Raw genomic sequence first — 217,396 nt, 5'->3', positions numbered from 1 at the left:
TCCCCCCCCCCCCGCCCCCCCGCACTCTGTGGTGTTTTTGTTTTTTATTTGCCTACACCCCCCCCCCCCCCCCCCCCAAAAACACACCCCCCAGGCACACCTGGCACGATGGCGGGGTGACCGCACCCCTGACTCCGCCTCACCAGCCGCAGCCGCACGACCCCGCCTGGCCCCCGCCGCCCCCGTCGGAGCCGGGATCCGCCGGGGACCCGATCACCGCGGCCGAGGTCCTGCTGGGGGGAGTCATCGCCCTCGTCTCGACGGCGGTGGGCGCGCTGCTCGGCGTGCTGTGGCTGTGGCTGGCCCCGCGCGTCGAGCTGATCTCGGACGGCAAGGGCGTCTACCTCCGCGACTCCGAGGGCGAGTCGGCGATCGGCGCGGACGGTACGTTCGTCCTCCTCGCCCTGGCCTTCGGTGCCGTCGCGGCGCTCGTCGTCTTCCTGGCCCGCCGCAGGGGCGGGGTCCCGCTGGTGCTCGGTCTCGCGCTCGGCGGCGTCCTCGGCTCGCTGGTCGCCTGGGGCGTGGGGACGGTCTTCGGCCCGACGCGGGACGTCGTCGCGCACGCGAAGGCCGTCGGCCCCCAGGTCGTCTTCGAGGCGCCCCTCGAACTGAACATGGCGGCCGCCGCGATGTTGGCCTGGCCGCTCGCGGCGATGATCGTCCATCTGGCGCTCACGGCCCTCTTCGGCCCCCGCGACCCGGAGCCCGAGGACTGGGGGACCGGGCCGCACCCCGCGCCGCACCCCGAGAGGGCGTCCCAGCCGGAGAGCTCCCGGCCGGAGACCTCGCAGAAGACGCTCTGAACCCCGCCCGCGGAGACGTCAGCCCCGGCCGATCGGCGCGACCACCGCGGCGGTGAGCGCCGCCAGGTCGGCGGGGGAGAGCTCGACCTCAAGGCCCCGGCGGCCGGCCGAGACGCAGATCGTGGCGTGGTCCGAGGCCGTCGAGTCGAGGACCGTACGGAGCCGCTTGCGCTGGCCGAGCGGCGAGATGCCGCCCCGCACGTACCCCGTGGTGCGCTCGGCCGCCGCCGGGTCCGCCATCGCCGCGCGCTTCCCGCCGACCGCCGAGGCCAGCGCCTTCAGGTCCAGCTGGCCCGCGACCGGGACCACCGCGACCGTCAGCTCGCCGTCGACGTCCGCGACCAGAGTCTTGAAGACCCGGTCGGGGGAGACGCCCAGCGCCTCCGCCGCCTCCTCGCCGTACGAGGGGGAGGCGGGGTCGTGCTCGTACGCGTGCAGGGTGTACGGGGTCCCGGCCGCGGCCAGCGCGACGGTCGCCGGGGTGCCCCCGGCGTTCTTCTTCGGCTTCTTCGCCACGCGCTCTTCGCTCTCCGTGCTCTCGGTGGGGTGCGTGCTCCCGGTGGGGTGCGTGCTCCCGGTGGGGTCCGTGCTCCCGGTGGGGGGCGCCGTCCTCCGTGGGGGTCCGCTGTCCTCGGTGGGGGGCGCGCCGTCCTCAGTTGAGGTGCGTCGGACCCTGCGTCAGGTCGGTCACCGGCAGCGAGGGCAGGTGCCGCAGCACCGCGGTCTCCGCCCGCAGCAGCGACAGCTCCTCGCGGAGCCGCGTCGCCGTGTCCGGCGCCTGGAGCAGCCGCTGCTTGGTCGGGGTGTCGAGCACCGTCGCCGCCGCGACCAGGTACGACACCACCGACGGGTCGTCCGGCAGCTCGCTCGTCGTCAGCGACCGTTCCCGGGCCCCGGCCAGCCGCTTCTGGTAGTTCCTGAAGGCCCGCAGCACGCCCTCGGCGAGCGTCGCCGCGTCGTCGCCGGGCTCCTCGGGGACCTCCTCGACCTCGGCGACCAGGAACGGGCCGCTCGCGTCGACGGAGTGGAGCTTCACCCGGGTCGTCCCGGTCGTCATCACCTCGAAGGTGCCGTCGGCGCGCTCCCGGATGCTCGCCGCGTCGGCGACGCAGCCCATCCGGTGGAAGGCCTGGAGCGGGTCGGCGCCGAAACCGGCGGCCGGGCCCCTCTCCGGCAGCGCCGTCTGGTCCGGCATGCCGGGCGCGGTCGGCGCCACCTCGCGGCCGTCGCGGATGGCGACGACGGCGAAGCGCCGCGGCTCCGACTCGTCGATCGTGAGCAGCTCGCGCATCATGGCGCGATAACGCTCCTCGAAGACGTTCAGAGGCAGCACGAGGCCCGGGAAAAGCACCGCGTTGAGCGGAAAGAGAGGCAGGCGAGCGGTGGTCACAGCGGCCAAGCCTAATGGCCGCCGGGCCCGCCTCGTCCGGCCCGTCCGGATCCCGGCCGCCACAGGCCCCCCGACCCCGCCGACTCGGCCCGTACGCGCTCCCGCACGGCGAGGAACCGGAGAAGGGGGTCCTCCCGCACGGCACCGCGCGGAGCCCCGTTCGGAGCGCCCCACGGGAAGGAGGTCGCGTGGGGGCCGATCCGGCGGAACTCGTCGAGCGCCTCGTCCCACCGCTCCCGCTCGACCAGCACGTACGCGAGGAGGTTGCGGACCTCGGCGGGCCACGGGTCGCCCGGCGGGAACGCCGCCGAGAGGGAGAGCGCCCGGTCGGCGGCCCGGTCGAGCCGGGACGCCCCCGGCGAGCGGTCCGGCCTGGGCAGCGCCCTGATCCGGTCGTGGGCCGCGCGCACCGGGAGCGCCCTGACCAGGGAGTCGGGGGCGGCGTCGTCGGCGGCCTGCTCGGCGAAGTCGAACGCGGCCCGGTGCGATCCGTACCACTGGGCGGAGAGGTACTTGAGGGCGGCGACGTGGCTGCCGTAGTGGTGCGGGGAGCGGCGCACGGCTTGCTCCCACAGCGACTCGAAGACCGCGTGCCCGGCGTGCGCCCCGCGCGCGTGGTCGAGGGCGAGCCGCCAGGGCACCGGGTCGTGCGGCGCGCTCCCGGTGACCACCGCGATCACCGGGTCGAGCTCCCGCAGCCGCTCGGCCCGGGCGGGTGACTCCCAGGCCCGGCGCACCGAGAGCTGCGCCGAGACGAGCAGGGCGTCCGGGTCGTGGGGCGCGACGGCGAGCCAGTGCAGCAGCCAGTCGGGCCGGTGGTACGCGAAGGCGGCGAGCCGGGTGACGTACCGGTCGCGGTCCTCCCACTCGCCCGCCTCCCGGACCGTGGCGAGCAGCTTCGCCGCGGGCTCCGGATCGGCCAGGGCCGCGGCCACCAGAGCGGGCGCCAGCCGCTCGTCCGGGGCGTCGAGCAGCACGTCGTCGTCCGGTACGAGCCCGGCGGTCTCCCGCGGGGCGGCCCGGGCGGAGCGGACGGCGCCGATGAGGGCGCGGAGCAAGGACATCGTGCGACGTATTTTCTCACCGGGGCGCGGTGGCGCACCTCGGCCGCACAACGCCTTCACCGCCGTCTCACCCGGCCCCCGCACCCGGCGGGCGCTCCCCTCACCCCCGCCGCAGCAGCCGGGTCGCGCCCGCCGCGACCGTCGTCGCCAGGATCCAGCCGAGGAGTATCAGCGCCGCCGCGGCCCACTGCCACATCCCTTCGAGCCGCCAGTAGCCGTCCTGGCCGAGGTTGATCACCGGGAGCAGCAGGTCGAGCGCGTACAGCGTGCCGTTCCACTCGGGCGACTCGTCGGTCTTGAGCGGGACCGGCCGGTAGCGGGTGAAGGCGAGGGTGCCCGCCGCCCACAGCACCGCCATCCACACCGCCGCCCGGCCCGGCCGGTAGCCGTACGCCACCGTCCAGTCCTGCACGAAGCCCCACAGCTTCCCCGCCACCGGCAGCGTCTCCCGCCGGCGCCGCTGCTTGGCGAGCAGCACCTCGCGCGCGTCCGCGTCCTCCCCGCTGTTCCGCAGGACCGTCGCGAGCCGCTCGTACGGCTCCGGGGCGTACTCCGGGGTCGCCGCCGCGACCCACTCCAGCCGCCGGGCCAGCGGGAAGTGCCCGTACGGCACGAGGTTCTCGTAGACGAACCCGCCCATCGCGAGCCCGCCCGGGCCCGGCCAGCTCGACCACAGGTCGATCAGCGTGACGATCCTGGCCCCGTTCAGCACCACCCGGCCCTCCGCCGGCCGCTCCCCGTTGAACCTCAGCTCCGGGGTGACGATCCGGCGCAGCGACAGCTCCTCGCGGCGCGCCCCGTCCAGCAGGAAGCGCGCGTCGTGCAGGTCCACCGCGTCGCCGAACCGGCCGTCGTCCAGGCGGACCCCGCCGTGGCACTCGACGGGCTTGCGCCGGGCGCCCCGGGCGGGCGTCACCCCGTAGGGCGGGGTGCCCCGGGTGTTGCCCGTGTCCTCGTACACCCACGCCGCGTTCAGGTGGAGCGAGCGCTCCACCGTCAGCTGCGGCGCGTTGAGCGCGCGGCGCTGCTGCGCCCCGCGCAGCACGCTGCCCCGCAGGCTGAGCGAGACGCCGACCTTCGCGCCGCGCAGGCTCAGCTCCCCGTGCGTCTCGATGAGCTCGGCCTGGAGGTCCTGGGCCACCAGCATCCCGTCGGCCGTGATCGCCCGCCCGCGCCCGTCGGGCCACACCCGGATCTGGTTGATCAGCAGGTCCGTGCCGATCTGGGCGTCGGTCAGCCGGATCCCGCGCCCGACCCGGCAGCGCGGCAGGTGCAGGTCGCCCGTCGTCTGCAGCCGGGCCGCCTCCAGCCGGGGCATCGCGCAGGCGACCATCCGCAGCGTGCCGAAGTGGGCCTCGGGGAGCACCACCTCGCCGTCGAACCGGCAGCCGTGCAGCTCCACGTACGGCCCGATCGTCCCGCCGGCCAGGTTGAGCACGCCCGTGATGCGCACCCCGCGCAGCTTCAGCGCGGCGACCCTGCCCGCCCTGGCCTGCGGCCCGTCGAGCAGCAGCCGGGCCACGACGTCGGCCCGCACGCTCCGCGCCGGACCCCAGTCCGCCGCCCCGAACGGGTCGTCCCGCTCCTCGTCCCCCTCCGTCAGGTCGCAGGTCACGCCGACCCGGAACGCCTGCCACACCGCCTGCTCGGGGCCCGTGAGCCCCTCCGGCATGCCGTCCTCGCGCGGCTCGGTCAATGCCGCCCCCTCGCTTCCCCGTGTTCGGCCGTCCGCTCCCACGAGCCCGCTGCCCGGTCCTCGTGGATTCGTACAGCCGTTCTTCCCGCCCTGTGACGGGCTGAACGCTAACGGTCAGGAGTGGCGAGCAGACGCCACTGAGACGTGTATCAGCCAGTGATACGGAAACCGAGGCCGCGAAGCCGTCTGCGAGAATTGACCCGTGATCTCTCGAATCGATCTGCGCGGCGAGACCCTCCCCGAGGGTTCCGCTCTGCGCGACCTGCTGCCCCGTGCCGAGTTCGACGTGGAAGCCGCCCTGGAGAAGGTGCGGCCGATCTGCGAGGGCGTACGGCATCATGGCGCGGCCGCGGTGATCGAGTACGGGGAGAAATTCGACGGCGTCCGCGTCGACCGGCTCCGCGTCCCCGCCGAAGCGATCACCCGTGCCCTCGACGAGCTCGACCCGGCCGTCCGCGCCGCCCTCGAGGAGTCCATCCTCCGCGCCCGCCTCGTCCACCGCCAGCAGCGCCGCACGACCCACACCACCCAGGTCGTCCCCGGCGGCACGGTCACCGAGAAGTGGATCCCGGTCGACCGCGTCGGCCTGTACGTGCCGGGCGGACGCTCCGTCTACCCGTCCTCCGTCGTGATGAACGTCGTCCCGGCGCAGGAGGCCGGCGTCGAGGGCGTGGCCGTCGCCTCGCCCCCGCAGAAGGACTTCGGCGGCCTGCCGCACCCGACGATCCTCGCCGCCTGCGCCCTCCTCGGCGTCGACGAGGTGTACGCGGCCGGCGGCGCCCAGGCCATCGCCATGTTCGCGTACGGCACCAGCGGCACCGCCGACGAGCCCGGCTGCGCCCCGGTCAACCTGGTCACCGGCCCCGGCAACATCTACGTGGCCGCCGCCAAGCGCCTCCTCAAGGGCCGCATCGGCATCGACGCCGAGGCGGGCCCGACGGAGATCGCGATCCTCGCGGACTCCACGGCCGACCCGGTCCACGTCGCCGCCGACCTCATCAGCCAGGCCGAGCACGACCCGATGGCCGCCTCGGTCCTCGTCACCGACTCCGAGGAGCTCGCCGCCGCCACCGAGGCCGAGCTGAAGACCCAGGTCGCCGCCTCCAAGCACGTCGACGACCGGATCGCCCCGGCCCTCGCCGGCCGCCAGTCCGCGATCGTCCTGGTCAACGACCTGGCCGACGGCCTCAAGGTCGTCGACGCGTACGGCGCCGAGCACCTGGAGATCCAGACCGCCGACGCCTCCGCCGTCGCCGACCGCGTCCGCAACGCCGGCGCGATCTTCGTCGGCCCGTGGTCGCCGGTCTCCCTCGGCGACTACTGCGCCGGCTCCAACCACGTCCTGCCCACCGGCGGCTGCGCCTGCCACTCCTCGGGCCTCTCCGTGCAGTCCTTCCTGCGCGGTGTCCACATCGTGGACTACACGCGCGACGCGCTCGCCGACGTCGCCCACCACGTCGTCACGCTCGCCGAGGCCGAGGACCTGCCGGCGCACGGCGCGGCGATCAAGGCCAGGTTCGGATGGAAGGTGCCGGAGCCCAAGTGACCGGAAGCAGCGATCGATCCGCCTGGGACGACCTCCCCGTCCGCGACGAGCTCCGCGGCAAGTCCCCCTACGGCGCGCCCCAGCTCGACGTCCCCGTCCAGCTCAACACCAACGAGAACCCCTACCCGCTGCCCGAGGCGCTCGTCGCCCGGATCGCGGAGCGGGTCGCCGAGGCCGCCCGCGGCCTCAACCGCTACCCCGACCGTGACGCGGTCGAGCTCCGCACCGAGCTCGCCGCCTACCTCACCCGGACCGGCGGCCACCGCGTCGGCGTCGAGAACGTCTGGGCGGCCAACGGCTCCAACGAGGTCCTCCAGCAGCTGCTGCAGACCTTCGGCGGCCCGGGCCGCACCGCGATCGGCTTCGAGCCCTCGTACTCGATGCACGCCCTGATCGCCCGCGGCACCGGCACCGGCTGGATCTCCGGCCCGCGCCACGAGGACTTCACCATCGACGTGGAGGCGGCGGCCCGGGCCATCGCCGAGCACGCGCCGGACGTCGTCTTCGTCACCTCGCCGAACAACCCCACCGGCACCGCAGTCGAGGCCGGGACCGTCCTCGCCCTGTACGAGGCGGCCCAGGCGGCCAAGCCCTCCCTGGTGATCGTCGACGAGGCGTACGTGGAGTTCAGCCACCGCGCCTCCCTGCTGCCGATGCTCGAAGGCCGGCCGAACCTGGTCGTCTCCCGGACCATGTCCAAGGCCTTCGGCGCCGCCGGACTCCGCCTCGGCTACCTCGCCGCCCACCCGGCCGTCGTTGACGCCGTCCAGCTGGTCCGGCTGCCGTACCACCTCTCCGCCGTCACCCAGGCCACCGCGCTCGCCGCCCTGGAGCACACCGACACCCTCCTCGGGTACGTCGAGCAGCTCAAGGCCGAGCGCGACCGCCTCGTCGACGAACTGCGTGCCATCGGCTACGAGGTCACCCCCTCCGACGCCAACTTCGTGCAGTTCGGCCGCTTCGCCGACTCCCACGAGGCCTGGCGGCGGATCCTCGACCGGGGCGTCCTGGTCCGGGACAACGGCGTACCGGGATGGCTGCGGGTCACCGCGGGCACCCCCGAAGAGAACGACGCGTTCCTCGACGCGGTCCGTGAACTGATGAAGGAGCAGAAGCGATGAGCCGCGTAGGCCGCGTTGAGCGCACCACCAAGGAGACGTCCGTCGTCGTCGAGATCGACCTCGACGGCACCGGCAAGGTCGACGTGTCGACCGGGGTCGGCTTCTACGACCACATGCTGGACCAGCTCGGCCGCCACGGTCTGTTCGACCTGACCGTGAAGACCGACGGCGACCTCCACATCGACTCGCACCACACCATCGAGGACACCGCCCTCGCCCTCGGCGCCGCCTTCAAGCAGGCCCTCGGCGACAAGGTCGGCATCTACCGCTTCGGCAACTGCACCGTCCCGCTGGACGAGTCGCTCGCCCAGGTGACCGTGGACCTCTCCGGCCGTCCGTACCTCGTGCACACCGAGCCCGAGAACATGGCGCCGATGATCGGTTCCTACGACACGACGATGACCCGGCACATCTTCGAGTCCTTCGTCGCCCAGGCGCAGATCGCCCTCCACATCCACGTCCCCTACGGTCGCAACGCGCACCACATCGTGGAATGCCAGTTCAAGGCACTCGCCCGCGCGCTCCGCTACGCCTCCGAGCGCGACCCGCGCGCCGCCGGAATCCTCCCCTCCACGAAGGGCGCGCTCTAGTCGTGAACAGCCTCTCCACCATCCTCATCGTCGTCGGGCTCTTCCTGCTCGGCGGCATCTACTCCTTCGTCAAGCAGCAGATGCCGAAGGGCCTGATCGTGCTCGTCTCGATCGGCGCCGCGATGTGCCTCTCCGCCGGCCTCCTGCGTCTGGACGTGTGGTCATGAGCACGCCCTCCGTCTCCGGTTCGGCGGCCCCGAAGAAGGTCGTCGTCTTCGACTACGGCTTCGGCAACGTCCGCTCCGCCGAGCGCGCGCTCGCCCGGGTCGGCGCGGACGTCGAGATCACCCGCGACTACGACAAGGCGATGAACGCCGACGGACTCCTCGTCCCCGGCGTCGGCGCCTTCTCCGCCTGCATGAAGGGGCTCCGCGAGGCCCGCGGCGACTGGATCATCGGCCGCAGGCTCTCCGGCGGCCGTCCCGTCATGGGCATCTGCGTCGGCATGCAGATCCTCTTCGCCCAGGGCATCGAGCACGGCGTGGAGACCGAGGGCCTCGACGAGTGGCCCGGTACGGTCGAGCCGTTGAACGCCCCCGTCGTGCCCCACATGGGGTGGAACACCGTGGACGCGCCCGAGGACTCCCAGCTCTTCGCGGGTCTCGACGCCGACGCCCGGTACTACTTCGTGCACTCCTACGCGGTGCGCGAGTGGACCCTGGAGATCGGCAACAAGAACATGCGGGCCCCCAAGGTCACCTGGGCCACCCACGGCGAGCCCTTCGTCGCCGCCGTCGAGAACGGCGCCCTGTGGGCCACCCAGTTCCACCCCGAGAAGTCCGGCGACGCCGGAGCCCAGCTCCTCACCAACTGGATCGGAACCCTGTGAGCACTCTCGAACTCCTCCCCGCCGTCGACGTCCGCGACGGCCAGGCCGTGCGTCTCGTCCACGGCGAGTCCGGCAGCGAGACCTCCTACGGCTCTCCTCTGGAGGCCGCCCTGGCCTGGCAGCGCTCCGGCGCGGAGTGGCTCCACCTGGTCGACCTCGACGCCGCCTTCGGCACCGGCGACAACCGCGAGCTGATCGCCGAGGTCGCCAAGGCGATGGACATCAAGGTCGAGCTGTCGGGCGGCATCCGCGACGACGCCTCGCTCGCCGCCGCCCTCGCCACCGGCTGCACCCGCGTCAACCTCGGCACCGCCGCCCTGGAGACCCCCGAGTGGGTCGCCAAGGTCATCGCCGAGTACGGCGACAAGATCGCCGTCGGCCTCGACGTCCGCGGCACCACCCTGCGCGGCCGCGGCTGGACCCGCGACGGCGGCGACCTGTACGAGACGCTCGCCCGCCTCGACTCCGAGGGCTGCGCGCGGTACGTCGTCACCGACATCGCCAAGGACGGCACGCTCCAGGGCCCCAACCTGGAGCTCCTGAAGAACGTCTGCGCGGCCACCGACAAGCCCGTCGTCGCCAGCGGCGGCGTCTCCTCCCTGGACGACCTGCGGGCCATCTCCGGCCTCGTCCCGCTGGGCGTCGAGGGCGCGATCGTCGGCAAGGCGCTCTACGCCGAGGCCTTCACCCTGGAAGAGGCCCTCGCGACGGTGGCCTCCGCATGACCGGATCCGCACGCGGCTCCGTCCGCAAGGTCGTCACCGGCGCCCCCTGGGAGGAGCAGTTCGGCTACTCCCGCGCCGTCGAGCTCCCGAACGGCACCGTCCTCGTCTCCGGCTGCACGTCGGTGGTGGACGGCCAGATCGCCGACGGCGGTCCGTACGAGCAGGCCGTCAACTCCTTCAACGTGGCCTTCGCCGCGCTGGAGCAGCTCGGACTGGGCGCCGAGCACGTCGTCCGCACCCGCATGTACCTCACGCACGCGCGGGACGTGGACGAGGTCGGCCGCGCCCACAAGGAGCTGTTCGACGCGGTCCGCCCGGCCGCGTCGATGATCATCGTCTCCGGCTTCGTCGACCCCCGGCTGGTCGTCGAGGTCGAGGTCGAGGCCTACAGGAGTGATGCGGCATGAGTCTCGCCGTACGCGTGATCCCCTGCCTGGACGTGGACAACGGCCGGGTCGTCAAGGGCGTCAACTTCCAGAACCTGCGGGACGCCGGCGACCCCGTCGAGATGGCCAAGCTGTACGACGCCGAGGGCGCCGACGAGCTGACCTTCCTCGACATCACCGCCTCCTCGGGCAACCGGGAGACCACCTACGACGTGGTGCGCCGCACCGCCGAGCAGGTCTTCATCCCGCTCACGGTCGGCGGCGGCGTCCGCTCGGCCGACGACGTCGACAAGCTGCTGCGGGCCGGCGCCGACAAGGTCGGCGTCAACACCGCCGCCATCGTGCGCCCCGAGCTCATCCAGGAGATCGCGGAGCGCTTCGGCCGCCAGGTCCTCGTCCTCTCCGTGGACGCGCGCCGCACGGCCACCGGCTCCTTCGAGGTCACCACGCACGGCGGCCGCCAGGGCACCGGCATCGACGCCGTCGAGTGGGCGCACCGGGCCGCCGAGCTGGGCGCGGGGGAGATCCTGCTCAACTCGATGGACGCCGACGGCACGAAGGACGGCTACGACACCGAGATGATCGCGGCCGTGCGCAAGCACGTCACGGTCCCGGTGATCGCCTCCGGCGGCGCCGGCAAGCTCGCCGACTTCGCCCCGGCCGTCGACGCGGGGGCGGACGCGGTGCTCGCGGCCTCCGTCTTCCACTTCGGCGATCTGCGGATCGGCGAGGTCAAGCAGGCGCTGAGGGAGGCGGGCCGCCCGGTTCGCTGATCTTCGTTCCGCTTCACGAAGGGCCCTTTCGGGGGCCCTTCTCCTTGCCCAGATGCGCAGGATTATTTGTGCAAATCATCTTGCGCAACTTTTCTTTCGTATCTACGGTCGTGGACATGACCTCGCAGGAGCACCGCCGCATCGACGACCTCGGCACCCTGAAGGCCATCGCGCACCCGCTGCGCATGCGCCTCTACCGGGCCCTGTTCGTGTCCCGTACGGCCACCGCGTCCCAGCTCGCCGACCAGGTCGACGAGGCCGTCTCGCTGGTCAGCTACCACCTGCGCAAGCTCGCCGAGCACGGCCTGATCGAGGAGGCCGAGGCACAGTCCGCCGACGGCCGCGAGCGCTGGTGGCAGCCCAGCTCGTACGGCTTCAGCATCCGCGACGAGGACGTCCGGGCCCCCGAGCTCGCCGCGGCGACCGCCGCCTTCGGCCGTACCGTCGACGAGCAGCGCCGCGAGATGTACGACCGCTTCCGCGACGAGCGGCACACCTGGTCCGAGGAGTGGCGCTCCGCCGCCGTCAGCTCCGAGTGGCTGCCCCGCCTCACCGCCCCCGAACTCGCCTCCCTCGGCAAGGAGCTCGACGCGCTCCTCCAGAAGTACGACCGGCGGGCGCGCGCCGCCGAGGCCGCCGGCGACACCGAAGGCCGCGAGAACGTCGCCGTCCACCTCCACGGCTTCCCGTACCGGGGGACCGCGTGACCACGCTCGTCGAGGCGCCCTCGACCCCCGCCCACAAGAACCCCCAGGTCCTGCGCTGGCTCGGCGCCTACACCGCCTCCACGCTCGGCGACAGCGTCTACTACCTCGCCCTGTCCTGGTCCGCCGTCTCCACCGGCAGCCCCGCCCAGGCCGGCCTCGTCATGGCCGCCGCCGCCGTGCCCCGCGCGCTCCTGATGCTCGGCGGGGGAGTGATCGCCGACCGCCTCGGCCCGCGCCGCGTCGTCATCGCCTCCGACGCCGTCCGCGCCCTCGTCGTCCTCGGCCTCGCCGCCGCCCTGCTGACCGCCACGCCCGGCCTCTGGGCGCTCGCCGCCATCGGCCTCGTCTTCGGCGTCGTCGACGCCCTCTTCCTGCCCGCCGTCGGCGCCCTGCCCCCGCGCGTCGCCGAGCGCGACCAGCTCGCCCGCGTCCAGGGCATGCGCGGCATCTCCTACCGCCTCGGCGCCGTCCTCGGCGCACCGCTCGGCGGCCTCGCCGTCGCCCTCGGCGGCCCGGCCACCGCCTTCGGCGTCGCCGGAATCCTCTTCGCCCTCTCCCTGCCGCTGCTCCTCGGGCTCAGGCTCCGCCCCCTGCCCGAGGAGGACCGGACGGGCGGCGGCACCGCCCTGCGCGACCTCGCCGACGGCCTGCGCTACCTCCGCGGCCACCGGACGCTCGGCCCGCTCATGATCGTCGTCCTCCTCGCCGACCTCGGCTTCACCGGCCCCCTCAACGTCGGCCTCGCCGTCCTCTCCGAACAGCGCGGCTGGGGCGCCTCCGGCATCGGCTGGATCCTCGCCGGCTTCGGCGTCGGTGCCGGCGGCGCCTCCCTGCTGCTGACCGTCAAGGGCCACGTGCCCCGGGCCGGGCTCGTCATGGGCTGGACCATGGCCGTCGGAGCCGTGTCGATCGCGGCCCTCGCGTACATCCCCTGGCTGCCGCTCGCCGCCCTCGCGGCCCTCTCCGTCGGCCTGCTCGCCGGGCTCTCCGGCGCCCTCTGCAACGCCCTCGTCCAGACCGAGTGCGACCCCGCTTACCTGGGCCGGGTCAGCGCCGTCTCCAGCCTCGGCAGCCTCGGCCTGGCCCCGCTGAGCTTCCCGGTCACCGGGGCCGCCATCGGCGTCTGGGGTCCCGGACCGGTCTTCGTCGCCAGCGCGGCGGTCTGCGCCCTCTCGGGCGTGTACGCCCTCGCGGTCCCGGCACTCCGCCGCGCCGAACTGCCCGCCTGAGGCCTCAGAGCCCCAGCTGCTTCGTCTCCCGCAGCCGCTCGATCGCCTCGGGCTCCCCGTCCAGCGCCACCTTCGCCACGTCCTGGCGGCCGTACAGGTACATCATCAGCTCACCCGGCTCCCCGGAGGCCGTCACCACCGGGGTGCCGCGGTGGGCCACCGCCGTCTGGCCGTTCGGACGGCGCAGCACCAGACCCACCGGCGCCTTGCGGCCCATCAGCCGCGCCATCTTCTCCAGGCGCGACCAGAGCGCGTCCGCGAAGACCGGGTCGATCTCCCGCGCCGACCACTCGGGCTGCGCCCGGCGCACGTCCTCCGCGTGGACGTAGAACTCGACGACGTTCGCCCCCTCGTCCACCTGCTTGATCGTGAACGGCGAGAACTTCGGCGGACCCGAACGGATCAGCTGGACCAGCTCCGCATACGGCTTCTCCGCGAACTCCGCCGTCACCCGGTCCATCCGGTCCTTCAGCGCGGGGACGACCGCCCCCGCCGCGGCGTCCGGCCGCCGCTCGCGCACCACCACGTGGGCGGCGAGGTCCCGCGTCCGCCACCCCTCGCACAGCGTCGGGGCGTCCGGACCCGCCGCCTCCAACAGGTCGGCGAGCAGAAGCCGTTCACGTTTCGCATGGGTCGACATGCCCGCCAGCGTACGACCGGGGGCACCGGTCCGCCCAGGGGACGCCCCGGGGGGACGGGGACGGGTCCGCCCGGCGGACGGCGCGCGGGACCGAGGGCGGGTCCGCCCAGTGGACGCCCCGCCGGACACCCTCCCGGATCGCGGCACAATGGCGCCATGACCAGCACGCCCCGGACCCCCAGCGACCTCGACCCCGCCATCGCCGCCCGCCTCAAGCGCAGCGCCGACGGGCTCGTCCCCGCCATCGCCCAGCAGTACGACACCGGCGAGGTGCTGATGCTCGGCTGGATGGACGACGAGGCCCTCCACCGCACCCTCACCACCGGCCGCTGCACCTACTGGTCCCGCAGCCGGAACGAGTACTGGGTCAAGGGCGACACCTCCGGGCACGTCCAGCACGTCAGGTCCGTCGCCCTCGACTGCGACGCCGACACCCTCCTCGTCAAGGTCGACCAGGTCGGTGCCGCCTGCCACACCGGCGCCCGCACCTGCTTCGACGCCGACGTGCTCCCCGTATCCCAGTAAGGTCTGGCGCCATGGATCTCGAGACCTTCCGCAAGCTGGCGGCCGACCGCCGCGTCATCCCCGTCAGCCGCAGGCTCCTCGCGGACGGCGACACTCCGGTCGGGCTCTACCGCAAGCTCGCCGCGGAACGCCCCGGCACCTTCCTCCTCGAATCCGCGGAGAACGGCCGCAGCTGGTCCCGCTACTCCTTCATCGGCGTCCGCAGCGACGCGACCCTCACGGTCAGGGACGGCCAGGCCCACTGGCTCGGCACCCCGCCCGTCGGCGTCCCCGTCGACGGCGACCCGCTGGCCGCCCTGCGCGCCACCGTCGAGACCCTGCACACCCCGCGCGACCTCGCGGCCGGGATGCCGCCCTTCACCGGCGGCATGGTCGGCTACCTCGGCTACGACATCGTCCGGCGCCTGGAGAAGATCGGCGACTCCACCCGCGACGACCTGGAGCTCCCCGAGCTCACCATGCTCCTCACCAGCGACCTCGCGGTCCTCGACCACTGGGACGGGACGGTCCTGCTGATCGCCAACGCGATCAACCACAACGACCTGGACACCGGCGTCGACGAGGCGTACGCGCACGCCGTCGCCCGCCTGGACGCCATGGAGGCCGACCTGGCCCGCCCGGTCGCCACCGCCCCCGCCGCCCTCCCCGACTCCGCGCTCCCGGAGTTCTCGGCCCTGTGGGGCGGCCAGGCCTACCAGGACGCCGTCGAGGACATCAAGGAGCGCATCCGCGCGGGCGAGGCCTTCCAGGTCGTCCCCTCCCAGCGCTTCGAGACCCCCTGCGCCGCCTCCGCCCTCGACGTCTACCGGGTGCTCCGGGCGACCAACCCGTCCCCGTACATGTACCTCCTCCGCTTCGAGAACGGCTTCGACATCGTCGGCTCCAGCCCCGAGGCGCTCGTCAAGGTCGAGGACGGCCACGCGATGCTCCACCCCATCGCCGGCACCCGCCACCGGGGCGCCACCCCGCAGGAGGACCACGACCTCGCCGAGGAGCTCCTGGCCGACCCCAAGGAGCGCGCCGAGCACCTCATGCTCGTCGACCTCGGCCGCAACGACCTCGGCCGGGTCTGCGCCCCCGGCTCGGTGGAGGTCGTCGACTTCATGTCCGTCGAGCGGTACTCGCACGTCATGCACATCGTCTCCACCGTGACCGGCGAGGTCGCCGAGGGCCGCACCGCCTTCGACGTCCTCACCGCCTGCTTCCCGGCCGGCACGCTCTCCGGCGCGCCGAAGCCCCGCGCGATGCAGATCATCGAGGAGCTCGAACCCACCCGGCGCGGGCTCTACGGCGGATGTGTCGGTTATCTCGATTTCGCCGGGGACGCCGACACGGCCATCGCCATCCGTACGGCCCTGCTCCGCGACGGAACGGCATACGTGCAGGCCGGAGCGGGTGTCGTCGCCGACTCCGACCCGGTCGCCGAGGACAACGAATGCCGCAACAAGGCCGCCGCCGTCCTCAGGGCCGTCCACACCGCCAACCGGATGAACGACCACTGAGCCGGTAGGGGATAGTGGGGTACGTGAGTGCCGTACCCGTACCCCAGCCCCGGGCCGCCCGCGCGGCCGTCCCCACCGGCGGACGCCGCAGCCTGGCCGCGGCGCTCCTCCTCGGCGCCCTGGGCGCCACCGTCGTCCTGCTGTCGGCCGGCCAGATCTGGGCCGAGGGCACCGCGGCCGTCGGCGGCGGCAGCATCCCCGTCGAGGCCGACGGCGGCACCGTCACCGGCGTCCCGACGGCCCTCGCGATCGTCGGGCTCGCCGCCCTCTTCGCCGTCTTCGCCGTCCGCCGCACCGGCCGCACCCTCGTCGCCGCGCTCCTCGCGCTCAGCGGCGCGGGCGCGGCGCTCGCCGCCGTCCTCGGCGCCTCCGACGCCGCCGCCCTGGACGCCGAGGCCGCCCGCATCAGCGGCGACAGCGCCGCCACCGTCGCCGGCCTCACCCACACCGCCTGGCCGTACGTCACCGCCGCCGGCGCCGTCCTCATCCTGCTCGCCGGACTCCTCGCCCTGCGCTTCGGCACCACCTGGCCCGCGATGGGCGGCCGGTACGAGCGCTCCGGCGCCCCGCGCGCCGCGCGCAAGGCCACCGCGGGCGCCGCGGCCGACCCGGACCGGCCCGAGGACCTCTGGAAGGCCCTCGACCGCGGCGAGGACCCGACACGCGGGGAGTGACCCCCCGGCCGGGCCGGTCGGGTCCGTGCGCGACGCGTGATCGTCCAGGCACCCCCGATTCACCCTCCCGCGCCCTCGTGCTGGACAATGAGCACCGAGTGTCCGCGCACGCGAGACCTCACCACCGAGCAACAGCAACGAGGAGCAACTCATGGCGGGCAGCGCCCACGGACACACCCCGGCCGCCTGGACCGGTGTCATCATCTCCTTCATCGGCTTCTGCATCGCCGGTGTCTTCATGGTGGCCGCCAACCTGCCCGGCTTCTGGGCTGGCGTGGGTGTCATCGTCCTCGGCGGCATCGTCGGCGGCGCGATGAAGGCGGCGGGCATGGGCATGCCGAAGGAATCTGCGGCCGTCACCGCCGCCCGCGAGGCCGCGACGGCGACCGCGAAGGCCCACTCCTGACGCGACACGACGCACCCGAGAGCGCGGCCCGGCACAGCCGGGCTGCGCTTTCGCGCGTACGGGGTGAGAATCACCGGGTGGACGCGCAGCCGACGGCCCAGGCCGAGAACGACGACCCCCTCGCCCGAGCGGGTGAACCACGGGGACCCGTACCGCCGTCCCCGTGGCCGCCGCGGGTGCCGCCGCCACCGCCGCGCCCGCTCGCCCGGCGGCTGCTCGCCCCCGTCGCGACCCTCGCCGGCGTCACCGCGGCCTTCGCGTACGTCGGGGCCGTCGACCCCAACGAACCGGGGCACTACCCGGTCTGCCCCACCCTGCGCTTCCTCGGCGTCTTCTGCCCCGGCTGCGGCGGTCTGCGCAGCGCCCACGCCTTCGCCCACGGCGACATCGCCGCCGCCATGGGCTTCAACGCGCTCGCCGTCATCGGCTACGTCCTCTTCGCCGTCGTCATGGTCGCGTGGCTGATCCGCGCCGTTCGCGGGGTCCCGATGCGCCTCACGGTCAGCCCCGCCTGGTGGTGGGTGACCGGTTCCGTACTCGCCGCGTTCACGCTGGTCCGCAACCTGCCCTTCGGTGCTGCCCTCGCCCCCTGAGCGTCCGCGCGATCCCAGCAAATGGACGCCACGGCGGCCGATGCGGGGCAGGAGGCATCCTGCGGATAGGATCGACATGGCTCAACTTGGTTGTTCACCAGCATCACCGTCCCGGAAGGGGGCCCCTCGCGTGAGTGTGCTCGACGAGATCATCGACGGCGTGCGCGCCGACCTCGCAGAGCGGCAGGCGCGGGTCACCCTCGACGAGCTCAAGGAGCGCGCCGCCAAGGCGCCGCAGGCCAAGGACGGCGTCGCCGCACTGCGCGGCGACGGCGTCAAGGTGATCTGCGAGGTCAAGCGCTCCAGCCCGTCCAAGGGGGCGCTCGCCGCCATCGCCGACCCTGCCGGACTCGCCGCGGACTACGAGGCGGGCGGCGCGGCCGTCATCTCCGTCCTCACCGAACAGCGCCGCTTCGGCGGCTCCCTCGCCGACCTGGAGGCCGTGCGCGCCCGGGTCGACATCCCCGTCCTGCGCAAGGACTTCATCGTCACCGCGTACCAGCTCTGGGAGGCCCGGGCGTACGGAGCGGATCTCGCGCTCCTCATCGTCGCCGCCCTGGAGCAGGAGGCGCTGGTCTCCCTCATCGAGCGCGCCGAGTCCATCGGCCTGACCCCGCTGGTCGAGGTCCACGACGAGGAAGAGGTCGAGCGGGCCGTCGACGCGGGCGCGCGGATCATCGGCGTCAACGCGCGCAACCTCAAGACCCTCCAGGTCGACCGCACCACCTTCGAGCGCGTCGCCCCCGAGATCCCGGCCGGCATCGTCAAGATCGCCGAGTCCGGCGTCCGGGGTCCGCACGACCTCATCGCCTACGCCAACGCGGGCGCCGACGCCGTCCTGGTCGGCGAGTCCCTCGTCACCGGGCGCGACCCGAAGGCGGCCGTCGCCGACCTCGTCGCCGCCGGTGCGCACCCGGCCCTGCGCCACGGGCGGGGCTGACCCACCCCGATGACGTCGACCGCGCGCCGTGCCACGCCGACCGCCCAGGGCAGTGCCCCGGGCGGCCCGGTCGTGCCCGCGGACGTCGCGGGGCGCCGCGGACGGCTCCGTACCGCCGCGGCTCCCGTCGCCAAGCACGCCCCGCTGGCCAGGGGCTGCCGGCCGCGCGGGTGCCGCGCGCCCGCCCGCCGTGTCCACGGCCGCCGGGTCCGGTACGTGATCGGCTCCGAGCCGGGCCAGGTCAACGGCATGCGATGGCGCCCGCGCGTCTCGCGCACTCTCTGACACCACCACCAACGCCAAGCGGCGGCACCGTCGTTTCGTTGTGGGCAGTCGTTCCGCGCTGGGCCGGGGGTCCCCCCTGCTCGGAGAGCCCCCGAGCTCTCCGAGCAAGGGGGACCCCGGCCCAGCGGGACGACTGCCCACACGGCGGTGAGCGCGGCCCGCGACGCAACGGCGGGCGCGGCCCGCAGGGCGCGGTGGCGGTGGCGGGGCGAGGTCGCGCGCATACGGTGACCATCGACCGCACACATCCCGGGGCCCCGCCCCGCGAGGAGCATCCGCATGTCCATCAGCGAGTTCTTCATCCCCGACCCTGAGGGTCAGGTCCCCAGCCCCGAGGGCTACTTCGGCGCCTACGGCGGCAAGTTCATCCCCGAGGCCCTCGTCGCCGCCGTCGACGAGGTGGCCGTCGAGTACGAGAAGGCCAAGGCCGACCCGGAGTTCGCCCGCGAGCTCAACGACCTCATGGTCAACTACACGGGCCGCCCGAGCGCCCTCACCGAGGTCCCCCGCTTCGCCGAGCACGCCGGCGGCGCCCGCGTGTTCCTCAAGCGCGAGGACCTCAACCACACGGGCTCCCACAAGATCAACAATGTGCTCGGCCAGGCCCTCCTGACCAAGCGCATGGGCAAGACGCGCGTCATCGCCGAGACCGGCGCCGGCCAGCACGGCGTCGCCACCGCCACCGCCTGCGCCCTCTTCGGCCTCGACTGCACCATCTACATGGGCGAGGTCGACACCCAGCGCCAGGCCCTCAACGTGGCCCGCATGCGGATGCTCGGCGCCGAGGTCATCGCCGTGAAGTCCGGCAGCCGCACCCTCAAGGACGCCATCAACGAGGCGTTCCGCGACTGGGTCGCCAACGTCGACAGGACCCACTACCTGTTCGGCACCGTCGCGGGCCCGCACCCCTTCCCCGCCATGGTCCGCGACTTCCACCGCGTCATCGGCGTCGAGGCCCGCCGCCAGATCCTGGAGCGCGCCGGCCGCCTCCCCGACGCGGCCGTCGCCTGCGTCGGCGGCGGCTCGAACGCCATCGGCCTCTTCCACGCCTTCGTGCCCGACGCCGGTGTGCGCCTGATCGGCGTCGAGCCGGCCGGCCACGGCGTCGAGACCGGCGAGCACGCGGCCACCCTCACCGCCGGTGAGCCCGGCATCCTGCACGGCTCGCGGTCGTACGTCCTCCAGGACGACGAGGGCCAGATCACCGAGCCGTACTCGATCTCGGCCGGCCTCGACTACCCGGGCATCGGCCCCGAGCACGCGTACCTCAAGGACAGCGGTCGCGGCGAGTACCGCGCCGCCACCGACGACGCCGCCATGCAGGCCCTGCGCCTGCTCTCCCGTACCGAGGGCATCATCCCGGCCATCGAGTCGGCGCACGCCCTCGCCGGGGCCCTGGAGGTCGGCAAGGAGCTCGGCAAGGACGGCCTGCTCCTCGTCAACCTCTCCGGGCGCGGCGACAAGGACATGGACACGGCCGCCCGCTACTTCGGTCTGTACGACAACGGCGCCGAGGGGGGCTCCAAGTGACCACCGGGAACATCCAGCTGCTCAGCTCCACCCTGGCCAGGGCGAAGGCCGAGGACCGGGCCGCGCTCATCGCGTACCTCCCGGCCGGCTTCCCGACCGTCGACGGCGGCATCGCGGCGATCAAGGCCGTCTTCGACGGCGGCGCCGACGTCGTCGAGGTCGGGCTCCCGCACAGCGACCCGGTCCTCGACGGGCCCGTCATCCAGACCGCCGACGACATCGCCCTGCGCGGCGGCGTCAAGATCGCCGACGTCATGCGGACGGTCAAGGAGGCCCACGAGGCCACCGGCAAGCCGGTCCTCGTCATGACGTACTGGAACCCGATCGACCGGTACGGCGTCGAGCGCTTCACCGAGGAGCTCGCCGCGGCCGGCGGCGCCGGCTGCATCCTGCCCGACCTGCCGGTCCAGGAGTCCGCCGTCTGGCGCGAGCACGCCGACAAGCGCGGTCTCGCCACCGTCTTCGTCGTCGCGCCCAGCAGCAAGGACGAGCGCCTCGCCACCATCACGGCGGCCGGCTCCGGCTTCGTCTACGCCGCCTCGCTCATGGGCGTCACCGGCACCCGCGAGTCGGTCGGCGAGCAGGCCGCCGACCTCGTGCGCCGTACCCGCGCGACCTCGGAGCTGCCGGTGTGCGTCGGCCTCGGCGTCTCCAACGCAACCCAGGCCAAGGAGGTCGCCGGCTTCGCCGACGGCGTCATCGTCGGCTCGGCCTTCGTCCAGCGGATCCTCGACGCCGACGGCGACGAGGCCAAGGGACTCGCCGCCGTACGGGAACTGGCGGCCGAACTCGCGGCGGGCGTACGCCGCGTTTCGTAGCTCCTTCGCCCATTCGGGTGGATCTGTGACCGGGGAGGCACGCACGTGCCTCCCCGGTTCGTTGCTGTGGGCGTGAGTGAGAAGAACCGTGGTGACGGTAAGGGGAGCGCGCGGGAGCGCCTCCAGCAGCAGCGCGAGCGCGAGAAGGCCCGCGCCAAGCAGCGGCGTGTCCTCGTCGTGTCGGCGGCCGTGGTCGGCGTCCTCGGCCTCGCCGCCGTCGTCGGCGTGATCGCGGCGAACAGCGGCGACGACGGCGGATCGGACAAGGCGGGCCCCGTCGTCTATCCGACGGGCTCCATCGAGGGCGACAAGCCGGCCGTCCCCACCGGGAAGACGGACGCGCCGTCGACGCTCGCGATCTGGGAGGACTTCCGCTGCCCGGCGTGTGCCCAGTTCGAGACCGTCATGCGGGACACCATCCACGAGCTGGAGGCCTCGGGCGCGCTCAAGGCCGAGTACCACCTCGCCACCCTCATCGACGGGAACATGGGCGGCAGCGGCTCCCTCCGCGCGGCCAACGCCGCCGGGTGCGCGCAGGACGCCGGCAAGTTCACCGCGTACCACGACACGCTCTACAGCAACCAGCCGCCGGAGACCGACGACGCCTTCGGCAAGAACAGCAAGCTGATCGAGCTCGCCGCGAAGGTGCCGGGGCTGGACACGGACTCCTTCCGCAGCTGTGTGAACGACGGCACCCACGACAGCTGGGTGCAGAAGTCGAACGAGGCCTTCCAGAGCGGCGGCTTCCGCGGCACCCCGACCGTCCTGCTCAACGGGGAGTCGATCTTCCCGACCAAGGGGAACGAGCAGATCTCCCCGGAGAACCTGAAGAAGTGGGTCGCCGAGGCCAACAAGGGCAAGAAGCCCGGCACGGCCACCCCCTCGGCCCCGGCGGCCTCCGCCTCGGCGTCGACCGCTCCCTCGGCGGGTTAGTTACCCATACGTTGCCGGGTGGGCTGCCGCCCCGCCCGCCCGGCAAGGTAGCGTCGGTCCTGCCATGGACCTTGCCTACATTCCCAGCCCGTCGACCGGCGTGATCAACCTCGGACCGATCCCGCTGCGCGGCTATGCCTTCTGCATCATCATCGGTGTCTTCGTCGCCGTCTGGTACGGCAACAAGCGCTGGATCGCCCGGGGCGGCACCGCCGGCACCGTGGCCGACATCGCCGTCTGGGCGGTGCCCTTCGGCCTCGTGGGCGGACGCCTCTACCACGTCGTCACCGACTACCAGCTGTACTTCAGCGAGGGTCAGGACTGGGTCGACGCCTTCAAGATCTGGGAGGGCGGCCTCGGCATCTGGGGCGCCATCGCGCTCGGCGCGGTCGGCGCCTGGATCGGCTGCCGCCGCCGGGGCATCCCGCTCCCGGCGTACGCGGACGCCATCGCGCCCGGCATCGCCCTCGCCCAGGCCATCGGCCGCTGGGGCAACTGGTTCAACCAGGAGCTCTACGGCAAGCCGACCGACCTTCCCTGGGCCCTGAAGATCACCGAGAGCGCGAACCGCGAGGCCGGGCTCTACCACCCGACCTTCCTGTACGAGTCGCTCTGGTGCGTCGGCGTCGCCGCCCTCGTCGTCTGGGCCGACCGCCGCTTCAAGCTCGGCCACGGCCGCGCCTTCGCGCTGTACGTCGCCGCGTACTGCGCGGGCCGCGGCTGGATCGAGTACATGCGCGTCGACGAGGCGCACCACGTCCTGGGCCTCCGCCTGAACGTGTGGACGGCGATCGTCGTCTTCCTGCTCGCCGTGGCCTACATCGTGATCTCGGCGCGGGTGCGTCCGGGACGCGAGGAGGTCGTGGAGCCGAAGGCTGCCGCGGCGAAGAACGCCGCGGAGGACGGCGCGGAGGACGGCGGGGCGCCGGTCGACGCGGTGGAGGACTCGGTGGAGGGCGACTCCGCGAAGGACTCCGCGAAGGCCTCGGAGGAGGGCTCCGCGAAGGACTCCGGGGAGGACGCGGACAAGGGTGCCGACAGCGGCGCCGGGTCGGCCGCCAAGGGCTGACCGCCCCCGTCGTTCCCGACATCGGAAGGGCCACCGGAACCACTCGGTTCCGGTGGCCCTTTCCCGTGTCGCGCGTGGACGGGGTCAGGCCCAGGCCGTACGGGACGCGAGGGCGAGGACCCGGTGGGCGCCCTCGACGACGGCCGCGTCGACGAAGCGGCCGTCCGGGAGGGCCTGGGCGCCGTGGCCGCCGGACGCGGCCGCCTCGACCACCTCGCGGGCCGCGTCGACCTCCTCGGGGGTGGGGAGGTAGGCGCGTTCGATGACGGGCAGCTGGCGGGGGTGGATCGCCGCCCGGCCGAGGAAGCCGAGGGAGCGGCCCCGGGCGCAGTCGACGGCGAGCGCGTCGAGGTCGCCGACGTCGGGGTGGACCGACTGGGCGGGGGGCGGGAGCGCGGCGGCGCGGGCCGCGACGACCACGCGGCCGCGCGCCCAGTCGAGCCCGGCGTCGTTCCGTACGCCGAGGTCGGCGCGGAGGTCGGCCTCGCCGAGCGCGAGGCCGCGGACCGACGGCCGGGCGGTGGCGATGGCGTACGCCTGCTCCACGGCGAGGGCGTTCTCCAGGAGCGGGTAGAGGGGGAGACCGGGGGCGAGGTCCGCGATCCGGTGGATGTCAGTGGCGTGTGTCACCTTGGGTACACGAAGGCCGCGGAGGCCGGGGAGAGGGGCCAGGGTGGGGATGTCGCGCGCGGTGTGGACGCGGACGTGCACCGGGACGGGGTGGGAGTCGGGGTCGGCGAGAAGGTCGACCGTGGCGTCGAGGGCGTATGCCTTGCGGTGCGGGGCGACGGCGTCCTCCAGATCGACGATGACGACGTCGGCGCCGGAGGCGAGTGCCTTGCGGACGACCTCGGGGCGGTCTCCGGGGGCGTACAGCCAGGTGAGAGGGGTGCGTGGCAGCTCCGTGCCGCTCATACCGCTCCCTGGGTGCGGAGGGTGTCGATCTCGGCGGGGGTGAGGCCGAGTTCGGCGAGGACGGCGGTGGTGTCGGCGCCGTGGGGGCGGCCGGCCCAGCGGATCGCGCCGGGCGTCTCGGAGAGCCGGAAGAGGACGTTCTGCATCCTGATCGGTCCGAGCTCGGGGTCCTGGACCTCGGTGACCGTGTCGAGCGCGCGGAACTGCGGGTCGTCGAGGACGTCCCGGACGTCGTAGACCGGGGCGATGGCGGCCTCCGCCTTCTCGAAGGCGGCCATGGCCTCGTCCCGGGTGTGCCGGGCGATCCAGTCCCCGACGGCCTCGTCCAGGACGTCCGCGTGCGCGGCCCGGCCGGTGCCGTCGGCGAACCACGGCTCGTCGACGAGCTCGGGGCGGCCGACGAGCCGGAGGACGCGCTCGGCGATCGACTGGGCGGAGGTGGAGACGGCGACCCAGGAGCCGTCGGCGGTCCGGTAGGTGTTGCGCGGGGCGTTGTTGCGGGAGCGGTTGCCGGTGCGGGGCTGGACGTAACCGAGCTGGTCGTACCAGAGGGGGTGGGGTCCGATGACGGAGAGCATCGGTTCGATGATCGCCATGTCGACGACCTGGCCGCGGCCGGTCGTGTTCCTCGCGGTGAGCGCGGTCATCACGGCGTAGGCGGTGGCGAGGGCGGCGATGGAGTCGGCCAGGCCGAAGGGGGGCAGCGTGGGCGGGCCGTCGGGCTCGCCGGTGATGGCGGCGAAGCCGCTCATCGCCTCGGCGAGGGTGCCGAAGCCGGGGCGGCGGGCGTACGGGCCGAACTGGCCGAAGCCGGTGACGCGGGCGAGGACCAGACGCGGGTTGACGGCGGAGAGCTCCTCCCAGCCGAGGCCCCAGCGTTCCAGGGTGCCGGGGCGGAAGTTCTCGACGATCACGTCGGCCTCGGTCGCGAGGGCGAGGAGGGTCTCGCGGCCGCCCGGCGAGGAGAGGTCGAGGGTGATGTTCCGCTTGTTCCGGCCGAGGACCTTCCACCACAGACCGACGCCGTCCTTCGCGGGGCCGTGGCCGCGCGACGGGTCGGGCCTGCGGGGGTGCTCGACCTTGACGACGTCGGCGCCGAAGTCGCCGAGGAGGGTGGCGGCGAGGGGACCGGCGAAGAGGGTCGCGAGGTCGAGGACGCGCAGCCCGTGGAGGGGCGAGGGCACGGGGGCGGGGGACGGGGAGGGGGCGGACGCGGACGGGGTGTGCGTGGACGGGGTGGGCGCGGTCATACGGCGTCGGCCTCCTGGGCGGTGAGGGGGCCGAAGGCCGCCTCGATCTCGGTCCGGTACGGCATCGAGGTCGACGCCCCCTCGCGCTGTACGGAGAGGGCGGCGGCGGCCTGCGCCCAGGCGAGGGCCTCCGGGACGGGGCGGCGCTCGCCGAGGGCGACCGCGAGGGCGCCGACGAAGGTGTCCCCGGCGGCGGTCGTGTCCACGGCCGTGACGCGGGGCGCGGGGACGGTCAGCGGCTCGGTGCCGCGGGCCGCGTACAGGCTGCCGGCGGCACCCAGGGTGACGACGACCTCGGGGACGTCCCGCAGCAGGGCGAGGGCGGCGGCGCGGGGGTCGGTGAGGCCGGTGAGGGCGGCGGCCTCGTGCTCGTTGGGGACGAGGAGGTCGGTGGCGGCGAGGAGTTCGGCGGGGAGGCGCTGGGCGGGGGCGGGGGTCAGCACGGTGCGGACGCCGAGACGGCGCGCGGTCACGGCGCCCTCGACGACGACGGAGAGGGGGAGTTCGAGCTGGAGGAGGAGGCAGTCGGCGGTGCCGATGAGGGCCTCGTCGCCGTGGCTGAGGGAGGTGACGGTGCCGTTGGCGCCGGGGACGACGACGATCGCGTTGCCGCCCTCGTCGTCGACGACGATGTGGGCGGTGCCGGAGGGGCCTTCGACGGTGCGGAGGAGGTCCGTGTCGACGGCGCAGTGCTCCAGGTTGGCCCGGAGGCGGGTGCCGAAGTCGTCGGCGCCGACCGCGCCGATGATCGCCACCTCGGCGCCGGCCCGGGCGGCGGCGACGGCCTGGTTGGCGCCCTTGCCGCCGGGGATCGTGCGGAAGGCGCGGCCGGTGACGGTCTCGCCCCGGGCCGGGGCCCTCGGCACGTAGGCGACGAGGTCCATGTTCGTGCTGCCGAGTACGACGATGCCGGTCATGGGCGTACAGCCTCCAGGAGTGTCAGTTCGGCGAGGGTGTCGAAGCCGATGCCGTCGAAGGACGCGACCGAGGTCGCCAGACGGTTCTTGAGGGGGGAGGTCCAGCGCTCGGGCAGCCGGTCGGGGTGACCGGCGAGCAGCCCGGCGACGGAGCCGGCGGTGGCGCCGTTCGAGTCCGTGTCCCACCCGCCGGACACCGCCGCGCAGACGGAGCGGGTGAAGTCCCCGTCGGCGTGGGTGAGGGCGGCGGCGAGGAGGGCGGCGTTGGGCACGGCATGCACCCAGTGGTACCCGCCGAGGGCGGCGTGGAGCCGGTCCACGACCGTGTCGAAGTCCGGTGTCGCGCGGGCGGACGTGATGCCGAGGCGGACGGCACGGGCGAGCCGGGAGTCCGGGGGGATCACCCCGAGGCCGTCGGCGAGCGCCCGGTGCACGTCGGCGGTGCCGGTGGCGGCGGTGGCGACGGTGGCCGCGACGAACATGGCGCCGTAGACGCCGTTGGCGGTGTGGGTGAGGGCCGCGTCCCGGTGGGCCTGCGCGGCGGCGGCGACCGGGTCACCGGGGTGCGTCCAGCCGTGGACGTCGGCCCGGATCTGGGCGCCGATCCACTCGCGGAAGGGATTGCGGTGCAGGGCGGTCAGCGGGGGTTCGACGCCGTCGAGGAGGTTGCGGTAGGCGACGCGCTCGGCCGTGAAGGTGCGGCCGGCGGGGAGCTCGTCGAGCCAGAGGCGGGCGACGTCGGCGGTGGTGAAGCCGCGGCCGTACCGCTGGAGCAGGAGGAGGTTGAGGAGGGGGTAGTTGAGGTCGTCGTCCTCGGGCATGCCGTCGATGTTCTCGGCGAGCGAGGTCGCGGCGGAGCGGCGGTTCCAGGGGTGGGCGGCGAGCAGCTCGGGAGGGACACCGCGGGCGGTGAACCAGGTGCGGAGGGGCCAGTTGCCGGTGGCGCGGGCGAGGGCGCGGATGGCGGGGAGGGGGAGCTTCTCGACGGGCTTGCCGAGGAGGCACCCGACGGCCCGGCCGAGCCAGGCGGCGTGCAGCCGGTCGCGCAGGGCGGTGCCTTCCTCCGCCTCGCCCCTTCCCGGAACCCTGGCGGGAGCTGGGGCTCCGCCCCCGGCCCCCGGGGCCCCCGGTGATCCGCACGAGGGCTGACCGGGGGCTCCGGCCCCGTACCCCGGGGGTGTCGCGGCCCCGTGCCCCGGGCGCGTCGCCGCTTCGCGCGACGCGCAGGGGGCTCCTGGCGGGGGAGTGCCCTGAGGGTTCGGGCGCGAGGGGACGGTTGCCGTCGGCGGGGATGCGGCCGGGGCCGTCAGGGACTGGATGTCCTTCAGGGCGGAGGGCTCCTGGGGCGGCGCGGGGGCGGGGAGGGCGGTCAGGGCGTCCAGGAGTTCCAGGGCCAGGGGGCGGAGGTCCGGGCGGGGGAGCGGGGAGGCGCCCGCCGTCGCCGGGGCCGGGTGGCCGCCCGCCGCCGTCCAGCGGGCCGCCAGGGCGGACGCGTCGCGGCCGTCCTCCGCCGCCTGGCGGAGCTCGTGGCCCACCAGGTCCTCCGGCTGGACCCAGGTCAGGCGGAGCGTCACCGGACCGTGCCCGTCAGGGCGGCGAAGGCCGACTCGTGGGCGCGGCGGTGGGCCGTGTCCCGGGCGTGGACCTCCTGGGCGACCGCCGTCAGCGCCCGCGCCGGGGCGTGCAGGTCCAGGCGGCTCGCCTCGGCCACCCGCTTCGCCCACTCCGCCGGCACCGCCGCCTCGCCGTGCAGCGCGCCGGCGATCGCGCCCGCCATCGTGGCGATCGAGTCGCAGTCACGGCCGTAGTTGACCGCGCCCAGGACCGTACGCCGGAAGTCGCCCTCGCCGACCAGCAGCATGCCGAGCGCGACCGGCAGCTCCTCGATCGCGTGGAGGCGGGAGGGGCGGCGGGCGCCGAGCGAGGGGGAGCGGTAGTCGGGGCCGACCGAGTCGAAGGGGGCGACCGCCTCGCGGACCGGGGCGAGGGCGGACTCGAAGTCCGTGTGCCGGCCCGCCACTTCGGCCACGGCCTCGATGGCGGCGCGGGTGCCGTCCTTCGCCAGGGACAGGGCCGCGTCCACGACCGAGCGCGGCGTCGCGCCCGGTGCGCACGCCGCCGCGACCGCCGCCGCGAAGACGCCCGCCGCCTCCCGTCCGTACGAGGACTGGTGCGCGCCCGCGACGTCGATGGCCTCGGCGTACGCGGCGGCCGGGTGGGCGGCGTTCACCAGGCCCACCGGCGCCATGTACATCGCGGCCCCGCAGTTGACGATGTTGCCGTTGCCGGCCTCGCGCGGGTCCACGTGGCCGTAGTGGAGCCGGGCCACGAGCCACTTCTCGGCGAGGAAGATCCGCTGGAGGGGGAGGGCCTCCGCCTCCAGTTCCGGGATCCAGACGGGGGTGGTGGTGAGTTCGGGGACGAGGTGCTCCGCGACCGCGTACGCGTCCAGGTGGTCGCGGACCTTCTCGTACACCCGGATCAGCGCGTGCGTCATCAAGGTGTCGTCGGTGACGTGCCCGTCGCCCTTGTGGTATGGCGCGATGGGGCGGGCGGTGCGCCACGCGTCGCCGTTCCAGGGGCCGACGATGCCGGTGACCCGGCCGCCGTGACGCTCCAGGATCTGCTGGGGGGCGTACCCCTCGACGGGGCCGCCGAGCGCGTCGCCGACGGCGGCCCCGAGGAGGCTTCCGGTGATCCGGTCATCCAGAGGAGGTGACGTTCTGTCTGTCATGCCGGAATTGTCCACCTGGGGTGGCCGGTTCCGTGGCTCCGAGGATCCCGGCGAGTTCCACCAGATCCGTACCGGCGAGACGGGGCAGCGCGCAGCCGGCCAGGGTCCGGCAGGCGTCCCGCCAGGTCCCCGGGACCGAACGGCCGCCGCCCAGCGCGCCGGTGAGCGCGCCGACGAGGGCGGGGGCGGAGTCGGCGACCCGGGAGAGGCAGGCCGCGGCCGGGACCGCGGCCGTCATCTCGCCGCGGGCGGCGGTGGTGAGGGCGAGGGCGACGGGGACGGTCTCGGCGGCGGCGATGCCGTAGCTGTAGACGTGGTCGACGATCTGGTGCTCCAGGAGGGGGACCAGCTCGAAGGCGGAGGCGGCGGTACGGGCCAGCTTCACCGCGTACCGGGCGTTGCGGCCGATCTCGGTGACGGGCGGGAGCTCGGCGAGCGCGGCCTCCACGGCCTCGTCGGCCGAGGCCCCCGCGAGGGCGGCGGCGACGGCGGCGGCCGTGGCGCGGGCGCCGTGGACCCCGTCCCCGTCCTGGGTGTACCGGGCGTCGAACTCGGCGAGTTCGGCGGCGGCGCGGGGGTCGCCGGGGTGGACGACCGCGAGGACGGCGGCGCGGACGCAGGCGGCGTCGTCGAAGTAGTGCGGATTGTCGTGGCCGGTGGCGGGCGGACGCAGACCGGTGGCGAGGTTGCCGAGGCCGGCCCGGACGGAGATCCGGGCACGGAGGGGGAGGACCGCGGACTCGACCTCGGGGGCGCGGTCGGCGGCGGCGGCGACCTGGCCCGCGAGGGCGTTCCAGGCGAGGTCGACGGCGGCGCGGAGGCGGCGGTCGGGGGGCAGGCCGGCGAAGGCCGGACCCGAGGCGGTGAGGATCGCCTCGGCGGTGAAGGCGGCCCACTCGGCGTCGTCGGAGGGGCCGAGGCGGAGGGGCTCCGGGGGCTGGTTGAGGGCGATGGGGACGGGGAGGGTGGTGGTGGCGTTCTGCTCCGCGAAGGTGTCGAGCTCGCGGGTGAGGCGGCGGGTCCATTCGGGCATGCGGGAGGCGCGGTGGCGGGCGGCGGGCCAGCCGGCGGCGTCGCCTGCGGCGATGCCGAGGAGGAGGCCTTCGACGGCGTCGCGCGTGGCGCGTCGCCCCTGCGGGGCGGGGCCCTCGTCGCCGGCGCCCGGCGCCCGGGGGCGGTCCGGCACGAGCAGGCCCTGCGGGCCCGTACCCGGCAGCGCGGGGTGGTCCCGCCGGTCGAGGCGCGAGGAGCCGGTGTCCGGCAACGGGTGCCGTGCCCACCCGTCCCGCCCTGCGGGACGACTGCCCGCAGCGGCGGCACCGGGGCCCGCGGTGGGGGTGCGGGGCGGGGTCTCGGTGGTGGGGCCCGGGGTTCGGTTCTCGGGGGGAGTCGGGTTCGTGGTCATCGGGCGTTCGTCTCTTCCGTGAGGAGGTCCGCGATGTCCAGGACGTGGTGGCCGCGCATCGAGGGGAGGCAGCTGCCCGTCACGGGGGCGATGGCCGCGGCCCAGTCGGACGGGATCGCGTTCACCCCGCCGAACGCGCCGGACAGCGCGCCCGCGACCGCCGCCGTCGTGTCCGCGTCGCGGCCCATGTTGACCGCGGTGAGGACCGCCGTGCGGAAGTCGCCGCGCGCCGCCGCGAAGGCGCCGAAGGCGAGCCCCACGGCCTCGGGGGCGAGGTCGGTCCAGGGGTAGCCGCCGATGACGACCGCCGAGCGGACCTCGCGTTCGCGGGTCAGCGGGTCGGGCTGGACGCGCCGGGCCGCCACCACGGCCCGCCGCAGGGAACGGGCCGTCCAGGAGTCCATGGGGATCACGGAGAGGGCCGCGGCGACGACCGAGGTGACGGTCGCGCCGGCCATCGCCGCCGCCACGCCCGCCGCCACCGCCTGGCCGCCGTAGATCCCCTCGCCCTCGTGGCTCACGCTGCCGTCGATCGCGACGAGCCGGGCCGCCTCCGCCGGGCGTCCCGCGGCGTAGACGCCGAAGGGCGCCGCGCGCATCGCGAGCCCGTCGCTCCACGCGTGGCGGTGCTGGGCGGAGATGGGCGCCGCGAGGCCCCGGCGGAGGTTCTCGAGGGTCCCGCGCTCCGAGAAGCCCGCTCCCCGGAACGGCCCCTCGTCGAGGTCGGCGATCCAGCGGTGCCAGGCCCGTTCGACGTGGTGGACGGTCAACGCCGAGCCGTGCCGGGCGAGAAGGAGCGCCGAGAAGATCGCGTACTCGGTGTCGTCCGTGCCGGCCGGGTTCTCCGCGACGAAGCCCTCGATGCGGCCCCAGCGGCGGCGGATCTCGGAAGGGCGCATGTTCTCGGCGGGCGCGCCGAGCGCGTCGCCGACGGCGAGGCCGAGGAGCGCTCCCCTCGCCCGTTCACGCGTGTCGCATGCCGTGGTGGTCACCATCTCGTGGCCCCTTCCTCGGGTGGGGCGCGCGGTCGGCGCCCCGATGCCTGGATCTGTGCCACCGCCCGGCCCGAACGCGCGGAAGAAACGTCTCTGTCACCCGCCTGACGCCTCGCCAGACGGGTGTCCGGACCGTCAACTCCACTGAGGCAGGCCTTAGTAAGTACGGCCTGCCTTGCTGGCGGGCCCCTTACATCGGGCGTATTTTCGACGGTGTTGGGGGCGGCGGGTGCAACCCGGCCCGCCGGAACGAGGGGAGAACCATGTCCATCATCGAAGCTCAGGCGCCACTGCACGAGGCCCACCGCGACAACCACACCCACCGTGACGTGAACGGCGGTTGGCTGCGACCCGCCGTCTTCGGCGCGATGGACGGACTGGTCTCCAACCTCGCCCTCATGACCGGTGTCGCCGGCGGCGCCGTCTCCTCGCAGACCGTCGTCATCACCGGCCTCGCGGGCCTCGCCGCCGGTGCCTTCTCGATGGCGGCCGGCGAGTACACCTCCGTCGCCTCGCAGCGCGAGCTCGTCCAGGCCGAACTGGACGTCGAGCGTCGCCAGTTGCGCAAGCACCCGATCGACGAGATGGAGGAGCTCGCCGCGCTGTACGTGTCCCGGGGCGTCGAGCCCGCCCTCGCCCGCGAGGTCGCGATGCAGCTCTCGCGCGATCCGGAGCAGGCGCTGGAGATCCACGCCCGCGAGGAGCTCGGCATCGACCCGGACGACCTGCCCTCGCCGGTCGTCGCGGCCGTCTCGTCCTTCGGCTCCTTCGCGCTCGGCGCGCTGCTGCCCGTCCTGCCGTACCTCCTCGGCGCCACGGCGCTCTGGCCCGCCGTCCTGCTCGCGCTCCTCGGGCTCTTCGCCTGCGGCGCGCTGGTGGCCCGGGTGACCGCGCGCGGCTGGTTCTTCAGCGGCATGCGGCAGCTCGTCCTGGGTGGCGCCGCGGCGGCCGTCACGTACGGGCTGGGCATGCTCCTGGGTGCCGCGTTGTAGACCGAGGAAGGGGTACGGATTCCGTACCCGTACGCATCACCGAGAGGCCCCCAAAAGGGGCCTCTCCGGCATTTCGGGGAGCGATTTCGGGACGTAAGCCTCAGAAGAGTTGTGACGTATATCCCTGGTCCGATCCGCCGTAGCGGTGAGACACTATGCGGGACGCCACATATGTAGCCGGTTACCCGGCGGTTTCGAACTCGTGACCAACGGGAATGACAAACCACGGCATGAGCGTCCCCCGGGCAACGAAGCCCGTCCTTCCTTCTGATCCATCCTCGCGGGGCAGTCCTCTGTCGCCGCACCCTCGTGTTGATGATTGTCCGCATGCTGGAACGAAGTATCCGCTTCGCGAGAAGCGCGGCATCATGTAACCTGCACGAAATTTCGCCAGGGCCAACGTCGTCCCCGGCATCGCACATGCCACGACGACGACGGGAGAGCCGATGCGTTCCGACGCCTGGTCGCCCATGGACGGTCGCCCCGCTCAGCAGGGGATGTACGACCCCCGTAACGAACACGACGCCTGCGGTGTCGGGTTCGTGGCCACCCTCACCGGTGTTGCCAGCCACGCGCTGGTCGAGCAGGCGCTGACCGTTCTGCGCAATCTCGAGCACCGCGGCGCCACCGGCTCCGAGCCCGACTCCGGTGACGGCGCCGGCATCCTGCTCCAGGTCCCGGACGCCTTCCTCCGCGAGGTCGCCGGATTCGAGCTCCCCGAGGCCGGCGCCTACGCCGTCGGCATCGCCTTCCTCCCCGAGGACGGCACGGACGAGACCGTCTCGCGGATCGAGGCGATCGCCGCCGAAGAGGGCCTCACCGTCCTCGGCTGGCGCGAGGTCCCCGTCGCCCCCGAGCTCCTCGGCGCCTCCGCCCGCGCCACCATGCCGGTCTTCCGCCAGCTCTTCGTCGCGGACGCCGACGGTACGGCCACCGGCATCGTCCTCGACCGCAAGGCCTTCGTCCTGCGCAAGCGGGCCGAGCGCGAGGCGGCGACGTACTTCCCGTCGCTCTCCGCCCGCACCGTCGTCTACAAGGGCATGCTCACCACCGGGCAGCTGGAGCCCTTCTTCCCGGACCTGTCGGACCGGCGCTTCGCCTCCGCCGTCTCCCTCGTCCACTCCCGGTTCTCCACCAACACCTTCCCGAGCTGGCCGCTGGCCCACCCGTACCGCTTCGTCGCCCACAACGGCGAGATCAACACGGTCAAGGGCAACCGGAACTGGATGACGGCCCGCGAGGCCCAGCTCGTCTCCGACGTCTTCGGCGAGGGCAAGGACCTGTCGCGGATCTTCCCGATCTGCACCCCGGACGCCTCCGACTCCGCCTCCTTCGACGAGGTCCTGGAGCTCCTCCACCTCGGCGGCCGCTCGCTGCCGCACGCGGTCCTGATGATGGTCCCCGAGGCGTGGGAGAACCACGACTCCATGGACCCGGCCCGCCGCGCCTTCTACCAGTACCACTCCACGATGATGGAGCCCTGGGACGGCCCGGCCTGCGTCACCTTCACCGACGGCGTCCAGGTCGGCGCGGTCCTCGACCGCAACGGTCTGCGCCCCGGCCGCTACTGGGTCACCGACGAGGGCCTCGTCGTCCTCTCGTCCGAGGTCGGCGTCCTCGACATCGACCCCGCCAAGGTCGTCCGCAAGGGCCGCCTCCAGCCCGGCAAGATGTTCCTCGTCGACACCGCCGAGCACCGCATCATCGAGGACGACGAGATCAAGGCCGGCCTCGCCGCCGAGAACCCGTACGCGGAGTGGCTGGAGACCGGCGAGATCGAGCTCTCCGACCTCCCCGAGCGCGAGCACATCGTGCACACCCACGCCTCGGTCACCCGCCGCCAGCAGACCTTCGGCTACACCGAGGAAGAGCTCCGCGTCATCCTCGCCCCGATGGCCCGCCTCGGTGCCGAGCCGATCGGCTCCATGGGCACGGACTCGCCGATCGCGGCCCTGTCCGCCCGCCCGCGGCTGCTCTTCGACTACTTCACCCAGCTCTTCGCGCAGGTCACCAACCCGCCGCTGGACGCGATCCGCGAAGAGCTCGTGACGAGCCTGCGCTCCTCGCTCGGCCCCCAGGGCAACCTGCTCGACCCGACCGCCGTGTCGTGTCGCAGCGTCACCCTGCCCTTCCCGGTGATCGACAACGACGAGCTCGCCAAGCTCATCCACATCAACGCCGACGGCGACATGCCCGGCATGAAGGCCGTCACGCTCTCCGGCCTCTACCGCGTCTCCGGCGGCGGCGAGGCCCTCGCCGCCCGCATCGAGGCCATCTGCGCCGAGGCCGACACCGCCATCGAGGGCGGCGCCCGCCTCATCGTGCTCTCCGACCGGCACTCCGACGCCGAGCACGCGCCGATCCCCTCGCTGCTCCTCACCTCGGCCGTCCACCACCACCTCATCCGCACCAAGCAGCGCACCAAGGTGGGTCTGCTCGTCGAGGCCGGTGACGTCCGCGAGGTCCACCACGTCGCCCTCCTCATCGGCTACGGCGCCGCGGCGGTCAACCCGTACCTCGCGATGGAGTCCGTCGAGGACCTGGTCCGCGCCGGCACCTTCATCGAGGGCCTGGAGCCCGAGCAGGCCATCCGGAACCTGATCTACGCGCTCGGCAAGGGCGTCCTCAAGGTCATGTCCAAGATGGGCATCTCCACCGTCGCCTCCTACCGCGGCGCCCAGGTCTTCGAGGCCGTCGGCCTCGACGAGGCCTTCGTCGCCAGGTACTTCCACGGCACGGCCACCAAGATCGGCGGCGCCGGTCTCGACGTCGTCGCCAAGGAGGTCGCCGCCCGCCACGTCAAGGCGTACCCCGTCTCCGGCGTCCCCTCGGCGCACCGCGCCCTGGAGATCGGCGGCGAGTACCAGTGGCGCCGCGAGGGCGAGCCGCACCTGTTCGACCCGGAGACCGTCTTCCGCCTGCAGCACGCCACGCGCACCAAGCGGTACGACATCTTCAAGCAGTACACGGACCGGGTGAACGAGCAGTCCGAGCGCCTCATGACGCTCCGCGGCCTCTTCGGCTTCGCCGCCGAGGGCCGCACCCCGATCCCGCTCGACGAGGTCGAGCCGGTCTCCGAGATCGTCAAGCGCTTCTCCACCGGCGCCATGTCGTACGGCTCCATCTCCCAGGAGGCGCACGAGACCCTCGCCATCGCCATGAACCGGCTGGGCGCCAAGTCCAACACCGGTGAGGGCGGCGAGGACCCGGAGCGCCTGTACGACCCCGAGCGCCGCTCCGCGATCAAGCAGGTCGCCTCCGGCCGCTTCGGCGTCACCAGCGAGTACCTGGTCAACGCGGACGACATCCAGATCAAGATGGCGCAGGGCGCCAAGCCCGGCGAGGGCGGCCAGCTGCCCGGCCACAAGGTCTACCCGTGGGTCGCCAAGACGCGTCACTCGACGCCCGGCGTCGGCCTCATCTCGCCGCCGCCGCACCACGACATCTACTCCATCGAGGACCTGGCCCAGCTGATCCACGACCTCAAGAACGCCAACCCGGTCGCCCGCATCCACGTGAAGCTGGTCTCCGAGGTCGGCGTCGGCACGGTCGCCGCCGGTGTCTCCAAGGCCCACGCGGACGTCGTCCTCATCTCCGGCCACGACGGCGGTACGGGCGCCTCCCCGCTGACCTCCCTGAAGCACGCGGGCGGCCCCTGGGAGCTCGGCCTCGCCGAGACCCAGCAGACCCTGCTGCTCAACGGCCTCCGCGACCGGATCGTCGTCCAGACCGACGGCCAGCTCAAGACCGGCCGTGACGTCGTCATCGCCGCGCTGCTCGGCGCCGAGGAGTTCGGTTTCGCGACCGCGCCGCTCGTCGTCTCCGGCTGCGTCATGATGCGCGTCTGCCACCTGGACACCTGCCCCGTCGGCATCGCCACCCAGAACCCGGCGCTGCGCGAGCGGTTCTCCGGCAACCCCGAATTCGTCGTCAACTTCTTCGAGTTCATCGCCGAAGAGGTCCGCGAGCTCCTCGCCGAGCTGGGCTTCCGCACCCTGGAAGAGGCCGTCGGCCACGCAGAGATCCTCGACACCAGCCGCGCGGTCACGCACTGGAAGGCGCAGGGCCTCGACCTCGAGCCGCTGTTCCACGTCCCCGAGCTCGCCGAGGGCGCGGTCCGCCACGCCCGGACCGAGCAGGACCACGGCCTGGAGAAGGCCCTCGACAACCAGCTGATCCAGCTGGCCGCCGAGGCCCTGAACGCCGCCTCCGCCGAGGAGGCCCAGCCGGTCCGCGCCCAGGTCGCGATCCGCAACATCAACCGGACCGTCGGCACCATGCTCGGCCACCACGTGACGAAGAAGTTCGGCGGCGCCGGCCTCCCGGCCGACACCATCGACATCACCTTCACGGGCTCCGCCGGCCAGTCCTTCGGCGCCTTCCTTCCGGCCGGTGTCACCCTCCGCCTGGAGGGCGACGCCAACGACTACGTCGGCAAGGGCCTCTCCGGCGGCCGCGTGATCGTCCGCCCCGACCGGGGCGCCGACCACCTGGCCGAGTACTCCACCATCGCGGGCAACACCATCGGCTACGGCGCCACCGGCGGCGAGCTGTTCCTGCGGGGCCGTACCGGCGAGCGCTTCTGCGTCCGCAACTCCGGCGCCCTGGTCGTCTCGGAGGGCGTGGGCGACCACGGCTGCGAGTACATGACCGGCGGCACGGCGGTCGTCCTCGGCGAGACCGGACGCAACTTCGCGGCCGGCATGTCCGGCGGCGTCGCCTACGTCGTCGACCTCGACCGGGACAACGTCAACTCCGGCAACCTGGGCGCGATCGAGACCCTGTCGGACTCCGACAAGGCGTGGCTGCACGAGGTCGTGCGCCGCCACCAGGAGGAGACCGGCTCGACGGTCGCCGAGAAGCTCCTCGCCGACTGGGACGCCAACGCGGACCGGTTCAGCAAGATCATCCCCACCACGTACAAGGCAGTGCTCGCCGCCAAGGACGCCGCTGAGCTCGCCGGTCTCTCCGAGACCGAGACCACCGAGAAGATGATGGAGGCTGCGTCCCATGGCTGACCCCAAGGGCTTCCTGACCACCGGGCGTGAAGTCGCCCAGACCCGACCGGTGAGCGAGCGCGTCAGGGACTGGAACGAGGTCTACGTTCCCGGCTCCCTGCTCCCGATCATCAGCAAGCAGGCCGGACGCTGCATGGACTGCGGCATCCCGTTCTGCCACAACGGCTGTCCCCTCGGGAACCTCATCCCCGAGTGGAACGACTACGCCTACCGCGAGGACTGGTCGGCGGCGCAGGAGCGCCTGCACGCCACCAACAACTTCCCGGAGTTCACCGGCCGCCTCTGCCCGGCGCCCTGCGAGTCCGCGTGCGTGCTCGGCATCAACCAGCCGGCCGTGACCATCAAGAACGTCGAGGTCTCCATCATCGACAAGGCCTGGGACGGGGGTGACGTCAAGCCGCAGGCGCCCGACCGCCTCTCCGGCAAGACCGTCGCCGTCATCGGCTCGGGCCCGGCCGGTCTCGCCGCCGCCCAGCAGCTGACCCGGGCCGGCCACACGGTCGCCGTCTACGAGCGCGCCGACCGCATCGGCGGCCTGCTCCGCTACGGCATCCCCGAGTTCAAGATGGAGAAGCGGCACATCAACCGCCGCATCGAGCAGATGCGCGCGGAGGGCACCAAGTTCCGCACGGGCGTCGAGATCGGCCGCGACATGCCGGCCACCGCGCTCCGCAACCGGTACGACGCGGTCGTCATCGCCGCCGGCGCCACCACCGCCCGCGACCTGCCCGTCCCGGGCCGGGAGCTGAACGGCATCCACCAGGCGATGGAGTACCTGCCGCTGGCCAACAAGGTCGTCGAGGGCGACTTCGTGGCCCCGCCGATCACCGCCGAGGGCAAGCACGTCGTCGTCATCGGCGGCGGCGACACCGGCGCCGACTGCGTCGGCACCGCCCACCGCCAGGGCGCGGCCTCGGTCACGCAGCTGGAGATCATGCCCAAGCCGGGCGAGGACCGGAACGCCGGCCAGCCCTGGCCGACCTTCCCCATGCTGTACAAGGTCACCTCGGCGCACGAGGAGGGCGGCGAGCGGGTCTACTCCGTCTCCACCACCCACTTCGAGGGCGACGAGGACGGCAACGTCCAGTTCCTCCACCTCGTCGAGGTCGAGTTCGTCGGCGGCAAGCTGACCCAGAAGCCGGGCACGGAGCGGAAGATCCCCGCCCAGCTCGTCACGCTCGCCATGGGCTTCACCGGCACCGACGTGCAGAACGGCCTCGTCGCCCAGTTTGGTCTGGACCTCGACGAGCGCGGTAACATCGCCCGCGACGCGGACTTCGCCACCAACGTCGATGGCGTGTTCGTCGCCGGCGACGCCGGTCGCGGCCAGTCCCTCATCGTGTGGGCCATCGCCGAGGGCCGCTCCGCCGCCCGCGGCGTGGACCGCTACCTCACCGGAGCCAGCTCGCTGCCGGCCCCGATCCGCCCGACGGACCGCTCGCTGACGGTCTGACCGGCCCGGATCACCCCTGAGGACGTCCCGTACAACGACGTACGGAACTGAGCACGGCGCCCCCCGAATGTCCCCGACCGGACGACTGGGAGGGCGCCGTGGCGCGTCCGGAACCAGCCCGGCGCTCCCCGGTCAGGCGACCTGGCCGGGGTAGATCCACGTGATCAGCGAGGCCGCCGTCACGGCGAGGACGCCCACCAGACCCATCCAGCGGGCCCGCCCCGTCGTCCGCACGACGGCGTCGGCCCGCTCCGTCTCGTACCTGAGCAGGACCTCCCCGTCGGTCAGCACCTCCGCGCCCGGCCGCTCGTGCACGGCCGAGACCAGCATCCAGGAGGCCAGGAGCAGCAGCAGGAACGCCCCGGCGAGCAGGCCTGTCACCCACCATCGCGGCCCCGTCGTCATCCTGCTGAGGTTCTCCTGCCCCTTCAGCACGAAGATCACCGTGAGGAGTCCGGTGAGCGTGGCGAGGAAGTTCCGGTAGCCCTCGGCCTGCTGGAGCGCTGCCCGCAGCCGCTCGGGCGGGCTCGCCATGGCCTGTCCCCGCAGCTCGGCCCGCCACAGTTCGTCGTCGCTGAACGCGCTCACAGGGACAACAACCCCTGCGGCGGAACCGCGATCCAGAACGAGGCCCCGCAGCCGTCCGGGATCTCGGCGGGCCGCTCCAGGTGCCAGGTGGAGCACTGGCAGCGGGCGTGCCGCGGCTTCCCGGTGGCCAGCAGGTCCCTCAGCGGCTGGAGGGAGCGCTTGCCTTTGGTGACGTACTGGGCGCCGGTGATGACCTTCTTCGTCTCGCACCGGCACTGGGGGCACTCGCCGACGGCCTCCACGCCGTCGTCGCCGCTGCGCACCTGCCAGCGGAAGGTGGTGAGGGCCTGGGCCTCGGGATAGGGCCTGCGCTGGTACGGGATGGTGGTACTCACGAGTCCGGTCCTCCGGGTGCGGGAACGACGAGCGAGAACAGGCGGGCGTAACGGCGGAGGATGTCACGGACGCCGTCCTCGGACTGCTCCGTCTCCTCGGCACAGAGAACGACGTGCGCGTCGGTGACGGTTCCCGAGACGGCGGGGGACCGGCCGGTCAACTGTGCGGTGAGGACGATGACATCGCGCCAGCCGGGGACGATCTCCCTCTCCTCGCCGAGGGGTTCGGGGGTGGCGACACGGAGCCCGAGGCTCGCGAAGGGCGCGTACCGGTCGTACGTCCCGCCGAGTGTCCAGCCGAACCGGCCGGCGACGAGGACGAGTTCGAGGGGCCCGAGGGTGCCGGGGCCGAGGAGGTCGGGGTCGAAGGCGACGACGTCGAAGTCGGTGGGAACGAGGTCGGCGAGAGCGTCGGTGACCGTGCCGGGCACGGGGGGTGCGCCGAGGCAGCGGTAGGAACCGAGGGCCTCGGAGGTCTCGCCGAGGGGCGACTCCCGTTCCTGGGCCAGCGCGAGGACGTCATGGATGTCGAGGCGGTCCCGGAACGCGGCCCGGCCGGCCTCGTGACGGACCAGGTGGCCCGCGTCGGCGCGGTGCGGCTTCAGGGCGCCCGCCTCGGCCGGGAGGGCGGGCAGCCGGAGCGGTAGCCGGAGGTCGGCGTGCGCCACCTCGTCGACGACGGAGCCCAGGGTCTCACCGGCCGTGGCCGCGTACGAGAAGAGGAAGGGGACGCTGAGGTGACCGGAGTCGACCTCGCTGCCGGACCCGTCCCACGTGCGCGTGCTGGGTATGTGGGTGAGCAGGTCGCTGAAGGCGGGGGAGAAGTGATCGACCTGCGCGATCAGCGTTTCGACGGAATCCTCCAGACATCCGAGCGCTTCCAGGCGGAGGAGGTCCCGGCGCAGGTCCTCCGAGTCCCGGAGCAGGTTGTGTCGTGCGTGAAGGACCACGCGCCAGCCGGGGTGCGTGACCGGGGTAGGGTCCGCCGTCCCCGGCCGCGGCTCGCGTGCCGCCTGGGAGACCCAGCGGTCCGGGATCCAGTGCCGGCATTCCTCGGGCACGTCCGGAGCGGACACGCCGGTGGTCGCCGTGAGCCGGGCGATCTCCTCCGCCACCTCTCCGAGTGGACGCTGCAGTTCCGTCGCGTGGGTCAGGAACTTCCGCATGCTGAGCCGACCGTTGGGGAGCCAGGGGCCTCTGCCGTCGACGTCGCGTGACAGCAACTTCCTCTCGAAGGGGCCGAGCGCCTCTCGGTCGAGTATCTCCTCCGGCACGTCGTCGAAGAGAGGAGCGCCCAACGGTCTCAAGGCGGCGAAGCGTTCGGACAGGCGGCGGCGTTGGACGGGCGAAGGGACAGCCGCCAGCAGGTCGACCCATCGTGCCTGACCGCCTCCCCAGGAGTGGACGGAGGCGTTGAGGAAGGACTTCTCGGGCTCAAGGAGCTTCGTGGTCAGGTCGACCGTGTCCAGGGCTCCTGTGCCCGGCAGGTCGACGCCGATGCGCAGGAGCGCGTCGAGGGCGGGCAGGAGTCGCGAGGGAGCCACGCCCCGACGGGCCGCCACGGTCAGGAGCGGCATGTGTGAGGCGGCCCGCGGCCCGCGCCCGGGCGTGGAGAACTCTTCGTAGGCGTCGTGGAGGTCCGTCATCTCCACGGTGGGCGTGCCGAAGGCGCGGAGGTCCGCCATGCTCGACGGGACGGGGACGTGGGCGCCCGCGACGGCCCACCGACGCAGCGCTCGCACGCCTTCGGCCAAGGAGATGTCCGCGTGCGCGGCGCCCGTCAGGGCCGCGTCCCAGCCGGGGCGAAGCATCCTTTCGGACATCAGGAGAATGTCGAGACCTATCGGTTCGGGATAGTTGCCGGGTGTGAACGGAACGGCGCGGGGTGACGCGATTCCCGCGGCGGCGGTACGCCAGTTGTTGAGGAGCTGGGGCCACGTGGGCCTGGCGCTCTCCCAGAAGGCGGGGCTGGACCAGCTCTCCAGATGGCTCGGGTCCATGTCGAACACGCCGACGCGGCGCAACGGGACACGGACGGTGGAATGCATGAATTCGAACCACTCGGAGACCAGCACGCCGACCGTGGTGGGGGGAAGGCTGTCGAAGAGCCGGACGGCCAGCCGGGGGGTGGCGTCGGCCAGGTCCCACAGCCACGGCAGGGAAATCTCGTCGAGAGCGCTCGCAGCCGCGGGCACCGCCGCGAGCAGGTCCCTCATGACCGCCTTCTCGTCGTACGAGACCAGGGAGTTCCGGTTGACGCTGGGTTCTGGGCGGTGCCTCTCACGGAGGTTGAAGACGTACCCCTGGGGACGGACGGCGTCCTCCACGAGGATGCCGTCGAGGAGCAGCCGCCCCTCGCCCTGCACGATCCAGCTTCCCTCGGCCGCCTTCACGGCCGTGCCGTACCATGCCGCGCGCTGTTCCTCCGGAGCGTGCAGCTCCCCCGGTTCCCAGGTGTCCCGGCTGATCTCCCGGCCGTCCGGTCCCAACTCCACCGCCGTCACCCGGAACTCGCTCGTCCACAGCACACGGCGCAGCGTCGTCACCACCGAGGGCAGGTCCTCCTCCTCGTCCCCCTCGTGGTTGAGGTAGAGCCGGACGACCGTCCCCCCGCGTCCCGGCGGGCCGTCCGTCGCCCCGATCTGGAGCAGGCCCGAGCCCGACTGGACGGTGGCGCGGAGCGGGGTGGACGTGCGGGACGGATGGCCGTACTCGTCGACCGCCTCCGTCAGGACCGTCACCTCGTCGGCCAGCATGAAGTAGCTGAAGACGCCGATGCCGAAGCGGCTGTTGAGGGGGACGGGCTCGATGCCGACGCGCCGCCAGTTGCGCCGCTCCTGCACGTAGTCGGGGTCCTGCGCGTACCGCTTGCCCGCACGGGCGAACATCGACGTGAGCTTCTCCCGGCTCATGCCGGAGCCCTCGTCGCGGCACTCGATGTAAGGACGGTCCCCCTCGTACGCCTGGAGGAAGTGGATCTCGGGCTCGCTGTCCGGGGCGTCGAACCCCTTCCGTTTCACGCCGTACTGGACCCGCTGCCGCCGGTGCCGGCAGGCGTCCAGGGCGTTCTGGTACAGCTCCCGGACGGCGAGGGTCCGGTCGCCGTACAGCTGGGTGCCCATGAGCAGCGGGCGGATCTCGTCCTCGGCGAGGCGGAAGCGCTCCAGCGGCACGGTGTAGCTTGCGTCGGACGGCTTGAGCCCCTCGGTCGTCACCTTGCGCGGTACGCCCCGGAGGAGGTCCGGCGCGCCGCGCCCCTCGGCGTGCCAGCGCCGGTGCAGCGAGCGCACGGAGGCGTCGGCCGTCGCCGCCAGCTCCTCCAGGGCCGCGTACAGCGCGGGATGCGGACAGGCGAGACGCAGTACGTGACGGGTCGTCCCGTCCTCCTCGACCGGCTCCCAGGCGCAGTCCGCGAGCGCCGCAACCACGGCCGCCGGGGCGAGCGGACGGTGCGCGCCCAGGTGGTCGACGAGCACGCTCGACATGCGGCGGGGGTCGACGGCGAAGAGCGCCCCCAGCCACAGGAGGCACGCGAGCTCCCAGCCGCGCCAGCTGTTGCCGGGGACGGGCCGCTCGGTGCGGCTCCAGCCCGGCGTGCTGGAGGCGTCGATGCGGGGGCTCGATCCCGGCGGGACCGTCATGTGCGGCAGGACCCGGCGGACGTGCTGGTCCACGTCGGTGAGCCGTCCGCCGGACAGCCCCTCGGCGCCCGCCGCCACGGCCTGCACGACCCGGTCGAGCAGCCTGTTCACGGACGGGTAGTCCTCGGTGCGGTCCCACAGCCGGTCCCAGTCGGCGATGAAGCGGTGCCGCAGCCAGTGGTCGGCGGCGGTCGCGGCGTCGGTCAGCTTCCGCTGCCGCAGCGACTCGGCCGTGTGGTGCACGCGTCCGTGCGCCCGGCAGATGTCGGCCGCCTCGTCGCACACCACCCGCTGGTGGCCCTCGGTGGGCTCCTTGCCCCGGCCGCCCTCCTCCAGCCGGTCCAGCCGGTCGGGCCGCAGCAGCGCCAGCTCGCCGAGCGCGATCGCGACCACGCCCTCGTGCATCAGGGGCGCGGCGAGCAGCGCCGCCGTCTCGGCGGGGGAGAGTCGTTCGCCGCCCGTGAGACGGGCGGCCTCGACGAGGAGGCCGAGGCTGTCCACGACCCGGATCGGGTAGTCCGGGTCGCTCCAGGGCGTGGCGAGGGCCGCGTCCGTGCCGAGGCGGCTCTTGGCGACCTCGCGGGCCAGGTCCTCCAGCTCGTCCTTGATCCGCTGGTGGGTCCCGTCCCCGCCCGAGGTGTGCCGCCAGAGGACGGAACCGGTGATCGCCTGCGCCCAGCGTTCCGTCTGCTGGGTGCCGTGGCAGACGATCAGCTCGTCCTCGAGGCCCGGTACGCACTGGAACTCGACCGTCGGTGAGGGTTCCGCGAGGTCGGCGGTGAGGTGGTCCACCCTGCCCTGCACGTACGCGTGGACCTCGCGGAAGGTCTTCGGCGCGCTGGTGTGCGACAGGGCCTGGGAGAGGGCGATCCCGAAGTAGCTGCCCTTGTGGGGGTCGGCGTAGGCCGGCTGCCCGCGCCCGCTCGCACGGAGCCAGGCGACGTCCCGGTAGGCGGAGCTCGTCAGCGGGGTCTCGTGGAGTTCGGCGGGCGGGGACGCGTCCTCGGAACGGCAGGTGTCGAGGCAGACGACGACCTTGACGCCCTCGGGCACGGTGCCGAGGAGGGCCTCGGGGCTGGCCTCCAGGATCGTGTGCGAGATCAGGGCGCCGCTGGCGCGGACCTGGGCGGCGGAGGAGAGGAGGTACTCGCGCTCGCCGACGGACACGCCGTGGCAGGAGAAGTAGAGAAAGGCGGTGTCCCCGGCGGAGCATGAGAGGAGGAACCGCTCCACGGCCACCACGATCGACCCGGCGTCCGTGTCGCGCCAGGCCGGGTCGGGGTGGCCGGCGAACAGGGTGTCGACCGCGTATCCGGACTCGTCGAGGGCGGCGCGGACCAGTTCGATGTCGCGGTCGACGAAGTCGAGCGGGGGAAACCGCCGGGCGAGCTCGTCGTCCCGTTCCAGGAACGGGGTCCGTCCGACTCCGATGAGCAGTGCCCGGCGCCGGCCCGCGGACGCCTCCTCGGACGCGTGGGTCGTCGACCTCACCCGTACCCCCAACTCCCTTGTGCGGCACGATCGGACGTCCATGATTCCAGAACGTCCGGCCTCGCGCCCTCGGCCCTGCGCCCTCAGCCCTGCGCCCTCACGCGGCGGCCGGGTCGCGGAAGTGCGGGATGACCTTCGTGCCCCACTGGCGGATGGTCTCCAGGCAGGCTTCCTGGGGGACCGTGCCCATCTGGATCAGGCACATGACCTCGTCGACGCCGATCTCCCGCAGCCGCTCCACGTAGGCGATGGCGGTGTCCGCGTCCCCGTAGGCGTGGTCGGTGTTGTACGTGCCGGTGTCGACCGGTCGTGCGGGGATGTCGGCCTCGTGGAGGCGGGCGATCAGTGCGTCCCGCTCGCGGGCCAGGGCACCCGTGTGGTCCTCGTCCTCCGCGTGGCCGGTGGGCGCTGGCGCGCCGCCGTACCAGTGGGCGATCGACTCGGCGAAGAAGCGCTGGCCCCGGGTGCCGAGCCGCAGGGCGCGGTCGGCGTCGTCCAGGACGATCGTCGGGCAGAGGGCGGAGAAGTGGTCGTTGACCTCGGTGGAGACGAAGCGGGAGCCGTCGCGGGCGGCGCGGGCCTCGTCGTACACCGTGCGCATCGCGCGGACGTCCTCGGCCCCCGCGAAGCCCATCACCAGGGCCCCGATGCCGAGTTCGGCGGCCTGGCGGAGCGAGCCGTGCTGCGAGCAGGCCGCCGAACTCGGCGACGCGGACCGGGTGCTGGTAGCCGAAGGGCATGGTGACGACGCCGTGGCCGACGCGGATCGTGCGGGTGCGGGCGGCGACCCAGGTTGCTTCGAAGATCATGGAGAACTTCACGGGACGCTCCTCCCGAAGGGAATGGCCCCTTGCGGGGCTATGCCTAATCGAAATGCTTCTAGCAGGCATAGGTGCGGGAGGGGAGAGAGCCGTAGACTCCGGTGCGTGGTGGACGACGAGGGCGACGAGACCGTGCCGGACCTTCCCGCGACCGGCTGGGCGGTGCTCGGACTGCTCTCCCACGAACGGGAGTTGTCGGGCTACGACGTCAAGAAGTGGTCCGACCGGTCCCTCGGCCTCTTCTACTGGAGCCCGTCCTTCAGCCAGGTCTACGGCGAGCTGAAGCGCCTGGAGACCCGGGGGTACGCGCGCTCGCGGCTCGTCGCCCCCGAGTCCGGCACCCGGGACAAGCGCGTCTACCGGATCACCGACGAGGGCCTCGCCGCCGTCCGCCGCTGGGCCCGCACGGCCCCGCTCGACCCGCCGGTCCTCAAGCACGGGCCGATGCTGCGGCTCTGGGTCGGCCACCTCGTCGAACCCGCCCGCCTGCGGGAGATCCTGACGGCCCACCGGGAGTACGCCGAGACCATGCGGCGGCGGGCCGAGACGGACGCCGCCGACGCGGGGGCGGACGAGGCGTGGGCGTACCCCCGGCTCACCCTGGTGTGGGCCGAGCGGTACTACGCGTCCGAACGCGACCTGGCCGACGCCATGCTCGCGGACATCGACAAGCTGGAGGGGGAAGGGAAGGCATGGCACTGAGCCTGCGGAAGGTCGAGGAGACCGCGCCCGCGCTGGTCAGCCTCTACAAGACGGCGGGGGACTCGGTCCGGCGGCACGGCATGGACGGCCAGCGGGCCGCCGTGTACCTGGTCGTCGACTACTCCGGGTCGATGAAGCCCTACTACGCCAACGGGGCCGTCCAGGCCCTCGCCGACCGGGTGCTCGGCCTGGCCGCCCACTTCGACGACGACGGCCGCGTGCCCGTCGTCTTCTTCTCCACCGACATCGACGCCGAGACCGACATCCGCCTCGACGACCACGCCGGGCGGATCCAGCGGATCGTCTCCGGCCTCGGCCACATGGGCAAGACCAGCTACCACCTGGCCATGGACGCCGTCATCGACCACTACCTCGACAGCGGATCCACCGCGCCCGCGCTCGTCGTCTTCCAGACCGACGGCGGTCCGATCAACAAGCTCGCCGCCGAGCGGTACGTGTGCAAGGCGGCCAAACTGCCGCTCTTCTGGCAGTTCATCGGCTTCGGCGACCCCGGCAGCCGCCAGTTCGAGTTCCTGCGCAAGCTCGACGAGCTCGACGTGCCGGGCAGGCGGCCCGTCGACAACGCCGGCTTCTTCCACGCGGGCCAGGACCCGAGCCGGGTCCCGGACGCGGAACTGTACGACCGGCTCGTCGCCGACTTCCCGGCCTGGCTCGCCGCCGCCCGCGCCCAGGGCATCGTCCGGTCGTAGGGCGGCCCGCCCGCCCCCTTCCGGACCGAACCCCGGCTCACCCCTCACTCGGCGCCGGACTGCCGACCCGGGTGATCTCCGAGGTCCTGGACTGCGTCTGCGGCAGCGAGGCGGAGATCGAGCCCTGCCTCGGCCCGATCCTCGCCGCCCGGCTCGACGCGATCGACCAGAGGATCCACGAGCTCCAGTGCACCCGCTGCTCGCTCGCCGCGCTCGCGGCGGCGACCGAGGGCCGGCAACTCGCGTGAGATCGCCGCGCGCGGACGAGAGGTGAGGAAACCGGTGGTCACGGACCGCGCGGCCGGTGATCATGGACGCATGAGTTCTCTCGTGCGACACGTGACCATCGACTGCGCCGAACCGTACGCCCTGGCGGCCTTCTGGGCCGCCGCCCTCGACTCCGAGGTCTCCGAGGACGACAACCCCGGCGACGACGAGGCGCTCGTCGAGTCGGCCGGCGCGGGCCTCCTCTTCATCCGGGTGCCCGAGCCCAAGGCCGCGAAGAACCGCGTCCACCTCGACCTCCAGCCGCAGGACCGCACCCGCGACGAGGAGGTCGAGCGCCTCCTCGCCCTCGGCGCGACCCTCCTCGACGACCGCCGCAACCCGGACGGCACGGGCTGGGCGACCCTGGCCGACCCCGAGGGCAACGAGTTCTGCGTGGAACGCAGCGCGGCGGAGCGCGCGGCGACCGCGTAGGGGCTCCTTCCGGGCGCCCCGGAGCGGGCGGCCCTCCGGCTCCCTCCGGCTCCGGAGGGCCGCCGCGCGTCCGCCACCGCGCGCGGGGGCCAGAATGGTCGGGTGTCTGCCACCAAGAAGAAGACCCAGGTGAGTGCCGCTCCCGAGCGGCGTCGCGAACTCCTCGACACGGCGGCCGAGGTCTTCGCCGCTCAGGGGTACAACGCCACCACCGTCCGCAAGATCGCGGACGCCGCCGGCATGCTCGCCGGCAGCCTCTACTACCACTTCGACTCCAAGGAGTCGATGCTCGACGAGATCCTCTCCAGCTTCCTCGACGAGCTGTGGGAGGGGTACGACGCCGTCCTCGCCGCCGGACTCGGACCCCGCGAGACCATCGAGGCCCTCGTCACCGAGTCCTTCCGGGAGATCGACCGGCACCGCGCCGCCGTCGCGATCTACCAGAAGGAGTCCCGGCACCTCACCGACCAGCCGCGCTTCCACTACCTCGTGGACTCGCAGCGCCGGTTCGAGAAGGCCTGGCTCGGCACCCTGGAGCGCGGTGTCGCGGCCGGGGTCTTCCGCGCCGACCTCGACGTCCGGCTCACCTACCGCTTCGTGCGCGACACCGTCTGGGTCGCCGCGTCCTGGTACCGGCCGGGCGGACGGCACAGTCCGGAGGAGATCGCCCGCCAGTACCTGTCGATGGTCCTGGACGGAATCGCCGTACGGCAGGCGTGACCCGCTGCCGTCGCCGTTGACCGCAGCGTCACCGCCGCTCGTGATCGACGGACGCGGTCACGGCCGCGGTCACGCCCGCGGACGGACGCGGTCACGGCCGCGCTCGCGGACGCGGTGACGGCCCGGTCAACGGCTTCGGCCAACAGCTTTGATCTTGGCGGGAGATGTGACCTCGGCCACGTAGCAGGGGCTGGGATGGGGTGATCTGTCACGTCCTCGGCCGGGCGCACTATTCTTCCCTTAGACATCCGGAGCCGTGTCACGTGTTCCGGGAAAACAGCCGGGGCCCGCATCGCGCAGGTGCGGGCCCCGGCTGTGCCGCGAGTACCGGCCAGGAAGGCACGCATGACCCGCTCCGAACGCCCCCACAAGCGCGGCCCCCGCACCGCCCAGGCGAAGTCCACGTCCCAGCCGAAGGCCCCCCGCGGTGGCCGTCGTCCCGCCGCGCCCCCGCCGCCGAGCGAGTTCACGCCGCCCGAGACGGTGACGCCCGCGCTCCCCGCCGTGGCCTCCTTCGCCGACCTGGACATGCCCGAGGGCCTCCTGCGGACGCTGGGCGAGCAGGGCGTCACGGAGCCGTTCCCGATCCAGGCGGCGACCCTCCCGAACTCCCTCGCGGGACGCGACGTCCTCGGCCGGGGCCGCACCGGCTCCGGCAAGACGCTGGCCTTCGGCCTCGCGCTCCTCGCCCGCACCGCCGGCCGCCGCGCCGAGCCGACCGCGCCCCTCGCGCTCGTCCTGGTGCCCACCCGCGAGCTCGCGCAGCAGGTGACCGACGCCCTCACCCCGTACGCCGGGGCCCTCCGGCTGCGGATCACCACGGTCGTCGGCGGCATGTCGATCTCCCGGCAGTCCTCCGCGCTCCGCCGCGGCGCCGAGGTCCTCATCGCCACCCCCGGCCGCCTCCACGACCTCATCGACCGCGGCGACTGCCGCCTCGACCAGGTCGCCGTCACCGTCCTCGACGAGGCCGACCAGATGGCCGACATGGGCTTCCTGCCCCAGGTCACCAAGCTGCTCAAGCAGGTCGAGCCCGGCGGGCAGCGGCTCCTCTTCTCGGCGACGCTCGACAAGAACATCGACAAGCTCGTCAAGATGTTCCTCGACGACCCGGTCGTGCACTCCGTCGACCCCTCGGCCGGCGCGGTGACCACGATGGAGCACCACGTCCTGTACGTCATGGACGAGACCGACAAGAAGGCCGTCACGCTGCGGATCGCGGCCCGCGACGGCCGCACGATCCTCTTCCTCGACACCAAGCGGTCCGTGGACCGGCTGGTCAAGCGGCTCCTCGCCAACGGCGTCCGCGCCTCCGGCCTGCACGGCGGCCGCTCGCAGCCGCAGCGCAACCGGACCCTGGACCAGTTCAAGAACGGCCAGGTCACCACCCTCGTCGCGACGAACGTGGCGGCCCGCGGCATCCACGTCGACGACCTCGACATGGTCGTCAACGTCGACCCGCCGATGGACCACAAGGACTACCTGCACCGCGGCGGCCGCACCGCCCGCGCGGGCGAGTCCGGCAGCGTCTTCACCCTGGTCCTGCCCGAGCAGAAGCGCGACATGGGCCGTCTGATGTCGAACGCGGGGATCCGCCCGCGCACGGCGCAGATCAAGTCCAGCGACCAGGAGCTCAGCGACCTGACCGGCGCCCGCGAGCCCTCCGGCGTCCCGGTCGTCATCGAGGTCCCGCAGCCGACCCCGCCGCGCAGGGCGACGGGCTCGTCCGGCGGCGGCAGCGGGACCGGGAGCGGCGGCCGGGGCCGTCGCCGCCGCCCCGCCTCCGCGGGCGGTGGCGGCGGTACGGCCCCGGCGGCGGGCTCCGGCCGCACCGCCGGGTCCGGCACGGGCGCGGGCCGCGGCGCCGGTACGGGAACCGGCCGGAGCTCCGGTACGGGTACGGGCCGGGGCGCCGGTTCCGGCAACGGTGGCGGTCGCGGCCGTCAGGCCTCCGGGGCGGGCCGCCAGGCCTCCGCCACGACCCGTCAGGCCTCCGCCACGAGCCGTTCGCGCAGCGCGACGAGCTCGCGGAACTCGAGGCCGAGGCCCTCGGACACGTAACGGAACAGGCTTCCGTAAGAGACCCGGACCTGGTCGAGAGCCGCGTCGAGGTAGGCGTCACGTACCTCCTGGAACGGCACGATCAGGTCCGGGTTCTGCATGTACCCGCCCAGTTTCAGGCCCTCGCGGACCTTCGCGTCGTACGCGGCGCGGATGGTGTTCGAGGCCAGGTAGTCGGCGCGCGCCGTGGAGGCCGGGACGCCGAGCAGGGTGAGGAGCAGGTAGCTCGTCCAGCCGGTGCGGTCCTTGCCCGAGGTGCAGTGCAGGAGCAGCGGCCCGCGGGCCGGGTTCGCGAGGTCCCGGAGGGTCGCGCCGAAGGCGGCCCGGTTCCCCGCGTCGGTGACGAAGATCCGGTAGACCTCGGTCATGAAGGCGGCGGCCCGCCCACCGCCGAGCATCGACTCCTGCAGCACCGGGTCGCGGGAGCCGATGGCCTGCTGGATCCGCGCGAACAGGCCGTTGTCGTTGATCGGCCGGGAGACACCGACGGTGCCGGCCGGAAGCCGGTCGGCACCGTCGTACTGCACTTCGAGGGGGACCCGCAGGTCGACGACGGTGCCGAGGCGGAGCCCGGCGAGCGTCGACACGTCCGCGTCGGTGAGCTTGCCGAGGGCGTCGCCCCGGTAGGCGAGCCCGTACCGGACACGGCCCCCGTCGTAGGTGAGGGAGCCGCCGACGTCGCGGACGTTGACCGCACCCTGGAGCGGGATCTGCCGGATGGCGTTCGTGGACCACGGGCGGGGGCGTGGACCCGGACGGGCCTGTGCGGCCGCCGTGGGCAGGGACGCGAACAGCGCCGTCGCGCCGGTGGTGGTGAGCAGCGCGCGTCTGGACAGGGGCATGGCGGACTCCCTTGCGAGCGTACGGACGTCGGTGCGGGCCGTGCGTTCCACCTAACGTTAGTTTGGTGGATGGGGGGAAGGTAGCAGCCGCCGGAGCCGTAGGGGAGGGGCGCGCGCGGGATCGCCGACGGAGGGGGTCGCACGTGTCACCTTGCCGGGGGTGGCCGGACGCCGCCCACGGGACGCCCGGCGCCCGCTACCTGGCGCCCGCCAACCGCCAACGGCCACCCGCTACCCGGCGCCCGTCACCTGGCCACCGGTGCCCGCTCGCCGTCCGGATCGGCGTCCCGGCGCTCAGCGGCAGCGTGGGCTCGTCCACTCCAGTCGTGAGCGGACCCGGGCGTCCCTGATGTGCTCGATGGCCGCGAGGGCCGTCTCGCGGGCCGCGCCCTCCGGGTCGCCGTCGGCCAGGATCGCGGCCAAGGCCTGCACCGCGCGCGGGTCCTGACGGATCGCCAGGCCGCGCGCCGCCTCCGCCGCCGTCTCCGGATCGTCGTCGCCGAGCCGCTCCGCCAGCCCCTCGCGGACGAGCGGGGTGTCGTCGGGCAGCTCCGCCAGGGCGAGCGTCGCCCAGTCCCGTACCCGCGCGTCGCCGTCCCGGCTGAGCGCGAGCAGCACCCCGAGCGCCTCGACGTGCCCGGGCGGCACGATCCCGGCGAGCGCCTGCGCGGCCGCCCGCCTCACCGCCGCGTCGGGATGCCCGGCGGAGGCCAGCAGCTCCGGCACGGCCTCGCCGTCCCCGCACGCCCCGAGCGCGATCACCCCGGAGAGCACCGGCTCCCGCCCCGAGCCGCCGCCCGTCCGGCCGTCGGCCGGAACCCCCGCGGGTGCCCCCGCCGCTCCGGAAACGGTTCGTCGCAGCACCGGGACCGCGCTCGGGCCGAAGCCCGGCAGCGCACCGAGGACCCGGGCGCCCAGCGCCTGGCGCAGCGGGTCGCGGTAGGCGCACCAGGTGGTCGCCGCCACGAACGTCTCCTCGTCCGCACGGCCCGCGAGGACGTCGACCGCCGTCGTCCACGCGTCGAGCTCGGGATCCCCGCACCGCAACGCCCGCGCCGCCAGCTCCTCGTGCGACGTCCGCAGCCCGAGCTCCGCCTCCAGGACCGTCGCGATCGCCGCGTGCCCCGTCTGCCGCTCGTCCCCGCGCGCCGGAGCCCCGTCCTCCCGCAGCAGCTCCACGACGACGGTCACACCGCCGTCCTCCCGGACCCGCCGCACCACCGCCTCGTACGTCTGCCCGCCGTCGTTCCCCGCGACGAGACCCCGCCGGAGCTCGGCCGCGACGTCCACGCCGATCCACCGCCGCGCCTCCCGCAGCGCCGCCTCCCGCGCCGCCGCCCCGTGGTCGAGCAGCGCCCGTACGGACGCGGTGGAGCCCCGCCGGGCCGCCGCGACCAGCGGCACGACCCCGTCGGGCCCCGGCCGGTCCGGGTCGGCGCCGTGCTCCAGGAGGGCCCGGACGGTCCCGGCGTGCCCGAGGCCGACGGCCCACGCGAGGGCCGTGAAGCCGTACGCCTCCTCCTGGTCGACGGCCGCCCCGCCCGCGAGCAGCGCCCGGACGACCTCCGCGTGCCCGCCGCACGCGGCCCCGCACAGCGGCAGGCCCCCGGGGTCCTCGGCCGCGCGCCCCGGATCCGCCCCGGCCGCGAGCAGCACCCGCACGATTCCCGGCTCGTTCCCGACGGCCGCCCGGTACAGCGCGGTCTCCCCGTCCTCGACCCCCTCGGGGTCGGCCCCGCCCCGCAGGGCCCGTACGGCCCCGTCCTCGTCCCCGGCCCGGATCGCGTCGAACAGCGTGCTCATGCAACGACCCTGACCCGCCGTCGGCTCACGACGCAAATCGGTTACGGACCGGCGGCGCTCAGGCCGCGCACTCCACGACCGACCCGCACACCCCGCACCGCGCCCGCAGACTCCGCCCCGCCGGGACCCGCAGCCGCTGGCAGCAGACCGGGCACCCGAAGGCGACCCCCGCCGCCGGCGCGCCGCCGTCGAAGGCGTACGGGGCGCCGGGCGCCGCCCGTCCGAGCCGCCGCTCCCTGCCGTACCGCCGCCGCTCCGCCCACCCCGCCCCGGCCAGCGGCGGCACCCGCCGCTCCCGCTCCGCCTCGGCCCGCCCCCGTACCCACGCCTCGTAGGCCACCGCGCTCGTGAACCACGGCGACGGGTCCTCCCCGAAGGCCTCCGCCCGCTTGGCGAGGACGTAGCCGAACTCCTCCGGCGTCAGATAGCCCAGCCTCTGCCGCTCCACCCCGTCCCGCCGGTACGCGTCGAGCAGCAGCCACCCGGCCCCCAGATAGGTGGTCACGACGTCCGTGAGGATCTCGTTCTCCGCCGTGCCGGGGAACGAGAGGCCGAGACGGTGCAGCAGCACGTGGGTGATCTCGTGCGCGAGCGCCGCCCCGATGTCCCGGCGGCGCGTCCTGAACCGGTCGTTGAGCTCGACGAAGTACTCCGGTCCCGCCGCGAGCTCCACGGTCGCCGCGTGCTCCATCGGGCGGAAACTCGCCACCATCCGGGCCTCGGGCAGCCGCAGGTGCGCCACGAGCGCCCGCGCCGCCCGCTGGGTCCCCAGATGGAGGTCCTCCCCGTCGCCGACGGCCACCTCGGCTGCCGTCACGCTCAGCGGGTAACGCCGTACGCCGTCGGGGGAGACGCGGCGGTAGAGCGCGGTGAGCGAGGCGCGGACGGTCGCGAGGTGCGGAAAACCGTGCACCACACGGTCGGCCCCATCGCGGTTCGGCATCCCGCATCCCCCCTCCCTTCCACTGTACGTTCATCCCACCGGTTCTGGCCGAAAAGGCTTCCTTGTGGGGGCAGTTGGGCGCTGTCCACCCTGTGGGCATGCCTGGTCGGGCACATGTCACGCCTGCGCCATGTCGTGCCACGCCCCCGCCGGGCCCCACCCCCCACGACAGAAGGAAGACGAGTGAAGAAGAACAGACTGGTCAGCGCCCTCCGCAAACTCGCCGCGGCCGGCGCCGTCGCCCTCGCAGCCGTCAGCCTCCAGCCCACCACGACTGCCTCCGCGGCCCCCGCCCCCGTCGTCGGCGGCGTCCGCGCAGCCCAGGGCGAGTTCCCCTGGATGGTCCGCCTCTCCATGGGCTGCGGCGGTTCGCTCCTCACCCCGCAGATCGTCCTCACCGCCGCCCACTGCGTCAGCGGCTCCGGCACCAACACCGGCATCACCGCCACCGCCGGGGTCGTCGACCTCCAGAGCAGCAGCGCCATCAAGGTGAAGTCCACCAAGGTCCTCCAGGCCCCCGGCTACAACGGCACGGGCAAGGACTGGGCCCTCATCAAGCTCGCCTCGCCGATCACCTCGCTCCCGACGCTCAAGATCGCCGAGACGACCGCGTACAACACCGGCACCTTCACGGTCGCCGGCTGGGGCGCCACCCGCGAGGGCGGCGGCCAGCAGCGCTACCTCCGGAAGGCCACCGTCCCCTTCGTCTCCGACGCCGCGTGCCAGGCGGCGTACGGCGGCTCCCTCGTGCCCGGCGAGGAGATCTGCGCCGGGTACAACGAGGGCGGGGTCGACACCTGTCAGGGCGACTCCGGCGGCCCGATGTTCCGCAAGGACGACGCCGGCGCCTGGATCCAGGTCGGCATCGTGAGCTGGGGCGAGGGCTGCGCACGGCCCGGCTTCCCCGGCGTCTACACGGAGGTCTCGACCTTCGCCGCCGCGATCAAGTCGGCCGCGGCCACGCTGTAACGACACGACACGACACGAGTCGCCACAGCACGGCACGGCACGGCACGGCACGGCACGGCACGGCATGAGCAAGCCCGGGGGTGCGGGGACGGCCACCGCTCCCGCACCCCGAGGGTTACGGGGACGGTCACCGCTCCCGCACCCCGAGGGTTACGGGGACGGTCACCGCTCCCGCACCCCGAGGGTTACGGGCACGGCCACCGCCCCCGTAACCCTCGCCCGGGAACCCGCGTCACCGCAGGGTGACCTCGCCCGCCCCGCCCTCCAGCGCGAGCACCCACACCTCGTTCGCGCCCTCCCGCAGCACCGGACCCGGCACGAACAGCGCCTCCTGCGGGCCCACCGACCAGTACCGGCCCAGGCAGAAACCGTTCACCCACACGAAGCCCCGGCCCGCCCCCGGCAGCCGCAGCTCCGCGTCACCCGCGCCCACGACGTCGAGGAACCCCCGGTAGAACCCGGGCCCCGACGCACCGCCCGCGGGCCCGAACGGCAGCTCCGCCACCGCCCCCGCCCCGAACGCGCCGAGCCGCAGCCCCCGCGCCGCCACCCCGTGCAGGTACTGCCGCTCGTGCCGCACCCCGCCCGTGATCCCCTTCGCCTCCGCCAGCCGCGGCCCGTAGTTGACCCGCCCGAGCGACTCCACCCACAGCTCCACCACCGCCGGCCCCGCCACCGGCTCCGGCAGCACCGCGTCCTCCGCGTCCAGCACCCCCGCCAGGACCCCGTCCACGTACACCGTCGCCCGGTCCCGCAGCCCCGTCACCCCCAGCGGATACGGCCGCCGGGGCCCCGGCACCGCCACCCGGTAGCGGACGACACCCCGGTCCACGCCCAGCTCCTCGAAGGCCGCCGGCACCGGCGCCACCACCTCCTCGCCGCCGAGCACCTCCAGGACCTCCCCGAGCGGCGCCCACTCGCCGAGCCCGCCCCGCACCGGTTCCCCGAGCCACGGCGGCGGCTCCGGCACCTCCGGCAGCGGCCCGTCCGCGTACTCCGCGAGCACCTCGCGGAACGCCCAGAACTTCTCCGTCGGCCGCCCCGCCTCGTCCACCGGCGCGTCGTAGTCGTACGACGTCACCGTCGGCCGCAGCTCCCCGTCGTGCAGCCCACCCGTCCGGTTCGCGCCCGCCCAGCCCGCGAAGTTCGTCCCGCCGTGCGCCATGTACAGGTTGACCGACGCCCCGCACTCCAGGATCTCCCGCAGCGCCCCCGCCGCGTCCGCCGCGCCCCGCACCGCGTGCTCCGTGCCCCAGTGGTCGAACCAGCCGCACCAGAACTCCATGCACATCAGCGGCCCCGACGGCCGGTGCCGCCGCAGCGTCGCGAACGCCTCCCGCGCCCCCGAACCGAAGTTCGCCGTCGCCAGCACCCCCGGCACCGAACCACCCGTGAGCATGTGGTCCTCCGGACCGTCCGAGGTGAACAGCGGCACGTCCACCCCGCACTCCCGCAGCAGCCCCGCCAGCCACTCCAGATAGCCGCGGTCACTCCCGTAACTCCCGTACTCGTTCTCCACCTGGACCATCACCACCGGACCGCCCCGGTCCACCTGCCGCTCCACCACCTGCGGAAGCAGCCGCCGGAACCAGTCCTCCACCGGCGCGCAGAACCCCGGGTCGAGCGTCCGCACCCGCCGCCCCAGCGGCCCCGTCACCCAGTGCGGCAGCCCGCCGTTCTCCCACTCGGCGCAGATGTACGGCCCCGGCCGCACCACCGCCCGCATCCCGGCCCGCCCCACCGCGTCCAGGAACCGGCCGAGCGCCCCCACGTCCCCGAACCGCCCGGGCTCCGGCTCGTACAGGTTCCACGGCACGTACGTCTCGACGCAGTCGAGGCCCATCGCGCGCAGCATCCCGAGCCGGTGCTCCCACAGCTCCTCGTGCACCCGGAAGTAGTGCAGCGCCCCCGACAGCAGCCGCACCGGCCGCCCGTCGAGCAGAAAGTCCTCGTCACCCACAGCGAACGTGCTCATGGCCTCACCCTCACCCTCTGGCGGCGGGAGGGTCCATGGACAAAGATCGTCGCAGTTTGGACGTTAGAAGGGGCGGGCCCGCACGATGTACCACACCTGGATGCGCTACTTCACGCCCAGTCCCGTCCACCACCGCCTCGGACTCGTCTGCCTCGGCGTCGGACTCCAGCACGGCACCCTCCCCACCGTCGGCCCCCGCACCCTCGACCACCACGTCGCCGTCCTCGTCTCCGCCGGCGGCGGCTGGTACCGCGGCGCCGACGGCCGCCGCACCACCGTCACCGCCCCCGCCCTCATCTGGCTCACCCCCGGCACCCCCCACCACTACGGCGCCGACCCGGCCACCGGCTGGGACGAGGCCTTCGTCGACTTCTCCGGACCGGCCACCGCCACCTACACCGAACTCGGCTACATCGAACCCGACCGGCCCGTCGTCCCCCTCTCCGACGCCGCCCCCGCCCGCACCGCCGTCGGCCGCATCGCCCGCGCCGCCCGCCCCGGCAACCCCCTCCTCGAAGTCGAGACCGGCGCCGCCGTCCACGAACTCCTCGTCGCCCTCCGCCGCGCCCGCGCCGACACCAACGCCGACGGCGACCCCGTCCTCGCCGCCCTCGCCCGCGACGCCTTCCAGCCCCTCACCGTCGCCGAACACGCCGGCCGGCACGGCATGACCGCCGCCGAACTGCGCACCGCCGTCCGCCGCGCCGCCGGATGCAGCCCCAAGGACTACCTCCTCACCGTCCGCCTCGGCCGCGCCAAGGAACTCCTCGCCGCCACCGAGCTCCCCGTCGCCGCCGTCGCCCGCCGCGTCGGCTACGACGACCCCGCCTACTTCTCCCGGCTCTTCACCCGCCGCGTCGGCACCGCGCCCATCCGCTTCCGCGAACAGCAGGGACGTGCCGTGCACGGCGGATGGAGCGACCGGGTTCCGGATCCCGAACACCCGCCCACCATCGCCGGAAGATCCGTCTAAGCTCCGTGACCATGAGCGACACGAGCGACACGAACGACACCGCGGCCGGCAGCGACCCCGAGGTCCTGGCCGAGCTGACCCGCCTGCGCGAGAGCATCGACAACATCGACGCGGCCGTCGTCCACATGCTCGCCGAACGCTTCAAGTGCACCCAGCAGGTCGGCGTCCTCAAGGCCGCCCACCAGCTCCCGCCCGCCGACCCCGCCCGCGAGTCCCGCCAGATCGCCCGGCTGCGGGAACTCGCCGAGAGCGCCAAACTGGACCCGGCCTTCGCGGAGAAGCTCCTCAACTTCATCATCGCCGAGGTCATCCGCCACCACGAGACGATCGCGGACGGAGCACGCTGATGGCACGCGTCACGGTCTTCACCCTCGGAGGGACGATCTCCGCGCGCGGCGGCGACGCCGCCCGCATGACCGGACAGGAAGTCCTCGCCGAACTCGCCGCCCCCCACGGCGCCGAGGTCACCCTGCGCGACTTCCGCCGCGTCCCCAGCTCCTCCCTCACCCACGAGGACCTCGTCGCCCTCGCCGAAGAGATCCGCAGGACCGTCGCCGACGGGTCGGGCGTCGTCGTCGTCCAGGGCACCGACACCCTGGAGGAGACCGCCTTCCTCCTCGACCTCCTCTGCACCACCGAACAGCCCGTCGCCGTCACCGGCGCCATGCGCCGCCCCGACCTCCCCGGCGCCGACGGCCCCGCCAACCTCGCCGCCGCACTCGCCGTCGCCGCCGACCCCGCCTGCCGGAACCTCGGCGTCCTCGTCGTCCTCGCCGACGAGATCCACGCCGCCCGCCACGCCCGCAAGACCCACACCACCTCCGTCGCCACCTTCGCCTCGCCCGGCGCCGGCCCCCTCGGCGCCGTCGTCGAGGGCGAACCCCGCGTCCTCCTCCGGCCCGCCGTCCCCAGCGCCCTCTGCGGCCTCTCCTTCGACCCGGCCCTCCGCGTCGCCCTCGTCACCCTCTCCCAGGGCGACCGCGGCGAACTCCTCGACGCCGTCGACGACCGCTTCCAGGGCCTCGTCGTCGCCGCCTTCGGCGCCGGACACGCCCCCACCTGGCTCGTCGAACCCCTCGCCGACATCGCCCGCCGCATCCCGGTCGTCCTCGCCTCCCGCACGGGCGCCGGAACGACCCTCACGGACACCTACCGCGGCCCCGGCTCCGAGTACGACCTCCTGCACCACGGCCTCATCCCCGCCGGCCCCCTCGACCCCGCCAAGGCCCGGATCCTCCTCCACGCCCTGATCTCCAGCGGCGCCGCCGCCCCCACGGGCTACGACCGCCCCCGCATCACCGCCGCCTTCGCGCATCTGAACGGCTCGGGGCTGGCCTGAGGAGAAAACCATCAGGCAGCATGGCCCCCATGTCCGTACTGACGCGCGACGAAGCGCAGACCCGTGCCCAGCTCCTCGACGTCCACCGCTACCAGGTGGACATCGACCTCACCACCGGCGCCGAGACCTTCGAGTCCACCAGCACCGTCCGATTCACCGCCCGCGCCGCCGGGGACACCTTCGTCGAGCTCAAGCCCGAGACCCTGCACTCCGCCACCCTCGACGGACAGGCCCTCGACACCGCCGCCCTCGACGGCAACCGCCTCCCCCTCACCCTCAGCGAGGGCGAGCACGAGCTCCGCGTCGCCACCACCATGCGGTACTCCCGCACCGGCGAGGGCATGCACCGCTTCACGGACCCCACCGACGGCGAGTCCTACGTCTACACCCAGCTCTTCATGGAAGACGTCCAGCGCGTCTTCGCCGCCTTCGACCAGCCCGACCTCAAGGCCGTCTTCGAGCTGAGCGTCACCGCCCCCGAAGGCTGGACCGTCCTCTCCAACGGCATCACCGAGCGGCAGGACGACGGCGTCTGGAAGGCCGCCCCCACCCCGCTCCTCTCCACCTACTTCGTCTGCGTCGCCGCCGGCCCCTGGCACAGCGTCCGCACCGAGCACGCCGGACTGCCCTTCGGCATCCACTGCCGCCGCTCCCTCGCCCCCCACCTCGACGCCGACGCCGACGAGATCATCGCCGTCACCAAGGCCTGCTTCGACCGCTTCCACGAGAAGTTCGACGAGCCGTACCCCTTCGACTCGTACGACCAGGCCTTCGTCCCCGAGTTCAACGCCGGCGCCATGGAGAACCCCGGACTCGTCACCTTCCGCGACGAGTTCGTCTTCCGCTCCGCCGTCACCGTCACCGAACGCCAGACCCGAGCCATGGTCATCGCCCACGAGATGGCCCACATGTGGTTCGGCGACCTCGTCACCCTCCGCTGGTGGGACGACATCTGGCTGAACGAGTCCTTCGCCGAGTACATGGGCTACCAGACCGTCAACGAGGCCTGCTCCGACCTCTTCCCCGACACCTGGGTCGACTTCGGCGTCACCCGCAAGGCCTGGGGCTACGAGGCCGACCAGCGCCCCTCCACCCACCCCGTCGCCCCGGACCCCGAGGCCGTCCCCGACACCGCCTCCGCGCTCCTCAACTTCGACGGCATCTCCTACGCCAAGGGCGCCTCCGCCCTCCGCCAGCTCGTCACCTGGCTCGGCGAGGAGGACTTCCTCGCCGGCATCAACATCCACTTCAAGCGCCACAGGTTCGGCAACGCCACCCTCGCCGACTTCATCGACAACCTCGCCGCCGCCACCGACCGCGACGTCCACGCCTGGGCCGAGCAGTGGCTCCGCACCACCGGCGTCGACACCCTCACCCCCCGCCTCGACGGCGAGGGCACCCACTGGCGGCTCACCGTCGACCGCGACGGCAGCCGCCCCCACCGCATCGAGGCCGGCGTCTACGACCGCCGCCCCGACGGCGAACTCGTCCTCCGCGAACGCCACGCCCTCGACGTCCCGCAGGAAGCCCCCCTCGACCTCACCGGCCCCCGCCCGGCCCTCGTCGTCCTCAACGAGAACGACCTCACCTACACCAAGCTCCGCTTCGACGGCGTCTCCGAGGAGACCGTCCTGCGCGGCCTCTCCCGCATCCCCGACGCCCTCACCCGCGCCGTCGTCTGGAACGCCCTCCGCGACATGGTCCGCGACGGCGACCTCGCCCCCCTCGCGTACCTGGAGACCGCCCTCGCGCACCTCCCCGAGGAGACCGAACTCGCCGTCGTCCAGGGCGTCCTCGGCTTCGCCCGCACCCAGATCGCCGACCGGTACGTCTCCGAGGCCGAGCGCCCCGCCGCCCTCGCCACCATCGGCGAGATCGCCCGCGCCCTGCTCCGCCGCACCGAGGACGGCGACGCACCCGGCCTGCGCCTCACCGCCGTCCGCGCGTACATCGGCAGCGCCACCACCCCCGACAAGATCGCCTCCTGGCTGGAGGAGGGCACCGTCCACGGCGGCCCCGAGCTCGACCCCGAACTCCGCTGGCAGATCCTCGCCCGCCTCGCCGTCCTCGGCGACACCGACGAGACCGTGATCGCCGCCGAGCTGGAGCGCGACCCCAGCGCCACCGGCCAGGAAGGCGCGGCCCGCTGCCGCGCCTCCCTGCCCACCGCCGAGGCGAAGGCGGCCGCCTGGTCCGCCCTCTTCGACACCGACGACCTCTCCAACTACCTGTTCACCGCCACCGCCCTCGGCTTCTGGCAGCCCGAACACGCCGACCTCGTACGGGACTACATCCCCCGCTTCTACGAGGACGCCGCCGCCCTCGGAGCCCGCCGTGGCCCCGCCATGGCCGAAGCCGCGGGCCGCTACGCCTTCCCGTCGTACGCCATCGACGAGGCCTCCCTCACCCTCGGCGAGTCCCACCTCGCGGGCGACAAGGTCATCCCGGCCCTCCACCGCAAGCTCGTCGACCAGCTCGACGACCTCCGCCGCGCCCTGAAGGTCCGCACGAAGTAACCCGCCACCCCGCACCCCCGGGCGCGTCGCTCCTGTCGCGCCCGGGTTGTGGGCAGTCGTTCCGCAGGGCGGAACGGGCTCGCGCCGCAGCTCCCCGTCCCCCGTTCGGGTCAAACCCCCGCACTCCCCGGACAGCGCCCCGCGAGCCCCGCCACGCTGTCGTCCATGCGTGCCGCACCCCCGCCCCTCGCCGGATCCACCCCCGGCCCCGACGCCCTCCGCCCCCTCCTGGACACCGTCCTCGACGCCCTCCGCCAAGGAGCGAAGGCCAGGGGAGGCCCGCTCCCCGCCGGCGGCCCCGAGGCCGTCCACCGGCACGTGACGGCCGCCCTCGGAGCCGTACTCCCCGAACACGGCACCGACCCCCACGAGGCCCTGCGCACGCTCGTCCACGCCCTCGCCGAAGGCGCCGCCGACCCCGCCGACCCCCTCTGCGCCGCCCACCTCCACACACCCCCGCTCGCCCTCGCAGCCGCCGCCGACCTCGCCGCCTCCGCGCTCAACCCCTCCATGGACTCCTGGGACCAGGCCCCCGCCGCCTCCGCCCTGGAAGCGGGCGTCACGGCCGCTCTCGCCGCCGAGGTCTACCCCACCGCCCCCACCCCCGACGCCCTCGTCACCACCGGCGGCACCGAGTCCAACCAACTCGCCCTCCTCCTCGCCAGAGAGCGGTACGGCCCCCGGCTCCAGACGGTCCTCGGCGCCAACGCCCACCACTCCTTCCACCGCGCCGCCTGGCTCCTCGGCCTCCCCGAACCCATCACCGTCCCCACCCCGGACGGCACCCTCGACCCGGCCGCCCTCGCCGAGACCCTCGCCGCCGCCGCCCCCGGCCCCACCCTCGTCGTCGCCACCGCCGGCACCACCGACGCGGGCCTGATCGACCCCCTCCCGGCCGTCGCCGCCCTCTGCGCGGCCCGCCCCGACACCGACCTCCACGTCGACGCCGCCTACGGAGGCCCCGTCCTCCTCAGCCCGACGCACCGTCACCTCCTCGACGGCGTCGACCGGGCCCGCACCGTCACCGTCGACCTCCACAAACTCGGCTGGCAGCCCGCCGCCGCGGGCCTCCTCGCCGTCCGCGACACCGCCGACCTCGCCGTACTCGGCCACACCGCCGACTACCTCAACGCCGACGACGACACCGAAGCCGGCCTCCCCGACCTCCTCGGCCGCTCGCTGCGCACCACCCGCCGTCCCGACGTCCTGAAGACCGCCGTCACCCTCCGCGCCCTCGGCCGCACCGGCCTCGCCGCCCTCGTCGACACCTGCGTGGAACGCGCCCAGGACCTCGCCGACCTCGTCGAGAAGACCCCCGGCCTCGACCTCCGGGCCCGCCCCACCCTCACCACCGTCCTCTTCCGCCCCACCGGCGCCGCCGACCCGACCGTCGCCGCGATCCGCCGCACCCTCCTCACCCACGGCCACGCCGTCCTCGGCCGCGCCGAGGCCGACGGCCGCCTCTGGCTCAAGGCCACCCTGCTCAACCCCCACACCACCCCCGACGACCTCGCACAGCTCATCACCCTCGTGGAAGGCAGCACGCACCGATGACCGGCAGCACGGGCAGCACCAACCCCCCTACGACCGAAGAGGCGGGCACCCCCCGCGAACCCGACCAGCCCCACGACCTCGTCGGCATCGGCATCGGCCCCTTCAACCTCTCCCTCGCCGCCCTCGCCCACGGCGTCCCCGGCGGCATCGCCGCCACCTTCTACGAGCAGAAGCCCGCCTTCCACTGGCACCCCGGCCTCCTCCTCGACGGCGCCACCCTCCAGGTCCCCTTCCTCGCCGACCTCGTCACCCTCGCCGACCCCGCCAGCCCCTGGACCTTCCTCAACTACCTCAAGAGCCGTGAGCGCCTCTTCCCCTTCTACTTCGCCGAGAAGTTCCACATCCAGCGCGCCGAGTACGACGCCTACTGCCGCTGGGTCAGCGAACGCCTCCCCGGCCTCCACTTCGGCCACCAGGTCGACTCCGTCCGCTGGAACCCCGAACGCCGCCTCTTCGAAGTCGACTACACCCAGATCGACCCCACCGGCGAAGCCGAGGCCCTCGGCCGGGCCTACACCCGCAACGTCGTCCTCGGCGTCGGCACCGAGCCCTACGTCCCCGAACCGCTGCGCCCCCTCGCGGACGCCCCCGGCGTCCCCGTCGTCCACTCCGCCGACTACCTCACCCACCGCGAGACGCTCCTGCGCGCGGGCCACGTCACCGTCATCGGCTCCGGCCAGTCCGGCGCCGAGGTCTTCCTCGACCTCCTCCGCCACCGCCCCGCCGGAGCCGAGAAGATCCACTGGCTCGCCCGCACCGAGGCCTTCGCCCCCATGGAGTACTCCAAGCTCGGCCTGGAGCACTTCACCCCCGACTACACCCGCTACTTCCACGCCCTCCCCGAGCCCGTACGCGGCGAACTCGTCCCCCACCAGTGGCAGCTCCACAAGGGCATCGACACCGACACCATCACCGCCATCCACGACGAGCTCTACCGCCGCACCCTCCACGGCGGCTGGCCCGACGCCGTCCTCACCCCCGGCGTCCGCGTCCGCACCGCGGGCCGCGTCGCCACCACCCAGGTCGAACTCCACCTCGAACACGTCCAGCAGGGCACCCGCTCCCGCCTCACCACCGACGCCGTCGTCCTCGCCACCGGCTACCGCGAACGCCCCGTCGACCGCATGCTCGCCGGCCTCGACCCGTACCTCCGCCACGACGCCGCGGGCCGCGCCCGCATCGACGAGCGGTACCGCCTCGTCCTCGACCCCTCCGTCACCGGCGCCGTCTACGTCCAGAACGCCGAGAAGCACACCCACGGCGTCGGCGCCCCCGACCTCGGCCTCGCCGCCTGGCGCAGCGCCACCATCCTCAACACCCTCACCGGCAAGGAGCCCTACCCCCTGCCCCGCCGCACCGCCTTCACCACCTTCGGCCTGGAACCACGAGAGGCGCCGAGCATCCCGGCACAGGACCGGAAGCTGACGCCTCTCGCGCAGAACGTGTGACGACCGCCGGCTAGAAGACCGGCACGCCGTCCCGGGTCAGCTTCCAGTCCACCGAGGCGAACTGGCCCGGGTCGACCGTCCCCTTCGCCTTCACCCACTGGATGATGGTGTTACGGATCTCGTCCGAGTTCGCCCACAGCTGCTGCGCGTTCGCCACGTGCGGGAACGCGCCGCCGCCGCTCGCCCGGTAGTTGTTCACCGCGAGCACGAACTTCGCCGCCGGGTCGAGCGGCCTGCCCTCGAAGGACAGGCCCACGATCCGCTGCCCCACCGGCTTCGCGATGTCGATCTCGTACGTCAGACCCGACACGGCGTCGTAGTTGTAGTCGGGCGTCCCCGCCGCGTTCGTCAGCGCGGCCGTGTCCACCGGCGCACCGGCGGCCGTCTGGACGTAGTACTTCGCCGAGTACTCCAGGTAGTCCTTGAGCTGGGCGCCCGTCAGGAGGCGGGCCTCCATGGTGTTCTCGAAGGGGTACAGGCCCGCCGCGTCCTTGATGGTGATCGCGCCGGACGGGATGCGGGCCGTGCGGGAGAAGCAGGACGCCTGCGACAGGACCGGCAGGGACGCGTACGCGCCGCCCGCGAGCGCCGCCTTCACCGTCTCCGCCTGGACCACGTTGATCAGGTCGATGATCGGCTCGTCCTTCCACGGCGCGGCCGCCGTGGTCATCGCCGCCGTCGAGGTCCCGATGACCTGGTTGACGTACGCCACGACCTTCGTGTGCTCGTCCTCCAGGAGCCCGACGATCTCCGGGTCCTCGGCGACCGTGTTCGAGTTGAGGACCTGGGCGCCGACCTTCTCGACGACCCAGCGGCCCTTCTCCCACACCAGGTCGAAGTCGAACAGCGTGAGGCGCTGACCCCACTTCAGCGGCTCGGACAGGACGACGTCCTGACCGGTCTCCTTGTTCTTCACCCGGTACTCGGGGATCTCGGTGTGCGCGTGGCCGACGAGGATCGCGTCGATGCCCGGGACCTGCTCGGCGACGAGGCCCGCCGCGTTCTCGATGTGGGGGAGCTGGTCACCGTACGAGGACGTGCCGCTCGAACCCGAGTGCGCCGACACGACGACCACGTCCGCGCCCATGGACCGCAGCTTCGGCACCCACTTCGCCGCCTGCTCCTCAAGCCCCGGGAACACCATCTTGCCCGTGACGTTGGCCTTGTCCCAGATCGCGATGCCCGGGTTGGTCAGGCCGAGGATCGCGACCTTCACGTCCCGCCCGTGCGGGGTCCGCATCGTGTGCATGCTGTACGGGGCGAACGCCGGGCGCAGCGTCTTCGCGTCGAGCGCGTTGGCGCCGAGGAGCGGGAAGTCGCACTGCTCCTCGAACTTCCGCAGCACCGGTATGCCGTAGTTGAACTCGTGGTTGCCGAGCGCCGCCGCGTCGTACCCGATCGCGTTCATCGCCTGCGCCATCGGGTGCACCGGGCCGCCGACCTGCGTGATCGGGTCGACCTTGGCGTAGTAGTACGAGAGCTGCGTGCCCTGGATCGTGTCACCGGCGTCGATGAGCAGCGTGTTGCCCCGGCCCTTGGCGGCACGGACCTGGTCGACGAGCGTGGAGATCTTCGCGAGGCCGACGTCGTTGTGCGCCTTGTCGTCGAACTCCTTGTCCGTGAAGTAGTCCCAGTTGAAGACGTTCCCGTGCAGGTCGGTCGTCCCCATCACGGTGAACGAGTACCGCTTCGCCGGCCGGGGACGCGGGCCCGCGGCCTCGGCGGGAGCGGCGACACCCGCGGCGAGGGCGGCCCCGGCTCCGACGGCGACGGAGCTCTCCAGGAACGTCCGACGGTTCAACGGCATGTGTTTCTCCTTGGTTCGATGACGTCGCCACTGACGCACAACGCGCGTAGATTCTGGCCCAGGAGCAACACTCCGCAACAGCCCCTTTCGGTGACGGCGCCATCACCGAAAGTCGTCAATCGTTATTGACGACGCGGGAAAACGCTCATCGGAGCACCCCCGTGCACACATTCAGGAGTTGTCAACAACCTTTCATGGAAAGGTTGTTGAGTAGTCACGCCACACCAATTTCCTACCCGCCGGTAAGCCCTAGGCTCGACCCATGCGCCGAGCGAAAATCGTTTGCACCCTTGGGCCCGCCACCGAAACGTACGACCAGATCAAGGCATTGATCGAGGCCGGAATGGACGTGGCCCGCTTCAACCTCAGCCACGGCACCTACGCCGAACACGAGGAGCGCTACCAGCGCGTCCGCAAAGCCGCCGACGAGACCGGCCGCAGCGTCGGCGTCCTCGCCGACCTTCAAGGCCCGAAGATCCGCCTCGGCCGCTTCCGCGAAGGCCCCGTACTCCTTGAACGCGGCGACGAGTTCACCATCACCGTCGAACCGACCGAAGGCGACCGCCACCGCTGCGGCACCACCTACAGCGGCCTCGCCGCCGACGTCACCACCGGCGAACGCATCCTCGTCGACGACGGCCGCGTCACCCTCGAAGTCACCTCCGTCGACGGCCCCCGCGTCAACACCCGGGTCATCGAAGGCGGCATGGTCTCCGACCACAAGGGACTCAACCTCCCCGGCGTCGCCGTCTCCGTCCCCGCCCTCTCCGACAAGGACATCGACGACCTCCGCTGGGCCCTCCGCACCGGCGCCGACGTCATCGCCCTCTCCTTCGTCCGCAGCGCCCGCGACATCGACGACGTCCACCGCATCATGGACGAGGAAGGCCGCCGCCTCCCCGTCATCGCCAAAATCGAAAAGCCCCAGGCCGTCGAGAACATCGAGGAAATCGTCGCCGCCTTCGACGGAATCATGGTCGCCCGCGGCGACCTCGGCGTCGAAATGCCCCTCGAACAAGTCCCGATCGTCCAAAAGCGCGCCGTCAAACTCGCCAAGCGCAACGCCAAGCCGGTCATCGTCGCCACCCAGATGCTCGACTCGATGATCGACAACTCCCGCCCCACCCGCGCCGAGGCCAGCGACGTCGCCAACGCCGTCATCGACGGCACCGACGCCGTCATGCTCTCCGGCGAGACCAGCGTCGGACGCTTCCCCATCGAGACGGTCCGCACGATGAGCCGCATCGTCGAAGCCGCCGAGGAAGACGTCCTCGCCAAGGGCCTCCCGCCCCTCACCGAACGCAACAAGCCCCGCACCCAGGGCGGAGCCGTCGCCCGCGCCGCCGCCGAGATGGGCGACTTCCTGGGCGCCAAGTTCCTCGTCGCCTTCACCCAGTCCGGCGACACGGTCAAGCGCCTCTCGCGCTACCGCTCCCCGATCCCGCTCCTCGCCTTCACCCCGGACCCGGCGACCCGCTCCCAGCTCAACCTCACCTGGGGCGTCGAGACCTTCCTCGGCCCGCACGTCGACTCCACCGACGCGATGGTCGCCCAGGTCGACGAGGAACTCCTCCGCATCGGCCGCTGCCGGAAGGGCGACATCGTGGTCATCACGGCCGGCTCCCCGCCGGGCGTCGCGGGCTCCACGAACCTGGTCCGCGTCCACCACATCGGCGACCCGCTGACGTAGGCAGGGTCAGTGCTTGGGCCCCACGTGGAGGTCCATGAGGGCGACGGAGGCCTTGCGCGCGACGGAGACGTTCTGGGCGGTCCCCACCCTCGTGAGGCCGTCCAGCTGACGCCGACGGGGTCCAAGCCCCCGATGAAGGGCCGCGGGTGCTCCTCGACCTTGAGGTCATGGCAGCCGGCCCTCTGGGCCCTGGATGCGGAGTTGTCCGGAAGGACCGCGCGCACGGTCTCCTGGGCCTCACGCTGAACGCCCGACCAGGCGTCGTCGAGGGGGGTGTTCCGATGTCGGGCATACGGTCGATCGTGGCGGCCGTGCGACGCCCCGCGACGCAGATGATCAGGCTTCACGCATGCGGGTGACGATCACCTCGCGAGTGATCCACCTGGGAATCGAAGGAAAAGTGCCCCAGGTGGGATTCGAACCCACACTGTCCGCTGTTTGAGAGCGGCCTCTCTGACCAGTTGGAGTACTGGGGCCTTGGAAACTGAGGGCGCTACAGGCCCTGCGGGGCACTACCTTACAGGAGCTAGGTAGGCTCAGGGGAGCAGTGCTCGCCCCGCAATGAGGAGCCCCCGTGACCGCCCCCGAGTCGCCCCAGCCCGCCGACGACGCCGAGGCGTCGCACGTCCCGCCGCTGACGACCCGCGTCGTCATCGCCGAGGACGAGGCGCTCATCCGCATGGACCTCAAGGAGATGCTGGAGGAGGAGGGGTACACCGTCGTCGGTGAGGCCGGAGACGGTGAGAAGGCCGTCGAGCTCGCCCGCGAGCACCGCCCCGACCTGGTCATCCTGGACGTGAAGATGCCCGTCCTGGACGGCATCTCCGCCGCCGAGAAGATCGCCGGCGAGTCCATCGCCCCGGTCCTCATGCTCACCGCCTTCTCGCAGCGCGAGCTCGTCGAGCGCGCCCGCGACGCCGGCGCCATGGCGTACCTCGTGAAGCCGTTCAGCAAGAGCGACGTCGTGCCGGCCATCGAGATGGCCGTCTCCCGCTTCGCGGAGCTGCGCGCCCTGGAGCAGGAGGTCGCCGACCTCTCGCAGCGCCTGGAGACCCGCAAGCTCGTGGACCGCGCCAAGTCGATCCTGCAGACGCAGTACGGCCTGACGGAGCCCGCCGCGTTCCGCTGGATCCAGAAGACGTCGATGGACCGCCGCATGTCCATGCAGCAGGTCGCCGAGGCCGTCATCGAGGACGCCGAGGAGAAGAAGGCGGCCAAGGGGCAGTAGCGGTCACCTGATCCGTACGCGAGAAGGCCCGCCCCACAGCACTGTGGGGCGGGCCTTCCGTTCGTGTGGCTCAGTCCTCGCCGAGGTACGCCTTGCGGACGGACTCGTCGTGGAGGAGGTCGGGGCCCGCGCCGGAGAGCACGATCTTGCCGATCTCCATGACGTGGCCCTGGTCCGCGAGGGCGAGCGCGGCCTGGGCGTTCTGCTCGACGAGCAGGATGGTGGTGCCCTGGGCCTTGAGCTCGGTGATGGTCGCCATGATCTTCTGCATCATGATCGGGGAGAGGCCCATGGAGGGCTCGTCGAGCATGAGCAGCTTGGGCTGGGACATGAGGGCCCTGCCCATGGCGAGCATCTGCTGCTCGCCGCCGGAGAGGGTGCCGGCGGCCTGCTTGCGACGTTCGCCCAGGATGGGGAAGAGGTCGTAGGCGCGCTGGACGTCCTTGGCGATGCCGGCGGTGTCCTTGCGGAGGAAGGCGCCGAGGAGGAGGTTCTCCTCGATCGTCATGCGGGGGAAGATGTGGCGGCCCTCGGGGGAGTGGGCCAGTCCCAGCGAGACGATCTTGTGGGCGGGGATCTTGCGGAGGGACTTGCCCTCGAACTTGATCTGGCCGCCGACGGGCTTGAGGAGCCCGGAGAGGGTCCGCAGGGTGGTGGTCTTCCCGGCGCCGTTGGTGCCGATGAGGGTGACGACCTCACCGGCGTTGACGGAGAAGGAGATGCCCTTGACGGCCTCGATCTTTCCGTAGGCGACGCGCAGGTCCTCGACTTCGAGCAGTGCGGTCATGCGTCGTTCTCCTTGCCCGAAGCAGGGTCGTGCGGGGTGTCGTCCTCGGAGGCGTCCGCCGCGGGGGCCTCGGGGGCCTCGGGGGCCTCGGGGGCCTCCGGGGCGTCCTCGGAGTCGGCCTCGGCGGCCTCAGGGGCCTCAGGGGCCTCGGCCTCCGGCTCCGCGGACTCGGGGGCCTTCGTGGGTGCCTCGACCGGCTCGCCCAGGTACGCCGCGATGACCCGCTCGTCGCCCTGGACGGTCGCGCTGTCGCCCTCGATGAGCTTCTGGCCCTGGACGAGGACGGCGACGCGGTCGCAGAGGTTGAAGATGAAGCGCATGTCGTGCTCGATGACGAGCACGGCGACGCCCATGTCCCGGATGGCGAAGATGAGTTCCTCGGCCGCGCGGGTCTCCTGCGGGTTCATGCCGGCCGTGGGCTCGTCGAGCAGGATGAGGCCGGGGTCGCTCGCGAGGGCGCGGGCGATCTCCAGCTTGCGCTGCTCTCCGTACGGCAGGTTCTTGGCGAGGTGCTGTGCCTTGTCCCGGAGTCCGATGAACTCCAGGAGCTCCATGGCGCGGGTCTCGGCCTCCGCCTCGGCCTTCTTGAAGCCGGGCAGGCGCAGGAGCGCGGACCAGAGGCCCTGCTTCATGCGGGTGTGGCGGCCGACGAGGACGTTCTCCAGAACGGTCATGTTGCCGAAGAGGCGGATGTTCTGGAAGGTGCGGGCGATGCCGGCGTCGGTGACCTTGAAGGACTTCGGCGGCAGGACCGTGCCCTTGTACCGGACCTCTCCCTCGGTCGGGATGTAGAGGCCGGTGAGGCAGTTGAAGAAGGTGGTCTTGCCGGCGCCGTTGGGGCCGATGAGGCCGACGATCTCGCCGCTGTTGACGGTGAGGTTGACGTCGCGGACGGCGGTGAGGCCGCCGAAGCGCATGGTCACGCCCCGGGCGTCGAGGACGGTCTCGCGGGCGGCCGGCTCCGTGGTGGACTCGGCCGTCTTGGTGGTGGTGGTCATGGCTCAGGCACCTACCTTGGCGGGCGACTCGTCGTGCTCGTGGAACTCCAGCTGGCGGCGGCGGTCCGCGATGATGCCCTCCGGGCGGAAGCGCATGATCAGGACGAGCGCGACGCCGAAGGCGAAGAGCTGGTACTCACCCATGAACTGGAGCTTGTTCGGGATGAGGAAGAGCAGCGCCGCACCGACCAGGGGTCCGCTCATGGTGCCCATGCCGCCGAGGACGACGGCGGCGAGCAGGAAGGCGGAGTTGGGCGGGATGGGTCCGGCGAAGAGGTACTGCTCCGGGGTCACGGTGTACGTGACGTGGGCCTGGACCGTACCGGCGAGGCCGGCGAGGGAGGCGCCGAGGGCGAACGCGATGAGCTTGACCCGGAAGCCGTTGATGCCCATGGCGAGTGCGGCGGTCTCGTCCTCGCGGATGGCGACCCAGGCGCGGCCGATGCGGGAGTTGCCGCTGCGGCGGAAGACCAGGACGACGACGGCCATGATCAGTAGCATCAGGAAGAAGTAGTTCGCGAAGCGGCCGATGGTGAACCCGGCGATGCTGTGCTCGGCGCCGAAGTCGAAGCCGAAGATGCTGAGGTTCGGGATCGAGGCGATGCCGTTGGAGCCGTTGGTGATGTCGGGTCCGGAGGTGCCGTCGGTGTTCATGACGGCGATGCGGAAGATCTCACCGAAGCCGAGGGTGACGATGGCGAGGTAGTCGCCGCGCAGCCGCAGGGTCGGGGCGCCGATGAGGACACCGAAGACCAGGGAGGCTCCGGCGCCGACGAGGACGGCGGCCCAGAAGGGGAAGTGGACGCCGAACGGCGAGGTCGGGGCGCCCGAGACGAGGGCGGCCGCGTAGGCGCCGACGCCGAGGAAGGCGACGTAGCCGAGGTCGAGGAGACCGGCGAGGCCGACGACGATGTTGAGGCCCAGGGCGACGGTGGCGAAGATCAGGATGTAGACGCCGAGGGTCGCGTACTGGTCGTCGGTCTGGGTGAAGGGGAAGAGCGCGGCGGCCGTGAAGGCGCCGGCGATGGTGAGGTTCTGGTGCTTGGCGGTGAGCTGGGTGGCCTGCTGCATGAGGCCGGACTTGTTGACCGCGGCGAAGCCGAGGCCGGCCGTGATGAGGAAGCCCATGAACAGCTCGTCGTACTCGGTGCCGACGCCGTAGGTGAAGACGCCGAGCGCCACGGCGAGGATGCCCGTGATGATCAGGATCTCGACGGCGGAGTTCATGGCGGGCAGGCGGCGGACGGAACCCTGGGTCGCGAAGGCGGCCTTGAACTGGGTCCAGCCGTTGCCGGCCTTGTGCTTGAACTGGTCCCAGCCGGTGTCCTCGGGGTCCACGGGGTGGACCTCGGCCCGCTGGAACGGGAGGGCGAGGGCGCCGAGGAGGGCGACCAGGCTGGTGACGGCGACGATCGCACCGCCGGGCTCCAGGTTGACGGGGCCGCCGAGCTCGATGCTGATGGCGCCGACCGTGAACCAGGTGATGGCGAAGGTGGCGAGCGCGGCGAGCTTGAGGGCCGCGTCGCCGCCGGCCGGGGTGAGCCAGCGGGTGCCCTTGACGCCGTAGGTGGAGAGGGCGAAGAGGACGGTGAGGAGGCTGGTGACGAGGACCTGGAGCTGGAGGCCGGCCGGGGAGCCGTAGTAGGTGAGGTCGCCGGGGAAGGCGTCGGTCCAGGTCCAGGCGAGGAAGCAGCCGGCGGCCGTGAGGGCGCCGCCGCCGAGGGTGAGGGCGCGGGCGAGGGGGGCGGGGATGAAGCCGATGAGGCCCGTCGCCCGGTTCGCGTCGGTCGCCGCGGGAACCGTCGAGTTCTCGGAGATGGTGGTCATGGTGCTCACGCCCTGTCCGCGACGCGCTCGCCCAGGAGGCCTTGCGGCCGGACGAGGAGTACGACGATGAGGAGTACGAAGGCCCAGACGTCGGCCCAGGACTGGCCGCCGAGCTGCTGCATGCCGGGGACGTGGCTGATGTACGCCGTGGCCAGGGTCTCGGTGACGCCCAGGACGATGCCGCCGATCATGGCTCCGTAGATGTTGCCGATGCCTCCGAGGACGGCGGCGGTGAAGGCCTTGAGTCCGAGGAGGAAGCCCATCTTGTAGTCGACGACGCCGTACTTGAGGCCGTAGGCGACGGCGCCGACGGCGGCCATCGCGGCGCCGAGGGCGAACGCGATCACGATGATGCGGTCGGTGTTGACGCCCATGAGCTTGGCGGTGTCCGGGTCCTGCGCGGTGGCCTGCATGCCGCGGCCGGTGCGGGTGCGCATGACGAAGAAGGCGAGGAAGGCCATGCAGATGGGGGCGGCGATGAGGAGGAAGACGTCGCCGGTCTGGATGGTGACCGGACCGAGCTCGATCGGGCCGCCGGGGATCTGCGGGAACGTCCGGGCGGACTTCGCCTCGGGGTACCAGATCCACACCGCGTACTGGAGGGCCAGGGAGAGGCCGATCGCGGTGATGAGGGGGGCGAGGCGGGGGCCTCCGCGCAGCGGGCGGTAGGCGAGGCGTTCGGCGCCGACGGCTATGGTCGTGGCGACGAGCACGGCGCCTATCAGCATGAGCGGGAGGGCGACCCAGATGCTGGTGCCCGCGGGCATCAGGAGCCAGACGGTCAGCGCCCCGAAGCCGCCGGTCATGAAGATCTCGCCGTGGGCGAAGTTGATGAGCTGGACGATGCCGTAGACCATCGTGTAGCCGACGGCGATCAGCCCGTACATGGATCCCAGTAGCAGGCCGTTGACCAGCTGCTGCGGCAGTTCGTTCACCGCATTGTCCTCCGAGACTTTCGACGGATGTGACACCGCGCGGGGTGCCTTGGTGCGGCCCCCCGCGCGATGTAGGTGGTGCTGGGTGGTGCTGGTGGTGCTGAGTGGGGTGCGGGATCAGCCGCCGAAGGTGTCGGACTTGACGGGGGCGTGCTTGCCGCCCTCGACCTTGTAGACGGTGAGCTGCTTGTTGGTGGTGTCACCGAACTCGTCGAAGGAGACCTTGCCGGTCACGCCGTCGAAGGAGACACCCTGGACGGCCTCGACGACCTTGGCGCGGGCGTCGTCCGGGAGCTTGCCGCTGTTGCCGTCGACGACCTTCTTGACGGCCTCGATGATGGCCCAGGTCGAGTCGTAGGCGTAGCCGCCGTAGGCCTCGTAGGCCTCCTTGTAGCCACCGGCCTTGTAGTTGGCCAGGAACTCCTTGGCGGAGTCGAGGGACTCGATCGGCGCGCCGACGGAGGTGGCGATGTCGCCCTCGGCGGCGGCGGCGCCGGCCAGCTTCACGTACTCGGCGCTGAAGAGCGCGTCACCGCCGACGACGACGACCTTGGCGCCGGCTTCCTTGATCTGCTTGGAGAGCGGGCCACCGGCGGGGTACTCGCCGCCGTAGTAGACGACGTCCGCGCCGGAGCTCTTGACCTGGGTCGCGATGGCGGAGAAGTCCTTGGTCTCCGGGTTGATGTGCTGGGTGCCGACGACCTTGCCGCCCAGCTTCTCGAACTCGCCCTTGAAGGTGCCCGCGAGGCCGGCGCCGTAGGTCTTCTTGTCGTCGATGATGAAGGCCTTGGTCTTCTTGGCCTCGTTGTAGACGTACTGCGCGGCGAAGGGGCCCTGGATGGCGTCCGTGGTCGCGGTGCGGAAGTACGACTTGTAGCCGCGCTTCTTGTCGCCGGTGGACCAGTTGGTGCCCTGGGTGAGCGCCGGGTTGGTGTTCGCCGGGGAGATCTGGGCGAGCTTCGCGTCGTCGAAGACCTTCTGCATCGACTCGGCGACCGAGGAGTTCAGCGGGCCGACGACGCCGAGGACGTCCTTGTCGGCGACGAGCTTGGTCGCGTTCTGCTGGCCGGCGGAGGGCTGGGCCTGGTCGTCCAGGGACTCGAGCTTGAAGGTCACGCCCTTGACGTAGGACTTCTTGTTGGCCGTCTGGACCGCGAGGTCGGCGGAGTTCTTGATGCCGAGGCCGAGGGCGGACAGCTCACCGGTGAGCGGGGCGTCGAGACCGATGGTGACGGTGACGTTGCCGCCGTCGCCGTTCCCCGAGCCGCCCTTGTCCTCTCCGCGGGAACCGCACGCGGTGAGGGTGAGCGCACCTGCGGTGACCGCGGTGGTGAGTATGAGCAACGAACGGTTTCGCACGAAGGGTCCTTTCCCTGGCGCGGCCCCCTCGGATGAGGCGGTGCCGTGAAGCTGCGGAGCGAGGGGTGCCGTTTGTCGAACGCCGGGCCGTACTGGGTTGGTACAGGGCCGTGCACTAGGACGCGCCCGGCGGCGCGGTGACTGGCCGTGACTCTAAGCGCAGGTGGGGAGGGTCGGGGAGCGCGGAGGTCAGGATGTGACTGTCTTGTTATGCCGAGGGGGGAACTGGGTGTGGAGGGCCGGGAGAAAAGGGGGCATAGGGGTGGGTAATGCAGTGTTCACATAGTGAGAACGCCCAGTTCCGCTAAGGGGCTTGAACGATTCTTGGTACTGACGGTCCGCTCAGCGGACTCTCCGGATATCGGACAGTGGCAGAAACCTCAGCGGACGAATCGGCCCTTCCGGACCGCCCGTGCGCCTTTGATTCGAAGATCACGCAGGGTGACGATCGACGAAGTGGGGGGTCGGGGCGAGGGCGGTCCGGAGGTCGAGGGTGGCCGGATTGGTATGCCTCGCCGCGGGTTACGGCAGGCGCACGAACGGCTTCAGGAAGTCACGCGCTCCGGGAGTGTCCAGCCGATAGGTCACATTGGTCGCGTAGCAGGGCGTGTCGCCGGTGATCGTCGTGGCGACCAGGGTCCGCCTGCCGTCGAGCGTCGCGAAGTTCGGGCCGCCGGAGTCGCCGTAGCAGGCGCCGCCGTTGCCCTGGGGCGCGGTCATGCCGAGACGCACCCAGGCGTCGTTGAGCGCCTCGAAGGTGACCGGGGCCTTCATCCGGACGCCGCCGCCGGGGTGGGTGTGGCCGCCGGGCCCCCGCTCGGCCTCCTCGGTGCCGTATCCCGCCACGGTGAAGGCGGTGGCGTCGAGGCCCCGCGGGCCGAGTGCGCCGAGGGCGCCGGCGCGGGGCAGGGTGGCCGGGGTGAACGACCAGCGGGCCTTCACGGCGGCGGCGGGGAGCTCGACCACCGAGATGTCGTGGGTGTCGGAGGCCGGGCCGGGGTAGGCGGGGTGGCTGTGGGCCACGCCCTCGACGGCGACGGCGCGGGCGACGGCCGCCGGGTCGCCGGGGTGCTCGGCGGCGGCGCGGTCCAGGCCGCTCTGGACGTCCTGGTCGAGCGAGACGTGGAAGCGGACGTTCGCCGGCCAGTCGGTCGTGCAGTGCGCGGCCGTGAGGAAGGTGTCCGCGTCGACCATGGTGCCGGAGCAGACCCAGTCGACCCGGTCCGGGGTCGTCGGGTCGTCGTCGTCGTCCCAGGTCGCGACCAGGGCGCCCACCTCGGTGCGCTCGGGGGCGGGGGTCGCGTTGTACGAGTTGATCGCCGAGGCCGGGAGCGCGGTGGCGAGTACGGCGGCACAGACGGCGGCGGTGACGGTGGTCAGCGCGTAGGTGGTGCGGACGGCGGTCACGAAGAACCCCTCGGTGTGTGAGTGGATCAGGTGTTCTCCTGCGGGGGAGGTTCGCCAGTGAAGCGGTTGTGGCCCTGTGGGGCAAGAGGGTCCGGAGAAACGGGAGTTGATACGCGAACGGCGCGGTGCGGGACGGTGGTCCGTCCCGCACCGCGCCGTTCGCGCGCGCTCAGGCCGTGGGGAGGTTCCCGGCGTCCTTGGGGTCGACGTCGCGGAGGAGGCAGGTGAGGCGCGCGGAGCAGACCCGCTTGCCCTGCTCGTCGCTGATCACGATCTCGTACGTGGCGGTGGACCGGCCGCGGTGCACGGGCGTCGCCACACCGGTGACGAGACCGCTGCGGACACCGCGGTGGTGGGTGCAGTTGAGGTCCACGCCGACGGCGATCTTCGTGACGCCGCCGTGCAGCATCGAGCCGATGGAGCCGATGGTCTCGGCGAGCACGGCCGAGGCGCCGCCGTGCAGGAGGCCGTACGGCTGGGTGTTGCCCTCGACCGGCATCGTGGCGACGACACGCTCGGCCGAGGCCTCCAGGACCTGGATGCTCATCCGGTTGCCGAGGTGGCCGGCCGAGAAGAGCGCGGGCAGGTCGACGCCGAGCGTCGCGTACTCGTCGATGACCTCCTGCGGGAACTTCACGTGCTGCTGTTCACCCATGGCCCGGCTCCGTTCGTCTTCGTACGGCATCGCGTGAATGACCTGACGGTCAGCCTGAGCAAACGCTTAGGCGGAAGGTGATTGTTCCAGACGGACGACGACGGACTTGCTGGCGGGGGTGTTGCTGACGTCGGCGGTCGACTCCAGCGGCACCAGGACGTTCGTCTCCGGGTAGTACGCGGCCGCGCAGCCCCGGGACGTCGGGTAGTGCACGACCCGGAAGCCGGGGGCCCGCCGCTCGCTGCCGTCGGTCCACTCGCTCACCAGGTCCGTGTAGTCCCCGTCGGCGAGGCCGAGGGCCGCCGCGTCCTCGGGGTGGACCAGGACGACCCGGCGCCCGTTCCTGATGCCCCGGTAGCGGTCGTCGAGCCCGTAGATCGTGGTGTTGTACTGGTCGTGCGAGCGGAGCGTCTGCAGCAGCAGCCGGCCCTCGGGCACGCGCGGGTACTCGACGGGCGCGGCCGTGAAGTTGGCCTTGCCGGTCTTCGTCGGGAAGCGGCGCTCGTCGCGCGGGCCGTGGGGCAGGCGGAAGCCGCCGGCGTTCGCCGCGAGGCGCGCGTTGAAGTCCTCGAAACCGGGCACCACGCGCGCGATCCGGTCGCGGATCGTGGCGTAGTCCGCCTCGAACTCCTCCCAGGGCGTGGCCGATTCCGTGCCGAGGACGGCCCGCGCCATCCGCGCCACGATCGCCGGCTCGGAGAGCAGGTGCGGGCTCGCGGGCGGCAGGTTGCCCCGGGAGGCGTGCACGAGGCTCATCGAGTCCTCGACGGTGACGATCTGCCGACCGCTCTTCTGGACGTCCTTGTCGGTGCGGCCGAGGGTGGGCAGGATCAGCGCGCGCGTGCCGGTGACTGCGTGCGAGCGGTTGAGCTTCGTCGACACGTGGACGGTCAGGCGCGCGTTGCGCATCGCCGCCTCGGTGACCTCCGTGTCGGGCGTCGCGCCGACGAAGTTGCCGCCCATCGCGAAGAACACCTTCGCGTCGCCGTCGCGGAGCGCCTGGATCGAGCGGACCACGTCGTAGCCGTGGTGGCGGGGCGAGACGATCCCGAACTCCTTGTCCAGGGCGTCGAGGAAGGCGGGCGCGGGGCGCTCGAAGATGCCCATCGTGCGGTCGCCCTGCACGTTCGAATGGCCGCGCACCGGGCAGACCCCGGCGCCCGGGCGGCCGATGTTGCCGCGGAGCAGGAGGAAGTTGACCACCTCGCGGATGGTCGGCACGGAGTGCTTGTGCTGGGTGAGGCCCATCGCCCAGCAGACGATGGTCCGCTTCGAGGCGAGGACCATCGCGAGGGCCCGCTCGATCTCGGAGCGGTCGAGCCCGGTCGCCGCGAGCGTCTCGTCCCAGTCGGCGGCCCTCGCCGCCTCGGCGAACTCCTCGTACCCGTGCGTGTGCTCCCGTACGAACGCCTCGTCGACCGCCCCGGGCGTCTCCAGGACCAGCTTGTTGAGGAGCCGGAAGAGGGCCTGGTCGCCGCCGATGCGGATCTGCAGGAAGAGGTCGGTGAGCGCGGCGCCCTTGAGCATGCCCTGCGGGGTCTGCGGGTTCTTGAACCGCTCCAGACCGGCCTCGGGCAGCGGGTTCACGGAGATGATCCGGGCGCCGGCGGCCTTCGCCTTCTCCAGGGCGGAGAGCATGCGCGGGTGGTTCGTGCCCGGGTTCTGTCCGGCGACGACGATCAGGTCGGCGCGGTGCAGGTCCTCCAGGGAGACGCTGCCCTTGCCGATGCCGATCGTCTCGTTGAGCGCCGAACCCGAGGACTCGTGGCACATGTTGGAGCAGTCCGGAAGGTTGTTCGTGCCGAACTCGCGGGCGAAGAGCTGGAGGAGGAACGCGGCCTCGTTGCTGGTCCGGCCCGACGTGTAGAACAACGCCTCGTCGGGGGAGGCCAGGGCGCGCAGCTCCTCGGCGATGATCGCGAAGGCCCGCTCCCAGGACACCGGCTCGTACCGGTCGCCGCCCTCGGGCAGCAGCATCGGCTCGGTGATGCGGCCCTGCTGGCCGAGCCAGTAGCCGCTGCGGGTCGCGAGGTCCGCGAGCGGGTGCGCGGCGAAGAACGCGGGGGTCACGCGGCGGAGCGTGGCCTCCTCGGCGACCGCCTTGGCGCCGTTCTCGCAGAACTCCGCGACGTGCCGCTTGTCCTCCTCCGGCCAGGCGCAGCCGGGGCAGTCGAAGCCGTCCTTCTGGTTGACCTTGAGGAGGGTGCGGGCGGTGCGCAGCGTGCCCATCTGCTCGTGCGCCATCCGCAGGGTGTGCCCGATGGCGGGCAGGCCGGCCGCGGCGTGCTGCGGCGGGGTGACCTGCGGGGCGTCCTGGACCGGATCCCCGGCAGGCGGCTTGCTGACCATCGCGCTCTCCCTTGAGCGGTAGACCTGTGGCGTACGTCTCCGATCCTGTCACGCGGCACCGACAACGCGGCAGCCCGGCCGGTGTGGACGGGATTGTCAGTGGTACGTGGCAGGATCGTCGTGTGGCCGAGACAGCATCGAAGAACCCCGCAGACACCCGCCCCCGCCTGCTCCTCATGGACGGGCACTCCCTCGCGTACCGGGCGTTCTTCGCGCTGCCCGCGGAGAACTTCACCACCGCGACCGGGCAGCCGACGAACGCGATCTACGGTTTCGCCTCGATGCTGGCGAACACGCTCCGCGACGAGGCCCCCACGCACTTCGCGGTCGCGTTCGACGTGTCCCGCAAGACCTGGCGGTCCGACGAGTTCCCCGAGTACAAGGCGAACCGTTCGAAGACCCCCGACGAGTTCAAGGGGCAGGTCGAGCTGATCGGCGAGCTCCTCGACGCGATGCACGCGCCGCGGTTCGCGGTCGACGGCTTCGAGGCCGACGACGTCATCGCGACCCTCGCGACCCAGGCCGAGGCCGAGGGCTTCGAGGTCCTGATCGTCACGGGCGACCGCGACTCCTTCCAGCTGGTCACCGACCGCACCACCGTGCTCTACCCGACCAAGGGCGTCTCCGAGCTGACCCGCTTCACGCCGGAGAAGGTCCAGGAGAAGTACGGCCTGAGCCCCTCCCAGTACCCCGACTTCGCGGCCCTGCGCGGCGACCCGTCCGACAACCTCCCTGGCATCCCCGGAGTCGGCGAGAAGACCGCCGCCAAGTGGATCACCCAGTTCGGCTCCTTCGCCGAGCTGGTCGAGCGCGCCGACGAGGTCAAGGGCAAGGCCGGGCAGAACTTCCGCGACCACCTGGAGTCGGTCAAGCTCAACCGCCGCCTGACCGAGATGGTCCGGGACGTCGAGCTGCCGAAGACGGTGGCGGACCTCGCCCGCGAGCCGTACGACCGCGGGGCCGTCGCGCTCGTCCTGGACACCCTGGAGATCCGCAACCCCTCCCTGCGCGAGCGTCTCCTCGCCGTCGACCCGGGCTCCGCCGAGGACGCCGCCCCGGCGCCCGCCGCGGGCGTCGAGCTCGACGGCAGCGTCCTGGGCGCCGGCGAGCTCGCCCCCTGGCTCGCCGAGCACGGCACCGAGCCCCTCGGCGTCGCCACCGTCGACAGCTGGGGCCTCGGCACGGGCAACGTCAGCGAGGTGGCCCTCGCCGCCGCCGGCGGAGCCGCCGCCTGGTTCGACCCGAGCACGCTCGACGCCGCCGACGAGCAGGCGTGGGCCGCGTGGATCGCCGACCCGGACCGCCCCAAGGTCATGCACAACGCCAAGGGCGCCATGCGGGTCTTCCCCGAGCACGGCTGGACCGTCGCGGGCGTCACCATGGACACCGCCCTCGCCGCGTACCTGGTGAAGCCCGGCCGCCGCTCCTTCGCGCTCGACGCGCTCTCCGTCGAGTACCTGGGCCGCGAGCTCGCCCCCGCGGCCGCCGCGGACGGGCAGCTCGCCTTCGGCGCCGACGACACGGCCGAGGCCGAGGCCCTCATGACCCAGGCGCGGGCCGTCCTCGACCTCGGCACCGCCTTCGACGAGCGGCTCGGCGAGGTCGGCGCCCGCGACCTCCTCCACGACGTCGAACTCCCCACCTCCGTCCTCCTCGCCCGCCTGGAGCGGCACGGCATCGCCGCCGACCGCGACCACCTGGAGGCCATGGAGCAGCAGTTCGCGGGGGCCGTGCAGCAGGCCGTGAAGGAGGCGCACGCCTCCGTCGGCCACGAGTTCAACCTCGGCTCGCCCAAGCAGCTCCAGGAGGTCTTCTTCGGCGAGCTCAACCTCCCGAAGACGAAGAAGACCAAGACCGGGTACACGACGGACGCGGACGCGCTCGCCTGGCTGGCCGGCCAGACCGAGCACGAGCTCCCCGTGATCATGCTCCGCCACCGGGAGCAGGCGCGCCTGCGCTCCACCGTCGAGGGCCTGATCAAGACGATCGCGGCCGACGGCCGCATCCACACCACCTTCAGCCAGACGGTCGCCGCGACCGGCCGCCTCTCCTCCACCGAGCCCAACCTGCAGAACGTGCCGGTGCGGACGGACGAGGGCCGGGCCATCCGGCACGGCTTCGTCGTCGGCGAGGGCTTCGAGGCCCTCATGACCGCCGACTACAGCCAGATCGAGCTGCGGGTCATGGCCCACCTCTCCGAGGACGAGGGCCTCATCGAGGCCTTCGCCTCCGGCGAGGACCTCCACACCACGGTCGCCTCGCAGGTCTTCGGCGTCGAGCGGTCCGCCGTCGACGCCGAGATGCGCCGCAAGATCAAGGCCATGTCGTACGGCCTGGCCTACGGCCTCTCCGCCTTCGGCCTCGCGCAGCAGCTGAACATCGACCCGGGCGAGGCCCGCGGCCTGATGGACACCTACTTCGAGCGGTTCGGCGGCGTCCGGGACTACCTGCGCCGGGTCGTCGACGAGGCCCGCGCCACGGGATACACGGAGACGATGCTCGGCCGTCGCCGCTACCTGCCCGACCTCAACAGCGACAACCGGCAGCGCCGCGAGGCCGCCGAGCGGATGGCGCTCAACGCGCCGATCCAGGGCACGGCCGCCGACATCGTCAAGGTCGCCATGCTGAACGTCGACCGCGCGCTCACCGAGGCGGGCCTCGCCTCCCGGATGCTCCTCCAGGTCCACGACGAAATCGTGCTGGAACTGGCCCCCGGCGAGCGCGACCGCGTCGAGTCCCTGGTCCGCACCCAGATGTCCGCGGCGGCCGACCTCCGCGCCCCCCTGGACGTCTCGGTGGGCGTGGGCACCGACTGGGACTCGGCCGCCCACTGACCCGCCCGCTCCCAGGCGGGGGCCCGCACCCCCGCCTGCGGGTGCCGGCCCCCGCCCTGACGGGTCCGCCGCCCACCTCCGTGTGGGCATGCGTCCCGCCGGGGCCGGGGCCCCCTGCTCGAAGAGCTTGGGGGCGGGTGGGCACACGGGACGGCGCCCCCTGCCGGGCCCAGGCTTCCGCGCCTGGACCCGCACCCCGTGGGCCGGTGCCCCTTCCCCGTACCGCTTCGCAGCGCTGTGCGCCAGGTGGACCAGTAGCAGGCGCGCCCCGCGCCCCCCGCTCCCGAGACTGGGGAGCATGATCACGAGCCGCCGCTCCCACCTGCGCGCCTGGATCCTCCTCGGCGCGCTCCTCAGCGCATCCGCCACCACCGGCCCCGCCGAGGCACACGGGCCGCACGGGCCGCACGGGCCGGAGGGGTCGCAGAGGGCCGCGCCCCTCTGCACCTCCACCCGCTATCCCACCCTCGCCGCCCGCCTCTCCCAGGACATCACCGCCGCCCTCAAGGGCCGCACCGGCACCGTCTCCGTCTCCGTCCACGACCCCAGGCGCGGCCTGCGCTGCCGCCTCGGCGACATCCGCCTGTACGACTCCGCCAGCATCGCGAAGGTCCTGATCATGGAGGCGGTCCTCGGCCGCGCCGAGGAGCTCGGCCGGGAGCCGACCCGCCTGGAGGCCCAGCGGATGAAGGCGATGATCACCCGCTCCGACAACACCGCCGCCACCGACCTCTGGCTCGGCCTCTCCCGCGCCCGCCTGAACCGGGTGCTCCGCGAGGCCGGCGCCGCGGACACCGTCCTCGGCCACGACCGCTACTGGGGCCTCACCCGCACCACCGCCCGCGACCAGCTCGCGCTGCTCGCCGCCGTCGAACGCCGTCCCGCCGCACTGGCCCTGATGGGCCAGGTCGTCAGCAGCCAGGCCTGGGGCGTCACGGCCGGCGCCCCCCGTACGGTCAAGGTGCACCTCAAGAACGGCTGGCTGCCCCGCGCCACCCACGAGTGGCGCGTCCACAGCGTCGGCATCGTGCGGAACACCGCCACGGCGACCGCCGCCGCGGGCGCGACGGTCGACTACCGGCTCGCCCTCCTGAGCCACGACGTCCCGACCATGAAGTACGGGGTCCGCACCCTGGAGGGCGTCGCCGTCGTCGTGCACCGCGCCCTCTCCGGCGGCACGGCGGCCCGCGGCTTCACCCCGGAGGACGGGATCAGCGGGACCCCGGACGGGAGCGTTCCGTCGAGTGCTCCGGGACCTCGCCCGCAGGACCCTCCGCCGCCGGAGCGGGCCGCCGCCCTCCCAGGAGCCGTGCCCCCGTCCCGTACAGCACGAGCCCGACGGCGAGCCCCGCGCCGGCCCCGAAGCAGGCCGTCGGAATGACGTCGAGGGGCGTCTCGATCCGGTCCCATCCCCAGTACGCGGCCCAGCGCAGCACCCGGTGGGCGGCACCGGCGAGGACGCACCCGCCGATCAGCCCGACCGCCAGCAGCCGCCCGCGCCGCGCCGGTACGGGCACGTCCGAGGGCAGCTCGACGCCCGGCCCGGCCGAGCGCAGCGCGCGCAGCGTGAACCAGCAGAGGAGGGTCAGGGCGAGCGCGGAGCTCCCGTACTGCGCGTACAGGTAGACGGGGAACCCGGCCATCATCTCGCCGAGGAAGGGGAGCAGCCGGGTGCCCCAGCGGTCGAGGTGGGTGAAGGAGTCCCACACGACGTGGGTCGTCGAACCGACGACCGCGGAGAGGAAGAACCAGCCGACGAGCGCCGCCGCCTGCCGGTCCCGCCAGGGACGGCCCCGCGCGAACCCGTACACCGGCCCGCGCCACCGGGAGGGCAGCAGCGCGGCGAGCGGCTCCCGGACGACCAGCCACAGGCCCACGAGCGCCGCGGTGATCAGCACGTCGACCGTGACGATGCCGACGGGGGAGTGGGTGACGTCGCCGAGGACCATCGCCCCGGGCACCGCCGTGGCCGCGAAGTAGGTCATGTCGGGCGCGAAGGAACCGGCGACGAGCGCGCAGGCGACGAGCGGACCGCGCGCGGTCCCGTCACGGCGCAGCCCGGGCAGGACGGCGGCGGCGTGGCTGAGCGTGAACGGCACGAGAGGCACTCCTCGTTCTGGTGCGGTGTCGGCCGGTACGGGGGTGCGGCCGCAGTGCAAGAGAGGCGCGACCTGCCGTCCGGTTCCCCGCCCCGGGCGCGAAAACCCCGCGACCAGGGAAGCGAGTGGTGACGAAAGCGTGAAACACGGTCAGACGCCAGTGCCTGCCGGACCGTGATTGGCATAAAGTCGCCGAAGGTCACACGCGGGGAGCGTGGGCCGGAATCGATGGGGAGGGGACCACAGGTATGGCAGCGCAATTCGGCCGTCGACTGCGCAGAGGAGCCACCAGCGGTGCGGTCGTGGCCGCGGCGGTCGCCGCGCTCGCCGCCTCGCAGGCCCCGGAAACGGTTCAGCCGACCGCCGAGAACACCGGCGGCGACCGGACCGTCGGCGCCGGGGGCACCGCGACGCCGCAGGGCGACGCGTCCGCCTCGGGCGACTCCTCGTACTACACGGACCTGCCGCCGCTGATCAGCCCCAACAAGCCGGGTGCGCCCACCCAGCTGCCGGTGATCACCGGCCCGGCCGAGGCCGGCATACCCGCGTCCGTCTTCGCCGCCTACCAGCGTGCCGAGCTCTCCATACGCTCGACCGACCCCGGCTGCAACCTTCCGTGGCAGCTGCTCGCCGGCATCGGCAAGGTCGAGTCCGGCCAGGCGCGCGGCGGCCGGGTCGACGCCAACGGCACCACCTTCACGCCGATCCTCGGCCCCGCGCTGAACGGCAAGGGCTTCGCCCTCATCAAGGACACCGACCAGGGCGCCTACGACGGCGACGCCGTCCTCGACCGCGCCGTCGGCCCGATGCAGTTCATCCCGTCGACCTGGGCGACCTGGGGTCAGGACGCCAACGGCGACGGCAAGAAGGACCCGAACAACATCTACGACGCGGCGCAGGCCGCCGGTCTCTACCTCTGCCACAACGAGCGGAACCTCGCCCTCAAGGCCGATCTCGACCGCGCGATCCTCAGCTACAACCGCTCGACGGAGTACCTGAACACGGTCCTCTCCTGGTTCGAGTACTACCAGCGCGGCACCCACCAGATCCCGGACGGCACCGGGATCCTGCCGGTCGACCGCAGCGACCGGCGTCAGCGCCCGGCGGACTTCCCGCCGTTCTCGCCCACCCCGGCGAACCCCGCCCCGACGACCCCGGTGGGGAAGACGCCCGCACCGACGAAGCCCGAGCCGAACCCGGGCACACCGAAGCCGCGGCCGTCCGGGACGACCCAGCCGCCGAAGGTCACGCCGACGCCGACGCCGACGAAGCCGACGGCTCCGCCGACCACGTCCCCCAGCAAGCCCCCGAAGCCGACCCCGACCCCGACCCCGACCCCGACCCCGACGCCGACTCCCACGCCGACCCCGACGCCGACCCCGACGGTCCCGGCGGCCGACAAGGTCGCCCGTCTCTCGGTCGTGGCCACCGGACCGCTGACGGCCGCCACCGGGAACGCCTTCGCCAAGTCGCCCGCCGTCGCGGCGCTCGACTCCTCGGGCACGGCGGTCACCGGCGTGAGCGTCCGCTTCGAGATCGTCGGCACCACGGACACCCGCTTCACGGGCGGCGCGACCACGGCGACCGTCACCACCGGCTCGGCCGGCATCGCCGCCGCGCCCGCCCTCAAGGCGGGCGAGCAGACCGGCTCGTTCACGGTCCGGGCCACCGTCGTGGGCCGCACCCTGGACGCCGCCGTGTTCACCGGCACGGTCACCGCCCGCGAGGCCGACACCCTCGCCCGCGTCGGCTCCGGGGCGCTCGTCGCCACCACCGGCACCGGCTTCACCCAGTCCGTGACCGTGAAGGCCACCGACGGGGGCGCCCTCGCCGCCGGCGTCACCGTCACCGGTGTCATCGTGAACTCGACGACGGATCCCCAGCAGAGCACCGAGGGCCCGTCCTTCAAGAGCACCGCGGGGACGCCCGTGCGGACCAGGTCCTTCACGACCGGCGCCGACGGCCAGATCACCCTGGGCTCCGGCGAGCTCCTCGCCGGGGGTACGGCGGGCACGTACTACCTCCGGCTGACCGCGCCCGGCGGCGGCGTCCTCCACGTCGAGCTCACGGTCGAGGCCGCGCCCACGACCGAGCCCTCGACCCCGGCGCCGGCGCCCTCCGAGACGGACTCGGCCGATCCCTCGCCGTCCTCCTCCCCTTCGTCCTCGCCCTCTCCCTCGAACTGACCCGGGGCCCGACCCAGGGGCCCGATCCGGGGTCCAACCCGCGCCGCCTTCCGCCCGCATCGGGCGGGAGGCGGCGTTCGGCGTTACCCGGGTGAAACGTGTTCTCATCTCGCGGCCGCGTTGCTACGGTGCCCCAGCCCTGACGCCCTATCAGATCGAGCACCGGGAGGCCGACCATGCGCGCCCTCGTCGCCGTCGCCATCGGACTCGCCCCAGTCCTCCTCTTCGTCCTCCTCGTCTCCGTGGTCGATCTGCCACCCGACGGCCCCACCTCGCCCAAGCCCCTGCTGACCGCCGACCCCGGCCCCAAGAAGTAAGGGGGCGACCGTGCGCCGCCGAGCCAGCCTGGTCCTCCTCGCCCTCGCCGTCTTCTGCGCGGCGATGGCACCCACCCTGCGGTGGTACGCCTTCCCCCGCCTCGCGAAGATCCCGCCGAACCAGTACCAGGAGACCGTCCTGGAGGCCCGGCCCGCGACCCTCCTCAACTACGGCACCCTCAAGTCCGAGAAGGTCGAGAAGATCACGATCATCCAGACCCTCAAGGGCGACGTCGAGGCCTCGAAGCGGATCGAACGCGACGCCGGACGGGACGTCGTGGTCTGGGACGCCCTCGCCTACGTCACCGGCCCCGACGGCAAGATGGTCTCCAAGATCCCCGAGCGGTACATCTTCGACGCCCACACCCAGGACCCCGTCCACGCCACCGGCGAGTCGGTCGACGGCGACCCGGTCCGCCGCGAGGGCATCGAGTTCAAGTGGCCCTTCCTCACCGAGAAGCGCGACTACCAGTACTTCGACGCCCAGACCCGCACCTCCGCCCCCATCCACTACAAGGGCACGCGGAACTTCCGCGGGCTGGAGGTCTACTACTTCGAGCAGACCGTCCCGTGGACCAAGGTCCCCATGCCCAAGGCCATGCCGATCGAGGGCATCACCCCGGACGTCATCGCCGGCATGGGCCTCACTCGCTGGTACACGACCAAGCGCTCGTTCTGGGTCGAGCCCGTCACCGGCGCCCCCGTCAACGGCGAGGAGATCCACAAGGAGGAGCTCCGCAACGCCAAGGCGCTGACGGGCGGCCCCGACTCCCTCACCGTCTTCGAAGGCCACGTGAAGATGCGGGCCGACTACGTCGACAGCATCGTCACGATGGTCAAGTCCAACCGTCTGACGGTCATGATGCTCATCTCCTACGCGCCCTGGACCCTCACCCTCCTCGCCCTCGCCCTCCTCGCCCTCGCCTGCTGGCTCGAGGCCCGCTCCCGCCGCCCCGGGGACCCGGACGACCCGGAGGCGGCACCGGACCCGCGGGAACCCGTCACCGCTCCCGTCTGAGCCGCGCGCTCGTGTGCCGGGTCGGCTCCGCCACCGAGGGGTCCTCCGGCCACGGGTGCTTCGGATACCGCCCGCGCAGATCCGCCCGCACTGCGCGGTAGCCTTCCCGCCAGAACGAGGCCAGGTCGGCGGTGACGGCCGCCGGCCGCCCGGCGGGGGAGAGGAGATGGACCAGGACCGGGACCCCCGCCACCCGGGGCGTCTCGGCCAGGCCGAACATCTCCTGGAGCTTCACCGCGAGGACCGGCCGCCCCTCGCCGTACCCCACCCTGATCCGCGACCCGCTCGGCACCTCGATCCGCTCCGGCGCGAGCTCGTCGAGCCGACCCGCCTCGCCCGACGCCCAGGGCAGCAGCCGCCGCAGCGCCTCACCGGCGTCGATCCGCCCCAGATCGGCCCGCCGCGCCGCCCGCGACAGCTCCGGTTCGAGCCACTCCTCGGCCCGCTCCAGCAGCGCCGCGTCCGCCACGTCCGGCCAGGGCTCCCCCAGCCGGGAGTGGAGGAAGGCGAGCCGCTCGCGCAGCTCCGAGGCCTCCCGCGTCCACCGCAGCAGCCCGAGCCCCTCGCGCCGCAGCCCGTCGAGGAGGGCCTCCCGCACGAGCGCGGGCTCGGCGCCCGAGCCCAGCGGCCGTACCGTCAGCTCGACGGCCCCCAGCCGGTCCACCGAGCGCGCGACCACGTCCCCGTCCTCCCAGCGGACCTCCTCGCCGGTCGACCGCAGACGCCCCGCCGCCCGGCACGCCGTCGCCTCGTCCACCACGGCCGCCAGCCGCACCCGGGCCGTGGCGTCCCGGGCCGTCCGGTCGGCCACCGCGACGGCCAGCCACGGCGCGGAACGCACACCCGACCCGTCGGCCAGCCGGGCACCGCTTCCCGACACCATCAGGTAGCCGCCCTGCTCCCGTGCCCTGGCCACCCGTTCGGGAAAGGCCAGTGCGGTCACCAGACCCGCCACGGCGTCCTCGCCGCCCGCCGGCGGCTCCGTCCGCGCCGCCGCGGGTCCGGCCGCCTCGCCGGCCGAGCGCTCCAGACGCCGGACCTCAGCCTTCCAGCGCGTCCCGTAGCCGTCGGCGCCCCGGCGGGCCGACCGCCAGGCCGCCGCCAGATCGTCCCCGTACTCCCGCGGCGGCTCCTCGCTGAGCAGCGCGACCACCTCGGCCGCCCGTCGCACGCCGACCTCGGCGGCACCGTCGAGCAGCGCCCGCCCCAGCCGGGGATGGAGCCCGAGCCGGGCCAGCCGCCCACCGCGCTCGGTGGCGCGGCCGTCCACGTCCACGGCGCCGACCGCCGCGAGTACGGAGCGGGCCGCCGCCATCGCCCCGGCCGGCGGGGCGTCGAGCAGCGCGAGTCCCTCCGCCGTCGGATCGCCCCAGCAGGCGACCCGCAGTGCGAAGTCCGCGAGGTCGGCGATCCGGATCTCGGGAGCGGGGAACCTCGCCCGCGACCCGTCCTCGGCCTCCGCCCAGCACCGGTAGACCGTCCCGAACGCCTCGCGCATCGAGCGCCCCGCCCGCTGCGCGACCGCCGCGGCCGACACCGGCACCGTCGCCAGCGAACCGAGCCCCCGCGCGTGGTCCATCCGCGGCTCCCGGGCCAGCCCCGAGTCCACGACGATCCGGACCCCCGGGACCGTCAGGCTCGACTCGGCCACGGAGGTCGAGAGGATCACCCGGCGCCGCCCGCCCGGTCCGGCACCCCGCAGCACGGTGTCCTGCACCGCCGCGGGCGCCCTGCCGTGCAGCTGCAGCACCTCCGCGTCCATGCCGGCGAGCAGCCCCGCCACCCGCGCGATCTCGCCCGTGCCGGGAAGGAAGCAGAGGACGTCGCCCTCGTGCCGCTCGGCCGCCAGCCGGACCGTCGCCGCCACGTGGCGCAGCAGCGCCGGATCCACCCAGGTCCCGTGCGCCGGCCTGACCCCGGCGGGCGGCGGCGCGAACACCGTCGCGTACCCGTGCCCCTCGCCCTCGCTCCGCACGACCGGTGCCGGCCCGGTGCCCTCCCCGGCCGTGAGCAGCCGCGCCCACGCCTCCGCGTCGCTCGTCGCCGAGGCCGCGATCAGCCCCAGCTCCGGCCGCAGGGCCGCCCGGACGTCCACCAGGAACGCGAGGGCGGTGTCGGCGTCGAGATGCCGCTCATGGCACTCGTCGAGCAGGACGACGTCCACGCCCGCCAGCTCCTGGTCCCGCTGGAGCCGCTGGAGGAGGATGCCGGTCGTCACCACCTCGACGCGGGTCGCTGGACCGGTCCGCCGTTCCCCGCGCACGGAGAAGCCGACGGCCCCGCCGACCTCCTCGCCCAGCAGCCAGGCCATGCGCCGGGCCGCCGCCCGCACCGCCATCCGGCGCGGCTCGGCCACCAGCACCCGGCGCTCCGGCCCGTCCCCCACGAGCCCCGCGAGAGCCAGCGGCACCAGCGTCGTCTTGCCGGTGCCGGGCGGCGCGTGCAGCACCGCCGTGCCGCGCTCCGCGAGCGCGGTCAGCAGCTCGGGGACGGCATGGCGGACGGGGAGCAGGTCGAGTGCGTCGTATCGGATCACGCACTCAGTCTCGTACGGGAGGGAAAGGGGCGAAGACCGTTGTCCACAGCCCCGACCCACTTGTACGACTTACGCGACTCGCGGTCTTGTGCGACGGACCGTCTTGTGCGGCTGACGGTCTTGTGTGGCTAACCGTCGCGCTCGCACACGAAGATCGCCGTGCCCGGGATCAGGTTCCCCCGCAGCGGGGACCAGCCGCCCCACTCCTGGCTGTTCCAGGCCGGCCACTCCGGCTCGACCAGGTCCACGAGCCGGAAGCCCCCGGCCACCACGTCACGCACCCGGTCCCCGATGGTCCGGTGGTGCTCGACGTACACGGCGCGACCCCGCTCGTCCTGTTCCACGTACGGAGTCCGGTCGAAGTACGAGGCCGCCACCGACAGGCCCTCGGGGCCCGGCTCGTCCGGGAACGCCCAGCGGATCGGGTGCGTCACCGAGAAGACCCAGCGCCCGCCGGGCCTCAGCACCCGGCGCACCTCGCGGAAGACCCGTACCGGATCGGCGACGAACGGCACCGCGCCGTACGCCGAGCAGGCCAGGTCGAAGGAGCCGTCCCGGAAGGGGAGCACCCCCGCGTCCGCCTCGACCAGCGGCACGTCCCCGCCGATCCGCAGGGCGTGCTGGAGCTGCCGGTGAGAGAGGTCGAGGGCCACGGGCCGGGCGCCGCGCGCCGCGAGCCACCGCGAGCACTGCGCCGCACCCGCGCCGATTTCCAGGACGGACAGGCCCTTCAGCGCGTCCGCGGGGCCGAGGAGCTCCGCCTCCTCCTCGTCGAGGCCCTCGGGGCCCCACACGAAGCGGTCGTCGCCGAGGAAGGCGCCGTGCTCGCTCTGGTACTCGTCCGCGTTCCGGTCCCACCAGCCCCTGCTGGCCCGGCTGCTCTCCGTCTCCCCGGCGTCACGCCGGGTGGCCTCGGCCTCGTCCTCGGCCGAGTCGTGCCGGTCGTCGTGCTCGTACTCTTGGTTCATCTCGCCCGCCGATGTAGTTTGCGCTCAGTGCCACCGTGCGGCCGGCCTCACCGATGAGGTGGAGTGCGGCTCGAACGGCACGAATTTGCGCCGGGTTTGAGCGGTTCTGTCCCGGGTGTGCGCTTCGCGCATTGACCCTGTCCGGCTGCCCCCGTATGCTAAAGGTTGCGCTGCGGGCCTGCGCGCCTCAGACGGAGCAGGCCGCGCTCGTACCTGTTGTATGTCCCCTCGGTTTACGAGGCACCTCCCGTTCGCGGGAAGGGGCTTCATTGGCTGTCCGGCTTCTTGGTGCGATACGGGCTCTCGGCGTAGCAGTACCTACGACTTTCTGTCCGTAACCGGAGCCCTTTCCCACATGACGAGCAGCACCGAGACCACCGCCACCAGCACCACCCCGCAGGTTGCGGTCAACGACATCGGTAACGAGGAAGCCTTCCTCGCCGCGATCGACGAGACGATCAAGTACTTCAACGACGGCGACATCGTCGACGGCGTCATCGTGAAGGTCGACCGGGACGAGGTCCTGCTCGACATCGGTTACAAGACCGAAGGTGTCATCCCGAGCCGCGAGCTCTCGATCAAGCACGACGTCGACCCGAACGAGGTCGTGAAGGTCGGCGACGAGATCGAGGCCCTGGTTCTCCAGAAGGAGGACAAGGAAGGCCGCCTGATCCTCTCGAAGAAGCGTGCCCAGTACGAGCGCGCCTGGGGCACCATCGAGAAGATCAAGGAAGAGGACGGCATCGTCACCGGTACCGTCATCGAGGTCGTCAAGGGTGGTCTCATCCTCGACATCGGCCTCCGCGGCTTCCTCCCGGCCTCTCTCGTCGAGATGCGCCGCGTCCGCGACCTCCAGCCCTACGTGGGCAAGGAGCTCGAGGCGAAGATCATCGAGCTGGACAAGAACCGCAACAACGTGGTCCTGTCCCGCCGTGCCTGGCTCGAGCAGACCCAGTCCGAGGTCCGCCAGACGTTCCTCACGACCCTCCAGAAGGGTCAGGTCCGCTCCGGCGTCGTGTCCTCGATCGTCAACTTCGGTGCCTTCGTGGACCTGGGTGGCGTCGACGGCCTCGTGCACGTCTCCGAGCTGTCCTGGAAGCACATCGACCACCCGTCCGAGGTTGTCGAGGTCGGCCAGGAGGTCACCGTCGAGGTTCTCGACGTCGACATGGACCGCGAGCGTGTCTCCCTGTCGCTGAAGGCGACGCAGGAGGACCCGTGGCAGCAGTTCGCCCGTACGCACCAGATCGGTCAGGTCGTCCCGGGTAAGGTCACCAAGCTGGTTCCGTTCGGTGCGTTCGTCCGCGTGGACGAGGGCATCGAGGGTCTGGTCCACATCTCCGAGCTGGCCGAGCGCCACGTGGAGATCCCGGAGCAGGTCGTCCAGGTCAACGACGAGATCTTCGTCAAGGTCATCGACATCGACCTCGAGCGTCGTCGCATCAGCCTCTCGCTGAAGCAGGCCAACGAGTCCTTCGGTGCCGACCCGGCCTCGGTCGAGTTCGACCCGACCCTGTACGGCATGGCCGCGTCCTACGACGACCAGGGCAACTACATCTACCCTGAGGGCTTCGACCCCGAGACCAACGACTGGCTCGAGGGCTTCGAGACCCAGCGCGAGGCCTGGGAGACCCAGTACGCCGAGGCGCAGGCTCGCTTCGAGCAGCACCAGGCTCAGGTCATCAAGTCCCGCGAGGCCGACGAGGCCGCCGCTGCCGAGGGCGCTGCCGCCCCGGTCGCCGGCAACGCCGGTGCGGGCATCTCGGGCGGTTCGTACTCCTCGGAGTCGGACGACAACTCCGGCGCCCTGGCGTCGGACGAGGCGCTCGCCGCCCTCCGCGAGAAGCTGGCCGGCGGCCAGAGCTGAACAGGCTCTCCGCTGAGCGCTAGCCGCTAGCGAAACGAGGCCCGTTCCCTTCGGGGGAGCGGGCCTCGGTCGTTTCCGTCCCTCCTCCTCGTCCCTCTTCCGTGGAAGATCGGCCCGCGCGGGAATGGTGCCGCGGCACGCGGCGTTCGCAGAGAGGAGACGAGGAGGAGCGGTAATCGTGCTTGATCCCCAGGATTTGTACGAATGGGACGCCAAGGGCCTGGCCGTCGTGGACATGGCGCTGGCGCAGGAGTCGGCCGGGCTGGTCATGCTGTACCACTTCGACGGCTACATCGACGCGGGTGAGACGGGCGAGCAGATCGTCGACAGACTTCTCGACACCCTCCCGCACCAGCTGGTGGCCCGGTTCGACCACGACCGGCTCGTGGACTACCGCGCCCGCCGTCCCCTGCTGACCTTCCGGCGCGACCGCTGGAGCGCGTACGAGACGCCGTCCATCGAGGTCCGCCTCGTCCAGGACGCCACCGGCGCGCCCTTCCTGGTGCTCTCCGGCCCCGAGCCCGACGTCGAGTGGGAGCGGTTCGCCGCCGCCGTCCGGCAGATCGTCGAGCGCCTCGGCGTGCGCCTCGCGGTGAACTTCCACGGCATCCCGATGGGCGTCCCGCACACCCGGCCCGTCGGCCTCACCCCGCACGGCAACCGCACCGACCTGACGCCCGGGCACAAGAGCCCGTTCGACGAGGCCCAGGTTCCCGGCAGCGCCGAGTCCCTGATCGAGTACCGGCTCTCCGAGTCCGGGCACGACACCCTCGGCGTCGCCGCGCACGTCCCGCACTACGTGGCCCGCTCGCCGTACCCGGACGCGGCCCTGACCGTCCTGGAGGCCGTCACGGCCGCCACCGGTCTCGTCCTGCCCGGAGTCGCCCACGCGCTGCGGACGGAAGCCCGCCGCACCCAGACCGAGATCGACCGCCAGATCGGCGAGGGCGACGAGGAGCTGGTCGCGCTCGTGCAGGGCCTTGAGCACCAGTACGACGCCGTGGCCGGCGCGGAGACCCGCGGCAGCCTCGTCGCGGAGCCGGTCGACCTGCCGTCGGCCGACGAGCTGGGCCGAGAGTTCGAGCGCTTCCTCGCGGAGCGGGAGGGCGACGCGTAGCCCCGCCGGGGCAGGCCCTAAGCTGCCGCTCATGCTGAAGGTGGGCCTGACCGGCGGGATCGGCGCCGGCAAGAGCGAAGTGTCGCGGCTGCTCGTCTCGTACGGAGCCGTGCTGATCGACGCGGACCGGATCGCCCGGGAGGTCGTGGAGCCCGGGACGCCGGGCCTCGCGGCCGTGGTCGAGGCCTTCGGGGAGGACGTCCTGACCCCGGACGGGACGCTCGACCGGCCGAAGCTCGGCTCCGTCGTGTTCGCCGACGCCGAGCGGCTGGCGACGCTCAACGCGATCGTGCACCCCCTCGTCGGGGCCCGGTCGGCCGAGCTGGAGAGCCGGGCGGGCGCCGGGGACGTCGTCGTCCACGACGTACCCCTGCTCACCGAGAACGGCCTCGCGCCGCTGTACGACCTGGTCGTGGTGGTCGACGCGTCCCCCGAGACCCAGCTCGACCGGCTCGTACGGTTCCGGGGCATGGCGGAGTCCGAGGCCCGGAACCGGATGGCCGCGCAGGCCACGCGCGCGCAGCGGCGGGAGATCGCGGACCTCCTGATCGACAACGACGGCCCACTGGAGGCCCTGGAACCGCAGGTGCGGAAGGTGTGGGAGGAGCTGGAGCGCCGGGCGGGGACCGCGGTCTGAGCCCCTATCCGGCCACCGGCGGAATGCGGCCACGGGCTTCGGTGTTTCTCCACGCGATCGAGGGAAGGATGCCACCGTGGCCGACAGCAACCCGGAAACGCACGTCATCGACTTCCGCGCCGCCGAGCAGCTGCTGGCCGCGCGGGACCCGCGGGGCGCCGTCAAACTGCTCGACTCGGTGATCGCCGCCCATCCCGAGAACACGGCGGCCAGACTGCTGCGTGCCAGGGCGTTCTTCGCCGCGGCCCAGCTGCGCCCGGCCCAGCTGGAGTTCGAGCTGGTCCTGGAGCGCGAGCCGGACAACGCGTTCGCGCACTTCGCGCTCGCCCGCACCTACCAGCGCTCCGGTCAGACCGCCCAGGCCACCCGCCACTTCCGGCTCGCCGCCGCGCTCGACCCGAAGCCGGAGTACCTCCAGGCGGCGGACTTCGACCTGCCGAGCTGACGCTCAGCGGCCGCGGCCGTCGCCGTGGTCCGGCTCGTACGGCGGTACGTCACGGCCCGGCTGCCAGTGCGGGCCCTGGTGGAGACGGCGCAGGACCAGACCGAGGTCGACCACGACCACCAGGAGGAGGACGCCGCAGGCGGCGGCCCACCCGGGGCGGCCCACCAGCGAGAACACCGTCGTGCCGAAGACGGCCCAGACCAGCCCCCACAGGCTCAGCCAGAACCGCAGGCGCAGGGCGCTGCGCGCGGTGGCGGGCTCGTTCCCGGAACGCATGACGGTCGGCCTCCCGTCCATCCCCGGTCACCTTCCAGCATGGACCCGCGGAAGGGGAGGGGGAAGGGACGGGAGGCCGGCAGGTGCCGACGGGCGGGGTCAGTGGATGACGCTGTAGCTGCGCCAGGGCAGGGTGTCCGGCACGATCTCGTTGCTGCTGTTGCTGGGGAGGTAGGTGGAGTTCTCCCCCCGGCAGTCCCGGGTCCGGTACAGGACGATGTCGACCAGGCTCTCGTTGGCGACCCGGGTCACGCCCGACGGCGCCATGCGGTGGCAGCCCTTCACCGAGGGGCTGGTCACGGTCACCGCGAGCCGGCGCTCGGTCTCGTACGAGATCGTGCCCACGGCGCTGCGGCCGAGGCCCGAGCAGCCGGCGACCGCGAAGGTGAGCAGGGCGACCCCGGTGGCCGTGGTGAGACGCCGGCGAACGGACATGTCGAATCCTCTTCTGTCGTGCGAAGGCGGCGGTCGGCAGCAGTCCGGGTCCACCCCTGGTCCTGGCGCCACCATGCCGCCTGCCGCATGCGCTGTCATCCGCTGATGGGCCGCACGGGGGAACGGGTCGTCGAGGCCGATTGTCAGACCCCACCCGTAAGGTCGGAGGTGCTGGTGGACAACGCGGGAAGGAGAGCGGGGAGTGTCCCTGGACTGGATCACGAGCGCCGCCGTCTTCCTCCCGGCCGCCCTGCCGCGCGAGGGTCGCGTCGCCTTCTGGACGCCCGGCGGGAGCCCCCTGCCCGAGCCCGTCGCCTCGGAGGGCGCCGAGCGGGTCGAGCTGACCGTCGCCGGGCGGCACGGCGGCGGGGCGCGCGCCAAGGCGGTCCCCGCCGTCTCCCTCCCCGTCGTCGCCGCCCTGCCCCGGCTCGTCGCGGCCCGCCACCACCCGGCCGCGCACCCCGCCACCGCCTGCTGGGGCGCCGCCGCTCTGCACGCCCTCCAGCTGACCGCCCGCGGCAGGCTGCTGCCCGGCCTGACCGCGGAGGACCTGGACGCCTGGCGGGCCGGGCCGCTGGACGCCGAGGACATCGCCCACCTGCGGGCCGTCGCCGCCGCCATGCCGTACGAGGCCCACGCCGTGCCCGTGCCCGGCCCGGGCCCGCTGCGGCTGCCGGAGCCCGAGGCCCTCGTCCGGGCCTTCCTCGACGCGGTCGCCGACACCCTGCCCCGTACGCCCGCCGCGGCGTTCGCCGTCGGCGCGCCGTTCGCGGCCCGCGAGCCCCAGCACCTGCCGCGCGCGCGTGCCTGGGCGGCGGAGGCCGCCGCCGGGATGGACGCGGGCGTGCGGGTCTCGCTCCGACTCGACCTGTCGGGGTACGAGCTCTTCGACATCGCCGACACCGCGGCCGGGGAGGAGGGCGGCGACCTGCGCCAGGCGGCCGCCGCGATCCTCCAGATCCACAGCCTCGCCGACCCGACCCTCGTCATCGACGCCCACGACCTCTGGGCCGGCGAGGGGGAGCACTTCGGGCCGCGCGCGCGGATCGACGCGGTCCTCGCCCTGCGCAGGGCGGCCCGCGTCTGGCCGCCGCTCGCGCGCCTCCTGGAGCGGGACGTGCCCGACGTCCTCGCCGTCACCGAGGACGAGCTGTACGAGCTCCTCGGCCCCGCCGCGGCCCGGCTCGCCGACGCGGGGGTCGCCCTCCACTGGCCGCGCGAGCTGGCCCGCTCGCTCAGCGCCTCCGCCGTGGTCAGGCCCGCCCACGCAGCCCCGGGCTCGGCGACCGACGGCACGTCCTTCTTCGACAGCGAGGAGCTGCTGCAGTTCAACTGGCAGCTGGCCCTGGACGGGGACCCGCTCACCGACCGGGAGATGGACCTCCTGGCCGAGACCCACCGGCCGGTCGTGCGCCTGCGAGACCAGTGGGTCGTCGTCGACCCCGCGCTCGTCCGCAAGGCCCGCAGGCGCGAGCTCGGCCTCCTGGAGCCCGTCGACGCCCTCGCCGTCGCCCTCACCGGCACGGCGGAGGTCGACGGGGAGACCGTCCCGGCCGTGCCCGTCGGGGCGCTCGCCGCCCTCCGCGACCGGCTCACGGGCGGCCCCGAGGCCGTGGAGGCCCCGCCCGGCCTGACCGCCACCCTCCGCGACTACCAGCTCCGCGGCCTCGCCTGGCTCGACCTGATGACCTCGCTCGGCCTCGGCGGCTGCCTCGCCGACGACATGGGCCTCGGCAAGACCGTCACCCTGATCGCCCTCCACCTGCGGCGCGCCCGCCGCGCCCCGACCCTCGTCGTCTGCCCCGCCTCCCTCCTCGGCAACTGGCAGCGGGAGATCGAGAAGTTCGCCCCCGGCACGCCCGTGCGCCGCTTCCACGGAGCGGACCGCGGCCTCGACGGCGTCGACGGCGGGTTCGTCCTCACCACCTACGGCACCCTGCGCACGAGCGTCGCCCAACTCGCCGCGCGGGAGTGGGGGATGGTCGTCGCCGACGAGGCGCAGCACGTCAAGAACCCGTTCTCCGCGACCGCGAAGGCGCTGCGCGAGATCCCCACCCCCGCGCGCGTCGCCCTGACCGGCACCCCCGTGGAGAACAACCTCTCCGAGCTCTGGGCGCTCCTGGACTGGACCACCCCCGGTCTCCTCGGCCCCCTCAAGGCCTTCCGCGCCCGCCACGCGAGGGCCGTCGAGAACAACGAGGAGATCGAGCACGAGGAGGCCGTCGAGCGGCTCGCCCGGCTCGTGCGGCCGTTCCTGCTGCGCCGCCGCAAGTCCGACCCCGGCATCGCCCCCGAGCTGCCGCCCAAGACCGAGTCCGACCACCCCGTCTCCCTCACCCGGGAACAGGCATCCCTGTACGAGGCGGTCGTCCGGGAGACGATGGCGCGGATCGAGGGCGCGGAGGGCATGGCCCGCCGCGGGCTCGTGATGAAGCTGCTGACCTCCCTCAAGCAGATCTGCAACCACCCCGCGCAGTACCTCAAGGAACAGGCGCCGCGCGGCGGCGGCACCGCGCGGCTCGCCGGGCGCTCCGGCAAGCTCGCCCTCCTCGACGAGCTGCTCGACACGATCCTCGCCGAGGACGGTTCCGTGCTCGTCTTCACCCAGTACGTGTCGATGGCCAGGCTCCTCGCCGACCACCTGGCCGCGCGCGGCATCCCCGCGCAACTGCTCCACGGCGGCACGCCGGTGGCCGAGCGCGAGCGGATGGTCGACCGCTTCCAGGACGGGGAGGTGCCCGTCTTCCTGCTCTCCCTCAAGGCCGCAGGGACCGGCCTCAACCTCACCCGCGCCGGGCACGTCGTGCACTACGACCGCTGGTGGAACCCGGCCGTCGAGGAACAGGCAACCGACCGGGCCTACCGGATCGGCCAGACCCAGCCCGTGCAGGTCCACCGGCTCGTCGCCGAGGGCACGGTCGAGGACCGCATCGCCGAGATGCTCCGCGCGAAGCGCGCCCTGGCCGACGCCGTCCTCGGCTCGGGCGAGGCCGCCCTCACCGAACTGACCGACCGCGAGCTGGCCGACCTGGTGTCCCTGAGGAGGTCCGCGTGACCCCGGCACGTCCCACGCGCGGGGCGGGCCCCCGCCACGACGACCGCCGCCGCAGCTTCCCGCCGGTGGCGCCCAGGGAAGCGCCCGACGGGAGGTTCGCCGCCACCTGGTGGGGCAACGCCTGGGTGGAGGCCCTGGAGGACACCGCCCTTGATCAGGCCCGCCTCGCGCGCGGGAAGGCGTACGCGGGACGCGGCCACGTCGACGCGATCACCGTCACCCCCGGCCGGGTCGTCGCCTACGTGCACGGCACGCGCCCCCGGCCGTACCGCACCGAGCTCAGGATGCGGACCCTCGGCGACGACGGCTGGGAGCGGTTCCTCGACGAGGCCACGGCCCGGCCCGAGCACATCGCGGCCCTGCTCGACAAGGACGTTCCGCACGCCCTCGAAGCGGTCACGGGACTGCTGCCCGCCCCCGGCGACCTCGTCCCCGACTGCTCCTGCCCGGACGACGGCTACCCCTGCAAGCACGCGGCCGCCCTCTGCTACCAGGCGGCCCGGCTCCTCGACGAGGATCCGTTCGTCCTCTTCCTGATGCGCGGACGCGGCGAGCAGGAGCTGCTCGCCGAGCTCACGCGGCGGAACGCGGCGGCGTCCGCCGCCGAGACGACCGCCACCGCCCCGCCGATGGCGACGGTCTCCGCCCGCGTCGCGCTCGCCACCGCCGGCGGGTCCGGGCTCCCGCCCCTGCCCCCCGAGCTGCCGGTCCCCGACCGGCCCGGCCGCCCGGCCGTCTTCCCGCCCGACCCGGCCGCCCCCGACCCGCTCGCCCTCGACCTCCTCGCGAGCGAGGCCGCCGTCCGTGCCCACGCCTTCCTCGCGAGCGGGCACGACGCGGTCGCCGAGCTCACCCCCTGGCAGGACGCGGTACGGCTGGCCGCCGCGCACCCCGGCTCCGGACTCACCGCCTCGACGCGCGCTCTCTACCGCGACCTGGCCTACGCGCTCGACCGCACCCCCACGGACCTCGCCCGCGCCGTCGCCGCCTGGCGGCAGGGCGGTGCCGCCGGCCTCGCCGTACTGGAGGAGCCCTGGGACCCGCCCGCGGGTCCGTTCGACCGGGCCAGGCCCGCCCTGCTCGCCGCCGACTTCCCCGCCTTCCGCCCCTGGCGCAACCAGCTCTCCACCGAATCGCTCCAGCTCAGACTGGGCCGGGACAGTCTCTGGTACGGCTACGAGTCGGACGCCGGACGCGAGGACTGGTGGCCGCGCGGAGCCCCCGACCCCGACCCGGTCGGCGCCCTCACGGACCTCCTGGGAGGCTGAGGCGAGGGACACCCCGACACCCGAACGGCACTCCACTCGAAGGGGTGAATCCCTCCAACGGCCGGATCCGGCAACCGCGTTCGTCGCGTTTATTCCGGTACGGGCACTTGCCCGTGCACATCTCCGGAAGGCAGGAAGCCATGAGGCAGATTCGCCGAAGTGGTCTGGCCACTCTGATGGTCACGGGCGGCGCGCTCGCGCTCTCGGCGGGGGCCGCGCACGCCGACGCGGGCGCCCAGGGCGCCGCGGTCAATTCGCCGGGAGTCATCTCCGGCAACACGATCCAGCTGCCCGTGCACGTCCCGGTCAACCTCTGTGGCAACACGGTCAACGTCGTCGGGCTGCTCAACCCGGCGGCGGGCAACAAGTGCGCCAACACCTCGGCCGCGCCCGCGCCCGGCGGGTACGGCGAGGAGCGCGGCGGCGACCGCGCGCACAAGGACCTGCCCGGCACCCCGCGCGGCGGCGAGCAGGGCGGCTCCGGCAACGGCGGCTCCGCGCACGGCGGTTCCTCCAACGGCGGCGGGGCCACCGCCGAGACCGAGGCCAAGGGCTCGCCCGGCATCCTCTCCGGCAACGGCATCCAGCTGCCGATCGACCTCCCCGTCAACGTCAGCGGCAACTCCGTCAACGTCGTCGGTATCGGCAACCCGGCCGTGGGCAACACCGCGGTGAACGGCCCCGCGAAGCCGGAGCAGCCGGTCGAGATCCCGACGCCGCGCCCGCAGACGCCCGTCAGGAACGTGCCGGTCCCGCAGGCCGAGGAGACCGAGACGCCCACCCCGGCGCCCGCTCCCGTCCCCGCCCCGGCTCCCGAGCCGCAGGGCGAGTCCCGTTCGGCCGCCCTGGCCTCCACCGGCTCGGACACCGTGGGCTTCGCCGCCGCGGGGAGCGCCGCGCTCCTGCTCGGCGGCGCGCTGATGTACCGCCGCGCCCGCCGCGCCGGGGACCAGGTCTGACGGTCCCCCTCGCACGCCGCACGGGCGCACCCGACGCGCGCTGACGTCCGAGCCGTCAGCGCCGTCGGTGCTTCCGCCGCCGTCAGCCGCGCACCCGGCCGCCCGCTCCCTCGGCCCCGGCGCGCCAGGTCCTGAGCACCGCCTCGATGGCGGGCGCGACCCGTGTCCGGGCCTGGTGCCGGGGGACTCCCTGCATCAGCAGGGTGTCGTACGGCGTGTCGACATGCCGTACCGAGGCGCGGACGGCGGCGGTGACGGCGCCCCGGTCGAGGGCACGGCCCGCGGCCGTGCGCCCCACCCGTCCACTGCCCTTCGCCGACGCGTGCTCCGAGATCTCCGTGGCGCGGTCGGCGGGGCAGGACGGGAAGAGCCGCAGCACCTCGGCCCGCAGAGCGGCGGTGACCTCGGCGTCGAGCGCGGCCCGCCGGGCCGCGTCCCGGGCCCGTCGCCGGGCCCGTGCCTCCGCGTCCTCCAGACAGGCGGCCTCGGCGCGGGCGAGGGCCGCCTCCTCGACGAGCAGCCCCTGGCGCTCGTAGCGGGTCCGGCGCCGGTTGTGGCGGACGACCACGGCCCACAGGGTGCTGCCCTCCCTGGCCCGCCGGGTGAGCGCGGTGTCGCCGCGGCGCAGGAAGACCAGGTGCCCGAGGTCGGCGCAGTCCAGGCAGACCAGGGCGTTGAACTCGACGATCATCCGCTCCATCGGCCCGCGGTGGCATTCCGAGCAGCGGCGGCGACGCAGTGGTTCGACGACGACGGGTGCGACGAGGTCCATGGCCGGTCCTCTCTCCGGTGCTGCCTCAGCGGACGCCGGGCGCGGCGGCGGCGATGAACGTGGCGAGCGCTTCCTTCGCCTGTTCCGAGCGACGGGCCCGTTCCGCCTCGTCGGTCGCCTCGTGGATGCAGTGGGACTCCACGAAGGCCGCGTCGGCGAGCCGGCGGACGTTCGGGTCGTCGCAGACCAACTGCACGCGGAAGAGGGCCTGCCGGGCCGCGGTGCGCTGCCGGTAGGAGGCGTGCCGCGACTCCTCCGCCTCCTCCGAACCGGGCTGCCGGAGCGCCCGGAACCAGCGGTCGTTCTGACTGTGCCGGTAGTCGACGACCGCGCCCGCGAAGGCGCTGTAGGTCTCGATCCGTTCCTGGCGGAGCTGTTCGGTACGGGCGAGCGCGGCCGTGCGCTCGCCGGCCCGCCCCTGGAACCAGTGGGTGAAGACGACGCCCAACAGTGTTCCCGCCACGGCTATCAGTGCCGCATCCATGACCGGCCGCCCTCCCCGAATCGTTCGGCCCCAGACACCTAGATCATGACAGCCGGGAGGGCCGGAGTCACTGGCGGTAGCTGCTCAGGAAGCGGCCGATGCGGCTGATCGCGGCGTCGAGGTCGTCGGCGTACGGCAGGGTGAGGATGCGGAAGTGGTCCGGGCGCGGCCAGTTGAAGCCGGTGCCCTGGACGACCTGGATCTTCTCGCGGAGCAGCAGGTCGAGGACGAACTTCTCGTCGTCGTGGATCCTGTGCACGGCGGGGTCCAGGCGCGGGAAGGCGTACAGCGCGCCCTTGGGCTTCACGCAGGAGACGCCCGGGATCTCGTTGAGCTTCTCCCAGGCCCGGTCGCGCTGTTCGCGCAGCCGGCCGCCGGGGGCGGTGAGTTCGTGGATGGACTGCCGGCCGCCGAGGGCGGCCTGGATGGCGTACTGGGCGGGGGCGTTGGGGCAGAGGCGCATGGAGGCCAGCATGGTGAGGCCCTCCAGGTAGTTGCGCGCGTGCTGCTTGGGGCCGGTGACGACCAGCCAGCCGGAGCGGAAGCCCGCCACCCGGTAGGTCTTGGAGAGGCCGCCGAAGGTGAGGACGACCAGGTCGGGGGCGAGTGCGGCGGCCGGGTGGTGGACGGCGTCGTCGTAGACGATCTGGTCGTAGATCTCGTCGGCGAGGACCATCAGGCCGTGGCGCCGGGCGAGTTCGAAGATGCCCTCCAGGACCTCCTTCGGGTAGACGGCGCCGGTCGGGTTGTTCGGGTTGATGACGACGATCGCCTTGGTGCGGTCGGTGATCTTCGACGCCATGTCGTCGAGGTCCGGGTACCAGTCGGCGGACTCGTCGCACAGGTAGTGCACGGGCTTGCCGCCCGCGAGTGTGACCACGGCGGTCCACAGCGGGTAGTCGGGGGCGGGGACGAGGACCTCGTCGCCGTCCTCCAGGAGGGCCTGGACGGCCATGGAGATCAGCTCGGAGACGCCGTTGCCGAGGAAGACGTCGTCGACGTCCACGTCCGGCAGGCCCATGGACTGGTAGCGCTGGGCGACCGCGCGGCGGGCGGAGAGGATGCCGCGCGAGTCGGTGTAGCCGTGCGCCCTGGGGAGCATCCGGATCATGTCCTGGACGATCTCCTCGGGCGCCTCGAAGCCGAAGAGCGCGGGGTTGCCGGTGTTGAGGCGCAGGACGCTGTGGCCCGCCTCCTCCAGCGCGTTGGCGTGCTCGATCACCGGGCCGCGGATCTCGTAGCAGACCTCGCTGAGCTTGCTCGACTGCCGGAACTCCATGTCGGATCTCCCCAAGGTCCCCGTCGGTTTCGTGTTGCTTGGTTTTACCAAGTTCGAGCTTGGAAAGTCCAACAACATGTCTAGACTGCGTCGCATGCCACGTCAGCCACGCCGCCGCAGCTACGACCAGCACTGCGCCGCCGCGCGCGCCCTCGACCTCGTCGGCGACCGCTGGACACTGCTCGTCGTCCGTGAACTCCTCGCCGGACCGCGCCGCTACACCGACCTCCACGCCGACCTGCCCGGCGTCAGCACCGACATGCTCGCCGGCCGCCTCAAGGACATGGAGGGCGCCGCCCTCGTCACCCGTCGCCGACTCCCGCCGCCCGCCTCGGCGTTCGTGTACGAGCTCACGCCGCGCGGCCGCGACCTCCTGCCCGTCCTGCGCTCGCTCGCCGCGTGGGGGGCGCCCGACCTGGGCGAGCCCCGGCCGACCGACGCCGTCCGCGCGCACTGGTACGCCGTCCCGCTCCTCGACCCGCTCGCCGCACTGGGCGCGGGCGTGGTCCAGGTGACCCTGGACGAGGGGGAGTTCCACGTCCGCTTCGGCGAGGACGGGAGCGTGGAGTACGGGGACGGGCGGTACGGCGGCGAGGGGCACGGGGCAGACACCCACCTGCGCACCGACGCCGCGACCTGCCGGGCCCTCGCCGAGGGCGGACTGACCCTCGCCGAGGCGATCGCGGCGGGCCGCGCCGAACTCGTACCGGCCGAGCCCGTACCGGCTGATCCCGTACCGGCCGAACTCGCGCGCGGGGCCGCCGGGAAGGCGTGAGCGCGGACCGCTTCAGGGCCCGGCGCCGGCCAGGCTCGCCGCGAGGCGGTCACGGGCCGCCGTCTGCGCCGCGATCCGGGCGTCGAGGACGGCGAGCCGCTCGCGGGCGATCTCCAGGCCCCGGGGCGACGGCGCGACGGCCCGCATGTCGCCGTCGAGGCACGAGCGGAACGCGGACACGTCGTCCAGCGTGAGCCCCGCGTCCAGCAGGTACCGGATGTTCGCGACCCGCGCGACGGCGCCCCCCGCGTACACCCGGTAGCCGTTGGCCGCGCGGGCCGACGCGATCAGTCCCGCCTGCTCGTAGTGGCGCAGCGCGCGGGGCGACGCCCCGGTCCGCCGGGCCAGTTCACCGATGCGCAAGGGTGCCACCTCCTCGCGCAGTCGTATCACGTGACCAACGCGCCCCCGTCGACCGGCAGGACCGTGCCGGTGAGGAAGGCCGCGTCGGGCGCGGCGAGCGCGGTGATCGCCCAGGCCACCTCCTCCGGCCTGCCGACGCGGCCGAGCGGGGTGTGGGCGAGCTGCCAGGCCCGCAGGGCCTCGCGGCGGGCGGGGGAGAGGCCCATGTGCTCCGCGATCGGGGTGTCGATCGCGCCGGGAGCGACCGCCACCACCCGTACGCCGTCGGGGGCGAGTTCCACGGCCCAGCAGCGGGTGAGGGTCTCCACGGCGCTCTTGGTCGCCGGATACACGGAGTTGCCGGGCCAGCCGCGCTGCCCGATCGTCGTCGACACGTTCACCACGACGCCGCGGGACTCCTTGAGGGCCGGGACGGCGGCCTGGGTGAGGAGCACCGGGGCGACGAGGTTGGTCTCCAGGAGCGGGGCGATGACGGAGCGGTCGAGTGTGCCGAGCGGGCCGCCGGCCGCGACGCCGGCGTTGTTGACGAGCACGTCGAGACGGCCGTACGGGGCCAGGGCGGCCCCGACGATCTCCTCGGCGGCGCCCTCGGCCGTGACGTCCGCGACGAACGGGTGGATGCCCGGGTGCCCTTCGGCGGTCTCGCGCAGCGGCGCGCTCCGGCGGCCGACGGCGACGACCGCCGCCCCTCGGGAGGCGAAGGCGCGCGCGGTGGCCCGTCCGATGCCGGTGCCCGCGCCGGTGACGACGACGACCCTGGTGGGTGTGGTGGTGTCCATGGGGGAGATGGTCGAACCGTGACGCCAGTGGCAAGGTCAAGTCCCGAGGGGCGGCGCCGGGCAGGATGGGGGGATGAGTGGGATGCGATACGAGGCGATCAGCTGGGAGCGGCTGGCCGAGGTGCTCGCCGGGCACCTCGACGCGACGACTCCGGCCGACGGGGGACCGTGGCTCAAGGCAGGGATCGACGGGGCGCCCGCCGCGCCCGGCGGTGAGCTCGCCGGCCTCCTCGCCGAGGCGCTCCGGGCGCGCGGGCGCGCCGTCCACGTGGCCGGGACCTCGGGGTTCCTGCGGCCGGCCTCGCTGCGGTACGAGTACGGGAAGCGGGACCCGGACGCGTACTACGACGGGTGGACCGACACCGGGGCCCTGTGGCGCGAGGTCTTCGGGCCGCTGGAGCCCGGCGGGACCGGTCGGGTCCTTCCCGACCTGTGGGACCCGGCCACGGACCGCGCGACCCGCAGCCCGTACGTGACGCTGCCGCCCGGCGGGGTGCTCGTCCTGCACGGGCCCTTCCTCCTCGGTCGGTGGTTCCCCTTCGACCTCACGGCGCACCTGCGGCTCTCGCCCGCCGCGCTCGCCCGGCGCACCGAGGAGGCCTGGACGCTGCCCGCCTTCGCCCGGTACGAGACGGAGGTCGACCCCACCGAGGCCGCCGACGTCGTCGTACGCGCCGACGACCCGCGCCACCCGGCCTGGACCGGACTTCCCTAGGGCGACGCCAAGGGAGTGCCGCCGGGTCTGCCGCCCACGAGCGTGACCGCCTCCGCGCCCGCCCGGCAGCCCGCCTCCGCGGCCTCCGCGGGGTCCGCGCCCGCGAGCCGGGCCGCGAGGAAGGCGCCGGTGAACGCGTCCCCCGCGCCCGTGGAGTCCACCAGCAGCTCGGGCGGCACCGGGGGCGCCGACACCCGCGCCGTGACCGCGCCGCCCTCGGCGACCAGGGCGCCGGCTGCTCCGGTGGTGACGACGACCAGGGGGTGGCGTCGGCTCAGCTCGGCGGCGGCCGCCGCCGGTTCGCGGCCCCCGGTCAGCAACCGCGCTTCGTCGGCGTTGGGCAGCAGGACGGCGGCCCCGGCCGCCGCCGCCAGGAACCGGTCCGTCCCCAGCTCCGCGAGGAACCCGGCGGACGCCGGGTCGACGCTCACCGGGACGCCCGCGTCGCCCGCGTCCCGCAGCGCCCGCCCGACCGCCTCGCGGCTGGCCGGGGCGAAGAACAGATAGCCGGAGAGGTGCAGCGCGGCGACCCCGTCGAGCAGGTCCGGCGACCAGTCGGCGGGGGAGAGGCGCAGCGCGGCGCCGCTGTCGGTGAGGAAGGTCCGCTCCGCGGAGGCGTCGACGAGCGCGATCACGGTGGCCGTCGCCGCCTCCGCGTCCGGGACGAGCAGGGGGCGCACCCCCGCCCGCCGCAGCGCCCGCTCGTGCCACGCGGCCGCGTCCGTCCCGACCCGGCCGAGGAGCCGCACCTCGCAGTGGCCCGAACGCGCCGCCCAGCAGGCCGCGTTGGCCCCGGCACCGCCCGGCAGGGTCCGGATCTCCGCCGCCGTGTCCGTCGCGGACACCAGGGGCGTACGGTGCCGGGCGACGACGTCCGTCACCACGTCCCCGACGACGAGAAGCGCACCCGGTGCCGGGCTCACCGTCCGGGCCGCGCGGCGTAGGCGCCCGCGATGTCCGCCGCCAGTCGCACGTTGCCCCGTACCGCCGCGAGGTTCGCCTCCAGGGACGCCCCTTCCGTGTGCACCGTCAGGTACTCGAGCAGGAAGGGCGTCACCGCCTGTCCGGCGATCGCCTTCTCCCTCGCCTCCGCGAGGCCGCGCGCGAGGACCCGGTCGTGGAGGGCGGGGTCCAGCTGCTCCGCATCCGGGACCGGGTTGGCCACGACGAGTGCCGCCGCCGGTCCGCCGAGCGCGTCCTGCGCGCGCATCACGCGGGCCACCTCCTCGGGGGAGCGCAGGGTCCAGTCGACGGGCTCGCCGGAGGAGGAGAGGTAGAACCCGGGGAAGTGCTCCGTGCCGTACCCGACGACCGTCACCCCGAGGGTCTCCAGGCGCTGCAGCGTCGCCGGCACGTCGAGGATCGACTTCACCCCGGCGCACACCACGGTGGTCCCGACCCCGGCGAGCAGCCGCAGGTCGGCGGATTCGTCCTGCGTCTCGCTCCACTCGCGGTGCACGCCGCCGAGGCCGCCGGTCGCGAAGACCCGTATGCCCGCGGCGTCCGCCAGCCAGGCCGTCGCCGAGACCGTCGTCGCCCCCGTCACCCCCGTCGCCAGGGCCGGGGCGAGGTCGCGGTGGCCCAGCTTCCGTACCGCCGGGTCCTCCGCGACCCGGGTCAGGGCCGCCCGGTCCAGGCCGACCCTGGCGGTGCCGTCGACCACCGCGATCGTGGCGGGGACGGCGCCCCGGTCCCGTACGAGCGCTTCGAGCTCCAGGGCCACGGCCAGGTTGCGCGGGCGCGGCAGGCCGTGGGCGATGATCGTCGATTCCAGTGCGACGACGGGCCGGCCCTCGTGGAGCGCCTCCCGTACCTCTTCGGACACCTGTGTGGACATGTCCCATTCCTGGCGCGGCCGCGGACCCCGCAAACCTCGGTGGCGAGCTCCTGCCACACCGGAAGCGGGGGTACGGAATCCGTGACGGCGTCCGGGGTCCGGCGGGCGGTCCGGCGGCGGGACCCCGGCGGGCCCAGGCGGGGGCGTGGTGCGGAATCCGTCGCCGCGCCCGCGTTCGGGCAAGTGCCCTGGTGGGAGGCGAAGCGGAGGGTTTCCGTCCAGCGGATGCCGGTCTTCTGGCCGCCCGGGGCCCCGGCTACAGTCACCGCCCATGACCACTCATGACCTGCCGTCCTTCGCCGTGCACATCCCCGACGCGGAGCTCGAAGTCGAGCCCCTCGACCCCGACCAGATCGTCTCCGGCACCCCGGAGGTGACCGGCAAGGTGCTGTGGGAGTCCGCCGACGGCAAGCAGCTGCGCGGCATCTGGCAGATCACGCCCGGCGTCGTCACCGACACGGAGGCGAACGAGCTCTTCGTGGTGGTCAGCGGCCGCGCGACCGTCGAGGTCGAGGGCGGGGACACCCTGGAGATCGGCCCCGGCGACGCCTGCGTCCTGCGCGAGGGCGACAAGACGACCTGGACCGTGCACGAGACGCTGCGCAAGGCGTACCACATCAGCCTCTGAGGCATCGGCCAAGGAGGCGTCGGCCCCCGAGGCGTCGGCCTCCAGGGTTCCCCGGGCCGCTGAACGCGGTCCGTCCGGTGCGATCCGTCCGGTGGGGGCGTGGGCATTCCGCCCGCGCCCCCACGCGCGCGTCCGGGTCAGGCCTCGCGGACGGCGCCGCGGACGGCGAGCGCCGCCATCGGCAGCAGCAGACAGGCGGCGACCGCCGTGAGCGGCCCGTAGCCCGCCTGCGAGACGATCACGCCCGCCGCCAGACCGCCCAGGCCGGCGGCCGTGTTCATCACGAAGTCGGAGAGGCCCTGGACCGCGGCCCGTGCCTCCTGCGGCACCGAGTCCGTGAGCAGCGCCGAACCGGACACCAGCCCGGCCGACCAGCCGAGGCCGAGCAGGAAGAGCCCCAGGGCGGTCTGCCCGTGGCTCGACCCGGCCGTGCCCGCGACGAGCGCCGCCACACCGATGAGGCCCACCGCGAGCCCGATCACCGACAGCCGGCCCAGCCGGTCGGAGAGCCAGCCCATCACGGGCGAGAAGGCGTACATGCCGGCGATGTGCCCGCTGATCACGAGGCCGATCAGCTGGATGTCCGCGCCGTGGTGCGTGAGCGCCACCGGGGTCATCGACATGATCGAGACCATCGCGGTGTGCGAGGCGGCCACCGTGACCAGGGCGAGCCGGGCCCGTGAGGACTCCCGTACCGCCCGCAGCCCCGCACGCAGGGAACGGCCCTCGGGCGCCGCGCCGGACTCGGAGGCGGCGAGCGCGCGGGCGGTGAGGAGCGGGTCGGGACGCAGGAGCAGCGCGACCACGACCGCCGAGACGACGAAGACGCCTGCGGCCCACACGAAGGGGCCCGCCGTCGCCGGGATGCCCAGGCCCGAGACGCTCTTCCCGGCCGGCGCGGCGATGTTCGGCCCGAGGACCGCGCCGATCGTGGTCGCCCACACCACGGTCGAGATCGCCCGGGCCCTGTGGTCCGGTTCGGCGAGGTCGGCGGCGGCGAAACGGGCCGCGAGGTTGGCGGAGGAGCCCGCGCCGAAGCCGACGAGTCCGACGAGGAGCAGGGGGAAGCTGCCGACGGCCGCGCCGAGCACCACCACACCGGCGCCGAGCGCCCCGAGGAGGTACGCCAGGACGAGCCCCGCCCTGCGGCCGCGCGAGGCCATCAGGGCGGCCAGGGGCATGGCGAGCAGCGCGGGGCCCGCGACGGTCGCGGTCGAGGCGAGCCCGGACAGCGCCTCCGTGCCGCTGACGTCCCTGGCCAGGACGGCCGCGAGGGCGACGCCGATGGCGATGCCGAGTCCGCCGAGGATCTGGGTGACGATCAGGACGATCTGGATCCGGCGGCGCAGCGCGGGGAGCTCGGCCTCGTCGACCGGGCCGGATATGCGCGTGGGCGGGGTGACGTCAGGGGCGTCGGGCGTGTGGGTCACTTACGTGAGTGTGCCAGGCGTCCCACGTGGTGGGAACGCCGACGGCTCAGAACAGCGGCGCGGGCAGGACGCCCTCCAGCGCGAGCAGCTGTCTCTTGGTCTCCAGGCCGCCGCCGAAACCGCCGAGCCCGCCGTCGCTCTCCACCACCCGGTGGCACGGCACCACCACGGGCAGGGGGTTGGCGCCCATCGCCGCGCCGACCGCCTGCGCGGCCCCGGGCTGCCCGACGCGCCGCGCCAGCTCCCCGTACCCCACGACCGTGCCGTACGGCACGCCGGTCGCCAGCTCGCGCAGCACGTGCCGGTTGAACCCGGTCGTCAGGCTCCAGTCCAGCGGCAGGTCGAACGCGCGCGTGGCGCCCGCGAAGTACGCGTCGAGCTGCCGTACCGGCTCCGCGAGCAGTCCCGTGGCACACTCCAGCGGCTCCGCGCCCAGCTGCCCGGCGAGACGGTCGAGCATCCGCTCCCGCCGCGCCGCGTCGGCGTGGAACTCGACCCGCACGAGCCCCCGGCCGGTCGCGGCGAGGAAGAGCGGCCCGATGCCGCTCGGCACCACCGCCCACTCGACGCCCGCCGGCTCCGCTTCGATCTCCATGCCGCCCACGGTACGACCCGCCACTGACAACCCGAACCGGGACGGCACGGCGGGCGGTGCGGCGGGCGGCGCGGCGGGCGGCACGCCCCGGACCGACGGGACGAAACCGGCACGAAGCCGCGTCCAAGATCACGCGCCGGTCTCACTCCGGTCTCACGAGCGGAAATTCCCCGGTCACGTGGTCGCCGGGCCTCCGGCGCGCCATAATCTCGCCCCGGTAGTACTACCCAGCGGTACCGACTGTTCTCGGACGACGGGGCACCAGGGGTGGAGGGCACACGCTCATGCAGGGCACGGTCGACGGATTCAGCTACGGGCTCGTCACTCCGGTGGCCGCCTTCATCATGGCCTGTCTCGGCGGAGCCCTCGGGCTGAGGTGCACCACCCGGTCCCTCCGGCACCGCGACACCTTCAAGGCCGGCTGGCTCGCCCTCGGCGCCACCTCCATCGGCACCGGCATCTGGACCATGCACTTCATCGCCATGATGGGCTTCTCGGTCCAGCAGGCGCCCGTCACCTACGACCGTCCCATCACCTTCGCCAGCCTCGGCGTCGCCGTGGTCATGGTCGGCATCGGCATCTTCATCGTCGGCTACCGCGGCGCGACCCCCCTCACGCTGGTCACCGGCGGCACCATCACCGGCCTCGGCGTCGCCACCATGCACTACCTCGGCATGGCCGGCATGCGGCTGCACGGCCGCGTCGAGTACGACACCACGACCGTCGCCCTCTCCGTGGTCATCGCCGTCGTCGCCGCCACCGCGGCCCTCTGGGCGGCGGTCTCCATCCACGGCTTCCTGGCCAGCCTCGGTGCCAGCCTGGTGATGGGCGTGGCCGTCAGCGGTATGCACTACACGGCCATGGCCGCCGTCAGCGTCCACCTCCAGGGCGCCGAGATCGTGCCGGGCACCGGGGACACCGCGACCTCGCTCCTCCTGCCCATGCTGATCGGCCCCGCGGTCTTCCTCATCCTCGCCGCCGTGGTCGTCATGTTCGACCCGCTGCTCGTGATGGGCGACCCGGACTGGCAGCGCCCCGCCGCCCGGAGCGTGCACCGCCCGGGCGTGCCCGCCCCGCGCCACACCCCGTCCTACGGCGAGCCCGCCAACTGGACCGGACGGCCCGCGGGCCGCGGCGCCCGCAGGGCAGTCCCGCGGGGCGGCCACCGCTCCCAGGACTGGTGACGGCGGGCCTTCCGCCCCGGCGCCGCGCCGATCACCCCCCGACTGTCAGTGCCGGGTCGTACGGTGGTTGCATGCGGCCCGTTTCCAAGATCGAACGTTCGGTGGCGCCCTTCGAGGTCGTCAGCTCCTACCAGCCCAGCGGCGACCAGCCCACGGCGATCGCCGAGCTCGAGCGGCGCATCCGCGCGGGCGAGAAGGACGTCGTGCTGCTCGGTGCCACCGGCACCGGCAAGTCGGCCACGACCGCGTGGATGATCGAGAAGCTCCAGCGCCCCACCCTGGTGATGGCGCCGAACAAGACGCTGGCCGCCCAGCTGGCCAACGAGTTCCGCGAGCTCCTGCCGAACAACGCGGTGGAGTACTTCGTCTCGTACTACGACTACTACCAGCCCGAGGCGTACGTCCCCCAGTCGGACACGTACATCGAGAAGGACTCCTCCATCAACGAGGAGGTCGAGCGGCTGCGGCACTCCGCGACCAACTCCCTGCTCACCCGCAGGGACGTCGTCGTGGTCGCCTCCGTCTCCTGCATCTACGGCCTCGGCACGCCGCAGGAGTACGTGGACCGGATGGTCCCGCTCAAGGTCGGCGAGGAGGTCGACCGGGACCAGCTGCTCCGCCGCTTCGTCGACATCCAGTACACGCGCAACGACCTCGCGTTCACCCGCGGCACCTTCCGCGTCCGCGGCGACACCATCGAGATCTTCCCGGTGTACGAGGAGCTCGCCGTCCGCATCGAGATGTTCGGCGACGAGATCGAGGCCCTCTCCACCCTCCACCCGCTCACCGGCGAGGTCATCAGCGAGGACCGCGAGCTGTACGTCTTCCCCGCGAGCCACTACGTCGCGGGCCCCGAGCGCATGGAGCGCGCGGTCAACGACATCGAGCGCGAGCTGGAGACCCGGCTCGCCGAGCTCGACAAGCAGGGCAAGCACCTGGAGTCGCAGCGCCTGCGCATGCGCACCACGTACGACATCGAGATGATGCGCCAGATCGGCTCCTGCTCGGGCATCGAGAACTACTCGATGCACTTCGACGGCCGCGAGCCCGGCTCCGCGCCCAACACCCTCCTCGACTACTTCCCCGAGGACTTCCTGCTCGTCATCGACGAGTCGCACGTCACCGTGCCCCAGATCGGCGCCATGTACGAGGGCGACGCCTCCCGCAAGCGGACCCTCGTCGACCACGGCTTCCGGCTCCCCTCCGCCCTCGACAACCGCCCGCTGAAGTGGGAGGAGTTCCAGGAGCGGATCGGCCAGACCGTGTACCTCTCCGCGACCCCCGGGACGTACGAGCTGTCGCGCGGCGACGGCTTCGTCGAGCAGATCATCCGCCCCACCGGCCTCGTCGACCCGGAGGTCGTCGTCAAGCCGACCGAGGGCCAGATCGACGACCTGGTCCACGAGATCAGGCTGCGCACCGAGCGGGACGAGCGCGTCCTCGTCACCACCCTCACCAAGAAGATGGCCGAGGACCTGACGGACTACTTCCTGGAGCTCGGCATCCAGGTGCGCTACCTGCACAGCGACGTCGACACCCTGCGCCGCATCGAGCTGCTGCGCGAACTGCGGGCCGGCGAGTACGACGTCCTCGTCGGCATCAACCTGCTCCGCGAGGGCCTCGACCTCCCCGAGGTCTCCCTCGTCGCCATCCTCGACGCGGACAAGCAGGGCTTCCTGCGCTCCGGGACCTCCCTCATCCAGACCATCGGCCGCGCCGCGCGCAACGTCTCCGGCCAGGTCCACATGTACGCCGACCGGATCACCCCGGCGATGGAGCAGGCCATCGACGAGACCAACCGCCGCCGCGAGAAGCAGGTCGCGTACAACACGGCGCACGGCATCGACCCGCAGCCGCTCCGCAAGAAGATCAACGACATCGTCGCGACCATCGCGCGCGAGGAGGTCGACACCGAGGAGCTGCTCGGCACCGGCTACCGCCAGGGCAAGGAGGGGAAGGCCGCCAAGGCGCCCGTCCCCTCGCTCGCCGCGCACGGCACCAAGGGCCGCGCCAAGGGCGGGAAGTCGGGCTCCACGGTCGAGCTCGGCGACCGTCCCGCGACGGAACTGGCCGCGATCATCGAGGAGATGACCGAGCGGATGCGCGCCGCCGCGGCGGAGCTCCAGTTCGAGGTGGCGGCCCGGCTCCGCGACGAAGTGGGAGAGCTGAAGAAGGAGTTGCGCCAGATGAAGGAGGCGGGAATCGCCTGACCGGAGGCGGGCGGAGGCGGTCCGGTGTGTTGCAAGACCGACACAAATCCGGACCGCGACTCTGCGGTGTCAGTGCCCCTGGCTAGGGTGCTGGACAACCGCACGCACCGGACAGCGGGCGCGGGGAACGCAACGAGAGGGGCAAGCGCGTGACGGTCAACATGACCAAGGGTCAGGCCATCAGCCTGGAGAAGCAGGGCGGGGGCAGCCTCAGCCAGGTGCGGATGGGGCTCGGCTGGCAGGCGGCGCCCCGCAGGGGCCTCTTCGGCTCCCGTACGCGAGAGATCGACCTGGACGCCTCGGCCGTCCTCTTCGCGGACAAGCAGCCGGTCGACGTGGTCTTCTTCCGTCACCTCGTCAGCGACGACGGTTCGGTCAAGCACACCGGTGACAACCTGGTCGGCGGCGCCGGCCAGGGCGGGGACGACGAGGCGATCCTCGTCGACCTCCAGCGGGTCCCGGTCCACATCGACGCGATCGTCTTCACCGTGAACTCCTTCACGGGCCAGTCGTTCCAGGAGGTGCAGAACGCCTTCTGCCGCCTCGTCGACGAGACGAACGGCCAGGAGCTCGCGCGCTACACCCTCGACGGCGGCGGCAACTACACCGCGCAGATCATGGCGAAGGTGCACCGGGCCGGCTCCGGCTGGCAGATGACCGCCCTGGGCAACCCGGCCAACGGCCGCACGTTCCAGGACCTGATGCCCGCGATCCTGCCGCACCTCTAGGCAGCCCCGCGCGGCGACCCGCAACAGCTCCCGGAGGCATCTGGCCACCGGGAGCTGTCCCGCATGAACGTGCCCTGCATGAACGTGCTCCGCATGAACGTGCTCTGGATGAACGTGCTCCGGCACCAGGAAACACCGAGGGGACAGAGTCGATGACGGCCGAACTGGTCCGGGGGCAGAACCACCCCCTGCCCGACACCCGACTGGAGATCAGGGTGTCCGCCGGTCATCCGGTCCTCGCCGGAGTCACCCTCGGCGACGAGCGGGGCCGGGTCGCCGGCGCCGAGGCGGTCGCCCACCCGGCCGCACCCTCGCTCCCCGGCGTCGACGTCCCCCGGCAGGCCTCGGCCGACCAGCGCATCGGCGTCGACCTGACCGCCGTCCCCGACGCCGTCCACCGCGTCTCCGTCCTCCTCGTCCTCCCCGCCGGCTCCGGCGGCCCGACCCGCTTCGGCGCGACCGCGGCCCCCTTCGTCGCCGTCACCGGAGCAGACGGCACCGACCTCGCCGGCTACACGATCACCGGACTCGGCAGCGAGTCCGCCGTCGTGGCCCTGGAGCTCTACCGCCGCCAGGGCGCCTGGAAGGTCCGGGCGATGGGCCAGGGGTACGAGGGCGGACTCGCCGCCCTCCTCGGGGACCAGGGCCTGGAGCGCGCCGCCGAGGTGGCCGCGTCCATCCTGGGCGCGGCCGTACCGCCCGCGCCGGTGGAGCCGCCCGCGCCGCCCGTATCGCCCGTACCGCCCGTATCGGCCGCGCCGGTCGAGCGGCCCGGGCCCGTCCCGCCGGTCCCGGCCGACAGCGCCGTACCGACGGCCGTCGTACCGACCGGCGGGTCGACCGGCGGGTCGACCGGCGGTGGGCCGATCAGCTACGCCCACCCCGGTCGCCGCCCCGCCCCGACCGAAGCCGCGTCCCCGCCGCCGCAGGGCCCGCCCGCCCCCGTCGCCGGGGACGCCTCCGGCTGGTCCATGGACGAGCGCCTCTACAACCAGGTGTGGGGGATGTTCGAGGACCTGGCCCGTACGGTCTCCGCCTACCGGGGCGCCTGCGACTTCGCCGAGTCCCGGCTCGACCGCGAGCTCGACGAGGCCCTCACCGACTACCGCTCCCGCGTCGGCGGCGCGAACGACGCCGCCCGCGCGACCGCGCGCGCCCGCCACGACGAGCTGGTCGAGCGGGCCAAGGAGGTCCTCGACCGCGACCTCGCCCAGCTCGTCGCCGAGTCCGAGGTCGTCGAACCGGCCCTCCCGCCCGCCTACGCCCGCTGGGACAACCCCGTCTGGCAGGCCTACCGGAGTCCGGCGGAGGAGCCCATGGCCGTACGCCTGGGCGACCTCCACCTGCCCGAGGGTCCCGGCCTGCGGATTCCGATGCTCGTCCGGCTGCCGCTGGAGCGCGGGCTGTGGGTGGACAGCGGCCGCGGCCACTCCGAGGCGGCCAACCTGCTCGACGAGGCCCAGCTGCGCCGGCTCGCGCTGGACAGCGCGGTCGCCCACGCGACCCGGCTGCTCGCGGCGCACCCGGCCGGATCGTTCGCGGTCCACGCCGTCGACGCGGCGGGCGCCGGGGCGGCCGCGCTCGCCCCGCTCGTGGAGGCGGGCGTGCTCGCCGCCCCGCCCGCCCGGGGAGCCACCGGGGTCACGACGGTGCTCGAACAGCTCACGGAGCGGGTCGACCTGCTCCAGATGGCCCTGCGGAACGGCGCGACGGACGCGCTGCCGCCCGGCCTGGACACGGCGCGGCAGCTGCTGATCGTGCACGACTTCCCGCACGGCTTCGACGACCGGGCGGTGACCCGGCTGCGGTACCTCGCCGACGAGGGCCCCGGCGTCGGCGTCCACCTCCTCATGGTGGCCGACCGGGAGGACGCCGCCGCGTACGGACCGGTGCTCGACCCCCTGTGGCGCTCGCTGCTGCGCCTCACGCCCGTGCCCGACGACCACCTCGCCGACCCGTGGGTCGGCCACGCCTGGTCGTACGAGCCCCCGGTCTTCCCGCCGGGTAGCGCGGTCCTGCGGCAGGTCCTCGCGCGCATCGCCGAAGCCTCTCCGGTAAAGCGGTTCTGACCTGGTCTTTTGAGGCCTCTTTATCCAGTCCTTTACCTTCTCTTGGTCTTTCGGGTACTGTTCTTCGTGCGGAGGGGAGTACTCCCCATGCGCGGCGTTCCCGTCAATACGGACGGATCCCATGATCCGGCCCGGGGCGTCGGCCCGAGGCGGTGCGAGCGCCGCGCGGGTGGAAGAGACCTCCGGCAGCGACGAAGCTGATCATGTAGCCGTACGACGCCGGAGGCGCAGTGGACGTTTCAATGACCCTGTGGGTGCTGACCATTCTCGGTCTGTGCGCCCTCATCGGAGCCGACTTCTTCATCGGGCGGAAGCCCCATGACGTCTCGGTCAAGGAAGCCGGAATCTGGACCGTCGTCTGGATCGTCCTCGCCGCGCTGTTCGGCCTCGGACTGCTGCTCTTCGGCAACAGCCAGGCGTCCGGCGAGTTCTTCGCGGGCTACATCACCGAGAAGTCGCTCAGCGTCGACAACCTCTTCGTGTTCGTCCTGATCATGGCGAAGTTCTCGGTCCCCTCCCACCTCCAGCAGCGCGTGCTGCTCGTGGGTGTGCTGATCGCCCTGGTCCTGCGCGCGATCTTCATCGCTGCGGGCGCCGCGATCATCGCGAGCTTCTCGTGGGTCTTCTACATCTTCGGCGCGTTCCTGATCTACACCGCCTGGAAGCTCATCCAGGAGGCGCGCTCCGACGAGGAGGAGGACGAGTTCGAGGAGAACCGTCTCCTCAAGACCGTCGAGAAGAAGTTCGGCGTCGCCGACCGGTACCACGGCACGAAGCTCTTCATCCGTGAGAACGGCAAGCGGATCATGACCCCGCTGATGGTCGTCATGCTCGCCATCGGCACCACGGACATCCTGTTCGCCCTCGACTCCATCCCGGCGATCTTCGGCCTGACCCAGGACCCGTACATCGTCTTCACCGCCAACGCCTTCGCCCTCATGGGTCTGCGCCAGCTGTACTTCCTGATCGGCGGCCTGCTCAAGAAGCTGGTCCACCTCAGCTACGGCCTGTCGGTGATCCTCGGCTTCATCGGCGTGAAGCTGGTCCTGCACGCGCTGCACGAGTCCGGGGTGCACGTCCCGGAGATCTCGATCCCGTTCTCGCTCGCGGTCATCTGCGGCGTCCTGATCGTCACCACGATCACCAGCCTCATCGCCTCCAAGAAGCAGGCGGAGCGCGAGAAGGAAGCGGTCGACGCCTGATACCGGTCGCCTGATACCTGACACGTCAGGCGCACGGCGAACGGCCGGCCAGGGGCACCCGCCCCGGGCCGGCCGTTCGCCGTTCCCGTCCGTCCGTTCGCCGCCCGTCAGGCCGGCGCCGCCTCCGGCGCCTCGGCGCGGGCGGGAAGCGTCTCCGGCAGGAGCGCGAAGCAGCCCAGGCTGACGAGGGCGACCAGGGTCAGATAGGCGGCGACGCCCCACGGCGGACCCGAGCCGCCGTCCGACAGCGTCGTGGCGACGATCGGCGTCAGGGCACCCCCGAGGACCCCGGCGAGGTTGTAGCCGACGGCCGCTCCCGTACAGCGCACACGGGGCTCGTAGAGCTCCGGGAGGTACGCGGCGACCACCGCGAACATCGTGATGAAGGCCAGCATCGAGCCGAGGAACCCGAGGAACATCAGCAGCGGCCGCGCGGTGTGCAGCAGGGCCACCATCGGGAACATCCAGAGGGCCGAGGCCGCGCACCCGGCCAGGCAGAGCGGGCGCCGGCCCCAGCGGTCCGCCAGGAGCGCGACGAACGGGGTGACGGCCCCCTTGATCGCCACCGCCGCCATGACGCACGTGAGCATGACCGTGCTGCTCACCCCGAGCCGCTCGGTGCCGTAGGCCAGCGCCCACGTCGAGACCGTGTAGAACACCGCGTACCCGACGGCGAGCGCGCCGGCCGTGAGCAGCACCAGGCGCCAGTGGCCGCGCGCCACCTCGGCCAGCGGCGCGCTCGCCCGCCGCCCCGAGGCGGAGAGCTCCTCGAACTGCGGGGTCTCCGCGAGCGAGGAGCGCAGCAGCAGCCCGACCGCCGCGAGGACGCCCGCCGCCCAGAACGGCACGCGCCAGCCCCACGAGCGGAACTCCGCGTCGCTCAGGCCCGCCGTGAGCGCCAGCATCACGCCGTTCGCGAGGAGGAAGCCGACGGCGGGCCCGATCTGCGGGAAGCTCGCCCACAGCGCGCGCCGGTGCGCCGGGGCGTGCTCGGCGGTCAGCAGGACGGCCCCGCCCCACTCGCCGCCGAGGCCGAGGCCCTGGAGGAAGCGGAGGAGGAGCAGGAGGAGGGGAGCGGCGATGCCGATCGTCGCGTACGTGGGGACGCAGCCGACCGCGACGGTGGCGCAGCCCGTCAGGAGCAGCGAGGCGAAGAGGACCGGCCGGCGGCCGTACCGGTCGCCGACGTGCCCGAAGAGGACCGAGCCGAGCGGCCGGGAGAGGAAGCCGACGGCGAAGGTGCCGAAGGCGGCCAGGGTCCCGGCGAGCGGGGAGAAGGTCGGGAAGAAGAGCGGGCCGAGGACGAGCGCGGCGGCGGTGCCGTAGACGAAGAAGTCGAAGAACTCGATGGCGGTGCCGACGAGCGAGGCCGTGGCGAGCCGGGTCATCGAGGGCGGGGCCGGTGCGGCCGGGGGAGCGGGGCTCGGGGGCGGGGGTGGCGACGGAGAGTCACTGGTGCGCATGTGGCGCCAACTACCCGACGCCGCTCCCGGTTACGCGGGGCGTGCGGTAGCGCGCGGCCGACGGACCGCGCGCCGTCCGTACGCTGCTGGTCACCCAGCCAGTACGCCCCCGGTCACCCGGCCCGTACGCCCCCGATCACCAGCCGCGCTCGCGCCACTCCGCGAGGTGCGGGCGCTCGTCACCGAGCGTGGTGTCCTTGCCGTGGCCCGGGTAGACCCAGGACTCGTCGGGCAGGACCGCGAAGAGCTTGGACTCGACGTCGTCCAGGAGCGTCGTGAAGTTCTTCGGGTCCTTCCAGGTGTTGCCCACCCCGCCAGGGAAGAGGCAGTCGCCGGTGAAGACGTGCGGGTGGCCGTGCGGGTCGTCGTAGACGAGCGCGATCGACCCCGGGGTGTGCCCTACGAGGCGGCGCGCGGTCAGCTCCACGCGGCCGACCCGGATCGTGTCGCCGTCCTCGACCGGTACGTCCGTGGGGACCGGGATGCCCTCCACGTCGTACGCGCCCGCGTACGTCCGCGCGCCGGTCGCGCGGACGACCTCGGCGAGGGCCTGCCAGTGGTCGCCGTGGCGGTGGGTGGTGACGACGGAGGCGATGCCGTCGTCACCGATCAGCGTGAGCAGCGTGTCGGCCTCGTTGGCCGCGTCGATCAGCAGCTGCTCGCCGGTGGCCCGGCAGCGCAGCAGGTACGCGTTGTTCTCCATCGGGCCGACCGCGACCTTCGAGATCATCAGGCCCGTCAGCTCGTGCACGTCCGCCGGTCCGCCTACCTTCACCGCTCCGCTGTACGTCATGGGCTCAGACTAGCCCCGGGCACCGACACCGACAGCGGCGGCAGCGGCGGCATCGGCCCGGGGCCGGTCGGGCGGGCCCTACAGCGCGGGGAGCTCCGGGAGCGGGCCGCCCTCGGTCTTCAGGGCGGAGCCGTCGCGGCGGCCGGAGAGCCAGCCGAGGAGCTCCGGAGCGGGCCCCGACACGGTCACCGTGGTGCCGGTGCCCTCGGGCGCGCCGGTCGTCCAGGTCCCCGTGCCGTCCGTGGCCTCGACCCGGGTCGGCGGCACGCCGGCGACGCCCGTCCAGCGGTCGGCGAGGAAGTCGATCTCCCGCCGGACGAACTCCTCGGGCAGGTCCTCCAGCTCGTAGCCGAGCCCCAGGTCGACGTGGTGCAGGTCCACCTCGACCCAGCGCCGGAAGGGGATGCGGAAGGCGTTGTCGGTGATGCCGTTGCGGAGCTCGACGACGCGGTTCCAGTCGGCGGGCTCGGCGCTCACGGACTGGAAGGCCTCGGCGGTCGCGCGGACGTCGGCGAGCTGCTCGGCGAGCGGGCGGCCGGAGTCGCGCTCGATGTCGGCGTCGCGGGTCGCGGCGTCGGGGTACATCGGACGGCCCTCGAAGACGTTCACGAGGGCTTCGGCGTTCCGGGCGAGGTGCGCGAGCACATGGCCGCGCGTCCAGCCGGGAAGCCGTGACGGCTCGGCCGTCACCGCGTTGTCCCAGGAGGCGGCCGCGGTCAGCAGGCGGTCGGTCGCTTCTTTGACGGAGACGAGATCACGTTCGTGGTCGATCATGGCGCCGACCCTAGCGCGACACTCGTTCGGGTGAAGCGGTCTCCAGAAGGCCGGAAATCGAATGTGCGTGCTATAGGCTCGACGGAAGCATCCGGCATCCTTGGTTGTTGGGTGTGTCAGGCACATCCGCTCTCTCAAGAAAGGTGCGGACCGGCGTGACCGACCGTCTCATCGTCCGCGGCGCCCGCGAGCACAACCTCAAGAACGTCTCGCTCGACCTGCCGCGCGACTCCCTGATCGTGTTCACCGGACTCTCGGGGTCGGGCAAGTCCTCCCTCGCGTTCGACACGATCTTCGCCGAGGGGCAGCGCCGGTACGTCGAGTCGCTCTCCTCCTACGCCCGGCAGTTCCTCGGCCAGATGGACAAGCCGGACGTCGACTTCATCGAAGGTCTGTCGCCCGCCGTCTCCATCGACCAGAAGTCGACCTCGCGCAACCCGCGCTCGACGGTCGGCACCATCACCGAGGTCTACGACTACCTCCGGCTGCTCTTCGCCCGCATCGGCAAGCCGCACTGTCCCGAGTGCCACCGGCCGATCTCCCGGCAGTCGCCCCAGGCCATCGTCGACAAGGTCCTGGAGCTCCCCGAGGGCAGCCGCTTCCAGGTCCTCTCGCCGCTCGTCCGCGAGCGGAAGGGCGAGTTCGTCGACCTCTTCGCCGACCTCCAGACCAAGGGCTACAGCCGTGCCCGGGTCGACGGCGTGACCGTGCAGCTGAGCGAGCCGCCGACGCTCAAGAAGCAGGAGAAGCACACGATCGAGGTGGTCGTCGACCGCCTCACCGTCAAGGACAGCGCCAAGCGCCGGCTCACCGACTCCGTCGAGACCGCCCTCGGCCTCTCCGGCGGCATGGTCGTCCTCGACTTCGTCGACCTCCCCGAGGACGACCCCGAGCGCGAGCGGATGTACTCGGAGCACCTCTACTGCCCCTACGACGACCTGTCCTTCGAGGAGCTCGAGCCGCGCTCGTTCTCCTTCAACTCGCCCTTCGGCGCCTGCCCCGACTGCACCGGCATCGGCACGCGCATGGAGGTCGACGCCGAGCTGATCGTCCCCGACGAGGACAAGTCGCTCGACGAGGGCGCGATCCACCCCTGGTCGCACGGCCACACCAAGGAGTACTTCGGCCGGATGATCGACGGCCTCTCCCAGGCCCTCGGCTTCCGCACCGACATCCCGTACGCCGGTCTTCCGCAGCGCGCGAAGAAGGCCCTCATGTACGGCCACAAGACCCAGATCGAGGTCCGCTACAAGAACCGGTACGGGCGCGAGCGCGCCTGGACCACCCCCGCCTTCGAGGGCGCCGTCTCCTTCGTGAAGCGGCGGCACGGCGAGGCCGAGAGCGACTCCAGCCGGGAGCGCTTCGAGGGCTACATGCGCGAGGTGCCCTGCCCCACCTGCCAGGGCACGCGCCTCAAGCCGATCGTCCTCGCGGTCACGGTCATGGACCGGTCCATCGCCGAGGTCTCCGCGATGTCCATCAGCGACTGCGCCGAGTTCCTCTCCCGCCTCACGCTGAACGCCCGCGACAAGAAGATCGCCGAGCGGGTCCTCAAGGAGGTCAACGAGCGGCTCCGCTTCCTCGTCGACGTCGGCCTCGACTACCTGTCGCTCAACCGGGCCGCCGGCACGCTCTCCGGCGGCGAGGCCCAGCGCATCCGGCTCGCCACCCAGATCGGCTCCGGCCTCGTCGGCGTGCTGTACGTGCTCGACGAGCCGTCCATCGGTCTCCACCAGCGCGACAACCACCGGCTCATCGAGACCCTGGTCCGGCTCCGGGACATGGGCAACACGCTCATCGTCGTCGAGCACGACGAGGACACGATCAACGTCGCCGACTGGGTCGTCGACATCGGCCCCGGCGCCGGCGAGCACGGCGGCAAGGTCGTCCACTCCGGACCCCTGAAGGAGCTCCTGGCCAACGAGGAGTCCATGACCGGGCAGTACCTGTCCGGCCGCAGGGCGATCCCCACCCCGGCGATCCGCCGCCCCGTGGACCCGGGCCGCGCGCTCACCGTCCACGGCGCCCGCGAGAACAACCTGCGGGACATCGACGTCTCCTTCCCGCTCGGCGTCCTCACGGCCGTCACCGGCGTCTCCGGATCCGGCAAGTCGACCCTGGTCAACGACATCCTCTACACCCACCTGGCCCGGGAGCTGAACGGCGCCAAGTCGGTGCCCGGACGCCACACGCGCGTGGACGGCGACGACCTCGTCGACAAGGTCGTGCACGTCGACCAGTCCCCGATCGGCCGGACCCCCCGGTCGAACCCGGCGACCTACACCGGCGTCTTCGACCACGTCCGCAAGCTCTTCGCCGAGACGATGGAGGCCAAGGTCCGGGGCTACCTGCCCGGCCGGTTCTCCTTCAACGTGAAGGGCGGCCGCTGCGAGAACTGCTCCGGCGACGGCACGATCAAGATCGAGATGAACTTCCTCCCGGACGTCTACGTCCCGTGCGAGGTCTGCCACGGCGACCGGTACAACCGGGAGACCCTGGAGGTCCACTACAAGGGCAAGTCCATCGCCGAAGTCCTGAACATGCCGATCGAGGAGGCCCTCGACTTCTTCGAGGCCGTCCCGACCATCGCCCGCCACCTGCGCACGCTCAACGAGGTCGGCCTCGGCTACGTCCGCCTCGGGCAGTCGGCGCCGACGCTCTCCGGCGGCGAGGCCCAGCGCGTCAAGCTCGCCTCCGAGCTCCAGAAGCGCTCCACGGGCCGCACGGTCTACGTCCTGGACGAGCCGACCACCGGTCTCCACTTCGAGGACATCTCGAAGCTGATCAAGGTCCTGTCGGGCCTGGTCGACAAGGGGAACTCGGTGATCGTCATCGAGCACAACCTCGACGTCATCAAGACGGCGGACTGGCTCATCGACATGGGACCCGAGGGCGGCAGCGGCGGCGGTCTCGTCGTCGCCGAGGGCACGCCCGAGGAGGTCGCCTCGGTCCCGGCCAGCCACACCGGCAAGTTCCTCCGCGAGATCCTCGGCGCCGACCGGATCAGCGACGCCGACGCGACCGTGCCGGCGGCACGCGGAGCGAAGAAGACGGCGGCGAAGAAGGCCCCCGCGAAGAAGGCCCCCGCGAAGAAGGCGGCGACCACGAAGGCCGCGGCCACCAAGGCCACCGCCCAGAAGGCCACCGCCACCAAGGCGGCCACCGCCACCAAGGCGACCAAGGCCGCCAAGGCCCCGGCCAAGAAGGCGACCACCCGCGCCCGCAAGGCCTGACCCGGCCCGACAGCCTCGCGGGGCCCCACCACGGGGCCCCGCGACGGCCTGTCGGAGGCCGCCGGTATCGTCGGTTCGGTCACCCTTGCCCCGATCCGACGCCACCGTGGAGCGCACATGTCCGGCCAGTCCAGCCGCCGCACCGTCCTGAAGGGTGCCGCCCTCGCCGGCGCCGCCGGGCTGGGAGCCGCCGCCTGTTCCACCGACTCCAAGCTCGGCCACGCCCAGGTCCCGACGCCGACCGCCCCGGTCCCGCTGGGCTCCCCCGACGAGGTCCCGGTCGGCGGCGCCAAGCTCTACCGCGAGCAGCGCGTCCTGGTCAGCTGCCCCGCCAAGGGCGAGTACAAGGCCTTCAGCGCCCAGTGCACCCACGCCGGCTGCGTCCTCGACAAGATCGAGGACAACGAGGGCAACTGCCCCTGCCACGGCAGCCGCTTCGACGTGACGACCGGCAAGGCGCTCAAGGGCCCCGCCACCGTCCCGCTCCCCGAGGTGCCCGTCCGCGTCGAGGGCGGCAAGCTCGTCGCGGGCCCGAAGGCCTGAGCCCCGCGGCCGGATCCCTCAGGACCAGTCCCAGTCGACCCCCAGGATCCCGGGCCGCACCCCCTGCTCCACGAGGTGCACCGTGCGGTGCCTGCCGCTCAGCGTCAGGTCCGCGCGGCCCCCGCGCGGCGCGCCCGCCGAGGTCTGGGCGAACCTCCGGCACCGCACGGGCAGCGCCGCCTCGTCGAAGCGGACCTGGAGGACGTACTGCCCTCCGGCGAAGCTGAAGCCCCGCATGTACTCCCCGCTCGGACCCGCCGTGCCGTCCTCGAAGCCGTACGAGAACAGGTGCGTGTCCCCGGCCCGCAGCCGCGCGTCGAAGAGCAGCTCCGCGACGACCACCCCCGTACCGGCGTGCCAGCGCACCCGGCCCGTCCGGCAGTTCTCCACGGCCCGGACGCCCACCCGGGACGGATCGCACCCCGGGTCGCCGTGGTGGATGGCGAGGTAGCGGTCCACGCCGTCCCGGTGGGCCCGCACGACGTGCTGCGACTCGCGCCCGACCAGCTCGCGCCCCGCCCCGATCCGTACCCGCTCGTGGTGCCCCACCGTGTGCAGCCCGCCGTCCGCCGGTGACTCCAGCTCCGCGAGGAGCTCCTCGACCGAGCCCGACGCCTCCACCAGGGAGCGGTACGAGCGGGCCGCCGGGCGCTCCACCTCCGACCGCCCCGACGAGTCGTCCGCCAGCAGCCGCAGCAGCGAGTTGCCGGGGAGCTGGAGCACCTCCTCCAGGGCGCGCACCGCCTTCAGCGACTCCGGCCGCTGCGGGCGGCGGGCCCCCTGCTGCCAGTAGCTGAGGCTCGTCACCCCGACCCGCACGCCCCGGTGCGCGAGATGGTGCTGCACCCGCTGGAGCGGCAGCCCGCGCACCGCGAAGGCGGTCCGCAGCGCCAGATGGAAGGGGCCGGTGTGCAGCAGCTGCGCCAGATCGGCCTCGGTGTGGCTCACGAGGACTCCTCGGTGAACTCGGTGAACGTTCACGACGGGGGAGCGGACCGTCGTGTCGCGGGCGGTGGGCGGGCAGGTGAGACGAGGGCGTCCGTTCACACCCCGGCCGCACCGTTCACAGACCGATGTCACCCCGCATTGAAGCGTGTTGACCCGCTTCCGACAACGGCCGATGCTCCTGACCAGCGTCCGGACGCGCTCCTCCACTCCCCACTCCCCACATCCCCACCCCCCGCCATGGGAGGAACGCGATGCGCAGCAGAAGAACCGTCCTCGCGGCACTCGCCGCAGCCGCCCTCTTCCTCGTCCCCACGACGTCGGCCTCCGCCGCCCCGTCGGGCGAGGACGCCGCCCTCGGCTACCGGCAGCTGAACATCACCATGCAGGCGCAGCAGAAGACCAACTGGTGCTGGGCCGCCGGCGGCAACACCATCGCCACCTGGTTCGGCCGGAACTACAGCCAGAACCAGTTCTGCAACGCCGCCTTCAACCGTCAGCAGGGCTACGAGTGCCCCAACGACCAGGCGACCCTCGGCAACGTCCAGAACGGCCTGAGCTGGGCGGGCATCAACCCCGGCTCCTACGTCACCGGCTGGCTCCGCTACTCGACCGTCCAGACCGAGATCAACGCGAACCGTCCGGTCGAGACCCGGATCCAGTGGTCGAGCGGCGGCGGTCACATGCACGTCCTGTACGGCTACGACGACTCCGGCAGCTGGGTCTACTGGGGTGACCCGTGGCCGTCCAGCGACCGGTACAACTGGGCGTCGCACGCCTGGTACGTCAACAACAGCTCCTTCTCCTGGACCCACTCGCTCTACCGGATCGGGGCGTGACGACGATGAACGGACGTGCCATGGGAGCCGGTCTGCTGACCGCCGCGGCCCTCGTCGCCCTCGGCGCCCTGGGGGCTCCGCAGGCCGCCGCGGCGGAGACCCTGCCGCCGGCGCCGACCCCCGAGCAGGCGGCGTCCGCGCCGGGGACCCTGGACACGCTGTCCCGGTTCTTCGCCCGCGACGGGGCGGTCGCCCGCTCCGCGGCGGCGCCGCGCGTCGAGGGCGGGTCCGTGCCGGTGCGGATACTCTCGCCGGACTTCGTCGCCGGGAAGCCGGGGGCGCCCGTCGCCCGCGTCGAGTTCCGGGCCAGCCGGGCCGTCGCCGCGGACGGCCAGAAGGCCTCGCTGTGGACGGTGAAGCAGCCGGGCGGCTGGCAGGTGGTGAACATCGCCACCGGCGACGACGAGATCCGGTACGCGGAGCAGGGCGGGCGCGTGCTGCCCGGCGGGATCGTGTTCCGCGAGCCGCAGATCGACGCGTGGTACGTCCAGAAGGGGGCGAAGGTGCTGCCCCTCGACGAGGACGCGGTACGGGCGGTGGGCGCGGGGGGCACGAGCCTGGACGCGTACCGGGAGCGGGTCGCCGCCGCGTACGGGGACAAGCTGCCGGGGTCGGCGTACGGGAAGAAGGGGGCTGCGGGCGGGTACGCGCCGCAGGCGGCGCAGGCGCCGGTCGCCGCCGACGGGCCGGCCGTCCCGGCCACCGCCGCGGCAGCCGCGGGCGGAAGCGGGCTGCTCGCCCTCGCGGGCGTGGGCGCGGTGCGGCGGCGGCGCGCACGGGGCGCGGGTCGGGGCGCGGAGGCCTAGGCACGGAAAGGGGCGCCGTTCCGTTGTGACCGCAACGGAACGACGCCCCGTTCCGTCCCGTCGGAGTGTCAGTCCCCGCCAGTAGGGTGGGGACCATGGCAGACCCCTCCAGCTACCGCCCCAAGCCGGGGCAGATCCCCGACTCCCCGGGGGTCTACAAGTTCCGCGACGAGCACCGCCGGGTGATCTACGTGGGGAAGGCGAAGTCCCTGCGTCAGCGGCTGGCGAACTACTTCCAGCCGATCGTCAGCCTGCACCCGCGCACGGCCACCATGGTGACCACCGCCGCCTCCGTGGAATGGACCGTCGTCTCGACCGAGGTCGAGGCCCTCCAGCTGGAGTACTCCTGGATCAAGGAGTACGACCCCCGGTTCAACGTCAAGTACCGGGACGACAAGAGCTATCCGTACCTCGCGGTCACGCTGAACGAGGAGTTCCCGCGCGTCCAGGTCCTGCGGGGCCACAAGAAGAAGGGCGTGCGCTACTTCGGGCCGTACGCGCACGCGTGGGCGATCCGCGAGACCGTCGACCTGATGCTGCGGGTCTTCCCCGTGCGGACCTGCTCGGCGGGCGTCTTCCGGAACGCGGCCTCGGCCGGCCGCCCCTGCCTCCTCGGCTACATCGGCAAGTGCTCGGCGCCCTGCGTGGGCCGGGTCACGCCCGAGGAGCACCACGAACTGGCCGAGGAGTTCTGCGACTTCATGGCCGGCCGCACCGGCACGTACATCCGCAGGCTCGAGAAGCAGATGATGATCGCGGCCGAGGACATGGAGTACGAGAAGGCCGCCCGGCTCCGTGACGACACAGAGGCCCTGCGCCGCGCCATGGAGAAGAGCGCGGTCGTCCTCGCGGACGCCACCGACGCCGACCTCATCGCCCTCGCCGAGGACGAGCTGGAGGCGGCCGTCCAGATCTTCCACGTGCGCGGCGGGCGCGTGCGCGGCCAGCGCGGCTGGGTCACCGACAAGGTCGAGGCCGTGGACACGGCCGGGCTCGTCGAGCACGCGATCCAGCAGCTGTACGGCGAGGAGAGCGGCGACGCCGTCCCCAAGGAGGTCCTGGTCCCGGCGCTGCCGGAGGACGTCGAGGCGGTCACGGCGTGGCTCTCCGGCCGCCGCGGGTCGAACGTCTCGCTGCGGGTCCCGCAGCGCGGCGACAAGAAGGACCTGATGGCGACGGTCGCGCGGAACGCGCAGCAGGCGCTCGTCCTGCACAAGACGAAGCGCGCGAGCGACCTGACGACCCGCTCCCGGGCCCTGGAGGAGATCGCCGAGGCCCTCGGCCTGGACTCGGCGCCGCTGCGGATCGAGTGCTTCGACATCTCGCACCTCCAGGGCGAGGACGTCGTGGCCTCGATGGTCGTCTTCGAGGACGGCCTGCCCCGCAAGAGCGAGTACCGCCGCTTCCAGATCAAGTCCTTCGAGGGCCAGGACGACGTCCGGTCCATGCACGAGGTGATCAGCCGCCGCTTCAAGCGCTACCTCGCCGAGAAGGAGAAGACGGGGGAGTGGACCGACGGGGACGTACCCGGCGGGGACGTGCCCGGCGGGGACGGCGAGGTCCCGGCCGAGGACCCCCGGGACGACGGGCGCCCCAAGCGGTTCGCGTACCCGCCGCAGCTCGTCGTGGTCGACGGCGGGCAGCCGCAGGTGGCGGCCGCCCAGCGGGCCCTGGACGAGCTGGGCATCGACGACGTGGCCGTCTGCGGCCTCGCCAAGCGCCTGGAGGAGGTCTGGCTGCCCGGGGACGACGACCCGGTGGTGCTGCCCCGCTCCAGCGAGGGGCTGTACCTCCTGCAGCGGGTGCGTGACACGGCTCACGACTTCGCCATCCGCTACCAGCGCTCCAAGCGGACGAAACGCATCCGGACCAGCCCCCTCGACGCGGTCCCGGGCCTCGGCGAGACACGGAAGCAGGCCCTGATCAAGCATTTCGGCTCGGTGAAGCGGCTCCGACAGGCGACAATCGAGCAGATCTGCGAGGTTCCGGGCATGGGCCGGAAGACCGCGGAGGCGGTTGTCGTGGCCCTCGCGCAGGCGGCCCCGGCGGCGCCCGCCGTGAACACGGCGACAGGAGAGATCATGGAAGACGACGGGGGCGGCACGGCATGACCGGGCACGGACAGCAGCACGACGAGCACGAACAGCGGAACCGGCTGGAGCAGCGGAACCAGCACGACGAGCACGACGAGCACGACCGAGAAGACGGAGCACGACACGTGAGTACGGGCACCAAGGAGACCCCCGGCGACAACGGCGCCGAGGCGGCCATCCCCGAGCTGGTGATCATCTCCGGCATGTCCGGAGCCGGCCGTTCCACCGCGGCGAAGTGTCTGGAGGACCTCGGCTGGTTCGTCGTCGACAACCTGCCGCCCGCGCTGATCCCCACCATGGTGGAGCTCGGTGCCCGCTCCCAGGGCAACGTGGCCCGGATCGCGGTCGTCGTCGACGTCCGCGGCCGGCAGTTCTTCGACAACCTCAGGGAGTCCCTCGCCGACCTGGACGCCAAGCAGGTCACCCGCCGGATCGTCTTCCTGGAGTCCTCCGACGAGGCCCTCGTCCGGCGCTTCGAGTCCGTCCGCAGGCCGCACCCCCTCCAGGGCGACGGCCGCATCACCGACGGCATCGCCGCCGAGCGCGACCTCCTGCGCGAGCTGCGCGGCGACGCCGACCTCGTGATCGACACCTCCAGCCTCAACGTCCACGAGCTGCGCGCCAAGATGGACGCCCAGTTCGCCGGCGACGAGGAGCCCGAGCTGCGGGCCACCGTCATGTCCTTCGGCTTCAAGTACGGCCTGCCGGTCGACGCCGACCTCGTCGTCGACATGCGCTTCCTGCCCAACCCGCACTGGGTCCCCGAGCTGCGCCCCTTCACCGGCCTCAACGAGGAGGTGTCGAACTACGTCTACAACCAGCCCGGCGCCAAGGAGTTCCTGGACCGCTACACGGAGCTCCTCCAGCTGATCGCCGCGGGCTACCGCCGCGAGGGCAAGCGGTACGTGACCATCGCCGTGGGCTGCACCGGCGGCAAGCACCGTTCCGTGGCCACCGCCGAGCGGCTCGCCGCCCGCATCGCCGCCGAAGGGGTCGAGACCGTCGTCGTGCACCGGGACATGGGGCGAGAGTGAAGCCGTACCGCCGCCGCGCCTCCACCCTGACGGGGCGGCGCACGCTCCGCAGGAGGGGCGCCCAGCCCAAGGTCGTCGCCCTCGGCGGCGGCATGGGCCTCTCGGCGTCCCTCGCCGCGCTCCGGCGGATCACCGGCGACCTGACGGCCGTCGTCACGGTCGCCGACGACGGGGGCTCCAGCGGCCGGCTCCGGGAGGAGCTCGGCGTGCTGCCCCCCGGCGACCTGCGCAAGGCGCTCGCCGCGCTCTGCGGCGACGACGACTGGGGCCAGACCTGGGCCCGGGTGATCCAGCACCGCTTCCAGTCCAAGGGCGAGATCAACGGCCACGCCGTGGGCAACCTGCTGATCGTCGCCCTCTGGGAGCAGCTCGGCGACCCCGTGCAGGCCCTGGACCTGGTGGGCCGGCTGCTCGGCGCCCAGGGCCGGGTGCTGCCCATGTCCGCCGTGCCGCTGGAGCTCCAGGCCCTGGTCAGGGGGCACGACCCGGAGCGGCCGGACGACGTGGACACGGTCCGCGGGCAGGCGACGGTGGCGCTCACCCCCGGCGAGGTGCAGTCCGTGCACCTCGTCCCGCACGACCCGCCGGCCGTGCCCGAGGCCGTCGAGGCGGTGCTCGACGCGGACTGGGTGGTCGTGGGTCCCGGATCCTGGTTCTCCTCGGTGATCCCGCACCTCCTGGTCCCCGAACTCCTGGACGCCCTGGTCGAGACCAAGGCCCGGAAGGTGCTCTCCCTGAACCTCGCGCCGCAGCCCGGAGAAACCGAGGGCTTCTCTCCGCAGCGTCATTTGGAGGTTTTGGGACGACACGCCCCTAAACTCGCCCTGGACGTGGTGCTCGCCGACGAGGCCGCCGTGCCCGATCGCGAGTCCCTCGCCGATGCCGCCAAGCGGCTCGGTGCCGCGGTCGAGCTGGCGCCGGTGGCCGGGCCCGACGGCTCCGCGAAGCATGACCCGGAGCTGTTGGCTGCCGCGTACGACCGTATTTTTCGGATGCATGGAAGGATCGGCCCATGGCGATGACGGCAGCGGTGAAGGACGAGATCTCCCGGCTTCCCGTCACCCGGACCTGCTGCAGGAAGGCAGAGGTCTCGTCGATCCTGCGGTTCGCGGGCGGGCTGCACCTGGTGAGCGGGCGCATCGTGATCGAGGCGGAACTCGACACGGCGATGGCGGCGCGCCGCCTGAAGCGGGACATTCTGGAGATCTTCGGACACAGCTCCGAACTGATCGTGATGGCACCCGGCGGACTGCGGCGCGGCTCGCGCTTCGTCGTGCGGGTGGTGGCGGGCGGCGACCAGCTGGCCCGTCAGACGGGACTCGTGGACGGCCGAGGCCGCCCCATCCGGGGTCTCCCCCCGCAGGTGGTCTCCGGCGCGACCTGTGACGCGGAGGCGGCCTGGCGCGGCGCCTTCCTCGCGCACGGCTCGCTGACCGAGCCCGGCCGGTCCTCCTCCCTGGAGGTGACCTGCCCCGGCCCCGAGGCGGCCCTCGCCCTGGTCGGCGCGGCCCGCAGGCTCTCCATCGCGGCCAAGGCCCGCGAGGTGCGCGGCGTGGACCGGGTCGTCGTCCGCGACGGCGACGCCATCGGCGCCCTGCTGACCCGGCTCGGCGCGCACGAGTCGGTGCTCGCCTGGGAGGAGCGGCGGATGCGGCGCGAGGTCCGCGCCACCGCCAACCGCCTGGCCAACTTCGACGACGCCAACCTGCGCCGCTCGGCCCGTGCCGCCGTCGCCGCCGGGGCCCGGGTGCAGCGCGCCCTGGAGATCCTCGCCGACGAGGTGCCCGAGCACCTCGCCGCCGCGGGCCGGCTGCGCATGGAGCACAAGCAGGCCTCCCTGGAAGAGCTGGGCGCGCTCGCCGACCCGCCGCTGACGAAGGACGCGGTGGCCGGCCGGATCCGCCGTCTGCTCGCGATGGCCGACAAGCGGGCGCAGGACCTGGGCATCCCCGGGACCGAGTCCAACCTGACCGAGGAGCTCGACGACAGCCTGGTCGGCTGACCCACCCCGACCCGTACCCGCCGCGAGCGAGCGGGCGCGGGAACCGCGAACTCCGTGCTGCCGGTGCCTTCCTGAGGCACCGGCAGCTCCGTCGTGTGCCCGCGAGGCACCCTTGACAGGCCCATGGGCGCCCATGAGCCTGGCGTCTGTTCACCTTCGAGGCAGGCACCACCAAGGGGGGCTCATGGGACGCAGAGCGAGATCGATCCTCGCCGCGGCTTCACTGCTGATCGCGGGAGTGGCGGCGGCACCCGTCGCCGGAGCACGGCCGGTCGACCGGGACGGCGGTGACGCCCTCTCCGTGTGGCGGGCCGTCGTCACCCAGGAGCAGGTCCCGCTGCTCCTCGAAGCGGGCGCCGACGCCCACGAGATGACCGAGCAGGTACCCGCCAGGGGCTCCGCCACCGTCGAGCTCTTCCTCACCGGACGGCAGGCCGGGCAGCTGCGCGGCCGGGGCGTCGAACTCGCCGAGCACCAGCTCACCGACCGGGCCGAACGCCGGGTCGCCGCCGCCGGCGACGGCGTCTTCCGCCCCTACGGCGGCGCGAACGGCCTCAAGCAGGAGATCCTCGACACCGCCCGGGCCAACCCCGGCCTCACGAAGGTCGTGTCGATCGGCAGGACCGTCAAGGGGCAGGACATCCTCGCCCTCAAGGTCAGCAAGGGCGCCCAGCGGACCAAGGACGGCTCCAAGCCCGCCACGCTGTACCTGTCCAACCAGCACGCGCGCGAGTGGATCACCCCCGAGATGACCCGGCGGCTGCTCCACCACTACCTCGACAACTACGGCAAGGACCAGCGGATCACCCGCGTCGTCGACTCCACCGAGCTGTGGTTCGTGCTCTCCGCCAACCCCGACGGCTACGACTTCACCCACGCCGACCCCGCCAACCGGCAGTGGCGCAAGAACCTCCGCGACAACGACGGGGACGGCCGGATCGCCGCGGGCGACGGCGTCGACCTCAACCGCAACTTCGCCTACAAGTGGGGCTACGACAACGAGGGTTCCTCGCCCGACCCGGCCGACGAGACCTTCCGCGGCACCGGCCCCATGTCGGAGCCCGAGACGAAGGCCCTCGACCGCTTCCAGAAGCGCATCGGTTTCTCGTACGGCGTCAACTACCACTCGGCCGCCCAGCTCCTGCTGTACGGCGTCGGCTGGCAGGTCGCCACCGACACGCCCGACGACATCGCCCTCAAGGCGCTCGCCGGCACCCCGCAGAAGTCCGCCGTCCCCGGCTACCGGCCGCAGGTCTCCTCGGAGCTGTACACCACCAACGGCGAGGCCGACGGACACGCCGCCAACGTCAACGGCATGCAGATGTTCACCCCGGAGATGTCGACCTGCGCCACCGCCTCCCGGGTCGACCCGGACGACGCCTGGGAGGCCGCCGACTGCGCCTCCGTCTTCACCTTCCCGGACGACGAGAAGCTGATCCAGGCCGAGTTCGCCAAGAACATCCCCTTCGCGCTGGCCGTCGCCGAGAGCGCCGCCCGCCCCGACCGGCCCGTCTCCCCGGTCGGCACCGAGGCCGCCGACCTCACCCCGAAGACCTTCACCACCTCCTACGCCCGCGGCGGGGAGCAGGAGGTCGCGGTCACGGCGCGCAAGTCCCTGCGCGACAAGACCCTCACGTACCGGATCAACGGCGGGCGCCTCCACCGCGAACGCCTCGGCGCCTGGGAGGGCGGCGAGACGTACGGCGGCGAGGACAACCTGTACTACGACGAGTACCGCGCCGAGGTCGAGGGCGCCCGGCCCGGCGACTCCGTCGAGGTCCGCTTCACCGCCCGCACCCCCGAGGGCAGGGCGACCGCCTCCGCCCCCTTCACCTACACCGTCGCCGAGCGGCCCCGCGGCGACGTCCTCGTCCTCGCCGACGAGGGCGGCACCACCGCGGGCCGCCACACCGCCGCGTACGTGAAGGCGCTCGCCGACAACGGCCGCTCCGCCGCCGTCTGGGACGTCGCCACCCAGGGCGCGCCCGACGCCCTCGGCGTCCTCTCCCACTTCCGCACCGTCGTCTGGTACACCGGCGCCGATCAGCCCTCCGGGCCCACCCAGCTCGCCGTGCGCGCCTTCCTCAACGAGGGCGGCAAGCTGATCAACGCCGGCGAGAAGTCCGGCGGGCTCACCCGGGTCGGCCGGGCCGAGACCAACGACTTCGCCCAGTACTACCTCGGCGCCTACCACCGCGCCGCCCTCGGACAGCCGCCCGCCTTCGCCGGCGGCGGCGCCCTCGCGGGCGTCCGCGCGGGCCTCGGCTCCGCCGACGGCAACCCGCTCGACAACGCCGGCGCGTACACCGTCACCTCCGACGCCCTCGCGCCCGACGCCTTCCCGCAGTTCGCGAGCAGCGCCTCGGCCGGCGACTACCCCGGCGTCCGCACCCCCTTCGAGCCCGCCGAGGGCACGACCTTCGCCGCCGTCCGGCACGCCGACGACACCTGGGCCCGGCTCGCCAGGACCGTCGACCTCACCGGCGTCACCGCCGCCGAGCAGCCCCGGCTCGACTTCCAGGTCAGCTACGACACCGAGCCCGGCTACGACAACCTCGTCGTCGAGGCCCACACCGTCGGCCAGGACGACTGGACCACCCTGCCCGACCGCAACGGGGCCACCTCCACCGAGCCCCCGGCCGACTGCGGCGAGGGCTACTACCTGCGCGGCCACCCCTTCCTCACCCGCTACCTCACCCTCGGCGCGGACGGCTGCGCGCCCACCGGCACCACCGGCTCCTGGAACGCCTTCACCGGCCCCTCCAACGGCTGGCGGCAGGCCTCCGTCGACCTGAGCGCCTGGGCCGGCAAGCAGGTCGAGCTGGCGATCTCGTACGTCTCCGACCCCGGTACGGGCGAGATGGGCGCCTTCGTCGACGACACCCGGTTCGTCACCGCCTCCACCACCCAGGCGGAGGGCTTCGAGACCGGCCTCGGCCCCTGGACCACACCCGGCGCACCGGCCGGCAGCCCGGGCAACGCCGCCGACTGGTCGCGCTCCCCGGCGCTCTTCCACTCGCAGGCCGCCGTCACCACCGACGACACCGTCCTCCTCGGCTACGGACTGGAGCACGTGCCCGCCGCGGCCGACCGCGCGAGGCTCCTCGGGAGGGCCCTCGGCGTGCTCCGCCGCTGACGGAGAGTAATGGGGGCGAAGGTCCCGTGGCGGCCCGTACCCCTTGGGGGGTATGGGCCGTCGGCCTTTGGTGTTCACTTTCCGGACTCGCGCGGTCGCGCTGGATGTCTCCCCCGGGCGCCCGGAGCGGTAGGGTCGTAAGTGGTCGGGGACATCCCAAAAAATCAGATTTCTCGCCGGCGTCGAACACACCGGCGTAGCTAACGAGGAGATCGGTTCGTGACGATCCGCGTAGGCATCAACGGCTTTGGCCGCATCGGCCGGAACTACTTCCGAGCGCTCCTTGATCAGGGTGCTGACATCGAGATCGTTGCCGTCAACGACCTGGGTGACACCAAGACCACGGCCCACCTGCTGAAGTACGACACCATCCTGGGCCCGCTCAAGGCCGAGGTCTCCCACACCGCCGACAGCATCACGGTCGACGGCCACACCATCAAGGTGCTCTCCGAGCGCAACCCGGCCGACATCCCCTGGGGTGAGCTGGGCGTCGACATCGTCATCGAGTCGACCGGCATCTTCACCAAGAAGGCCGACGCCGAGAAGCACATCGCCGGTGGCGCGAAGAAGGTCCTCATCTCGGCTCCGGCCACCGACGAGGACATCACCGTCGTCATGGGCGTCAACCAGGACCAGTACGACGCGGCCAACCACCACGTCATCTCCAACGCCTCCTGCACCACCAACTGCGTGGCGCCGATGGCGAAGGTCCTCGACGAGAACTTCGGCATCGTCAAGGGCCTCATGACCACGGTCCACGCGTACACCAACGACCAGCGCATCCTGGACTTCCCGCACAAGGACCTGCGCCGCGCCCGCGCCGCCGCGGAGAACATCATCCCGACCACGACCGGTGCCGCCAAGGCCACCGCCCTGGTCCTCCCGCAGCTCAAGGGCAAGCTCGACGGCATCGCGATGCGCGTCCCGGTCCCGACCGGCTCCGCCACCGACCTGGTCGTCACCCTCGACCGCGAGGTCACCAAGGACGAGGTCAACGCCGCGTTCAAGAAGGCCTCCGAGGACGGCGCCCTCAAGGGCGTCCTCTACTACACCGAGGACCCGATCGTCTCCTCGGACATCGTCAGCGACCCGGCGTCGTGCACCTTCGACTCCCTCATGACGATGGTCCAGGACGGCAGGACCGTCAAGATCCTGGGCTGGTACGACAACGAGTGGGGCTATTCCAACCGTCTCGTCGACCTCACCGTCTTCGTCGGTGGTCAGCTCTAAATAGACTTCAGGGCAGGCTTTCGATGTGAGCAGGGCTCGGGCAGCGCAACGCCGCGCTGTGCGAGCCCTGTTTGTGTGCTCCACCGCGTACCAAGGAGTCAGTGACAGATGAAGACGATCGACGAGCTTCTCGCCGAGGGCGTCTCCGGCAAGCGGGTGTTCGTCCGCGCCGACCTCAACGTGCCGCTCGACGGCACGACCATCACCGACGACGGCCGCATCCGCGCCGTCGTCCCCACCGTGAAGGCGCTCGCCGACGCCGGCGCCCGTGTCGTGGTCGCCTCGCACCTGGGCCGCCCCAAGGGCGCCCCGGAGGCGAAGTTCTCCCTCGCCCCCGCCGCCGCCCGCCTCGGCGAGCTGCTCGGTGCCGACGTGGCCTTCGCGACCGACACGGTCGGCGACTCCGCCACCGCGACCGTCGCCGGCCTGGCCGACGGCCAGGTCGCCGTGATCGAGAACCTCCGCTTCAACGCCGGCGAGACCTCGAAGGACGACGCCGAGCGCGGCGCCTTCGCGGACCAGCTGGCCGCCCTCGCCGACGTGTACGTCGGCGACGGCTTCGGCGCCGTGCACCGCAAGCACGCCTCGGTGTTCGACCTGCCGGGCAAGCTCCCGCACGCCGCCGGCTACCTCATCGCCACCGAGGTCGGCGTCCTGAAGAAGCTCACGGACGACGTCAAGCGGCCCTACACCGTCATCCTCGGCGGCGCCAAGGTCTCCGACAAGCTCGCCGTCATCGACGAGCTGCTCGGCAAGGCCGACCGCCTGCTGATCGGCGGCGGCATGGCGTACACCTTCCTCAAGGCCAAGGGGTACGAGGTCGGCATCTCCCTCCTCCAGGAGGACCAGATCCCGACCGTCCTGGAGTACATGGAGCGCGCCGAGAAGAACGGCGTCGAGCTCGTCCTCCCCGTGGACGTCCTCGTCTCCACGGACTTCCCCGACCTGAAGACGAAGGCCCCGGCCACCTTCGAGACCGTCGACGCGGACAAGATCCCCGCGGACATGGAGGGCCTGGACATCGGCCCCAAGTCCCGCGAGCTCTTCGCCGCGAAGATCGCCGACGCGGAGACCGTCTTCTGGAACGGACCGGTGGGCGTCGCCGAGCACCCCGACTACGCCGGGGGCACCGCCTCCATCGCGCGGGCGCTGCTCAACTGCGACGGCTTCACCGTGGTCGGCGGTGGCGACTCCGCCGCCGCCGTCCGCAACCTGGGCTTCGACGAGAATGCCTTCGGACACATTTCGACCGGCGGCGGCGCCTCCCTCGAGTACCTCGAGGGCAAGACGCTTCCCGGCCTCGCCGCACTGGAGGGCTGAACCCTTATGACCACCCGCACCCCGTTCATGGCGGGCAACTGGAAGATGAACCTCAACCACCTCGAGGCCATCGCCCACGTCCAGAAGCTCGCCTTCGCCCTGACGGACAAGGACTACGACGCCTGTGAGGTCGCCGTCCTCGTCCCCTTCACCGACCTGCGGTCCGTCCAGACCCTGGTCGACGGCGACAAGCTGAAGATCAAGTACGGCGCCCAGGACATCTCGGCGCACGACTCCGGCGCCTACACCGGCGAGATCTCCGGCCTCATGCTGTCCAAGCTGAAGTCCGCCTACGTGGCCGTCGGCCACTCCGAGCGCCGCCAGTACCACGCCGAGAACGACGAGGTCTGCAACGCCAAGGTGAAGGCCGCCTTCAAGCACGGCATCACCCCGATCCTCTGCGTCGGCGAGGGCCTGGACATCCGCAAGGCGGGCAACCAGGTCGAGTACACCCTCGCGCAGGTCGACGGCGGCCTGAAGGACGTCCCGGCCGAGCAGGCCGAGACCATCGTGATCGCGTACGAGCCCGTCTGGGCGATCGGCACCGGCGAGGTCGCCACCCCCGAGGACGCGCAGGAGGTCTGCGGGGCGATCCGCGGCCGCCTCGCGGAGCTGTACTCGCAGGAGCTGGCCGACAAGGTCCGCATCCAGTACGGCGGCTCGGTCAAGGCCGGCAACGTCGCCGCGATCATGGCGCAGCCGGACGTCGACGGCGCCCTGGTGGGCGGCGCGGCGCTGGACGCCGACGAGTTCGTCAAGATCGTGCGCTTCCGCGACCAGTGACCCCGCCGGTGAGTATGCGGTAGCGGAGTTACGTCGTACCCTTGCGGGGGTCGGGCAGGTGCCCGGCCCCCGTCCGTATAAGTCCGAGGAAGTTGGTCCAGCCGTGGTTATGGGGTTCTCGATCGCCCTGATCGTCTTCAGCGCGCTGCTGATGCTGCTCGTGCTGATGCACAAGGGGAAGGGCGGCGGCCTCTCCGACATGTTCGGTGGCGGCATGCAGTCGTCCGTCGGCGGCTCCTCGGTCGCCGAGCGCAACCTCGACCGGATCACCGTCGTGGTCGGTCTGCTCTGGTTCGCCTGCATTGTGGTACTCGGCCTGCTGATGAAGTTGGACGGGTAACTCCAATCACTGGACGCGCGTTGGGCCTTACGTAGACTGGGGCATCTTCGAGCACCATCACGCAGGGAGTTACGACCGTGGCAAGTGGCAACGCGATCCGGGGAAGCCGGGTCGGAGCGGGGCCGATGGGGGAGGCCGAGCGGGGCGAGTCGGCACCGCGCCTCCGCATCTCCTTCTGGTGCTCGAACGGGCACGAGACGCAGCCGAGCTTCGCCAGTGACGCGGCGGTCCCGGAGACCTGGGACTGCCCCCGCTGCGGATTCCCGGCAGGTCAGGACCGTGACAACCCGCCGGACCCGCCGCGCACGGAGCCGTACAAGACCCACCTCGCCTACGTGCGGGAGCGGCGCAGCGACGCGGACGGCGAGGCGATCCTCGCCGAGGCGCTCGCCAAACTGCGGGGCGAGATCTGAGCACGGCGTGATGCTGTGATGTGTTGAAGACCCGATGAAGGGCCTTGACCGCGAACTTCTGTTCGCGGGCAGGGCCCTTCGCCGCGTTCCGCTCGGCGTCGCGTCACCACCCTTCCGAATCAATTAGGTTGGAGGGGCAGCGGGGCAGACAAACGAGAAGAAATGGGCGATGTCCGATATGAAGAACGAAGGCCGCACGAGGCTCAACCAGCTGCCCGAGTGGGCGGCCCTCGGCAAGCACCGTGAGCAGCTGGGCGACACCCACCTGCGCGAGCTCTTCGCCGCCGAGCCGACGCGCGGCACCGACCTCACCCTGCGGGTCGGCGACCTCTACCTGGACTACTCCAAGCAGCTCGTCACCGACGAGACGCTGAACCTGCTGCGCGAGCTCGCCGCCGCCACCGGCGTGGCCGAGCTGCGCGACGCCATGTTCCGCGGCGAGAAGATCAACACCACCGAGGACCGCGCCGTCCTCCACACCGCGCTGCGCGCCCCCCGCGGGGCCGTCGTCGAGGTCGACGGCGAGAACGTCGTCCCCGGCGTGCACGCCGTCCTCGACAGGATGAGCGCCTTCGCCGACACCGTCCGCGCGGGCGGGTGGACCGGTCACACCGGCAAGCCGATCAAGAACATCGTGAACATCGGCATCGGCGGCTCCGACCTCGGCCCCGCCATGGCCTACGAGGTCCTCCGCTCCTTCACCCAGCGGGACCTGACGTTCCGTTTCGTCTCCAACGTGGACGGCGCCGACCTCCACGAGGCCGTCCGCGACCTCGACGCCGCCGAGACGCTCTTCATCGTCGCCTCGAAGACCTTCACCACCATCGAGACGATCACCAACGCCACCTCCGCCCGGGACTGGCTCCTCACCGAGCTGAGGGCCGGCCAGGACGCCGTCGCCAAGCACTTCGTCGCCCTCTCGACCAACGCCGAGAAGGTCGAGGAGTTCGGCATCGACACGGCCAACATGTTCGAGTTCTGGGACTGGGTCGGCGGCCGCTACTCGTACGACTCCGCCATCGGCCTCTCCCTCATGATCGCCATCGGCCCGGAGCGCTTCCGCGAGATGCTCGACGGCTTCCACCTCGTCGACGAGCACTTCCGCACGGCCCCGCCCGAGGAGAACGCGCCGCTCCTCCTCGGCCTCCTCGGCGTCTGGTACGGCGCGTTCTTCGACGCCCAGTCGCACGCCGTCCTGCCGTACTCCCACTACCTCTCCAAGTTCACCGCCTACCTCCAGCAGCTCGACATGGAGTCCAACGGCAAGTCGGTGGACCGCGACGGCAACCCCGTCGACTGGCAGACCGGACCCGTCGTCTGGGGCACCCCCGGCACCAACGGCCAGCACGCCTACTACCAGTTGATCCACCAGGGCACCAAGGTCATCCCGGCCGACTTCATCGCCTTCGCCCGGCCCGTCGAGGACCTCCTCCCCGGCCTCGTCGCCCAGCACGACCTGCTCATGGCGAACTTCTTCGCCCAGACCCAGGCGCTCGCCTTCGGCAAGACGCCCGAGGAGGTCCGGGCCGAGGGCGTCCCCGAGGAGCTCGTCCCGCACAAGACCTTCCTCGGCAACCACCCCACCACCACGATCCTGGCCGACGCGCTCACCCCGTCCGTCCTCGGCCAGCTCGTCGCGCTCTACGAGCACAAGGTCTTCGTCCAGGGCGCCGTCTGGAACATCGACTCCTTCGACCAGTGGGGCGTCGAGCTCGGCAAGGTCCTCGCCAAGAAGATCGAGCCGGTCCTGACGGCCGCCGACGGGGCCGAGGGCGGCGACCGCCTCGACAGCTCCACCGCCGGACTCGTCTCCGCCTACCGCACCCTGCGCGACCGGGGCTGACCGCGTGACGGGGGAGGACGCGGTGCGGCTGAGGCCGCCGAGGAACGCCGTGGACGCGCGGGCCGTCACCTGGTGGCGCACCCGCGTCCTGGCGACCACCGCCGTGCCGGTGGCCGTCCTCGGCGTCCTCGGGGCGCTCGTCGGGCCCGCCCGGTCCTGGCTGCTCCTGGCGGCCGGGACCGCGGCGGCCCTGGGCCTCGGCTGCGCCGCGTTCCTCCCCGCCTGGTGGTTCCGCGTGCACCGCTGGGAAGTCACCGACGAGGCCGTGTACGTCCGCACCGGGGCGCTCTGGCAGGAGTGGCGGATCGCCCCGATGTCCCGGATCCAGACCGTCGACACCACAAGGGGCCCGCTGGAGCAGCTCTTCCGGCTCGGCACCGTCACGGTCACCACCGCCTCCTCCAAGGGCGCCCTGCGGATCGCGGGCCTCGACCACGAGCTCGCCGCCGGGCTCGCCGAGCGGCTCACCGCCCTCACCCAGGCGGCGCCCGGGGACGCCACATGACCGAGGGCGGCCCCGGAGGCGAGTGGCGGCGCCTCGACCGGCGCATGCTGCTGGCCACCGCCGCCGTCCTGTGCGGTGTGGCCGGCGGTGCCGGAGTGCCCGTGGCGGCCGGCCTCGCCGGCTCCCGGCCCCTGTGGCAGGCCCTCTCCTGGGTCCTCGCCGGAGCGCTCCTCCTCGTCCTCGGCGGCACCGCCGCCGACTACGTCCGCTGGCGCCGCACCCGCTACCGCATCGGCCCCGAGCGGGTCGAACTCCACACCGGGCTCCTCCTGACGAAGCGCCGCTCCCTGGCCCGCGAACGCATCCGCAGCGTCGACCTCACCGCCAACCCCCTGCAACGCCTCCTCGGCCTCGTCGAGGTCCGCATCGGCACCGGTGAGAGCACCGGCGGCAGCGAGTCCACGCTCGAACTCGACCTGGTCACCCGTGCCGAGGGCGAACGCCTCCGCCACGAACTCCTCGCCCGTGCCGCGACCGGCCCCGCCGACGGGCCCGACGACGGCGTCCTCGCCGCCGTCGACCCGCGGTGGATCCGCTACGCACCGCTCTCCTTCGTCGCCCCCGCCCTCGGCGGCGCGGCCGCCGGGTCCGTGATGCAGGTCAGCGAGTGGTTCGGCGCCCAGGCCGCGGTCATCGACTGGATAGGGGACCGCTTCCGGGACGTCTCCCTCGCCTGGATGCTCGTCGACCTGGTCCTCGTCGCCACCGCCGTCGGGGCCGTCGGAGCCCTCGGGCTCTGGATCGAGATGTGGTGGAACTACCGGCTGGAGCGCGAGCCCGGCGGCACCCTGCGCGTCCGCCGCGGGCTCCTCACCGCCCGCTCGGTCTCCCTGGAGGAGCGCCGGCTGCGCGGGATCGAGCTCGTCGAGCCGCTCGGGGTGCGCCTGGCGCGGGCGGCCCGCGTCGACGCCGTCGCCACCGGCCTCGCGAAGGACGACGGGGACAAGCACGCTGACCTCAAGACCCTGCTGCCCGCCGTGCCCAGGGCCCTCGCCGACCGGGTCGCCGCCCAGGTCCTCCGCGAGGCGGAACCGCCCACCGCCGCCCCGCTCGCCGCCCACCCCCGCGCCGCCAGGACCCGCAGGCTGCGCTGGGCCCTGTGGTCCGTCGCCGTCCCGGTCGCCGCCCTCGCCGTGCTCGGACTCCTCCTGACCCCGGTCCTGCTGTACGTGGCGGGCGGCTGCGCCCTCGTCCTCACCCCGCTCGCGGTGACCCTCGCCCGCGACGCCTACCGCGGCCTCGGGCACGGCGTCAGCGGCGGCTTCCTCGTGACCCGTTCGGGCACGCTCCGGCGCACCACGGTCGCCCTCCAGCGCTCCGGCGTCATCGGCTGGACCGTCAAGCAGTCGTACTTCCAGCGCCGGGCCGGCATCCTCACGCTGACCGCCACGACGGCGGCGGGGGAGGGGGCGTACGACGTCCTGGACGCGGGCGAGAGCCAGGGCCTGGCCTTCGCCGCAGGGGCCGTACCGGGGCTCCTGACGCCGTTCCTGGAACCCGTACCCGTGCCCGTGCCCGCCCACGTGCACACGAAGGAGGCCCGGCCCACCGACAGGTGAACCGGGCCTCCTTGAGGCGGCGTCAGGCCGTGCGTCAGGCCGAGGCCGGCGGGTACAGCTCCCGCGGCAGCTCGGAGGCGGCGGCCGCGTCCAGCAGCCACAGCGTCCGGGAGCGCCCGTAGGCGCCGGCCGCCGGGGCCTGCACCTCGCCCGCGCCCGACAGCGCGACGGCCGCGGCCTTCGCCTTGTCCTCGCCGGCCGCGAGCAGCCAGACCTCGCGCGCCGACCGGATCGCCGGAAGGGTCAGCGAGACGCGCAGCGGCGGCGGCTTGGGAGCGCCGTGCACCCCGACCACCGTCCGCTCGGTCTCACGGACCGCCGGGAGCTCCGGGAAGAGCGAGGCCACGTGCGTGTCCGGGCCGACGCCCAGCATCAGCACGTCGAACTCCGGCGCCGAACCGTTCTCCGCCGCCGCGGCCAGCTCCTCCGCGTACGCGGCGGCGGCCGAGTCGACGTCACCGTACGGCCCGTCCGACGCGGGCATCGCGTGCACCCGCGCCGGGTCGAGCGGCACGCGGTCGAGCAGCGCCTCACGGGCCTGCGTCACGTTCCGCTCCGGGTCGCCCTCGGGGAGGAACCGCTCGTCGCCCCACCAGAGGTCGAGCCGCGACCAGTCGACGGCGTCCCGCGCGGGCGCCGAACCGAGCGCCGCGAGCAGGCCGTTGCCGTTGCGGCCGCCGGTCAGGACGACCGAGGCGGAGCCACGGGTGGCCTGGGCGTCGACGATCCGGGTGATGAGCCGGGCCGCGGCGGCCTGGGCCATCAGCTCCTTGTCGCGGTGGACGACCAGCTGAGGGGTGCTCACTTGGCCGCCGCCTTCTTGGCCGGGGCCTTCTTCGCGGCGCTCTTCGCCGCGGGCTCGGCCGGGGCGTCCGTGGCCCCGGCCTCGGCCGTCACGTCGGCCTCGGCCGTCACGTCGACGACCTGCGGGGCCTCGGGGGCGACCGTCGCCGCCTCCTCGTCCAGCCGTTCCAGGCCGAACCTGAGCGCCGTCGCGTAGGTGTCGTCCGGGTCGAGGCGGCGCAGCTCCTCCGCGATCAGCTCGGCCGTGTCACGGCGCTTGAGCGCCACGCCCCGGTCCGGCTGGCCCTGGATGGAGAGCGTCGCGAGCGAGCCGTCGGGCCGGTCGAGGACGATCGGACCCGCGCTGGACTCGAGGCGTACGGAGGTGAGGCCGGGGCCCGCCGACGTCGTGCGCCGGACCGGCACCTTCAGCCGCTCGGCCAGCCACATCGCGAGCAGCTCGACGCTCGGGTTGAACTCCTCGCCCTCGACCTCGGCCGAGGTGACCCGGCACGCGACCTGGTCGAGCGCGGCGGCCAGCATCGAGCGCCACGGGGTGATCCGGGTCCACGAGAGGTCCGTGTCGCCGGGGGTGTACGTGTCCGCCCGCGCCGTCAGCTCCTGGATGGGCTGCTCGGCGGAGTAGGTGTCGGTCACCCGGCGCTGGGCGAGCGCGCCCAGCGGGTCGTTCGCCGGGTCGGTCGGCGCGTTCACCGGCCACCAGACGACGACGGGGGCGTCCGGGAGGAGCAGCGGAAGCACCACCGACTGGGCGTGGTCGACGACCTCGCCGTACAGCCGGAGGACAACCGTTTCGCCGGTGCTGGCGTCGGCGCCGAGGCGGACCTCGGCGTCGAGCCGTGCCTTGGCGCGGTCCCGCGGCGAGCGCGAGACCCGCTTGATGACGACGAGGGTCCGCGAGGGGTGCTCGCGGGACGCCTCGTTGGCCGCCTTCAGCGCGTCGTAGGCGTTCTCCTCGTCGGTGACGATCACGAGGGTGAGCACCATGCCGACGGCCGGCGTGCCGATCGCCCGCCGCCCGAGCACCAGCGCCTTGTTGATCTTGGAGGACGTGGTGTCCGTCAGGTCGGTCTTCATGGCCGGCGCCAGCTCCTGCCGTCTCGTGCGAGCATCTCGTCCGCCTCGACCGGACCCCAGGTCCCGGACTGGTACTGCGCGGGCTTGCCGTGCGTGTCCCAGAACTGCTCGATCGGGTCGAGGATCTTCCAGGACAGCTCGACCTCCTCGACGCGCGGGAAGAGGTTCGAGTCGCCGAGCAGGACGTCGAGGATGAGCCGCTCGTACGCCTCGGGGCTGGACTCCGTGAAGGACTCGCCGTAGGCGAAGTCCATGGACACGTCCCGGATCTCCATCTGGGTGCCGGGCACCTTGGAGCCGAACCGCACCGTCACGCCCTCGTCCGGCTGGACCCGGATGACGATGGCGTTGCGGCCGAGTTCCTCGGTCGCGGTGTGGTCGAAGATGGAGTGCGGGGCGCGCTGGAAGACGACCGCGATCTCGGTGACGCGGCGGCCGAGGCGCTTGCCCGTACGGAGGTAGAAGGGGACGCCCGCCCAGCGGCGGTTGTCGATCTCCAGCTTCACGGCCGCGTAGGTGTCGGTCTTCGACTCGGGGTCGATGCCGTCTTCCTGCAGGTAGCCGACGGCCTTCTCGCCGCCCTGCCACCCGGCCGCGTACTGGCCGCGGACCGTGGACTTGCCCAGGTCCTTCGGGAGCTTCACCGCGCCGAGGACCTTGGTCTTCTCCGCCGCGAGGGCGTCGGCGTCGAAGGTCGCCGGCTCCTCCATCGCGGTCAGCGCGAGGAGCTGGAGCAGGTGGTTCTGGATGACGTCACGGGCGGCGCCGATGCCGTCGTAGTACCCCGCCCGGCCGCCGATGCCGATGTCCTCGGCCATGGTGATCTGGATGTGGTCGACGTACGACCGGTTCCAGATCGGCTCGAAGAGCGTGTTGGCGAAGCGGAGCGCCAGGATGTTCTGGACGGTCTCCTTGCCGAGGTAGTGGTCGATCCGGAAGACCTCGTTCGGCGGGAAGACCTCGTGGACGACCTCGTTGAGCTCCTTGGCGGAGGCCAGGTCGTGCCCGAAGGGCTTCTCGATGACCGCGCGGCGCCACGAGCCGTCCTTCTGGTCCGCCAGCCCGTGCTTCTTCAGCTGCTGGACGACCTTGGGGAAGAACTTCGGGGGAACCGAGAGGTAGAAGGCGAAGTTGCCGCCGGTGCCCTGCGCCTTGTCCAGCTCCTCGACGGTGGACTTCAGCTGCTCGAAGGCGTCGTCGTCGTCGAAGTCGCCCTGGACGAACCGCATGCCCTGGATCAGCTGCTGCCACACCTCCTCACGGAACGGCGTACGCGCGTGCTGCTTGACGGCCTCGTGGACCTCCTGCGCGAAGTCCTCGTCCTGCCACTCGCGCCGGGCGAAGCCGATGAGCGAGAAGCCCGGCGGCAGCAGGCCGCGGTTGGCCAGGTCGTAGACGGCGGGCATCAACTTCTTACGGGACAAATCGCCCGTGACGCCGAAGATCACCAGACCCGACGGCCCCGCGATGCGCGGGAGCCGTCGGTCGGCGGCGTCACGGAGCGGGTTGGCTCCGTCGACTGCGCTCAAAGTGCTTACGCCTCCGAAGGTGCGAGGCGCTGGAGCTCCGCCTCGGTGGACTTGAGCAGGTCGTTCCAGGACTGCTCGAACTTCTCGACGCCCTCGTCCTCGAGGAGCTGGACGACCTCGTCGTAGCTGATGCCCAGCTCCGCGATGGCCGCGAGCTCGGCGCGGGACTGGTCGTAGGTGCCGCGCACGGTGTCGCCGGAGACCTCGCCGTGGTCGGCGGTGGCCTCCAGGGTGGCCTCCGGCATGGTGTTGACCGTGCCGGGGGCGACCAGGTCCACGACGTACAGGGTGTCCTTGTACGCCGGGTCCTTGACGCCGGTCGAGGCCCACAGCGGACGCTGCTTGTTGGCCTGCGCCTTGTCGAGGGCGGCCCAGCGGTCCGAGGAGAAGACCTCCTCGTACGCCTCGTAGGCCAGACGGGCGTTGGCCAGGGCGGCCTTGCCCTTGAGCGCCCCGGCCTCGGCGGTGCCGATGCCGTCCAGGCGCTTGTCGATCTCCGAGTCCACGCGGGAGACGAAGAAGGAGGCCACCGAGTGGATCTTCGAGAGGTCGAGGCCGCGCTCGCGGGCCTTCTCCAGACCCGCCAGGTAGGCGTCCATGACCGCGCGGTAGCGCTCCAGCGAGAAGATCAGCGTCACGTTCACGCTGATGCCGAGGCCGATGACCTCGGTGATCGCCGGCAGACCCGCCTTGGTGGCCGGAATCTTGATGAGCGTGTTCGGGCGGTCCACCAGCCAGGCCAGCTGCTTGGCCTCGGCGACCGTGGCGACCGTCTCGTGGGCGAGACGCGGGTCGACCTCGATGGAGACCCGGCCGTCCTGGCCGTCGGTCGCGTCGAAGACCGGCCGCAGGATGTCGGCGGCGTCGCGGACGTCCGCCGTCGTGATCATGCGGATGGCCTCGTCGACCGTCACCTTGCGGGCGGCCAGGTCGGCGAGCTGCTGCTCGTACCCGTCACCCGAGGAGATGGCCTTCTGGAAGATCGAGGGGTTCGTGGTCACACCGACCACATGGCTCTGGTCGATGAGCTCGGCCAGGTTGCCGGACGTGATCCGCTTGCGCGAGAGGTCGTCCAGCCAGATCGCGACGCCTTCGTCGGAGAGGCGCTTGAGTGCGTCTGTCATGAGAGTTGCATCTCCATTGAGTCGTACGTATGCGTGTCAGCGCGCGGCGGCGGCCAGGGATTCCTGCGCGGCGGCGGCGACCGCCTCCGGCGTGAAGCCGAACTCGCGGAAGAGGACCTTCGCGTCGGCCGAGGCACCGAAGTGCTCCAGCGAGACGATCCGGCCGGCGTCCCCGACGTACTTGTGCCAGGTGAGACCGATGCCGGCCTCGACCGCGACGCGGGCCTTGACCGACGGCGGCAGGACGGAGTCCTTGTACGCCTGGTCCTGCTCCTCGAACCACTCCACGGACGGCATCGAGACCACGCGGGTCGGGACGCCGGCGGCCTGGAGCTGCTCGCGGGCCTCGACGGCCAGGTGCACCTCGGAGCCGGTCGCGATCAGCACGACCTGCGCGTCGCCGTCCGCCTCGAACAGCACGTAGCCGCCCTTGGCCGCGTCCTCGTTCGGCGCGTACGTCGGAACGCCCTGGCGGGTGAGGGCGAGACCGTGCGGGGCGCCCTTGCCGAAGACCTTGGTGTGCCGCTTCATGATCTCGCGCCAGGCGATCGCCGTCTCGTTGGCGTCGGCCGGACGGACCACGTTCAGGCCGGGGATGGCGCGCAGCGAGGCCAGGTGCTCCACCGGCTGGTGGGTCGGGCCGTCCTCGCCGAGGCCGATCGAGTCGTGCGTCCAGACGTACGTCACCGGCAGGTGCATCAGGGCCGACAGACGCACGGCGTTGCGCATGTAGTCGGAAAACACCAGGAAGGTGCCGCCGTAGATGCGGGTGTTGCCGTGGAGCGCGATGCCGTTCATCTCGGCGGCCATCGAGTGCTCGCGGATGCCGAAGTGGATCGTGCGGCCGTACTTGTCGGCCTCCGGCAGCGGGTTGCCCTCGGGCAGGAACGACGAGTTCTTGTCGATCGTCGTGTTGTTCGAGCCGGCGAGGTCGGCCGAGCCGCCCCACAGCTCCGGGATGACCGCGCCGAGCGCCTGGAGGACCTGGCCGGAGGCCGCGCGGGTGGCGACGCCCTTGCCGGGCTCGAAGACGGGGAGCTTCTCCTCCCAGCCGGCCGGCAGCTCGTTCGCCTGGATCCGGTCGAAGAGGGCCGCCTGCTCCGGGTTGGCCGTACGCCACTCCGCGAGGGACTTCTCCCACGCGGCGCGGGCCTCGCCACCACGGGCGCCGAGCGCGCGGGTGTGGGCGATGACGTCGTCGCCGACCTCGAAGGTCTGCTCCGGGTCGAAGCCGAGGACGCGCTTGGTGGCCGCGATCTCCTCGTCGCCGAGCGCCGAGCCGTGCGAGGCCTCGGTGTTCTGCGCGTTCGGGGCGGGCCAGGCGATGATCGAGCGCATCGCGATGAACGACGGGCGCTCGGTCTCGGCCTCGGCGGCCCTGACGGCCGCGTAGAGCGCGGCGGGGTCCAGGTCGCCGTTGGCCTGCGGCTCGACGCGCTGGACGTGCCAGCCGTACGACTCGTACCGCTTCATCGTGTCCTCGGACACGGCCGTCTCGGTGTCGCCCTCGATCGAGATGTGGTTGTCGTCCCACAGCAGGATCAGGTTGCCGAGCTTCTGGTGGCCCGCGAGGGAGGACGCCTCGGCGGAGATGCCCTCCTGGAGGCAGCCGTCACCGGCGATCACGTAGATCCGGTGGTCGAACGGCGAGGTGCCCTCGGCGGCCTCCGGGTCGAACAGACCGCGCTCGTAGCGGGCGGCCATCGCCATGCCCACGGCGTTGGCGACGCCCTGGCCCAGCGGGCCGGTGGTCGTCTCGACGGCGGCGGTGTGGCCGTACTCCGGGTGGCCCGGGGTCTTCGAACCCCAGGTGCGGAAGGCCTTCAGGTCGTCCAGCTCGAGACCGAAGCCACCCAGGTACAGCTGGGTGTAGAGGGTCAGCGAGGAGTGGCCCGCGGAGAGGACGAACCGGTCGCGTCCGACCCACTCGGGGTCGGCCGGGTCGTGCCGCATCACCTTCTGGAAGAGGGTGTACGCGGCCGGTGCGAGGCTCATCGCCGTACCGGGATGGCCGTTGCCGACCTTCTGTACGGCGTCCGCGGCCAGGAGGCGGGCGGTGTCGACCGCGCGCTGGTCCAAGTCGGTCCACTGGAAGTCTGTGGTGGTCGGCTGAGTGCTCACCCTGAGTCAGGGCTCCTCTCCACATGTTCGGAAGCCGGTGACTGAGGGTGTACCGGCGGTGTCGAGCCTACCTCCGACGAAGGCCCCGCCAGAGCCCCACGACCCCTGTGCAGCCCCCTCAAATGAGCGCACGGACCCAGAGTGCCGGGCCTTGTGCCACTTCGCCTCCCGAACGATGTCCACCCCTTGGGACGTACCCGGCGACACACCGGGGACACACCCCCTCAACACGACCCCACCCCCGCGAAGATCGGCGTCTGGGCAACGTCTACAGTGGCGTGGTACGTGCGAGCTTTACCCCGTCTTCATCCGGGGAACTCGCTGGGAAATTCTCTGTCAGGGGTGTGCGTGACGGCCGTCGAGTCCCGACCCGCAGGGGTCGTCTTGACTCCCAGCCCGGGGGGCCATCGGCCGTTCGGGGCCCTCGTCAAGGCATACGTGGCGCTGACCAAGCCGCGGATCATCGAGCTGCTGCTCATCACGACCGTTCCGGTGATGTTCCTCGCCGAGCAGGGCGTGCCGAACCTGTGGCTGGTGCTCGCCACCTGCTTCGGCGGCTACCTGTCGGCGGGCGGCGCCAACGCGCTGAACATGTACATCGACCGCGACATCGACGCCCTGATGGACCGGACCTCCCAGCGCCCGCTGGTCACCGGCTTCCTGACCCCCCGCGAGGGCCTGGTCTTCGGCCTCGCCCTCGCCGTCGTCTCGACGCTCTGGTTCGGGCTGCTCGTCAACTGGCTCTCCGCCGCGCTCTCGCTCGGCGCGCTGCTCTTCTACGTCGTGGTCTACACGATGCTCCTGAAGCGCAGGACCACGCAGAACATCGTCTGGGGCGGCATCGCCGGCTGCCTGCCGGTCCTCATCGGCTGGTCCTCGGTGACCAACTCGATGTCCTGGGCCGCGGTCATCCTCTTCCTCGTCATCTTCTTCTGGACGCCGCCGCACTACTGGCCGCTGTCCATGAAGGTGAAGGACGACTACGCGCGCGCCGGCGTGCCGATGCTCCCGGTGCTGGCCTCCAACAAGGTCGTGGCCAGGCAGATCGTCGCGTACAGCTGGGTGATGGTCGCCGTTTCGCTGCTGCTGACCCCGCTCGGCTACACCGGCTGGTTCTACACGGCCGTGGCGCTGCTCACCGGCGGCTGGTGGCTGTGGGAGGCGCACGCGCTCCTCAACCGCGCCAAGGCGGGCGCCACCGGCGCCAAGCTCAAGGAGATGCGCCTCTTCCACTGGTCCATCACCTACGTCTCGCTGCTCTTCGTGGCGGTCGCGGTGGACCCCTTCCTCCGGTAGGACACCGGGACGGCGCGCAGACGGCTCCGACGGCCGGGTCACGTGGCACAGGCCACGCGACCCGGCCGTCGCCACTTCCTCTACCCATCGGTAGCATCCCTGCCATGGCAGACACGAAGCAGGAAGAGCGCAAGGCGGCCAAGCTCGCGAAGCGGATCCGGGCGTTCTCCTCGGAGCACGGCGGCGCGGAGGGGCACCTCGCCCACATCGGCCAGGCCGGTACCCGGATCGTCCTCGTCGGGACGGACGGCGGCTGGGGCGACGTGGTGGCCCCCACGTACCCGATCGCCCAGCAGGCCGCCGAGAAGGCCGGTCTGACCCTCCACGAGGAGTTCGACGGCGAGTTCGCCGCCAAGGTCGTCACGGGGCCGTACGAGTGGACCCGGATGGCCGGAATCCAGATCGGCGGCCCGTCCAACGGCTGACCCGCGGCCGGCACCGCCGAGGCGCGAGGTGGCCGAGAAGCGCCGGGGCGACAACCTCGCGCGGGGCTCACCCGTTAGGACGTGTGGAGACACGTCCACGCAGGGAGCGCCCGAGATGATCGACCCGCCGAGCCTGGTGGACCAGTACTGCCACGGAGTGCTCCGTACGGAGCTCGGCCTCGGCACCTTCGAGAGCCACCTCGGCGCGCACCTCGGCGACCGTCACGGCGCCCGGTACGGCGACCACCGCGCCGGGCCGCCCCCGCCGCCCGCCGCCGGGACCACCTTCTTCGACACGCAGACCGGTTTCGCCGTACGCCGCTGGTGCCCGCCGCTCCTCGGTCTCGAACCGCACTGCCCGCCCGCCCGCTACCTCGCCCGCCGTCGCGAGCTCGGCACCGCCGAGGCGGCCCGCCGGCTGCTCAGGGCCACCGGGATCGCCACGTACCTGGTCGACACCGGCCTCCCGGGCGATCTGACCCGGCCCGCCGAGATCGCCGCCGCGGGCGGTGCCGAGGCCCACGAGATCGTCCGCCTCGAACCCCTCGCCGAGCAGGTCGCCGACACCTCGGGGACCGTCGAGTCCTTCCTCGCCAACCTCGCGGAGGCCGTCCACGGCGCCGCGGCGGGCGCCGTCGCCTTCGCCTCCGTGGAGGGCGTGCGCCGGGGGATCGCGACGACACCGGAGCCGCCGGGACCGGGGGAGGTGCGCGGGGCGGTGGGCCGGTGGCTGGCCGGCCGTCCGGCGGGCGGACCGCTGACCGACCCCGTCCTGCTGCGGCATCTCCTCTGGATCGCGGTCACGGCGGGACGCCCGCTCCAGCTGCACGCCGGTGGGCGGAATCCGGCCGTCCTCGCCGACTTCGCCGCCGCCACGGCGGGACTCGGCGTTGACCTTGTCCTGGTATGCGGAGATTCGTACCGCAGGGACGCCGCTCATCTGACGGCCGTCCATCCGCATATTTACGCGGATCTCGGCCGGATTTTCGGTCAGGGAAGCCCCAGGGCGGCGGTCTCCCTGTTCGAAATCCTGGATCTGGCGCCCTTCGGCAAGCTTCTCTTCTCCAGCGGCGCCCACGCCCTGCCCGAACTCCACGTGGTCGCCGCGAGCACGTTCCGCTCGGCGCTGGCCCGGGTGCTCGGCGAATGGGTGATGGACGGCGCCTGGTCCCGTACGGACGCCCAGCGCGTCGCCGCGATGATCGGGGGCGGCAACGCGCGACGGGTCTACCGGCTCGCGGGGAGCGGATAGACCCGTCGGGAGGCCCCGGGATACCTCCGGAGGCCCCGGGAGGGCCGTCGCCGGATCAGGCGGTGGTCGCGAGCGCCGGGTCGGCCTGGGCGGGGATCTCCGCCGTGGGCACCGGCCGCTCGCGCAGGCTCAGGGCCAGGCGCAGCACCGCGATCCACATCAGCGAGGAGCCGAGCATGTGGGCGGCGACCAGGAGCTCGGGGACCCCGGTGAAGTACTGGACGTAGCCGATGCCGCCCTGCGCGAGCAGCACGACCAGCAGGTCGCGGGCGCGGGCACGGGTGTCGTCCGGGGCGTCCACGACGCGCAGGACCAGCCACATCGCGACGGCGAGCGCGCAGACCAGCCAGGCGGCGATCGCGTGGACGTGGGCCGCGTCCGTCCAGTCCCACGGCATGCGCGGGACGTCGCTGCTGTCGCCGGCGTGCTTGCCGGCGCCGGTCACCGTCGTGCCGAGCACGATGAGGAGCGCCGAGGCGAGCGTGATCGCCCAGGACAGCTTGCGGACCGGTCCCGGGACGCGCGGCCGGGGGGCGGTGTCGCCCTCGCCGGCGCGGTGCCAGGTGATGACCGCGACCGTGAGGAGCGCGTTCGCGGCGATGAAGTGGCCGGCGACCGTCCACGGGTTGAGGCCCATCCACACCGTGATGCCGCCGATGACGGCGTTGCTCATCACGATCCAGAACTGGGCCCAGGCCCAGCGGGTGAGGTTCCGGCGCCACGGCTTCGTGCACCGGGCGGCGACGATCGCCCAGCCGACGGCCGCCGAGAGGACGTACGTCAGCATCCGGTTGCCGAACTCGATCAGGCCGCGGTAGCCCTGCTCGGGCGTCACGATGAGGCTGTCGTCCGTGCACTTCGGCCAGGTGTCGCAGCCGAGACCGGAACCGGTCAGCCGGACCGCGCCGCCGGTCACGATGATGAGCACGCTCATCACGACGGCGGACAGCGCGGCGCGCCGGAGCGTCCGGGGGGACGGGGTCCAGCGCTTGGCGAGGGAGGCGAGGGGGGTCAGCACGGGCCCTATCGTAGGACGGCGCTTGTGCGCGCGTTCACGAGGGGGGCGTATGTGGCGGAACGGAACCTTACGGTTACTCCCAGCGGAAGAACCGCGCCGCCGCCCCGAGACCCAGGACCGCCCAGACGGCCAGGATCAGGGCGTCGCCCCAGGGCATCGACGCGCCGTGCTGCAGGACGTCCCGCAGGCCGTCGGAGAGCGCCGAGACCGGGAGCAGCGCCAGGACGTCGCCCGCGGCGCCGAACTTCTCCAGCGGCACGATGATCCCGCCGCCCACCAGGAGCAGCAGGAAGACCAGGTTGGCGGCGGCCAGGGTGGCCTCCGCCCTGAGGGTGCCCGCCATGAGCAGGCCGAGGCCCGAGAAGGCGGCCGTGCCGAGGACCAGGAGCAGCGCCACGGAGAGCGGGTCGCCGTGCGGCGACCAGCCGAGGGCGAGCGCGATGGCCGTGAGCAGGGCGACCTGGAGCACCTCGGTGACGAGCACGGAGAGCGTCTTGGCGGTCATGAGCGCCCAGCGGGGGAGCGGGGAGGCGCCCAGCCGCTTGAGGACCCCGTACCGCCGCTCGAAACCGGTGGCGATGGCCTGGCCGGTGAAGGCGGTGGACATCACGGCGAGCGCGAGGACGCCCGGCGCGAGGAAGTCGACGGCCTCGCCGTCCCCGGTGTCGACGACGTCGACCGTGGAGAAGAGGACGAGGAGCAGCGAGGGGATGATCACCGTCAGGAGGAGCTGCTCGCCGTTGCGCAGCAGCATCCGGGTCTCCAGGGCGGTCTGCGCCCCGATCATGCGGCCGACGGGCGCCGCGCCCGGCTTGGGGGAGTAGGTGCCGGTGCTCATGACCGCAGTTCCTTGCCTGTCAGTTCCAGGAAGACGTCTTCGAGGGTGTGGCGCTCGACGGAGATGCCCTCGGGCATGACGCCGTGCTGGGCGCACCAGGTGGTGACCGTGGCGAGCAGCTGCGGGTCGACGGTGCCGGTGATCCGGTACGTCCCGGGGAGCGGCTCCGCCGCGGCCGTGCCGTCGGGCAGGGCCTTGAGGAGCGAGCCGAGGTCGAGGCCGGGGCGGCCGGTGAAGCGCAGGGTGTTCTCGGCGCCGCCGCGGCAGAGCTGCTCGGGGCTGCCCTGGGCGGCGACCCGGCCGGCGTCGACGATGGCGACGTCGTCGGCGAGCTCCTCGGCCTCCTGCATGAAGTGGGTCGTGAGGACGACCGTCACGCCGTCGGCGCGCAGCTCGCGGACGAGGTCCCAGGTGGCGCGGCGGGCCTGCGGGTCGAGTCCGGCGGTCGGCTCGTCGAGGAAGACGAGTTCGGGGCGGCCGACGACGGCCATGGCCAGCGCGAGGCGCTGCTGCTGGCCGCCGGAGAGCCGCCGGTAGGTCGTACGGCCGCAGGAGCCGAGGCCGAGGCGCTCGATCAGGGCGTCGACGTCGAGGGGGTGGGCGTGGAGCTTCGCCATGTGGCGGAGCATCTCGTCGGCGCGGGCGCCGGAGTAGACGCCGCCGGACTGGAGCATGACGCCGATGCGGGGCCGCAGGGCGTCGGCGTCGGCGACGGGGTCGAGGCCGAGGACGCGGACGGTGCCGCCGTCGGGCCTGCGATAGCCCTCGCAGGTCTCGACGGTGGTGGTCTTCCCGGCGCCGTTGGGGCCGAGGACGGCGGTGACCGTGCCGGTCCGCACGTCGAGGTCGAGGCCGTCGACGGCGGTCTTGTTCCCGTACCGCTTCACCAGGCCGCGTACACGCACGGCGCCGGTGGCGCTGTCGACGGACTCGTTTCCCATGGGGGGAAGTCTAGAGAGGGGCGAAGGTCCTCCCGGTCCGGGGCCCGGGTCCCTGGAGTCGGGACCTTTACGCGCGGTTCACCCGCGGCGGCGGACATAGCGTCGACAGGGTGATCAGTGTCGCGGAGAACCTCCAGGAGACGGTCGGGCAGGCCGAGCACAAGACCCACGACCTGGCCCGTCCGGGCCGGTACGCGGTGTCGGCGATGCTCGCGGGGGCGTACATCGGGATCGGTGAGGTGCTGCTGCTGGTCGCGGTCTCGCCGTTCGTCGCGGAGCACGCGGCGGTGACGAAGCTCCTGGAGGGGGCCGTCTTCCCGATCGCGTTGACGATCGTGATGTTCGCCGGGGCGCAGCTCTTCACCAGCAACGTGATGGTGATGCTGCTCGGCGCGCTGTCGGGGCGGACCGGCGTGCGGGACCTGGTGGGGAGCTGGGTGCTTTCCCTGGCGGGGAACCTCGCGGGCGCGTTCGCGTTCGGGGCGATGGCGCACGCCTCCGGGGTCCTGTCGGCGCCGTCGGCGAAGGCGATGCTGGCGGAGCTGGTGGCCGGCAAGGAGGCGCTGGCGGGCGGGCAGCTGTTCTGGCGGGCCGTGCTCTGCAACATGCTGGTCTGCCTGGGCGTGTGGATGTTCTACCGGGCCAGGGGCGACGGGGCGAAGGTGCTGGTCCTGTGGCTGCCGGTGCTGGTCTTCGTCGCGGTGGGCTTCGAGCACTGCGTGGCGAACATGGCGCTCTTCTCGCTCGCGGTCCTCGACGGGACGGCCGGTTTCGGGGACCTGGCGCGGAACCTCCTCTACACCGTGCCGGGCAACATCGTGGGCGGCGGGGCGCTCGTGGCCTGCGCCTACTGGTTCACGGGGCGGCCGGAACGGGCCTCCGATTCATCCCACGAATGATCATTCCCGCAGGTCAGGTAAGCCTTACCTGAGTGATGCACGGCACCGCGGGTGATCCGGACGCGGCTTGTCAGTCCTCGATTAATTACGCAACAATGGCGTTGTGAAAAACGTTGGCGCGGCTCCGGTGGAGGAACTCGCGACCCGAGAGCGTTCGACGCGCAACCGGGTCGCCCGGTCGATCCTGGACCACGGTCCCTCGACCGTCGCCGACCTCGCCGGGCGGCTCCGCCTCACCCAGGCCGCCGTCCGCCGCCACCTCGACTCCCTCGTCGCCGACGGCGTCGTCGAGGCCCGGGACAAACGGGTCTACGGCACCCGGGCCCGCGGCCGCCCCGCCAAGGTCTTCGTGCTCACCGACTGCGGCCGGGACGCCTTCGACCAGTCGTACGACTCGCTGGCCGTCGAGGCGCTCCGCTGGATCGAGCGCTCCGCCGGCGGAGGGGCGGCAGGGGAGGCGGCCGTCGCCGCCTTCGCCCGCGACCGGATCGAGACCCAGGGCGACCGCTACCGGGAGGCCGTCGAGGCGGCCGACCCCGCGGACCGGACGGAGGCGCTCGCCAAGGCGCTCACGGCGGACGGGTACGCTGCCACTGCGCGGAACGCGCCGGTCGGCGAGCAGCTCTGCCAGCACCACTGCCCGGTCGCCCACGTCGCCGAGCAGTACCCGCAGCTGTGCGAGGCGGAGACGGAGTTCTTCTCCCGCCTCCTGGGAACGCACGTCCAGCGTCTGGCCACCATCGCGCATGGTGACGGCGTCTGCACGACGTTCATCCCGCACAGCACCCCACAGACCACGTCAGAAGCATCTGTCAGCACGGCCGGGAGGAACCCCGCATGACCACCGAGATCAGCCACCCCGAGCTCGAGGGCCTGGGTCGGTACGAGTACGGCTGGGCCGACTCCGACGCGGCCGGCGCCACGGCCAAGCGCGGGCTCAACGAGGATGTCGTCCGCGACATCTCGGCGAAGAAGAACGAGCCCGAGTGGATGCTGAACCTGCGTCTCAAGGGTCTGCGCCTCTTCGGCAAGAAGCCCATGCCGACCTGGGGCTCCGACCTCTCCGGCATCGACTTCGACAACATCAAGTACTTCGTGCGGTCCACCGAGAAGCAGGCCGAGTCCTGGGAGGACCTGCCGGAGGACATCAAGAACACGTACGACAAGCTCGGCATCCCGGAGGCGGAGAAGCAGCGCCTCGTCGCCGGTGTCGCCGCCCAGTACGAGTCCGAGGTCGTCTACCACCAGATCCGCGAGGACCTGGAGGAGCAGGGCGTCATCTTCGTCGACACCGACACCGCGCTGAAGGAGCACGAGGAGCTCTTCAAGGAGTACTTCGGCACCGTCATCCCGGTCGGCGACAACAAGTTCGCCTCCCTGAACACGGCCGTGTGGTCCGGCGGCTCCTTCATCTACGTGCCGAAGGGCGTGCACGTCGAGATCCCGCTCCAGGCCTACTTCCGCATCAACACGGAGAACATGGGCCAGTTCGAGCGGACGCTGATCATCGTCGACGAGGACGCCTACGTCCACTACGTCGAGGGCTGCACCGCCCCGATCTACTCCTCGGACTCGCTGCACTCCGCGGTCGTCGAGATCATCGTCAAGAAGGGCGGCCGCTGCCGCTACACGACCATCCAGAACTGGTCGAACAACGTCTACAACCTGGTGACCAAGCGCGCCGTCGCCTACGAGGGCGCCACCATGGAGTGGGTCGACGGCAACATCGGCTCCAAGGTCACCATGAAGTACCCGGCCGTCTACCTCATGGGCGAGCACGCCAAGGGCGAGACCCTGTCCATCGCCTTCGCGGGCGAGGGCCAGCACCAGGACGCCGGCGCCAAGATGGTCCACCTGGCCCCGAACACCTCCTCCAACATCGTCTCCAAGTCGGTGGCGCGAGGCGGCGGCCGGACCTCCTATCGCGGTCTCATCGAGATCGGCGAGGGCGCCCCGGGCTCCAAGTCCAACGTCCTCTGCGACGCGCTGCTCGTCGACACGATCTCCCGCTCGGACACGTACCCCTACGTGGACGTCCGCGAGGACGACGTCTCCATGGGCCACGAGGCCACCGTCTCCAAGGTCTCCGAGGACCAGCTCTTCTACCTGATGAGCCGCGGCCTCACCGAGTTCGAGGCCATGGCGATGATCGTCCGCGGCTTCGTCGAGCCCATCGCCAAGGAGCTCCCGATGGAGTACGCCCTGGAGCTCAACCGGCTGATCGAGCTGCAGATGGAGGGCTCGGTCGGCTAGCAGCCGCCGCACCTCCGCATTCGCAGCGCCCGACTTCGTACGTACGCAGGAAGAGAGCAAAAGACCAGCCATGGCTGAGGCTCAGAACATCCCGGCGGGTTCCACCACCGCCGGCTCGATCGCGGTGGCCGCCGAGTCCACCGTCGCCACGCGCATGAGCGCGCCCCCGTCCTTCGACGTCGCGGACTTCCCCGTCCCGCACGGCCGCGAGGAGGAGTGGCGGTTCACCCCGCTGGCGCGCCTCCGCGGCCTGCACGACGGCACCGCCGTCGCCTCCGGGGAGGGCGTCAAGGTCGAGGTCCAGGCCCCCGAGGGCGTCACGGTGGAGACCGTCGGCCGCGAGGACGAGCGGCTCGGCAAGGCCGGCAAGCCGGTCGACCGCGTCGCCGCCCAGGCGTACTCCTCCTTCGAGAAGGCCTCGGTCGTCACCGTCGCCAAGGAGGCCGTCCTCACCGAGCCGATCCGCATCTCCGTCCACGGACAGGGCGGGGTCGCCTTCGGCCACCAGGTGATCGAGCTCGGCGCCTTCGCCGAGGCCGTCGTGGTCATCGACCACACCGGTGACGCCGTGCTCGCCGCCAACGTGGACTACGTCCTCGGCGACGGCGCCAAGCTCACCGTCGTCTCCGTCCAGGACTGGGACGAGACCGCCGTCCACGTCGCCCAGCACAACGCGCTGGTCGGCCGCGACGCCTCCTTCAAGTCGGTCGTCGTCACCTTCGGCGGTGACGTCGTCCGCCTCCACCCGCGCGTCTCCTACGCCGCCCCCGGCGGCGAGGCCGAGCTCTTCGGCCTGTACTTCACCGACGCCGGGCAGCACCAGGAGCACCGCCTCCTGGTCGACCACAACACCCCGCACTGCAAGTCCAACGTGGCCTACAAGGGCGCCCTTCAGGGCCAGGACGCGCACGCCGTCTGGATCGGTGACGTGCTCATCCAGGCCGCCGCCGAGGGCACCGACACCTACGAGCTCAACCGGAACCTGGTCCTCACGGACGGCGCCCGGGTCGACTCCGTGCCGAACCTGGAGATCGAGACCGGCGAGATCGCCGGCGCCGGCCACGCCTCGGCCACCGGCCGCTTCGACGACGAGCAGCTCTTCTACCTGATGGCCCGCGGCATCCCGGAGGCCGAGGCCCGCCGCCTCGTCGTCCGCGGCTTCTTCGCGGAGCTCGTCCAGCAGATCGGTCTGCCGGACGTCCAGGAGCGCCTCCTCGCCAAGATCGAGGCCGAGCTGGAGGCCTCCGTCTGATGGCCTTCGTCCGAGTCTGCGCGCTGAGCGAGCTGGAGACCGACACCCCGCGGCGGGTCGAGGTCGACGGCACGCCGGTGTCGGTCGTCCGCACCGAGGGCGAGGTGTTCGCGATCAACGACATCTGCTCGCACGCGAACGTCTCCCTCTCGGAGGGCGAGGTCGAGGACTGCGCCATCGAGTGCTGGCTGCACGGGTCCAGCTTCGACCTGCGCACCGGCAAGCCCTCCGGCCTTCCCGCGACGCGCCCCGTCCCCGTATACCCCGTAAAGATCGAAGGGGACGATGTGCTCGTCTCCGTCACCCAGGAGTCCTGAGTCACCCATGGCAACGCTTGAAATCCACGACCTGCACGTCTCCGTCGAGGCCGAGAACGGCCCCCGGGAGATCCTCAAGGGTGTCGACCTGACCATCAAGCAGGGCGAGACCCACGCCGTCATGGGCCCCAACGGCTCCGGCAAGTCGACCCTGGCGTACTCGCTCGCGGGCCACCCGAAGTACACGGTCACCGGCGGCACCGTCACCCTCGACGGCGAGGACGTCCTGGAGATGTCGGTCGACGAGCGCGCCCGCGCCGGCGTCTTCCTGGCCATGCAGTACCCGGTCGAGGTCCCCGGCGTCTCGGTCTCCAACTTCCTGCGCACCTCCGCCACCGCCGTCCGCGGCGAGGCGCCCAAGCTGCGCACCTGGGTGAAGGAGGTCAAGTCCGCGATGGAGCAGCTCCAGATGGACCCGGCCTTCGCCGAGCGCAACGTCAACGAGGGCTTCTCCGGCGGTGAGAAGAAGCGCCACGAGATCCTCCAGCTGGAGCTCCTCAAGCCGAAGATCGCGATCCTCGACGAGACCGACTCCGGCCTCGACGTCGACGCGCTCCGCATCGTCTCCGAGGGCGTCAACCGCGTCCGCGAGACCGGCGAGGTCGGCACGCTGCTGATCACCCACTACACGCGCATCCTGCGCTACATCAAGCCCGACTTCGTGCACGTCTTCGCGAACGGCCGCATCGCCGAGTCCGGCGGCGCCGAGCTCGCGGACGTCCTGGAGAACGAGGGCTACGACAAGTACGTGAAGGGTGGCGCGTCCGCGTGACTTCTGCCCATCAGGGGCTCTCCGGCCTCCTCGACACCGAGGCGATCCGCAAGGACTTCCCGCTCCTGGATCGCGTGGTCCACGACGGCAAGAAGATCGTGTACCTGGACTCCGCGGCGACCTCGCAGAAGCCGCGCCAGGTCCTCGACGCGCTGAGCGAGTACTACGAGCGGCACAACGCCAACGTGCACCGCGGCGTCTACACGGTCGCCGAGGAGGCGACGGCGCTGTACGAGGGCGCGCGTGACAAGGTCGCCGCCTTCATCAACGCCCCGAGCCGCGACGAGGTGATCTTCACCAAGAACGCCTCGGAGTCGCTCAACCTCGTGGCCAACATGCTGGGCTGGGCCGAAGAGCCCTACCGCGTGGACCACGAGACCGAGATCGCCATCACGGAGATGGAGCACCACTCCAACATCGTGCCGTGGCAGCTGCTCTCGCAGCGCACGGGCGCGAAGCTGAAGTGGTTCGGCCTCACCGACGACGGCCGTCTCGACCTCTCCAACATCGAAGAGGTCATCACCGAGAAGACCAAGATCGTCTCGTTCACGCTGGTCTCGAACCTGCTGGGAACGGTCAACCCGGTCGAGACGATCATCCGTCGCGCGCAGGAGGTCGGTGCGCTCGTCTGCATCGACGCCTCGCAGGCGGCCCCGCACATGGTCCTGGACGTGCAGGCGCTCCAGGCCGACTTCGTCGCCTTCACCGGCCACAAGATGTGCGGCCCGACCGGCATCGGCGTGCTGTGGGGACGGCAGGAGCTCCTGGAGGACCTCCCGCCCTTCCTCGGCGGCGGCGAGATGATCGAGACCGTCTCGATGCACTCCTCGACCTACGCCCCGGCGCCGCACAAGTTCGAGGCGGGTACGCCCCCGATCGCCCAGGCCGTCGGCCTCGGCGCGGCCGTGGACTACCTGTCGGCGATCGGCATGGAGAACATCGCGCGCCACGAGCACGCGATCACCGAGTACGCCGTCCGCCGCCTCCAGGAGGTTCCGGACCTGCGGATCATCGGCCCCACCACGGCCGAGGACCGCGGCGCGGCGATCTCCTTCACGCTCGGCGACATCCACCCCCACGACGTGGGCCAGGTGCTCGACGAGGAAGGCATCGCGGTCCGCGTCGGCCACCACTGCGCGCGCCCGGTCTGCCTGCGCTACGGAATTCCGGCGACCACGCGAGCGTCGTTCTATCTGTACTCCACTCCGGCCGAGGTCGACGCCCTCGTCGCGGGACTGGAGCACGTACGGAACTTCTTCGGGTAGGGGTACGGTCGTGAAGCTGGATTCGATGTACCAGGACGTCATCCTGGACCACTACAAGCACCCGCACGGGCGCGGTCTCCGGGACGGCGACGCCGAGGTGCACCACGTCAACCCGACGTGCGGCGACGAGATCACGCTCCGCGTGAAGTACGACGGCTCGCGCATCGCGGACGTGTCGTACGAGGGCCAGGGCTGCTCCATCAGCCAGGCCTCGGCCTCGGTCCTCAACGAGCTGCTCGTCGGCAAGGAGCTCGCCGAGGCGCAGAAGATCCAGGGCACCTTCCTGGAGCTGATGCAGTCGAAGGGCCAGATCGAGCCCGACGACGCCATGGAGGAGGTCCTGGAGGACGCGGTCGCGTTCGCGGGCGTCTCCAAGTACCCGGCCCGTGTGAAGTGCGCGCTGCTCAGCTGGATGGCGTGGAAGGACGCGACCGCCCAGGCTCTGGGAGACGGTGTCGCTGAGAGGAAGTCGGCATGACCGAGAACGCCGAGGCCACGATGAAGCCGGCCTCCGAGGAAGAAGTCCGCGAGGCGCTGTACGACGTCGTCGACCCCGAGCTGGGCATCGACGTCGTCAACCTGGGCCTGATCTACGGCATCCACATCGACGACTCGAACGTCGCGACCCTGGACATGACGCTGACGTCGGCGGCCTGCCCGCTGACCGACGTGATCGAGGACCAGGCCCGCTCCGCGACGGACGGCATCGTCAACGAGCTGAAGATCAACTGGGTCTGGATGCCCCCGTGGGGCCCGGACAAGATCACCGACGACGGCCGCGAGCAGCTCCGCGCGCTCGGCTTCAACGTCTGATCGACGCCCGTACGCGAGAACGGCCGCACCCTTCGGGGCGCGGCCGTTCTCGCGTGTCCGGTGTGTCCGGGAGGGAGCTCAGAGGCCCGCGGCCCGGGTCAGGTCCGCGGCCAGGTTCTCCTTGCGGATGCGGAGGTCGACGTAGAGCAGGGCCGTCGTCATCGGGGGGAAGACCGAGACCAGGATCTGGCTGACCATCTGGCCGAGGAAGACGAAGACGGCGACGATCACCACGAAGACGACGGCCGCGCCGGCGCTGTCGCCGCCGCTCGCGCCCATCAGGGGGATCCACATCAGCAGGGACAGGATCTGCTGGACGACCATGGCGACGGCGTTGACGATGAGGCTGATCAGCAGCAGGGTGCCGAAGGAGCGCCACCAGTTGTCGCGGACCAGGGCCGAGGAGCGGCTCATCGAGGTGAGCGCGCCCTGGCGCTCCATCACCGCCACCGAGGGGGCCAGGCTGAACTTCACCCAGAGCCAGACGGACACCGGGGTGAGGAGCAGGGCGAGGCCGATGCCCACGAGGGGCAGGGCGATGTAGTCGCCGACCGGCGGGTCGTCCGAGTCGATCGCGGCGCTGAACGCCCCGAAGAACATGCCGATGAAGCCCGCCACCGCGAGGAGCAGCGGGAGCATCGTGGCGAGGCCCGTCAGGAGGGTCGCGCCCAGGACCGCCCCCGTCCGGGACCAGGCCCGGCGCCACAGCTCGCCGAAACCGAGCGGGCGGCCGAGGACGGCCTCCTGGATCACGACCGGGCACGCCGCCGAGAGGAGGGCCGCCGCGACGATCATCGCCGCGACGGCGACGAGCCAGACGACGCCGAAGGCCACGAGCAGCGGCCGGACGTCGTCCCACTGCGGTTCCTGGGCGTCGGGCAGGTCGAAGACGGCGGGGAGGCCGTCGGCCACGGCCGCGTAGGCGAGGCCGATCGCCGCGAGGACGACGACGATCGCGGCGCCGTAGACGGTGGCGGCGACGCCGAGGAGCTGCTTCCAGTGGCGGCCGAAGGCGGCGAACGTCCCCGACAGGATGGCGCCGACCCCGAGTGGCGCCAGGGGTATGACCCCGGGCTTCGGGGGCGGCGGCGGACAGCCGGGGCCGTATCCGTACCCGTACCCGTACCCGTGTCCGGTGTCGTACGGCGGCTGCCCTGGGGGAATCGTCATGGGGGGCACGATATCGGCCACCCATGCGTACTGTCGTACATTTGTTGTGTACGCTCGTACGCATGGGATACGGACTCCTCGCGGGCGCGATCGCGGCCGAGATCCTCGCGACGACCTCGATGAAGTACAGCGACGGTTTCACCCGGCTCTGGCCCTCGCTGGTCACCGGCGTCGGCTACCTCGTCGCCTTCGCCCTCCTCGCCCAGGCGCTCAAGACCCTCCAGGTCGGCACCGCCTACGCCATCTGGTCCGGCGTCGGCACCGCCGCCGTCGCCACCATCGGCTTCCTCTTCCTGGGCGAGAGCCTCAACGCCGCGAAGATCGCCGGAATCGTGCTCATCATCGCCGGGGTCGCCGTCCTCAACCTCGGTGGTGCCCACTGATGACCCGGACCAGGCGGTACGACCCCGAGCGCCGCGACCGGATCGTCGACGCCGCCCTCCGCGTCGCCCACGACGGAGGGATCGCCGGCATCACCCACCGCACGGTGGCCGCCGAGGCGGACGTGCCGCTCGGCTCGACCACGTACCACTTCGGCTCCCTCGACGAACTCCTCGTCGCCGCCCTCCGCAAGGCCAACGAGGGCCTGGGGCGGGTGCTGAGGGACGGGCTCGGCGACGCAGGCGACGGCGGAGGCGACGAGCTCGCCGCCACCCTCGCGCGGCTGCTCGGCGAGTGGCTCGGCGGCGAACGCGCGCGCGTGGAGCTGGAGTACGAGCTCTACCTCGCCGCCCTCCGGCGGCCCGCCCTGCGGCCCGTCGCCGCCGAATGGGCCGACACCGTCACCGCCGCCCTCGCCCCGCGCACCGACCCCGTCACCGCCCGCGCCGTCGTCGCCCTCGTGGACGGCGTCTGCCTCCAGGTCCTGCTCACCGACGGGACGTACGACGAGGAGTTCGCGCGCGAGATGCTCGCCCGGGTCCTGGCAGGGGCCCCGGAGAGGCCGACGCGTTCGACCGCCACCTGAGACCGGTTGGCCCGGGCGGGGGCCCGCCGGTTAGGTTTTCCGTCATGACCACCACTGCTCCCCGCACCACCGGCGCCGTCGCCGCCGGCCTCGCCACCCTCGCCGGTGACGGCTCCGTTCTCGACACCTGGTTCCCCGCCCCCGAGCTGACCGACGAGCCCGGCCCCGCCGGCACCACCCGGCTCACCGCCGACGAGGCCCTCAACGCCCTCGGCGAAGGCGCCGTCAAGGCCCTCGGCGTGGACGCCCGCCGCGGCGTCGAGGTGGTCGCCGTCCGCACCGTCATCGGCTCCCTCGACGACAAGCCGCTCGACGCCCACGACGCCTACCTGCGCCTGCACCTGCTCAGCCACCGGCTCGTCCAGCCGCACGGCCAGAGCCTCGACGGCGTCTTCGGCCTCCTCACCAACGTCGCCTGGACCTCGCTCGGCCCGGTCGCCGTCGACGACATCGAGAAGGTGCGGCTCAACGCCCGCGCCGAGGGCCTGCACCTCCAGGTCACCTCGATCGACAAGTTCCCCCGCATGACCGACTACGTCGTCCCCGCCGGCGTCCGCATCGCCGACGCCGACCGCGTCCGCCTCGGCGCCCACCTCGCCGCCGGCACCACCGTCATGCACGAGGGCTTCGTCAACTTCAACGCCGGCACCCTCGGCACCTCGATGGTCGAGGGCCGCATCTCCGCCGGCGTCGTCGTCGGCAACGGCTCCGACATCGGCGGCGGCGCCTCCACCATGGGCACCCTCTCCGGCGGCGGCAACGTGATCATCTCCATCGGCGAGCGCTGCCTCATCGGCGCCGAGGCGGGCGTCGGCATCGCCCTCGGCGACGAGTGCGTCGTCGAGGCCGGCCTGTACGTCACCGCCGGCACCCGGGTCACCATGCCCGACGGCCAGGTCGTCAAGGCCCGCGAGCTCTCCGGCGCCTCGAACATCCTCTTCCGCCGCAACTCGGTCACCGGCGCCGTCGAGGCCCGTCCGAACAACGCGGTCTGGGGCGGCCTCAACGACGTCCTGCACAGCCACAACTGACACCACCCCGTGGCGCGGTGACTCTGCGTCAATTCCCGGCGTTAGGCCGGACGCAGAGTCACTGCACGCAATCACGGCGAGGAGTCGACATGAGGACGAAGCCCACGGTCGTCGGGGTGCTCACGATGGCGGCGGTCCTGCTGCCGGGCGGCGCGGCCCAGGCGGACGAGACGCACACCCACAACGGCCCCACGGTCACGAACGGGCCCAGTCTCTCGCTCCACACCGGTCAGATCGACGACCCGCTGGAAGACGTCCTGGAGCACGCCGCGGTCCTGGGTCACACCACGACCACCGACTCCGCCTGAACCAACGCCTCGTACGCCGCCCGCAGCCCGTCGACCGCCACCCGGTCGGCGGGCTGCAGCGGTTCCCTGAGCACCCCGCCGAGCAGCGCCTTCGCGGTCACCGTCCCGGGCAGGCCCGCGTCCATCATCAGCTCGGCCAGCGGCAGCACCCGCGCGTTCAGCCGGGTCGCCTCCGCCGTGTCGCCCGCGTCGAACGCGTCCAGGATCGCCCGGAGCTCCCGGGGGACCACGTTGGCGACGGTGCTGACGTAGCCCGCGCCGCCGACCGCGTACAGCGGCAGGTTCAGCTCCTCGCACCCCGAGTAGTACGCGAGGCCGGTCTCCGCGATCAGCCGGGCCGCGGTGAGCAGGTCGTACGAGCAGTCCTTGACCGCCACGATCCGGGGGTGCTCCGCGAGCCGCCGCATGGTCGCCGGTTCGACGCGGGTGCCCGTACGGCCCGGGATGTCGTAGACCATGACCGGCAGGCCGGTCGCGTCGGCGACCTTCAGGAAGTGCGCCTCGACCGCCGCCTGCGGCGGCCGGCTGTAGTACGGGGTGACGACGAGCAGCCCGTCGGCGCCCGCCTCCTCGGCCGCGCGGGCCAGCTCCGCGGTGTGCCGGGTGTCGGCGGTGCCGATGCCGGTGAGGACCGGCACGCCGGGGCCGACGGCCTCGCGCACGGCGCGGACCAGCGCGGACTTCTCGGCGTCGGACGTGGTCGGGGACTCGCCCGTGGTGCCGTTGAGGACCAGCCCGTCGCAGCCCTCGCCGACGAGGCGGGCGGCGAGCCCGGCGGCCTCGTCGAGGTCGAGCCCGCCGTCGGGGGTGAACGGGGTGACCATCGCGCAGAGCGCGCGGCCGAAGGGGCGTTCCGTCGTCATGGTGCTCATGCGGCAAGTCTGGGCGCGCGGGACCGTGAAGGTCCACTTAGATCTTCTTGGGCCGAGGATTCAGCTCCCGTGAACAGTCGGGTCTGGCATGATCGGCCGGGCGCGACAGGGGGACATGGAGAGAACAGCACATGAGCGATCAGCGCGTCGCACTCGTCACCGGCTCGTCCTCGGGCATCGGAGCCGCCGTCGCCCGGCGGCTCGCCGAGGCCGGACTGCGGGTCGTCGTCAACTCCGCCCGGTCGGTCGAGGCGGGCCGGGCCCTCGCCGCCGAACTGCCCGACGCCGTCTACGTCCAAGCGGACGTCTCGGTCGAGGCCGAGGCCGCCGGGCTCGTCGCCGCGGCCGTGGAGGCGTACGGCCGGCTCGACGTCCTCGTCAACTGCGCGGGGACCACCCGCTTCATCCCGCACCACGACCTCGACGCCGCCTCGCCCGAGGTCTGGCGGCACCTCTACGACGTCAACGTCATCGGCGTCTGGCAGACGATCACCGCGGCCGTCCCGCACCTGCGGAAGACCGGCGGCGCGGTCGTCACCGTCTCCTCGCAGGCCGGGGTCAGGCCCGGCGGAAGCGCCATCCCGTACGCGGTCTCCAAGGCGGCCGTCAACCACATGACGAAGCTCCTCGCGAAGACCCTCGGCCCGGAGATCCGGGTCAACGCGGTCGCGCCCGGCCTGATCGACACCCCCTGGTTCGACGGGGTCGAGGGCGCCGAAGCAGCCAAGGAGCACGTCGCCGCGGTGGTGCCGCTGCGCAGGACCGGCCGCCCCGAGGACGTCGCGGGGGCCGTCTTCGACCTCGCCCACTCCCCGTACATCACCGGCGAGGTGCTCCTCGTCGACGGCGGCGGGCACCTGCTGGGCTAGGGCCTGTCCGGCGGACCAGGGTCGGACAGGCCCCGGGAGGCGCCCGTCAGAGCGGCAGCTTGAAGCCGTCGTGGCTGCGGGCGAAGCCCAGCGAGGCGTAGAAGCGGTGCGCGTCCGTGCGCCGCTTGTCGCTCGTCAGCTGGACCAGCGCGCAGCCGCGCCCCGCCGCGCGCGCCACGGCGGCCTCCATCAGGGCCCGGCCGAGGCCGGAGCCCCGTCGGTCGGCCCTGATCCGGACCGCCTCGATCAGCGCCCGCTCGGCGCCGCCCTTCCCGAGGCCCGGGATGTACGTGGCCTGGAGGCAGCCGAGGACGAGGCCGCCGTCCACCAGCACCAGCACCTCGTTGCGCGGATCGGCCCCGATGTCCGCGAACGCCCGCTCGTGGGCGGCGGTGACGGTCGTCGAGGCCGGGTCCGTCACCCGCTCCTCGTCGGCGAGGAGCGCGAGGACGGCGGGCAGGTCGGCACGGGTGGCGGGGCGCAGGATCACGGCCCGCAGTCTCGCACGCCCGTGCCGGCTCACCGCACTACGGGCGGAAGCGCAGGACCTGCGGGTCGTGGTCGCTGTCCTGGTCGGCGAACTCCGCGTTGATGTGCACGCTGTCGTACTCGAAGTGGTGCACGCCGAAGCTCGTCAGGATCTGGTCGAGGACCTGGCTGTTGCCCTGGTAGACGTACGAGTACCGCTCGGACTCGGGCAGCGACGTGATCGCCGGGAGCAGCGCCCCGCCGTCCGTCAGCGCCCGGGTGGTGCCGGAGAACTCGAAGTCGTTGATGTCGCCGACCACGAGGACGTCGGCCTGCTTGTCGAGCGCGACGATGTCCTTCACGAAGGCGTTGACGGCCTGCGCCTGGAGGAGGCGCTTCGCCTCGGAGGAACGGTTCGGCGGCTGGTGGTGCGAGACGATCGACTCGTCGCCGCCCTTCGAGCCGAAGTGGTTGGCGACGACGAAGACCGTGCGGCCGCGGAAGACGAACTCGCCCGCGAGCGGCTTGCGGCTGCTCTCCCAGGCGGTGTTCGCCGGGTCGATGCGGCCGGGGGAGGAGGTGAGGGCCGGGCGGCCCTTGCTGCCCGTGACGGTGGTGGCCGTGGTGGCGTCGCCGCCCGCGCGGTCCGTGAAGGAGACGCGCTCGGGGTTGAAGAGGAAGACCTGGCGGATGTTGCCGCCGGGCTCGCCGCCGTCCTTGCCGTTCTGCGGGTCGATCGAGCGCCAGTCGTAGGCCGGGCCGCCGGCCGCGACGATCGCGTCCGTGAACTTCTTGACCGTCTGGTCGGCGGCGACCGTGCCGTCGTTCTTGGCGCCGTTGTTGTCCTGGATCTCCTCCAGGGCCAGGATGTCCGGCGAGGCGAGGTTCTCGACGACGGCCTTCGCGAGGGCGTCGAACTTCGCCTGCGGGTCGCTCGGGTCGAGGTTCTCGACGTTGTACGTCGCCACGGCCAGCTCGTTCTTGTGCTGCTTCTCCGTGACCTCGCGCTCCAGGCCGTTGTCCTGGACGGTGCCGAGGGTGCGGGCCGTCAGCGTGTAGCCGCCGAACTGGTTGAAGTCGAGCGGGCCCTCGGTCTCGCCGGTGAGCACGTCGCCGACGTTCGCCTTCGGGAACGGCTGCTGGGCGAGCGGGACCAGCGACTGGATCTGGAGCCGGCCGGTGTTCTGGGACTCGTACGAGCCGTAGACCGTGCCGCCGCGGACGTTCGCGTTCTCCTCGGGCTTCACCGTGACCCACAGCTCGGCGTACGGGTCGGTGGCGCCGACCACGCGGGACTCGCCGATCCGGACGTTCGTGCCCTCCAGGGACTCGTAGTAGTCCAGGGCGTACGTCTCCGGGTCCAGCTCCAGGTTGTTGATCGAGCCGCCGTCGGCCGGGTCGCCCGCCGGGGTGTACGCGTCCGGGACGGAGTCGGCGTCGATGGTCACCGGGGCCGGGACCGCGTTGCCCTTCGACAGGACGGTGATCACCGGCTTGGAGATCTGGGTCAGCGACTGGTTGCCGGAGGTGAGGCCGCCGGGGACGTACTCGGTGACCGTGCCGTTCAGGCGGACCGCGTCGCCGACGGCGACGGTCGGGACCGAGCTCGTGAAGACGAACAGGCCCTCGCTGGTCGCCGGGTTGCCGTCGCCCTCGGGGTCCTGGATCCAGAAGCCGCGCGAACCGTAGGTGCGGACGGCGGTGACGACGCCCGTCACGCCCGTGACCTGCTTGCCCGCGAGCGGGGAGACGCGGGTCGTGCCCTGGATGTCGTGGACGCGGACGTTCGCGGCGGTGTCCTCGGTGGCCGCGTTCGCCGAGCCGGCGAGCAGGCCGGCGGCGAGAGCCGCGGCGACGACGGCGGAGACGGCGGCGGTTCTCGGTATGGAGGAAGACATCAAGGGCTCCGGAGGGTGCTTGGAGGAACGGCAGATGGTTCTACGCGCGTCAATCTCTGGTGAGAAGGGGGAACTTGTCAAGAGTCGACGGGTGTACGAAGGCTGACTGATATGTGAACCGGCGGACGGACCGCCCGGAACGTCTACCCTGAGTACCGCTCTTTCGCCGTACGGAACCCGCGTACGGCACCCGCTCGCGGCGCCGCGGGACCGTCGGGTCCGGGCGCCGGCACCGCATCCGTTCCTTCCGCACGCGTCGAGGAGAACCCCCACATGTCAGCCGAGCAGCCCACCCTTCCCCCCGTCCGGCTTCCCGCGGACGCGGAGCTGGCGCGGGAGGCACTGGCCGCGCCCCTGGTCGCCCGGGCCGTGCGGCTCGCCCGCTGGGCCGGGCCGGAGACGCGGGTCGGCGCGGGCGGCGAGCTCGTCGACGAGCAGCTGCCGGAGGCGGTGGAGGTCCTGGGGCTGACGGTCCCGGCGGACGAACTCGGCGGCGAGGAGACCGAGGCGTACGAGGACGCGGTCGAGGAGGCCGAGATCCTCGCGGGCGACGCGTGGCGGCTCGCCGTCGACACCGGCCTCGTCGAGGTCGAGGACGGCGCGGACGACGACACCCCCGGCGCGGCCGGGCCCGGCGAGAACCTCGCGCTCGTCACCGGCGGTTCGCCGCAGGACGTCCTCGCGCTGTGGCTCGACGGCTTCGACGCGGTCTTCGGCGACGCCGTCGCGCCCGTCCTCGGCGAGCTGGACACGATCGTCGGCGAGGACGGCGAGATCGACTTCGAGTCGCTCGACTGGGACCCGGAGGCGGAGGCGGAGTTCCTGGAGGGCGTCCTCGGCAACCTCTACCTGCTGACCGTCAGCGAGGGCGGGCCCGGCGAGGGGCCCGTGCCGCTGCCCGCGCTCGCCGCGTCGATGGTCGTCCCCGACGACATGGGCGAACCGACCGACGACATCCTGGAGCAGGTCTCCGACGCGATGATGCGGCTCGACGAGCAGTTCCGGCTGCTCGAACCGATCGGGCTCGTCGAGTACCAGCCCGTCGACGAGGCCCTCATGGCCGAGGAGGGCGAGGAGCCGGCCCCGCCCGTCGACGACGAGGACGTCACGCGGTACGGCATGGTCCGGCTCACGCCGCTCGGTCTGTACGGGGTCAGGGCCCGGATGCTGGACGCGGGCGTCGACGCGCCGGCCGTCGGCGACCTCGCCGACCGGGGCGCCGACGTCCTCCTCGCCGGCGTCGCCGCCTACCCGGAGGCCGCCGCGCGCGCCGAGACGGCGGGCTGGCTCGCCGGGCGCGACGCGCGGGACGCGGCGCGCGAACTGCTCGCCGCGGCACGCGGCGCCGACGCGGGCTCGCCGCTGCGGCGCCTCCACTGCCAGCAGGCCCTGTCGCTCGTCGGCGCGGAGGCGGAGCCGGCGGTCCGCGAGGTCCTCGACGACGCCGAACTCGGCGGCCTCGCGCGGGTCTGGCTCGCGGAGCGCGGCGCGGTGGACGTGCCCGCGCCCTCCGAGGCGATGATCTTCTGGCTCGCCATCGACACGATCGCGGCCCAGCTCGACGCGGCCGGCGACCTGGAGGAACTCCAGGAACTCATCGAGGGCCTCACCGGCCGCCACAGCGGCTTCTTCGACGAGGCCTGGCGCGTCGACCACCCGGCGACGGCGGAGGTCCTGGAGGCGATGGGCCGCCTCCACCGCGACAGGACCACCGCAAAGGAAGCCCGCAAGTCCGCCTTCAAGGCCCGGTCCCGCACGGGCAACTGACCTTCGGCGGACCGGGCCGGGACCGAGGCGCCTACCGGGGCCGGCGACCGGGGCGCCTACCGGGGCCGGCAGCCGGGGGCGGGGGCTTCGCGCCACCCACGAGCGTTCCCGTGGTGTTCAAGTGGCGTTCGTGGGCGGGCGGGAGGGTGGGCGGGAGAAACCGGACGTCCCAGGGAGACCCGTTCACCATGCCTCTCAACCGCAGAGAGTTCGCCAAGCAGTCCGCCGTCGCCGGTGCGGGGCTCGCCCTCACCGGGGCCGTGGGGGCCCTCGCCACCGCGCCCGCGGCGCTGGCCTCCGACGAGCCGTCGGCGCACGGGGAGGGGCGCGGGCAGCGGCTCGGGTACGGGGAGCTCGTCGCCGACCCGGCGGGGATGCTCGCGCTGCCCGCCGGGTTCTCGTACCGCGTCCTCACCCGCGCCGGTGTCACCCGCCTGGAGAGCGGCGAGTTCACCCCGCAGAAGCACGACGGCACCGCCGCCTTCGCCGGTCCGCGCGGGACCACGTACCTCGTCAACAACCACGAGCTCAAGGGCCCCCGCTCGAAGTGGGACCACCCCGTCCCGCTCACCGAGGGCCTCGTCTACGACCCGGCCGCCTCGGGCGGCTGCACCGTCGTCGAGGTCCACCGCGACGGCACCGTCTCCGAGTGGGTCGGCATCGCCGGCACCTCCACCAACTGCGCGGGCGGCTCCACCGCCTGGGGCACCTGGCTCACCGGCGAGGAGAACTCGGACCTCGCCGGCGTCAACGGCATGACCCGGGACCACGGTTACGTCTTCGAGGTCGACCCCCGCGACGCCCGCGCCAACCGCGACCCCCGCCCGGTCAAGGCCTTCGGACGGTACGACCACGAGGCCGTCGTCATCGACCCCAGGCGCGGCCACGCCTACCTCACCGAGGACGCCTCCAACCCCAACGGCCTGCTCTTCCGCTGGACGCCCCCGCAGGACTTCGAGCACGGCCGCGGCCGGCTCCGCGCCCTCGCCGACGACGCCGGCGTCCTGCAGGCCGCCAAGTGCATCGACTCCTCGGGCCGCTTCGTCGACGACCTCTCCCGCGCGACGCGCATCGGCACCGTCTACGGCGTCGACTGGACCGACGTCCCGGACCGCGACGCCCGCACCACCCCCGTCCGCAAGCAGTTCACCGGCGGCCAGGTCACCCGCGCCCGCAAGCTGGAGGGCATGTGGTGGGCGGACGGCGGCGCCTACGTCGTCTCCTCCTACGCCCGCGAGGAGAGCCCCGGGGCCGCCCACGACGGCCAGGTCTGGTTCTACGACCCCAAGCGGCGCACCCTCACCCTCAAGGTGCTCCTCGGCGTCAACGCCGCCCCCGACGAGGACGGCGCCTTCGACGGCCCCGACAACATCACCGTCTCCCCGTACGGCGGCATCGTCATCGCCGAGGACGGCGAGGGCGTCCAGCACCTCTTCGGCGCGACCGACTCGGGCCGTACCTACCCGATCGCCCGCAACGACCTGAACGACAGCGAGTTCACCGGCGTCTGCTTCTCGCCCGACGGCGACACCCTCTTCGCCAGCATCCAGGACCCCGGCGTCATGGTCGCGATCACCGGCCCCTGGCGCCGCCAGCCCCGCCGCTGACACCTGCCGCGGGACGGGACGTGATCCCTGGTCACGTCCTGGTCACGTCCATGATCGGACAACTACGATGTCAGATCATGGACGTTTTGCGGCCCGTGAGCCGGACCCCCCTGCGTGACCGGGCGTACGAGGCGCTGCGTGAGGCCATCGTGCGCGGCGATCTCGCCCCGGGCGCCCCGGTGAACGACGCCGACCTGGCCGACGGGCTGGGGCTCTCGCGCGCTTCCGTGCGCGAGGCCCTGGCCCGGCTGTGCGACGAGGGACTCGTCGAGACCCGGCCGCAGAGCTACACCCGCGTCACGCGCCCCGTCAGCCGTGTCGTCCGCGACGCCGCCACCGTCGTCCGGGTCATGCACGAGCTCGCCGCCCGTACGGGCGTCCCGCTCCTCGGCCCTGAGGGCGTCCGCGCCATGCGCGAGGCCAACGAGCGCTTCGCGGCGGCCGTCGCCGCGAACGACGTCGACGCCGCCCTGTGCGCCGACGACGCCCTCCACCACGTCCTCGTCGGCGCCAGCGGCAACCACGCGCTCGCCGCGACCATCGCCCGCTACACCCCGCTGATCCGCCGCGTGGAGCGGCGGCTCTTCGGCGACGCCGAGAGCTGCGGCTCCGTCGACCTGCACACCCGGCTCATCGACGCCTGCGAGGCGGGGGACGCGGAGGAGGCCGTCCGCGTCACCACGGAGATCTGGGCCGCCCTCGAACAGCTCGCGGACGACGCCGTGGAGGTCGCCGAGGTCACCGGCATACCGGCCCCGGCCGTCCCGTCGTCGATGTGCGCCGTCCTGGACTGCCCCGGCCCCACGGCCGGGATGCCGTAGGGCCGGTCCCCGCACGCGGGAGGGGCGCGCCGTCCGACGCGCCCCTCCTGTGTCGTGCCCGTGTGCGTGCCCGCCGTGCCTACAGCGCCTGCGCCGCCGGCTTCACCATGCCCCGGACCGTCCGCGACTTCACGAACTCGCCCATCGCCGTCATCTCCCACTCGCCGCTGAACTGCTTGATCAGCTTGGCCATCATCACGCCCGTCTGCGGCTCGGCCGAGGTCAGCTCGAAGCGGACCAGCTCCTCGCCGGTCGTCGCGTCCATCAGGCGGCAGTACGCCTTGGCGACCTCGGTGAACTTCTGGCCGGAGAAGGAGTTCACCGTGAACACCAGGCCCGTGGCGTCGGCAGGCAGCCGTCCGAGGTCGACGACGATCACCTCGTCGTCGCCCGCGCCCTCGCCGGTGAGGTTGTCACCGGAGTGCTTGATCGCGCCGCCCAGGATCGACAGCTTGCCGAAGTAGCAGCTGTCCAGGTGGTTGCGCTGCGGCCCGTACGCGATGACCGAGGCGTCCAGGTCGATGTCCTTGCCCCGGTACGCGGGCTCCCAGCCGAGGCCCATCTTGACCTGGGAGAGCAGCGGGCGGCCGCCCTTGACCAGCGAGACCGTCTGGTTCTTCTGGAGGCTGACCCGGCCCTTGTCGAGGTTGATCTTCCCGGTGGAGACGGGCGCGGGAGCCGGCGGGACCGGGGGAGCGGCCGGAGGCGCGGGCGGGACTGCGGTGGCGATCCGCGGGTCCACCGGGGGAGCCGGCGGGGCCGGGGGGACCGGGGCAGCCACCGGCTGCGCCGCGGGTGCGGCGGGCGCCGCCGGCTCCTCCTCCACGGAGACGCCGAAGTCCGTCGCGATGCCGGCCAGACCGTTCGCGTACCCCTGGCCCACCGCGCGGGCCTTCCACGCGCCGTTGCGCAGGTAGATCTCCACGACCACGAGGGCGGTCTCGGTGGCGAGCCGCGGCGGGGTGAAGGTGGCGAGGACGCCGCCGGAGTCCGCGTCGCGGACGGTGGCCGTGGGCTCGATGCCCTGGAAGGTCTGGCCGGCCGCGTCGGGGCTCGCCGTGACGACGATCCGCTCGATGCCGGGCGGGAGCGCCGTCGTGTCGACCACGATCGCGTCGGGCGCGGTGCCGCCGCCGGAGCGGTAGGTGACACCGGGCCCGGCGGGCTGGTTGTAGAAGATGAAGTCGTCGTCCGAGCGCACCTTGCCGTTGGCGCCGAGCAGCAGGCCCGAAACGTCGAGCCGCACGGGGGCGGCGACGTCCACCGCCACGCGCGCGGCGGAGAGAGGAATGTTCGAGCCGGGGGTCATAGCGGTCATGCCAGGGGTAACGAACCGCACACCTTTGCCGTTCCCTTACCCTCATCCGGTTCGACCACAAGAAGATTCGTTCGAAGACAATGGGTGCCATGGGTGGGATCTCGTTCCGCACGCGGGACGTCGACGAGGCGCGCGAGGAGCTCGGCGCGCGGTACTACGCGAACCGCATGGACGTCCTCGGGGGCCAGGGCGGCCCCTTCGCGGCGCGCTTCGACACCGTCCAGCTCGGACCCCTCGTCCTCGGCGACCTGAGCTGCGGGGCGGACGTCCGGATGACCTTCGGTGAGCTCGGCGCCTACCACCTGAACGCCCCGCTCGGCGGCAGCATGGCGGTCCGCCAGGGCAGCGGCCCGGCCCTCGTCGCGACCGCCACCGAGGCCGTCCTGCTCGACCCCGCAGGGGACACCGTCCTCGACCGCTGGACCGGCGACTGCCGGAACCTCGCCGTGAAGGTCGGGGCGGCCGAACTGCGGGAGTGCCTGGAGCGCCTGCTCGGCCGTCCGCTGAACGGCCCGCTCACCTTCCGGCCGTACCTGGACGTCACGCGGGGCCCCGGCGCGAGCTGGGTCCGCCTCGCCCGGCAGGTCGCCGCCGAGGCCTTCGCCGGCGAGGGCGTCGCCCGGCACGAGCTCGTCGCCAAGCCGCTCCAGGAGGCCCTGCTCAACGGGCTGCTCCTGGCCGCCGACCACCCCTGGCGCGAGGCCCTCGACCACCCCGGCGAGCCCCGCCGCCCCGCGCCCGTCAAGCGCGCGATGGACGCCGTGCGGGAGCGTCCCGAGCACCCCTTCACCACCGCCGAACTCGCCGCCGTCGGCCGGGTCAGCGTGCGGCGCCTCCAGGAGTCCTTCCGGGAGTACGTGGGCCTGTCCCCGATGGCGTACGTGCGCGAGGTCCGCCTCGACCGGGTCCGCGAGGAGCTGCGGGCGGCCGCGCCGGACGAGGTGAGCGTGAGCGAGGTGTCCTGGCGCTGGGGCTTCGCCCACCAGGGGCGGTTCGCGGCCCGGTACCGGGAGAAGTTCGGCGAGACGCCGTCCCGGACGCTCAGGAACGGCGGCTGACCGGAGGGGGGCGGAGGGCCGGTCGGAGGGCTGACCGGAGGGCGGGCGCACGGCGTCGTGCCACGCCGTCGGGGGAGTCCGTCAGGTCTTCGGCAACGTCGTCGCGCAATGCGGACACCGGCCGCGTTCCGCGGCTCGCGGTGATTCCCGCCCGTGCATAACGTGGACATGTCCGGCTTTGCCAGCGCACGCCGTGACGCGGAACCTGGTCGGCTCCATCCCCCCGTAGCGGGCCGGCCGGGTGTCACCGCCGACCGCCGCGCCGGCCCCACTGAGCTCTCCCCCGCGCTCAGTGCGGCCAGCGCGGCGGGTCCACGCAGAACCGGCCGCCGAGGTACACGTCGTCGGCGCTCCCCTCCTCCGGCAGGCCCTGCTCCGCGATCAGCTTCTCCGCGTACGCCTCCGAGTCGTCCCGCGGCTCGTAGCCGAGTGCCCGGGCCGTGGAGAGGTCCCACCACAGGCGCGTGTTGGCCGAGGAGCCGTTCACCACGGTGTGGCCCACGGACTCCGCGGTGAGCGAGGCGTGGAGGAGGCGCGCGCAGTCGCCGGGGCTGAGCCAGAGCGACAGCATCCGGACCGAGGTGGGCTCGGGGAAGCAGGAGCCGATGCGGACGGAGACCGTCTCGATGCCGTCCCGGTCCCAGTAGAGCTGGGCGAGGTCCTCGCCGAAGCACTTGGAGAGGCCGTAGAAGGTGTCGGGGCGGTGCGGGGTGGTGACGGGGACCCGCGGCTCGCCCTCGCCCGGGCGGCGGGTGAAGCCGACGGCGTGGTTGCTGGAGGCGAACACGACGCGCCGGACGCCCTCCTCGCGGGCCGCCTCGTAGAGGTGGTGGGTGCCGGTGATGTTCGCGGCCACGATCGCGTCGAACCCGGCCTCCAGGGAGATCCCGGCGAGGTGCACGATCGCGTCGACGCCCCGGACGGCCTCGCGCAGGGCCGCGCGGTCCGCGAGGTCGGCGACGACGGCGTCCGGTTCGCCCGCGACGGGGACGACGTCCAGGAGGCGGAGCTCGTAGCCGTACGCGGGCAGCAGCTCCCGCATCAGCGTGCCGACGCCGCCGGCGGCGCCGGTGAGGAGGACGGTGCGGGGTGCGGGCATGGAGCGGGTCTCCTCGGTTGGGTCGCGTTCACAACCATGGACACGCTAGGGAGTGCGGCGACGGAGCGTCAAGAGCCGGTCCAGCGAGGCTTTTCCTGCCGTACCCCCAGGCCTTGACCCGCGCTTCGGGGCTGATCTAGCGTGCGCCGGGTCGTCACTGTTCAAGGATGTGGACGACTGTCGGGCCGGCCGTCGGGATGACCGTCAGGACGACCGGCAGGGCGACGGGAGCAGCGGACGGCTAGGAGGCCGGAGCGTGAGAGCGGGCGTCTTCCTCTATCCCTGGGACGTCGACGGCGACCCCGCCGCCCCCGGCCGCCTCGCCGCACTCGCCCGGCTCGGCGTCACCCAGGTGACCCTCGCCGCCGCCTACCACTCCACCCGCGCGCTCAGCCCCCGCCACCCGGCGCACCGGATCGTCACCGCCGAACACGCCGCCGTCCTCTACCCGCCGGACCCCGCCCGCTGGGCCGGCCGGGCCCTGCGCCCGTACCCGGCGGGGCAGTGGGCCCCCGGCGACGCGTACGGCCGCGCCGCGGAGGCCCTCGACGGCACCGGGCTCGACGTGCACAGCTGGGTCGTCCTCGCCCACAACTCCCGCCTCGGCGCCGAACACCCCGAGACCTCCGTCGTCAACGCCTACGGCGACCGCTACCCCTGGGCCCCGTGCGTCGCCCGCCCCGACGTCCGCGCCCTGCTCGTCGGCCTCGCCGCCGAGGCCGCCGTGCGGCCCGGCGCCGCCGGCACCGAGCTGGAGTCCTGCGGCTGGTACGGCTTCGCCCACCTCCACGCCCACGACAAGACCTCCGGGGTCCCGCTGGGCGAGCGCGAGCAGTACCTGATGTCCCTCTGCTTCTGCCCCTCGTGCCGCGAGGGGTACGGGAACGCGGGCGCCGATCCCGACGCGCTCGCCGCCGCCGTCCGCGCGGCCCTCGCACCCGTGTGGGCCGGATCGGGGCCCGCCGGCGGGCTCGGCGCCCTGGAGGCACCCGCCCGCGCCTGGCGCGCCGGGGCGGCGCGCTCCTTCCAGGACGAGGCCGTGGCGGCCGTCCGCGCCGCCGCCCCGCCCGGCTTCCGCGTCCTGCTGCACGCGGACCCCGACCCGTACCGCTGCGGCGCCGACGCCGGTACGGACCCCGCGCACGTCCTGGGCCTCGCGGACGGCGTCGTCGCCCGCCCGCCGAAGGTCGCCGCCTTCGCGGCCCGCGCACGGCCCGGAACGGTCGTCGCCGCCAACCTGTCCGTCGTCACCGGCATGGGCGGCGCCCCCGCCCGCCTGGCCCGTGACGCGGTGGCCGCCCGCGCGGCCGGCGCCACCGAACTCCGGCTCTACCACGCGGGCCTGGCCTCGGACACGGACCTGGAAACCGTCCGCGGGGAGCTGCGGGCCCTGGCGGCTCTAGGGGGTGTCTGACACGCCCCTGCGGCCCTCGGCGAGGAGCCGCAGGGTCGAGGCGCGGGTCGCCGCGACATGGGCGCGGGCCAGGGACTCGGCGGCCGCCTCGTCCCCGTCCCGTACCGCCTCGAAGAGCCGCTCGTGCGCGCCGCACATCGGCTCGCCGTCCGACTCGGCCGACGTCAGCCGGAAGAGCCGCCGCAGCCGGGCGTCGAGCGGGGTCATCAGCTCCACCAGGAGCGGGTTGCCGGAGAGTTCGACGACCGACCGGTGGAAGTCGGCGTTGAGCGAGACCGCCTCGCGCAGCCGGCCCGCCGCCACCGCCCGCCGCGCCCGGGCGAGGAGCTCCTCCAGGGCGCGCAGGGCCTCGGGTCCCGCGTGCCGGGCGGCGAGACGGGCGGCGAGGCCCTCCAGGTTCTCCCGTACGTCGAAGAGGTCCTCGGCCTCCTCCGGCCCGAACGCCGTCACGACCGAGCCCTGCCGGGGCCGCACCGAGAGGAAGCCCTCCGACTCGAGGCGCTGCACGGCCTCCCGCACCGGCACCCGGGAGACCCGGAGCTCCTCGGCGATCTCGCGCTCGACGAGCCGGGTCCCCGGCGGGTACTCGGCCTCGATGATGCGCTCGCGCAGCTCCGCGTACACCCGCTCCCGCAGGGACGGCCTGGCCTCTTCTGCGACGGGGTCGCCGGGGCGGGACGGGTTCATGGGGCTCCGGTGCCGACGTGTGGGGGTGGAGGACACCCGATCTTCGCAGACCCGGCTCCCGGCCCGCCGCTCAGACCAGGCGGCCGTCCACGGCCACCACCCGGCCCGCCCGCACCACGAGCTCGACGCCCGGCTGGTCGACGACCGCCTGCGGCACGCACTCGCCGTCGAGGAGCATGAAGTCGGCGGGGGAGCCGGGGCGGAGCTCCGCCCTCGGCAGGCCGAGGAGCTCCGCGCCGCCGTCGGCCGCGAGCCGGAAGCAGGCCTCCAGCTCCTCGTCGAGGCGGGCGTCGAGCGCCCAGGCGGCGAGCCAGGCCCGGTGCAGCATGTCCGCGTTGCCGAACGGGCTCCAGCTGTCCCTGACGCCGTCCGAACCGAGCCCGACCGTCACCCCGCGCTCGGCCAGGCGCCGGAACGGCAGGATCGTCGTCCCCGACAGGGCGACCGTGGTGAGCGAGACCCCGGCCTCCGCGAGCAGGTCGGCCGTCTCGTCGAGCTCGCGCCCGGAGAGCTGGGCGACCGCGAAGGCGTGCCCGACGTTCACCTTGCCCCGGAGGCCGAGCGCGCGGGTCCTGGCCGCGATGTCCCGCAGCGGCCCGAGGCCCGTCTCGCCCCGGTCGTGGAGGTGGATGTCGAGGCCGAGGCCGTGCTTCTCGGCGAGGGTGAAGACCGTGCCCAGCTGGTCGCCGTCCCCGCAGCCCTCCGCGTCGTAGCCGGCCGGGTCGATCCCGCCGATGTGGGAGACGAGCCCGCTCGCGGCGGCCTCCGCCAGGAGCTCGGCGACGCCCGGCTCCCGGACCACCCCGTGCTGCGGGAACGCGACCAGCTCGACGTCGACGATCCCGGCCAGCTTCCGGGCCGCCTCGGCGACGCCCTCGACGCCGGAGAGGCCGAACGCCGGTGCCACGTCCGCGTGGGCGCGCATCGCGCGCGTGCCCCGGGCCGCCGCGTGCGACATCAGCCGCAGCGCCCGCTCGCCCACCGGGGTGGGCAGCGCGCGGGCGAGCTCGACGTCCCCGGCGACGTACTCCGCGATGCCCCGCGCGGGCCGCCTGGTGTGCCAGGGCTCGCCCCAGGACGTCTTGTCGGGGTGGATGTGGGCGTCGACCAGGGTCGGCAGCGCGAGCCGCCCGCCCCCGTCGACCCGCTCGACGACGGCGTCCGCCGGGACCTCGGAGACGTCGGCGACCAGGACCCCGTCGACGGCGACCAGGTCGCGGGCCGGGCCCCCGAAGGGCCGGACGTCGTGGAACACGGTCGCGGTACGGGGCGGGGGCGTGGTCACGGGGGCTCCTCGGTCCGGGGACTGCTGGTATACCACCCTGGTATACCAGACGGCGGGATCCTGGGACCCGGGCCGGCTCGGCCGAGCTCCTGCCCTGCCCTGCCCTGCCCGGCTCCGGCCCGGCTTTGCCCTGGCCCGGTAGTGGCCCGCCCCCACCCGCCCCGCTCCTCACCAGGCCAGGTCCTCCAGCGCGTCCAGGTCCGGCATCCCCGCCCCCTCCGGCTCCGCGTCCTCCCCGCCGCCGCCGTCCACCCGCAGTTCCGCCCAGATCGTCTTGCCGCGCCGGCCGTACCGCGTGCCCCAGCGCTCCGCGTACCGCGCCACCAGGTACAGCCCGCGCCCGCCCTCGTCCGTCGCCGCCGCGTGCCGCAGGTGCGGGGAGGTGCTGCTGCCGTCCGAGACCTCGCAGATCAGCGTCGCCCGGTCGTGGAGCAGCCGTACCCGCACCGGATCCGCCCCGTACCGCACCGCGTTCGTGATCAGCTCGCTCAGGACGAGCTCCGCCGTGAACGCCAGCCCCTCGAGCCCCCAGTCCGACAGCTTCGCCGCCGCCGCGTTCCGTACCGGCGAGACCGCCGACGGGTCCCGCTCGACGTCCCACTCCGCGATCCGCTCCCGGTCGAGCATCCGGGTCCGCGCCACGAGGAGCGCGATGTCGTCGCGCGGCGAGGACGACAGCAGCGTCGCGAGGACGTCCGCACAGGTCTGCTCGGGCGTACGGTCCGGGCGCGCCAGCGTCGACCGCAGCAGCGCGAGACCCGTGTCCAGGTCCCGGCCCCGGTCCTCCAGGAGCCCGTCCGTGAAGAGCACCAGCTTGCTCCCCTCCGGCAGCCACAGCTCCGTCGTCTCGAACGGCATGTCCCCGAGCCCGAGCCCCAGCGGCAGCCCCGGCGCCAGCTCCGGGAACTCCACCCGCCCCTCCGGGTCCACGAACGCCGGCCCCGGATGCCCCGCGCTCGCCACCTCGCACCGCCCGGACGCCGGGTCGTAGATCGCGTACAGGCAGGTCGCCCCCGTGATGCCCGCGTCCGGCCGCCGCCCGTCGCCCGCCGTGTCCTCCCCGTCGGCCGCGTCCTGCGGGCCGCCCGTCTCCGCGTCGTCGATCCGGCCCGTCAGCTCGTCGAGGTGGCCGAGGAGCTCGTCCGGCGGGACGTCGAGCGTCGAGAAGTTGTGCACCGCCGTCCGCAGCCGCCCCATCGTGGCCGCCGCGTGCAGCCCGTGCCCCACCACGTCCCCGACCACCAGGGCCACCCGCGCGCCCGGCAGCGGGATCACGTCGAACCAGTCACCGCCCACCCCCTCCTTCGCCGGGAGGTAGCGGTAGGCCACGTCCACCGCGCTCCGGTCCGGCAGCACCCGGGGCAGCAGGCTCCGCTGGAGGGTCACCGCCATCGCGTGCTCGCGGGTGAACCGGCGGGCGTTGTCGATCGCCACCGCCGCCCGCGCCGCCAGCTCCTCCGCGAACGACATGTCCTCCTCGCCGAAGGGCTCCGGGGTGTCCGCGCGCCAGAAGTTGGCCATCCCGAGGACCACCCCGCGCGCCATCAGCGGCACCGTGAGCAGCGAGTGCATCCCGTACGCGAGGGCCTGCGCCGCCCCTTCCGGGTCCTGGGCCCGCCAGGCCTCCGCCGTGGCCAGCTCCGTCTCCACCGAGTGCCCCGCCGCGAGGGCCGTCGCCATCGGCGCCCCCTCCACGTCGTACCGGACCGTGTCGCCGACCGGCTGGAGCGGCTGGTCGGGCCGCAGCCCGCTCAGCGCCGTCCGCCGCATCTCGGCCGCCGCCAGCGCCGACGCGGGGGGCTCCTCGCCGCGCAGCACCGGTTCCAGGAGCTCCACCGTCGTGAAGTCGGCGAAGCGCGGCACCGCCACCTCCGCGAGCTCCTCCGCCGTCCTGACGACCTCCAGGGTCGTGCCGATCCGCACCCCCGCCTCGTACAGGAGCTGGAGCCTGCCCCGGGCGACCGCCGCCCGGCCGGTCACGGCCGCCAGCTCCGTCGTGTCCCGCATCGTCATGACGCTGCCCGTGCCGATCCCGTCCGGGATCGTCGGCCGGACGCTCACCGCGATCAGCCGGTCGCCCGCCCGGTGGACCTCGTCGGTGGCCACCCGGCCCGAGACGAGGAGCTCGACCGTACGGGGGTCGAGACCGAGCTCCGACACGTGCCGCCGCTCCGTCTCCGCCTCCGCCGACAGGCCGAGCAGCCGGCGGGCCTCGTCGTTGGCGAGCAGCAGCCGGCGGTCGGGGCCCAGGATGAGCACGCCCTCCCGGACGGCGTGCAGGACCGCCTCGTGGTGCTCCTTCATCCGGGTCATCTCGGTCGGGCCGAGGCCGTGGGTCTGCCGCCGCAGCCGGCGGCTCACCAGGCCCGCGCCGCCCACCGCGAGCGCGAGGGCGCCGGCCGCCGCGCCGGCGAGGAACGGCACCCGGCCCCGCAGCGCGTCCGAGATGCTCTGCACCTCGACGCCGCTGCTGACCATCCCGACGATCCTGCCCCCGTCGTCGACGACCGGGACCACGGCCCGGACCGCGTCGTTGGGCTCGCCCCGGAAGACCTCCGTGAAGGACTCCCCGTCCACCGTCGCCCGGGTCAGGTCCCCGGTCGCCGTCCGGCCGATCAGCTCCGGCTGCGAGTCGGTGTACCGGATGCCGGACGGGCCGAGGACCGCGACGAAGTCGACGCCCGTGGCGCGGCGGGTCTGCTCCGCCCGGTCCTGGAGCGCGGCCGTGGGGTCGGGCGAGGTCAGGGCGTCGTCGACGCCGGGGGCCTTCGCGAAGGCCTCGGCGACGGCGAGGGAACGGATGCGGGCGTCGCGTTCGGTGTCCCGCTGGGCCTGGTGGAAGATCACGAAGACGGCGGCGGCGATGACGAGCAGGGCGATGAGGGCCTCCAGGGCGAAGACCTGGCCGGCGACGCTGCGGAGGCCGGTGTGGCGGTCACCGGCGGGCGCTCCCGTGCCGTGAGCGCTGCCGCGTCGGCGGTCGCGGGGAGTCCGGCGGGGCGTCATCCCGTGCTCCTGCTCCGGGCGACGAGCAGCGCCACGTCGTCCTGTGCGCCCGGCCGCCGCAGGGACCGGAGCAGCAGGTCGCAGGTCTCCTCCAGGGACCCCCGCGCCCCGTCGAGGATCTCGACGAGCAGGGCGAGCCGGTCGTCGATCGCCTCGTCGCGGGTCTCGACGAGACCGTCCGTGTACAGGACGAGGACGTCACCGGGACGGAACGGGACACGGGCCGTGCGGAACGTGCCGCCGCCGGGGCGACCGCCGGGGGCGCCGCCGGGGACGCCGCCCACCCCGAGCGGGACCCCCGGGGAGACCGTCACCAGCTCGGCCGGGCCGTCCACCGGGATCCGCACGGGCGGCAGGTGCCCCGCGTTCGCGATCCGGCAGCGTCCCAAGCGCGGGTCGTGCACGGCGAAGAGGCAGGTCGCGATGGAGTGCTCCAGGCCCGCCGTGATCCGGTCCAGGTGGTGCAGGACCCGCGCGGGGGACAGGTCCAGGTCCGCGAACGCGCAGGTCGCCGTCCGCAGCCGGCCCATCGTCGCCGCCGCGTCGATCCCGCTGCCCATCACGTCCCCGACGACCAGCGCCGTCTTGTCCTCGGGCAGCGGGATCACGTCGTACCAGTCCCCGCCGACCTCGCTCGACGCCTGCGCCGGCTGGTAGCGGGCGGCCACCTCCAGGCCGGCGCGCGGCGGGGGCGTACCCGGCAGGAGACTGCGCTGGAGGGTCACGGCGGAGTTCCGCACGCTCTGGTACCAGCGGGCGTTGTCGATGCTCACGGCCGCGCGCGCCGCCAGCTCCGTCGCCAGCAGGACGTCGTCCCCGTCGAACGGCACCGGATTGCGGTCCCGCTTGAGGTCGAGCGCGCCGAGGACCTCGCCGCGGGCGATCAGCGGCACCGCGAGGTACGAGTGGACCCCGGCCCGCTCCAGGAGCTCCGCCGCCTCGGGGCTCCGCGCGATCCGGGGCAGGTCGCCGGGGCCGACGTGCCGCACCAGGACCGGCATCCCCGTGTGGACGCAGCGGGTCACGAGCCGGTCCGCCCCGTACATCGCCACCTCGCCCGGCGGATCGGCGGCCGGCAGCGCCTCCGTCGGCCCCGAGGCCTTCACCGCCAGCGCCCGGAACAGCTCCGGGCCGCCGCCCTCGCTGTCGCCGGGCCTGCGCAGGGCGAGGACGGAGTCCAGGACGTCGACGGCGGCGACGTCCGCGAGCTCCGGCACCACGACCCCGGCGAGCTCGTCGGCGGTCCGCTCCACCTCCAGGGTCGTGCCGACCCGCGCGGAGGCGTCCGCCACCAGCGCGAGGCGCCGCCGCGACCGGCCCGCCGCCGCGTCCGCGTCGTGCTGCTCGGTCACGTCGATCACCGAGACGGCGACCCCGAGGACCCGGCCCTCGGGGCCGTCGAGCCGGTAGAAGGAGAGCGACCAGGCCCGCTCGTGGTCCGGGTCCGACGGGGTCCGGCCGGTGGTCTGGTGGTCCAGCAGCGGCGTGCCCGTGGCGAGGACGGCCCGCAGCGCGGTCTCCAGGGCCTCGGCGTCGACCAGCGGCAGCATGTCGCCGATGCGGCGGCCGAGGTGGAGCGCGGCGGGGATGCCGTTGATCCGCTCCAGGGCCGGGTTCACGAGGACGTACCGGAGCTCCGGGTCGAGGACCGCGAGGCCGATGGGGGACTGCGAGACGAGCCGGTCGGAGAGGGCGAGACCGGTCTCGACGCGCTCGACGACGGAACGGTCGGCGGCGATGCCGAGCGCGTACAGGCCGCCCAGGTCGTCGGTGAGCCGCATGTTGCGGAACTCCACGTCGCGGGTCGTGCCGTCCTTGTGCCGTACGGGGAAGGTGCCCGCCCACGTCGTGCCGCCGTGCAGCACCTCGCCGAAGAGGCGCATGGCCTCCTCGCGGTGCTCCGGGCCGACGATCAGGCGGGCGACGTAGCGACCGAGGGCCTCGTCGGCGCGGTAGCCGAAGAGGGCTTCCGCCTGGGGGCTCCAGAGGACGACGCGGCCGCGGGCGTCGATGACGACGGCGGCGACGCCGAGCATGTCGAGGAGGCCGGTGCCGTCGAAGGGCACGCCCGCGTGCCCCGCCGTATCCGGGAAGGAACCGGCCGTCACCCTGCCCTCCTCCCGCAGCGCACGCGCGCCTGCTTCCATGCTCCCCGGGGAGGGGCGGGGGCGCATCGTGAGAGGGCCGGGGGAGGGGTCCCGGGGATCGGGAACCTGCCCTAACTCCGGGCGGCGGTCCGCTTCTCGTACCTCAGGGCCAGACCGGTCGCCAGGGCCCCGAACCCCTCCCACAGGCCCACGCCGAGGAAGCCGGCCGGGGCGCGCCCGGTGACGACGGCGAGGGTGAAGACCGCGCAGGTCAGGAGCCGGAAGGGGACCGTCCACCGGAAGAACGGCTTCCAGTCGGCGAGCGCGGCGAGGACGTAGTACACGCCCATGTTCAGCGCGGCCATCGACGAGGCCGTGAGGAAGACGAGGGTGTGGTCGCCGTCCGCGCGCCGGTCCGCCGGCATGGGCTCGAAGCCCATGACCGTGAGGAGGGCGTCGGGGACGACCAGTCCCACCACCCCGAGCGCGCCTGCGAGCACGCCGAAGACGGCCATCGTCCAGCCGGACAGGGAACGGGGCAGGCGCACGGCGGTCCTCACAGGAGCGGACGGAAACGACAGGGAAACGACCAGGACGGGGGCACGCCCCGCGATTCGCGTACGCGTGCGAATCGCGGGGCGTGCCCCTGCATATCGTGTGAGGGGCCCCTACGGCCAATCGCCCTCACCCACCGGTCACTTCACGGCGCCCCACTTCACGTCGCCGCACCTCACGTCGCCCCACCTCACTTCAGCGCCGCCTTCATCATCTTCTGCGCCACCGGCGCCGCGAGACCGTTGCCGCTGACCTCCGAGCGCGCCGCGCCCGAGTCCTCGATCATCACCGCGACCGCGACCTGCTTCCCGGTCGACGGGTCCTTGGCGTACGAGGTGAACCAGGCGTACGGCGTCTTGCTGTTGTTCTCGCCGTGCTGCGCCGTACCCGTCTTTCCGCCGACCTCGGCCCCGGACACCGCCGCGTTGCTGCCGGTGCCCTTCTCCACGACCGTCCGCATGGCGCTGCGCAGCTGCTCCGCCGTCGCGGAGGAGACGATCCGGGTGGTGTCCCCGTCCTTGTACGACTGAAGCGCGTCGCCGTCCGAGTCGACGACCTCCGAGACCATGTGCGGGGCCGCGAGGAGGCCGTCGTTGGCGATGGCCGACGAGACCATGGCCATCTGCAGCGGGGTCGCGGTCACGTCGAACTGGCCGATGCCGGTGAGCGCGGTCTGCGCCTTGTCCATGCCGGACGGGTAGACGCTCGCGTACGCGCGGACCGGGACGTCGAGCTCGTCGTCGTTGAAGCCGAACTTCTCCGCCATCGCCTTCACCTTGTCCTGCCCCAGGTCGACCGCCATCTTGGCGAAGACGTTGTTGCAGGAGTACTGGAGCGCGGTCCGGATCGTCGCGTTCTCGCAGGGCGCGGAAGGGTTCTCGTTCTTGAGGACGGTCCGCGTGTTCGGCAGCGTGTACGGGTTCGGGCTGTCCGTCGCCGTGTCCACGTTCCCGTACAGGCCGTCCTCCAGGGCCGCCGCCGCGACGACCAGCTTGAAGGTGGAGCCGGGCGGCAGCGGCTGGCGCAGGGCCCGGTTGACCATCGGCTTGTCCTCGTCGGCGTTGAGTTCCTTCCACGCCGCGCCGTCGTTCGTCCCGGAGATCGCCGACGGGTCGTACGAGGGGGTCGACACCATGGCGAGGATCCGCCCGGTCGACGGGTCGACCGCCACGGCGGCGCCCTTCTTGCTGCCGAGTGCCTCGTAGGCGGCCTTCTGCACGGCCGGGTCGATCGTCGTGACGACCGTCCCCGGCCTCTGCTGCTCCCGCGTGACCGCGTCCACGGGGTTCTTCAGCCGGTCGTCGGTGCCGTCGAGGACGTCGTCGTAGATGCCCTCCAGCTGCGTGGCGCCGTAGGCCTGCGAGCTGTACCCGGTGACCGCCGAGTAGAGCGCGCCGTCCGTGTAGGTCCGCTTGTACGCGAGATCGGATCCCTCCGTCTTCTTCGAGCCGGTGACCGGCGAACCGGCCACGACGATGTCACCGAGCGGCTGCGCGTACTGCGCGATCGTCTTCCGCCGGTTCTTCGAGTCGTCCGCGAGCGCCTTGCCTTCGTACGCCTGCACCCAGGTGGCCCGCCCGAGGAGGGCGAGCACGAGGACGAGGACGAAGACCGACGTGTGCCTGATCGTCTTGTTCATCGCACTAAGGGGGACGAACGGACCGGCGGCGGACGTTCCGGATGTGTTCGGTTTCTCAGGGAACCTTCATGTCGGGACCGTCGGACCGGCCCGTACAGTGCGGCCATGATCGAGGACGCGGTGCCCGAGGCGTACAGGACGAGCGGGGAGGCCGCCGTGTGGGCGGTGCTCGTCGAGGAGGAGAGCCAGGTGCTGGGGGACTCCCGGTGGGTGCTCGCCCGTCGGCACGAGGTCGACCGGGGCGGGCGGGCCGCCGCCGAGGCGCTGGCGCGGAAGCTGGCGATGGAGCACGTGCCCCGTGCGATCGGGGACCTCTCCGGCGCGACCGCCGGGCGCCGGGTCTTCAGGGTCTCCGACGGGTCCTGGCTCGTCGACGTGCGGGGCGGCGGTTACGACCCCGGGGCGCACTGCCGGATCACGGTCGCCGAACAGGTCCACGTCCAGCCGTACGTCCCGGCCCCGCCGAAGGCCGCCGCCACGCCGCCCGCCAGGCCGCCGGCCGGGCCCCGGCGCCTGTTCGGACGGGGCTGAGGACCGGGCGGAGGGGCGGGCTGACGGCCTGGCGGAGGACCGGGCTGGGGACCGGCGTCACGTGACCGTCTCCGCTCAGCCCGCCCGCACGAAACCCGACTCGTACGCCACGATGACCGCCTGCGTCCGGTCGCGGGCGCCCAGCTTCGCGAGGACCGCCGCCACGTGGGTCTTCACCGTCGCCGGGCCCACACCCATCCGGGTCGCGATCTCGGCGTTCGTGAGGCCCGTCGCCACGTTCCGCAGCACCTCCGCCTCCCGCTCCGTCAGGCGCGCCGCCCACGGCGGGGGCGCCGGGGAGCGGCGGGCGTGTTCGGCGGCCAGGGCGCGCACCGCCGCCGGATAGAGGAGGGAGTCGCTGCGGGCGACCAGCCGGACCGCGCCGACCAGTTCCTCCGGCGCCGCCCGCTTCAGCAGGAACCCCGCCGCGCCCGCGCGCAGCGCCTCGTACACGTACGCGTCGTTCTCGAAGGTCGTGACCACGACGATCCGGGGCGGCTCCGGCATCGAGCGGAGGATCTGCTCGGTCGCCCGGATCCCGTCGATCTCCGGCATCCGCACGTCCATCAGGACGACGTCCGGCCGTTCCGCCCGCACCACCGACACGGCCTCGGCGCCGGTCGCCGCCTCGCCGACGACCTCCAGGTCCGGTTCCGCGTCGAGGATGACCCGCAGGGCCGTCCTGACCATCCGCTCGTCGTCGACCAGGACGACCCGTATCGCCGGGGGCGCCGCGCTCACCGGGGGATCCTCGCCGCGAGCCGCCACACGCCGTCCGCCGGGCCCGCCTCGGCGGTGCCGCCGAGCAGCCGGGCCCGCTCGGCGACCCCGAGCAGGCCGCGCCCGCCGTCCGGTCGCGCGACCGGGGGCCGCTCGGGCAGGGGGTTCTCCATGACGATCTCCAACTCCTCGGTACGGGCGGTCAGTCGTACGGTCACGGGCGCGCCGCCCGCGTGCCGGGCCGCGTTCGTCAGGCCTTCCTGGACGATCCGGTACGCCTCGCGGGACACCGTCTCCGGTACGGAGTCCAGCGCGCCGGTCACGGTCAGCGCGACGCGCGGCCCCGCGCCCCGCGCCAGGGCGTCCAGGTTGTCGAGCCCCGGTCCCACGCCCATCGCCTCGCCGGTCTCCTCGCCCCGCCGCAGCAGGCCGAGCGCCCGGTCGAGCTCCCCGACCGTCCGCCGGGTCGTCTCCTCGATGGCGGTCAGCGCCTCCTGGACGAACTCCAGGTCGGCCGCGTCCCCCGCCGCCAGGACCCGGCGCGCCGCGCCCGCCTGGAGGGTGACCGCGCTCAGCGCGTGTCCCACCGAGTCGTGCAGTTCGCGGGCGAGCCGGTTCCGGGCCTCCGCCTCCGCCGCCCGCCGCTCGGCCGCCGCGAGCCGGTCCGCCGGGCCCGGCCCGAGCAGCCGGGGCGCCTCCCGGGCGAGCAGCGCCCCGACGGCGGCGGCGCCCGCCGCGAGCGCGAGCAGCATCAGGAGCGCCGCCGGGATCGCCGCCCACAGCCACCAGGGCCGGTCGAGCCCCCAGAACCGGCCGAGCTCCGACCTCCGCAGCGCCGACGAGAACGGCAGCGCGAGGACCGAGAGGGCGAACGGCGGCAGCGCGAGCGTCGCCCCGCTGACCAGCGCCCCCGCGCCCAGGTGCAGCGTGAACCAGCCGGCCGTCCTGGCCCTGGCGTCGCGCCCCCGGGCGGGCCCGTCCGCGAAGCCGTCCGCCGGCACCCCGCACAGCGCCCGCGCCGCCGCCACCGACATCGGCCGGGCCAGCGGGAAGAGGGCGGTGACGGCGGCGAGCGGCAGCCCGACGGCGTACGCCCCGAACTGCCCCGCGAGGTCCCCCGAGAACATGCCGGGGGTGTCGAGGAACGCCCCCACGACCAGCGAGCCGACCATCCAGTACGGCATGAACAGGGCGCCGCCCAGGATCAGGTGCAGCCAGCGCCGTCTGGCCCGCTGCCCGAAGAGCGCGCCCGTCCACCGCCTCACGCCTCGGCGCTCCGCCGCCGCAGGAAGACGGCCAGGCAGGCGGCGAGCAGGAACCCCGTGATCATCTGCCCAGCGTAGGACAGTCGTGCGAGGGCCGTGATCGTGTCGACGGCCTCGCCCGCCGGCTGGAACGAGACGAGCGTCAGGTACGCGCCCCAGCAGCCGACCGCGCCGGTGGACACCCAGGCCGCGGCGAGGACGGGCCGCACGTCGAGCCGGGCGGGCCGCCGCCGGACGAGGAGGAGGGTGGAGACGGCCGCGGCGAAGAGGAAGGCGAGGCGGAGGGCTTCCACGATCGCCTGGTCGACATCGCCCGCCTCCGCGAGCCGGCCCGCCTGGAGCACCGCCGTGACGGCCGCGAGCGCCGTGCCGGCCAGGGCCGCCGCCCGCACGCCGGGCCCCGGGACCCGCGCGGACACCTCGCCGAGCCGCCCGCGCCAGACCCGGCCCCAGCGGTCCCGCGCGTAGAGGAGGAAGAGGACGCCGAGGGCGAGGCCCTGCAGGATGAAGCCGCCGTAGACGACGCCGAAGACCCACGGGTCGAGGTAGGAATCGCTCGGGTCGGCCGCCGGGGCGTCGGCGGTGAGGAGGCCGGCGAGGAGCTGCGCCGGGAAGCCGGTGGCGATCGGGGCGAGGAGCCCGGTCGCCGCCCACGTCGGCAGGACGAGCAGCGGGTCGGGTATCCGCGGCCCCCGCTCCCGCGTGAGGAGCACGGCGAGGGCGATGACGGCGGCGTCGGCGAGCAGGGTGAGCGTGTTGGCGACGGCCATCAGCACGGGGTGGTCGAGCAGCGGGCTCCCGGCCGGGATGCCGAGCTCGCCGCCCGCGATCCAGACGGCCTTGAGCACGATGTACGGGAGGCAGGCGCCGATCGCGAGGACGCGCAGCGCCCGGCGGACGGCGGGGAGGGAGGAGGTCGGTGTCATGGCTCCACGCTCCCGTGCGGCCCGGGTGCGCCACGTCCTGCCGGACGGCGAACCGCCTCCGCCGCGCGGGGGAGAGGCCCGCCCCGGAGGGACTACACCAGGCCTCGGAGGGACGCCACCAGGCCCCGGAGGGACGCCACCGGGCCCCGGAGGGGCGCCACCAGGGCACACGATTGACCGGAGAAAGCGGCCACTGATTGCCCCCGTCGCCCGGGTCAATGGCGCCCTAGGGTGGTGTTCATGAACGATAACACGACCTTCGCCCCGCTCCTGACCCGCGCCGCCACCGCCGAGACCACCGCCGACCCCAGCAGCGTGATGACCCTCCTCGCCGACTCCGGCACCACCGGCGGGCAGCTCACGAGCTACCGGTCCTCGTTCGCGAAGGGCGCGGTCGGTGCCCCGGCGCACTTCCACACCAAGGCCTCCGAGATGTTCTTCGTCCTCGGCGGCTCCCTCCAGGTGCTCGTCGGCGAGGAGCTGACCGTCCTGCGGCAGGGCGACTTCCTCCTCGTCCCGCCGCACACCCCGCACGCCTTCGCGGCGGCGCCCGGCGCCGAGGCCGACGTCCTCTTCGTCTTCACCCCGGGCATGGCCCGCTTCGACTACCTGCGGCTGCTCGGCCGGGTCATGCGCGGCGAGGCGGACTTCGAGGAGATCAAGGCGTCCTCGGAGCGGTACGACAACCACTACGTGGACAGCCCGGTCTGGCAGGCGGCGCTGGCCGAGCGCGGCTGACCCGCTCCCGGGGCTCAGAGGCGGCGCGTCGCCAGCGAGAGCCGGTCCCGTGCGTCGAACAGCGCTTCCTTGACGGTCTGCTCGTGGGCCGGGGTGAGCCGCGCCACCGGCACCGAGCAGCTGAGCGCGTCCCGCGCCGGCGTCCGGTACGGCAGGGCGACCGCGAAGCAGCGCAGCCCGAGGGTGTTCTCCTCGCGGTCCACCGCGTAGCCCCGCTCGCGGATCGCGCGCAGCTCCCCGATGAGCTCCTCGCGGTCCGTGACCGTGTGCTCGGTCATCGCCGGCAGCGCCTCCGGGAGCAGGGCCCGTACCTGCTCGTCGGAGTGGGTGGCGAGCAGCGCCTTGCCCAGGGCCGTCGAGTGCGCGGGCAGCCGCCGTCCCACCCGGGCGAACGGCCGCAGGTGGTGAGTGGACTGACGGGTCGACAGGTAGACCACGTTGGTGCCGTCGAGCCGCGCGAGGTGGACGGTCTCGGCGGTGTCGTCGGAGAGCCGGTCGAGCGCCGGCCGCGCCGCCGCCACGACCTCGTCGCCGTCGATGTACGAGGTCCCCACCAGCAGCGCCCGCACCCCGATCCCGTACCGCGTGCCCGTCGCGTCCGTCTCCACCCAGCCGAGCTCGACCAGGGTGCGCAGCAGCATGTACAGGCTGGACTTGGGGTAGCCGACGGCCTCCTGGACGGCGGCGAGCGAGTGCATCCCGGGGCTCCCGGCGAAGTACTCCAGCAACTCCACGGTCCGCACCGCGGACTTGACCTGCGCTCCGCCCGCGTCGGCGTTCGTCGTGGCCATGCGTCCCCCCAGCCCTTGTGGAGACCGTCCGGTCGTCCATAGAGTCGCCCGTAGATCGTTCACCTACGGGAACGGCGTTCAGAATAGCGAACAGGGGTGCGGCGATGGCGGCAGAACCAGTGTGGAGTGTGGACCCGCGGACGGGGAAGCCGCGCGAACAGGTCGCGGTGGAGGCCACGGCCGACGAGGTCGACCTCGCCGTACGGGCCGCCCACGCGGTCCGCGGCAGCCTCGCCGACCGGACCGCCCGCGCCGCCTTCCTCCGTACCGCCGCCGACCTCCTCGACGAGGCCCGCGAGCACGTCATCGAGGCGGCCGACGCCGAGAGCGCCCTCGGGCCCGTCCGCCTCACCGGCGAACTCGCCCGCACCACGGCCCAGTTGCGGGCCTTCGCCGACGTCGTCGACGAGGGCGCCTTCCTCGACATCCGGATCGACCTCCCCGACCCGGCCGCCACCCCGCCCCGGTCCGACATGCGCCGCTGGAAGATCCCGCTCGGCGTCGTCGCCGTCTACACCGCCAGCAACTTCCCGCTCGCCTTCTCCGTCCCCGGCGGCGACACCGCGAGCGCCCTCGCGGCCGGCTGCCCCGTCGTCGTCAAGGCCCACCCGGACCACCCGGCGACCTCCGAGCTCTGCGCCTCCCTGCTGCGCCGGGCCGCCGTCAAGGCCGGCCTGCCCGAGGACGTCGTCGTCCTCGTCCACGGCTTCGACGCGGGCGTCGAGCTCATCCGCCACCCGCTGGTCGCGGCCGCCGGCTTCACCGGCTCGGTACGCGGCGGGCGGGCGCTCTTCGACGCCGCCAACGCCCGTCCCGTCCCCATCCCCTTCCACGGCGAGCTCGGCTCCCTCAACCCGGTGGTGCTCACCCCCGCCGCCGTCGCCCAGCGGGCCGAGGAGATCGGTGCCGGCCTCGCGGGGTCCATGACCCTCGGCGCGGGCCAGTTCTGCACCAAGCCCGGCTTCGTCCTCGCACCCGAGGGCGAGGACGGCGACCGCTTCCTCGCCGCGCTCACCGCCGGGGTCAGCGAGACCGAACCCGCCGTCATGCTCGACCACCGCATGCGGGACGCGTTCGTCGCCGGGGTCGCCGAGCGCGCCGCGCTCGACGGCGTCCACAGCCCCGTCACGCCCGGCGCGGGCGGCGCGCACACGGTCAGCGCCGGTGTCCTCGCCGTCGCCGCCGACCGGATCGCCTCCGGTGACCACCACCTCCTCCTGGAGGAGTGCTTCGGCCCCGTCACCGTCGTCGCCCGCTACGGCTCCCGCGCGGAGATCAGCGAGGTCCTCTCCCGGCTCCCCGGCAACCTCACCGCCACGCTCCACATCGCCGACGGGGACGCCGCGGACGCCGACGAGGACGCGGCCCCGCTCCTCGCCGAGCTGACCCCGCTCGCCGGACGGGTCCTCGTCAACGGCTGGCCCACCGGCGTCGCCGTCGCACCCGCCCAGCACCACGGCGGCCCCTACCCGGCCGCCACCTCCACCAGCACCTCGGTCGGCGCCACCGCCATCGAGCGCTGGCTGCGGCCCTTCACGTACCAGTCGACCCCGCAGCACCTGCTCCCGCCGGAGCTGCGCGACGGGAACCCGCTGGGCCTGCCGCGCCGCTGAGACCCGGCACGCCCCGGTCATGACGGGTGCCGGCCGTGATGACCAGGGCATGATCAGGACATGATCAGAATCGCGACCCTCGCCGACCTCGACGCCGTCACCGCACTCCACGCCGGGGACTCCCGTGCCGACTGGGCGGAGGCCGTCGAGCGAGGGGGCGCGCTCTGTGCCTGGCTGGGCGACGAGATCGTCGGCGCCGCCGCCTACGAGGAACACGGCGACGCCGTCGTCCTCACCCGGTTCCGCGTGAGCCCCGCCCACCGGCGCAAGGGCATGGGCCGGCAGCTCCACACGGGCTGCGTCGACGTCTGGCGCGCCGACCAGTTCACCCACGCCACCGTCGAGGTCCCCGCGGGGGACGCGTGCGCCCTCGCCTTCTGCGCGGTCCAGGACTGGGTCCCCGCCCCCGGCGCGCCCCGCTCCGGCGACCGCCTCGTGCTCCGGCTCACACTGACCTCCGAACCGGAATGAACCGGCCGCACGGGCGTGTTTTCGCCGGGGAACACCCCACCGGCAACCCTCGGAGAGAAGTCACATGCGCGTCGAGATCTGGAGCGACATCGCCTGCGCGTGAACCAACGGAACCACAGGTTACCGCGCGGGCGTTGACCTGCGGAGACGAACGCACGAAAGCCCCGCCCACGCGGCCCGGTGGCTACCGCTTGGACGGGGCGTAGAGGGTCCTACAGGGCGGCGCTCAAGGTCTCGCAGACTTCGGCGCTCGTCGGCCGGTCAGCGGGCGAGGGGCTGAGCATGCAGGGGATGAGCAGCCCCAGCACCCCCGGTACATTCACCGGCCTGTGAGGGCCCACCGCGATGGCTTGCCGCTGGACTTCGCGGGGCGCATCGTCTGGGTAGGCGACGTGGCGCCTCCCTGTCGCGCTGATGAACAGCGTCGCTCCCAGGGCGTACACGTCGGCCTCCCGCGTCGGCGTGGCCGTACCCGTCTCCAGGACGCTCGCCGAAATCTCCGGCGCCTCGTAGTGGACGAGACATCCCCGATAGGGGAAATCGTAGTCACGCGGAACCCTGCCACCCTGAGCGAGGGCGAGATCAATGAGAAAGGTCCCGGATGAACGCCCCATGATGAAGTGCGCGGGCTGAACGTCCCCGTGGACCCAACCCCCTTCGTGCAAGGCAGCGAGGGCGACGGCACACGACAGTGCTTCGCCGAGATCTGGTGCGGGTGCGTCCGAATCGGTTCGGTGCGGCTCCCACAGTTCGTAAAGGCTGTTGCCCGCCCGCCAAGGTTGGGCACTCCACGTGCCGCGATCCCATTCCCCACTGAGGATGCGTTCCTCGGTGAGCTGCCGGAGAATTGCAGCCTCCCGAGCAGGCGCAAGCGCAGTCCACGCGTGGGTCTTGGTGGGATAACCCACCTTCACCGCGTACGGGCCAAGATCCGTTTTGATCTCCCAGACGGTGGACCCGCGTCTGTTGAGAACGAGCCGCTTGTTCCCAGGATTCAGGAGCAATAGCGCGCCCTCAGGCGGTTCGTACGGTCCTTCGGAACTCATGCGTTCACCTCCAATAGCGGAGCCGACCCCCGTACGCCGGGAGTCGGCTCCGCTCACTTCACGGCCGGAGAGTACCTGCGATCAGACGGCCCGGTAGTCGCGCCCGCAGTCAGAGTCGCACTGCGCGGCGTTCTCGCCGTTCACGGTCCACAGGTCGTCCATGACCACGAATCCGTTGGCCTTGATCGCGTGAGCCGTCGCCTGGACGTCCTCAAGGACCCGGCCCCCGCCGCCAGGGCGCGGGTTGTGCTCCAGGAAGCGGCCCGCGTACTTGTTGCAGAAGTCGCGGTAGTCGGCGGTGTGCAGGATGAACGCGTGAAGCGCGCCGTCCACGTCGTCGGACGGGACCATCTTCACCGTCGCCGTGCCGACCGTGGCGAGGAACGCGAGGGCCTGATCCGTGGCGCGCTCCGCCTTCGCCTGGTCGTAGCCGAAGTGGATCACGGTGAACTCAGCGATGCTGTCGAACAGCTCCGGGTCGACCAGCGCACGGCCGGTGCGAAGGTCATTGGCGATAGCCGTCATGGCTGTTTCCTCCTGTTGGGTGTGGAGTACTGCACTTGAAACCCGCCCGCTCTTGCGGTCTCTCGACGGACGGGAATGGTGCCCGCTCTCCTCCCGGACGGAAGACGGGGGAGCCTTCGTTGTGAGATCACGGGAGGAGAGCGGAGTTCAGAGGTTCGCGCCGTGAGCCGGCCTATGCGGCGAGCCCCGCACAGCGCGTCCGGTGGAGCCTTGCGAGGGCGTCAAGCTGACGCCGTTCCCGCTCGTTTGCGGGCCGCACGCGGGTCCAGGGGGCAACCCATTCGAAACCCGTGGGCCGGACAAGGCGAACGACGCCCCCCGGGTTGAATCCGGCGACGACGCCGACCATCTCGTGAGAGGACTCGTAGACTTTGAGCCCGACGAAAAGACCGGTGTTCCCGTACGGCTCGGCCTTGTGGTTCACCACGCCCGGGGTCCGTACTCCCGGCTGAGCCGATTCGCTTCGGCCACGCGGTCCGTAAGCGCGTCCGACTGCCGCGCCGGGGACATTTCTTCCGGGTCGGCTTCCCATTCCCTACCCCCATTCAGCGGGCGAAGCTGGTAGCGCGGGCCGACGTGGCCCATCACGCGCCCCACGCGGCCCGTTCTCGTGTCGTGGACGACTTCCCCCAGCTCCCACACGCGAGGGTGCTCACGTGCGCTCTCAGGAGTGCTCACGGGGCCCCTTCCGCTCCAGTCCGTCACGCACGCGAAGCAGTACGGGCCGCGTGGGCTCCGCGTAGCCGCTCCGGGGTACCCACTCCGGCGCGAGTCGCCAGAACCCGCCCGCCTGTATCAGGGCGGCCAACTCGTTTAGGTCTTCGGTCTCGCGGGCGGGCTTGTGATCCATGTCCGGGGTCCTTCGCTGTGGCGTCGTCCCATGCGGTGATCTCTGCTCGCACTAGGCAACCGCGCCACTACGCCCGGCGGTACCGTTGCAACAGGGGCAGGACTTAAGAGCTTTAAGCGGCTTCACAGCGCGGGGAGTTGAGGACTGGTGGGCAACCCGGAACCGAACGCAGGGCTTGAGCGGCTGTACCGGGAAACTGGGTGGACGCTGCGCCAGTTCGCACAGGAGATCAACCGCTTGGGGACGGAGCGCGGCACGCCCCTGCGATACCGAGAGCCATCGGTGCACCAGTGGCTCAAGGGCCACAGGCCGAAAGAGGACGTGCGGCCGTTGATCCTGGAAGCCCTCGCCCGCAAGCTGCGGCGCCCGGTAACCCACAGCGAGGCCGGGTTTCGCACGACTCCCACAGATCAGCAGCTCTCCCACCCCAGTACGGTGGAGGGGCTGTTAGATCTGGGGAGGCAAGACATGGACCCGTCCCGCCGAAGCATCCTCGGCGTCGGCCTCTTCTCCGTTGCGCTGACCATTCCCAACTGGCCGGACGTGGTCGGCAGGATGGAAGTCGTTCAGAGAGGCGACGTGCAGCGCATAGGGATGGCCGATGTTCAGACCGTTTCCGCGATGACTGAGCGAATCTCTGAGCTAGACGACCAGTTCGGAGGGCGCACCGCCCGGCCCATGGCTGCCGCATTTCTGGTGAACACGGCGGCCCCATATCTGAGGATGGAAGGCCCGGAATCCGTTCGCAAAGCGATGATGGGTGCGGTTTCGGATCTTTGTTATCTGACGGGCTACATGGCAGTGGATGAGGGACTGCATGGGCTTGCGCAGAAGTACTACCTGAAAGCCCTTGAACTCGCCGGAGCATCCGAGGATCACTTGACGTTCTGCACGACCCTTCGAGGCATGAGCGTTCAAGCAGTCGATTTGGGGCACGGCGAGCAAGCAATGCGTCTCGCCGACGCTGCGGCGGCTGCCTCGCCACAAGCGGGACCGCGAATGCGAGCCTTTCTTGCGGGGCAGCAAGCCCATGCGGCAGCGCAGACAGGGAATCGTGTCCAAGCGCAGCGCTATTTGCGTGAAGCCGAAGTTGCCATGGAAAAGGCGGAGTCGCAGTCAAAGGCTTTCGGCTCGTATGACCCGTCGTCGCTCTTGTACCACACGAGCCAAGTCCGCTACGAGCTAGGCGATATCGCGGGATCGATCGAAGCCATGGAACAGTCGGATCGGATTCGGCAGAGTGTCTATAGGCGTGCCAGGGTCCGACATCGCTGCACTCTCGCCGAAAGGCAGTTCGAATTGGGTCATCTTGAAGCTGCTTGCCAGACGTGGAACCTTGCGCTGGATGATTACCCCAGCCTTCAATCTGGACGGGCGGACGACCGCATTCGAACCATGCACAGCAGAATTCGTCCTTTCTTGAAGAACCACGCGGCTCGTGATCTATTCGAGCGGGCCCGTCTGGTGACCCCGGAAAGACTGCTTCCGCAGTAAAGTCGAAAACCCCGCACCCGCCTTCCAGCTTGGATGGCGAGTGCGGGGCTTTCCTGCATCGGCGTATCAGCCGTTCTGTACTCCGGTCATACGTGCGGCAGCCTTGCCACCGAACACGCCCACCCCGCAGTAGAACTCAACGCGGGTTCGGTAAGCGGGCTTTGACTTCATCTCGCCAAGGTCGTCGGCCTGGACTCCGCCGTTAGTGAGTCCGGTCACCGCCCGGTCTTCCTCATTATTTCCGAATCGGACAGCGTAGATTTCCGACCCGTTCACGGTGGGGGCGAGGATGTCAGCGCCGGTACGGTCCTGTCCGGCGTCCAGAATGGGAATGCCGTTCCAGCGCGTGACCTCCTTACGAGTCAGATCTTCCCGGATCTGCTCGACGCCACCGACCCTTCGAGCGGCCGCACGAATCTTCCCGATGACGAGTGAATTCGTGTAGATGGCCCCGTTGCTGCCGTCCAGGCCGGGCACGGAGTCCACCAGCGCTTCCAGCTTGTCGAAGAATGCATAGGTGTCGGTTGTGCCGTTTCCAACAACCGGCATGTTGGCAGGCAGTACCTGTGAGCCGGCGAGCCGCTTCCGCAGACCGTCGAAGGACTTCGGGTCCTTGGCCACGTCACCGTTGAAGAATGTGTCATTGAACGTGCGGGCAGCGGCCTTAACCTTTGCTCGCGTCTGCTGTGCCCGCACGTCTGCAATGTTCCGGGTGCGGGCAATGAATGTGTCTACGTCCGCGTCTCCGCCGAGGATAACCAGCGTTTCGAAGAGCTGATTCACAACGCCCGTCGATTCGCTGTACGCGCCGCCCACGGAACGGAACTCCACACCGGGAAGGGCGGATTCTTCGTTGTAGGCATATGCGTTCCCATCGATCGACAGGAAGGGGATGCGGTCAAGAACGCTGGACTCCTGCGCGAACGTCTCGATTACGGCACGCTCAAGCTGCGTAATCGAGAACTTTGCGGATTCAGTGAGAGTCAAGGACATGCGTGTGAACTCCTCTGCTTAAGGAATGGGTGAGAGTAGGGGGCGGGCATCCCCGCGCAAATGTTCCAATGAGCCATCAGAGTTTTTTGCCTCCCTGCCGCTCAGTTGGCGGAGAGATTGGGGGTACCCCCCTGGTCAGTACGGCGGGCGCTCGGTCGATTCACGCCGCGAACGAGCCTCAGCAGCAAACCCGCCCGGCTGGTTCCGCGCGGTCTCGCGGTTGTGGCACGCCACGCACAGTGGACGAAGGTGCCTTGCTGCATCCGGGTTCGGATCTCCCCTCGCGATCAACTCGCGGCGAGACAGCGGGAAATGGTCGGCTACATTCGCCGCTCGACTGCACAGCACGCACCACGGATTGGCGTACAGGTAGGCACGCCGGATGCGCTGCCATTGCGTTGTATAGACAGCGCCACCACGCGACGCGCGTTCCTTCTCTGCCTGTCGCCTGTGCTCGGCACAGCGGCCCCCCGCCGTTAGCTCTGGACATCCGGGTATCGGGCAGGGGGTACGGGGCTTTCTGGGCATTGGGTCAGTCCGTCCCGGCAATGAACGCGTCCCGTGCGGTACGGCGTTCCTGTGCTTCCGCTGTGGCAATCTCGCGCGCCCGGTCGTCCGCCAGGCTCGTAAGGTCGCCGATCAAGTCGGCCTCGCCGATGGCAACGTTGGGAACGGCGTTGTAGTCCTCGCCTGCGTTCACCGCAGCGTTCTGCGCTTCAATTGAGATGTCCCACGCGCGGTAGCGAGCGGCTCGCATCTCCGCCCAAGCCTGGAACCACGGCTGTTCGGAGATGAGACGTGCGAAGCGCTCTCGCGGCTCGTCAGCGCTCTTGCGGGCGTCCTCGGCGGCCTGGTGCCGTTCGTCGTACACGCGGGCGTCATACGCCTTGCCGCGCGCTTCCTGGCGTGCGTTCTCTGCTTCCTGCGCTGCGGCCAACTCGGCTTCCGCAGCGGCGAGCGGGGACGTGCTCTTCTCGGCCGCAGCACGCAGCCTGGTCACCTTCGCGGCCAGAGTCTCAATGTTCGTCATGAGGTGAGTTGCCACCCCGCCGGCTCACCGAGCCGAGTCGGAGGGACGTTCCTTCCTTTTGGTTTCGGGCATGAAAAAGCCCCCGTGACTTGCTCAGGGGGACTGGTTCCGCTACGCGGTTTGCCGAATCTTGCGCTTGCGGTAGTCGGCCTGTTTGCACTTGGCCGAGCAGAACCGTCTAGGGCGGCCTCTGCCGGTCCATCCGGCGCTCTCGCCGCAGTGGGCGCAGCGAGCGGCCTTGCGGTCCTCTAGCGCGAACTGAGCGGCTTCTAGAAGGTCTTCCTGTGCGTTGATGCAGTCATAGCCCGCTTCGTCGTTGTAGTCGCAGAACCGCTTGCGCGGGTGCCACACCTCGAAGAGTTCGCCGCACAGCGGGCACGGCTTCATAGGCGGACGCTCTCGGGGCTTCCTTGCGCGGTGCGCCGCCTGTCGGCAGGCGGGGGAGCAGTAGCGCTCTTGGCGTCCACTCAGGTACTCGCCGCAGCGTTCACAGCGGTCTAGGTGGTCGTGATGGGAGTAGTGCCCCACGAGTGGGCGCCTCCTTGGGCTCGGGACGAATCGCGAAGACGAGTCACGGTCTCTGCTTCTTCCTTAGATTTCTTAGATCTTTCTGTTTTTTGTTACGCGTCAAAAAAATAAGTAACTCGTCACTCCTTCGCCTCCCTTCGCTGACGCTTGACGTTGCGCGCGTGCCATCCACGGCAGCCATCCGAGCAGAACCGGCGCGGGCGACCACGCCCCTCGTGCAAGACGGTGTTAGGGCAAGCGGGTCGCTCGCAGGGCAAGCCTCGGGAGAGGTCGTTCATTCGTCCTCACAGGTGGTAGAGAGACAGAAGTTGAGCAGCAGAGAGCCCCGGGGGCTACGTGCGTCCTCCGGGGCTCTGTTGGTTGACCGGGCTAGGCAGCCTTGCGCGTAGCCCTGGTCTTTTCGACGTGATCGTAAGCCGCGTCTAGCGGCTTTTCGTTCGTCGCGGTGTCAATCCATTCGATGGAGAGTCGTTTGTCGATCGGTGTGCGGTCGCCTCGCCCCTTTGGCGGGCTAAGGACAATCTTCTTCATGGCGGCCCGTAGTAGCGCGCGCTGGCCGCTGGGTCCTGCATTCTCCCAAAGCTGCGTCAATGCTCTTGGCTCCATGAGGGTGCTCAGGTCGGCATCCTTTGCCAGTTCCTTCAGTTCTGATTTCATCGAAGAAATCTGCACTGAGAGCTCTCCGCGAAGCGCTTCATATCGGGATTCGTCCATTCCCCCGCCCACGAAGTACTCTTTCTGGAGCCTGAGTTCCCGTGATGCCGCACTCTCCAGTGCTGCCGTTACCTCCTGCTTTCGCTTCTCCTTGGCGGGGTCCTTGTAGTCCAGCCACTTGCGTGCGATCGCGTGGATTACGTCGGACTCCGGCGAGAGGCTGAGTATGTGTGTCTCCCACAACCCGGAAACTGCATTGTCGATCCGTGCTCGGTCCGTTGACATTCCCTTACAGGAGGACGCTCCTTCTCGTTGGCGAGCTTGGCATCGGTAATTCACTCCGCCGTTCTCCATCGGTCCCTTGCAGTGGCCGCACCGGAGAATGTCTGTCAGGACGGCAACGATTTCTCGCTTCCCGCGTGACCGGTCACCTATCGAGGTTCCGGGCTGCGCGCGTTCCGAGAGAATCTGATTGATCTTGACGTGTTCGGCGAACGTGATGACTCCTTGTCCGCATGAGATGGGGTGACCGTTCTTGTCCAGCAGCGGGGTCCCGCCCCGGTGGTACTTGTCCAGCTCGTTGCCGTGCTCGTCTTTCATTTTTTCCCGCTGGGGAACCAAACCGGCCCACGCCACAGAGTGTGCGAGGCTGATAATCCCTGAGTCCGTCCACTTGCGCCCGTGGCGCGTCTTACGGCCTTCGGTGTTCAGTTTGTCTGCGATCCATGCGGGAGTCTTGCGGTTGAGTAGATAGACCGCGATTCGGCGGGCGGTCGGGTACTCCTTCGGCAGGTGGAATAGTTTCCCTGATCCCTTGGGGGAGTGGAGGCCATACGGGGCTACCCCTCCGTTCCATTTCCCTTCCATCTTGTTCGCGAGCACGCTCAGCTTCGCGAAGTGGGAAATGTCTGCTGCTTGCTCGCGCGCTTGCTCCGAAAGGATAGCCAGGATCATTCGAGACTTGGACGAGTCAATTCGCTCAGCCACGACATAGATGCGGGCCTTTTTGGTGTCGAACTCGTCAAGCAGTAGGCCGACCTGTCCCATTCCGCGTCGCGAGAGTCGACTTGTCTTGTAGACGGTCAGCGTTTTCGAGAGTCCTGCTATTACGGCTGCCGTCGCCTTCTCGAACTCTTCTCGTCGGACGCTTGCCTTGCTGGCGCTCCGCTGCTCAAACCACAAATGCCGAACTTGCTTGTTTTCGCTCCGAGTGTGGTGGCACATTTCTCGGACTTGCTGCCGGAGAGCGGCGAGGGTGTCTTTCTTCTTGCTCCGCCGCAAATACATTTCCACGAGGTCGATCGGTTCGCCCGTGGCGGGCTCCCACAACCCCAACTCTCGAAGCTCGTCGTCTTCGAACCCGAGCGCGCGCAGCGTGGGACGGTCTTCGCGTTCCATGGTCATCCGTTCGCCGAAGGTGACCACCTCCTGAGACTGCGGGGTCGTGCGGCTCTACCCGTAGTGGGGACGGAAAGTACCCCCCCATCCGACCCCCGCTGTAGGGGCCGAAGGGTTCCCGCCTCCCCGAGAGTGTTCCGGGGGGTGTGTTCCCTTGCGGGGACCAGGAGTTCCCGGATGTCTCCGTGGGTGCTCTCACGGTGTTGTAAGGGTCAAGGAATTCCCAATGCCCTGTAGGGAGTGACGAGTCCCTCCTCATGGGGAGGCCAGCAAGTTCCCCACCCTCTGTAGAGAGCGGGAAGTGCCTGCCTCCCCCTTGTAAGGACGGAGAGATTCCAGCGAGCACGTTTCCGCAGGTCAAGCGTGGTATGGCTCCGTTCGTCCACGCCTGCCCCTGGTGCTACATCGGCAAGGCCCGCTTCGAGAAGGGCCTCGCGGCCTTCGCCCACCGCGACGATGTCGAGGTCGTGCACCGCTCCTTCGAGCTCGACCCGAACCGCGCCAAGGGCGACACCGGCCCCGTCCTGGAGATGCTGGCCGCGAAGTACGGCCGCACTCTCGACGAGGCCCGCGCCATGGAGGCGCACGTCGCCTCCAACGCCCACTCCGAGGGCCTCGGCTACCTCGCCGACGGCCGCGACCACGGCAACACCTTCGACATCCACCGCCTGCTCCACCTCGCCAAGGAGCGCGGCCGCCAGAACGAGCTGCTCGACCTGGCCTACCGCGCCAACTTCGCCGAGGAGCGCTCCGTCTTCGACGACGAGACCCTGGTGACCCTCGGCGTCGAGGCCGGTCTCGACGAGGCCGAGGTCCGCTCCGTCCTCGCCGACTCCACCGCCTACGCCGACGCCGTGCGCGAGGACGAGCGCGAGGCCGCCGAACTCGGCGCCAACGGCGTCCCGTTCTTCGTCCTCGACCGTCGCTACGGCATCTCCGGCGGCCAGCCCGCCGAGGTCTTCACCCAGGCCCTCGAACAGGCCTGGCAGGGCCGCGCCCTCCAGCCGGTCGGCGGCGCGGAGGCGGAGGTCTGCGGCCCCGACGGCACCTGCGAGGTCCCCGGCGCCTGACCGGACACCCGACCTGACCTGCAAAAATAAGCGGACCTTGGGTTTCCCCACGCACCATTCGCGATTGACGGGCGTGCGCGGGGAATCCAGGGTGGGGACATGGAATCCCTGCACCAGCCGCTCGGCGGAGCCGAGTTCGCGCCCACGAAGACGTACCTGAACACCTCCGTCTGCGGCCTGATGCCCCGCCGGACCGTCGAGGCCGTCACGCTCCTCGCCGGGCAGACCGCCGACGGCCGGCCCGACGGCGCGGGCGACTTCGACGTCGTCGAAGAGGCCAGGGCCGCCTACGCGCGGCTCGCGCACGTCCCGCACGAGCGCGTCGCCCTCGGCAGCTCCGTCGGCGTGCACACCGGGATGATCGCCCAGTCGATGCCGCCGGGCGCCGAGATCCTCTTCCCCGAGGGCGACTTCTCCTCCCTCATCACCCCCTTCACCGTCCGCGGCGACCTCAAGGTCCGCTTCGCGCCCCTGGAACGGCTCGCCGAGTCCGTCCGCCCCGAGACCGCCCTCGTCGGCTTCTCCGCCGTGCAGTCCTCGGACGGCCGCACCGCCGACCTCGCCGCCGTACGGGCCGCCGCGGCCGCCCACGGCGCCCGGACGCTCCTCGACGCCACCCAGTCCGCCGGCTGGCTGCCGCTGTACGCGGGGGACTGGGACTTCACCGTCGCCGGCGCCTACAAGTACCTGCTCTGCCCGCGCGGCGCGTCCTTCCTCACCGTCACCGAGGAGGCGCAGCGGGAACTGCTCGCCATCCACGCCAACTGGGTGACGGGCGAGGAGCGGTACGCCAACAGCTACGGCCCCGTCCGCGAGCCCGCCCGCTCCGCCCGCCGCTTCGACGAGCCCCCGGCCTTCCTCTCGTACCACGGGGCCGCCGCCTCGCTCGCCCTCCTCGAAGAGGTCGGCATCGAGACGATCGAGGCCCACAACAAGGGCCTCGCGGCCCGCTTCCGGGCCGGGCTCGTCTCCCTCGGCCACACCCCGGTCGCGGACGACTCGACGGTCGTCGGCATCCCCGGCCTCGGCGACCGCGCCGACGCGCTCGGCGCCGCCGGCGTGCTGATCTCCTCCCGCGCGGGCAACCTGCGGGTCTCGTTCCACCTCTACAACACGGCGGCGGACGTCGACCGGGCCCTGGACGTCCTGGCGGGCTGACCCCCTCCCGCACGGCCGAAGGGGCGGGGCCCCGTCGACCGGACCCCGCCCCCTCCCCGTACGCGGTGTTACGCCCAGGCCTCCGCCGCCGCGCGGCGCGCGCCCTCCAGGTCCACCGGACGCCCGGTCTCGCCGAGCGCCGCGCCCAGGGCGGCGAGCGAGGACTGCACGGCACCCGGGGTCGCGTCCACGCCGTAGTGGTTGACCCGGATCATCTCCTTGGCGAGGGCCCCGCCGCCCGCGATCAGCGGCAGCGACGGGTCCGCGGAGAGGGCCTTCGCGACCAGCTCGGAGGCGTCCACGCCCTCCGGGGAGCGCAGCGTCGTCGCTACCGGGGCCGCGTCCTTCGCCTCGTACACGTACGGTTCCAGGCCGCCGCCCAGGGCCAGCGCGCCCGCGCGGGTCGCCGCCGCGGCCCTCGCGTGCCGGGCCATCAGCGCGTCCAGGCCCTCCGCCTCGATCCGCTCCACGCACGCCTCCAGGGCGAGCATCTCCAGCTGCGCCGGAGCGTGCAGCAGCGCCTTGCGGCCGCCGTCGATCCAGCGCTCCTTCCAGTCGAGGAGGGAGAGGTACGAGCGGCGCGGCGCGGCCGGGTTGGCGGCGAACCGCTCCCACGCCCGCGCGCTCACCGACACCGCCGACACGCCGGCCGGACCGCCCATCGCCTTCTGCGCGCCGATGATGCACATGTCGACGCCCCAGGCGTCCGGCAGCACCGGCTCCGCGCCGATCGACGCCACCGCGTCCAGGTAGAACAGCGCGCCGTGCGCCCGGACGACCTCGCCGATCTCCGCGACCGGGTTGGTGTTGCCGGTCGCCGCCTCCGCGTGCACGAGCGACACGAAGTCGATCTCGGGGTGCTCGGCGAGCGCCCGCTCGACCTGCTCCGCCGTCACCGCCGTGTGGAAGGGCACCTCCAGGTCGACGACGGTCGCGCCGCAGTCGCGCAGCCAGTTGCCGAAGGTCTGGCCGTACGGACCGGTGACGACGTTCAGCGCGGTCGAACCGGCCCGCGCCCCGCTGCGGATGCACCCCTCCAGCGGCAGCAGCGCCTCGCCCTGGGTGATCACCACGTCCTGCTCGGTGGAGAGCAGCGCGGCCACCCGGCGCTCGATCGACGCGAAGTGCGCGGCGGTCAGCGGGGCCAGGTCCAGGAGCGGGTGTGTCACGGTCACGGCGGTGCCTTCTTCGCGTTCGGTACAGGTCGGTACGGGTCGGTGGAGGGAGGTGCGGGTCGGTGAGGGCCCGGTACGGCGGAACGGGCCCACGCTCAGGGTACCGAGCGGTACGCGGCGGGCCCCCGGGCCACCCGTACACCACTGGGGCAAAAGGGATCTTCCCCTCGGTGCAACCTTCTTCGGGCACCGCGTGTCCAACTGGACGACGGACCGGGCACGGGCCCCGTCCGGCACACCCCCGCAGCCGCCCGGAACCCTCCGAATCGGGAGCCGCTCCATGCGCAAGCACCGTTCCGCCGCCCTCGCCGCGGCGACGCTCCTCCTCCTCACCGGCGCGGGCATCGCGACCGCCCCCGCCGCCTGGGCCGGCGTGCCCGGCAGCACCCGCGCCGACGACCGCAACCAGGACTTCGACGGCGACGGCTTCGACGACGTCCTCGTCGGCGCCCCCGGCGCGACCGTCGGCGGCAAGCGCGGCGCCGGCCTCGTCACCGTCCAGTACGGCTCGCCGAACGGCATCGACACCCGCGCGGCCACGGTCGTCAGCCAGAACACGTACGGCGTGCCCGGCGGCGCCGAGGCGGGCGACTCCTTCGGCGCCGCCGTCGCCACCGGCGACCTCGACGGCGACGGCTACGACGACGCCGTGATCGGCGCCCCCGGCGAGGACATCGGCACCCGCGCCGACGTCGGCGGCGTGATCGTCCTGTGGGGCTCCCCGCACGGCCTCGTCGGCACCGACAGCCGCTGGCTCGACAGCCTCCTCGGCCCGGTCGCCGGGGCCCGCTTCGGCTCCGCGCTCGCCGCGGCCCGGTTCACCGCCGAGACCCCGGGCGACCAGCTGGTCGTCCTCGACCGGCGGGCCGTGGAGAAGCACGTCTTCGGCCCCGCCGACCTCGCGGCCGGTGCCCGGGCCACGGCCGGCGCCCGCGCCCACGGCGCCCGGGCACTCGACCCCGCCGCGCTCGCCCGGGCCGGAGCGCGGACCGCCCAGGCGCCGACGGCCTACCGCGACCTCGTGGCCAGGTCCGCCACCACCGGCGACTACGACCGGAACGGCTACGCGGACCTCGTGATCGGCGGCGTCACGACCGGCGCCGAGCCCGGCCACGGCTGGTCCTGGTACCTCGCGGGCGGCGCCGCCGGCCTCGACTACCGGCGCGATCTGCGCGGCGGCCCGGTCGTCGCCTCCGGGGACGTCAACGGCGACGGCTACGACGACCTCGTCACCGGCGAGCCGCACAGCCCCGACGACGGCGGCGACACCATGACCGGCGGCCTCGTCGGCGTCTACCACGGCGGCCGGGGCGGCCTCGCCGGAGCCACCGGCGTCGGCACCCCGCCCCGGTGGTGGACCCAGGACTCCCCTGGCGTCCCGGGCGCCAACGAGCGCGGCGACGGCTGGGGCGGCGACCTCTCCCTCGGCGACACGAACAAGGACGGGTACGCGGACCTCGCCGTCGGCGCCCCCGGCGAGGACAACGGCACGGTCGCCGACGCCGGCATGGTCACCGTCCTGCGCGGCTCCTCCCGCGGCCTGACCGCGACCGGAGCCGCCTCCTGGACGCAGAACACCGCCTCCGTCCCCGGCGTCGTCGAGAGCGGCGACCGCTTCGGCGCCCAGGTCCGCCTGGTCGACCCGAACGGCGACGGCCGCTTCGGACTCCTCACCGCCGCGCCCGGCGAGGACACCGGCGACGGCTGCGTCTGGGTCTTCCCGGCCCGCACGGGAGGGCTCACCGCCACCGGCTCGTGGACCTTCAACCCGGCGTCGTTCGGCGGCCCGTACCTCGACGCCCGCTACGGCTCCGCGATCGACGAGTAGCCGATTGGCCCCGGGCACCCGCCCTCGTACAGTGCAGCCATGAGCGATCACGCGGTGCTGCAGGTGAAGGGGCGGGTGCTCGTCGGCCCGGAGGACGTACGCGACGAACTGTGGTGCGTCGACGGACGGATCACCTTCGAACGGCCCCCCGCGGCGACCCTCGCCGAGGCCGTCACCGTCGAGGGCTGGGCGCTGCCCGGCCTCGTCGACGCCCACTGCCACGTCGGCCTCGACCGGCACGGCCCGGTCGACGAGGTCACCAGCGAGAAGCAGGCCCTCACCGACCGGGACGCCGGCACCCTGCTCATCCGGGACGCGGGCTCGCCCTCCGACACCCGCTGGATCGACGACCGCGAGGACCTCCCGAAGGTCATCCGCGCCGGACGGCACATCGCCCGCACCCGCCGCTACATCCGCAACTACGCCCACGAGATCGAGCCCGCCGACCTCGTCGCGTACGTCGGCCGCGAGGCCCGGCGCGGCGACGGCTGGGTCAAGCTCGTCGGCGACTGGATCGACCGCGAGGCCGGCGACCTCACCGCCTGCTGGCCCCGGCCCGAGGTCGAGGCGGCCATCGCCGAGGCGCACCGGCTCGGCGCCCGCGTCACCGCGCACTGCTTCGCCGAGGACTCGCTCCGCGACCTCGTCGAGGCGGGGATCGACTGCGTCGAGCACGCGACCGGCCTCACCGAGGACACCATCCCGCTCTTCGCGGAGCGCGGGGTCGCCATCGTCCCCACGCTGGTGAACATCGCGACCTTCCCGCACCTCGCCGACGGCGGCGAGGCCAAGTTCCCGCGCTGGTCGGCCCACATGCGGCGGCTGCACGAGCGGCGGTACGACACCGTCCGCTCGGCCTTCGACGCGGGCGTGCCCGTCTTCGTCGGCACGGACGCGGGCGGCTCCCTCGCCCACGGCCTGGTCGCCGAGGAGGTCGAGGAGCTGACGAAGGCCGGCATCCCGGCGCTCGACGCCCTCGCCGCCACCACCTGGACCGCGCGCTCCTGGCTCGGCCGACCCGGCCTCGAGGAGGGCGCCCCGGCCGACCTCGTCGTCTACGCGGAGGACCCGCGCGCCGACGTCAGGGCGCTCGCCGCGCCCCTGCGGGTGGTCGTGAACGGGCGGATCGTGGCGTGATCTTGGCCGGAACCCGCTTGGCCGTTTCGCCGCTGACGGCCACGGAGAGTCCGGCTCTAGCCTGAGCGCCGCGCGTCTCTCATCCGCTCACACCCAGAGGGGGTACTCATGTCCACCGTGCGGAAGACCTTCGCCGTTCTGGCCACGACCGTGCTCATGTCCATGGCGTTCGCCGGCACGAGCGAGGCCGCGACGAGCGACTGCGAGTGGTGGTTCGACCCGAACTCGTTCTACTGCCAGAAGTACTAGGTCCGGGCGCGGAACGGCCCGCCGGCGGGGACCGGCGGGCCGTTCGCGTACCTCTTCCTCCGGTCAGGCCCGGCGGAAGAACGCCAGCCTGGCCTTCTTCTCCGGGATGAAGACCTCCGGCAGGTCGACCTCGGGGAGGACGACCTCGGGGCCCAGCTCGAAACCGGCCCGCTCCATGCGGGCGATGGCCTTCTCGTTGGCGGCGTCCGGCTCGACCACGATCCGGGTGTGCTCGCGCAGGCTGAAGGCGATGAGCGCGGTCAGGAGACCGGCGGTGAAGCCGGGGCGCGGGGCGGCGCCGGGCGCCACGAAGAGGTGCACGCCGATGTCGCCGTCCTCGACCTCGTAGCACTCGCTGACCCGGTCGGCCCCGGGCTCGTACGTCTGGAAGAGCGCGGCGGGCTCGCCGTCGAGCTCCACCAGGAAGCCGTGGTGCGTGGTGAGCGAGTCCAGGTGGGCGTAGATCTCGCGGACCTGCTCGACGGTGGTGCCGTTCATGCCCCAGAAGCGGCCCCGCTCCTCGTTGACCCAGCCGTGCAGGAGCACGGCGTCGCGGTCGGGGTCGACGGGCCGGACCGTGACGGTCCCGAACCCCTCGACGGCGTGGACGTACGGCGTGGTGGGCGTGGGGGCGGTGGTCATCCCTGCTCCTTGGTGAGGTACTGCCAGTCGGTGGTGACGGGGGCGAGCTCGCCCCGCAGCCACAGGGGGAGCTGATCGCGGTGGTGCGGGTCGCCGGGCACGCCGGAGGCCCCGAACGGCACGATCCAGCGGCTGCGTTCGCGGTCGGCGAGGTCCCAGACGTACCGGGCGGCCGAGGCGCGGGCGCTGCGGTCGGTCCAGCCGGGCACGCTCGACGTCGACAGGACGCAGTCGTGGTCGCCGGCGAGCCCCGGCCACTGGTCGTCGTCGGCGTCGGGCAGCGCCTGCCAGGGCGCGAGCCGGTGGGTCGTGCCCCAGGCGGCCGGCGGGTCGCCCGCACCGACCTCCTCCAGGGCCTCGCGGACGATCCGCTCGACGTCCCCGGCCGGTACGGGCCCGGCCGTCAGGAGGGTCTCCAGGGCGAAGGCGACGCGCGGGCCGAGGGCCAGCCAGGGGCGGAACAGCTCCGGGTACGGGGCGGGTTCGCGCAGCGGCACGAAGGCCTCGTGCGCGGCGAGCCGCCGCACGACGGCGCCGCGCACGGCCGCGTACAGCCCGGCGTCGGTGCTGTCGGCGGCCATCCGCCGGTCCCAGGCGAGCAGCCGCGCGCGGACCGCGGAGGCGGCGGGCGACAGCCCGTCCGCGTGCCGCCCGACCGCCGCGAGGAGCGGGGCGGCCGAGGGGTTGTCGGTGTCGCCGTGCACGGCGGCGGTGGTGTCCGGCGTCCACTCCGCCGAGGCGTCGAGGAGCGCGCCGATCCGGGCGGCCCGGTGCGGCGGCGCGAACTCGACGCCGAGGGGGGCGGCGAGACCCCGGGCGTTGGCCATGACGGCGTGGCCGTCGACCTCGGCGCGGGGGAGCGGCGCCGCCCCGGGCGCCCACGCGTGCGCCGGCTCCCAGGCGGGCACGAGCCGGAGGGAGTTGGTCCGGTGGCGTACGGGGACGTGGCCGGCGACCCGGTGGAGGAGCCCGCCCTCGGTGTCGGCGGCCTGGACGACGTTCACCGGCTCGACCCAGCCGTCGAGGGCGGCGTCCACGTCGCCGACGGTCCGGGCGCGCAGCAGCGCGGGGAGCGTGCCGAACCCGAGCTCGCCGGTGACGCGCGGCGGGTACCGGAGGGCGACGGCGGTCCACTCGGTGCCCTCGGGGGACTCCGCGGCGGCCCCGTCGGCCGGCTCGTCGTCCACCCCGATGACCACCGGGCCGCGCTCCGTCTCGACGACCTCGATCACGACCGGCTCGGCGCCCGCGACCTCGATCTTCTCGGTGTGCGCGGCGGCCGGGGCCCAGCCCCCGGGGCCGTACGCCTCCACGCCGCCGTCCGGGAGCCGCCGCAGCCGCTCGCGGTACAGGTCCTGGTAGTCGGCCATGGCGTTGGTGATGGCCCAGGCCACCGACCCGGTGTGGCCGAAGTGGGCGAGCCCGGGGACGCCGGGGACGGCGAGGCCGACGACGTCGAACTCCGGGCAGGAGAGCCGGATCTGCTGGTAGACGCCGGGCGCCTCGATGAACCGGTGCGGGTCGCCCGCGACCAGGGCCGCGCCGCTCGCGGTGCGCTCGCCGGAGACCACCCAGCCGTTGGAGCCGGCCGTGCCGGGCCCGTCGGTCGCGAAGAGCTCGGTCCACTCCTCGCCGAGACGGCGGGCGACCTCCTCCCGCCAGAGCTTGGTGGGGAAGCCGGCGAAGAGGATGTGGGTCGAGAGCCAGACGGCGAGCGGGGTCCACGGCTCCCACCGCCCGGGCGCGAGCCCGGTGGCGGCGAACTCGGGTGCGCGCGAGGCCCCGCCGGCGAGGCCGTCGTTGACCCCGTCCACGTACGCCCGGAGCCACGCGGCCGCCGGGGCGTCGGTCTCCTCCAGGCGCGCGAGGCAGCGGCGGGCGGTGTCGGCGAGCCGGGCGCGCCGGACGAAGGTGTCCCAGCCGAGCTCGGCGGCGCCGAGGAAGGCGGCCGTGGTGCCCTGCGCCCGGTGCCGCTCGACCTCCAGCTGCCAGGCGCGGTCGCGCGCGGTGACGCGGCCCTGGGCGAAGGCGAGTTCCGCGGGGTCCGCGGCGCGCAGATGAGGGACGCCCCAGGCGTCCCGGTAGACCTCGATGCTCAACGGAGACCCCGATCCCGTCCGTGTTCTTCCGTGCAGCCTTAGGTTAGGCTGACCTAAGTAACTTACAGGAGTGCGGGGGAGGAGAACACGGTGGGGCATGGCTGGCAGGGGGCGGTCCTCAGGCTGATGCGCGGCAAGGACTTCACGTTCACCGTGACGGGCGCCGAGCAGGTCACCGAGGACTACCGCAGGGTCCACTGCACGGACGGCGGCCTGCTCGCCGCCGCCGGGGTCCACCCCACGATGTGGGTGCGGCTCTGGTTCGACGACCAGGGCAAGCCGCACCAGCGCGCCTACACCCTGGTCGACCCCGATCCGGCCGCCGGCACCTTCAGCCTCGAGTTCGCCCTGCACGACGGCGTCGCCAGCCGCTGGGCCCGCGACTGCGCCCCCGGCGACACCGTCGACGCCACCCTCCAGGGCACCGGCTTCGAGCCCCTCGACCCGCTCCCCGCCCGGCTGCTCGTCGTCGGCGACGCGGCCTCGCTGCCCGCCGTCAACTCCCTGCTCGACGCGCACCCCGAGACCCCCGCCACCGTCTGGTTCGAGACCCAGCACGCCTCCGACGACGCGCTCCCCTTCCGCCTCGACCCGGCGCGCCACGAGCGGCGCCCGGTGCCGCGCGCGGGCGGCGAGCTGGTCGCCCGCGTGAAGGCCGAACTGCCCGCGCTCCTGGTCCCCGGCGCGTACGTCTGGATCGCCTGCGACACGGTGACCACCCGCGCCCTCGCCGCGTACGTCCGCAAGGAGCTCGCCGTCCCCAAGGAGCGCGTCCACGCGCTCGGCTACTGGCGGGCCGCCTGAGCCCGTCCGGGCGGGCGCCGGGTTGACGATCCGTTACCCGGCGCCGTGGCCTGTCGTTGTCACTCCTCCGGCACGCGCCCGCGCGTGTTCGCTCGTACGAAAGACGCGGGGCGTGCGGGAACGGTTGTGTCGAGAAGATTCGAAAATGAGCACGGAAACCCCCCTTTGGAGTGAACTCACGTCAGGCGACTGTCGGTTCACTCTCCGTGCGTAAAGATTCCGGTGTCTCAAGTCGCCGAGGCCGCGCGGACCCACTGTCCCCGTGGTGAGCGGCCCGGCGGCGCCATGTTCTCTTGTGGGGGTTCCACCATCGTGAACAGCAACACCTTCCGCACGCCCGTACGTCGCACGGCCGCGGCCGCGACGGTCGCCGCCCTGGCCGCGGGGCCCGTCCTCCTCCTGGCCCCGGCGGCGCACGCCACGGGCGGCGAGGGCGAGGGGCGCGCCACCGCCGTCGTCCTGCGGGCGGGCCTGGACGTCAAGCTCCTCGGGGAAGCGGTGAAGGTGCCGCTGCGCACCTCCTTGAACGAGGTCAGCGCGCCGCAGTCGGAGGACGCGACCGCGCTCTCCGTGAAGGTGCAGGGGGCCGAGGGCGGCGAGCCGATCGACATCCTCGCCGCCGATGTCGCCACCTCCACGGCCACCGTCGACGAGAAGAAGTCCGAGGGGCTCGTCAACCTCGTCAAGGCGAAGGTCCACGTCCCCGGCCTGCCGCTGCTCTCCCTGATCGAGGTCGAGAAGGTCACCTCCAAGGCGCTGTGCGAGGTGGGGAAGGCGCCGGTCGCCGAGTCCAACGTCCTGGGCCACGTGACCGTCCTCGGCAAGAAGACGACCCTGACCACGGCCGGCCGCACCGAGATCGCCGTACCGGAGGTCGGCACGGTCACCCTCGACCTCTCCCGTACGTCCACGACCTCCCGCACCGCCGCGGCGACCGCGCTCGAACTCGCCGTGAAGGTCGACCCGCTGAAGCTGGGGGTCGCGGCCGTGGACGGCACCGTGACGCTCGCCGAGGCCACCTGCGAGACGCCCGAGGGGCCGGCGCCGACCGAGAAGCCCACCCAGAAGCCCACCGCGGAGCCCACGGAGCAGCCGACCGAGAAGCCCTCCGAGCGGCCTTCCGAGCAGCCCTCGCCCTCCGCGCGGCCCAGTGGCGACGGCGGCGTGAAGACCAACAACGGCGGCACCACCCCGACCGAGCACCTCGCCGAGACCGGTGGCAGCTCCGCCACCCCCTACGTCGCCGGGGGCGCGCTCGCCCTCCTCGTCGCGGGCGGCGGCGCGCTCGCGCTCACCCGCAACCGCGCCCGCTCGCGCGGCTGACGGCCCGAGGGGGACGCGCCGGGGGGCGCGGGAGGGGAGGCGGGGGCGCGGGGCGGGCGACGGTGACGAC

Annotated in this window: 189 protein-coding genes, 1 tRNA gene and 2 pseudogenes; 111 read left to right on the top strand and 81 right to left on the bottom strand. The window is 72.7% G+C overall.

Annotated elements, in window-relative coordinates:
- The first annotated feature begins 116 nt into the window (after nucleotides 1-116).
- On the top strand, nucleotides 117-803 hold the full coding sequence (locus AB0G79_RS17130; RefSeq protein ID WP_360807059.1) for a DUF2567 domain-containing protein: 687 nt from the start codon (nucleotides 117-119) through the stop codon (nucleotides 801-803).
- Between the two features lie 18 nt (nucleotides 804-821).
- Here AB0G79_RS17130 and ybaK read toward each other — a convergent pair whose 3' ends face one another.
- The 4 genes from ybaK to AB0G79_RS17110 form a co-directional block, all read right to left on the bottom strand.
- On the bottom strand, nucleotides 822-1,319 hold the full coding sequence (gene ybaK, locus AB0G79_RS17125; RefSeq protein WP_360807057.1) for a Cys-tRNA(Pro) deacylase: 498 nt from the start codon (nucleotides 1,317-1,319) through the stop codon (nucleotides 822-824).
- Between the two features lie 136 nt (nucleotides 1,320-1,455).
- A complete protein-coding gene (locus AB0G79_RS17120) occupies nucleotides 1,456-2,193 on the bottom strand; it encodes an LON peptidase substrate-binding domain-containing protein (protein WP_360807055.1) in 738 nt (245 codons plus the stop codon).
- 11 nt (nucleotides 2,194-2,204) lie between these two features.
- Nucleotides 2,205-3,257, bottom strand: a complete 1,053-nt coding sequence (locus AB0G79_RS17115) for a hypothetical protein (RefSeq protein WP_360807053.1) — start codon at nucleotides 3,255-3,257, stop codon at nucleotides 2,205-2,207.
- 100 nt (nucleotides 3,258-3,357) lie between these two features.
- Nucleotides 3,358-4,953 (bottom strand): oxidoreductase, encoded by a 1,596-nt coding sequence (locus AB0G79_RS17110; protein ID WP_360807051.1) that lies wholly within the window; start codon nucleotides 4,951-4,953, stop codon nucleotides 3,358-3,360.
- Nucleotides 4,954-5,155: 202 nt separating this feature from the next.
- On the opposite strand from AB0G79_RS17110, the gene hisD reads away from it, so the two are divergent.
- The 10 genes from hisD (at nucleotide 5,156) to AB0G79_RS17060 (ending at nucleotide 12,859) form a co-directional block, all read left to right on the top strand.
- Complete coding sequence (hisD, locus tag AB0G79_RS17105) at nucleotides 5,156-6,499, top strand: histidinol dehydrogenase (RefSeq protein ID WP_360807049.1); 1,344 nt, start codon at nucleotides 5,156-5,158, stop codon at nucleotides 6,497-6,499.
- On the top strand, nucleotides 6,496-7,620 hold the full coding sequence (locus tag AB0G79_RS17100; RefSeq protein ID WP_360807047.1) for a histidinol-phosphate transaminase: 1,125 nt from the start codon (nucleotides 6,496-6,498) through the stop codon (nucleotides 7,618-7,620). The genes hisD and AB0G79_RS17100 overlap by 4 nt, the downstream gene beginning before the upstream one ends.
- Complete coding sequence (hisB, locus tag AB0G79_RS17095) at nucleotides 7,617-8,210, top strand: imidazoleglycerol-phosphate dehydratase HisB (RefSeq protein ID WP_030205445.1); 594 nt, start codon at nucleotides 7,617-7,619, stop codon at nucleotides 8,208-8,210. Before AB0G79_RS17100 ends, hisB begins: the two co-directional genes overlap by 4 nt.
- 2 nt (nucleotides 8,211-8,212) lie before the next feature.
- Nucleotides 8,213-8,377: a hypothetical protein gene (locus AB0G79_RS17090; protein WP_360807045.1), complete on the top strand. Its 165-nt coding sequence runs from the start codon at nucleotides 8,213-8,215 to the stop codon at nucleotides 8,375-8,377.
- Nucleotides 8,374-9,039: an imidazole glycerol phosphate synthase subunit HisH gene (gene hisH / locus AB0G79_RS17085; protein WP_360807043.1), complete on the top strand. Its 666-nt coding sequence runs from the start codon at nucleotides 8,374-8,376 to the stop codon at nucleotides 9,037-9,039. The genes AB0G79_RS17090 and hisH overlap by 4 nt, the downstream gene beginning before the upstream one ends.
- A complete protein-coding gene (priA, locus tag AB0G79_RS17080; RefSeq protein WP_360807041.1) occupies nucleotides 9,036-9,764 on the top strand; it encodes a bifunctional 1-(5-phosphoribosyl)-5-((5-phosphoribosylamino)methylideneamino)imidazole-4-carboxamide isomerase/phosphoribosylanthranilate isomerase PriA in 729 nt (242 codons plus the stop codon). Before hisH ends, priA begins: the two co-directional genes overlap by 4 nt.
- The gene (locus tag AB0G79_RS17075; RefSeq protein ID WP_360807039.1) at nucleotides 9,761-10,171 is read left to right on the top strand and encodes a RidA family protein; all 411 of its coding nucleotides are present in this window, start codon (nucleotides 9,761-9,763) and stop codon (nucleotides 10,169-10,171) included. Before priA ends, AB0G79_RS17075 begins: the two co-directional genes overlap by 4 nt.
- A complete protein-coding gene (gene hisF / locus AB0G79_RS17070) occupies nucleotides 10,168-10,923 on the top strand; it encodes an imidazole glycerol phosphate synthase subunit HisF (protein WP_360807037.1) in 756 nt (251 codons plus the stop codon). Before AB0G79_RS17075 ends, hisF begins: the two co-directional genes overlap by 4 nt.
- 116 nt (nucleotides 10,924-11,039) lie before the next feature.
- A complete protein-coding gene (locus tag AB0G79_RS17065; RefSeq protein ID WP_360807035.1) occupies nucleotides 11,040-11,630 on the top strand; it encodes a helix-turn-helix domain-containing protein in 591 nt (196 codons plus the stop codon).
- Nucleotides 11,627-12,859 (top strand): MFS transporter, encoded by a 1,233-nt coding sequence (locus AB0G79_RS17060; protein ID WP_360807033.1) that lies wholly within the window; start codon nucleotides 11,627-11,629, stop codon nucleotides 12,857-12,859. Before AB0G79_RS17065 ends, AB0G79_RS17060 begins: the two co-directional genes overlap by 4 nt.
- A gap of 4 nt (nucleotides 12,860-12,863) precedes the next feature.
- Here the strand turns inward: AB0G79_RS17060 and AB0G79_RS17055 are convergent, their stop codons facing one another.
- Nucleotides 12,864-13,499 (bottom strand): TIGR03085 family metal-binding protein, encoded by a 636-nt coding sequence (locus AB0G79_RS17055; RefSeq protein ID WP_360807031.1) that lies wholly within the window; start codon nucleotides 13,497-13,499, stop codon nucleotides 12,864-12,866.
- 156 nt (nucleotides 13,500-13,655) lie between these two features.
- Between AB0G79_RS17055 and hisI the strand changes: the two genes are divergently transcribed.
- From hisI to lgt, 11 genes are all read left to right on the top strand, one after another.
- On the top strand, nucleotides 13,656-14,024 hold the full coding sequence (gene hisI, locus AB0G79_RS17050) for a phosphoribosyl-AMP cyclohydrolase (RefSeq protein WP_189802300.1): 369 nt from the start codon (nucleotides 13,656-13,658) through the stop codon (nucleotides 14,022-14,024).
- Nucleotides 14,025-14,035: 11 nt separating this feature from the next.
- On the top strand, nucleotides 14,036-15,526 hold the full coding sequence (locus tag AB0G79_RS17045) for an anthranilate synthase component I (RefSeq protein ID WP_360807029.1): 1,491 nt from the start codon (nucleotides 14,036-14,038) through the stop codon (nucleotides 15,524-15,526).
- A 14-nt stretch (nucleotides 15,527-15,540) separates the two neighbouring features.
- Nucleotides 15,541-16,200, top strand: coding sequence for a TIGR02234 family membrane protein (locus tag AB0G79_RS17040; protein WP_360807027.1), 660 nt, complete (start codon nucleotides 15,541-15,543; stop codon nucleotides 16,198-16,200).
- A 151-nt stretch (nucleotides 16,201-16,351) separates the two neighbouring features.
- Nucleotides 16,352-16,606 (top strand): HGxxPAAW family protein, encoded by a 255-nt coding sequence (locus AB0G79_RS17035; protein WP_360807025.1) that lies wholly within the window; start codon nucleotides 16,352-16,354, stop codon nucleotides 16,604-16,606.
- A 176-nt stretch (nucleotides 16,607-16,782) separates the two neighbouring features.
- Complete coding sequence (locus tag AB0G79_RS17030; RefSeq protein ID WP_360807080.1) at nucleotides 16,783-17,199, top strand: DUF2752 domain-containing protein; 417 nt, start codon at nucleotides 16,783-16,785, stop codon at nucleotides 17,197-17,199.
- Between the two features lie 130 nt (nucleotides 17,200-17,329).
- On the top strand, nucleotides 17,330-18,139 hold the full coding sequence (gene trpC / locus AB0G79_RS17025; protein WP_360807023.1) for an indole-3-glycerol phosphate synthase TrpC: 810 nt from the start codon (nucleotides 17,330-17,332) through the stop codon (nucleotides 18,137-18,139).
- A 9-nt stretch (nucleotides 18,140-18,148) separates the two neighbouring features.
- Nucleotides 18,149-18,424: a hypothetical protein gene (locus AB0G79_RS17020; protein ID WP_360807082.1), complete on the top strand. Its 276-nt coding sequence runs from the start codon at nucleotides 18,149-18,151 to the stop codon at nucleotides 18,422-18,424.
- A 279-nt stretch (nucleotides 18,425-18,703) separates the two neighbouring features.
- The gene (gene trpB, locus AB0G79_RS17015; RefSeq protein ID WP_360807021.1) at nucleotides 18,704-19,954 is read left to right on the top strand and encodes a tryptophan synthase subunit beta; all 1,251 of its coding nucleotides are present in this window, start codon (nucleotides 18,704-18,706) and stop codon (nucleotides 19,952-19,954) included.
- Nucleotides 19,951-20,772, top strand: a complete 822-nt coding sequence (gene trpA, locus AB0G79_RS17010) for a tryptophan synthase subunit alpha (RefSeq protein WP_360807019.1) — start codon at nucleotides 19,951-19,953, stop codon at nucleotides 20,770-20,772. The genes trpB and trpA overlap by 4 nt, the downstream gene beginning before the upstream one ends.
- 72 nt (nucleotides 20,773-20,844) lie before the next feature.
- Nucleotides 20,845-21,705 carry a thioredoxin domain-containing protein gene (locus AB0G79_RS17005; protein ID WP_360807017.1) on the top strand — a complete coding sequence of 287 codons (861 nt, stop codon included), beginning with the start codon at nucleotides 20,845-20,847 and terminating at the stop codon, nucleotides 21,703-21,705.
- Nucleotides 21,706-21,769: 64 nt separating this feature from the next.
- A complete protein-coding gene (gene lgt, locus AB0G79_RS17000; protein ID WP_360807015.1) occupies nucleotides 21,770-22,774 on the top strand; it encodes a prolipoprotein diacylglyceryl transferase in 1,005 nt (334 codons plus the stop codon).
- An 84-nt stretch (nucleotides 22,775-22,858) separates the two neighbouring features.
- Here lgt and AB0G79_RS16995 read toward each other — a convergent pair whose 3' ends face one another.
- From AB0G79_RS16995 to AB0G79_RS16965, 7 genes are read right to left on the bottom strand one after another with little or no spacing between them, the layout of a single operon-like run.
- Nucleotides 22,859-23,689: an aldolase/citrate lyase family protein gene (locus tag AB0G79_RS16995; RefSeq protein WP_360807013.1), complete on the bottom strand. Its 831-nt coding sequence runs from the start codon at nucleotides 23,687-23,689 to the stop codon at nucleotides 22,859-22,861.
- On the bottom strand, nucleotides 23,686-24,939 hold the full coding sequence (locus AB0G79_RS16990; RefSeq protein WP_360807011.1) for a CoA transferase: 1,254 nt from the start codon (nucleotides 24,937-24,939) through the stop codon (nucleotides 23,686-23,688). The genes AB0G79_RS16995 and AB0G79_RS16990 overlap by 4 nt, the downstream gene beginning before the upstream one ends.
- Nucleotides 24,936-25,856, bottom strand: coding sequence for a ribokinase (gene rbsK / locus AB0G79_RS16985; RefSeq protein ID WP_360807009.1), 921 nt, complete (start codon nucleotides 25,854-25,856; stop codon nucleotides 24,936-24,938). Before rbsK ends, AB0G79_RS16990 begins: the two co-directional genes overlap by 4 nt.
- On the bottom strand, nucleotides 25,853-27,430 hold the full coding sequence (locus AB0G79_RS16980) for an ADP-ribosylglycohydrolase family protein (RefSeq protein ID WP_360807007.1): 1,578 nt from the start codon (nucleotides 27,428-27,430) through the stop codon (nucleotides 25,853-25,855). Before AB0G79_RS16980 ends, rbsK begins: the two co-directional genes overlap by 4 nt.
- On the bottom strand, nucleotides 27,427-28,590 hold the full coding sequence (locus AB0G79_RS16975; protein ID WP_360807005.1) for an ADP-ribosylglycohydrolase family protein: 1,164 nt from the start codon (nucleotides 28,588-28,590) through the stop codon (nucleotides 27,427-27,429). The genes AB0G79_RS16980 and AB0G79_RS16975 overlap by 4 nt, the downstream gene beginning before the upstream one ends.
- A complete protein-coding gene (locus tag AB0G79_RS16970) occupies nucleotides 28,559-30,100 on the bottom strand; it encodes an ADP-ribosylglycohydrolase family protein (RefSeq protein ID WP_360807078.1) in 1,542 nt (513 codons plus the stop codon). Before AB0G79_RS16970 ends, AB0G79_RS16975 begins: the two co-directional genes overlap by 32 nt.
- Nucleotides 29,992-30,990, bottom strand: a complete 999-nt coding sequence (locus tag AB0G79_RS16965; protein ID WP_360807003.1) for an ADP-ribosylglycohydrolase family protein — start codon at nucleotides 30,988-30,990, stop codon at nucleotides 29,992-29,994. The genes AB0G79_RS16970 and AB0G79_RS16965 overlap by 109 nt, the downstream gene beginning before the upstream one ends.
- 263 nt (nucleotides 30,991-31,253) lie before the next feature.
- Here AB0G79_RS16965 and AB0G79_RS16960 point away from each other — a divergent pair, with 263 nt between their 5' ends.
- The 3 genes from AB0G79_RS16960 to AB0G79_RS16950 all read left to right on the top strand — a co-directional run bounded on the left by AB0G79_RS16960 (nucleotide 31,254) and on the right by AB0G79_RS16950 (nucleotide 38,453).
- Nucleotides 31,254-31,982: a VIT1/CCC1 transporter family protein gene (locus tag AB0G79_RS16960; protein WP_360807001.1), complete on the top strand. Its 729-nt coding sequence runs from the start codon at nucleotides 31,254-31,256 to the stop codon at nucleotides 31,980-31,982.
- A 446-nt stretch (nucleotides 31,983-32,428) separates the two neighbouring features.
- Nucleotides 32,429-37,000, top strand: coding sequence for a glutamate synthase large subunit (gene gltB, locus AB0G79_RS16955; RefSeq protein WP_360806999.1), 4,572 nt, complete (start codon nucleotides 32,429-32,431; stop codon nucleotides 36,998-37,000).
- Nucleotides 36,993-38,453 (top strand): glutamate synthase subunit beta, encoded by a 1,461-nt coding sequence (locus tag AB0G79_RS16950; RefSeq protein WP_360806997.1) that lies wholly within the window; start codon nucleotides 36,993-36,995, stop codon nucleotides 38,451-38,453. Before gltB ends, AB0G79_RS16950 begins: the two co-directional genes overlap by 8 nt.
- A 132-nt stretch (nucleotides 38,454-38,585) precedes the next feature.
- Here the strand turns inward: AB0G79_RS16950 and AB0G79_RS16945 are convergent, their stop codons facing one another.
- The 4 genes and pseudogenes from AB0G79_RS16945 to AB0G79_RS16930 form a co-directional block, all read right to left on the bottom strand.
- Nucleotides 38,586-39,041: a hypothetical protein gene (locus tag AB0G79_RS16945; protein ID WP_360806995.1), complete on the bottom strand. Its 456-nt coding sequence runs from the start codon at nucleotides 39,039-39,041 to the stop codon at nucleotides 38,586-38,588.
- A complete protein-coding gene (locus AB0G79_RS16940; RefSeq protein ID WP_360806993.1) occupies nucleotides 39,038-39,376 on the bottom strand; it encodes a hypothetical protein in 339 nt (112 codons plus the stop codon). Before AB0G79_RS16940 ends, AB0G79_RS16945 begins: the two co-directional genes overlap by 4 nt.
- A complete protein-coding gene (locus tag AB0G79_RS16935; protein ID WP_360806991.1) occupies nucleotides 39,373-44,508 on the bottom strand; it encodes a caspase family protein in 5,136 nt (1,711 codons plus the stop codon). The genes AB0G79_RS16940 and AB0G79_RS16935 overlap by 4 nt, the downstream gene beginning before the upstream one ends.
- 97 nt (nucleotides 44,509-44,605) lie before the next feature.
- Nucleotides 44,606-45,317 (bottom strand): annotated as a pseudogene (locus tag AB0G79_RS16930) (hypothetical protein).
- Nucleotides 45,318-45,437: 120 nt separating this feature from the next.
- Here AB0G79_RS16930 and AB0G79_RS16925 point away from each other — a divergent pair.
- From AB0G79_RS16925 to AB0G79_RS16900, 6 genes are all read left to right on the top strand, one after another.
- Nucleotides 45,438-46,031 (top strand): PadR family transcriptional regulator, encoded by a 594-nt coding sequence (locus AB0G79_RS16925; protein WP_360807076.1) that lies wholly within the window; start codon nucleotides 45,438-45,440, stop codon nucleotides 46,029-46,031.
- Nucleotides 46,022-46,741: a VWA domain-containing protein gene (locus AB0G79_RS16920; RefSeq protein WP_360806989.1), complete on the top strand. Its 720-nt coding sequence runs from the start codon at nucleotides 46,022-46,024 to the stop codon at nucleotides 46,739-46,741. The genes AB0G79_RS16925 and AB0G79_RS16920 overlap by 10 nt, the downstream gene beginning before the upstream one ends.
- Nucleotides 46,742-46,812: 71 nt before the next feature.
- Nucleotides 46,813-46,989, top strand: coding sequence for a hypothetical protein (locus AB0G79_RS16915; protein WP_360806987.1), 177 nt, complete (start codon nucleotides 46,813-46,815; stop codon nucleotides 46,987-46,989).
- Between the two features lie 70 nt (nucleotides 46,990-47,059).
- On the top strand, nucleotides 47,060-47,440 hold the full coding sequence (locus AB0G79_RS16910) for a VOC family protein (protein ID WP_360806985.1): 381 nt from the start codon (nucleotides 47,060-47,062) through the stop codon (nucleotides 47,438-47,440).
- A gap of 102 nt (nucleotides 47,441-47,542) precedes the next feature.
- Nucleotides 47,543-48,160, top strand: a complete 618-nt coding sequence (locus AB0G79_RS16905) for a TetR/AcrR family transcriptional regulator (protein ID WP_360806983.1) — start codon at nucleotides 47,543-47,545, stop codon at nucleotides 48,158-48,160.
- Between the two features lie 345 nt (nucleotides 48,161-48,505).
- Nucleotides 48,506-50,221: a DEAD/DEAH box helicase gene (locus tag AB0G79_RS16900; RefSeq protein ID WP_360806981.1), complete on the top strand. Its 1,716-nt coding sequence runs from the start codon at nucleotides 48,506-48,508 to the stop codon at nucleotides 50,219-50,221.
- Here AB0G79_RS16900 and AB0G79_RS16895 read toward each other — a convergent pair.
- The 3 genes from AB0G79_RS16895 to AB0G79_RS16885 form a co-directional block, all read right to left on the bottom strand.
- A complete protein-coding gene (locus tag AB0G79_RS16895) occupies nucleotides 50,146-51,063 on the bottom strand; it encodes a tyrosine-protein phosphatase (protein ID WP_360806979.1) in 918 nt (305 codons plus the stop codon). The two genes, AB0G79_RS16900 and AB0G79_RS16895, sit on opposite strands and share 76 nt — an antisense overlap.
- A 294-nt stretch (nucleotides 51,064-51,357) precedes the next feature.
- Complete coding sequence (locus AB0G79_RS16890; protein WP_360806977.1) at nucleotides 51,358-52,866, bottom strand: ankyrin repeat domain-containing protein; 1,509 nt, start codon at nucleotides 52,864-52,866, stop codon at nucleotides 51,358-51,360.
- A 58-nt stretch (nucleotides 52,867-52,924) separates the two neighbouring features.
- Complete coding sequence (locus AB0G79_RS16885) at nucleotides 52,925-53,809, bottom strand: hypothetical protein (RefSeq protein WP_360806975.1); 885 nt, start codon at nucleotides 53,807-53,809, stop codon at nucleotides 52,925-52,927.
- 183 nt (nucleotides 53,810-53,992) lie between these two features.
- Between AB0G79_RS16885 and AB0G79_RS16880 the strand changes: the two genes are divergently transcribed.
- The gene (locus AB0G79_RS16880; protein WP_360806973.1) at nucleotides 53,993-54,778 is read left to right on the top strand and encodes a serine protease; all 786 of its coding nucleotides are present in this window, start codon (nucleotides 53,993-53,995) and stop codon (nucleotides 54,776-54,778) included.
- Nucleotides 54,779-55,010: 232 nt separating this feature from the next.
- Here AB0G79_RS16880 and AB0G79_RS16875 read toward each other — a convergent pair whose 3' ends face one another.
- Nucleotides 55,011-56,753 (bottom strand): beta-galactosidase family protein, encoded by a 1,743-nt coding sequence (locus AB0G79_RS16875; protein WP_360806971.1) that lies wholly within the window; start codon nucleotides 56,751-56,753, stop codon nucleotides 55,011-55,013.
- 85 nt (nucleotides 56,754-56,838) lie between these two features.
- On the opposite strand from AB0G79_RS16875, the gene AB0G79_RS16870 reads away from it, so the two are divergent.
- The 6 genes from AB0G79_RS16870 (at nucleotide 56,839) to AB0G79_RS16845 (ending at nucleotide 64,583) form a co-directional block, all read left to right on the top strand.
- On the top strand, nucleotides 56,839-57,726 hold the full coding sequence (locus tag AB0G79_RS16870; RefSeq protein ID WP_360806969.1) for an AraC family transcriptional regulator: 888 nt from the start codon (nucleotides 56,839-56,841) through the stop codon (nucleotides 57,724-57,726).
- 11 nt (nucleotides 57,727-57,737) lie between these two features.
- On the top strand, nucleotides 57,738-58,073 hold the full coding sequence (locus AB0G79_RS16865) for a chorismate mutase (protein WP_360806967.1): 336 nt from the start codon (nucleotides 57,738-57,740) through the stop codon (nucleotides 58,071-58,073).
- Nucleotides 58,073-59,065, top strand: a complete 993-nt coding sequence (locus AB0G79_RS16860; RefSeq protein ID WP_360806965.1) for an asparaginase — start codon at nucleotides 58,073-58,075, stop codon at nucleotides 59,063-59,065. The genes AB0G79_RS16865 and AB0G79_RS16860 overlap by 1 nt, the downstream gene beginning before the upstream one ends.
- Before the next feature lie 29 nt (nucleotides 59,066-59,094).
- A complete protein-coding gene (gene pepN, locus AB0G79_RS16855) occupies nucleotides 59,095-61,581 on the top strand; it encodes an aminopeptidase N (RefSeq protein ID WP_360806963.1) in 2,487 nt (828 codons plus the stop codon).
- A gap of 165 nt (nucleotides 61,582-61,746) precedes the next feature.
- Nucleotides 61,747-63,135 (top strand): aminotransferase class V-fold PLP-dependent enzyme, encoded by a 1,389-nt coding sequence (locus AB0G79_RS16850; protein ID WP_360806961.1) that lies wholly within the window; start codon nucleotides 61,747-61,749, stop codon nucleotides 63,133-63,135.
- Nucleotides 63,132-64,583, top strand: a complete 1,452-nt coding sequence (locus tag AB0G79_RS16845; RefSeq protein WP_360806959.1) for a SidA/IucD/PvdA family monooxygenase — start codon at nucleotides 63,132-63,134, stop codon at nucleotides 64,581-64,583. The genes AB0G79_RS16850 and AB0G79_RS16845 overlap by 4 nt, the downstream gene beginning before the upstream one ends.
- 10 nt (nucleotides 64,584-64,593) lie before the next feature.
- Here the strand turns inward: AB0G79_RS16845 and AB0G79_RS16840 are convergent, their stop codons facing one another.
- On the bottom strand, nucleotides 64,594-66,390 hold the full coding sequence (locus AB0G79_RS16840; RefSeq protein ID WP_360806957.1) for a 5'-nucleotidase C-terminal domain-containing protein: 1,797 nt from the start codon (nucleotides 66,388-66,390) through the stop codon (nucleotides 64,594-64,596).
- 262 nt (nucleotides 66,391-66,652) lie between these two features.
- Here AB0G79_RS16840 and pyk point away from each other — a divergent pair, with 262 nt between their 5' ends.
- The gene (pyk, locus tag AB0G79_RS16835) at nucleotides 66,653-68,080 is read left to right on the top strand and encodes a pyruvate kinase (RefSeq protein ID WP_360806955.1); all 1,428 of its coding nucleotides are present in this window, start codon (nucleotides 66,653-66,655) and stop codon (nucleotides 68,078-68,080) included.
- 401 nt (nucleotides 68,081-68,481) lie between these two features.
- On the opposite strand, the gene AB0G79_RS16830 is transcribed toward pyk, so the two are convergent.
- Nucleotides 68,482-68,556 (bottom strand) — tRNA-Leu (locus AB0G79_RS16830).
- Between the two features lie 98 nt (nucleotides 68,557-68,654).
- On the opposite strand from AB0G79_RS16830, the gene AB0G79_RS16825 reads away from it, so the two are divergent.
- Nucleotides 68,655-69,308, top strand: coding sequence for a response regulator (locus tag AB0G79_RS16825; protein WP_360806953.1), 654 nt, complete (start codon nucleotides 68,655-68,657; stop codon nucleotides 69,306-69,308).
- A 70-nt stretch (nucleotides 69,309-69,378) separates the two neighbouring features.
- On the opposite strand, the gene AB0G79_RS16820 is transcribed toward AB0G79_RS16825, so the two are convergent.
- The 8 genes from AB0G79_RS16820 to AB0G79_RS16785 form a co-directional block, all read right to left on the bottom strand.
- Nucleotides 69,379-70,095 carry an ABC transporter ATP-binding protein gene (locus tag AB0G79_RS16820; protein ID WP_360806950.1) on the bottom strand — a complete coding sequence of 239 codons (717 nt, stop codon included), beginning with the start codon at nucleotides 70,093-70,095 and terminating at the stop codon, nucleotides 69,379-69,381.
- A complete protein-coding gene (locus AB0G79_RS16815) occupies nucleotides 70,092-71,093 on the bottom strand; it encodes an ABC transporter ATP-binding protein (protein WP_360806949.1) in 1,002 nt (333 codons plus the stop codon). Before AB0G79_RS16815 ends, AB0G79_RS16820 begins: the two co-directional genes overlap by 4 nt.
- Before the next feature lie 3 nt (nucleotides 71,094-71,096).
- The gene (locus AB0G79_RS16810; protein ID WP_360806948.1) at nucleotides 71,097-72,920 is read right to left on the bottom strand and encodes a branched-chain amino acid ABC transporter permease; all 1,824 of its coding nucleotides are present in this window, start codon (nucleotides 72,918-72,920) and stop codon (nucleotides 71,097-71,099) included.
- 5 nt (nucleotides 72,921-72,925) lie between these two features.
- Complete coding sequence (locus tag AB0G79_RS16805; RefSeq protein ID WP_360806946.1) at nucleotides 72,926-73,855, bottom strand: branched-chain amino acid ABC transporter permease; 930 nt, start codon at nucleotides 73,853-73,855, stop codon at nucleotides 72,926-72,928.
- Between the two features lie 117 nt (nucleotides 73,856-73,972).
- On the bottom strand, nucleotides 73,973-75,214 hold the full coding sequence (locus AB0G79_RS16800; RefSeq protein ID WP_360806944.1) for a branched-chain amino acid ABC transporter substrate-binding protein: 1,242 nt from the start codon (nucleotides 75,212-75,214) through the stop codon (nucleotides 73,973-73,975).
- 522 nt (nucleotides 75,215-75,736) lie between these two features.
- Nucleotides 75,737-76,621 (bottom strand): trypsin-like serine protease, encoded by an 885-nt coding sequence (locus AB0G79_RS16795; RefSeq protein WP_360806942.1) that lies wholly within the window; start codon nucleotides 76,619-76,621, stop codon nucleotides 75,737-75,739.
- Between the two features lie 169 nt (nucleotides 76,622-76,790).
- Nucleotides 76,791-77,276: a hotdog fold thioesterase gene (locus AB0G79_RS16790; RefSeq protein WP_360806940.1), complete on the bottom strand. Its 486-nt coding sequence runs from the start codon at nucleotides 77,274-77,276 to the stop codon at nucleotides 76,791-76,793.
- Nucleotides 77,277-77,342: 66 nt separating this feature from the next.
- Nucleotides 77,343-79,625, bottom strand: coding sequence for an FdhF/YdeP family oxidoreductase (locus AB0G79_RS16785; RefSeq protein ID WP_360806938.1), 2,283 nt, complete (start codon nucleotides 79,623-79,625; stop codon nucleotides 77,343-77,345).
- 122 nt (nucleotides 79,626-79,747) lie between these two features.
- Between AB0G79_RS16785 and polA the strand changes: the two genes are divergently transcribed.
- Nucleotides 79,748-82,459, top strand: coding sequence for a DNA polymerase I (polA, locus tag AB0G79_RS16780; protein ID WP_360806936.1), 2,712 nt, complete (start codon nucleotides 79,748-79,750; stop codon nucleotides 82,457-82,459).
- An 88-nt stretch (nucleotides 82,460-82,547) separates the two neighbouring features.
- A pseudogene (locus AB0G79_RS16775) lies at nucleotides 82,548-83,486 on the top strand (serine hydrolase); the annotation flags it as partial.
- Nucleotides 83,487-83,670: 184 nt separating this feature from the next.
- On the opposite strand, the gene AB0G79_RS16770 reads toward AB0G79_RS16775, so the two are convergent.
- A complete protein-coding gene (locus tag AB0G79_RS16770; protein WP_360806934.1) occupies nucleotides 83,671-84,558 on the bottom strand; it encodes a DUF4184 family protein in 888 nt (295 codons plus the stop codon).
- A gap of 248 nt (nucleotides 84,559-84,806) precedes the next feature.
- Here AB0G79_RS16770 and AB0G79_RS16765 point away from each other — a divergent pair, with 248 nt between their 5' ends.
- The 3 genes from AB0G79_RS16765 (at nucleotide 84,807) to AB0G79_RS16755 (ending at nucleotide 88,079) form a co-directional block, all read left to right on the top strand.
- Complete coding sequence (locus AB0G79_RS16765) at nucleotides 84,807-86,744, top strand: lytic transglycosylase domain-containing protein (RefSeq protein WP_360806933.1); 1,938 nt, start codon at nucleotides 84,807-84,809, stop codon at nucleotides 86,742-86,744.
- Nucleotides 86,745-86,920: 176 nt separating this feature from the next.
- The gene (locus tag AB0G79_RS16760) at nucleotides 86,921-87,061 is read left to right on the top strand and encodes an SPW_0924 family protein (protein WP_360806931.1); all 141 of its coding nucleotides are present in this window, start codon (nucleotides 86,921-86,923) and stop codon (nucleotides 87,059-87,061) included.
- Between the two features lie 10 nt (nucleotides 87,062-87,071).
- On the top strand, nucleotides 87,072-88,079 hold the full coding sequence (locus AB0G79_RS16755) for a DUF3068 domain-containing protein (protein WP_360806929.1): 1,008 nt from the start codon (nucleotides 87,072-87,074) through the stop codon (nucleotides 88,077-88,079).
- On the opposite strand, the gene hrpB is transcribed toward AB0G79_RS16755, so the two are convergent.
- Both hrpB and AB0G79_RS16745 read right to left on the bottom strand, forming a co-directional pair.
- On the bottom strand, nucleotides 88,063-90,615 hold the full coding sequence (gene hrpB / locus AB0G79_RS16750; protein ID WP_360806927.1) for an ATP-dependent helicase HrpB: 2,553 nt from the start codon (nucleotides 90,613-90,615) through the stop codon (nucleotides 88,063-88,065). The two genes, AB0G79_RS16755 and hrpB, sit on opposite strands and share 17 nt — an antisense overlap.
- A 128-nt stretch (nucleotides 90,616-90,743) precedes the next feature.
- Nucleotides 90,744-91,583, bottom strand: a complete 840-nt coding sequence (locus AB0G79_RS16745) for a methyltransferase domain-containing protein (protein ID WP_360806925.1) — start codon at nucleotides 91,581-91,583, stop codon at nucleotides 90,744-90,746.
- 355 nt (nucleotides 91,584-91,938) lie between these two features.
- Between AB0G79_RS16745 and rpsA the strand changes: the two genes are divergently transcribed.
- The 4 genes from rpsA (at nucleotide 91,939) to AB0G79_RS16725 (ending at nucleotide 95,649) form a co-directional block, all read left to right on the top strand.
- The gene (rpsA, locus tag AB0G79_RS16740) at nucleotides 91,939-93,450 is read left to right on the top strand and encodes a 30S ribosomal protein S1 (protein ID WP_150160045.1); all 1,512 of its coding nucleotides are present in this window, start codon (nucleotides 91,939-91,941) and stop codon (nucleotides 93,448-93,450) included.
- 178 nt (nucleotides 93,451-93,628) lie between these two features.
- Complete coding sequence (locus tag AB0G79_RS16735) at nucleotides 93,629-94,567, top strand: PAC2 family protein (protein WP_360806923.1); 939 nt, start codon at nucleotides 93,629-93,631, stop codon at nucleotides 94,565-94,567.
- A gap of 31 nt (nucleotides 94,568-94,598) precedes the next feature.
- Nucleotides 94,599-95,204, top strand: a complete 606-nt coding sequence (gene coaE, locus AB0G79_RS16730) for a dephospho-CoA kinase (RefSeq protein WP_360806921.1) — start codon at nucleotides 94,599-94,601, stop codon at nucleotides 95,202-95,204.
- Between the two features lie 76 nt (nucleotides 95,205-95,280).
- Nucleotides 95,281-95,649 carry a tetratricopeptide repeat protein gene (locus AB0G79_RS16725; RefSeq protein ID WP_360806919.1) on the top strand — a complete coding sequence of 123 codons (369 nt, stop codon included), beginning with the start codon at nucleotides 95,281-95,283 and terminating at the stop codon, nucleotides 95,647-95,649.
- A gap of 3 nt (nucleotides 95,650-95,652) precedes the next feature.
- On the opposite strand, the gene AB0G79_RS16720 is transcribed toward AB0G79_RS16725, so the two are convergent.
- Both AB0G79_RS16720 and AB0G79_RS16715 read right to left on the bottom strand, forming a co-directional pair.
- Nucleotides 95,653-95,946: a DUF6343 family protein gene (locus AB0G79_RS16720; RefSeq protein ID WP_360806917.1), complete on the bottom strand. Its 294-nt coding sequence runs from the start codon at nucleotides 95,944-95,946 to the stop codon at nucleotides 95,653-95,655.
- Between the two features lie 78 nt (nucleotides 95,947-96,024).
- Nucleotides 96,025-96,360 (bottom strand): hypothetical protein, encoded by a 336-nt coding sequence (locus AB0G79_RS16715; protein WP_360806915.1) that lies wholly within the window; start codon nucleotides 96,358-96,360, stop codon nucleotides 96,025-96,027.
- Nucleotides 96,361-96,562: 202 nt separating this feature from the next.
- Between AB0G79_RS16715 and AB0G79_RS16710 the strand changes: the two genes are divergently transcribed.
- The 3 genes from AB0G79_RS16710 to AB0G79_RS16700 all read left to right on the top strand — a co-directional run bounded on the left by AB0G79_RS16710 (nucleotide 96,563) and on the right by AB0G79_RS16700 (nucleotide 101,642).
- The gene (locus AB0G79_RS16710; RefSeq protein ID WP_360806913.1) at nucleotides 96,563-99,415 is read left to right on the top strand and encodes an SNF2-related protein; all 2,853 of its coding nucleotides are present in this window, start codon (nucleotides 96,563-96,565) and stop codon (nucleotides 99,413-99,415) included.
- A complete protein-coding gene (locus tag AB0G79_RS16705; protein WP_360806912.1) occupies nucleotides 99,412-100,683 on the top strand; it encodes an SWIM zinc finger family protein in 1,272 nt (423 codons plus the stop codon). Before AB0G79_RS16710 ends, AB0G79_RS16705 begins: the two co-directional genes overlap by 4 nt.
- Nucleotides 100,684-100,823: 140 nt before the next feature.
- Entirely contained in the window at nucleotides 100,824-101,642 is an 819-nt protein-coding gene (locus tag AB0G79_RS16700; RefSeq protein WP_360806910.1) for a chaplin, read from the top strand.
- A gap of 82 nt (nucleotides 101,643-101,724) precedes the next feature.
- Here AB0G79_RS16700 and AB0G79_RS16695 read toward each other — a convergent pair whose 3' ends face one another.
- The 3 genes from AB0G79_RS16695 to AB0G79_RS16685 form a co-directional block, all read right to left on the bottom strand.
- Nucleotides 101,725-102,414: a DUF2293 domain-containing protein gene (locus tag AB0G79_RS16695; RefSeq protein WP_360806908.1), complete on the bottom strand. Its 690-nt coding sequence runs from the start codon at nucleotides 102,412-102,414 to the stop codon at nucleotides 101,725-101,727.
- Between the two features lie 25 nt (nucleotides 102,415-102,439).
- Complete coding sequence (locus tag AB0G79_RS16690) at nucleotides 102,440-102,898, bottom strand: hypothetical protein (RefSeq protein ID WP_360806906.1); 459 nt, start codon at nucleotides 102,896-102,898, stop codon at nucleotides 102,440-102,442.
- A 67-nt stretch (nucleotides 102,899-102,965) separates the two neighbouring features.
- Entirely contained in the window at nucleotides 102,966-104,177 is a 1,212-nt protein-coding gene (locus AB0G79_RS16685; RefSeq protein ID WP_360806904.1) for a pyridoxal phosphate-dependent aminotransferase, read from the bottom strand.
- A 94-nt stretch (nucleotides 104,178-104,271) separates the two neighbouring features.
- On the opposite strand from AB0G79_RS16685, the gene AB0G79_RS16680 reads away from it, so the two are divergent.
- Nucleotides 104,272-104,952 carry a helix-turn-helix domain-containing protein gene (locus AB0G79_RS16680; protein ID WP_360806902.1) on the top strand — a complete coding sequence of 227 codons (681 nt, stop codon included), beginning with the start codon at nucleotides 104,272-104,274 and terminating at the stop codon, nucleotides 104,950-104,952.
- A 12-nt stretch (nucleotides 104,953-104,964) separates the two neighbouring features.
- Here AB0G79_RS16680 and AB0G79_RS16675 read toward each other — a convergent pair whose 3' ends face one another.
- Nucleotides 104,965-105,315, bottom strand: coding sequence for a MerR family transcriptional regulator (locus tag AB0G79_RS16675; protein ID WP_360806901.1), 351 nt, complete (start codon nucleotides 105,313-105,315; stop codon nucleotides 104,965-104,967).
- Between the two features lie 26 nt (nucleotides 105,316-105,341).
- A complete protein-coding gene (locus tag AB0G79_RS16670) occupies nucleotides 105,342-106,094 on the bottom strand; it encodes an SDR family oxidoreductase (protein WP_360806899.1) in 753 nt (250 codons plus the stop codon).
- 82 nt (nucleotides 106,095-106,176) lie between these two features.
- On the opposite strand from AB0G79_RS16670, the gene AB0G79_RS16665 reads away from it, so the two are divergent.
- On the top strand, nucleotides 106,177-106,809 hold the full coding sequence (locus tag AB0G79_RS16665) for a uridine kinase (RefSeq protein WP_360807074.1): 633 nt from the start codon (nucleotides 106,177-106,179) through the stop codon (nucleotides 106,807-106,809).
- On the opposite strand, the gene AB0G79_RS16660 is transcribed toward AB0G79_RS16665, so the two are convergent.
- Both AB0G79_RS16660 and AB0G79_RS16655 read right to left on the bottom strand, forming a co-directional pair.
- A complete protein-coding gene (locus AB0G79_RS16660) occupies nucleotides 106,806-107,732 on the bottom strand; it encodes a PfkB family carbohydrate kinase (RefSeq protein ID WP_360806897.1) in 927 nt (308 codons plus the stop codon). The two genes, AB0G79_RS16665 and AB0G79_RS16660, sit on opposite strands and share 4 nt — an antisense overlap.
- Nucleotides 107,729-108,646 carry a pseudouridine-5'-phosphate glycosidase gene (locus AB0G79_RS16655; protein ID WP_360806895.1) on the bottom strand — a complete coding sequence of 306 codons (918 nt, stop codon included), beginning with the start codon at nucleotides 108,644-108,646 and terminating at the stop codon, nucleotides 107,729-107,731. Before AB0G79_RS16655 ends, AB0G79_RS16660 begins: the two co-directional genes overlap by 4 nt.
- 271 nt (nucleotides 108,647-108,917) lie before the next feature.
- On the opposite strand from AB0G79_RS16655, the gene AB0G79_RS16650 reads away from it, so the two are divergent.
- Nucleotides 108,918-109,274, top strand: a complete 357-nt coding sequence (locus tag AB0G79_RS16650) for a cupin domain-containing protein (RefSeq protein WP_360806893.1) — start codon at nucleotides 108,918-108,920, stop codon at nucleotides 109,272-109,274.
- Nucleotides 109,275-109,411: 137 nt separating this feature from the next.
- Here the strand turns inward: AB0G79_RS16650 and AB0G79_RS16645 are convergent, their stop codons facing one another.
- The gene (locus AB0G79_RS16645; protein ID WP_360806891.1) at nucleotides 109,412-110,704 is read right to left on the bottom strand and encodes an MFS transporter; all 1,293 of its coding nucleotides are present in this window, start codon (nucleotides 110,702-110,704) and stop codon (nucleotides 109,412-109,414) included.
- A 46-nt stretch (nucleotides 110,705-110,750) separates the two neighbouring features.
- Nucleotides 110,751-111,299, bottom strand: coding sequence for a methylated-DNA--[protein]-cysteine S-methyltransferase (locus AB0G79_RS16640; RefSeq protein WP_360806889.1), 549 nt, complete (start codon nucleotides 111,297-111,299; stop codon nucleotides 110,751-110,753).
- Between the two features lie 284 nt (nucleotides 111,300-111,583).
- On the opposite strand from AB0G79_RS16640, the gene AB0G79_RS16635 reads away from it, so the two are divergent.
- From AB0G79_RS16635 to AB0G79_RS16615, 5 genes are all read left to right on the top strand, one after another.
- Nucleotides 111,584-112,483, top strand: a complete 900-nt coding sequence (locus AB0G79_RS16635) for an MHYT domain-containing protein (RefSeq protein ID WP_360806887.1) — start codon at nucleotides 111,584-111,586, stop codon at nucleotides 112,481-112,483.
- A gap of 71 nt (nucleotides 112,484-112,554) precedes the next feature.
- Entirely contained in the window at nucleotides 112,555-114,693 is a 2,139-nt protein-coding gene (gene uvrB / locus AB0G79_RS16630; protein WP_360806885.1) for an excinuclease ABC subunit UvrB, read from the top strand.
- 149 nt (nucleotides 114,694-114,842) lie between these two features.
- Entirely contained in the window at nucleotides 114,843-115,421 is a 579-nt protein-coding gene (locus AB0G79_RS16625) for a TerD family protein (RefSeq protein ID WP_360806883.1), read from the top strand.
- A 152-nt stretch (nucleotides 115,422-115,573) separates the two neighbouring features.
- A complete protein-coding gene (locus tag AB0G79_RS16620; RefSeq protein ID WP_360806881.1) occupies nucleotides 115,574-117,490 on the top strand; it encodes a TerD family protein in 1,917 nt (638 codons plus the stop codon).
- A gap of 230 nt (nucleotides 117,491-117,720) precedes the next feature.
- Nucleotides 117,721-118,692, top strand: coding sequence for a TerC/Alx family metal homeostasis membrane protein (locus AB0G79_RS16615; RefSeq protein ID WP_360806879.1), 972 nt, complete (start codon nucleotides 117,721-117,723; stop codon nucleotides 118,690-118,692).
- Between the two features lie 107 nt (nucleotides 118,693-118,799).
- Here AB0G79_RS16615 and AB0G79_RS16610 read toward each other — a convergent pair whose 3' ends face one another.
- From AB0G79_RS16610 to AB0G79_RS16600, 3 genes are all read right to left on the bottom strand, one after another.
- On the bottom strand, nucleotides 118,800-120,080 hold the full coding sequence (locus tag AB0G79_RS16610) for an MFS transporter (protein ID WP_360806877.1): 1,281 nt from the start codon (nucleotides 120,078-120,080) through the stop codon (nucleotides 118,800-118,802).
- A gap of 211 nt (nucleotides 120,081-120,291) precedes the next feature.
- Nucleotides 120,292-120,948, bottom strand: a complete 657-nt coding sequence (locus AB0G79_RS16605) for an MBL fold metallo-hydrolase (RefSeq protein WP_360806875.1) — start codon at nucleotides 120,946-120,948, stop codon at nucleotides 120,292-120,294.
- A 78-nt stretch (nucleotides 120,949-121,026) separates the two neighbouring features.
- Nucleotides 121,027-121,722, bottom strand: a complete 696-nt coding sequence (locus tag AB0G79_RS16600) for a maleylpyruvate isomerase family mycothiol-dependent enzyme (RefSeq protein WP_360806873.1) — start codon at nucleotides 121,720-121,722, stop codon at nucleotides 121,027-121,029.
- A 155-nt stretch (nucleotides 121,723-121,877) separates the two neighbouring features.
- On the opposite strand from AB0G79_RS16600, the gene uvrA reads away from it, so the two are divergent.
- Both uvrA and AB0G79_RS16590 read left to right on the top strand, forming a co-directional pair.
- Nucleotides 121,878-124,955: an excinuclease ABC subunit UvrA gene (gene uvrA, locus AB0G79_RS16595; protein ID WP_360806872.1), complete on the top strand. Its 3,078-nt coding sequence runs from the start codon at nucleotides 121,878-121,880 to the stop codon at nucleotides 124,953-124,955.
- 117 nt (nucleotides 124,956-125,072) lie between these two features.
- A complete protein-coding gene (locus AB0G79_RS16590; protein WP_360806870.1) occupies nucleotides 125,073-125,498 on the top strand; it encodes a Rieske (2Fe-2S) protein in 426 nt (141 codons plus the stop codon).
- An 18-nt stretch (nucleotides 125,499-125,516) separates the two neighbouring features.
- Here AB0G79_RS16590 and AB0G79_RS16585 read toward each other — a convergent pair whose 3' ends face one another.
- Entirely contained in the window at nucleotides 125,517-126,446 is a 930-nt protein-coding gene (locus tag AB0G79_RS16585) for a hypothetical protein (RefSeq protein ID WP_360806868.1), read from the bottom strand.
- A gap of 251 nt (nucleotides 126,447-126,697) precedes the next feature.
- Here AB0G79_RS16585 and AB0G79_RS16580 point away from each other — a divergent pair, with 251 nt between their 5' ends.
- The 15 genes from AB0G79_RS16580 (at nucleotide 126,698) to AB0G79_RS16510 (ending at nucleotide 144,346) form a co-directional block, all read left to right on the top strand.
- Entirely contained in the window at nucleotides 126,698-127,282 is a 585-nt protein-coding gene (locus AB0G79_RS16580) for a papain-like cysteine protease family protein (protein ID WP_360806866.1), read from the top strand.
- Between the two features lie 5 nt (nucleotides 127,283-127,287).
- The gene (locus AB0G79_RS16575; protein ID WP_360807072.1) at nucleotides 127,288-128,088 is read left to right on the top strand and encodes a hypothetical protein; all 801 of its coding nucleotides are present in this window, start codon (nucleotides 127,288-127,290) and stop codon (nucleotides 128,086-128,088) included.
- Between the two features lie 95 nt (nucleotides 128,089-128,183).
- A complete protein-coding gene (gene uvrC / locus AB0G79_RS16570; protein ID WP_360806863.1) occupies nucleotides 128,184-130,199 on the top strand; it encodes an excinuclease ABC subunit UvrC in 2,016 nt (671 codons plus the stop codon).
- The gene (gene rapZ, locus AB0G79_RS16565; RefSeq protein ID WP_360806860.1) at nucleotides 130,196-131,215 is read left to right on the top strand and encodes an RNase adapter RapZ; all 1,020 of its coding nucleotides are present in this window, start codon (nucleotides 130,196-130,198) and stop codon (nucleotides 131,213-131,215) included. The genes uvrC and rapZ overlap by 4 nt, the downstream gene beginning before the upstream one ends.
- The gene (gene yvcK, locus AB0G79_RS16560) at nucleotides 131,212-132,237 is read left to right on the top strand and encodes a uridine diphosphate-N-acetylglucosamine-binding protein YvcK (protein WP_360806857.1); all 1,026 of its coding nucleotides are present in this window, start codon (nucleotides 131,212-131,214) and stop codon (nucleotides 132,235-132,237) included. The genes rapZ and yvcK overlap by 4 nt, the downstream gene beginning before the upstream one ends.
- Nucleotides 132,228-133,217: a DNA-binding protein WhiA gene (gene whiA / locus AB0G79_RS16555; RefSeq protein ID WP_046911893.1), complete on the top strand. Its 990-nt coding sequence runs from the start codon at nucleotides 132,228-132,230 to the stop codon at nucleotides 133,215-133,217. Before yvcK ends, whiA begins: the two co-directional genes overlap by 10 nt.
- A gap of 184 nt (nucleotides 133,218-133,401) precedes the next feature.
- Complete coding sequence (locus AB0G79_RS16550) at nucleotides 133,402-136,353, top strand: M14 family zinc carboxypeptidase (protein ID WP_360806854.1); 2,952 nt, start codon at nucleotides 133,402-133,404, stop codon at nucleotides 136,351-136,353.
- A gap of 219 nt (nucleotides 136,354-136,572) precedes the next feature.
- Complete coding sequence (gap, locus tag AB0G79_RS16545; protein ID WP_360806851.1) at nucleotides 136,573-137,583, top strand: type I glyceraldehyde-3-phosphate dehydrogenase; 1,011 nt, start codon at nucleotides 136,573-136,575, stop codon at nucleotides 137,581-137,583.
- A 108-nt stretch (nucleotides 137,584-137,691) separates the two neighbouring features.
- Nucleotides 137,692-138,903: a phosphoglycerate kinase gene (locus AB0G79_RS16540; protein WP_360806848.1), complete on the top strand. Its 1,212-nt coding sequence runs from the start codon at nucleotides 137,692-137,694 to the stop codon at nucleotides 138,901-138,903.
- Nucleotides 138,904-138,909: 6 nt separating this feature from the next.
- Complete coding sequence (tpiA, locus tag AB0G79_RS16535; RefSeq protein ID WP_360806845.1) at nucleotides 138,910-139,686, top strand: triose-phosphate isomerase; 777 nt, start codon at nucleotides 138,910-138,912, stop codon at nucleotides 139,684-139,686.
- Between the two features lie 109 nt (nucleotides 139,687-139,795).
- Nucleotides 139,796-140,026 (top strand): preprotein translocase subunit SecG, encoded by a 231-nt coding sequence (gene secG, locus AB0G79_RS16530; RefSeq protein WP_030205174.1) that lies wholly within the window; start codon nucleotides 139,796-139,798, stop codon nucleotides 140,024-140,026.
- A 77-nt stretch (nucleotides 140,027-140,103) separates the two neighbouring features.
- Nucleotides 140,104-140,439: an RNA polymerase-binding protein RbpA gene (locus tag AB0G79_RS16525; RefSeq protein ID WP_309055485.1), complete on the top strand. Its 336-nt coding sequence runs from the start codon at nucleotides 140,104-140,106 to the stop codon at nucleotides 140,437-140,439.
- Between the two features lie 178 nt (nucleotides 140,440-140,617).
- Nucleotides 140,618-142,282 carry a glucose-6-phosphate isomerase gene (gene pgi, locus AB0G79_RS16520; protein ID WP_360807070.1) on the top strand — a complete coding sequence of 555 codons (1,665 nt, stop codon included), beginning with the start codon at nucleotides 140,618-140,620 and terminating at the stop codon, nucleotides 142,280-142,282.
- A gap of 22 nt (nucleotides 142,283-142,304) precedes the next feature.
- A complete protein-coding gene (locus AB0G79_RS16515; RefSeq protein ID WP_360806840.1) occupies nucleotides 142,305-142,787 on the top strand; it encodes a PH domain-containing protein in 483 nt (160 codons plus the stop codon).
- Nucleotides 142,784-144,346 (top strand): PH domain-containing protein, encoded by a 1,563-nt coding sequence (locus AB0G79_RS16510; RefSeq protein ID WP_360806837.1) that lies wholly within the window; start codon nucleotides 142,784-142,786, stop codon nucleotides 144,344-144,346. The genes AB0G79_RS16515 and AB0G79_RS16510 overlap by 4 nt, the downstream gene beginning before the upstream one ends.
- A 34-nt stretch (nucleotides 144,347-144,380) precedes the next feature.
- Here the strand turns inward: AB0G79_RS16510 and pgl are convergent, their stop codons facing one another.
- The 5 genes from pgl to tkt are packed head-to-tail and all read right to left on the bottom strand — an operon-like array spanning nucleotide 144,381 to nucleotide 151,001.
- Nucleotides 144,381-145,151, bottom strand: coding sequence for a 6-phosphogluconolactonase (gene pgl / locus AB0G79_RS16505; RefSeq protein ID WP_360806834.1), 771 nt, complete (start codon nucleotides 145,149-145,151; stop codon nucleotides 144,381-144,383).
- Nucleotides 145,148-146,227, bottom strand: a complete 1,080-nt coding sequence (gene opcA, locus AB0G79_RS16500) for a glucose-6-phosphate dehydrogenase assembly protein OpcA (protein ID WP_360806831.1) — start codon at nucleotides 146,225-146,227, stop codon at nucleotides 145,148-145,150. Before opcA ends, pgl begins: the two co-directional genes overlap by 4 nt.
- Nucleotides 146,224-147,756, bottom strand: coding sequence for a glucose-6-phosphate dehydrogenase (gene zwf, locus AB0G79_RS16495; RefSeq protein WP_360806829.1), 1,533 nt, complete (start codon nucleotides 147,754-147,756; stop codon nucleotides 146,224-146,226). The genes opcA and zwf overlap by 4 nt, the downstream gene beginning before the upstream one ends.
- 5 nt (nucleotides 147,757-147,761) lie before the next feature.
- Nucleotides 147,762-148,880 (bottom strand): transaldolase, encoded by a 1,119-nt coding sequence (tal, locus tag AB0G79_RS16490; protein ID WP_360806826.1) that lies wholly within the window; start codon nucleotides 148,878-148,880, stop codon nucleotides 147,762-147,764.
- 36 nt (nucleotides 148,881-148,916) lie between these two features.
- Nucleotides 148,917-151,001, bottom strand: coding sequence for a transketolase (gene tkt / locus AB0G79_RS16485; protein ID WP_360806823.1), 2,085 nt, complete (start codon nucleotides 150,999-151,001; stop codon nucleotides 148,917-148,919).
- A gap of 348 nt (nucleotides 151,002-151,349) precedes the next feature.
- Here tkt and AB0G79_RS16480 point away from each other — a divergent pair, with 348 nt between their 5' ends.
- From AB0G79_RS16480 to AB0G79_RS16470, 3 genes are all read left to right on the top strand, one after another.
- Nucleotides 151,350-152,297 (top strand): heme o synthase, encoded by a 948-nt coding sequence (locus AB0G79_RS16480; protein ID WP_360806820.1) that lies wholly within the window; start codon nucleotides 151,350-151,352, stop codon nucleotides 152,295-152,297.
- Between the two features lie 104 nt (nucleotides 152,298-152,401).
- Nucleotides 152,402-152,722: a hypothetical protein gene (locus tag AB0G79_RS16475; protein ID WP_360806817.1), complete on the top strand. Its 321-nt coding sequence runs from the start codon at nucleotides 152,402-152,404 to the stop codon at nucleotides 152,720-152,722.
- 115 nt (nucleotides 152,723-152,837) lie between these two features.
- The gene (locus AB0G79_RS16470) at nucleotides 152,838-153,974 is read left to right on the top strand and encodes an amidohydrolase (RefSeq protein WP_360806814.1); all 1,137 of its coding nucleotides are present in this window, start codon (nucleotides 152,838-152,840) and stop codon (nucleotides 153,972-153,974) included.
- Between the two features lie 55 nt (nucleotides 153,975-154,029).
- On the opposite strand, the gene AB0G79_RS16465 is transcribed toward AB0G79_RS16470, so the two are convergent.
- The 3 genes from AB0G79_RS16465 to AB0G79_RS16455 all read right to left on the bottom strand — a co-directional run bounded on the left by AB0G79_RS16465 (nucleotide 154,030) and on the right by AB0G79_RS16455 (nucleotide 156,771).
- Nucleotides 154,030-155,001 carry a COX15/CtaA family protein gene (locus AB0G79_RS16465; RefSeq protein ID WP_360807068.1) on the bottom strand — a complete coding sequence of 324 codons (972 nt, stop codon included), beginning with the start codon at nucleotides 154,999-155,001 and terminating at the stop codon, nucleotides 154,030-154,032.
- Between the two features lie 64 nt (nucleotides 155,002-155,065).
- Complete coding sequence (locus tag AB0G79_RS16460) at nucleotides 155,066-155,830, bottom strand: ABC transporter permease (RefSeq protein ID WP_360806811.1); 765 nt, start codon at nucleotides 155,828-155,830, stop codon at nucleotides 155,066-155,068.
- On the bottom strand, nucleotides 155,827-156,771 hold the full coding sequence (locus tag AB0G79_RS16455) for an ABC transporter ATP-binding protein (protein WP_360806808.1): 945 nt from the start codon (nucleotides 156,769-156,771) through the stop codon (nucleotides 155,827-155,829). Before AB0G79_RS16455 ends, AB0G79_RS16460 begins: the two co-directional genes overlap by 4 nt.
- Nucleotides 156,772-156,881: 110 nt before the next feature.
- Between AB0G79_RS16455 and AB0G79_RS16450 the strand changes: the two genes are divergently transcribed.
- The 9 genes from AB0G79_RS16450 (at nucleotide 156,882) to AB0G79_RS16410 (ending at nucleotide 164,342) form a co-directional block, all read left to right on the top strand.
- A complete protein-coding gene (locus AB0G79_RS16450; protein WP_360806805.1) occupies nucleotides 156,882-157,670 on the top strand; it encodes a formate/nitrite transporter family protein in 789 nt (262 codons plus the stop codon).
- A 103-nt stretch (nucleotides 157,671-157,773) separates the two neighbouring features.
- Entirely contained in the window at nucleotides 157,774-158,511 is a 738-nt protein-coding gene (locus tag AB0G79_RS16445) for an ArsR family transcriptional regulator (protein ID WP_360806802.1), read from the top strand.
- On the top strand, nucleotides 158,508-159,923 hold the full coding sequence (sufB, locus tag AB0G79_RS16440; protein WP_360806799.1) for a Fe-S cluster assembly protein SufB: 1,416 nt from the start codon (nucleotides 158,508-158,510) through the stop codon (nucleotides 159,921-159,923). Before AB0G79_RS16445 ends, sufB begins: the two co-directional genes overlap by 4 nt.
- Nucleotides 159,924-159,993: 70 nt before the next feature.
- Nucleotides 159,994-161,175 carry a Fe-S cluster assembly protein SufD gene (gene sufD / locus AB0G79_RS16435; RefSeq protein WP_360806796.1) on the top strand — a complete coding sequence of 394 codons (1,182 nt, stop codon included), beginning with the start codon at nucleotides 159,994-159,996 and terminating at the stop codon, nucleotides 161,173-161,175.
- Nucleotides 161,175-161,492 (top strand): bifunctional 3-phenylpropionate/cinnamic acid dioxygenase ferredoxin subunit, encoded by a 318-nt coding sequence (locus tag AB0G79_RS16430; RefSeq protein WP_360806793.1) that lies wholly within the window; start codon nucleotides 161,175-161,177, stop codon nucleotides 161,490-161,492. The genes sufD and AB0G79_RS16430 overlap by 1 nt, the downstream gene beginning before the upstream one ends.
- Before the next feature lie 7 nt (nucleotides 161,493-161,499).
- Nucleotides 161,500-162,264: a Fe-S cluster assembly ATPase SufC gene (sufC, locus tag AB0G79_RS16425; protein ID WP_030692513.1), complete on the top strand. Its 765-nt coding sequence runs from the start codon at nucleotides 161,500-161,502 to the stop codon at nucleotides 162,262-162,264.
- Complete coding sequence (locus AB0G79_RS16420) at nucleotides 162,261-163,529, top strand: cysteine desulfurase (protein ID WP_360806789.1); 1,269 nt, start codon at nucleotides 162,261-162,263, stop codon at nucleotides 163,527-163,529. The genes sufC and AB0G79_RS16420 overlap by 4 nt, the downstream gene beginning before the upstream one ends.
- Before the next feature lie 10 nt (nucleotides 163,530-163,539).
- Nucleotides 163,540-164,007 carry a Fe-S cluster assembly sulfur transfer protein SufU gene (gene sufU, locus AB0G79_RS16415; protein ID WP_360806786.1) on the top strand — a complete coding sequence of 156 codons (468 nt, stop codon included), beginning with the start codon at nucleotides 163,540-163,542 and terminating at the stop codon, nucleotides 164,005-164,007.
- Nucleotides 164,004-164,342: a metal-sulfur cluster assembly factor gene (locus AB0G79_RS16410; protein ID WP_351794751.1), complete on the top strand. Its 339-nt coding sequence runs from the start codon at nucleotides 164,004-164,006 to the stop codon at nucleotides 164,340-164,342. Before sufU ends, AB0G79_RS16410 begins: the two co-directional genes overlap by 4 nt.
- A gap of 78 nt (nucleotides 164,343-164,420) precedes the next feature.
- On the opposite strand, the gene AB0G79_RS16405 is transcribed toward AB0G79_RS16410, so the two are convergent.
- Nucleotides 164,421-165,512 carry an oxidoreductase gene (locus AB0G79_RS16405; RefSeq protein WP_360806782.1) on the bottom strand — a complete coding sequence of 364 codons (1,092 nt, stop codon included), beginning with the start codon at nucleotides 165,510-165,512 and terminating at the stop codon, nucleotides 164,421-164,423.
- Between the two features lie 62 nt (nucleotides 165,513-165,574).
- On the opposite strand from AB0G79_RS16405, the gene AB0G79_RS16400 reads away from it, so the two are divergent.
- The 4 genes from AB0G79_RS16400 (at nucleotide 165,575) to AB0G79_RS16385 (ending at nucleotide 167,818) form a co-directional block, all read left to right on the top strand.
- Nucleotides 165,575-165,895, top strand: coding sequence for a multidrug efflux SMR transporter (locus AB0G79_RS16400; protein WP_360806779.1), 321 nt, complete (start codon nucleotides 165,575-165,577; stop codon nucleotides 165,893-165,895).
- Nucleotides 165,895-166,479, top strand: a complete 585-nt coding sequence (locus AB0G79_RS16395; RefSeq protein WP_360806776.1) for a TetR family transcriptional regulator — start codon at nucleotides 165,895-165,897, stop codon at nucleotides 166,477-166,479. The genes AB0G79_RS16400 and AB0G79_RS16395 overlap by 1 nt, the downstream gene beginning before the upstream one ends.
- A 44-nt stretch (nucleotides 166,480-166,523) precedes the next feature.
- Nucleotides 166,524-167,510: a 2,3,4,5-tetrahydropyridine-2,6-dicarboxylate N-succinyltransferase gene (dapD, locus tag AB0G79_RS16390; protein WP_360806773.1), complete on the top strand. Its 987-nt coding sequence runs from the start codon at nucleotides 166,524-166,526 to the stop codon at nucleotides 167,508-167,510.
- 89 nt (nucleotides 167,511-167,599) lie between these two features.
- Entirely contained in the window at nucleotides 167,600-167,818 is a 219-nt protein-coding gene (locus AB0G79_RS16385; RefSeq protein WP_360806770.1) for a hypothetical protein, read from the top strand.
- Here the strand turns inward: AB0G79_RS16385 and dapA are convergent.
- A complete protein-coding gene (dapA, locus tag AB0G79_RS16380; protein ID WP_360807066.1) occupies nucleotides 167,791-168,681 on the bottom strand; it encodes a 4-hydroxy-tetrahydrodipicolinate synthase in 891 nt (296 codons plus the stop codon). The genes AB0G79_RS16385 and dapA overlap by 28 nt on opposite strands.
- A 140-nt stretch (nucleotides 168,682-168,821) precedes the next feature.
- On the opposite strand from dapA, the gene AB0G79_RS16375 reads away from it, so the two are divergent.
- On the top strand, nucleotides 168,822-169,559 hold the full coding sequence (locus AB0G79_RS16375; protein WP_360806767.1) for an SDR family NAD(P)-dependent oxidoreductase: 738 nt from the start codon (nucleotides 168,822-168,824) through the stop codon (nucleotides 169,557-169,559).
- Between the two features lie 46 nt (nucleotides 169,560-169,605).
- Here the strand turns inward: AB0G79_RS16375 and AB0G79_RS16370 are convergent, their stop codons facing one another.
- Together AB0G79_RS16370 and AB0G79_RS16365 are read right to left on the bottom strand one after the other, a co-directional pair.
- Entirely contained in the window at nucleotides 169,606-170,049 is a 444-nt protein-coding gene (locus AB0G79_RS16370) for a GNAT family N-acetyltransferase (protein WP_360806764.1), read from the bottom strand.
- 37 nt (nucleotides 170,050-170,086) lie between these two features.
- Nucleotides 170,087-171,925, bottom strand: coding sequence for an endonuclease/exonuclease/phosphatase family protein (locus AB0G79_RS16365; RefSeq protein ID WP_360806761.1), 1,839 nt, complete (start codon nucleotides 171,923-171,925; stop codon nucleotides 170,087-170,089).
- A 273-nt stretch (nucleotides 171,926-172,198) separates the two neighbouring features.
- Between AB0G79_RS16365 and AB0G79_RS16360 the strand changes: the two genes are divergently transcribed.
- From AB0G79_RS16360 to AB0G79_RS16350, 3 genes are all read left to right on the top strand, one after another.
- A complete protein-coding gene (locus AB0G79_RS16360) occupies nucleotides 172,199-173,692 on the top strand; it encodes a hypothetical protein (RefSeq protein ID WP_360806758.1) in 1,494 nt (497 codons plus the stop codon).
- A gap of 188 nt (nucleotides 173,693-173,880) precedes the next feature.
- A complete protein-coding gene (locus AB0G79_RS16355) occupies nucleotides 173,881-175,299 on the top strand; it encodes an alkaline phosphatase PhoX (protein ID WP_360806755.1) in 1,419 nt (472 codons plus the stop codon).
- Between the two features lie 77 nt (nucleotides 175,300-175,376).
- Nucleotides 175,377-176,120 carry a GntR family transcriptional regulator gene (locus AB0G79_RS16350; RefSeq protein WP_360806752.1) on the top strand — a complete coding sequence of 248 codons (744 nt, stop codon included), beginning with the start codon at nucleotides 175,377-175,379 and terminating at the stop codon, nucleotides 176,118-176,120.
- A 79-nt stretch (nucleotides 176,121-176,199) separates the two neighbouring features.
- Here the strand turns inward: AB0G79_RS16350 and AB0G79_RS16345 are convergent, their stop codons facing one another.
- On the bottom strand, nucleotides 176,200-177,429 hold the full coding sequence (locus tag AB0G79_RS16345) for a TerD family protein (RefSeq protein ID WP_360807065.1): 1,230 nt from the start codon (nucleotides 177,427-177,429) through the stop codon (nucleotides 176,200-176,202).
- A gap of 98 nt (nucleotides 177,430-177,527) precedes the next feature.
- Between AB0G79_RS16345 and AB0G79_RS16340 the strand changes: the two genes are divergently transcribed.
- The gene (locus AB0G79_RS16340) at nucleotides 177,528-178,496 is read left to right on the top strand and encodes an AraC family transcriptional regulator (protein WP_360806749.1); all 969 of its coding nucleotides are present in this window, start codon (nucleotides 177,528-177,530) and stop codon (nucleotides 178,494-178,496) included.
- Between the two features lie 289 nt (nucleotides 178,497-178,785).
- On the opposite strand, the gene AB0G79_RS16335 is transcribed toward AB0G79_RS16340, so the two are convergent.
- Nucleotides 178,786-179,595, bottom strand: coding sequence for an NAD(P)-dependent oxidoreductase (locus AB0G79_RS16335; RefSeq protein WP_360806746.1), 810 nt, complete (start codon nucleotides 179,593-179,595; stop codon nucleotides 178,786-178,788).
- Between the two features lie 256 nt (nucleotides 179,596-179,851).
- Between AB0G79_RS16335 and AB0G79_RS16330 the strand changes: the two genes are divergently transcribed.
- On the top strand, nucleotides 179,852-181,009 hold the full coding sequence (locus AB0G79_RS16330) for a hypothetical protein (RefSeq protein ID WP_360806743.1): 1,158 nt from the start codon (nucleotides 179,852-179,854) through the stop codon (nucleotides 181,007-181,009).
- On the opposite strand, the gene AB0G79_RS16325 is transcribed toward AB0G79_RS16330, so the two are convergent.
- From AB0G79_RS16325 to AB0G79_RS16300, 6 genes are all read right to left on the bottom strand, one after another.
- Entirely contained in the window at nucleotides 180,995-181,696 is a 702-nt protein-coding gene (locus AB0G79_RS16325; RefSeq protein WP_360806740.1) for a GntR family transcriptional regulator, read from the bottom strand. The two genes, AB0G79_RS16330 and AB0G79_RS16325, sit on opposite strands and share 15 nt — an antisense overlap.
- A gap of 70 nt (nucleotides 181,697-181,766) precedes the next feature.
- Nucleotides 181,767-182,981, bottom strand: a complete 1,215-nt coding sequence (locus AB0G79_RS16320; RefSeq protein ID WP_360806737.1) for an amidohydrolase — start codon at nucleotides 182,979-182,981, stop codon at nucleotides 181,767-181,769.
- Nucleotides 182,982-183,149: 168 nt separating this feature from the next.
- A complete protein-coding gene (locus tag AB0G79_RS16315) occupies nucleotides 183,150-185,987 on the bottom strand; it encodes a SpoIIE family protein phosphatase (RefSeq protein ID WP_360806734.1) in 2,838 nt (945 codons plus the stop codon).
- A complete protein-coding gene (locus AB0G79_RS16310; RefSeq protein ID WP_360806731.1) occupies nucleotides 185,984-188,095 on the bottom strand; it encodes a SpoIIE family protein phosphatase in 2,112 nt (703 codons plus the stop codon). Before AB0G79_RS16310 ends, AB0G79_RS16315 begins: the two co-directional genes overlap by 4 nt.
- A gap of 110 nt (nucleotides 188,096-188,205) precedes the next feature.
- Nucleotides 188,206-188,622, bottom strand: a complete 417-nt coding sequence (locus AB0G79_RS16305; RefSeq protein WP_360806728.1) for a hypothetical protein — start codon at nucleotides 188,620-188,622, stop codon at nucleotides 188,206-188,208.
- A gap of 197 nt (nucleotides 188,623-188,819) precedes the next feature.
- Nucleotides 188,820-190,268: a penicillin-binding transpeptidase domain-containing protein gene (locus AB0G79_RS16300; RefSeq protein WP_360806725.1), complete on the bottom strand. Its 1,449-nt coding sequence runs from the start codon at nucleotides 190,266-190,268 to the stop codon at nucleotides 188,820-188,822.
- Nucleotides 190,269-190,373: 105 nt separating this feature from the next.
- Between AB0G79_RS16300 and AB0G79_RS16295 the strand changes: the two genes are divergently transcribed.
- Entirely contained in the window at nucleotides 190,374-190,799 is a 426-nt protein-coding gene (locus AB0G79_RS16295) for a hypothetical protein (protein WP_360806722.1), read from the top strand.
- Between the two features lie 75 nt (nucleotides 190,800-190,874).
- On the opposite strand, the gene AB0G79_RS16290 is transcribed toward AB0G79_RS16295, so the two are convergent.
- Genes AB0G79_RS16290 through AB0G79_RS16280 form a run of 3 tightly spaced genes read right to left on the bottom strand, consistent with a single transcriptional unit; the run spans nucleotide 190,875 to nucleotide 193,710 of the window.
- The gene (locus AB0G79_RS16290) at nucleotides 190,875-191,489 is read right to left on the bottom strand and encodes a response regulator transcription factor (protein ID WP_360807063.1); all 615 of its coding nucleotides are present in this window, start codon (nucleotides 191,487-191,489) and stop codon (nucleotides 190,875-190,877) included.
- A gap of 47 nt (nucleotides 191,490-191,536) precedes the next feature.
- Complete coding sequence (locus tag AB0G79_RS16285) at nucleotides 191,537-192,784, bottom strand: histidine kinase (RefSeq protein ID WP_360806719.1); 1,248 nt, start codon at nucleotides 192,782-192,784, stop codon at nucleotides 191,537-191,539.
- Nucleotides 192,781-193,710: a hypothetical protein gene (locus AB0G79_RS16280; protein WP_360806716.1), complete on the bottom strand. Its 930-nt coding sequence runs from the start codon at nucleotides 193,708-193,710 to the stop codon at nucleotides 192,781-192,783. The genes AB0G79_RS16285 and AB0G79_RS16280 overlap by 4 nt, the downstream gene beginning before the upstream one ends.
- A 240-nt stretch (nucleotides 193,711-193,950) precedes the next feature.
- On the opposite strand from AB0G79_RS16280, the gene AB0G79_RS16275 reads away from it, so the two are divergent.
- A complete protein-coding gene (locus AB0G79_RS16275) occupies nucleotides 193,951-194,448 on the top strand; it encodes a cupin domain-containing protein (protein WP_360806713.1) in 498 nt (165 codons plus the stop codon).
- A gap of 14 nt (nucleotides 194,449-194,462) precedes the next feature.
- Here AB0G79_RS16275 and AB0G79_RS16270 read toward each other — a convergent pair whose 3' ends face one another.
- A complete protein-coding gene (locus AB0G79_RS16270) occupies nucleotides 194,463-195,239 on the bottom strand; it encodes an IclR family transcriptional regulator (protein ID WP_360806710.1) in 777 nt (258 codons plus the stop codon).
- Nucleotides 195,240-195,343: 104 nt separating this feature from the next.
- Here AB0G79_RS16270 and AB0G79_RS16265 point away from each other — a divergent pair, with 104 nt between their 5' ends.
- Nucleotides 195,344-196,852 (top strand): aldehyde dehydrogenase (NADP(+)), encoded by a 1,509-nt coding sequence (locus AB0G79_RS16265; protein WP_360806707.1) that lies wholly within the window; start codon nucleotides 195,344-195,346, stop codon nucleotides 196,850-196,852.
- Nucleotides 196,853-196,912: 60 nt separating this feature from the next.
- Entirely contained in the window at nucleotides 196,913-197,323 is a 411-nt protein-coding gene (locus AB0G79_RS16260) for a GNAT family N-acetyltransferase (RefSeq protein ID WP_360806704.1), read from the top strand.
- A 212-nt stretch (nucleotides 197,324-197,535) separates the two neighbouring features.
- Here the strand turns inward: AB0G79_RS16260 and AB0G79_RS16255 are convergent, their stop codons facing one another.
- Both AB0G79_RS16255 and AB0G79_RS16250 read right to left on the bottom strand, forming a co-directional pair.
- Complete coding sequence (locus tag AB0G79_RS16255) at nucleotides 197,536-198,369, bottom strand: protein kinase (RefSeq protein WP_360806701.1); 834 nt, start codon at nucleotides 198,367-198,369, stop codon at nucleotides 197,536-197,538.
- A gap of 81 nt (nucleotides 198,370-198,450) precedes the next feature.
- Entirely contained in the window at nucleotides 198,451-198,894 is a 444-nt protein-coding gene (locus AB0G79_RS16250; RefSeq protein WP_360806698.1) for a hypothetical protein, read from the bottom strand.
- Nucleotides 198,895-199,891: 997 nt separating this feature from the next.
- Between AB0G79_RS16250 and AB0G79_RS16245 the strand changes: the two genes are divergently transcribed.
- Nucleotides 199,892-201,238 carry a tetratricopeptide repeat protein gene (locus AB0G79_RS16245; RefSeq protein ID WP_360806695.1) on the top strand — a complete coding sequence of 449 codons (1,347 nt, stop codon included), beginning with the start codon at nucleotides 199,892-199,894 and terminating at the stop codon, nucleotides 201,236-201,238.
- A 66-nt stretch (nucleotides 201,239-201,304) separates the two neighbouring features.
- Here AB0G79_RS16245 and AB0G79_RS16240 read toward each other — a convergent pair whose 3' ends face one another.
- The 4 genes from AB0G79_RS16240 to AB0G79_RS16225 all read right to left on the bottom strand — a co-directional run bounded on the left by AB0G79_RS16240 (nucleotide 201,305) and on the right by AB0G79_RS16225 (nucleotide 205,868).
- A complete protein-coding gene (locus AB0G79_RS16240) occupies nucleotides 201,305-202,231 on the bottom strand; it encodes a major capsid protein (RefSeq protein ID WP_360806692.1) in 927 nt (308 codons plus the stop codon).
- Between the two features lie 532 nt (nucleotides 202,232-202,763).
- Complete coding sequence (locus AB0G79_RS16235) at nucleotides 202,764-203,261, bottom strand: hypothetical protein (protein ID WP_360806689.1); 498 nt, start codon at nucleotides 203,259-203,261, stop codon at nucleotides 202,764-202,766.
- 111 nt (nucleotides 203,262-203,372) lie between these two features.
- The gene (locus AB0G79_RS16230) at nucleotides 203,373-203,648 is read right to left on the bottom strand and encodes a hypothetical protein (protein WP_360806686.1); all 276 of its coding nucleotides are present in this window, start codon (nucleotides 203,646-203,648) and stop codon (nucleotides 203,373-203,375) included.
- A 510-nt stretch (nucleotides 203,649-204,158) separates the two neighbouring features.
- Nucleotides 204,159-205,868 (bottom strand): recombinase family protein, encoded by a 1,710-nt coding sequence (locus AB0G79_RS16225; RefSeq protein WP_360806683.1) that lies wholly within the window; start codon nucleotides 205,866-205,868, stop codon nucleotides 204,159-204,161.
- Between the two features lie 341 nt (nucleotides 205,869-206,209).
- Between AB0G79_RS16225 and AB0G79_RS16220 the strand changes: the two genes are divergently transcribed.
- Both AB0G79_RS16220 and AB0G79_RS16215 read left to right on the top strand, forming a co-directional pair.
- Entirely contained in the window at nucleotides 206,210-206,911 is a 702-nt protein-coding gene (locus AB0G79_RS16220) for a DsbA family oxidoreductase (protein WP_360806680.1), read from the top strand.
- A 99-nt stretch (nucleotides 206,912-207,010) separates the two neighbouring features.
- Nucleotides 207,011-208,069 carry an aminotransferase class V-fold PLP-dependent enzyme gene (locus AB0G79_RS16215; RefSeq protein ID WP_360806677.1) on the top strand — a complete coding sequence of 353 codons (1,059 nt, stop codon included), beginning with the start codon at nucleotides 207,011-207,013 and terminating at the stop codon, nucleotides 208,067-208,069.
- 68 nt (nucleotides 208,070-208,137) lie between these two features.
- Here AB0G79_RS16215 and AB0G79_RS16210 read toward each other — a convergent pair whose 3' ends face one another.
- Nucleotides 208,138-209,238: an aminotransferase class V-fold PLP-dependent enzyme gene (locus AB0G79_RS16210; protein ID WP_360807061.1), complete on the bottom strand. Its 1,101-nt coding sequence runs from the start codon at nucleotides 209,236-209,238 to the stop codon at nucleotides 208,138-208,140.
- Between the two features lie 286 nt (nucleotides 209,239-209,524).
- Here AB0G79_RS16210 and AB0G79_RS16205 point away from each other — a divergent pair, with 286 nt between their 5' ends.
- The 3 genes from AB0G79_RS16205 (at nucleotide 209,525) to AB0G79_RS16195 (ending at nucleotide 212,458) form a co-directional block, all read left to right on the top strand.
- Nucleotides 209,525-211,072, top strand: a complete 1,548-nt coding sequence (locus tag AB0G79_RS16205) for an FG-GAP repeat protein (protein WP_360806674.1) — start codon at nucleotides 209,525-209,527, stop codon at nucleotides 211,070-211,072.
- 39 nt (nucleotides 211,073-211,111) lie between these two features.
- Nucleotides 211,112-212,209, top strand: coding sequence for an amidohydrolase family protein (locus tag AB0G79_RS16200; RefSeq protein WP_360806671.1), 1,098 nt, complete (start codon nucleotides 211,112-211,114; stop codon nucleotides 212,207-212,209).
- Between the two features lie 108 nt (nucleotides 212,210-212,317).
- A complete protein-coding gene (locus AB0G79_RS16195; RefSeq protein ID WP_360806668.1) occupies nucleotides 212,318-212,458 on the top strand; it encodes a hypothetical protein in 141 nt (46 codons plus the stop codon).
- A 63-nt stretch (nucleotides 212,459-212,521) separates the two neighbouring features.
- Here the strand turns inward: AB0G79_RS16195 and AB0G79_RS16190 are convergent, their stop codons facing one another.
- The gene (locus tag AB0G79_RS16190) at nucleotides 212,522-213,100 is read right to left on the bottom strand and encodes a GNAT family N-acetyltransferase (protein WP_360806665.1); all 579 of its coding nucleotides are present in this window, start codon (nucleotides 213,098-213,100) and stop codon (nucleotides 212,522-212,524) included.
- The gene (locus AB0G79_RS16185) at nucleotides 213,097-215,199 is read right to left on the bottom strand and encodes a penicillin acylase family protein (protein WP_360806662.1); all 2,103 of its coding nucleotides are present in this window, start codon (nucleotides 215,197-215,199) and stop codon (nucleotides 213,097-213,099) included. The genes AB0G79_RS16190 and AB0G79_RS16185 overlap by 4 nt, the downstream gene beginning before the upstream one ends.
- A 90-nt stretch (nucleotides 215,200-215,289) precedes the next feature.
- Here AB0G79_RS16185 and AB0G79_RS16180 point away from each other — a divergent pair, with 90 nt between their 5' ends.
- Nucleotides 215,290-216,003 (top strand): siderophore-interacting protein, encoded by a 714-nt coding sequence (locus tag AB0G79_RS16180; RefSeq protein WP_360806659.1) that lies wholly within the window; start codon nucleotides 215,290-215,292, stop codon nucleotides 216,001-216,003.
- A gap of 312 nt (nucleotides 216,004-216,315) precedes the next feature.
- Nucleotides 216,316-217,326 (top strand): SCO1860 family LAETG-anchored protein, encoded by a 1,011-nt coding sequence (locus AB0G79_RS16175; RefSeq protein WP_360806656.1) that lies wholly within the window; start codon nucleotides 216,316-216,318, stop codon nucleotides 217,324-217,326.
- The last annotated feature ends 70 nt before the right edge of the window (nucleotides 217,327-217,396 follow it).

The sequence above is a fragment of the Streptomyces sp. NPDC020807 genome (assembly GCF_040641575.1).
Classification (GTDB): domain Bacteria; phylum Actinomycetota; class Actinomycetes; order Streptomycetales; family Streptomycetaceae; genus Streptomyces.
This window is presented reverse-complemented; position numbering and strand designations above follow the sequence as displayed.

Excerpts from the sequence above, each read along its gene's own strand:
- AB0G79_RS16195 (WP_360806668.1), top strand. The coding sequence starts at position 212,318 with ATGTCCACCGTGCGGAAGACCTTCGCCGTTCTGGCCACGACCGTGCTC.
- AB0G79_RS16550 (WP_360806854.1), top strand. The coding sequence starts at position 133,402 with ATGGGACGCAGAGCGAGATCGATCCTCGCCGCGGCTTCACTGCTGATC.
- AB0G79_RS16760 (WP_360806931.1), top strand. The coding sequence starts at position 86,921 with ATGCGCGCCCTCGTCGCCGTCGCCATCGGACTCGCCCCAGTCCTCCTC.
- AB0G79_RS16575 (WP_360807072.1), top strand. The coding sequence starts at position 127,288 with ATGAACGGACGTGCCATGGGAGCCGGTCTGCTGACCGCCGCGGCCCTC.
- AB0G79_RS16600 (WP_360806873.1), bottom strand. The coding sequence starts at position 121,722 with ATGATCGACCACGAACGTGATCTCGTCTCCGTCAAAGAAGCGACCGAC.
- AB0G79_RS16665 (WP_360807074.1), top strand. The coding sequence starts at position 106,177 with ATGCGATACGAGGCGATCAGCTGGGAGCGGCTGGCCGAGGTGCTCGCC.
- AB0G79_RS17065 (WP_360807035.1), top strand. The coding sequence starts at position 11,040 with ATGACCTCGCAGGAGCACCGCCGCATCGACGACCTCGGCACCCTGAAG.
- AB0G79_RS16340 (WP_360806749.1), top strand. The coding sequence starts at position 177,528 with ATGGGTGGGATCTCGTTCCGCACGCGGGACGTCGACGAGGCGCGCGAG.
- AB0G79_RS16745 (WP_360806925.1), bottom strand. The coding sequence starts at position 91,583 with ATGAACCAAGAGTACGAGCACGACGACCGGCACGACTCGGCCGAGGAC.
- AB0G79_RS16815 (WP_360806949.1), bottom strand. The coding sequence starts at position 71,093 with ATGACCACCACCACCAAGACGGCCGAGTCCACCACGGAGCCGGCCGCC.
- AB0G79_RS16360 (WP_360806758.1), top strand. The coding sequence starts at position 172,199 with ATGTCAGCCGAGCAGCCCACCCTTCCCCCCGTCCGGCTTCCCGCGGAC.
- AB0G79_RS16430 (WP_360806793.1), top strand. The coding sequence starts at position 161,175 with ATGGCCTTCGTCCGAGTCTGCGCGCTGAGCGAGCTGGAGACCGACACC.
- pepN (WP_360806963.1), top strand. The coding sequence starts at position 59,095 with ATGTCCGTACTGACGCGCGACGAAGCGCAGACCCGTGCCCAGCTCCTC.
- AB0G79_RS16475 (WP_360806817.1), top strand. The coding sequence starts at position 152,402 with ATGGCAGACACGAAGCAGGAAGAGCGCAAGGCGGCCAAGCTCGCGAAG.
- opcA (WP_360806831.1), bottom strand. The coding sequence starts at position 146,227 with ATGAAGACCGACCTGACGGACACCACGTCCTCCAAGATCAACAAGGCG.
- AB0G79_RS16460 (WP_360806811.1), bottom strand. The coding sequence starts at position 155,830 with ATGAGCACCGGCACCTACTCCCCCAAGCCGGGCGCGGCGCCCGTCGGC.
- AB0G79_RS16765 (WP_360806933.1), top strand. The coding sequence starts at position 84,807 with ATGGCAGCGCAATTCGGCCGTCGACTGCGCAGAGGAGCCACCAGCGGT.
- AB0G79_RS16405 (WP_360806782.1), bottom strand. The coding sequence starts at position 165,512 with ATGACGATTCCCCCAGGGCAGCCGCCGTACGACACCGGACACGGGTAC.
- AB0G79_RS16610 (WP_360806877.1), bottom strand. The coding sequence starts at position 120,080 with ATGACCCGGCTCGCCACGGCCTCGCTCGTCGGCACCGCCATCGAGTTC.
- dapA (WP_360807066.1), bottom strand. The coding sequence starts at position 168,681 with ATGACGACGGAACGCCCCTTCGGCCGCGCGCTCTGCGCGATGGTCACC.
- AB0G79_RS16235 (WP_360806689.1), bottom strand. The coding sequence starts at position 203,261 with ATGACGAACATTGAGACTCTGGCCGCGAAGGTGACCAGGCTGCGTGCT.
- AB0G79_RS16325 (WP_360806740.1), bottom strand. The coding sequence starts at position 181,696 with ATGAACCCGTCCCGCCCCGGCGACCCCGTCGCAGAAGAGGCCAGGCCG.
- AB0G79_RS16240 (WP_360806692.1), bottom strand. The coding sequence starts at position 202,231 with ATGTCCTTGACTCTCACTGAATCCGCAAAGTTCTCGATTACGCAGCTT.
- rpsA (WP_150160045.1), top strand. The coding sequence starts at position 91,939 with ATGACGAGCAGCACCGAGACCACCGCCACCAGCACCACCCCGCAGGTT.
- AB0G79_RS16260 (WP_360806704.1), top strand. The coding sequence starts at position 196,913 with ATGATCAGAATCGCGACCCTCGCCGACCTCGACGCCGTCACCGCACTC.
- AB0G79_RS16890 (WP_360806977.1), bottom strand. The coding sequence starts at position 52,866 with ATGAGCACGCTGTTCGACGCGATCCGGGCCGGGGACGAGGACGGGGCC.
- AB0G79_RS16355 (WP_360806755.1), top strand. The coding sequence starts at position 173,881 with ATGCCTCTCAACCGCAGAGAGTTCGCCAAGCAGTCCGCCGTCGCCGGT.
- AB0G79_RS16300 (WP_360806725.1), bottom strand. The coding sequence starts at position 190,268 with ATGAACAAGACGATCAGGCACACGTCGGTCTTCGTCCTCGTCCTCGTG.
- AB0G79_RS16365 (WP_360806761.1), bottom strand. The coding sequence starts at position 171,925 with ATGTCTTCCTCCATACCGAGAACCGCCGCCGTCTCCGCCGTCGTCGCC.
- AB0G79_RS16670 (WP_360806899.1), bottom strand. The coding sequence starts at position 106,094 with ATGGACACCACCACACCCACCAGGGTCGTCGTCGTCACCGGCGCGGGC.
- dapD (WP_360806773.1), top strand. The coding sequence starts at position 166,524 with ATGACCACCACTGCTCCCCGCACCACCGGCGCCGTCGCCGCCGGCCTC.
- rapZ (WP_360806860.1), top strand. The coding sequence starts at position 130,196 with ATGACCGGGCACGGACAGCAGCACGACGAGCACGAACAGCGGAACCGG.
- AB0G79_RS16275 (WP_360806713.1), top strand. The coding sequence starts at position 193,951 with ATGAACGATAACACGACCTTCGCCCCGCTCCTGACCCGCGCCGCCACC.
- AB0G79_RS16960 (WP_360807001.1), top strand. The coding sequence starts at position 31,254 with ATGTCCATCATCGAAGCTCAGGCGCCACTGCACGAGGCCCACCGCGAC.
- AB0G79_RS16720 (WP_360806917.1), bottom strand. The coding sequence starts at position 95,946 with ATGGACGGGAGGCCGACCGTCATGCGTTCCGGGAACGAGCCCGCCACC.
- AB0G79_RS16810 (WP_360806948.1), bottom strand. The coding sequence starts at position 72,920 with ATGACCACCATCTCCGAGAACTCGACGGTTCCCGCGGCGACCGACGCG.
- rbsK (WP_360807009.1), bottom strand. The coding sequence starts at position 25,856 with ATGACCGGCATCGTCGTACTCGGCAGCACGAACATGGACCTCGTCGCC.
- sufB (WP_360806799.1), top strand. The coding sequence starts at position 158,508 with ATGACCACCGAGATCAGCCACCCCGAGCTCGAGGGCCTGGGTCGGTAC.
- AB0G79_RS17045 (WP_360807029.1), top strand. The coding sequence starts at position 14,036 with ATGGATCTCGAGACCTTCCGCAAGCTGGCGGCCGACCGCCGCGTCATC.
- AB0G79_RS16635 (WP_360806887.1), top strand. The coding sequence starts at position 111,584 with ATGCAGGGCACGGTCGACGGATTCAGCTACGGGCTCGTCACTCCGGTG.
- AB0G79_RS16910 (WP_360806985.1), top strand. The coding sequence starts at position 47,060 with ATGAGTTCTCTCGTGCGACACGTGACCATCGACTGCGCCGAACCGTAC.
- AB0G79_RS16250 (WP_360806698.1), bottom strand. The coding sequence starts at position 198,894 with ATGACGGCTATCGCCAATGACCTTCGCACCGGCCGTGCGCTGGTCGAC.
- AB0G79_RS16345 (WP_360807065.1), bottom strand. The coding sequence starts at position 177,429 with ATGACCCCCGGCTCGAACATTCCTCTCTCCGCCGCGCGCGTGGCGGTG.
- tal (WP_360806826.1), bottom strand. The coding sequence starts at position 148,880 with ATGACAGACGCACTCAAGCGCCTCTCCGACGAAGGCGTCGCGATCTGG.
- AB0G79_RS16295 (WP_360806722.1), top strand. The coding sequence starts at position 190,374 with ATGATCGAGGACGCGGTGCCCGAGGCGTACAGGACGAGCGGGGAGGCC.
- uvrC (WP_360806863.1), top strand. The coding sequence starts at position 128,184 with ATGGCAGACCCCTCCAGCTACCGCCCCAAGCCGGGGCAGATCCCCGAC.
- AB0G79_RS16335 (WP_360806746.1), bottom strand. The coding sequence starts at position 179,595 with ATGCCCGCACCCCGCACCGTCCTCCTCACCGGCGCCGCCGGCGGCGTC.
- AB0G79_RS16680 (WP_360806902.1), top strand. The coding sequence starts at position 104,272 with ATGCCACGTCAGCCACGCCGCCGCAGCTACGACCAGCACTGCGCCGCC.
- AB0G79_RS16875 (WP_360806971.1), bottom strand. The coding sequence starts at position 56,753 with ATGAGCACGTTCGCTGTGGGTGACGAGGACTTTCTGCTCGACGGGCGG.
- AB0G79_RS16470 (WP_360806814.1), top strand. The coding sequence starts at position 152,838 with ATGATCGACCCGCCGAGCCTGGTGGACCAGTACTGCCACGGAGTGCTC.
- whiA (WP_046911893.1), top strand. The coding sequence starts at position 132,228 with ATGGCGATGACGGCAGCGGTGAAGGACGAGATCTCCCGGCTTCCCGTC.
- AB0G79_RS16540 (WP_360806848.1), top strand. The coding sequence starts at position 137,692 with ATGAAGACGATCGACGAGCTTCTCGCCGAGGGCGTCTCCGGCAAGCGG.
- AB0G79_RS16265 (WP_360806707.1), top strand. The coding sequence starts at position 195,344 with ATGGCGGCAGAACCAGTGTGGAGTGTGGACCCGCGGACGGGGAAGCCG.
- pgi (WP_360807070.1), top strand. The coding sequence starts at position 140,618 with ATGAAGAACGAAGGCCGCACGAGGCTCAACCAGCTGCCCGAGTGGGCG.
- hisF (WP_360807037.1), top strand. The coding sequence starts at position 10,168 with ATGAGTCTCGCCGTACGCGTGATCCCCTGCCTGGACGTGGACAACGGC.
- AB0G79_RS16900 (WP_360806981.1), top strand. The coding sequence starts at position 48,506 with ATGACCCGCTCCGAACGCCCCCACAAGCGCGGCCCCCGCACCGCCCAG.
- AB0G79_RS16950 (WP_360806997.1), top strand. The coding sequence starts at position 36,993 with ATGGCTGACCCCAAGGGCTTCCTGACCACCGGGCGTGAAGTCGCCCAG.
- AB0G79_RS16715 (WP_360806915.1), bottom strand. The coding sequence starts at position 96,360 with ATGTCCGTTCGCCGGCGTCTCACCACGGCCACCGGGGTCGCCCTGCTC.
- AB0G79_RS16290 (WP_360807063.1), bottom strand. The coding sequence starts at position 191,489 with ATGGTCAGGACGGCCCTGCGGGTCATCCTCGACGCGGAACCGGACCTG.
- AB0G79_RS16400 (WP_360806779.1), top strand. The coding sequence starts at position 165,575 with ATGGGATACGGACTCCTCGCGGGCGCGATCGCGGCCGAGATCCTCGCG.
- AB0G79_RS16605 (WP_360806875.1), bottom strand. The coding sequence starts at position 120,948 with ATGACGTACAGCGGAGCGGTGAAGGTAGGCGGACCGGCGGACGTGCAC.
- AB0G79_RS16655 (WP_360806895.1), bottom strand. The coding sequence starts at position 108,646 with ATGTCCACACAGGTGTCCGAAGAGGTACGGGAGGCGCTCCACGAGGGC.
- AB0G79_RS16650 (WP_360806893.1), top strand. The coding sequence starts at position 108,918 with ATGACCACTCATGACCTGCCGTCCTTCGCCGTGCACATCCCCGACGCG.
- AB0G79_RS16230 (WP_360806686.1), bottom strand. The coding sequence starts at position 203,648 with ATGAAGCCGTGCCCGCTGTGCGGCGAACTCTTCGAGGTGTGGCACCCG.
- AB0G79_RS16220 (WP_360806680.1), top strand. The coding sequence starts at position 206,210 with ATGGCTCCGTTCGTCCACGCCTGCCCCTGGTGCTACATCGGCAAGGCC.
- AB0G79_RS17020 (WP_360807082.1), top strand. The coding sequence starts at position 18,149 with ATGACGTCGACCGCGCGCCGTGCCACGCCGACCGCCCAGGGCAGTGCC.
- sufD (WP_360806796.1), top strand. The coding sequence starts at position 159,994 with ATGGCTGAGGCTCAGAACATCCCGGCGGGTTCCACCACCGCCGGCTCG.
- AB0G79_RS17055 (WP_360807031.1), bottom strand. The coding sequence starts at position 13,499 with ATGTCGACCCATGCGAAACGTGAACGGCTTCTGCTCGCCGACCTGTTG.
- AB0G79_RS16920 (WP_360806989.1), top strand. The coding sequence starts at position 46,022 with ATGGCACTGAGCCTGCGGAAGGTCGAGGAGACCGCGCCCGCGCTGGTC.
- hisB (WP_030205445.1), top strand. The coding sequence starts at position 7,617 with ATGAGCCGCGTAGGCCGCGTTGAGCGCACCACCAAGGAGACGTCCGTC.
- pyk (WP_360806955.1), top strand. The coding sequence starts at position 66,653 with ATGCGCCGAGCGAAAATCGTTTGCACCCTTGGGCCCGCCACCGAAACG.
- AB0G79_RS16690 (WP_360806906.1), bottom strand. The coding sequence starts at position 102,898 with ATGGATGCGGCACTGATAGCCGTGGCGGGAACACTGTTGGGCGTCGTC.
- AB0G79_RS16965 (WP_360807003.1), bottom strand. The coding sequence starts at position 30,990 with ATGGTGACCACCACGGCATGCGACACGCGTGAACGGGCGAGGGGAGCG.
- tpiA (WP_360806845.1), top strand. The coding sequence starts at position 138,910 with ATGACCACCCGCACCCCGTTCATGGCGGGCAACTGGAAGATGAACCTC.
- AB0G79_RS16840 (WP_360806957.1), bottom strand. The coding sequence starts at position 66,390 with ATGCCGTTGAACCGTCGGACGTTCCTGGAGAGCTCCGTCGCCGTCGGA.
- AB0G79_RS16995 (WP_360807013.1), bottom strand. The coding sequence starts at position 23,689 with ATGAGCGGCACGGAGCTGCCACGCACCCCTCTCACCTGGCTGTACGCC.
- sufC (WP_030692513.1), top strand. The coding sequence starts at position 161,500 with ATGGCAACGCTTGAAATCCACGACCTGCACGTCTCCGTCGAGGCCGAG.
- AB0G79_RS16205 (WP_360806674.1), top strand. The coding sequence starts at position 209,525 with ATGCGCAAGCACCGTTCCGCCGCCCTCGCCGCGGCGACGCTCCTCCTC.
- coaE (WP_360806921.1), top strand. The coding sequence starts at position 94,599 with ATGCTGAAGGTGGGCCTGACCGGCGGGATCGGCGCCGGCAAGAGCGAA.
- lgt (WP_360807015.1), top strand. The coding sequence starts at position 21,770 with ATGGACCTTGCCTACATTCCCAGCCCGTCGACCGGCGTGATCAACCTC.
- secG (WP_030205174.1), top strand. The coding sequence starts at position 139,796 with ATGGGGTTCTCGATCGCCCTGATCGTCTTCAGCGCGCTGCTGATGCTG.
- AB0G79_RS16590 (WP_360806870.1), top strand. The coding sequence starts at position 125,073 with ATGTCCGGCCAGTCCAGCCGCCGCACCGTCCTGAAGGGTGCCGCCCTC.
- uvrB (WP_360806885.1), top strand. The coding sequence starts at position 112,555 with ATGCGGCCCGTTTCCAAGATCGAACGTTCGGTGGCGCCCTTCGAGGTC.
- AB0G79_RS16510 (WP_360806837.1), top strand. The coding sequence starts at position 142,784 with ATGACCGAGGGCGGCCCCGGAGGCGAGTGGCGGCGCCTCGACCGGCGC.
- AB0G79_RS16870 (WP_360806969.1), top strand. The coding sequence starts at position 56,839 with ATGTACCACACCTGGATGCGCTACTTCACGCCCAGTCCCGTCCACCAC.
- AB0G79_RS16200 (WP_360806671.1), top strand. The coding sequence starts at position 211,112 with ATGAGCGATCACGCGGTGCTGCAGGTGAAGGGGCGGGTGCTCGTCGGC.
- AB0G79_RS16895 (WP_360806979.1), bottom strand. The coding sequence starts at position 51,063 with ATGCCCCTGTCCAGACGCGCGCTGCTCACCACCACCGGCGCGACGGCG.
- AB0G79_RS16885 (WP_360806975.1), bottom strand. The coding sequence starts at position 53,809 with ATGCCGAACCGCGATGGGGCCGACCGTGTGGTGCACGGTTTTCCGCAC.
- hisI (WP_189802300.1), top strand. The coding sequence starts at position 13,656 with ATGACCAGCACGCCCCGGACCCCCAGCGACCTCGACCCCGCCATCGCC.
- AB0G79_RS17075 (WP_360807039.1), top strand. The coding sequence starts at position 9,761 with ATGACCGGATCCGCACGCGGCTCCGTCCGCAAGGTCGTCACCGGCGCC.
- AB0G79_RS16215 (WP_360806677.1), top strand. The coding sequence starts at position 207,011 with ATGGAATCCCTGCACCAGCCGCTCGGCGGAGCCGAGTTCGCGCCCACG.
- AB0G79_RS16975 (WP_360807005.1), bottom strand. The coding sequence starts at position 28,590 with ATGACAGACAGAACGTCACCTCCTCTGGATGACCGGATCACCGGAAGC.
- AB0G79_RS16620 (WP_360806881.1), top strand. The coding sequence starts at position 115,574 with ATGACGGCCGAACTGGTCCGGGGGCAGAACCACCCCCTGCCCGACACC.
- AB0G79_RS16315 (WP_360806734.1), bottom strand. The coding sequence starts at position 185,987 with ATGACGCCCCGCCGGACTCCCCGCGACCGCCGACGCGGCAGCGCTCAC.
- gltB (WP_360806999.1), top strand. The coding sequence starts at position 32,429 with ATGCGTTCCGACGCCTGGTCGCCCATGGACGGTCGCCCCGCTCAGCAG.
- AB0G79_RS16990 (WP_360807011.1), bottom strand. The coding sequence starts at position 24,939 with ATGACCGCGCCCACCCCGTCCACGCACACCCCGTCCGCGTCCGCCCCC.
- trpB (WP_360807021.1), top strand. The coding sequence starts at position 18,704 with ATGTCCATCAGCGAGTTCTTCATCCCCGACCCTGAGGGTCAGGTCCCC.
- AB0G79_RS16820 (WP_360806950.1), bottom strand. The coding sequence starts at position 70,095 with ATGACCGCACTGCTCGAAGTCGAGGACCTGCGCGTCGCCTACGGAAAG.
- AB0G79_RS16385 (WP_360806770.1), top strand. The coding sequence starts at position 167,600 with ATGAGGACGAAGCCCACGGTCGTCGGGGTGCTCACGATGGCGGCGGTC.
- AB0G79_RS16255 (WP_360806701.1), bottom strand. The coding sequence starts at position 198,369 with ATGAGTTCCGAAGGACCGTACGAACCGCCTGAGGGCGCGCTATTGCTC.
- AB0G79_RS16845 (WP_360806959.1), top strand. The coding sequence starts at position 63,132 with ATGACCGGCAGCACGGGCAGCACCAACCCCCCTACGACCGAAGAGGCG.
- AB0G79_RS16790 (WP_360806940.1), bottom strand. The coding sequence starts at position 77,276 with ATGGGTGAACAGCAGCACGTGAAGTTCCCGCAGGAGGTCATCGACGAG.
- AB0G79_RS16270 (WP_360806710.1), bottom strand. The coding sequence starts at position 195,239 with ATGGCCACGACGAACGCCGACGCGGGCGGAGCGCAGGTCAAGTCCGCG.
- AB0G79_RS16860 (WP_360806965.1), top strand. The coding sequence starts at position 58,073 with ATGGCACGCGTCACGGTCTTCACCCTCGGAGGGACGATCTCCGCGCGC.
- AB0G79_RS16455 (WP_360806808.1), bottom strand. The coding sequence starts at position 156,771 with ATGGGAAACGAGTCCGTCGACAGCGCCACCGGCGCCGTGCGTGTACGC.
- AB0G79_RS16410 (WP_351794751.1), top strand. The coding sequence starts at position 164,004 with ATGACCGAGAACGCCGAGGCCACGATGAAGCCGGCCTCCGAGGAAGAA.
- AB0G79_RS17115 (WP_360807053.1), bottom strand. The coding sequence starts at position 3,257 with ATGTCCTTGCTCCGCGCCCTCATCGGCGCCGTCCGCTCCGCCCGGGCC.
- hisH (WP_360807043.1), top strand. The coding sequence starts at position 8,374 with ATGAGCACGCCCTCCGTCTCCGGTTCGGCGGCCCCGAAGAAGGTCGTC.
- AB0G79_RS16375 (WP_360806767.1), top strand. The coding sequence starts at position 168,822 with ATGAGCGATCAGCGCGTCGCACTCGTCACCGGCTCGTCCTCGGGCATC.
- AB0G79_RS16700 (WP_360806910.1), top strand. The coding sequence starts at position 100,824 with ATGAGGCAGATTCGCCGAAGTGGTCTGGCCACTCTGATGGTCACGGGC.
- AB0G79_RS16580 (WP_360806866.1), top strand. The coding sequence starts at position 126,698 with ATGCGCAGCAGAAGAACCGTCCTCGCGGCACTCGCCGCAGCCGCCCTC.
- AB0G79_RS17035 (WP_360807025.1), top strand. The coding sequence starts at position 16,352 with ATGGCGGGCAGCGCCCACGGACACACCCCGGCCGCCTGGACCGGTGTC.
- AB0G79_RS16850 (WP_360806961.1), top strand. The coding sequence starts at position 61,747 with ATGCGTGCCGCACCCCCGCCCCTCGCCGGATCCACCCCCGGCCCCGAC.
- AB0G79_RS16640 (WP_360806889.1), bottom strand. The coding sequence starts at position 111,299 with ATGGAGATCGAAGCGGAGCCGGCGGGCGTCGAGTGGGCGGTGGTGCCG.
- AB0G79_RS16395 (WP_360806776.1), top strand. The coding sequence starts at position 165,895 with ATGACCCGGACCAGGCGGTACGACCCCGAGCGCCGCGACCGGATCGTC.
- AB0G79_RS16350 (WP_360806752.1), top strand. The coding sequence starts at position 175,377 with ATGGACGTTTTGCGGCCCGTGAGCCGGACCCCCCTGCGTGACCGGGCG.
- AB0G79_RS16785 (WP_360806938.1), bottom strand. The coding sequence starts at position 79,625 with ATGGTCAGCAAGCCGCCTGCCGGGGATCCGGTCCAGGACGCCCCGCAG.
- AB0G79_RS16865 (WP_360806967.1), top strand. The coding sequence starts at position 57,738 with ATGAGCGACACGAGCGACACGAACGACACCGCGGCCGGCAGCGACCCC.
- AB0G79_RS16280 (WP_360806716.1), bottom strand. The coding sequence starts at position 193,710 with ATGACACCGACCTCCTCCCTCCCCGCCGTCCGCCGGGCGCTGCGCGTC.
- AB0G79_RS16685 (WP_360806904.1), bottom strand. The coding sequence starts at position 104,177 with ATGGAGTTCCGGCAGTCGAGCAAGCTCAGCGAGGTCTGCTACGAGATC.
- AB0G79_RS16190 (WP_360806665.1), bottom strand. The coding sequence starts at position 213,100 with ATGACCACCGCCCCCACGCCCACCACGCCGTACGTCCACGCCGTCGAG.
- AB0G79_RS16695 (WP_360806908.1), bottom strand. The coding sequence starts at position 102,414 with ATGGACCTCGTCGCACCCGTCGTCGTCGAACCACTGCGTCGCCGCCGC.